This window comes from Fictibacillus fluitans (assembly GCF_030418125.1).
Classification (GTDB): Bacteria; Bacillota; Bacilli; order Bacillales; family Fictibacillaceae; genus Fictibacillus_C; species Fictibacillus_C fluitans.
In genome coordinates, this window is sequence record NZ_JAUHTR010000001.1 from 804,431 (window position 1) to 1,034,458 (window position 230,028).

Below are 230,028 nucleotides of genomic sequence, written 5' to 3' on the forward strand. Positions count from 1 at the left end.
GATTCTGCAGTCGCCTTTTGTTGATTCGAACGTCCTTGAAATACTGCATTCATTTACAGGGTATGAATTGCTGAAGCTTTACCATTCTGTCGGAACAGAGGAAGCAAAATTTAAATCGCCAAGCGGTGTAAAAGATTTTCTTACACCCAACCGGCAACTCTTCAGGATGCTTGAAACCAAAAATTTCGAGTATCAATACGAAGAATTTCAAGGAAATCACCTGTGGTCGGATTGGCAGAAGAACTTGGTACCTGCATTGAAGTTTATTTACGGGAAATAATTCAATTTGTGAAGTTATAAGAATTTTTGATATACTAATCCAAAAGATAAGGGAGGAAAATTAAATGAACTACGGTATTGCCATTTTCCCATCTACAGACCTGAAAGATAAAATAAATTCGTATCGCAAACGTTATGATCCTCATTATTCCATCATTGATCCTCATGTTACTCTCAAGGATCCGTTTGAGGCGAGTGATGCTGAAATTGATGAAATTATCAGCTATATTCAAGATGTGGCCAAGACTTCTCCTCCTATTAAAATTCATATCTCCCGGGTGAGCTCTTTCCATCCGGTTAACAATGTCATCTATTTAAAAGTGAACAACACTGAAGAGCTCAGCTCTCTTCATGAAAAGCTTTATGAAGGTCCCCTTCAGCATGAACATCCGTATAATTTCGTTCCTCACCTCACACTTGCTCAAAAGCTTTCAGATGTTGAGCACGCCGACGTTCTTGAACGCCTTAAAATGGTGGAAGCGGAATATGAAGAAACCGTACATGAATTTCACCTTCTCAAACGGGATGAAGAATCCGACCGCTGGGAGATTTACAAAACATTTACACTTGGGAAGGAAGCATAAAGTTGAAGATCAAGGTTGTTACTACGACAGATGAAGCATACAAAGACGCCTTATCCGTTCGAAAAGAGGTATTTGTTAACGAACAAAACGTATCAGAAGACCTTGAGGTAGATCATCTTGAGGATACGGCTACGCACTTTGTACTTTATGATACAGAAAACCATCCGATTGGAGCTGGACGAATGCGTCCAATTGAGGACGGCGGAAAAGTGGAAAGAGTATGCATTATTTCCAACAGACGCAAACAAGGTTTAGGTGATTTGCTGATGAAGGGTATGGAGCAGGAAGCCGTCCGGCTGAACTATCCTGCTTTAACATTATATGCGCAAGTGCAGGCAGAGGACTTTTATAAAAAACTGGGATATACGACAACATCAAAAGAACCCTTTATAGACGCCAATATTCTTCATGTGGCGATGAAAAAAGCCTTGAACTGATGGACAATCAGATCAAGGCTTTTTTCTATTGACTCTGAGTAATTTGCTGCCCAATAGCGAACACTATCGTTAATTTCGCATTTCTGGGGGATATCATGAACCTTGGCACAATTACAATTGAAATGGTCGTCGGCTTTTTCGCCCTGTTTTTTTTGACAAAAATCCTTGGAAAAACACAACTATCCCAATTGACACCCTTTGATTTTATATCCGCTCTCATTCTTGGGGAACTTGTTGGCAACGCCATGTATGATCCTGATGTGCATATCTGGATGATCTTGTTCGCCATTAGTGTCTGGGGAGTTCTCATGTTCTCATTGGAAATCCTCACCCAAAAGTCCATGAAGTTCCGCAAGGTTTTGGAAGGTTCCCCTTCTATTGTCATTCGCAAAGGAATCATGGATCGTAAACAAATGCAAAAAAACAAAATTGATATCAATCAGCTGCAAAACCTCATCCGGCAAAAGGGATACTTCAGTATGAGAGAGATCGACTATGCTATTCTCGAGACGAACGGCTCAATCTCTGTTCTCCCCAAAAGCGATAACCAGCCGGTAACAAGGCAGGATTTGAATCTCCCTCAACAAAAAACCACTCTTCCGGTCACCCTGATCATGGATGGAACCATTATTTACGATAACCTTTCAACTGCGGGAATTGATGAAGACTGGCTGATGAACGAGCTCAGGAACAAAAACATTCACTCCGCTAAAAACGTATTTTATGCAGAATGGAAGCAAGACGAGGAATTGCTTGTGATGAAGGAAAACTAAAAAAGAACACGAAAAACCGTGTTCTTTTTTACGTGTAATCAAATCAGAAGTTAATTGCGATTTGGTTGTATGCCTTCACCTTGTATTGCTGCTTGTTAAAAAACACAAACGCTTCAACTGTCAGGTTACCAATCGCTTCTTTTTTAAACGGAATGAGATAGTCCTGAATGATGGCTTTTTCCCCAGGATCGATGGTCAGGTCGCGGATGGGACAAATCCAAATTTCGCCCCGCTCTTTTGCCTCTGTTGACCAGTCATTATCAATAAACATCCACTGATAGTTTGACAGATTATCCTGATTGGTTTCATGGTTTTCGGTTGAATAAATTTTTCCTTTTATGATATTAGCTTCATTAGGCTGGAATCTGAAGCAAATGGAAGGATTGTGCAGAGGAACAAGCCCTGTATTTTCAATCAAAAATGATCCTTTTATTAATCCGCTCAGATCCTCTTTCATAATCATGGAGTAATCAAACAAGCAGAGGCATTCATAATCACGCTTCACAAATATGCTGTCTTCATCATCTTCTGCTTTTTTCAGGAATGGATCAGGACGTCCCTGAAGTGACAGCTTTTTTTCCAAAGCTTTGATTTTTTGCAGGCTGTTTTCCAGTTTAACTTCCTTCTCATTCATTTCTTTTTGTACTGTAGTTAGCAAATCCTCATAATCGGCAACCTTTTTTTCATAATCCTCACTTTTGGAACGTGTCATCTGTTCCCTTAACTGGATGACCTCTTCTTCAAGTTTCGCCTTGTCTGCTTCAAGTGCCCGAAATTCAGCCTCTCTTACTGCATCAGTTACTTCTTTTTCAAGGGTCTCAATTTGTTCTTCTGCAAAAACCAGTTTTTTTTCAAGAGCTAACGATTTTTCCTGATAAAACTCAGCACGGGCAATGAGACGGTCATAGCTCAACCGTTCTTTTTGAGAATGCATTTGTGTCCCTCCCTAAATAGGCTCCCATCTTTATCTTATGTAATAGGGGTTGATTCGTTCACAGAAATAAAAAAAAGAGCAGGAGGATCCTGCTCTCTTCTACATTCATTCAATTATTTCATCTTGATGTCGTCAAAGGACACACAATCTTCAACTTCAAGTGTTCCCTCTTCGGCTTTTACAATTCCTGACTCAAATACCGTTACGCCGCGCTCATCCACAAGCTGTAACTGGAATAAGGTTCCGGAATGTTTGCTGACAGCTGCGAAATTAAAATCGAATTCCTCGCCATCATCGGTTGTTCCGGTTCCGGATACTGTAAATTTCAGCCCTTTTCCTTCACATGGCTCGCAAACCAGGCTATCCTGATCAAAGCTGTCGGCTGTGAAGTTAAAGTTGTTCATGCCCCCGTCTTCCTGATCGAACGTAAATTGCAATGAGCTGTCACTCAAGCTGCAATTCTGGCAGATTTCTGCAAGGACCCCAAGGCGGCCTTTTTCCGTGGCATTGCTTCCGGTGTGGCCGCTTGCTTCTCCTGATACACTGCAGTCGCAGCTCGGTCTAGGAAAGATATCCGGACATTGCGCCGGGAATACGATATCGGGGCAAGCATCCATTTCATTTTCTTCTGCCGTTAGATCATTGTTCCGCGGTGCGCAGAACTTAGCCAGCACTTCAAGTTTAACTTCTGCTTCAATTTGGATATCCACACAGAAGGTGATGGTTACATTGAATGATCTTGGAGCCGGAGTATTTAGAATAACTGTTCCTGTTGGAATTTTGCAGAGAATGCGAGTAATGCGGCAGAATAAGTCTGTTCCGTCAGGATAGCATAGAACAAAAGGTTCAAGAACAGAAGCATCGGTCGTTACACTGGTGACAACCAACCCATTTCTGTCAACAACAGCCACCACAACTTCAGAAGTAAACAATAACTCTACGAGCTGTGCATCCACGAAGCTGCCATTAAGTGAAACGGTGACATCTCTCTTTTCTCCTACCTGTTCGCACAGGAATGATTCAGTCTCCGCCATGGTTTCTTCTCCGCTAAGCGGGAATGCGGGAGGAGTAACTGGTGTCTGGCATGTCAGACGCAGAGGACGGCGAGCCGGATCAGCCAGTGCTTCTTCGATCCTTCGAATCTGCTCTGGAGTGAAACTAACCTGTTTGGTTACAGAGAATGTGTCTGTTAACCAATCGTACACCTTCTGCACCCTTATGCATTCTTCTTGGAGACTATTGGTGGATTTTGGTATAGATTTCTTATGATTTAAACCCATAGTTTCCCTTCCTTTCCTCATCATGTTCTGAAGATTCCATACATACTATGGGAATACGATAGGTTATGACACAAGAATGAATGCCTATTTTTCGGGCAGCCGGGAGGATAGACAACATGAATTTAACGTTTAAACAAAAGAAAATCGGACAAATGGACAGCAACTTTTTTCATCATATACAACCTCTTTTAAGCTACTGGGGATTACAATGGAATAAGGATGATAATCAAATTGAACCTGGTATGCGGGACCAGTCTTTTGCCATTACAGGCATTGAGCCCGAGGTAATGGACCGAGTGAAATCCTTTTTGAGACATACAGGAGCGGTTATCGAGAACGGACCGGCCGCTTCTGCCCGCATTCGGATATCCGTTTCAACGGCAGCTGATCAGCCGGTTCCGATCGCTGTAGAGACAACCGGAGCAAAGCTTCTTTATATTACACCCTCATTAAATAAACCTGGAGATGTACAGCATTGTATCCATCAAAGTATAGTATGCAAACGTAAAGCAGATTTTTACGTTTTCTCTTTTAGATACATTGAAACCAAACAGATGGCAGAGTGGATCAGCTACTTGCTCATTCAAATTGGCCTTTCCTCACAGTTTTCTTCTCTTGCGTCCATTTCTCAATCGGAATACCAGACGGCGGTTGGGAATATTTTAAAACCGATTAATCCTGTGTTTGCCTCTTTGCAAATAGTGCATACACCATCCTTAGTAAAAGAGGATCCCAAAGAAGAAATTACGATTCCTGACCTTATTCAGCAGCCTCAGCCTAAACCCTTTTCCCCTGTTCCTTCCATTAAACCTGTTCCTGCTGTCAGGAGACGCAACCCACAAAGCGGACCGCCTATTAATCCTTTCAAGCCTGTTCATGCCCCGCCATCAACCATAAACCCCTTTAGAACCAAACAGAAGAAAACATCTGCCATCATTAACCCGTTTCAACCAAAGACCCATACATCACACCGCCCGAAGGAATAACATATCAGTATCTGACTGCTAAGGGGGTGTGGTAAATTGGATAAATCTCAGATCCGTAAGCTTTATCAGGAGCGGCAGAAAGAAAAGACAAAAAAGGCGGCAAACCAGCCTTCCTTAATTGAACCTCAGAAACCCAAAAAAGGCTGCAAGACGTGCGGAAAAGTTACGTGGAAACCCAAAAAAATCCAGTAAAAAGAGAAGGCATTGCCTTCTCTTTTTGTTTTACTGGGGATTTTCCCTATTTTTTTGTACGAGTAGGTAATCATCCATGCAAATTCCTCAAAAATCTATATATTATACTATCCCTGATAATTCAGGAGTACGAAAGACAATAAAGGAGGAAAATCAATGGGTTCTTTATTTAATAAAAAAGGGTGCGGATGTAACCAGGAAAGCTCCAGTTCATGGGTGCCAAAGAAGAAAAGAAAGGTAGAAAGCTCTAGCAGCTCTTCATCTTCATCTTCATCTTCATCTTCATCTTCATCTTCTGCAGTGTCATCAAGCTCACACGGTCATTGCAACACTTGTACTTGTAATGAACTTCGCAATACCATTCCAGGACGCCGTGTTCTTATTACACTAAATGGATCCTCTATCCAGTTGAACGTGATCTTCGCTGCATTCTGTGCAGACACTTGCTGTGCTACGTTTGTATCAGGATCTTCCGCGACACCAACCGGTTCTGTACTTGTTGTAAACTGCGAGGATATTACTTCACTGCAATTCCCGCCTACATTTGCAGGTTAATCATGATGAATCAGGCTGGTTCTCCAGCCTGATTTTTACTTTTATGTATAGCTGTCCAAGCCGTCACCGAATTATTACATATAATACAATACCCCCTGATCAATCTGTTTTTACAGAGAAATGGGGTAAGGGGGTGAAGGAATGTCCCGAAGAAAACATCATAAAAAATCACACAGCAATTGTGTTTGCAATGCGATCTGCAGAGCACCCGGCGCGAGTGTCAGTGTCGGTTTCCCCGGAAGCACCACAGCTTTCACCGGTGTCTCAGCAGGCTGCTGCCACGGCTGCGTAACGCTAATCGGTACAGGCGGTTCGGTTATTGTCACCGATTGCCGAAACTTAACCTTTGGCCAGTTTAATCCTTTCTAGCACTAAACACAGCATATTTTATGCTGTGTTTATTTTTAGTTTCAATTGAACCCAAACCAAATTCATCCTTTTTAATAGAATGTAATAATGATTTAATTTAAAATGACTGGAGGATACCATGAAAATCCTTTATATCACCTCAGGTTTTCCTGGGATTTATGATTACTTTGACCATTGGATCGTCAATGCTTGCAAGGTAAACAATGTGCATTGCAAGCTTTTTAATTTATATGAAGGACTGCCCCGTCTAAAGTTTGTCTTCCAGCGGTTTCAGCCCGATTTGGTGTTAACCATGACCGGTTTTGTTTTATCCAAAGAAATGACCGATTGGCTCGGCAAACGACATGTGCCTCTTGCTGTTTGGATGACTGAGGATCCCTATTACATGGATTTAACCCTGCCCATTATAGAACGATATGATTTTATTTTCACAATTGATACGGCTGCTCAAAAGGTTTATGAACAAAACGGCCATAAGCTCGTGTTTCCTCTTCCATTAGGGACAGAACCCTCGGTTTTCAAAGCTGCCACAGAGCAAGACGCCGTTCAGGAGAGGGACATCTGTCTTGTTGGATTTCCCTATCCCGACCGCATTGAGCTCATCAAGTATTTATTGGATAATACCGATTACACCATTACCGTTGTAGGCGGGAGATGGCGGGATGATCTGAGCCAGCATAATGAGAACACCAAACTAACCATCATAGACTGGAGCACTCCTCTTGAAGTGGCCGAATATTACCGCCAATCAAAAATCATCCTGAACACAAACAGGCCCCACAATTATTCAGAGAACAAAAATTCAATCGGTGTGATCAATCAAAGTGTAAACAACCGGACCTTTGATATTGCAGCAACCTGCGGATTTCAGCTGCTTTCATATAAGAAGGGAATTTCGGACATCTTTACAGATGAAGAAATTGTTACCTTTGAGTCAAAAGAAGATCTACTTGAGAAAATTCGGTACTATATGGAAGATGAAACAAAACGAAAAGCAATGGCATGCAAAGCACAGGAAAAAGTGTTAAAAAACCATACTTTCTCCAACCGTATTCAACAATTAGTGAAAATCACAAGATACACACCGGTTGCCAGGTTTAGTCAATCGCTCTTTGATCAATCATCACTATTTACAAAATAGAAAGTTGGGAGCGGTAGGATGAACATCTTATACATCCCCTCAGGCTTTCCCCGAATTTACTTTTATATCGATAACAATATTGTAAACCAAATTAAAGCTGCTGGTCACATCTGTACGGTGTTTAGCCACTTTAAAGGAATGGACGCCCTGAGGTTAATCATTAACCGTTTTAAGCCAGACCTTGTATTAACATCTGTTAGTTTTTTGCTGCCGAGTGAGATGGCCGTGTATATCAAATCACAGAAAATACCTTCTGCCGTCTGGCTGACTGAAGACCCTTTTTATATGGACAGCACATTAAAATTAGCCGAACATTATGATTACCTGTTTACCATTGAAAAATCAGCTATTCCTTATTACTTTGAAAAAGGACACCATCAAACCTATTATTTACCGCTTGGAACAGATCCAGCTACATTCACCTCATTTGATGTCAAAAAAATGTATGATGTTTGTTTGATCGGCTTTCCTTATCCCGACCGGATAGAACTCATCAACCACATTACAAGAGAAAGTGACCTCTCTTTGCTTCTTGTCGGGGATGAATGGATGGATATTTTAAATAATGAGCAAAAACAACGTGTAACTATTAAAACATGGACACTTCCCGAAAATGCAGCAAAATGCTATCAGCAGGCACATATTGCATTGAACCCGCAAAGACCTCATCAGTTGGAAATAAATGAAAACTCTGTTCAAGTTCCGGCTAACAGTGTAAACAACCGAACCTTTGATCTTGCCGCATGCGGGGTTTTTCAATTGTTATCATCGAAAAAAGTGCTGCCCCTTCATATGACGGAAAACGAAGAGCTTGTTTTCTATGAAAACAAAGAGGACTGCCTGAATAAAATCCAGTTTTATTTAACACATCCCCATGAAGCCATGGCTATTGCCGAGAAGGCTAAAGCAACGGTTCTGAAATTTCATACCTTCAAGCACCGGATACAGGAGATGCTCCGGATTATCCAAGAAAACCATGCTTAATAAATATGAAAGCCCCAATCGTTGTGCTCTACGATTGGGGTTTTCTTATTTAAACGGCAACTGCCAGACAAATGGATTTCCTTGTTCAAACCAGGTAAACTCTTTATCTGTTAATGAGACTGCAAGATCCATGCGATAGAAGAATTTATTTTGAGCAATATCTTCCTGAATAAAACATAATTGGTTTTGCTCACTCAAATAATAGTTTCCATTGTGTTTAAAAAGAACTCCATCAGGAAGCAGGGATGTTTCAGAAATCTTATATTCAACCGGATCACCAATGTCCATAGAAAGTGTATGGTTTAATTCAATGATTCGTTTTCGTGGCCAATAGTACCGGAGGGCTTCCTGTGAAACACGGCGTTTTTTTTGATTTTGAAGATAATAGAGAAAATCGTCTTCTTTTATCAGCAATCCATCATGCAGAGCCTTCCATGTAACGGGAGTGCCTTCTCTGTATTTAAATAGTACCGGATCCGGTATTTCTATTATATTTTCAAGATAAAGCTGGTCATACATAGCATCCGATAACGGACGCCGTGTCTCTCCCTCGATAATATACTTGCATGGACTAATTCCCTTTACAATTGTACCCTCTGGAATCCGGTCGGGCAGATTGACGGAGAGCTGCTGGTAGCTATGCGGTGTTTTTCTGGTAATATCAAGCACTTCCGAAATGGGATAGAAGGAAGAAAACTCATTTAACCTCGACCAAAATACAGCATCGGCATTAAACCAAAAAGCACGATCATCATCCCAGTAAGTCCCATGTTTTTTTCGTATCTTTTCAGCAATTCTCCGGGTATGCATCACTGAACAGTGGTCTACTCGGTTTGCTGCACGCTCCAGTACATCTTCTGCAGGAAGAAGCATGTAATATAAATGCCTTCCATCGTGGTTATAGTACTCAGCTTTTTGTCTTGAATAAACTACGTCCTTGCCGGGGTTCTCCTGAAAATAAGCCAGCATCTTCTCCAAGCGATGGGGCAGGTATTCAGTATCGTCCGTTAAATAGCAAACATAATCACCTGTTAATTGTTCATAAGCCTGGTTGATTAAATAAGCATACCTTGTAACTTTGTGCCGATCTTCATCCTTTACATTGCTGTTGATATACGTAATACGGGAATCCTGCAAGAAAGGAAGAATGGCTGAGAGAGTTTCCTGATTAGAATGATCATCCATAATAAAGAGCTCCCAGTCTGTATGTGTCTGCACAAGTATACTTTGAATGGATTTTCCAACCAAGTCTGGTTTATTGTAGCTGGTCAATATGATTGATACTTTCACCATATATTCACTCCTTCAGCCTGCCTAAGGCGAGAATCATTCTATCAGCGCTCTTTTCCCAGCTGAATTTTTGTACTTGGGTCTTCCCTTTTTCAATTAATAATTGACTTATCTTCTCGTTATTTAATATACGGAGCATCGCAGAACTGATATCACTTATGCTTAATGGATTAACAAGCAGGGCTGCATCTCCTGCCACTTCCGGCAGTGAGGAAACATTTGAAGTAATGACAGGCACTTCGCATGCCATCGCCTCTAAAACAGGTAAACCAAAACCTTCATACAATGATGGAAAAACAAATGCAGATGCACCGCTTAGAAGAGAGAGATAGTCACCCTCAGGAACGTAGCCTGTGAAAATGGGACATACCCCCGCTTTTCTTGCTTCCATTTGGAACATCAGAATAAATGCATTACTTAAATCTCCAGCAATGACCAATTGATGCTCTTGCTTTAAATTTTCCTTAATCTGGCCAAAAGCCTTAATTATTGATGGAACGTTCTTTTGGATTTCACCGCCACCCGCATACAGAAGATACGGTTTTGTTATTCCATACTTATTAGGGATTCGTTTTGGGTCTGTTTTTTTAAAAGAAAGGGATACACCGGCAGCAATCACATTTATCAATGATGGATCAATATTAAAATGTTTAATTAAATCCTGTTTGGTATATTCCGAATTGGCCAAAATCAGATCACTTTCTGAAACAAAACGCATCATTTTTTTGTAATTTTCTTTCCATTCATCACTGAAAAGAAAATACTGTGGATATAAGAACGGAATGATGTCGTGAACCATTACGGATACTTTTACATCACCAAACCATTCCCGGCTCATTTCAGGAAACATATAATAATCAAATGGTGCCTGAATATGATATATGCCTACCTTTTGGGAGGCAAGAAATGATTCCAGGTCTTTCCTGGCCTCCAGAGCAGTCACAGAAGGATCCGGTGTATAGGGAAGAAAATCATAAGAAGAGGGGCGTTTGTATAGAGCATGTAACAGTTCTCTTGAAAATCGTCCAATTCCCCTTTTCGATGAAGGAGTATTTTCATAGATTTGATCATAGGCAATGATCATATTATTCCTCCTTTTTATCATCTAACTTTTGCAGTTCCTCTTTGATTTTCTGTTCTTGTGATTTATGACAAACGAGCAGACCCGCATCCGTTTCAACAACGATTATGTCATCAAGACCGATTACGATTGTTTTCTTGGTTTCGGAAATAACAGTGCAGTTATTCCCGGTAACAATCGTTTGTTTGCCCTTTATCAGATTATCATGCAGGTCTTTTGCCTGAAACCGCTCCAATGAGCCCCATGTCCCGATATCATCCCATTCAAATGATGCGGGGACCATGAATACTTTGTCTGCTTTTTCAAGGATTGCATAATCCACAGATATTTTCGGGAGATCTCCGTATGCCTCTTTTAAGTTACTATTTTTATTATTGAGTGTATTCCAGAGTTCTTCCTGATGGGTTTTCATATAAAAAGCAATGGTGGATGGCCGCCAAATAAAAATACCACTGTTCCAATACATTCTTTTTTCAAGAATAAGTTCTTCAGCCTTACTTAATGAAGGCTTTTCAATAAATTGCCGGACTGGGAGGATCTCCCCTTCCTGACTTAGTAAATCAGCCTCAATATAGCCATAGCCCGTTTCCGGACGGTTTGGACGAATACCTATGGTAATGATATTACCGAACTCGGATGCAGCTTTTCCCGCCAATTCCAATGTATCCTTAAATTTCACATTATGGTCAATATATTGATCTGAAGGCGCAGTGACGATTACTTCATCATCCTGCATTTCAAGAAATCTAATGGAAGTCAGTGCAATACATGGTGCTGTATCTTTCCGTTCAGGCTCCACTATTATATTTTGGGATAACAGAAGCGGCAGCTGTTTTTTTACTGTACTAAGATATTCTTCTGTGGTTACAACATAAATCTTTTCGGCCGGAAGCCATGAATGAAAACGTTCAAAGGTTTCCTGGATTAATGTCTGGTTGGAGCGCAGGCTTAAGAATTGTTTCGGCCTGACACTGGTGCTCCATGGCCAAAACCTCGATCCCTGTCCCCCAGCCATGATGACTGCTTTCATTTTTCCACCTCATATTTCATGACATAATTATCCCCACCTTATTTTTCTATGCTAGTAACCCTTTAATGGATTGGACAATATCCCAATTGACCTCTTTCTTCAAAAAAAAAGCTGGCTCAGCCTTATACACGGCTTTGCCAGTCTTCATAGATTTCTTTTAATGTATTTTCAATGCTCATTGCGGACTTCCAGCCTGTTGCTTGTTTCAATTTATTACAATTTCCAATCTGAAGCGGAATATCAGCAGGACGCAGCCGGGAATCATCAACAATTGTCTGGATCTTTCGTGATGAATAGGATAGGAGAATGGATAAAAGATCTTTGATTTTCACCCCACGCCCTGAAGCGACATTATAAATTTCTCCTGATTCCCCTTTTATGCTCAACTGATAATATGCCTCAGCTATATCCCTGACGTCTGTAAAATCTCTGATACTTTCAAGGTTTCCAATGGATATGACAGCCGGCAACTCCTTGTATTTATTGATCCGTGCAATTTGTTTAGCAAAATCGGCCGCAGCAAAACCCTCTCTTTGTCCAGGACCAATATGATTAAACGGGCGTACATGAACGACATGAATATGATACGAACGGGCAAAGTGGACGGAATACATTCCTGCAGTGCTTTTACTGATCCCATAAGGACTAAGCGGCCTAAGGAGCTGGTTTTCATCCACTATGCCCTGAGCGCCAATTCCGTATTCCTCTGACGAACCAACTGTAACCACCCTGATTTTCGGGTTAACTTTACGAACAGCATCAAGAACATTGTATGTTCCTATAGCATTTGTCCTTAAGTACTCATGAGGGAAATCCCATGACTTACGTACATCACTTAATCCTGCAAGATGAAAAATATGAGTTGGCTTTGAACCCTTAATGGCTTTGATCAGCTGTTCCTGGTTCTGGAGATCCACCTTCCATAGGCCATGATTTTCTCTTGATTGGCGTGTTGTTCCTTCTACATCCCATCCTTTATTCTTGAGGAGCAGAGACAAATGCGTTCCCACAAAGCCTGTAATCCCAGTAATCAGAGCTTTCATGAAGTTCCACTATACTTCCTGAGATCCGCTTCCACCATCATTTCAATTAATTGTTCAAAAGATACTTCAGGCGTCCATCCGAGTTTCTTCTTTGCTTTTTGAGCACTTCCAAGCAATAGGTCCACTTCAGCAGGGCGCATAAATGTCTTATCCTGTACAACATGATTCTTCCAGTTCAAACCTGCGCAGCTGAATGCCACTTCAAGTAGCTTTTCCACCGTATGGGTTTGCCCTGTGGCAATGACATAGTCATCCGGTTGATCCTGTTGCAGCATCAGCCACATTGCTTTTACATAATCGCCTGCAAAGCCCCAGTCTCGCTTCGCATCAAGATTTCCCATTCGTAATTCTTTTTGCATACCCAATTTAATTCTTGCTACTCCATCCGTAACTTTTCTTGTCACGAATTGAATCCCCCGCCTTGGAGACTCATGATTAAACAAAATACCTGAGCAGGCGAACAAATCAAAGCTCTCCCGGTAATTAATAGTTATCCAATGACCATATAATTTCGCCACCCCATAAGGACTCCTTGGATAAAAAGGTGTGTTCTCCGTTTGCGGAGTTTCAACCACTTTTCCAAACATCTCTGAACTTGAAGCCTGATAGAATTTGGCGTCCGGCTTGGTTTGCCGAATGGCCTCCAGCATGTTTAACACCCCAAGGCCTGTAACCTGGCCGGTAAAAACAGGCTGTTCCCAGGAATCTGCAACAAAGGATTGGGCAGCCAGGTTATAAACTTCATCTGGTTTTGATGTCTTTACCGCCTCAGTCAATGAGGCCAAATCAGATAAGTCTCCCGAAAACCATTCAATCTCATTTTTAATCCTCTTGATGTTTGTATCGTTTTCCGTCGATGTTCTTCGCTTCAAACCTGCAACTTTATAGCCTTTTTTCAGCAATAATTCCGCAAGATAAGAGCCATCCTGGCCGGTCACTCCAGTGATAAGGGCAGTTTTCATAACCATCTCCCTTTTTTTAGATTCATGCCTATTTATTTATCTATGTAGCAAATGATTCATTTATGACATAAAAAGAAGCAGCAATTTGGCGGCTGCTGTTTGTCTATAATAAATGAAGTTTTTGAAGTCTTTGTTTCATGGCCATCCCGCTTCGTTCAGGTGACCATTCTTTAAAGGTCTCAATGGCTTTCTTTTTGAGTTGCTGGTACCATTTCTCTTCAAGAAAGAGTTTTCTCATATAAAATGCCGCTTCATCCAAATCAGGATCTGCCCACATTTGATAAGTTTGATAAGGGCCCCACTCTTTTTCTACATGGATTAAGGAATAAGATACACAGCAGGAATTCTCAGCGTCCATAAAATCTGTGTTGCCAGACCAATTTGTAGCGATGACCGGTTTACCGAGACACATCGCTTCCGCCAGCGAAAGACCAAACCCTTCCGAACGGTGCAACGATATAAACGCATCACAACTGTTCATCAATAACTGTAAATCTGGTTTATTAAGAACCTTATTTATGATATACACATTCTTATAACCCTTTAAGCTACTATTCAATTCTTCAAGCTCTTCGGTGATATCAAATCCGTTATTATTAATTTTAATTACTAATCCCACGTTATCCTCGCTTTTTTGAAAAGCTTTCTTGTAAGCATCAATAACTCCCGTTGGGTTTTTTCTCATTTGTGAACTGCACGGATCATACATCGCTAAAAAAAGGAAACTTTCAATCGGCAGCTGAAACCTTTGGCGAGAATTGTTGTTTTGGATTTGAGGTATGGAAAGACCATGTGGAACATAGTGAACGGGAACAGGCGATTTTTTTCCAATGGCTTCTTTAATAAAATGGGTGGGTGCCCAGATTTCATCCACCAACTTAAAAGCAGGGCAGAAACTCTCTGGAAAATCCGGAAGCTCCCAATGCCATACCCCTATATTGTAACGGCCTTTAAAATGGTCACGTTTAATAAGTTGATGTGTATGAGCAACAATCATTTGGTCTGCATTGATATGAAAAATATTTGTGTCGTATTTAGGTTCTTTAACTTCCTTATGCTGCCAGGTCAGATCATTCTGGCGGGATGAACAGAAAGGATAGTTGATGATACAAAAGGGGATGTTGGCCGCTTCAAGAGCACTCGCAGCCAATCTGCAGGATTCACCCACCCCCAGCTCCGCCCGATTATATCCAAATAAATTCACACCTTTTTTCACAACAAAATCACCCTTCTTACAATAATTTAAGTTGCTCCAATCTTTCTTTTGTCAGTGTACCAATCCTTTCACATGACAATTTTTCACGGATATCTTTCTTTCCTTGTTTAGCTAATTTAACAGCAAAATCCCTGTTCTCTACTATCTTTAGCATAATCTCAGCAGCATGTATGATGTCTGGTTCTGCCCAAACCTGCCCTTTTTGATAAGGTCCAAACTGTTTTTTCAGCTCTACCAAGGTATAATCCACCAACATAGAATTGTCTTTTGTCATAAATTCTATATTCCCTGACCAATTGGTACCCATCACCGGAGTACCAAGATACATGGCTTCAGCTAGAGGTAATCCAAAACCTTCTGAGCGGTGCAAGGAAACTAAACAGTCAACAGAAGCAATTAAAGACAACGTTTCTTTCCTGCTTAATATTTGGTCAACGAGATATACATTTGGGATATGTTTTATCATATCTTTTAAATCATTCAATTCCTTTTTCCAAGGCGTTGTTGCATTTACTTTTATAACAAGGCCGGCTTTATTGTCTTTATTACCAAAGGCTTTTAAATATGCATTTATAGCTGCCATTGGGTTTTTCCGTTCTTTTGTGCTTTGAATATCGAACATGGTTAAAAACAGAAATTTTTCAGGGGGAAGTAGAAATTGTGATCGATCAGGGGCTGGTTCTATATCAATTTCAACAGCATGAGGAATTTTTATTACGGGAACAGGTGACTTTTTTTCAATACTTTGTTTAACAAATTCTGAAGGAACCCAGATCTCATCGACAAACTGGAAGGTATAGTTCCACTCATCCGGAAAAACGGGTAGTTCCCAATGCCAGTAGCCAATATTTATTCGATTTTCGAAAAGCTTCTTTCCAAAGAAGTACAGGTATGCATTTTGTATCGAGTCTGCGTTCACATGAAAGATATTGGTTGAATACAGCGGATTTTCGATTTCCTTATGGATCCATGTTGTATCCTCTTGTCTTTGTACACACAGTGGAAAATTAATAATTCCAAATGGAATGTTTGACCTGGTTAACACATTTGCAGCGCTTCTGCATGACTCACCGAGTCCTAATTCTGCTCTTGAGTAACCGACTAAATTAATTCCTTTTCCATATTCCATGTTAAGCTCCTTTTTGTTTTAAAATACAAGTTCCTTAGTTATATAATCATTAATTTATTATTTTTGCTAAAGAAATTTGCTTAACTCTAAATTCCCCCCTGATCTCCTGGTCGGTTCCACTGTACAAATTTATGGAAACTATATTTTTGCTTTCACTTAGATTAAACTTTGTTTTTACTTTCTTTTCTGCTGCAAATTCATAATTAAGGAAAGATTTATTGTTAACACTTAAATCAAAATATACTCGCTTATTACCTTTGACTTCTATTTCAATCGTTATTTCATATTCCCCATTATCAAGTTGAATTTCAGGATACATACTAATTAATCCCTGTTTGGGAATTTGAATCCAGCCTGAGCTATCAAATGAATGAAGATGAGTAAATTTTGAAAAGTAAAAATTGGGAATAATATCTGGATCATTATAAAATAAATTAGTTTCTGGCTGGTTAATGTTTAGAATGATGTCTTTGGATTTTGTTCGTTTTATAAATATAAAGACGATTCCGTTTGCACAAGGAAACGGGCTATCAAATTTTGTATCTGACAGTTGTTCCATGTTAACTTGTTCCCATAATTGAACGGGAGGGTTTCCCATTAGCTCCATATCTGTTTTTTTATAAAAAATAAAATTCACATCTTCTTTTGGAAGCCCAAATTTCGCAAATAAAAGATATAAATATTCTTTATTAAATTGTATCAGCCATTTAAAATCAACTAATTTACCATAGGGTACGGTGATAAAAGCCTCTCCTTCTAATTTAAGCAAGTTATAAATTTTTATGATTGCCTTTAAAGGAGCTTCTCTATCTTTATCTAAAGTATTTTCCCCATACGTTCCAGTTGGCTCTGTTGTTTGCCCAATATGTTCAATAGTTGAAACAGACACAATTGCATCATATTTATTTACTGGCTCATAGTCCATCAGATCAATATTTAATACATTTGGAGAAACTTCAAATTTATCAATTACATCCCAGGTTACTTTTTCATTGTTATAATTTTTAAAAACATTTCCTACTTCTAGTATTTTTTTTTCTTTATACTTATTAAAAAAATCTTTTGCAACCGGAACTTCAATTGACCTTTCAGAAAAATTATTATATGAACTTTTGCTATAATAAAACTGTTTGCCGTTCATATTAAATTGAGGTCTAAATTTATGCTGAAATAAACCCATACCTAACCTCCATTATTTTTGGCATTTATATAATGCTCTCTATGATTCTTGAAACACTTTCAATAGAGTATTTGTTAAGTATTTGTTCTTTTCCTATTTGTGCAATTTGTGCTCGTTTTTTTTCATTTTCATAGGCTTCTCTCATAACTTTTCGAACACCCTCTTCTTTAACTTTAGCCCATTGATGACCCAAATACAGACTTGGTCTAGTTAACATTAATTGAATATCTACTGGTTCTAATTCATTTTCAGGTTGAATAAGGAAACAATTTTTATCACATATGAATTCAGTGGAACCTCCCCAGTTAATAGAGATTACTGGTTTTCCAAGAGCCATCATTTCCATTTGCGGCATCCCCCATCCACAAGCTCGATCGGTTGAAATATAACAGTTGCTGCTCGTGTACAATGATAATAATTCTTTTTGGGGCATTTTTTTGTTGTAAACATGAATGCAAGGGACATTTTCTTTCTTTGGTATATATGATTTAATTATCGCTTCTGCATCAATATCTATGCTTTCATGAACATAAGTTTTTATAAACAAAGATACTTCTTCACAATCATTAAATTCTTCACAAAAACTTTTAATCAGCAGGTCAAAACCTTTCCTGTAATCCATTTGTGCGCAATATAAGAATACAAATGGCTTAGCTTGAAAGGGAAACTTAAAAGGTTTGTATAGACAGGGGTTGTAAAACTTTACATCAATTCCATATGGAACAACCTTTACTATATGCTTATCAACACCTGCATTAGTATACGTATGGTAATTAAATGATGAAGGAACCCAGATCTGATTCATTTGATTGCATAAATTAATCCAATGATCTGGTATTCTATCAGTTTCAAAAATTGTTACACCTATTTTTCTCTTAAAACTTAAATAATCAAAACGATTAAAGTCATCAGGAAGACTATGAATTATTAATAAAGGATTAGGTCCAAGGGCTGAAATAGGACGATGGATGTTTTCTAGCATTCTGACGTCCTCATTACTTAATTCATCGTGACATGGCCCAATATTATAAATATGAACAGGAACCTTTAAGAGTTTAAGCATTTTCAAATAATTTCTAGAAACCGTACCATAACCACCTCGGTCAAACACATGACCTGCCCAAAATACACCGGATGCTTTCATTTCGTCTCCTTCTCTATTTAATTATTTTTTCATACGCATTCAATACTTTTAATGCAGTTTTTGGCCAAGTAAAAGACTTTGCATGTATAATTCCTTTTTCAATAAATGATTTTTGTAACTCGGGTTTTGTTAGTATAGTTTGCATTCCATTAGCTAAATCACCGATATCTGATGGATTAATTTTATAGCAGGAGTCTCCTCCTATTTCATCCATTGATGAGGTCTTAGAAGTTAATACTGGCGTACCACATGCCATTGCCTCAATTACTGGTAAACCGAGCCCTTCATACAAGGAGGGAAAAACAAAAAGAACCGCTTGACTGTAAACTTTTACTAGGTGATCCAAAGAGAGATATCCAGGAAAAATTAGACGTTCATCAATATGATATAAAGAAGCTATACGCTTAATTTGGGAGAGATACGTTTCTGTAAAGCGACCAGGCAGTACAATATCATACCTCTCTGGCAGATGGGTACTTATTTTGCCAAAAGCATGAATAAAACCTAAAAGGTTTTTTCTAAATTCCATACCTCCAATAAACAGAAGGTAAGGATTTGTTATACCGAGATTTGTAAGGACTGTAGGATCTACAGTTTTCTTAAATAAGGGATCTACACCTCCATGTATAACCTCTACTTTTTCATGATTCATATTAAAATGTTTAATGCCATCCTCTTTGGTTTTATTTGAAATGGCAAAAATTAAATCACAGTTATTTATGAAATTCATCATTTTTATAAAATGCTGTTTTTCTTTTTCGTTTCTTAAATATATATCTTTATATATCCAAGGAATAACATCATAGAAGGTCACAGCTACCTTAACATTTAGAAATAAATCCTCGTCCAAGAGCTCATTATAGTTAAAAAAATATTCAATTGGACTGGTTATATGGTAAATATCGATTGAATTACGCTCAAGGAACTTTTTAAGCCTGTCTTTCTCTAGTTCCGACTTACTTCCAGGTATTGGAGAAAAGAAAAAAAGGGTATGTTTGCTGTTTAACTCCATAATTTGTTGAATTAGACTCTTTGAATAAGTCCCAATCCCTCTCATATTGGAGTCCGAAAATGAATAAAAGGTATCAAAAGCAATATTCAAAACACCATCTCCTTTACCTACCTTTATTTAGAATGTCCGTTCATATTTAAGTAAAAGCTTTTTGCTTATGGGGGAATACCCATATCCTCTTTGATAAGATATGCTGGCCATTTAAATTAGGTTAATCAAAAAGAAGGTAGGCGTCGGTTTCGTTAATTACAGAGAAATGTTACAAAAAATGAAACATTTGGATTTACTAAAGAGACGATTTTTTGTGTCGCTTTTTTAGCTTTTATAAGGGGCTGCCAGAAAGTCAATTTCACTAACTTTCTGGCAGCCCCTTATATACCCCTTTCTCTTATTCATTGCTTACCCTTACAATTCTTATTTTTTTGTTGTGCTTTTGTTATATTTTGGATAAGTAGTAATGAATGATTGTTTTATTTATTTGTATTGATATATCCTTGAATTACCGGCGGATGATCGTACATAAAAGGTGTTAGCTTTCTTCCTTCAAGTATTTTTTCTTCGGGAATATGTGAAACGGTGTCAGGAAGTCCTTCTAACCTTCCATAGTATATAAATTTGTCCTTTATCTTAGATAAACTTTTCGTATAACCATAGTGAACATAATGTAAAGCCGTCTCTAAAACATTGGGACCTACACCTTTTAAATATTCATGGACAGGTTGTTCCCACCGGAGTCCATCGTGATTTCTATATAAAAATTGTCTATGATACATAGGATCAAAATCACAAGAGTTTTGCATATGCCAATAATCACCTGTTAAATGATAAAACCAACATGTATATGCATCCACACTTTTATCAGATGTTAATCTCTTAATTTCTTTAGCCAAATTAGGGTAAAAAACTTCATCAGCATCTATCTTTATCAGCCATTCTCCTTCAGCTTCCTCTAATGCAAGATTCCTCAAATAAGCAAAATTATCTTTTGTATCATCCTGTAAAAGCTTAACTTTATCAAAGGAGTTTGCAATTTGAACTGTTTTATCAGTAGATCCATTATCTACAACGATAATTTCATCCACAGCTTCATAAATAGATCGTATTGAATAGGGCAGAAATTGTTCCTCATCTTTCACAATATACATTGCCGATACGTTAGCTTTCACTATCTTTCCTCCTATATTTGTAATCTTAATTGTATTTATAACTATAAAAACCTTGACTTGAATCTATCCAATTTTTCATTTCTATTATCATCTGATTATAGGAAGGCACATTATACAGAAAGTCTTTTCTTGTATTTACTAGCGTTTTATCATTAACTAATTTATTAAAAGATTTTATTTTTACGTCATCTTTAGAAAAAATGTTTTTTAACAAAATTAATAATTCATATTTGGAAATAACGGTAGGAGATGTAAAATGAACAAACCCGTAAACTCTTTTATCAATTAACCAATTTATCATTTTTGCAAGCTCCAGTGTCGTAACTCCATTCCACAATACTTTTTTGTAACCATTTATAATTCCTGACTGGTTCATAAACCAATGAAAAAGTCCGATCCCATCTTTTCTTATTTCAGGGCCAATTATGGATGTTCTTATTGTGGTTGAATTCTGACTATCTATCTCTCCTAAACTTTTTGTTTTTGAGTAGACAGTTAAGCCATCTGCATCATCATCTTCTTTATAATTCCCTCTCTTTCCAGAAAAGACGCAATCTGTACTTATATGGATCAATCTAAAACCAGTTCTGGCAGATAATTGCGCCAACTTATGAGGGAAAATACTGTTTATATAGATGGCATTTTGTACATTACTTCTCGCACGATCGTTAATTACTCCAACAGCATTTATTACAACATCAGGAAGTAGTTTATAAATGCTAGCTTCGACTTGATTTATATCAAGTACATCTACTGTAAAGCTGTTCAATTCTTTAGAACAGCTTCTGATTGTATACCATACTTCGTGAGTGGTGTTTTTAGTTAAATACTCTTTAATCATGTGGCCTGCCATACCGTTACCACCAAATAACAATATTTTCAATTCATTAATCCTCCGCAGTTTAGCAGCTTTTCAATATCACTGGAAGACATTAGATTATCATTAGAACTATATCCAAACTTTTTATATTGTGGTAGACCGCTATATTTATCTAATAATTCAGTTGAAGGTTTTTGAGAAAGGATTACATAATATAGTTCATCATACCGATAAGTGAAAAATGACTCGTAATCCGAAATTAAAATTTCATGTATTTTTTCACCTATCCTAATACCTATTTCATTGATATTTACAGGTTTCTCTGAAAAATTTTTGATTAATACTTCGGCAAGATCTAAAATACGACATGCTTTCATATTCATAACAAAAATTTCTCCGCCCACAGACTCTAAAGCAGCTTTTAACAATAAATCAATTGTGTCAGTGATCGTTAAAAAAAACCGAGTCATTTCCTTGGACGTTAAAGTCACTTCATTCCCCTCTTTAATTTGCTGCTTAAATAAAGGTACAACACTCCCATTTGTCCCCAGGACATTTCCTGCTCTAATACAAACAAACCGGGTGGAATTACTATTAAGATTTGAATTAATAATCAATCTTTCTGCTAATGCTTTAGTCAAACCATAAATATTAACGGGGTCAACCGCTTTATCAGTAGATACATTAATTACTTTAACAACCTTATTTTTTATGCTGGCCCTAATTATATTTTCGGTACCAATTACATTTGTTTTTAAAGCTTCTAAAGGCTGAGCTTCACAAATTGGAACATGCTTTAATGCTGCAAGATGAAAAATATAATCGACTTTTTTGCATGCATTGTAAACTGAGTTGTAATCCCTTACATCTCCGATGATAAATTTTAATGTTGCATGATTTATAGTTCTTTGCATTTCCACTTGAGCAAATTCATTTCGGGAAAATATTCGAATTTCTTTGGGTTTATAGCTTAATAACTTCTTGGTAAGTTCTCTTCCCCATGAACCTGTACCGCCCGTAATAAGAACAGTCTTATTTTCGAACAACCTCATTCCCTCCTTAAATTCAGCATGAGCTACATATATACTATGTTTTTTTTTTTTCTGTGTTTGGGCTTAAAAAGAGGCTCATATTTTAAAACTGCCCTTACAAACATGATTCTTCTACATAAAATATTAAAAAGAATTAGGGGGAATTAGTTTGATAGGTATTTTTTTAACAGTTTTTAATCAAATTGAGGATACAAAAATCACTCTTAAAAGCCTTGAAAATAATACACTTTTACCTTATAAGTTAGTAATCGTAGATGACATGTCAACAGATGGAACAATGTCATATTTAAGGCAACATAATTATATGGTTATTCAAAATGCTCACAAAACCAGTCAATCCTTTAGGTATAATCAAGGAATAAGATTTTTACTTGAAGATCCAAAAATTAAATATATTGTATCACTTCATAATGATATGACCTTTTACCCAAAATGGCTTGAAAGATTAATTAATGAATATAAGCACGATGATACGATTGGAAAACTTTCAGCTGCCAATTTAAATCTTTACGGTAATGATAATCCCGTCTTTGCAGATCAATTTATGAATAGCAATAAGAATCAATACTTTCCCGGAAACGGCGGACCTTGGATAATGTCTAGAGATGTAATTGATAAAGTGGGGTATTTTGATGAAAGCTTTGTAGGGTGTGGAGGTTATGAGGATTGGGACTATAATAATCGTGTTCTTAATAGTGGCTTAAAAGTAATGATTACTAACGGAAGTGCTGTATGGCATCCTGGGATGGGGACAAGGAAGCATTACGACAATTCTTCTGATGCTATAACGAATGCCAACATATATTTTCACAAGTGGGGAACATTTAATCCCTTAGTTTAATTAATGAGTGTAAATCACCACATGAGGAGGATGATATCCTCCTTTTATTTAGATATTCAAATAAAATTGGCTATAAAGCGCTCCTGTGTGTTCCAGGCTATGTTTCGTTATATAGTTTGTTCCGTTGGAAATTAACTGGTTTTGTAATTTTGGATCTCCAAGTATATCAACAATTGCTTTTGTTAGTGTTTGAGATTCTTCATCAGCTAACTTATAGACTTCTTGTGCACTTAAATCCGAAAAATAAAGGTAATCAGTTGTAACAATTGGTCTTTTTGCTGCTAATGCCATCTTAACTGCTGCTGATATCCCTTTTTGATCATGATCTTTATAGGGTAATACAATTATATCCATACAATGTAAATACTGAACAATTTCCAATTCTGTTAGGTAATCTTTTAACCAAATTAGATGATTGTTGCCTTCAAAATATACTTTTAACCTATTAAGAAATTCATAATAGGGATGTGTTTCGTTTAAATAATTGGGATAGTGTGATAGGAAATGCCCTTTTATATTTGGATAGATGTATGTTAATTGGTTGATTGATTGAATGAGAGTCTCAATTCCTTTATGTGGAAAAGGAAAACCAAAAAAACCAATTATTGGTTCGCCAGAAATTAATCTTTCTTCTTGAATTTCTTTTCTATCTTTTATTGGATAGACTTTACAAGGCATAGGCATCACTAACATTTTTTCTTCTGGATATCCACCCCTAATACATAGATTCCTCATTTCTTCAGAATGAACAATAATCTTTGTACTTAATGATGATATTGTATCATTCAATAATTTTAATTGAGGTAAATTGCTCCAAGTATGAAGTGTAGTAGCGATTGGAATATTCATTCTCTTTATTTCAGCCATCTTATTATATAAAGTGAAAAATGGATAAAATGAATATTCATATTGAAAATGGACCAAGTCAATATTCTTATTTATCAATTTAAAGTCTTCCACTGACTTAATAATTAAAGATTCAATACTTTTTGTCCTCGTGTATTCGACTATTTTTTTTGTATATTCCGCAATACCACACTGTTCCTCCCATGTCGGTATAACAATGGCAATTTTTTTACTCATTTTTTTCTCCCAATTTTTCTAGAATAGGTTTAATATTCTCCATCATATTCGTGACATCCCACCACTGAACGACATCTTCTCTCGCTAATTCCCCCTTTTTTTTCACGATTAAAGGGTTATCAAAAGTAAATCTTAAAAGTTTTCTTGTATCTGCGTACGATGGAATTGACCATTTCATACCTTTATATACCATATCATTTCTTGTTTGGAATTCTGGTATATTCTCCAATCCTTCAATATTTATTAAAAATCCGTTGCTTTCATTTATAAAATCAAGGTGTGCTGACCAGTTAGTTGTAATGACCGGTATCTGACAAGCCATGGATTCCAAAGCTGGAAGGTTCCACCCTTCTCCCCGAGTAGGTATAACATAGCAATTTCCTGCTGTATAAAAGGAAGGTAATTGATCAGGACTAAAACCGTGAGTAATTAGTTTAATTAATGGATACTGATTTTTCTTCTTTTTTTCAATTATGGTTCTAAGATTACTCCTTATTTCTTTTCCTTCCTCATCAAAGTTACTTCCCGAGTAGGTTTTAATCAAAAGTGCGACTTTCTCATTTGAATTAAACTCATCTAAGAAAGCATTTATTAATATATCAAAACCCTTCCTTGGCACCCATTCGAAATTAGAAATGAACACAAAGTGATCTTCTAAATCAGGTAATTTTATAGGTAATGCTTCCGGAGAAAAACGTGTTGTATCAATTCCTATAGGAATTACTTTTATTTTTTCTTCAATCACCCCACTTTCTTTAAATGTTTCCTTATTAAATGTTGATGGGACCCAAACTTGACTCATCTTGTTACATTTTTCAACCCACTGTTTAGGAATTCTGTCACACTCCAACATGGACATTCCTATATTTACTCTTCCAGGTATAGGATAAAATTCTTGCGCTATATTAATTTGAATAATTGGGCCATCAGGCAATATCCCATCTCCACAAATTTTAATTAAATTTAATCTTTCTTCACCAGATATTCCACTGTCCAACTTACTCCAATCTCTGGGTATAACCCGGACCGTTTTCCCTTGTTTATGAAGACCGAGAGCAATAGTGCGTAATGTTTGGGCATATCCTGAAGCATCAAAAGTTGGTCCGACTATTGTAACATTCAAATTTATCACCCCAAATTTTGAAAAAATAGTAGTTTAACTGTAGTCCGTTATTACCTTTTGATAAAATGTTTTATATTTTTCAGCAATGTGTTTCCAATTATTTTTATTCATAAATAAGTTGGAGTTGCGAACCAATTTCCGCTGTAATACTTCTGAAGATAAAACAGTTTGAATTGCATTTTTTATTGCTCCTACATCAACAGATTTAATTTTATATACTTCGCTATTGGTTAAGTCAGAAAAATGAATATAATCACTCGTAATGACCGGTTTTTGGGCAGCCAGCATTATTTTAACTGCAGAAGAAATCCCGTTACTTTCAAAATTAATATATGGAACAATATTTATATCCATCTGATGTAGATTATTAACAATGTCCCTAACAGGTTTATATTCTTTGTGCCAAGTTAAATGTTTGTTTCCTTGAAATTTGCTTTCTAATTCTTTTTGGTAATCAATTAAAGACGGGTTATTTACAGTTGAACTTGGAAAATGGGAAAAAAAATCACCCGTAATGTCAGGATAAATACTACTTTTCAGTTCATTAATTGCATCTATTAAAAACGGCATACCTTTGTTGGGAAATGGAAAACCAAAAAAGCCGATTCTGGGGAAATTTTCTTGTTTATTATGAGGCAGAATAAAAGGTTCGGGTACTTGTTTACATCCCATGGGGATTACTTCAATATCGGTTGGTGCTACCCCTTGTCTTATTAGTATCTGCTTAAACTTTTCTGAATGAACGACAATTCGTGTGCTGTAGGACGCGATTAAACCATCAAAAGGAAATGTTTGTTCACTCCATGAATGGTAAGTTAGTACGATTGGAATTTTACTATCCTTAATATTTTTTATAATCATTGATATTTCAGGAAATTTATACATAGAGTACTCATATTGAAAGTGTACAATGTCGATGTTTTTTAGGAGGATCTTTTTTGGGAAACTCAAATCAATATCTGAAAAAGTAATAATTTCTGCTTGCTTTTTTAATGAATCTATTAGATCAGAAGTATATTCATTTATTCCACATTCTTTCCCCATATGTGGGTTAACCATTGCAATTCGTACCATCATGTCCTCCTTCACGCACAAATATAACCAATAAATTGTTACAGGTTTAGTCAGCATCATATGCACACAAAGAGTTGTTTGACATAAAAATAATTAACATCACTCTGACGTTTTTTAAACAACACTAAACTGCAAGTTAAATGTTTAAGGAGGGATATAACCAATATGTGTATTATTAGTAGAGATACATTCTTTAAAATTTTTGGTAGCGGATCTTTTATTGGGGAAGGATCAGGGTTTATGGGATCAGACTTAGAACCTTTAATATCTTTTTCAAGAGTTTTTCGACCCAAGACAATTGTTGAAATTGGAATTCAGAGGGGTATGACTGCAAAATGCTTATTGGAAAATAGTCCATGGATTGAAAAGTATATTGGAATTGACGTTACTCCTGATCATAAAACTACCTTGCACATACAACAAAATGAGGTCCCAACCATTCCCGGTGAATGTGTAAAAGATGATTCAAGAGTTGAGCTAATTGTAAGACCTCATGGATCACGCGAGTTACAACCAGCAGACCTGCCAAAAGCTGATTTAATATTCATTGATGGAGATCACTCAGAAGAAGGAGTATTATTTGATACAAATCTAGCTCGTCAAATTATAAAAAAAGGGGGAATAATTTGTTGGCATGATTATGGGAATCACCTTGTACCTGGTGTACAAACGGTTATTGATCAATTAAATATTAATGAAGGCGATCATATCTGTCTCATTGAAAATGGACTTTTATGTTTTCAATTTGCAATATAATTTTTAAATCCTCCTTCAATATTGCTTATTTAAAAAATTATATTAAGCAAACAAACTTAATTTTATCACGCTTACAAGATCGTTCGCGGTACCCAAACCTGAAAATTCAGAAAATTAACAAGACTTAATACGATCTACTATATACACATAATATGCCTCAAACTTTAACCTCTCCTGTTTCCGCCTTTATAATCTCCTTAGTCTGTCTACAAACAGTTCTACTTCTAAAAAGACTGTTAATATACTAAATAAAAGCGAAAAAACGGGAGGCATTATGGTCAAAAAGAGGGTTTTGCGAAAAACTTCGTCTTGTTCAAATAACTGTGTCTGCTCCATCTTTAAAACTGCAAAAAAAGGCACCTTATTTCAGGTCGTTCTTCGTGGAAGCAGTCGAACGCTCAGACCTGAGGCGACTGTGGATGCGGTGTTCAGTTTTACTTCGTATAATCCAATGACATGCTGTGTGACGTTCAGCTATACTTATACAACGGGCATCACACGTCTGGTAATTTTGGATTGCCGTCAGCTTTCGGCGGTTGTTTACAGAACAGGTTAAAAAAGGAGGGTTATCATTGTGAGACAAAGATTGTCTTGCCGCTGTAATGGATGTGTTTGCCGATTATTATCTCAAGCCAACAAAGGAGACAGTTTCTTTTTGATTGCTGCCGGTACTGATAGAGCAACCGGTAGTCCATTAACCTTTATTAAAATTGATCAAACTACATGCTGCGCAACATTCTCTTTTCCAAACGACGGCCGTAATGATATTGCGGTTGTTAATTGCACAGAGCTGGCCGGACTTATCCCTGTTTAAACAGAAAAAAGCCATTGAGGCATAATCCTCAATGGCTTTCACTGTTACATATTTAGTTTCCTAAAATGCTGTATCCGCTGTCCACATGAATGGTTTCTCCGGTAATGCCCCGGGAAAGATTGCTCATCAGGAAGAGAGCGGTATCTCCCACTTCTTCTGGTGTCGTGTTGCGGCGGAGCGGTGCTTTTTCTTCGATTTGTTTCAAAATGCTGTTGAAGTCGCCGATTCCTTTTGCCGCGAGTGTACGGATCGGTCCGGCAGAAATGGCATTAACGCGGATATTATCTTTGCCCAAATCATTGGCAAGGTATTTCACGCTGGCATCAAGAGATGCTTTGGCGACACCCATAACGTTGTAATTTTGGAGAACTCGCTCTCCCCCAAGATACGTAAGCGTTACGATGCTTCCTCCTTCTGTCATGAGTCCGCGTGCTTCCTTGGCAACAGCAGTCAATGAGTAAGCTGAAATGTTGTGTGCAAGAAGGAACCCATCTCTTGTGGTATTCAAATACTCGCCTTTTAGTTCATCCGTATTCGCAAAAGCAATACAGTGGGCAAATCCATGGATAACGCCTACTTCGCTTTTTATTTGTTCAAATGTAGATTTAATTTCTTCATCGTTCGTAATATCACATGGCAAGACGATGGAATCTTTACGTTCCAGACTTTCAGCAAGATCCCTTACATTCTTCTCCAGACGTTCTCCCGCATAGGTAAAGATCAGGCGGGCACCTGCATTGGATAGAGCTTGGGCAATCCCCCAGGCGATGCTGCGTTTATTGGCCACACCCATGACCACATATGTACGATTTTCAAGTGAAAGGTTCATATCGTATTTCCTCCTTAGATCTTTATTAGCATTTGTTATTAGTACCTAGTCCTAATATTAGTATAACAGATTTTAAAAGAAAGGAAATACCGATCCTCATTCAGTTCGTGATTACCCTTTGCTGGTTTCAATGTTCTTCGCTTCATAACCGCAGCCGGAACAATGAAAGATCACATTTTGGTTCGATTGCGCAGTAAGGACAGTATCGATTTCTGCTTCTCTTTGGCACCGCGGACAGCGGACGGTTGGCATGTTCATGTATATCACTCCTTTCCATTAGTATGAACAAGATGGCTCATAAAATGACACAGAAAAAGGCCTAAGCCAGTGCTTAAGCCTTTTTTCTAATTTGTTTTATCGCAATACCCTTTTTAATTGTCTGATGTGGTCCCGGCTGCCTGTCACAATTAATTTATCACCGTAAAGGATCTCTGTATCACCATGTGGCACAATGGAATCCTTGCCACGGAAAATCCGGACAATAATCGCATCGCCAAAATGCGGGAAATTGCGAAGGGCTGTTTTATGATAATCCATATTCTTAACCGGAATATCATAAAGCGAGTTATCATTCCGTGAAAGAAAGGTCGCAACCGATGGATTTTCGATCATCATTTTCAATAAAACCTGTGAACTGAAGAAAGCGGAATATACTTCAATATTCTTATTCGACAGCTCTTCCCTTTTGACCGGATCTTCTATTCGGGTAATCACCCTCCTGATTCCATGATCCCTGGCCTCCTGGGCGATCTCTTCATTTACGCCGTCTTCCCCGGTTGCCACAACCAGAATATCCGACTCGAACACACCGCATTCTTTTAGTGTTCCGATTGAATAATTGTCCAGCTCTATAATTTCAAAGGTCTCAAGCTGTTTTGGGTCTTTCTCCATCTGCTTGGTGTGATAGATCTTTTTTTCATAGCGGCTGCTGTCCAGCTCTTTACTCACAGGAAGCGTAAATTGGTTCGCGCCAATAATTGCAAGAACTTCCTTCGGTGTTTCGTTGTTCTTCCTTGGAAGCAGCTTTTTAAAGAACACCGGTGTAATAATACAGCTGATGACAGCAGTCAGGATAAGTGCTGAAGAGGTTCTGTTGTCAATGACATGAATTCGTTCACCGATTTTAGCCGCAGCAATGACCAACGAGAGAGTCGAGGTCAAAAGAAAACCTGATGCCAGCACCGTTTTCCAGTCGTACCATTTTTTCAGCACCAGAATCGGGATAAATTTGGAGATCAATAAGCCAATCAGGAGCAGCGGAATGAGAATCAGTGCCTTGGGATCTTTGAGAATTGAAATTAAATCCAGTTCCACACCGACCATGACAAAAAAGATCGGAATCAAAAATCCATAGCCAAACGAGTCCAGTTTATGGACCATATGCTGGTTTGGCGAAAGCAGGGAAACCAGCACTCCAGCTAAAAAGGCACCTAAAATATTTTCGGCACCGACTGATTCGGATACCCCTACAAGCACAATAATGAGCGTGAAAACGGCTCTTGTATCAATTTGCACGGTACCTTTGGACATCGTTTCAAGAAACGTGTGATGACGCATATATTTACCGACAAAATAAAGAATGATCCCGGCTCCAAAAAGGATAAGCAGCAGCCACATCTGGGCGCTGTCCCCTGATTGAAGGGAAACAAAGACCGCAAGGAGAATCATCGTCACAAGATCGGCAATCACTGCAATCAAAAGAATGATCTGGCCGATGCCGGTGCGTGACAATTCCTCTTCCTTTAATGTAGGCACAACCACCCCGAGTGAAATGGTTGAAATGATCAGCGTCATGAAAAACGCATCGTCCGTAAAACCTGTCCAGACAAAAATTAAGGACAATCCAAAGGAAACGATAAAAATCAAGGCAAATATAATGGTAGAAACCTTTAGCCGATTCGGTTCATATTTACCGTTAGGCAGCTTTTTCTTGCCTGAGCTTGGCGCGAACACAGAAAAGTCAATTTCCAGTCCGCTTAAGAACATTAGAAAGATAAAGCCAAGCACAGAAAGAATATCAAGCCATGTTCCAGCATGGACAATATCAAATCCGCTTTTTCCGATGATGATCCCGGCAATAATCTCCGCTACCACTACCGGCAAAAACCTGATCTTCAGTTTGCTGAGAATGATTGGTATGAAAAATGCAGTTAAAATAACAATTACGAGTGAAGTAATTGAAGCATGGCCTCCCATAGCTACCTCCTTTTTTTCATAAACTCTTATTACCCAAGATAAATTTTATGAAAACCATTCTTACTTTAGTATGCACCATTTGATTTTGTCCACTATAATGAAGAAGTAAAGGAATTGTCAAATTAAATCTCTCCTTATTAGTAGGCAAACCTCGAAAATTTCTGTAAGATAGAACATGTTATCGAAATAAGGAGTATGAATGCAATGGAAACTAACAGGCAGTCCCCGCTGCAGCAGCTTGATTATAATTTAATATTTTTGTTGTTTTTATTGATGTGTGTGAGCTGTATGGGCATATATAGTGCGCAGCAGGTGGCACAATATGATTCGAACTTTGTGATCAAACAAATTATGTGGTATGCCATCGGCGGTTTCGCCGTCGTTGGAGTCATGATTCTCGATTTTGATCAGTTCAGAAAGCTTTCATGGTACTTATATGGACTGGGTATCGTGCTCTTAATTGGCATTATCGTTGCCCCGGAATCCATTGTGCCGAACATTAATGGAGCACGGGCATGGTTCCGTTTCGGCCCTTTTGCGCTTCAGCCTTCAGAATTAATGAAAGTAGCATTAATTATCTCGATCAGCAATTGCATCGCTACACACAATGAGAAATATATTGTGCGCACCCTTCGTGAGGATTTACTCCTGATAGGTAAAATCGCATTAATTGTAATGCCCCCTATGCTGCTCATTTTAATGCAGCCGGATTTGGGCACAGGATTGGTATTTGTTGCAATAACGCTCAGCTTGATGCTCGTTTCAGGAATCAGATGGAGACTTTTATCTATCATCGCCCTGATTGGAATTCTTTTTATCAGCCTGCTGGTTTGGCTGTACTTTACGTTTCCTCAGTTCTTTCTTGATTATATTTTGGATGAATATCAGCTTCAGCGATTTTATGCCTGGCTGGATCCATACGGTCATAAAGACACAGGTTACCAAATTCGAAACGCCCTCATGGCTGTCGGATCTGGCCAGCTTTTTGGTAAAGGTTTTACCAATGGATCCGTTTATTTTCCAGAAGCGCATACCGACTTTATCTTTTCCATGATTGGTGAAGAATGGGGCTTTATTGGTACAAGTGTCTTGATCTCCCTGTTCTTTTTATTCGTCTACAGAATGATCAATACGGCATTGGAAAGCAATGAAGCATTCGGCAGCTACCTTTGTGCAGGTGTTATCGGAATGATCACCTTCCAGGTTTTCCAGAACATCGGAATGAACATCCAGGTAATGCCGATTACCGGGATTCCCCTCCCCTTTATCAGTTATGGAGGAAGCTCGGTTCTAGCCCAGATGATTGCCTTTGGCCTCGTTCTCAATGTACGGTCGAGAACAAGAAAATACATGTTCGAATAAACACCTGCTCTGCAGGTGTTTTTTTGTCATCATTTGGGGTTATAGTAATAACCATCAAGGACGGTGAATGAAATGAAGTATGACATAATAGGAGATATCCATGGGTGCTGGGATGAATACAGGCAGCTTACGGAAAAGCTTGGATATGAATGGAACGATGGTCTGCCGGTCCATTCCGGCCGTCAGCTTGTCTTCCTTGGGGATTTGACCGACCGGGGTCCGGAGTCTGTGAAAATGATGGAACATGTATATGAACTCGTATCGGCGAACAAAGCGTTATATACGCCGGGTAACCACTGCAACAAGTTATATCGTTACCTGATCGGCCGCAACGTGACAATTAATTACGGTCTTGAAACGACGGTAGCCGAGTTACAAGATCTTAGCCGGCCGCATTATAGAAAGGTTAAAGAGCACTTTAGGACAATGTATGAAAAAGCTCCTTTGTATCTTGTCCTTGATGGCGGTAAACTCGTTGTTGCCCATGCGGGTATCCGGGAGGACCTCATCGGTAAACAGGGCAAGCAGGTAAAAACCTTTGTCCTTTACGGCGATATTACAGGCAAACAGAATCCCGACGGCACACCAGTGCGACGGGACTGGGCTGTCAACTATTCCGGAAAGGCATATATTGTTTATGGACATACCCCTGTTCAGGAACCGAGGGAGCTGAATAACACCATCAATATTGATACTGGCTGCGTGTTCGGAAACCGGCTTACCGCATTGAGGTATCCAGAAAAGGAGCTCATCTCCGTAACCTCTTCCCTGCCATATACAGAAGAAAAATTCCGCAGTTTCGTGTAGATTTAGGCGCGGACAGTAAGATCTTTGTTTTGGCCAGTAAGTTTTCAATTCCCGCCAGTAAATTTTTCATTTCGGACAGTAAGTTTCCCGTTTCGGCTAGTATTTTTTCCTTGGGACCCATTTAGGCCCCGTCATTCGGCTTTGGCCGCCTTTCGATTAACTCTTTTCAGCAAAAACACAGAAAAAAACAGCCTTCACGGCTGTTTTTTCACTGTTTATATTCGTTTTCGTATCCGTTCTACGCCTCTACTTGGCCAAACAACCTGTTTAAATCTTCGGGTAGCGGAGCGTTTAGCTGCATCTCTTTTTCCTCAAAAGGATGATAAAAAGATACCTTCCAGCTGTGAAGCGCCTGCCTTCCGATCAAATCCACCGGGCCCCCGTACAAGTCATCACCCAATAATGGGTGGCCAATATGAGACATATGCACACGGATTTGATGTGTTCTTCCTGTTTCCAGCTGCAGCGCGACCAGGCTGTTATCCCCCAATTCCTTTAACACCTGAAAATGGGTGACTGCCACTTGTCCGTGGTCACTGACCATCCGTTCGATCATGCTTTCTGGATTTCTTGCGATATGGGCAGATACCGTGCCTTTTTCTTCGTTGAATTTTCCTCTGAGACCGGCTAGATAGGTCCGTTTAATTTCTTTGCTTCTCTGTTGCATAGAGAACAACGAGTGAGCAAACCGGTGTTTCGCAATCATCACCAAACCCGATGTGTCTTTATCGAGACGATTAATCGCATGAAATGTGCTCTGAATTTCATTCTCTTCATAATAGAAAAGAACACCCTGCGCGAGAGATCCGTTGGTCTGATAACGAGACGGGATCGTCGGCATGCCTGCTGGCTTGTTCACGATCAAAAGATGATTATCTTCAAAAATAATATCAAGCTTCATCGGCAGCGGAGTCATCGAGGAACTAATTTCTTCGGGAGGAAAACGGACCGATATTTCGTCACCTGGCAAAACCGCTTTTCTTACGGTTGAAAGCTCTCCATTCACAAGGAGTTCGCCGCCGGCAAATTTAATATCTACCAGGGCACTTTTGGATATTTTTTTATGGGTCCGTAAAAATTCACGAAGCAACCCGGTTTCGTGTTCTTTTACAGTCCACTTGATTAAGAATGTTGTCATACGTTCTCCTGTTAGTCCGTAACAAATGCTTCCTTAACCCGTTTCCAAAATGGGAATGGGCGAAAACGGGCAAAACGAATTTTTTCCTCTGCCACGCGGCATTGTATGGATTTAACCTTCTTTTGCAGCAAAAACAGGTGATCAATCGTAATATGAAAATCAACATCATTCACCGGCTTAAGCATACAGGTATGGTGCTGTGGAAGCACAAGGGGTGAACCGATCGTACGGAACACACGGTTATTGATGGATGCCATCTCCGAAAGCTGGATGGATGGCAGCGATGGGTGAATAATCGCACCTCCAAGAGCCTTATTGTAGGCCGTACTGCCGGAAGGAGTTGAAATGCAAAGACCATCTCCCCTGAACGTTTCAAACAGATCTCCTTTGATCTCCACATCCATTACCAGCGAACCTTCTCCGCTTTTGACGGTACATTCATTTAAGGCGAGATAGCTTTTTTCGTCCACATCGTCTAAATAGCGAACCGTTACCTCCAATAGCGGATACTCCACAATTTGGTAAGGTGTTTTGGCAATGTGAATCACCAATTTTTCAACCTCATCGGGTACCCAGTCAGCGAAAAAACCTAAATGTCCGGTATGGATACCAACGAAAGCTGTTTCATTAATCCGGTGTACATAATGATGGAAAGCGTGGAGTAGAGTCCCATCGCCTCCTACCGTTATGACAATATCCGGTTCTGTTTCATTGTATTGCAATTCAAATTCCTGAAGATACGTTTTAATCTTTTGTTTGAGTGTATTCGATTTTTGGTCGCCTTTTGAAATAATGGCAAACTTCACGTATGAGTCACCTGCTTTCAAGGAAGTTATGTAGTAGAAGCTGATCCGCTTCCGTCATCCGTCCGTTCTGAAAAAACGATTTGCGCTTCCTGTACTTCTCCTCTGATTTCAGCCATTTCTTCGTCCAGCCGGCCGGCTGCCTCTGCTGCACGCTGAAGACGAAGCTGAATGTCCTTTGGGATCTGCCCCTGGTATTTATAATTCAATGAATGTTCGATGGTCGCCCAGAAATTCATGGCAAGTGTCCTGATTTGCACTTCTACAAGCAGTGGCTTTTCTCCATCCAGCGTCTGGACAGGATAACGGATGACCAGGTGGTAGGACCGGTAGCCGCTTGGTTTTTTATTGGTGATGTAATCACGCTCTTCCACAATCTCAAAATCTTTCCGATTCCGGAGCATATCTATTACTTTTTTAATGTCATCTGTAAACTGGCACATGATTCGCAGTCCCGCAAGGTCTTGAATTTCCTCTTCAATTTTATCCAGCGGAATATTCTTTTGCCAGGCTTTATTAAGAATCGAATTAATAGGCTTTACCCTTCCAGTCACAAATTCAATCGGAGATTGCTTGATCGTTTTTTGATATTGTTCGCGAATGCCCCTGAACTTCACTTTTAATTCATCAACAGCTTGTTTATAGGGTGCGAGAAGGGTTTCCCAATCCATACTCTCATTCACCTTCCTGTCTTTACTTAATATGAGCAGAAAACGCTTTTTCTACTGCTTCCAGCATTTCTTCTCCATAATTACTGTTATCCTTAATATTTTCTATCAGATAAGACAGTTCAGAATGAAGAGCGCCCAGCGGCAAGGTATCTTCTCCTTCGGTTCCTTGAAGTACCACAGGAAGGCCCGCTGACATGGCCTCGCTCAATTTCCCCCATAATGGCTCTGGCAGCCCGATATAAATCAGGTCATCCTTCGTTTCCAGTACATAGATAAAGGACAGCTGATCGGAATCAACCAGCATTCTCTCTCCGTCCTTCCATTCGGAAATAGCGCTGTCCGGAGTAATCTGAAGAATGAGCTGTTCACCTGTTTCTGCGTGTTGTATGTCATGTCTGATCGCCATGAGTACCTCCTAAAAATAACAATATTCTACACCCTAGTTTAACATAAGTCCGTGGACATTTTGTTATTTGAGAATCAAAATGACCTGTGTCATAATGAGATTCGTGCAAAACAACCGAAAAGGAGTGCTGGCCATGGAGCAAGAAGTAGAAATTGAATTTAAGAATTTACTGACTCCTGATGAATTTTTTCGTATTTCTAACGAACTGTCCCTTCAAGAAGAGTCCTTTATTACCCAGGTTAACCACTATTTCGATACCCCTTCTTTCTCATTGAAGCAGCATCGGTGCGCTCTTCGAATCCGGGAAAAAAACGGTTCCCGTAAACTTACCCTGAAGCAGCCTCACCCCGATGGCCTTCTTGAAACACACCAATCCCTTACAGAATCCGAGTTTGATGGAATTATGAAAGAAAACAAGATGGTGGACGGGGATATCTGCTCCATTTTGGCAGAATTGAAAATCCAGCCCGAAGACATTGTCTACCTCGGCACATTAACAACCAAACGAGCAGAGCTGCCTTATAAAGACGGGATCCTTGTTTTGGATGAGAACCAATACCTTTCCGTCACAGATTTTGAACTTGAATATGAGGCAAAAGAAAGGCAGCAGGGAGAGATGAATTTCAAGGAACTTTTGAATACTTACGGAATTCCTGAAAGATCCACATTAAACAAGATACAGCGGTTTTTCGAGGCGAAAAACAGCTAGACGCCAAGTTTGTATATCGTCTTCATTTGGTATGTTTCGATCTATAGGTGAGGGGAAAATGAAGGAAGGAAACGTGGCCTGATAAAAACAAATCCATAATTATGCAGCCAAAGTATTACATATATCAATCTTTTAACGCCTATACGCCTTTAGTAAAGGCGTTTTTCTTTTGCAATTCACAGGCCACAGACCTATTGTTTGCTAAGACTGCCATACCCTTGCTACAATAAGTTTACACAAATGAAAAACGGGAATACTATTCATCCAAATTTATCAGGACGAATGGTGGAGTTGTCTAAAGCATTCCTGTTACTTTTCTTATTTTGATATAAGCTTGAAGGAGTTTTTACCCATGAATGATATGGACATGACCCCTTATGAACATTTGGGGGGAGAAGCCGTTTTAAAAGAAATGGTTACAAACTTTTATGGTTTTGTTAAGCAAGATGAGGTTTTGGCTCCCCTATTTCCAGATGACCTGACTGAAACAGCACGAAAACAAATACAATTTTTAACTCAGTTTCTTGGCGGTCCCTCTTTATACACCCAGGAACATGGACATCCTATGCTTAGAGCAAGACATATGCCCTTTCCTATTACAAATCGCCATGCCAAAGCCTGGCTTGGCTGTATGGAAAAAGCGATGGATTCCGTATCCCTGCAAGGCCCTTTACGGGATTTTATTATCAGCCGTCTAACCATGACTGCTTATCATATGGTAAATACATCCGATGATAGCCATGGAAAGGAGAATAACTATTGACATTTTCTGAAGCCGGGTATCCTTTTGAAGCGAAGCAGAAGGGTAATATCGCTGCTTCCAACTGTCATAAGCCTTTGGAACTTTATTCTGTAATTGATCCTTTGTGCCCCGAATGCTGGGCACTTGAACCTATATTAAAAAAACTGCAAGTTGAATATGGCCAATATTTCACATTAAGACATATTATCGGAGGACGGCTGGATTCACTGAATTCCTTTAGAAAAAAAGGAGAGGCATCTGCGAAACGCATTGCTGAGAGATGGGATAAAACCGCCAACATGTCAGGCATGAGCTGTGACGGAGATTTGTGGCGGGAGGATCCAATTTTCGCACCTTACCTTGTTTTTCTTGCCATCAAAGCGGCCGAACTTCAAGGAAAGCAATCAGGAAACAAATTCTTGAGAACATTGAGAGAACATTTGTTTTTGCAAAAACAAAATATCTCAAAAGAAGATGTTCTTTATGCCATCGCAGAAAATGTGGGATTGGATGCTTGTGAATTTATGAAAGATATTCATTCTCAATCTGCCATAAAAGCATTGCATTGCGACTGGAAATTTTCCAATGAGATGGAAATTGAACAGATACCAACGCTGATTATGTTTAACGATAGAGCTGAAGATGAAGGCTTGAAAATTGCAGGAAGCTACCAGTATTCCATTTATGTCACTATTATTGAAGAAATGCTGGGCTTTCGCCCAGAGCCAAATACACCCCCGCCGATAGAGGATTTTATGAAAACCTATCGTTTTGTGGCCACTAAGGAACTGGCAGTCGTTTACAACATGACCGCAAGTGAAGTTGAATCATCTATGAAAAAGCTGGTATTGCAGCAAATTGTAAAAAAAGTCCCGGTAAAACACGGTACCTTTTGGAAATATACCCATTCCTAAAAAAGACGAACCCTATAAGGTTCGTCTTTTTTGCGCCTTGTACAAATAAAATAGTGCCAAGGAGGTTATTCATCGTGATTTTCATTATATTCCTATTATGCATGTTATTGCTTGCTGGCGGTTTTTACTTCTTCCTTTTGTCCTTGTTGAAGATGGTTTCCTTTGCTTTTTCCATCCCCGTTCTATTTTTGACCATCCTGTTGTTTATGCTTTGCCTGAACTATCGTTATAAATTCAATAAACTCTTTCACGAATGAAAGAAAGCTCCCAGCCGGATAAACCGGCAAGGAGCTTCCTTTTTATTGTTCAAACAACAAGCTTTCCATCTCATCCAAAATTTCTTCAAAAACTTTCAAGGCATCTTCAACTGGCTTGGAAGTCGTCATATCGACTCCTGCTTTTTTCAGTACCTCAATTGGATAATCGGAGCTTCCTGCTTTCAGGAAATCAATATATCTGGAAACAGCACTTTCGCCTTCTTCCAAAATTTGCTTAGAAAGTGAAGCAGCCGCGCTGAAGCCTGTGGAATATTGATACACATAGAAATTGTAATAAAAATGCGGTATTCTTGACCATTCCAGACCAATTTCCTTATCGATCACCACATTCTCGCCAAAATATTTAACATTTAATTCATAATAGATCTGAGTAAGAAGTTCAGGCGTCAGTGGCTCGCCATTCGCCGCGCGAACATGGATGGCCTGTTCAAATTCCGCAAACATCGTTTGCCGGAAGACAGTTCCGCGGAAACCTTCGAGATGGTGATTCAATAAATACAATTTCTCCTGCTTATCGTTTGTTTTGTTCAGCATATAGTGGTTGAGCAATGCTTCATTGCAGGTTGATGCCACCTCCGCCACAAAGATCGAATAATCAGCATACGGATAAGGCTGGGAGTCTCTTGTATAATAGCTGTGCACGGAATGCCCGATTTCATGAGTTAGTGTAAAAAGGTTATTAACGTTATCCTGCCAGTTCAGAAGAATATAAGGCATGGTTCCATACGCACCCGAGGAATATGCCCCGCTCCTCTTCCCGGCATTTTCATGAACATCAATCCAGCGTTTTTCAAAGCCTTCTTTTACGATATTCTTATATTCTTCCCCCATTGGATCCAGGCTCTCCAGTACAAGCTTCTTGGCCTCTTCATAAGTTACTTCCATTTTCACATCCTGCACAAGCGGAGTGTACAGGTCATACATGTGCAGTTCATCCAGATTGAGGGCACGTTTTCGTATATCCACATACCGGTGAAGCAAGTGAAGGTGATCATTGACCGTTTTGACGAGGTTCTCATATACCTCTTCCGGAATATTATTAGTATTTAATGCTGCCTGTCTGGCTGAGTCAAACTTCCTTGTTCGGGCAAAAAAGTTATCCTTCTTCACAGTTCCCGCCAGGGTGCTTGCAAACGTATTTTTAAACTTATCATAAGTGCCATAAACTGCTTTGAAGGCATCTTCCCGTACACGGCGGTCGCTGCTTTCAAGAAAGCGGATGTATCTTCCATGAGTCACTTCAATGTCATCGCCATTTTCATCTTTAATAACCGGGAACCTTAAGTCTGCATTGTTCAGCATGCCAAAGGTTGTACTTGGACTCGCTGTAACGTCGCTGACATCGGCGAGCAGGGCTTCCTCTTCTTTTGAGAGAACGTGCGGCCTCTGGCGGTTAATTTCATCCAGAGCCTGCTTGTACAATCCTAAATCCTTATTTTCCTGGATGAAAGATGCAATTGTTTCTTCCGGCAGCAACAGAATTTCGGGCACTGCAAATGATAATGAACTGCTCACCTGTGTAGCAAGATTTGATGCCCTGTCATTTAATCCCTGATAAAAAGAATTTGTAGTGTCCTGATCATATCTCATGTGGGCGTATGTATACAGCTTCCCAAGCTTTTTTGTCAGCTCATCCTGCTTTTGAAAAAATTGAAATAACGTATCTGCGGATTCACCCAATTTTCCCTGGTATTGATTTATTTCCGGCAATAATCGTTTAACTTCACTGAATTCTTCTTCCCATTTGTCATTGGTTGCATAAATCGCTTCAAGATCCCATGTATCCTGCAGTGGCAGCTCTTCACGCTTTGGAAGAGACGTTGATTTTGTTTGAGCCATAAGGCTGCACCTCCAACTGTAGTATTGAACATACCTACATTTTACCAGAAAAGAGTGCATTCAAACCATGTTTTACACTGAACTGCATGATAAGGTAATCATTTTTTAATGCTGAATCCATTGTGCTAGGAAATACGGGATTGCGTATCTTTGTAAAAACTGCTTCCCCCACCTGCTTTAATATACCGTAGGCACATAACAGTTCAAGATAATTCAAAACGGCATGAGAATAATCAATGTTTTTAATGAGCGGCAGCTGTCTGGTTGTCAGCATCTTTTTCTCAACCAGCTTTTGAATGGAGTTATATACCCGTGAATAACTGATGGGAGCGCCAATTTTTACTGGAATGATACATAACAGGAGAAGGTAGGATTGCCATACGTAAGAAGGCTCAATCAATGTATATGAGCCCATTACGGGCATGCCTGCTTCTGAAGGAAAATAAGTGATCGCGGATCCATTCTGAAGAAAAAGCTTTTTTAAATAATAAAAAGTGGGATGGTTTTGTTTAAAGGCGTGTAGTCTCCACTGCTTTTTCGTATGGAGCCAGGAGGTAACGGGAAAAAGAGGTTTGCTGCTTTTTTTAAAAATCGGTATGGGTATGTCATGAAAAGTATACTTTTCTAATGGAATTTGGAGAAGGTTTCCGTAAACACGGGTTGAGGTGACAGGAACGATCGATGACAAATAAAGCAAGTTTGCCTCTTCAGGGCAAAAATAAGTGAGAGAAGGGAGTTGTGAAGACGAAAGGTTGGCAGTGAGCCAGTCAAATGAGGAAAGCTGAAAGGTAACAGGGGTGAGGATTTTCAATCTTTTCCTGCCCAAAATCCATTTGGGCGACATTCCCATGCTGATATATCCCTTTGTTCGTTCCATAAAAAGAGCTGAGGAAATGGTTGAGCATTGAAATTCAACAGGTGAGTTGGCGGGGATGAATAAATCCGGCCGCTGGGAGATGTCCGGAAAGAATGGTTCCAGTTGCACGTTGGGGAAACGTCTGCTGGCCTGTTCATACAACAGTTTTTTACCGAGAAGATGATACATGGACTCCCCTTTTAAAAGGGAGCATTCACTTGCACCGGGAAGGTGGGAAAAATGCCATATTTTCATGGTGCCTGCTTTGATCTGCATCCTGCTGCGGCATTCCGGACAGTAAAAGCCGTTATTACGCTGCATTTCTCTTAGCTCTTCTTTCGTATAACCGGCTAACAGACTGATCCGAATCCCGTTGTCCAAATAAGCAACGAGCATTACATCACTCCTTTTTCTTTAAGTTTATGGTACTATTCCACGGTTTTCAACAACAAAAAAACACCGATTTCAGTCATGAAATCGGTGTTTTCTTACAAGCTGAAATGAGTGGATACATCCTCAAGTGCATGCTCTGCAATAATTTGCTTTCCATATTCCTGAATTCGGTGAATGGAAGCGTCCGAATCAGCGCCATATTCAAGCAATTGGGATAATAAGTCATCCTGTTCACGATCTGTTGTTTCTGGATTGAAGGTTACATACAGGTAATACTTATTTTCGAAGTGATACAGGGAATTGGCAAATAATGTGCTGTCAACATTATGAGAAAGCATGATCATGTCCTCGAAGTCCTTAAATACCACCAGGAATGAGAGATAATCCTCATCTGCAAGTTCAATATCCTCTGCCCCATCAGAATCTTCTGCAGCAAACTGCTGATCCAGTATTTTTTCGATATTTTTATCTACAGGAAGATCAATTTTTTCATCGCCTAGAGGGAGCTCCAATTTCGTGCCGTCTTTAGACATTTGTGCTCTCGTTACTATGATTTCAAGTCCTTTATCCAAGGCCTGAACCTGAATCCATAACGGTCCCTCAAGCGGAAACTGTTCTTGTTGATGCGCCTCATCCATCATTTCCCAGAACAACTCTTCCCCCCGTTCACGATCAGACCAGATTTCTTCACGGTCAAAGCCCCGGTCTTCTATATCTCTGTACGTAATGAAAAACTTTATGGTAAATTCATTTACTCTTTCGATTTCCATTTCGTTCTCTCCCTTCTCTCCGTATTGTATCCTATGAAGGGATATTTTCCCCTGAGTATGATGTATTGTCACTTTTCCCTAAAATAAGAAAATTCAATCCCAAGTTACTTCATTCTTGTACTCATATTCTATGACAAAAGTTCAAAGTTGGAAATAAATATGCTGACCCAATTTTCTGCCCTTTTTTTCATAATGGCCTTTTCTTGACGCCCTATATCTGCTGTCATATAATTCAATGGTCTTTATTAAAACATTTCGTCTATTTTAACACAAATGTTGGGGTTTAGCATCTGAAAGGGGTTATTGATACGTGGAAGCCGATTTTCTGGTCGCACTATTGCAAATTATCGCGATTGATATTCTTCTCGGAGGAGACAATGCCATTGTCATTGCTTTAGCCAGCAGAAATCTTCCTGAGCAGCAGCGCAATAAAGCGATCTTAATTGGGACAGGCCTTGCCATCGTAGTAAGGGTGATCTTAACCATACTCGTTGTTTATTTACTGAAGATACCATTTCTTTATCTGATTGGCGGGTTGCTCCTTATCTATATAGCTTATCAGTTGCTGGTTGATGATAATGAAGAAAACAGCATCAAACCCGGAATGTCTCTTTTCGGCGCGATCCGGACCATTGTTGTAGCTGATATTGCGATGGGCCTGGATAATGTTTTGGCAGTTGCCGGAGCCTCACATGGTTCTGTACCGCTCGTCATTATCGGACTGCTGGTTTCTGTGCCGATCATTATATGGGGAAGCAAAGCCATTCTTCATCTCATGGAACGATTTCCTTTCTTGATTTATATCGGTTCAGCTATCCTTGCTTATACAGCGGCTGGAATGATTACATCCGAAAAGGAATTGCAGCCCTTCTTCCTGTCATATCCTGCTTTGGAGTACGGCCTAATCATCTTTATCGTCGTTGGGGTCATTATGGCCGGTGCATTCGTTAAAAAAGCAAAAAAATCAACATAAAAAAAACTTCTACAGAATTTAATCTGTAGAAGTTTTTTTAGTTAACCATACGCTGGGCTTCAAGAAGCTGGTACGTACGGACTTTTCTAGGTAAAAACCTTCTGATTTCATCTTCATTGTAGCCTACCTGGAGTCGTTTTTCATCCATGATAATTGGCCTTCTTAATAGCCCGGGATTGTCAGCAATCAGCTGATATAAATCCTGCAGAGGCATTGTTTCAACATTTAAGTTCAATTCCTGAAACGTCTTTGAACGGGTGGAGATGATTTCATCCGTTCCATCCTCTGTCATTCGAAGAATTTGTTTCACTTCCTCTATGCTTAAAGGCTCTGAAAAGATATTTCTTTCTTGGTATGGAATTTCATTTTCTTTTAACCACGCTTTTGCCTTACGACAAGATGTGCAACTCGGCGAAGTAAATAGAGTAACCATATGGATCTTCTCCTTCCCCATACTCCTGATTTAGTATCTACTTTAAAATAGTTATTAAATCATATTTTTTATTATACTACATTTTCTATAAAAATAAAGGTCTTCACAAAAATGTAATAAAACTTATACACCATAATCGAAAATCGGTATTTCACTTATATAGACGTATTACCCTGTAAAAAGTTTCACAAAACATAAAAAAGAAATAGGATGAAGAACTATTCATCCTATTCGGTCAGTTATGCAATTGATTTTACTTGTGATGCAGGACCTTTTTTGGGAACAGCTGATAAGCCTTTAAGATTCTTTTTCAGCATTTCTTTAAGCATTTCCCGTTTGGTCTGTTTTTTCTTTTCCTTGGCTTTCATGCAGATACCTCCTTGCCATAGAAATTACTCGGTTATGGCGTCTTTATCGTGCTGAAAGGTTAATACGTCGGATACATCCTCGTATTCTTTACCGTACAATTCTTTATCTTTGTACGTGTGTATTTCATTATACGTCTTTTTCATGTTTTCATAAACACTTTCTTCACTTTCTCCTTTTGGAGACCAGTATAGTATCTCCATTTCGTTCACTTTGTCAGTTGCAAGAGACCTGCGCCTGTACCCTATTTTTGAGGCATGTGTAAAATCTTCCCTGCGATAGAAGCGCAGTCTTTTTTCTGTATCCGTGTCTTCATAATCGACGGGCTCCACTTCAAGGATAATCGGCTTTTGTTTTTCCTTCAGCTGCTGCAGCAGCTTTTTCCCAAGTCCCTGGCCCCGGGACTCTTTGGATACAAATAAATAATCAATAAAGATAAAATCGTCCAGCTCAACATACATTAATACATGATGCGGCCCTTCATCTTTATGGTAAATGTCCCCTTTATCCTTCAAAAGGAGTTCCATATGTTCCTTGGATTTCATTTCCTCAATCGGAAAATATTGATTTAATTTGTCATACCAGTTCATTTTGAAGCCAGCTCCTAACACAGTTATTTAGTTATAGAGTGAGTAAATTAACCATCAACTAGTTTTCCCTCTTTCCAAAGGGATAAACATCTTATACAATGAAGAAGAATGAATGCCTTTTCACTGGAGGGGATTGGATGGCTTTATTTTTTCGTGATTTGCTTCTGCTCGCCGTCTTTGTCATCGGTTTAACCGCTTTCATGGGAATTATTTCACATTGGTTTTCACTTAAACTGTTTGGCGGGAAGTCGGTTTTGAAATTTGTGGACCGAACCAAATCGTTTCAATCCAGCTGGAGAAATGTAAAAAGAAGAGACCTTTGAACAGCTTCTACTTTACGGGAAGTTGTTTTTTTGTGAAGATAAAGATATTAATTACATACTAGAGGTGGATACATGCATATTAACATACGTACCTTTATACAACAACTTCGGCAAGAAAACGAACTTATTGAAATAAATGCACCGGTTGACCCTTATCTGGAAATCCCAGAAATCCACCGGCGGGTAATTGATGAGCAGGGGCCGGCATTGCTGTTTACCAATGTAAAAGGCTCTGACATTCCTGTTGTAACCAATTTATTTGGAACAATCCGCCGTGTGGAGCTGGCTTTTGGCCCAAAGCCAGAAGCACTTGTCCAGCAGCTCGTTGACTCAATTGATGATCTTATGCCCCCCTCTCCTTCAAAGCTATGGGGGAAAAGAGGAATGATAAAAGATGTTCTTAAAATAGGAACTAAAACGGTAAAACCATCTAAAGCTCCTGTTATGGAGTACTATACAACCGACGTTAATATGAAGAAACTGCCTGCTCTGACGGGCTGGCATCTTGACAGCAATCCTTTTGTCACACTGCCCCTTGTATATACCGAACATCCAGGAAAGCACGAGCATAACCTTGGGATGTACAGAATTGAAATTAAGGAAGAAAAGAAAACCGGAATCCACTGGCAAATTCATAAAGGTGGAGGTTTTCACCATTATGAAGCAGAGCAGATGAACCAAAAGCTGCCTGTCACCCTATTTCTGGGCGGACCGCCTGCACTTATCATCAGTGCCATTGCTCCTGTCCCTGAAGCCGTTCCTGAGCTCATGTTTACTTCCATGCTTATGGGTGACAAATTGAACCTTACGCATGCTCCTGGCTACCCTCACCCTCTAATTGCAGAAGCAGAGTTTGCGTTTGGCGGATATGTGCCACCGCATATAAGAGAACCTGAAGGCCCGTTTGGAGATCATTACGGTTACTATTCATGGGCGCATGATTTCCCGGTATTCGAAGTAGGGCATATGTGGAAACGAAAGGATGCGATTTATCCCGCAACAGTGGTAGGAAAACCAAAGCAGGAAGACTATTTTATCGGTGAATACCTGCAGCGCCTGATGAGCCCCCTTTTTCCTGTCGTGATGAATGGGGTTAAACAATTGTGGACGTACGCCGAAACTGGATTCCATGCCCTCGCTGGTGCTGTGGTTCGGGAATCTTATTATAAAGAAGGACTGGCTCATGCACTAAGGATTATGGGTGAAGGCCAGCTGACGCTGACGAAATTCCTGATGGTCACGAATAAAGATGTAGATTTGCAGGATTTTTCGCAGCTGCTGGAAGCAGTGCTTGAACGCTTTTTACCGGAAAGAGATCTTCTCATTCTTAATGATACCTCAATGGATACACTGGATTATACCGGGCGTAAATTTAACACTGGCAGCAAAGCAATAATGACAGGACTTGGTGAACCAGTCAGAGAATTGCAGCGTTCTTATGAAGGTGGAACCATACCAGGCATTAATGGTGTTCAGCCTTATTGTGGAGGCTGTCTTTGCGTTTCCGGTCCATCATTCGAGGAAGAACCTGAATTTGCTTCAAAACTGCTGGAGAACGCTGCTGCGCAGCTCAGCGGCTGGCAGCTCGTTTTCCTGGTAGACGATGCCTCCATTGCCGCTACACAGTCCCAATTTTTATGGACAGCCTTTACCCGGTTCGACCCTGCCTTTGACCTATATGCAAAACACGAGGTAGTCCGTAACAAACTGAAATACAGCGGTCCTATTATCATCGATGCACGTATGAAATCCTTTTATCCTGAAACAGTTGAAACACGGGAGGATATTGATGAATTGGTAACAAGTCGCTGGAACGAATATTTTTAATCAAGAAGGGAGAATTCCCTTCTTTTATTTTAATTGGAATGAGAACGTTTCCAATTATTTTACAATTATATTGGTTGAAACGCCCTTATTTTGGTGGTATAGTATATAACAATATACATTTCTGGAGAAACAAGCCCTCTCATTATGCTGGGGGTTTTTTAAAAAGAAAAACGAAAGGAGAAATGGCAATGAGAAATGTAACGTTAACAGATATTTTTCAGCAGCCGTCAGCCCAAAAGTATCTTACCAGGTCTGGTGTTGTCCATGCGATTGCTACCGCCTACCATGCCCTTTCACTCGCAAAAGAATATGGAGTCGATCCTGATCTTGCTACAAAAGCGGCACTGCTGCATGACATCGGGCATTTTACCTGGTATACAAACGGCCAATGGGATTACTCACTTTATAAAGAGAACGATATTCATGCCATAAAAGGAGCAGAAAGAGCACATGAACTGCTTATCCGGCTTGGCGAAGACCCGCGCAAAGCAAAAGAAATCGCTCTTGCCATCCTGTTGCACACCGATTCCTATCTGCCAGAAGGACAGCTGGAACTGAGACCTCTTCAACGTGTTGTGGCACTCGCAGATGAGGCAGATGAAGAGCCGGATGGAATGCATCATTATCGAAGTCTGGATACAAGTACAGCACTTTCACGCATTAAAAAATTGGACCGATTGGTGGATGCTCAATATGAGACAGAAAATCTAAAACACTCCGTATAGATAAATCATACGGAGTGTTTTTATTATTATTAATGGAGAATAAATCCTATCGCATTTTCACTTGCATAGGTTCCAATGGTGCTTCCAAAACGAGTAAATGTAACCGATTTAAATTTGGCAAACGAGAAAAATTCACCGAATTCTTTAATTACCTCTTGCTTGGATGGAAGGCTGTGAATGATGAAAAGTTCTTTTTCAGGATGTTGATGGTGCCACTCCTGCAGGATTTCTTTCAGCTTGGAAAGTCCCTTTTTCTTTCCCCTGAACTTCCCTACTGTTTCAACAATTCCATTTTGAACCGATAAAAGCGGTTTAATATTTAAAAATTCCGCAATGGCGCCCTGTACTGCTGAAATACGCCCGCCTTTTTTTACATTCTCCAGTGTCTCGAGAAGTACGTAAGCAATAATCGTTTCCTTTTGACGTTCAAGTTCCTCAACAATCTGCTTCGCTTCTTTCCCTTCACGGACCAGGGCATCTGCCAGCTTGAGCAAGACCATGATCCCTGCAGAAGCAGTGCCAGAATCGATAATATGAACGTTATGTTGGGCATTTTCATCAAGCATCCCTTTAGCAATGGACGCACTTTGTACCGTTCCGCTCAAATTCGAAGAAAGTCCTATATAGATGAGTTCATTCCCTTTTTCAATCTCGTTTTGAAATACATTCAAAAAGGATTGCGGGGATGGCTGGCTGGTTTTTGGAAGGTGTTCTTCTTTTGCCATTCGCTCGTAAAACATATCTGTGCTGATATTCTCACCATCTAAATAATGATCACTGCCAAACGTAATATTTAGAGGAACTACGGCTATAGGAATGGATAATGCATGGTGTTCAGCACAATAATCGCTGGCACTATCCAGTACAAACGTAATATTCATTTAATGACCTCACTAAAAAAGATTCCTTACTTCCTTAACATAACACAAAACGATCTCCCGTTATACAGGAGATCGCTGTATTTATTGCTGTTTATTCTCAGTGTTCAACTCATTGTCATAAAGATGGCACGCTACCCAGTGCCCTTCACGCGCTTCCATCCATTTTGGATCCTTGCTCGCGCATACATCCATTGCATGCGGGCACCGTGTACGGAACCGGCAGCCACTTGGAGGGCTGATCGGGCTTGGAAGATCACCTTCCAAAATGATGCGCTCACGGCTTCGCTCAACTTCCGGATCGGGAACAGGAATGGCGGAAAGAAGTGCCTGAGTGTAAGGATGCAAAGGCTCTTCGTAAAGCTCATCACTTGCAGCCAGTTCTACAATGTTACCAAGATACATTACACCCACACGATCAGAAATATGCTTAACCATGGAAAGGTCATGGGCAATAAACAAATATGTTAAACCTCGTTCTTTTTGAAGTTTCATCAACAGGTTTACTACCTGCGCCTGGATGGAAACATCAAGGGCAGAAATCGGTTCATCCGCAATAATGAATTCCGGATCTACAGCCAGAGCACGGGCAATACCGATACGCTGCCGCTGCCCGCCGGAGAACTCATGCGGGTAACGGCTGGCATGCGCACGGTTCAAGCCCACGGTTTCAAGAAGCTCATAGATTCTTTCCATACGTTCTTTATCGTTTTTTGCCAATCCGTGGATATCTATTCCCTCGGCAATAATATCCTTGATGGTCATCCTTGGATTCAAAGAGGCATAGGGATCCTGGAAAATCATTTGCATGCGACGGTTAAACGACTTTAACTCTTTCCTGGACTTCTTGCCGTGTACATCTTCACCTTCAAAGGCTACATTTCCGCCAGTAGCCTCATAGAGTCGGATGATGGTTCGTCCGGTAGTTGATTTTCCGCATCCGGATTCTCCTACCAGTCCGAGAGTCTCTCCTTTATATATATCAAAGCTGACATTATCAACTGCTTTTAAGACAGCATTTTTTCCAACATTGAAATGTTTTTTGAGATTTTTTACTTCCAATAATTTTTCTCGTTCAACAACTGCCATTAACGGGCACCTCCTACTAATGCAGCTTCAGGCGGTTCAACCTGAGGAGCACGCTCATCCAGAAGCCAGCATGCCGATTTATGCGTGGAAGTAACATCGGTCACATCCGGCATGTGATCCACACACACCTGCATTGCATACGGACAACGGGCTGCAAAAGGACAGCCTTTTGGCGGGTTAAGCAAGTTCGGTGGTGTACCTGGAATCGCCATTAACTCTTTATCCCCTGAATTCAACTTAGGCATGGAAGACAGTAATCCCCATGTATACGGATGCTTCGGGTTATAAAATACTTCGTCAGTTGTTCCTGTCTCAACAATGGTACCGCCATACATAACGGCAACCCTTTGAGACAGATTCGCCACTACGCCAAGATCATGCGTGATTAAAATAATGGCTGTTCCTGTCTTTTGCTGCAGGTCCCTCATCAAGTCGAGGATTTGCGCCTGAATGGTCACATCAAGAGCTGTTGTAGGCTCATCAGCAATCAAGACTTTAGGATTACATGCCAGCGCAATCGCAATTACTACACGCTGCCTCATACCACCTGAAAATTGGTGGGGATATTCGCTGATACGAAGCTCAGGATTCGGGATGCCGACCAATTTTAATAGATTGACGGCGCGTTCCTTCGCTTCACTTTTAGATAGATTCTGATGCTTCCGAAGACCTTCCATGATCTGCTTGCCAACCGTCATCGTCGGGTTGAGAGAAGTCATCGGATCCTGGAAGATCATTGAAATTTCAGAACCGCGGATTTTTTCCATTTCCCGGTTTGAAATTTTGGTAAGATCTCTTCCTTCAAAAAGGATTTCGCCTTCCTTAATTTCACTCGTTTTTTCAGGCAGCAATCTCATGATGGATTTTGAAGTAACAGATTTTCCGGAGCCTGATTCTCCAACTATTGCAAGAGACTCCCCTTTTTCAAGATGAAGATTTACCCCACGGACAGCTTTTACTTCGCCTGCAAACGTATGAAAGGAGACATTGACATTTTTTAGTTCCAATATATTTTTCATCTATTTCTCCCCCTATTTACGCATCTTAGGATCTAATGCATCACGCAAGCCGTCACCGAGAAGGTTAAAACTGATCATGATTAAAGAAATAATTACAGCCGGGTACAATACAAGGTGCGGATAAATTTGCAATGATTTAAACCCTTCGTTTACCAATGATCCAAGGGAGGCAGTCGGCGGTGAAATCCCGAGACCAATGAAGCTCAGGAAAGCCTCTGTAAAGATCGCACTTGGAATGGTAAACATGGATGTAATGATGATGGATCCCAGTATATTTGGAAACATGTGCTTTGTTAAAATCCTAGAACTCTTGGCTCCCAGTGTTACGGATGCCAAAACAAATTCCTGGTTTTTCAGTTTTAGGATCTGACCGCGGACAATACGGGCCATCGTCGTCCAGCCGGTAATAACCATGGCGAACGTAATGGAGAGAATACCCGGATCAAGAATTAGAATCATAAGGATAACAACAATCAGGTTTGGTATACCAATAAGAATCTCGATAATCCTTTGCATGATGTTATCTGTTTTTCCGCCATAATATCCTGAGATAGAACCATAAGCCACACCAATGATCATATCAATGGCAGCTGCCAAAAAGGCGATATATAACGAAATCTGTGTCCCTTTCCAGACACGGACAAACTGATCTCTTCCGAGGGCATCTGTTCCAAACCAATAGTAGTTGTTGGGTTGGTTCTTCATCTTGTATTGATCAACGCCACGAATGTCTACTCCGTCAAGACCCAGGAAGCTTACCTTTTCAAGCACAGGAATACGCGGCGGTAAATTTGTACGGCTTGTGTCCTGGCCATCAAAAGTGTTGTGACTAAAAAGCGGCCCCAAAAAGGCTAATAGCAATATAGCTACAATAATAATTAAACCTGCAACCGCTCCTTTGTTTTCAAACAAGCGGCGTCTGGCGTCCTGCCAAAACGAGGTGCTCTCTTTTGTGATTTTTTCGGCATCTTCTGTAGATTTGACCGCAGGTTGGAATAAGTCGTTGTTCAGTTGTTTTTCATGCATGCTCATTATCCCTTGCCTCCTGCAACCCTGATTCGAGGGTCAATTACTCCGTATAAAATATCCACAATCAGAATGACGATGATAAAACACACACTATAAAAAATGGTTGTCGCCATAATGACTGGGTAGTCATTCAGTTGGATGGATGAGACAAATTGAAATCCTAAACCTGGAACCGCAAAGATTTTTTCAATAATAAGTGTCCCGGTAATAAGGTTAATTGCCAACGGCCCTAGAATGGTGACTACTGGAATCATTGCGTTTCGGATAGTATGTTTCCAAATTACGACCAAGTTAGAAAGTCCTTTGGATTTAGCAGTTGTAATATAATCTTGTCCCAACACTTCAAGCATTTCCGTTCTCATGAATCTGGCCACAGTTGCTATTACAAAGACAGATAACGAAAGTGCTGGCAGAACATGATATTTCGGACCGTCCCAAAGGGCAACGGGCAGCCATTCTAACTTAACCCCTACGTAATATTGCAGAACTCCTGCGAATACAAAGGATGGAATGGATATTCCCAAAACCGCAATCAGCGAGGACAAATAATCAATTGACGTATTGTGTTTTAGAGCTGCAGCAATTCCTAAAATTAAGCCTATAATTGTTCCAATAATCGTAGCCTCAATACCGAGAACAGCGGAAGGCCCGATTCTTTCTGTAATCATGGTGGAAACCGGACGATTATCATACTGGAAAGATACTCCCAAATCGCCTTTTGCCAGATTACTCATGTAGTTGAAGTACTGAACAGGAACCGGATCATTAAGCCCATATTTTTCATTCAGAATAAATTTTTGTTGATCTGTCAGTTTCTCTTCATTATTAAACGGAGAACCTGGCAGCAGCTTCATTAAGAAAAATGTAAATGAAGTAATGATAAATAGTGTAACCAGCATGTAAAGCAATCGTTTGAGTACGAAACGAGCCACTATTGCACCTCCTAAAAAAATAAACCCCTGCTTAATACCTATATCTCTATATTAAGTGACAAAACAATATCCTACAATAGTTTCGTTGGAATTTTCGACAAATTCTTACTAAATAGTCATTTGCAGTTAAAAGGAGAGTATATGGCTTACTGACATATACTCTCCTGGTACCGCTATAAAACCTTAGTTTTTTTACTCAACGTCCCAATCTTTGTAGCTATAATCCCCGCCAAATGAATGGTTGTGGATGTTTTTAATATTGGATTTTGTGATAAAGGCATAACCACGTTGGTACATTGGGCTGATAGCCGCATCTTCATCGATAAGGATTTTTTCTGCTTGCTGCATCATGTCCCAACGCTTTTTCAAATCTGTTTCTGATGAAGCCTTTTTAACCAGCTCATCATACTTTTTGTTGGAATAGTTCATTTCGTTGTGAGAACCGCCAGTTACAAACATGTCGATGAATGTCATTGGATCCGGATAGTCAGGTCCCCAACCAGCGTAAGAAATATCATAGTCCATGTTTTCTTCAAGCTTAAGCTTTTGCTTGAATGGTTGAGCTTTGATTTTCATAGAAAGACCAGGAAGGTTTTTCTCCAATTGGTTCTTAATGAACTGAGCATCTTTTTGTGCAGTATCAGTATCATAGTTAAGAAGAGTAAGATCGAGTTTCTTAACTCCAAGCTCTTTCAAGCCTTTTTCCCAGTATTCTTTAGCTTTTTTCGCATCGCCTTTGTTAAGGTCGCCATTCTTCTCACGGAAGTCAGCTCCGTCCGGACCGTTAACAAATTTGGATGGTACCAAGAAGTATGCAGGAACAGATCCGTTGTTCAACAATACATCAGTTAACTGCTTCTTGTCCCAGCCCATGTCTAGCGCGTGGCGGATGTTTTTGTTTGCAAGTGCTTTGTTTTTCTGGTTCATACGAAGGAAGAAAACAGAAGATTCAGGCACTGTGCTGAATACGTCTTTCTTGTCTTTGTATTGGTCAACATATTCCGCAGAAATCGTTGTGCGGTCAAGTTTTCCAGTTTCAAACAAGTTGATGCGAGTTGCTTCGTCTTTAAGAATGTTTACGTTGATTTTATCAACCTTTACGTTCTTCTTGTCCCAATATTTATCGTTCTTTTCCAATACCCAGCCTTTTTCATGCTCCCATTTTTTAAGAGCGAAAGGACCGTTGTAAAGAGCTTTGTCAGCTTCTAATGCATATTGCTTTCCTTGTTCTTTAACAAACTTTTCAGGTTGCGGATAGAAGGTAGGGAAAGAAAGAACCGCTTTTAAGTATGGTTTTGCACTGGTTGGACCAGCGAACTTCACTTCAATTGTATGATCGTCGATAGCTTTGATTCCAAGCTTATCAGTTTTGTTATACATTGGATCTTCAGGGTTAAGAATTTTGTCAGCATTCAGGATGCCTGCAACTTGGTAGATGAAAGAGTATTGAGTAGCTGTATCTTTGCTTACAGCCTTTCTCCATGCAAAAACATAATCGTTTGCTGTTACTTTATCTCCGTTGCTCCAAACAGCATCATCGCGAAGCTTGAATACCCAAGTCTTGCCGCCATCTTTCTCTTCTGGTTCTTCAGCAGCACCGGATAGAACTGGCTCATCCTTGTCATTCAGGGTATATAGACCCTCGTATACGTTGTTTGCCAAGTTTAGAGAAACTTGATCGTCTGCCATGATGTTGTCAAGATACGGAATTTCGGAAGTTTCCATAAGGTTTAGTACCTTTTCTTTAGAACCTCCACCGTCGCTTGAACCGTTCCCGCCGTTCGCTTTTTCCTCTTTTTTACCACCGCTGCACGCAGAAAGGAAAACGCTCAAAACGAGCACGATCGTTAGTAGTAACGACCATTTTGACTTCTTCATTGATTGACCTCCCCTTTTTCTGTTTACCTAATTAGTGAGCCAAAGCTTCGTGAATTATCAGACATTTTGCCCACATTCGTATTATACAAGTTTTCATACTATTATGCATATACTTTTTTTTACGACTTTTACAAAAAGCCCAATTTATTTACGTTTCTTTAACAAAAAATGGGTCTATTTACCTATTGGTGTTCAGCGTTTTCATTCCCCTTTTTTTACAACATCTGTCATTAAAGACGGTAAAAAATGCTCCTTTCTTACCCGTCATATTTTATATTTTCTAATAATTCTAAACCTATATGCTCCCTTTCGACGTGTTTGTCTTGAAAATTGATAGGTATAAAGTAGTGTGCTTGTACGTGCCGTCCATGGTAAAATGAATAATACAGCTATGAATTATGATGGGAGTAAATCGATGTCACGTTTTTCAGTTTCAGTACTATTGACCGCAGGGTCTGTTTTATTATCATTTATCATTGAAATGGTGTCTGATAAAAAGCTGCATCTCATTCATATAATAGATAACCTTTTTATGACGGGGCTTGCGCTTGTCCTGATCGGCTTGGTGCTATTCGTTGTAAAAGGCGGTTTCTTCGACCTTTTTTCTAAAACCGTCAAAAAAGTGATGAAATCTTTCTCAAAATCGGCTGAGTATGCAGAGAGCCAGGAAGAAGGTTCAAACTTCAGCTTGTCCGAACGAATATCCGGCAATTTTGTTTTTCCTCTTCTTTGTTCCGGAGCTTTGTTGTTTGTATTTTCTAGTTTGGTTGCAATTCTATTGTAATTTTTATATACTACTTTTAACTGAGTGAATAATTAATGGCGATGATAAAGAAAAGTACATGTTTTTGAAGCTTTCAGAGAGCCTGCGGCTGGTGGAAACAGGCAGTGAATGAACATGGAATGGGCTTTTGAGCTCCTGTCTGAACTGGAATTAGTAGGAACAGGCGTGTTTGTCCGCACGATAGAATGGGCGCCGTATAATCGTACGGGTTAAAGATATTCTTTTTTTATGGAATAACAAGGGTGGCACCGCGGTCCATTCGTCCCTTTTCAAGGGATGGATGGGCCTTTTTGTATGTATTTAAATAAGACTTTAAAAAAGGAGAAGTTTCATTATGGCAACTATTTTTTCAGGTATTCAGCCAAGCGGCACGATAACATTGGGAAATTATTTGGGAGCGCTTCAGCACTTTGTGGAGTATCAGGAGGATAACCACTGTTATTTTTGTGTCGTGAATCAGCATGCCATCACAGTCCCTCAGGACCCGGTACAGTTGAAAAAGAACAGCCGGAGCCTTGCAGCCATGTATCTTGCTGTTGGCATCGATCCTCAGAAATCCACGCTTTTTATCCAATCGGAGGTGGCTGCCCACACAAAAATGGGATGGGTCCTGCAATGTGTCGCCTATATTGGGGAACTGGAACGCATGACTCAGTTTAAAGATAAATCCAAAGGAAAAGATGCCGTTTCTGCAGGGTTGCTGACATATCCCCCGCTCATGGCTGCTGACATCCTTCTTTATGGTACTGAGCTTGTTCCGGTAGGTGAAGACCAAAAGCAGCACATTGAGCTGACCCGTGATCTGGCCGAACGCTTCAACAATAAATACCGAGAAGTCTTTACCATTCCGGAGCCGCGTATTCCTAAGGTAGGAGCAAGAATTATGTCCCTTGTAGAGCCTACGAAAAAAATGAGCAAATCCGATGCCAACGTGAATGCCTTTATTTCAATTTTGGATGATGAAGCGGTCATCACAAAAAAAATCAAACGTGCTACCACCGATTCCGATGGTGTCGTAAAATTCGATAAAGAAAACAAACCCGGCATATCGAACCTGTTAACCATCTATTCTCTCTGTTCAGGCGAATCCATTGAAGAATTGGAGAGAAAGTATGAAGGAAAAGGCTACGGAGATTTTAAAGAAGGTGCCGCAAGGGCTGTTGTCGGCCGATTAAAGCCTATTCAGGAACGCTACTACAGCCTGATTGAATCAGATGAGCTTGATCAAATCCTGGATCATGGAGCTGAAAAAGCGAACCGCGTGGCAAACAAAATGCTGAACAAAGCTGAACGCGCCATGGGATTGGCCAGAAAACGGGTTTAACTAAGAAAACCTCCACATTTTGTGGAGGTTTTTTCTTAATTTACATGGGTACCGTTTTCAAGTTCCCAAATCTTTTCGAAATATGGCTGCCCTTTTACAAGCCGTTCACATATTGCGTAATGCTGCTGGCTCCAGCCGTCCTTGATCTCCGAATACAGCGCCGCCCATGCTTCTTCAAATTCCATCGATTGAATCTTCATGTACTCCCCTGGCATCCATTCAGTGTACCAGTACCGCACTTCAGCTACATTCTGGGTAGTATGCAGCTGATCCAGCAGCATAAACAAAAGCTGTTTCAACTGACGTTCTTTCCTTGTCAGCCCCCTCATCACAATCGGTTCCGGTGAAAGAATATGATGCTCTTTTTCTTTTATTTCCGGAGTAAATGTGAAGGAAACCGTCTCCATCTGTTCCGCCATTTCATAGACAAGCTGTTCCTGTCTGGGGATCAGCCTGCTTTTTCGGATGGGAACACGGTAGCCCATTGTATCAATCACCATGGTTTTCTTTTCATCGGTGATGATAAAGCAATGATCCAGTTGAACCCTCTGGTTGTTTTTCCTTACGTATGCTTTCTGGTGGACCTCATCTAAAAGGGAGTCTGGAAGATCGCTGAGTTCATTTTCGATATAGTGAAACAATGCAGATTCTATTTTAACGATTGGCACCTGATCCAAAAGTTCAATAAAATCATCTTTCCGCCACTCATGAAACTCACAAACGTTATAGCCATTTTCTTCACCTTCGAACCAATTCACCCAAACATCTCGTAAATATAACATTTGCTACCCCTCACTTACCGATTTTGTTAAAAACAGTATAGTCAGAGGCTGTCCAAATTATTCTATTTACATTGAAGAATTATCGGCAAATAAAAAAAGATGGTTGATTAGGCTCAACCATCTTTAACTATTACTCGCTGTATTTTTTAAAAATCAAGGTTGCATTATGCCCGCCAAAGCCGAGGGAATTACTTAAAACAGTATTTACTTCCGCTTTTCTTGCTTCGTTCGGTACATAATCAAGATCACACTCTGGATCCGGTGTTTCATAATTAATGGTAGGCGGTATAATTCCATCCTGAATGGATTTTACAGAGAAGATGGCTTCGACTCCGCCTGCCGCTCCCAGCAAATGGCCTGTCATTGACTTGGTAGAGCTGACCGCCAGTTTGCGTGCATGCTTCCCAAAGACTTCCTTGATGGCCATCGTTTCAAACTTATCATTATAATCAGTGCTCGTTCCGTGAGCATTGATATAGTCGATTTCTTCAGGTGCCAATCCGCTGTCCTGTACTGCCTGTGCCATTGCACGGACGCCGCCTTCTCCGCCTGGAGATGGTGCTGTAATGTGATAGGCGTCTCCAGTACCGGCGTACCCTACGATTTCAGCATATATTTTCGCACCGCGTTTTTTGGCAAATTCAAGGTCTTCGAGAACCAGGATTCCAGCTCCCTCTCCGATTACAAACCCGCTGCGGTTCGCATCAAACGGACGGCTGGCAGTGGCAGGATCTTCATTATAGGACAATGCTCCAGCCTGGCAAAAGCCAGCAAGCGCCATGTCGGTGATCGGTGCTTCAGTACCTCCGCAGATCATCGCATCTGCGTCTCCACGCTGAATCACTTTAAATGCATCACCAATAGAGTTTGCACCAGAAGCGCAAGCTGTAACGGTACAAGAGTTCATTCCTTTTGCGCCAAGCATGATGGATACTTGCCCTGCTGCCATATCAGGAATCATCATTGGTACGAAAAATGGGCTCACCCTGCGGTATCCCTTTTTCTCAAAAATGCGGAACTGCTCTTCATGTGTGTCCATGCCGCCAATCCCTGAACCGATCCACACACCGACACGGGGCGCGATTTCTTCTGTAATGTCAAGCTCGGCATCTGCTACCGCCATTTTTGATGCAGCGATGGCAAATTGAGTAAAGCGGTCCATTTTTCTCGCTTCTTTTCGATCCATATAATCATGAGGATCAAATTCAGTTGCTTCGGCCGCAACTTTTACCGGGAATTTCTCCGAATCTCTTCGTGTTAACGGACCTACACCGGATTCACCGGCAATAATTCGGTTCCAGGTTTCTTCTACACTATTTCCAAGGGGAGAAATGGCTCCCATTCCTGTGATTACTACGCGTCTTTTCATTGTTAATACAACTCTCCTTTGAAGAATAGTCAGCTTTTATCTTCTATCTTCCCCACCGGAGTGCAACGGCGCCCCATGTCAGGCCACCGCCAAATCCAACAAGGACCAGCAGGTCATTATCTTTTATCTTACCATTTTTCAGGGCATCTGAAATAGCCATAGGAATGGAAGCAGATGATGTGTTTCCATATTTATTAACAGTTACCGCCATTTTTTCTTTTGGCAGCTCCAGCCGTTCGCGGGACGCTTCCATAATGCGTATGTTGGCCTGATGAGGGATAAGGTAATCCACATCATCTTTTGTCAATCCTGCCTTTTGGACAACATTCATGGAGGACTCACCCATTTGGCGCACCGCAAATTTAAACACTTCGCGGCCGTTCATTTTAAGGTGTTTATCCTGATACAGGTGCTTTGCGCCTCTTCCGTCAGAACCAAGTTCAAAAGATAGTATTCCTCTTCCTTCGGATACTTTGGATAATACGGCTGCACCGGCTCCGTCACCGAACAACACAGCTGTATTTCTGTCATCCCAGTCAGTTATCTTGGAAAGCTTTTCAGCTCCAACCACCAATACATTTTTATAGGTGCCTGATTCAATAAATTGTTTGGCAATGACCATGCCGTACATAAATCCCGAACATGCCGCACTGATATCCATTGCAACTGCATGAACAGCTCCAAGCCGTTCCTGGATCAAACAGGCTACAGAAGGGAATGGGGAGTCTGGTGTTACAGTAGCCACAACGATTAAATCGATCTCCTCCGCATTCATGCCTGCATTATTCAATGCTTCTCTTGCCGCATGTTCTGACATATGTGACGTATTGACATCATCAGCAGCAATTCTTCGCTCTTCTATTCCTGTACGCGTGCGAATCCATTCATCACTGGTGTCCACCATTTTTTCCAAATCAAAATTGGTTAACACTTTCTCAGGGACATAAGCACCTAAACCTATTATTCCAGCATTCATGTTATTACCCCTTTATATTTGTTTTTATGTTGTTTCTTCCTGCATTTAGTTTAGTATCAATATTTAAGACCTGGTACTAATTTTAATTTATTATTCATTTTTTGTCCAGTATGCTGTTTGCCACGGACAATACACCATCTTTTCCAAAAGACATATCCTATAAAGAGCTTATCAGACTAAAGTACAGGAGTGGTACATGTGAATTACCCTCGCTATGGGCCTCCTTCTCCGATGCGGTCAAGGTCGGCCATGCAGGCCAGACGCCCGTTTCCGCCGCCTCGGCAAACCAGGGAACAGCCGCCGCCACCCAGTGAACCGCCTTTTATCCCTATGGCCTACCGTCAGCCCTTCCCCCGCCCGAACCCCTTAATGAGTGCCTTCCGGACGAGTGACGGGAACTTTGATTATAATAAGCTGATGGCCGTCATTGATCAAACCGTGAAAGTGGCACAGCAGGTTTCGCCTCTGTTTACTGCTTTCAGGAAAAAGTAAAAAGAGCCAACCACTGAAGTTGGCTCTTTTACTTTTCTCTTTTCGAGGAAGCTGAGTTACGCTTGTTTTTGTTTACCCAGTTCGTATGCATCATTCATGACTTTCAGAAGAAGGTTCAGCATGGGCTGAATATCTTCCATGGACAATTCTACTCCTTTTTTCTCCAGAAGATCTTTACCTTCCGGCAGATGCTTCATGGCAATTTGCATAAATTGCATGTTCAGTTCCTGATTCATTGGACGTCCTCCTGTGCATGTTCTTGAATTGATTTTCCGTTGGGGAGTTTTCCGGTTTTTTTATATTCTTCAATGTCCTTCCTGATCTTTTTTTGAAAGCCTGAAGGCACTAAGGGGCTGAAACGGCCCATTGCAATGGCTTTTTCCTTAAACCCGTATTGAAGATTACCGGTCCTGAGCTTTCCAGCATCAAACTGTTCAGCAGCAGATTTATATACATATTCTACGTTTTGCACCGTGCTTGTCAATACTGTGGCACGTCCCAGATCTGATTGATCTGTGACATATCCTATGGCATATAGTGCCTTCCTTTTTACTTCTTCAATTACCGGAACAGTATATCCGTCTCCGGTAGGGTAAAAAACATCCGCACCGGCAGCCGCCATCCGTTTAAATGAAGCAATCGCTTGATCCTTATCGCTCCAGCTGTCCATCACTTCGGTATCAACGATAATATCCTTCTTTTGAAAACGGGCACCTCCAGCAAAGCCTTTCATTTCAGGCTGCCATTCCTGAGCTGCGATCACGCCCAGATGATTGGTACGGCTCATTTTTGCAGCAACCATCCCGGCAAAAAAGCCCATCGCATAGGACCTAAAATGAATGCTTGTTGCATTTTCACCCGATGAATCTCCATTAAAGCTTACAAAACGGATCTTTGGGTAATCCCTGCTGATTTGGCTGAACAGGTTGGCATAAATCTTCCCGTGGCCAAAAATAAGGTTTACGTTATCTTTTTGAAATTCTTCAACCGCTTGTTTAATTTCTGCTTTCATTTGCATTTTTTCTTTATATACTACTTCATTACCGTATGTATCCTGAATCTTGATAAGGCCTTTGTAACCCTGGTCAGCCCAGCCCTGATCATTGATTGTATCCTGGACAAGAAGTCCTGTATTTTTCAGGTTTCCCTCCCGTTTTTCCTGGCAGCCGGATAATGCAGCCAAGAGACATGCGATTAGCAGCCATCGTACAGTTTTCATTTTGTTCACGTTCACTTCCATTCCTTCGTCCCGGTCTTCCCCTTAAACTAGTATAATGGAAGAAATAAAAAAAAGGGAAACATATTTTCCCTTTTTTCATCCTCCATTTTTTCTTCTCTGCACGGTATGCTGTATTTGCCTTTTTAATCCCTCTTCAATATCGATATTCGATTGAAATCCCAATTCCTGCTGAGCTTTTTCACCTGCAACCACCATGTTGCGTTTTTCTTTTGGAAAATCCTCTTCTTTAATAGAAAGAAGTTTTAATCCCTTACGCCATTCCCCGCTTGTTCCGCTGCCAATATTGTAAATCGTCCGTTTCTCTCCTTTTTCTGCTGCCAGGCGCAACGCACGTACAGCATCGTCTACATATATGACATCTTCAGTGATGGAATCTTTTTGTATGTCCATGGTATCCCGTTCTTGTTCGTTCACATTAATGATCTGCTGAAAGGTCATTTCCACTGGCTGCCAGGGACCGTATATCGTAGGAAACCGCAAAATCACATATGAAACTGGATGGTTTGCTGCGGCCATTCTAATATAGTTTTCTTCTGTCAATTTAATTAGGCCAAATAACGTCTCCGGATTTGCGGAAGAGGTTTCAGTCACTTTTCCAGATTTTTTCCCGTACACATCATAAGAAGAGGCATAAATGAGCTTGACTGACTTGGAAGGCATCGCTTGTATGAGAAGCCTGGTGGAATGGATGTGCTGCTTAACCTTGTCTTCTATGTCGTTCCATTCTTCATTTGGGCGGACACCACATGCCAAATGAAAGACAGCGTCGGCTTTTTTAATGATTTTCTTTAAATCCACTTGTTCAATCTGTTCATTGATCAGTTCAAAATTTGCATTCCGGCCAATATAATCAAGCTTTTCAGTGGAAGAAGCTGAATCAATCCCAACCACTTCAATCTCATCTTCAAGGAGCTTTGTGCAGAGATGTGATCCAATAAATCCAGCAGCTCCTGTAACAACAGCACGTTTCATTCCCCGATCCTCCGTTCTTTTGCTCTCTCTATATCGTATTTTCCATCCCGCCGAGTATGCATCTCATTCGATAATCATGAAAAATCCTGCAGCAGATGGCTACAGGATGGATTCATGTAAACTGAAAAACCGAGGCACTGCCTGTAAGTTCCCCAGACGTTTACTTGGCATTTGTATGGTCAGTGAAACAAAATACCCTTTTTCAAGGCAGGTAGCCTCAAATGGCCGGCTGTGTACTTTAAACGGGTATACGGTGCCTGTGGCGTCATGGAAGATTTTAACGGGCACATCATGCTTTAATGTAAAACGAGTAACCGTTCTCTGGAGAAATTCATCCATGTTTTCTTCCTTAATTCGATAGGCCTGACTGATTTCTTTACGAATGCGTTTTAAAAACAATTGGTTCTTTTTCTCCTGCTGGAAATGGCTTTTGAGATTCAGGCATGGATTAATGAAGACTGCTGAACGGATTGATCCTTCCATGTCGTTGATAAAGTCAAGCGCTGCCAGTGCCCCCATACCTTCCGCCAAAATATGAATGGAAGGATTAAGAATTTCATATTTCATCACAAAACGGTAAACCCTTCTTGCCAGGGTGACCGCCTCCTGGTTACCCCAATTGCTTCCGTACAGATTGGAATAAAAAACGGTATAGCCTTTTTGCTTAAGTGTCTGAATAAGTTCAAACCGGTCTTTGTTTTGTTTCCACAAACTTGTCTCATGATCTACAAAATGATTGCAGTCGCCAAAAATCATGACAGCAAAACCGTTTGGCTGTTCAGGAAGATGTATCGTATTCCATTGTCCATCTAAGCTGAAAACCCTCTCTTCGATGCTCACTTTTCTCCCCTCATCCAATATTTTCTTACTTATACTATGTCCGTTTTGTGAAACTGGAGAAGGGATATGCCTATTCTAAGATGATTTCCTTAAAGATTTAAAGACAAATTCTTTATTTTTTGTTACTATATCAGAAGAAGAAGTCGTTTACATAAAGTTGAGGTGAACAAAATGCGTTATATCTGGACAATCATCTGGTCTTTACTATTAAGCAACATGGCATTTTACGTATTGGAATCAATGCAGGGCGGAAAATATGACTCTTCAACATTTTCCACTGCATCATTTTTCGGTATCGTATTTGCTGTATTCGTCATCATCATTGGTGCCGTACTTCCCGGTGAAGCAGAAACGGCAGAGTAATAAAAAGCAGCCCATCACACTCCGTGAAGGGCTTTTTTTCATCATGCAGGAGGTTATCAAAAATGAATGAGGTTTTAACAGCGTTTCTGGATGAAAAGTATCCGCTTTTTAAAGAAGTTGCACAATATATTTGGAATCACCCTGAACTCGGGTATGAGGAAGTAAAGTCCTCTGCTAAACTCATTGAAACCCTAGAGCACTTTGGATTTGAGGTAGAGCGAAGCATTGAGGGGATGGAAACCGCATTCATTGCAGCCTATGACAGCGGAAAACCCGGTCCGGTGATCAGTTATCTGGCCGAATATGATGCCCTGCCCGAGATTCATCATGCATGCGGGCATAACTTGATCGGCACCATGAGCACAGCTGCGGGAATTGCAGTAAGCACAATCATAAAGGAAACGGGAGGCAAAGTTCTTGTTTATGGAACACCTGCCGAGGAAACAGGCGGAGCGAAGGTGCACATGGCCGAAAAAGGGTATTTTGATGATGTGGATGCAGCGCTGATGTGCCATCCATACAAAGCGTTTGAAAGAAGCGGCTCAAGCATGGCCATGGAGGCATTGCAATTTGATTTTAAAGGAAAAACGGCGCATGCCGCTGCTTCCCCTCATGAAGGAATTAACGCTCTCGACGCGGTAATTGCCCTGTTCAACAGTGTTAATGCACTCCGCCAGCAGGTAACACCAGATGTGCGGATTCATGGCGTTATTACAGCCGGAGGAACAGTTCCCAATGTTATTCCGGATAAAACGCAGGCACGGTTTTATGTACGGGCCGCCACAGTGGAACAGCTTCCTGATCTCGTTCGCCGGGTAAAGGACTGTGCCGCAGGGGCAGCCCTGGGGACAGGTTGTGAATGGGAAGCTTCACATTATGAGCTTGGTTATGCCAACCTGCTTACCAATGGAACAATGTCTGATACATTTACAAAAAATCTGGCATCGCTCGGCATTCCTCTTGATGAAATTCAAACCGGGAATGACCACGGTTCTCTGGATCTGGGCAATGTAAGCCAGGTGGTTCCCGCGGTTCACCCGTACATCAAAATAACCGATGCCTCTCATAACCTTCATACAAAAGAGTTCTGTGATGCAGCCAACTCAGAACAGGGATATACCGCCATGCTGATTGGCGCCAAAGCGCTCGCACTGACCGGGTATGATTTGTTAACCACCCCACAGCTTCTGCAGCGTGTAAAGGAAGAATTTGAAAACAGAGAAAAAAGGGCCTGAGACAGGTCCTTTTTTCTTTGCCCTTAAGGCTTGCGCTTGTAAGTCCAAACACGGTTATGGTTGGTTGTTTCCGGAAAGGAATCACCTGCGCTGAGTTTAACTTCCTTTGGATCAGTTACCATGCTGCCCGTTTCCCCGATTTCCACATAGATACCATTGTTCGGCGCTTTTTGTCCATGCTTAAACTGATGAGATTGCCCCATATGATCACCCCTTTTACATTTTTGTTTTTTACTATTCCCATTCACGCATAAAAAAACCAGCCTTTACGGCTGGTATAAGACTTTCTGTTTTTAGTAATACGCAACCGGCATTACGTTCGCCAGGTTGGATAAAGGAATGATAAATCGTTCGATCTCATAAGTTTTGACTGGCTGCACAAACCCGTAATAAGGATAATCCAATTCCGTATCACTGTTATCTCTTTCACTGTTCTGCCCCTCGTCCACGACAGGAGAAGCAAAATAAATATTTTGGCCGTCCATAAATTCAATAAATCCATCGTACATGCTGCCGTCCAGCAAAGTGACGGAAACATAATGCTGAATGTTTTTCCGGCACAGCTTCTGCATTTTTTTCATCATCTGAGGGTTGGGAAAGGCTTGCTGCTGCTGATAGCCTTGCTGGTAGCCTGTTTGCTGCTGGTAGCCTTGCTGCTGCTGATTATAATAAGGATTTTGATTATTAAACATGGGGCACCTCCTTACTAACTCATGTTATTCACCCAGCCCCAATGTGTTCATCTGCTTACATGACAGATGCCATAAGTGCCTTTTGAACATGCAGCCGGTTTTCCGCTTCGTCAAAAACGACCGAATTTGGCCCGTCAATCACTTCAGCTGTTACTTCTTCCCCACGGTGTGCAGGCAGACAATGCATAAAAATATAATCGGGGTGGACAAGCTCAAGCATTTCCTCGTTTACCTGATATTCCTGAAAGGCTGACACGCGTTCGTTTGCTTCGTCTTCCCAGCCCATGCTTGCCCAAACATCGGTATAAACAGCATCTGCATCACGGATACCTTCCTTCAATTCATGGGTCACAACAATTTCAGCGCCTGTTTTTTGTGCGATTTCTTTGGCTTTTAGAACAATCTCCTTTTTCGGCTCATAATTCTTTGGCGTAATGATGGTGCAATTAAGCCCAACCTTTGCAGAACCGATCATAAGCGAATGGGCCATGTTGTTTCCATCTCCCACATACGCCAGTTTTTGACCCGAAAATGTATTTTTATATTCAAGAATGGTCATTAAATCCGCAAGGACCTGACATGGATGATAATCATCAGTAAGGCCATTGATCACAGGAATCTCTGCATGTTCTGCCAGTTGTTCCACAATTTCATGCTGAAAGGTTCGGATCATTATTCCATCCAGATAACGCGAAAGGACTTTTGCCGTATCAGCAATCGATTCCCCTCTTCCCATTTGAATATCTCGTGAGCTGAGATGCAGGGCATGGCCCCCCAGCTGCAGCATCCCCACTTCAAATGAAACTCTCGTTCTCGTTGAAGATTTTTCGAAAATCATGCCAAGGGTTTTGCCTGCAAGCAGCTGTTTAGGCTGCTTTTCCTTTTTCAGCTGAATAGCATAGTTCAAAATCTGTTGAATGTCTTCTGTGCTCCAGTCGGCCAGGGTAAGAAGATGCTTTCCTTTCAGACTGTTTTCATTTTGGGTAATCATCGGATTCATAGTCGAACTTCCTTTCTTTCCTGAATTTCTTTAATATGAGAAACCTGATTATTCACCTGGACAAGCCCATATTGATAAAAGGCGCATGTCTCCCATTGGGTAAATACGTATTTTCCTGAAAGACTGGCTTTCTTCAATCTATCCAGCGCCTCGGCATCCTTACCTTCGGAAAAATATATTCCGTTCTCCCGGGATGAAATCCATTCTTCAAAAGAGCGTTCCCCCTGATGTATTACGGAAACTCCTTTGCTCTCCCAGCTCTGAAGAATTTTTATTTCGTTAGCAGTAAGCACTTCCTTGCTAACATCCGCAAAAAGGCTGACAGGGTGGCCTCCCTCACCTGTTCTTGCCGTCGGATTGGTTCCTGTTAGCACTTTTTGCACAGCTTCTTCCAAGCTTCTTCCTGTTCCCAGAACCTCTCCGGTCGAGCGCATTATCGGTGCTCCCTTTGGAGACAGGCCAGGAAGTTTAATATTGGAATAAACCGGCGCTTTAACCGCTGTAAAATGGCTGTTATGCAGTCCGGCATGAATTCCCTGTTCTGCAAGGGTTTTATCCAGCATGGCATGAACTGCGGCCTGAATGATGTTCACTCCTGAGATTTTATTAAAGATCGGTGCTGTACGGGACGCACGGGGATTAATCTCGAGAACAAAAACGTCCGGTCCGTTAATGACAAACTGAATGTTGAATACCCCTTTAAATTCCATGGATGCCGCAATTTTCTCAGAATAAGAAACGATAAGATCAATGATGCCAGACTCCAAGCTTAAAGGCGGGGTGATGGCAGTACTGTCACCTGAATGAACACCCGCCGGTTCAATATGCTCGAAAATCCCGGGGATAAATGCATGAATTCCATCAGACAGGACATCCACCTCTGCTTCTTTGCCGGAAATGTAGCTGTCCACCAGCACCGGGTATTCGATCGTATGCTGGGAGAGGTATGCCTTCAGCTCAACCTCGCTGTTAACGATGACCATCCCCTTCCCTCCTATTACATAAGAAGGTCTGAGAAGGACCGGATAACCAATAGTTGCCGCACAATGGAGAACTTCCTGGATATTAAAAGCTGTTTCCCCGGGGACGTGCGGGATATTCACATTTTTGAGAAAGCCGTAAAAGCGTTCACGATTTTCCATCTCATCAATCAGATCTGCTTTGGAGCCCAGTACTTCAATGCCAGCTTCCTCAAGCTGCTCAGCCACGTTGATCGCTGTTTGTCCTCCGAACTGCAGAATCACTTTTTGCGCTCCTTCAAATTCAAGGACATTCATAATATCCTCAAAAGAGAGCGGTTCAAAATACAGCGCATCTGCGACTTCGAAATCCGTACTTACTGTTTCAGGATTGTTATTGATCAGGATGGTTTCATAGCCTGCCTCCTGCAGGGCAAAAACACCGTGCACACAGCAATAATCGAATTCAACCCCCTGGCCGATCCGGATTGGCCCTGAACCGATAACGGCAATCTTCTCCTTGGCACTCGGAGTTTTATCGTTTGTTCCACTCCAGCTGGAATAGTAATAAGAAGTGTTGGCCATAAACTCGGCTGCACAGGTATCCACCATTTTGTAGGTTGGAATAATTCCAGCGGTTTTCCTTGTTTCTCTTACTTTCCCCTCAGATACATTCCATGCCTTGGCGAGAGCTTGATCAGTGAATCCGGCTTTTTTCCATGCAGAAAGTTGCTCATTTACTGCATCATCCAGCGAGCTGGACTGGATTTCCTGATAAAAATCCACCAGTTTTTTAAAGGCACAAAGGAAAAACGTATTAATCTGTGTAAGCTCCTGTACTTCTTCGATTGCCATTCCCCGGTTGAGCAGCTCCATAATCGCAAAAAATCTGCGGTCATCAGCCTGGACGAGAAGGTTCTTTAGCTCCTCTGAATTCCAAGCCGTCAATTCTTTAAGAAAAAAGCCTTCCGTATCCAGCTCAAGGGAGCGGACAGCCTTCTGGATGGCTGCTTCAAGATTTCTCTCGATCGCCATAACTTCTCCTGTTGCTTTCATCTGTGTTCCCAGTTTTCTTTCCGCTTCCGGGAATTTATCAAAAGGCCAGCGAGGCATCTTCACTGTGATGTAATCAAGAGCCGGTTCAAAGCTTGCGTAGGTTGTTCCGGTGACCGGGTTTTTCAGTTCATGAAGGTGATATCCCACGCTTAATTTGGCGGCAATCTTGGCAATCGGATAGCCTGTTGCTTTTGAAGCAAGAGCAGAAGACCGGCTGAGTCGCGGGTTAACCTCAATCAGATAGTATTGCTTGCTCTCAGTGTCCAGGGCAAACTGGATATTGCATCCGCCAATAATACCAAGGGCACGGATGATTTTTATCGCCGAGGAACGCAGCATGTGGTATTCCTGGTCCGTCATCGTTTGGCTTGGCGCGACCACGAGTGAGTCTCCGGTATGTATTCCCACCGGATCAATGTTTTCCATATTACAGATGGTTATGCACGTATCATTGGCGTCCCTGACCACTTCATACTCAATTTCTTTGTAGCCAGCAATGCTTTTTTCAATCAGGCACTGGGAGATCGGGCTTGCTGAAAGCCCTTTTTTGATAATAACCGTCAGCTCTTCTTCCGTTTGTGCCGTTCCCCCGCCAAAGCCGCCGAGCGTGTATGCGGGACGCACGATTACCGGATATCCGATGTCCATTGCAAAATCAATGGCTTCCTGAGCGGTCGTTACAATCTGGCTGTCCGGAACCGGCTCATTCAGCTCATGCATGAGCGATCTGAAGCATTCGCGGTCCTCTGCTTTTGTGATCGAATCAAGATTCGTTCCCAGGAGTTTGACATGATGTTCTTCAAGAACACCGCTTTTTTGGAGTTCCATGGCAAGATTGAGGCCAGTTTGGCCGCCCACCGATGCCAAAAGCCCGTCAGGCTTTTCTTTTTTTATAATGTTGGCTACTGATTCGGCAGTCATTGGTTCGAAATAGACTTTATCTGCATACGTTTCATCCGTCATAATGGTAGCCGGATTGTTATTGACAAGAATGACGTGCATCCCTTCTTCTTTCAGCGCGGCACAGGCCTGGGTGCCTGCATAGTCGAACTCAGCTGCCTGGCCGATGACGATTGGTCCTGATCCGATGACGAGGACACTATGAATCTCTTGATGCTTAGGCATAAATTTTCTCGCTCCTCTTTTCACGAATTAATTCCAGAAAGCTGGTAAACAAATGGGCATGATCTTCTGGTCCGGGATTCGCTTCGGGATGAAATTGGGTGGTCATAACTGGATAGGTATCGTGGTACATTCCTTCCACACTGCCATCATTAATATTTTTATAGAGAACATGAAATCCAGTTGTAATCAGGCTTCCCTCTTCCACAACATATCCATGGTTTTGAGAACTCATTGCCACTTTGTTTGTTTTAAGATTGATAACCGGATGATTCGCCCCTCTGTGGCCGAATTTAAGTTTTTGGGTATTGCCGCCAAAAGCCAGTGCCAACAGCTGATGCCCGAGGCAAATTCCAAAAGAAGGATAAAGTTCCGCGAGTCTTCGGTATACCGGCATATACGGAGCCAGTTCTTTCGGATTTCCAGGGCCGTTTGAGAACAGCAGGCCATCTGGTTTTAATTTATGAATGACTTCTTCTTTTTCATCAAACGGAACAATCGTTACTTTACATCCATTTTCCACGAGTGCCTCAACAATGGACTTTTTATAGCCAAAATCAAGAAGGACAATATGGTGCTTGCCTTTGCCATGGGTTTCAGCTTGCTGGACAGAAACTTCTTTTACCAGTTTGCCCTGCACCCCTTTTTTTTCTTTATACTGCTCGATATGCTGCAGGCTGCATGACAGTACACCCTTCATGTCGCCTTCAGCGCGAATCAGCTTAATGAGTGAACGGGTATCCACTTCACTGATCAGCGGGATGCCATGTTTATTCAGTAATGCAGATAAGGGCTCTAGGGACTGATAGTGATGGCCGATTTCATCTGCGGAACATGTAATTACACCTGCCGGCTGGGGCACAATAGATTCAAAATCCTCTTCATTGATTCCGTAGTTGCCAATCAGCGGATAAGCAAACACCACAATTTGCCCATGATAGGAAGGGTCGCTCAATACTTCCTGATAGCCGGTCATTCCTGTAAAAAACACCACTTCTCCGCTCGTACACTGCGTGGTTCCGTGCCATTTCCCCTCAAAGCTCTCACCGTTGGAAAGCTGCAAATATCCTTTCATCATTTCTTCTCCTTTGCATATACATTTATTCTCCTGAATTTTTATACATTAAAGTGTATAAAAAGATGACTTTATGCAGTCACTGTTTGTTTCTGTATGGCTTTGCTGATTTCTTCAATTCCCGTCTTTAATTCGTCATAGGACATGGTTAACGGAGGGAGGAGCCGTAAAACGTGTTCTCCTGCTGACAGAGCAAGAATTCCATTGTGCTGCAGCTCTGTGATCAGATCTGAAACTTTTCCTTTGCACTGGATTCCTATCATGAGCCCAATTCCTTTGACTTCCTGGACTTCATCATAGTTTAGAAGTTTGCTTTGAAGTTCTTCCTTCAAGTATTCACCCTTTTTCTGAACCTCTTCTAAGAATGCCGGATCAAATACTTCTCTTAACACTGCGCCCGCTGCGGCCATGGCCAATGGGTTTCCTCCAAACGTAGTGCCGTGGCTTCCGGGTCCGAACGCGCTGCTTACTTCTTCTGTACTGATGACTGCGCCTACAGGAAAGCCGTTTCCGAGTCCCTTTGCCGCTGTAACAATATCAGGTTTAAGACCGAAATGGCTGAAAGCAAAGGGCTTCCCTGTTCTGCCGATCCCCGTCTGCACTTCATCAATGATGAGAAGAATGCCTTTTTCCTTGCATAGTTTTCCCACAAAATTCAAATAGCTCTCCGTTGCCGGATTTATTCCGCCTTCTCCCTGGACAACCTCAATCATAATCGCTGCCGTATCGGCGTCTGCCGCCTCTTCGAGCGCTTTTGAATCATTAAAAGGAACGTGTTCAAACCCTGCTACCATTGGTCCAAATCCTGCTTTGATTTTTTCCTGCCCGGTGGCTGACATTGAACCGTATGTTCTGCCGTGGAACGATTGGATGCAGGTAATGATCTTTGTTTTTGCCGTATATTTTCTGGCCAATTTAATGGCTCCTTCATTTGCCTCTGCCCCGCTGTTGCAGAAAAGGACTTTGCTTAAATGCGTGGGTGCTGTGAGCAGCTGTGCGGTTTTCTCCTGCAAGGATGATTGAAACAAGTTGGATGTATGCCACAGTTTATTCAGCTGCTCAGTAACTGCTTCTGTAACGGCTGGGTGAACATGGCCTAAATTGCAAACTCCGATCCCGCTTGTAAAATCCAGATACGTTTTCCCTTGTGTATCTGTCACCTGGCTGCCAGTGCCTTTTTCGAGTTCCAGGTTCCATCTGCCATAATTGGAAAACAATGCGCTCATGAGAAAACCTCCTCTTTGACAATCAGTGTACCTTTCAGTTCTTTGCCGACTATTTGAATTTCTTTTATTTTCGATTGAAGGCAGTTCAATGCCGCTTCTACCTTTGGAATCATTCCGCCTGTAATAATCCCTGTATCGATCAGCTTTTGGATGGAAGCGGTGGTTGCTTTTTGAACCGTCTTGCCTTCCGCAAGAATCCCGTCAACATCCGTTACGAAAATCAAGGACTCCGCTTCCATGGCCGAAGCCACTTCAAAGGCTACCGTGTCAGCATTCAGATTCAGAATTTCACCGGTTAAATTTCTGGACACCGAAGCAATGACGGGAATAAAACCTGCTTTCATAAGCTGTGTCAGCGTTCCCTTGTTAACGGATACGACCTTGCCCACATGGCCCCATTGCTCTTTCTTTAAGTAATCACATTCCAACAACGCTCCGTCATTACCGTTCAGTCCGATCGCTTTCAATCCAAGCTGGTTCAGCTGGTACACAAACCAGGGATTGAGCTGTCCGGCGAGCACCATTTCAGCCGTTTCTGCAGCCTGCCCGGAGGTGCGTCTTACCCCGTCAATAAATTGAACAGGAATGGCCAGGGCGTTCATGTATTTGGTAATATCCGGTCCACCGCCATGAACCAGAATAATTTTCTTGCCTTCTTCCTCCAGTTCCTTTAACCGTTGAAAAAATGAAGGCTGTAGAGATTTCAGAATACTGCCGCCGCACTTGATGATCACTATTTGATCCATGTCCTTTTCCCCCTCAGGTTGTGTAACTGGAATTGATTTGTACATAGTCATACGTTAAATCACATCCCCAGGCCTTCCCATTTCCGTTACCCGAATGAAGGTTCACGGAAATGGAAATGTCACTGCCGCCCAGGTAGGAAGAAACGCCTTCTTCATCAAATGGAAGAATTTCGCTGGAGGACAATACCGGAAAACCACCAATCGACAGGTCGATTTTTTCCGGAACAATTTCCACATTCGCGTAGCCCAAAACAGCTATAATTCTCCCCCAGTTGGGATCACAACCGAAAATCGCAGTTTTTACCAAGGGAGATCCCACAATTGATTTTGCAGCAATCCTGGCTTCCTCATCACTGGCCGCTCCCTCGACCGTTACTTCAATCAATTTGGTTGCACCTTCACCGTCTCTGGCTATACTCTTTGCCAGATCGGTACAAGTGAGGGTCAATGCCTGCAAAAACGTTCCCCAATCCGGATGATCAGGTGTCAGCTCTTCATTTCCGGCACAACCGTTTGCCATAACGAGGACCATATCGTTTGTTGATGTTTCTCCATCCACCGTAATACAGTTAAAGCTTTGATCCGTTATCTTTCTAAGTGCATAGTGGAGGTTATCGGATGAAATGCACGCATCTGTGGTCATAAAAGAAAGCATCGTCGCCATGTTGGGATGAATCATCCCTGAGCCTTTTGCTGTTCCAGCCAGCACCACTTCTTTTTCTCCAACCTGGAAGGAATAGCATGCATTTTTTGTTTTCGTATCTGTTGTCAGGATAGCCTGGCTAAATTCAAGCGCGTTTTCTAGCTTGGGCTGGGGATGAAGCTTTCCAATCCCTTCAAGAATGGTATCTATAGGCATGGTTTCTCCAATGATTCCTGTGGATGCCACTCCGACATGATGTTCGTTCAGGCCAAATACTTCACTGACCTGGTTTCGCATAGCATAGGCATCAAGCGTTCCCTGGGTACCGGTAAACGCATTGGCATTGCCGGAGTTGACGATCACCGCCTGCAATAATCCTTCTGTTTCAATACTTTCTTTTGTTACCGCAAGCGGTGCTGCTTTGATTTTATTGGTCGTATACACGGCTGCAGCTGCGGCCGGTTTGTCACTCAAAATAATGCCTAAATCTTTTTTCTTGTATTTAATGCCGCAATTGATTCCCGCCGCGGAAAATCCTTTTGGCAAGGTTATATTTGATCCCGTCACTTTTTTTAAGGTTGATACGATTGAAGCCACATCAACTCTCCTCTCATTATGGAAACAATGGACTTGCTTGTAATCCTGTATTTTCCGGGAACCCGTTCATCAGGTTGAAATTATGTACAGCCTGACCTGCTGCACCTTTCATTAGGTTATCGATAACAGCTACTGTCGTGAGCCGGTTTGTACGTGTATCGAATGACCAGCCGATATCACAATAATTGCTGCCCAACACCTGTTTAGTACAAGGGAATGTTCTCTGTGGAGAAAGCCTTATAAATGGATGCTGCTCTGCATATTCAAAGAATGCTTCCTTAATTTCCCGCTCCGTTATTCCTTCTTCTACTGTTGCATACATTGTGTTCATGATTCCCCTGGTCATCGGAACCAAATGGGTGTTGAAGGTAATGGGATCATTTGCTTCAGAATAATGATGAAGCATTTGTTCAATCTCTGGAATATGCTGATGCTGGTTCACTTTATAGATTTGCAGATTATCATTGGCAACCGGGAAATGCGCTGCTGAAGAAGGAACGGCACCTGCTCCCGAAATACCTGACTTTGCATCAATGATGATCGACTTTGTTTCTATTAAACTGTTGGTAACAAGCGGCAGCAATCCATTGAGCGCCGCCGTTGGATAGCAGCCCGGATTGGCAATCAGCTGGGAAGTCTCAATGTTTTCCCTGTTGTATTCAGGCATTCCGTATACCGCTTTTTCCACCCACTTCTGTTCGGGTGGTTCCTTCTTATACCACTGCCGATACTCTTCTTGTTTTTTAAGACGGTAATCCCCGGCCAAATCAATGATCCTCATTCCCTGTTCAAGCAGAGGCGGCAACAGACTTGCAGATACACCTGTCGGAGCGGAGCTGAACAGAAAATCAACCTGCTCCGGCATTCTTTCATGATCGATCGCCTGCAGTGTACCTTCAGCCAATCCATTCAAATGTGGATAAACCGAATCTATATGTTCACCTTTTTTGCTGGACGAATACAAGATAAACTCTTTTACTTCAGGATGCTGCTTCAGCAGGCGGATAAGTTCCAGTCCACCAAAGCCTGTAGCTCCTACAATACCGACTTTCAACGACTCCACCTCAATGTTTTTGATTTATGTATCATTATATGTATGTATAAAGATAAATTCAACTGTATATTTATAAATTTTTTTATTTTTTTGATTTGTAGGCCGTTTCGTTGGGGTTTATACTTAAAGTTAGGCTGGGGTTGTTGACTTCCGTTCCAGGATGCTCGCTTTCCGCGGGCGGGCGTGAGCCTTACCGGCGTAAACGCCTACTTCCTCGTCGCATGCTCCTGCGGGGTCTCACTAGTCCCGCTTTTCCCGCAGGACAAGGAACGCTACGGCAGCAAGACATCGCACGAAGAAAATGTGCAGTTCATTTTCGAGGAGCCTCGCACCTTGCACTACAATCAACTAGTCAATGAAGAGTTTTAACCCCTTAAAAATAAAAGGATAAGATTATAAAACAGCTAAAGGAGGAGTAACGGTGAAGGAATTAGTGGGAAACTGCAGCCAATGCAAAAAGCCCGTCTATTGTCTAGAGGGCTTTCTGAATGGGGTCCATATTAATGGGACGCTTTTATGTTTCTCATGTTCAGAAGAACGGGATCAGAACCCAGGTTCTTTAGCCTCCGCTGACAGGCGGAATAAAAGCGACAACATCTCCTGAACGGATTTCGGTATCATCTTCGGCAAATTCTTCATTGACCGCAGCAAGACAGCCTGTAAACATTTGCGGAAAATCGTATTCATTTTCCAGCTTTCTTTTAATCTCAGACACAAGAAGATGCGGTTCATCCAGTTGGATTTCACTTTTTCCGGCACGCTCCTGCATGCCCGCAAACAGCAATACTTTTATCATTGAGTATCTCCCTCGCTTTCCGGGCGGCCTTGTGGATAGGAGGTGTTTTCAAGCTGATCTCCAACCCACTTACTTCCGTCTTCCCAGTGCTCCTTCTTCCAGATCGGCACGATTTCTTTAATACGTTCTATCGCATACCGGCAAGCTTCAAATGAATCGGCGCGATGCGGTGTGGAGACGGCAATGACTACCGCAATTTCTGAAATACCCAGTTCCCCAATCCGGTGGGTGATGGCACATTTCGCATCCGGCCATTCAACGGCTATTTCTTCTCCGATTTTTCGAAGCTGCTTTTCGGCCATCGGAATGTAGGCTTCATATTTTAAATAGGTGGTTCTTTTTCCCTTTGTCATTTCCCGTACGGTCCCAACGAAGGTATTCACTGCACCTGCATCGGGATGAATGACCTTATCAATCACTTCCTGAACAGAAATGGGATCTTCTGTTATTTCAAATAGCTTCATAAGTTCCTCCCCTTCATCCAATCCATCAAAAAATTAATATATTGTTCTTTTTCATTCAGTTTATAAACAGGATACACCGGTGAAATCTGCTCAGTCGAAAACGATGGCCAGGCAATGGCCATCAGCACATTTGTACTGCTTCTGATCAGCTCCACATCATCATCATGTTTGAGTAAAACAACCCGTGGCATCTGTATTTCTTTAAAACCTTCAATCAGCAGAAGATCGAGTTCAAGGAGTTCGTATAAACGAACCAGCCGGGAGAAAGATACCGGCTGGTCAAGGCAAAGCTGAAAAGTACCTTCTCCCTCCACACCTGAAACAACGGCTCCGGCGCTGCGGTGAATTCCAGTATCTTTGTTTTCATCCTGAAAGTCGATCCGGCCGCCGTGACCATGATGCTTTAAGGTTCCAGCCCGCAGGCCGGCTGCAGAAGCAGCTTTCAGCAGGTTCGAAACCAGTGTCGTTTTCCCACTGTTTTTATATCCTACGATCTGGATTTTAATGCTTGATCCCATGGCCAGACACTTCCTTCTCCTTCTAACAACAAGGTCATCACCTGTGAGCCTTTTTCCCATCCCCTGGTCCCGCCTGGAAGAACGATCAAGGCATTGGCCTCTGAAAGCGAAGAAACTGACCCGGACTTGTCCAGTCCAACAGGTGAAGCGACTGCCGTGGGTCCGTTCCACTCTACCCGGCTACGTATAAATCGTGTAAAAGGATTGGGTTTTAGGTAATCCTTTTGAAGGGTTGCAGTCACGGCGCCAAGGTGGACCTTTTTCACGTGAAGAGATTGAAGCAGATAAGGTCTAACAAACAATTCAAAGCCTACAAAGCAGGCTGATGGGTTCCCGGAAAGACCGAATAGCGGCTTACCTTCAAACATTGCTGCAGATGTCACACTGCCCGGCCTCATGGCGATTTTGTTAAAAAGAAGTTCCGCTCCCATCTTTTTATAAATGGCCGGCAAATGATCAAAATCTCCTACGGAAACCCCTCCAGTTGTGATAACCAGGTCAGTTTCCTTCATGGCTTGAAGGATGCCTTCATATGTTTCTTCCAGGTCATCAGGCAATTTCCCAAGGATGCGGGGCTCTCCGCCTATTTTTTTGATTTGCGAAGCAATCATGTATGCGTTGCTGTTTCTGATTTTTCCGGGAACCAGTTCCTCGTCCACGTCCAAAAGTTCCGTACCAGTAGCCAGGATTCCGACAACCGGTTTTTTATAAACTTTTACCGTATGAAATCCAAACGTGGCGAGAATGGCCGTTACTCCTGGATGAATGCGAGTCCCTGTTTTAAGTATGGTTGTTCCTTCAGGCGTATCTTCCCCCTGACGAGAAATATTATCGCCTGCTTTGACTTTCCTTGAAATGGTGATCCTGTTATTTTCTTTTTCAGAGACAAGTTCAAGCATGATGACCGCATTTGCACCCTTAGGAATTGCGGCTCCTGTCATAATCCTTATTGCCTCGTTATGTTTTATTTCCTTGCCGGAAACATGGCCAGCTCCAATGGAATCGATCACATTCAACTCTACAGGCTGTTCCTGGGTTGCAGCAGATGTGTCTTCCGCACGTATGGCAAAGCCATCGTAAGGAGACCTGTCAAAGGGTGGCACATCATGCGTGGCCAATATATCTTCACCAAGGTAGCGCCCGTCACTTTCCTCGAGACTGACCGTTTCCAATGAAAGTTCCAATTGGTACTTCAGGACTTTTGTAACGGCGTCCCAAACCGGAATAATTTCCCGTTTTTCAATCGGCATCGTGTCACCTCTTTTTTGTTCTCTTTCTATTACAAATGCTTACTAAACCACTTTACTGCTTCGAGATAGGCAGTTCTGGATACCTTATGCCCTGCTGTTTCATCGGATATGTACTGAATATTTTCAGGATTTTTATACAGCGGTTTTGCTTTTTGGAAGAACTCGCGGCTCTGGCTGTAAGGAACCACCTGATCCACTTTGCTGTGCCATAAAAACAACGGACGGTTATCCAGCTTCTTCATGTTTGCAGTCAAGTCGAATGGTTTAATGATGGACATGATTTTAGCCAGCGCTTCTTGTGAATACGGCAGGGAGACTTCGAGCTGCTTCATTTTTTCGATCTGCCAGTTGGCAAATGCTTGATATCCCGGTGTGGCCATAAGTGTAACCGCCGTTTTAATAAAGGGATATTGCGACAGGGCGCCAAATGTAATTATCCCCCCCATGGAAGTTCCGGACACGCCGATTCTTTCAGGATCAATCAGTCCCTCATCATTGAGCGCTTTTACCAGGATATTCACATCCTGGATTCCCTGAATCACGATATCCCAAAACGAATACATTCGCCTGTCTCCGGAAACATCAGTTATCCGGTCGCCATGGTGCAGCATGTCCGGAAGAATGACACGGTACCCTTTTTCTGCAAGCGAATAGGCAAAATGAAGATTGTGCTCCTTTGCACTTGTAAATCCATGCAGAAAAATCACTAATGGAAGTTTATCGCCATGCTTCTTTTCATCAAAAGCATGAAGCACGGGAATGTCTTTTATCATACGCGATTCAATGTTTACCATAATTTACTCCTTCATCGTTTCTCTTTTCTATATCATAACAAGTTATTTGAAATTTGCCGATAAAAAAACCCGTTTGCACGGGTTAATGGAAAGTTGCGAATTTTTTCTTTTCACTGGTTATTGCTTTTTGTTGTAGTAATTAACTGGATACATGCTTCCCTCTTCAACCATTTTTGTATCATCGTAATCATAAGGATCGGGATGACCAGCCTTTTCCACAGGTAAATTATGATTGTTTTCGTTTGTCATAAATGGCTTTATCTTTTCAATTACCTCATTGGCCATCATTTTCGCCATGGTCCGGTTTGACCCTTTTCTTAACATGTAGGAAGTGATTCCTGCAGCGGAAATTGCAAAGCCTGAGAGCAACAAATATTTTTTCTTCATGGAAAATCTCCTCCTCTTATATATTGTTAGCATTACCCTGACAGCGTCTGTGTAAAACTTCCTATTATTGGACTTATATTGGACAGTGACATTGGAAACCATTACACTTAATTTGAAATTGACGAAAAGGCAGGAAACCTAATGAAGAAACCGTATTTGATTGCACTTGATCTGGATGGCACTTTATTGAACGACAATAAAGTTATTTCACAGCGTACAAAAAATGCTGTTCTGAAGGCGAAACAGGAAGGACATGTTGTTTGCATATCCACCGGCCGCCCATACCGTGCCAGCACGGAATATTACAAGGAGCTTGGGCTTAATACGCCTATCGTTAATTTTAACGGTGCTTTCGTTCATCATCCTCATGATTCCTCATTTGGGGTTTACCATTCTCCATTGGAGTTGTCACAGGCAAAAAAGGTGATAAAAACGGCCGAAGAATTTCTTGTTAAAAATATTATGGCAGAAGTGCTCGACGATGTGTATCTGCATAAAGAAGACCAGGTTATTGTCGATACCTTCATTATGGGTGAAAACCCCGCCCATACCGGCGATCTAAACGAAAGACTGAATGATAATCCAACCTCACTGTTGATTCATCCGCAAGATCACCATGTTAACGAACTGCGGGATCAGCTAAAAAAGGAACACGCCGAAGTGATTGACCAGCGAGTATGGGCCGCTCCCTGGAATATAATTGAAGTTATTCGTTCAGGACTGAATAAAGCCGTTGGTTTACAAAAAATATCGGCTTATTACAATATCCCCAAAGAGAGAGTCATCGCTTTTGGGGACGAAGATAATGACCTGGAGATGATTGAGTATGCCGGTCATGGCATTGCCATGGGAAATGCCATATCTGAACTTAAAAACATCGCAAATCATGTGACAAAAACCAATGAAGAAGACGGGATTGCCTTATATTTAGAGGAAGTCCTTGCGCTAAATATGTAATACAGTCCAGCACCCGGCAATCGTTTTTGCCGGGTGTTTATTTTTGGTATGTTTTCTTTTCTACATAAAACTCAGTGGGCAGCAAAAACTATACTATACCCTTTGAGGAGGTTTTCACCATGAGCAAACACAGCAAATCAAAGCGGGCGGTGCAGCAAGGCGCAGACGCAGTAAAGAATGTGAATGCAGAGCAGCACCTAAATGAGGAAATCAAAGAAACACAGCAAGAGGTGCAGAAAAATATAACCTTGGGAGGTCAGTAAATGGGAAACAATATTTTCCAACGGGCAAAAGAAGCTGTTTCCAACCTTGTTGGCAACCATGATGAGCATAAACATAATCATGATCATCAACATCAACATCAGAATCCTCAACACGAACAACTGAGTGCTCAATCCAGCGATTTCAGCAATGAAGATATTTCGGTAGCGGAAAACATCATTTCATCTGCAATGGCAGATTCTTCCAACGCTGAACGCCAGCAATTGTCCGAACTTCAGGAAGAACTTGACGCAACCAAAGACAACAGCCAGCAAGATCTATAAAAATAAGGCTGAGAGGTTCCTCTCAGCCTTTTTGTATTTTAGCCAGTGCAGCAAACCGTTTTTTGGTTTTCTTGGCTTTTTTTAATTTTTCCATTTTCTGAATAACAAGACCCGCTAAAAGCCTGTAGCCTTTTTTGTTAAAGTGAAGACCATCCTGAGTCAGCATCTGCTTATAGTTCCGGCCGGTCATTTTTTTCCACAAATCGATGAAATGGGTGTTATAGGTATCAGCCAGTTCTTTTACAGCTTTAGCATATTGATGCGTACGCTCATTCGTTCTGGCGTGCTGCTCATTTTCATCCACCGGAGAAGGTGAAATTAAAATAATTTTTGACGGACCAAGCTTCTCGATCATATAAATCAAATTGTTCTTATATTCTTCCACTTCAATTAAACGATGGGTGCTTGCGTCATTCGCGCCGAAAAGAACCGTAACCAAATCAGGTTCATGCCTCAGGACATCTTCCTGAAACCGGGTTAAGGCCAGCCTCGTTGTCTCAGCCGGTACACCTGCATTAATGACATTCCACTTACTAAGTGACAGACGGACTCTTGAGGTCAGTCTCAGTGAATCATCGTCATTTAGTTCATGAGCTGTTATACTGTCTCCAAAACATACTAATGTTTTCATGAGCTTTCCTCCTGCTCTTTTGTACTCCCCATAAGTATTCGCTTGTAAATTTCATTTGGTCACAGTCGCAAGCAGAATATTTTGTTATAATGTAGCTACAAAACCTATTTGCATGGAGGATTTCAATGTTTGTCTATGAAGTACCATCTACTGCTTCTGATGAGGTTACAAAAAAAATTGCGGATCTGATCTCCCAGCAAAGAACACGGTCCGAAGACGACGGAGGCTATGAGAAAGTATTAACCGGCATTTCTCTTGCCATTAAGGAAGAGTCAAATTCCGGAGTCATCATTGCTGAAGAAGACGGAGAAGTCCTTGGCGTTGCCTTCTACAACATAGGTATCAGCCTTCCCCTTGGCGGTCCGTATTTGTGGCTGAACGAACTTTTTGTCCGTGAAGATGCCCGAAATAAAGGGATTGCCCGCAAGATTCTGCTTCATTTGATCCATTGGGCTGAACGGGAAGGCATCAAATCCATAGACCTTGAAACCGGGATCAATAATTCTGTCACCAAGCACCTTTATAACTCACTTGATTTTCACGACATTATTTCACAGCGCTATCGATTTAACTTTTAACTAACAGGAGATGATATTATGGCCCTTGAATTTTCTATCGAACCAACACCCAATCCTAATGCACTGAAGTTTTCTGCAAGTCAGCCGTTTCTGGAGGGGCGATTGTCTGCCAGAGCGGGAGATACATCTGACTCTCCCCTTGCAGCCTCCCTTCTTTCAATTGATGGAGTGGAATCCATCTTTGGATTTCAGGATTTCTTGACCGTCAACAAATTTCCCGACGCAGACTGGGAAGAGCTTGTTCCCCACATTAAAGAAGTACTCGAAACGTTATAAGCACAAAAAAGAGCGGACTTTCATCTGAAAGTCCGCTTTTGTTTTCCTTTGGTTGTTGTAGTAGAGATTTCCGTTCCAGGATGCTCGCTTTCCGCGGGAGTCTCGCACCTTGCACTCCAACCTCTTGTCAACGAAGATTTATAACCAAAGAAAGAACCTTTTAAGCAACTGCCCTTCCTTAATCATCTTTTCGGAACAGCCCGAAAATGCCTGTTGTGTTGACAATATTGGTAAAGGCGCTCGGATCGACTTCTTTTAGAATATTTTCGAGGTCATACAATTCATACCGGGTAACGACAATAATGAGCATCTCTTTATTTTCATTGGAGAAGGCTCCCTTTGCCGGTACAATGGTAATCCCCCGGACCAGTTTGGAATGGATTGCTTCTTTCAATTCGCTACCTTTTTTTGTAACGATCATGGCCGTCAATTTTTCATGCCGTGTATGAATCGCATCGATGATTCGTGTGCTGACGTACAAAGCAACCAGTGTATATAGTGCTTTTTCCCAGCCAAAAATCAAACCGGCAGCCAAAATAATGGAGCCATTCAAAATCATAAAATAGGTGCCTATGGGCCGGTTGTGTTTGCGTGACAAAATCATGGCGACAATATCCAGGCCTCCCGTTGAGGCACCGTATTTCAGTGTGAAGCCGACACCAATCGCCGCAATCACTCCTCCAAATACAGCATTTAGGAGAATATCTTTGGATATTTCAGCGACAGGTATGATTGTAAGAAAAAAAGACATCATAAAGACACAGAAAAAACTGTAAATGGTAAAGGACTTACCGACCTTCATCCAGCCAATAATCGCAACCGGAATATTCAATACAAATAAAAGCACACCGGTTGAAATTGGTACGGGTGAATGAACAAGGAGTGAGGATACGAGCTGGGCGACACCTGTAAAGCCACTGGCATATACTTTGGCCGGAATTAAAAACAGATTTAGGGCAACAGCATTAAGCGCAGCACCGATAACGATGACAATGATTTTCTGTAATTCCTGAAGAGGTGAGTAATTCATGGTGGATTTCCTTTCAAATTTTAACTTAGTCCAACTATCTGTTTTTATCAAAATTACCCGTCGTAGTCAATAGGATTGTGGCAAACAATCTATTGCCTTTATATGGGGTGAAGTATACACTTAACGTATCATACATAAAAAAGTGCAGGTGATTGATATGGACGTTCAGATCATAACAGACAGCGGCTGTGATTTACCGCAGCACATCATCGATGAATTTAACGTTACAATGCTTCCTTTAGTCGTTACCATCCATGACCGGGAAGAATATGACCGGAAAACGATACAGCCGTTACAGCTGTATAACCAAATGCGTGAAGGCGCTGCTCCAAAAACATCCCAGGTGCCTCCCATGCTGGTCAGGGAAGCATTCCAGCGATGCGCAAAAGAAAATACTCCCTGTATATACATAACTTTATCTTCGGGTTTGAGCGGTACATACCAGACTGCGGAACTGATTCGTCAAGAAGTAATGGAAGAATTCCCTGATGCAGAACTTGCGGTGATCGATTCACAATGCGCGTCCCTCGGGTTTGGCCTGGTCGTCTATCAGAGTGCCAAACGTGCCAGGGAAGGCGGATCCTTTGATGATGTCATTTCCACAGCTGAATATTGTAAAAACCATACTGAGCATATCTTTACCGTAGATGACCTTGAATATTTATTGCGCGGCGGAAGAGTGAGCAAAACACAGGCCATGATGGGGAGCCTTCTTAAAATAAAGCCCGTCCTTCATATGAAAGACGGAAAACTGTTTCCCATCGAAAAGATACGGGGGAAAAAGAAGGTATTTGGCCGTATGATTGAACTGATGAAAGAACGGGGAACCGATTTGAGCGACCAGATTATCGGAATCAGCCATGCAGATGATCAGGAAGCCGCAAATTCGCTGAAAGAAATGATTAAAGCTGAAACAGGTTGTAATCAAATCATGATTTCAATGATTGGATGTGCCATAGGTTCCCATGCCGGCCCCGGAACCATTGCCATGTTCTTTCTGACAAAACCCTATTCCGATGCATAAGTCAGGTCCGCCCCGTTCATGTTAATCATGAGGAGGCGAGTTCCATGACACACAAATACACAAAAGATGATAACAAGAAAAAAGAGGACCACCAGGCGGAGAATCAACTGAAAAACAAAGCAGAACGAGAGAACAAAAGTGCTGGAAAACATTCATTCTCCAAAGAAACAGACCACTTGTAATACAAAAAAACATCCGTTACGGATGTTTTTTTGTTTAAGCAATCAAGCATTTACGGTGTCCTGTTCCGAAAGCTCAGCGGCCGGGCCGAAGAATTCAAAATGAATCTGGTTTTCTGGTATATTTAAATTTTTAAGGATGCGGTAAAGAGCTTTCATAAAAGGAACCGGTCCGCAAAAGTAATAGTCTGCTTTTGGATCTAAGGCCAATCCCCTCAGCCATTCTTCATTCACAAAACCTTCTTTATCAAATGACTTTTGATTTTTATCCTGTTCCAGCGGCTTTTCATAAACCACATAGCTTTTAATATTATCATGTTCACTGGCTATCTTTTGGACATGGTCTTTAAACGCGTGGTGGGTGCTGTCAATCGCCGCATGAATAAATGTTACCTGACGAACTGCTTTGCTTTTTATAACTGAATTCAGCATGCTCATCATTGGCGTCTGACCCACTCCCCCGCTGAGCAGAACCACAGAGGAAGTGCTTTCTTCATCCAGGTAAAATTCCCCTGCAGGAGCACTGACCTGAAGCATGCATCCCTCTTTTATGTGGTCATGTAGATGAACGGATACTTTTCCAGGAAAATCTCCCAGGCTTTCTTTTTTTACACTGATTCTGTAATATTCTTCATTTGGTGCGTCAGACAGGCTGTACTGTCGGATATGGGTATACTCTTCCCCTTCGATCTGGAACTTGATAGAAATATATTGCCCAGGCTTATAGGAAGCGATGGATTTCCGATCGGCAGGGATAAGATAGAACGAAGTAATGACAGAGCTTTCCTCCTCGACACGGTCCACCACAAAATCCCTGAACCCTTTCCAGCCGCCATGCTGTTCTTCAGCTTTTTCGTACATTTCGCGCTCCACACCGATAAAGGCGTCTGCAATTACCCCGTATGCTTTACCCCATGCTTCAAGAATTTCTGGAGTCGCAGCATCTCCCAAAACCTCTTTGATGGCAATGAGGAGATTTTCTCCGACAATGGGATAATGCTCCGGCTGAATGCCCAGGCTTCTGTGTTTTTGTGCAATTTGTTTTACCGCCGGAAGAATGGCTTCAAGTTTATCGATATGGGCAGCGGCTGCATAGACGGCATTTGCCAACGCTGTTTGCTGACGGCCTTTCTTTTGATTGGCATGATTAAAAATATTTAACAGCTCTGGATGCTTGGTGAACAAGTTATTATAGAACCTCGTCGTAATCTCTTTTCCATGAATTTCAAGAACCGGGACAGTTGATTTAATGATATCAATCGTTTTTTGATCCAACATGTTAAAGACCCCTTTGTTGTTTGTTATTTACAAATTCATTATAGAAAAGCACAAAAGGTTCCTTTGTGATTGCAATCACTTTTATCATGTCAGATTTGTGAAAACTAAAAAAAACATCACTTATGATGTTTTTTCCAGGGCTTGCGGTAATGATATGGAAAAAATGGTTCGCTCTTCATTGGATGTTACGTTAATCTTGCCATTGTGTTTTTCAACAATTTGTTTACAAACCGAAAGTCCGAGTCCTGTTCCAAGCTCCTTTGTTGTAATGAACGGTTCAAAAATGTTTTCAAGCAGATGAGCAGGAATTTGTGAACCATTGTTGGAAATCTCAAGACCAATCCTGCCCCCCCTCAGGTTAGCGCTGACATGGATGATCCGCTCTTCCGGTAAATCGCACAATTCCTCAACAGCATTGTTCAGGATATTTAAGATCACCTGTTTAAGCTGATTTTTGTCTCCCTCCACTTTTAAACCGGGAGAGATCTCCACCACTAAGTTGATCTTCGCTTCAAGGAAACGCGGATACATAAAATCCACCATTTCATGAAGACAGGCGGACAAATCAAATATTGCGATCATATCATCCAGCCCTTTCATTTTTGACAGCAAAAGAAACTGGCTGATTTTTTCCTGGAGATTTTCCAGTTCGCTATTAATGATAGATGTGTAGTAATCTGTTTTGGGTGTGGGGGTTAATTCTGAGCCGAGCAGATAGATAAACCCTTTGATGGACGTCAGCGGATTACGAAATTCATGGGCAAAGCTCGCGGCAATTTGTCCTAAAATCGTAAGCCGGTCATTATGCATCTCCTGGATAAACTGGTTCTTGTTTTCTATTATGATATCGTTTAATGCAGAGAATTCATTGATCGCAAAATAAAGAAGATGATCAAAGAACTCATTGACCCTCAGACTGATCCACCGCTGTTCATCCTGGCCAAGATCCGGAACAAAGATCCGTTCGTTCACGATTTGTCTGCCTGCATTGATATTAAACACAAATTCACTGATGTCCGTTTTTGCTTCAATTCGTTCAGGAGCGATCTTTTTTGTAAATTCCCTGATCAGCTCGATATCGGGATTCTGAAGATATTGATAAAGCAAATGAAGTGTTGTACTGCCATTTTTCATAACTTCTGTATAAAAGGGATCGGCTTTTTTAATCATAGCGCGATCTAGCCATTCAGAAACAATTATTTCATGATGCGTACGCAAATGGCGAATTGCGAAGTCAAGCTGTTCCACGGTTAATGTTTCTACACCTATCATGAAACCACTGCCTCTCTTTTCTCATGTCTTTTCATTCATTATGCATTACTTTAAAAAGATGAACAATATCTGTCCAGCTTTTTTTAAAAAAGGTTTCATGGCTGGGTGATTGTGGAAGAATAACATCGTATTCAAACAATGGATGAAGGAGCGATGACGTATGAGTAACGAACAAAACCGAAAGATAAACCCTCCCGCCCAGCACCAGTCTCACCAGCCGGGGACCGAGACAGAAATGAATCCGAAGCCGCAATCGGATGCCAAAACTTACAGAGGCAGTGAAAAGCTTAAAGGCAAAGCTGCGATCGTAACAGGCGGAGACAGCGGAATCGGCAAAGCAGCCGCCATCGCGTTTGCCAAAGAAGGTGCAGATGTCGCCATTGTTTATTTGGACGAGCAGCAAGATGCAGAAAAAACAAAATCTCTTATTGAACAGGAAGGTGTACGCTGCATTCTGTTTTCGGGTGACATCGGTGATGAGAATTTTTGCAAGGACGTGATTGAAAAGACGGTCGGAGAGTTCGGAAAACTGGATGTTCTCGTAAACAATGCCGGGGAACAGCATCCACAAAACAGTCTTGAAGACATTTCTGCCGAGCAGCTGGAGAAAACATTCAGAACGAATATCTTCTCTATGTTCTATCTGACAAAGGCGGCTTTAAAACATTTAAAAGCAGGCAGTTCCATCATTAATACAACTTCAATCACAGCCTATCAGGGTAACCCAAAGCTGATTGATTATTCTTCCACCAAAGGAGCCATCCTTTCCTTTACTCGTGCACTCTCCAATTCCATTGTGGAAAAAGGAATCCGTGTGAATGCAGTAGCTCCTGGCCCGATCTGGACACCGCTTATTCCAGCAACTTTCTCTGCTGAAGATGTGGATCAATTCGGTCAAAACGCTCCGATGAAGCGTCCAGGCCAGCCAGAAGAGCTGGCTCCTGCCTATGTATACCTTGCGAGTGATGATTCTTCTTACGTTTCCGGACAAACCATCCACATTAATGGCGGAACTGTCGTTAACGGATAATGGAAGCTTTATGAAAAGCCGATGTTTCATCGGCTTTTTTGTTTGGATAAAATCACCCTTCATTGTCACAAACTAAGCAAAAGAATGCTGCGAAAGGGTGTTGACCATGCATACCATGTGGAAAGGGAGTATCAGCTTCGGGCTGGTGAATATTCCAATTAAACTGTTTGCCGCAACAGAAGATAAAGATATTAAGATGAGATACTTGCACAAGAAATGCCACAATCCCATTAAATATGAAAAAACATGCCCGATTTGTGAGCAGCATGTTGAACAAGAGGACATAGTGAAGGGTTATGAATATGAGCCGGGGAAATTTGTCCTGATTGAAAAAGAGGACCTCGATAAAATCGCCGGCATAAAAAATAAATCGATCGAAATCATTGATTTTGTATCCTTGGAAGAAATCGATCCTATCTATTTTAATCGGTCGTATTTTATCGGACCAGGTGAAAATGGCACGAAACCCTTTACTTTGTTAAAAGAGGCCATGAAAGAAAGCGGAAGGATCGGCCTTGCCAAAATCACCATCCGCTCTAAAGAAAGCCTTGCTGCCGTCCGAGTCTATGATAAAGGACTTGTAATGGAAACCATCTATTATCCAGATGAAGTAAGAAACGTGGAGCATGTTCCTGGCATTGACGAAGAGGTAAAAGTTAATGAAAAAGAATTGGAAATGGCCAAGCAATTGATCGAACAGCTGACCACTGAATTTGAGCCTGAAAAATACAAAGATGAATACCGGGAAGCGCTTCTCGAGATCATTGACAGTAAAATTTCAGGCAAAGAAGTCAAAATTTCCGAAGAACGTCCCCGCACAAATGTGGTTGATTTAATGGAAGCCTTGCAAGCAAGCATTGATCAATCAAAAACGGGTGAAAAAAAAGCAGAGTCAAAACCGAAAAAAACAAAACCGAAAAAGAAGAAAGCCTGATTTCGTTCTATGAGCAGTATACCGTTTAAACCGATGCTTCCTTCTCTGACAGACGATATTCCCGCCTCTGAAGGCTGGATTTACGAAACCAAGTACGATGGCTACCGCTGCATAGCCAAGTGGACGGAAAACGAAGTGGAACTTTACAGCAGGAACGGCCACAGCCTTAATTCTGTTTTTCCGGAGGTCGTTGACAGACTGCGCGCACTCTCACCATGCATCCGGTCTTTTTTGCCGCTTGTCCTTGATGGGGAGCTTTGTATCCTGCAATCTCCGTACAAAGCATCGTTTGGATCTCTGCAAAAAAGGGGGCGTTTGAAAAGTAGAGAAAAAATAGATCATGTTTCACAGCAAACTCCCTCTACTTATCTCGCGTTTGATATGGTACATATCCGTGGAGAGACAATCACACATAAACCCTTATCGGAACGAAAGAAAGTATTGGACGCCCTGTTTGGTACCCTGTCAGACCAATTGACGGAAAATGACCGGCTCGCTCTTGTAAATTCTTTTATAGAGAGCGGCCAACTCTGGTCACACATTAAAGAAGAAAATGGCGAAGGAATCATTGCAAAAATGACCAGCAGCACTTATGACCCGGGTATTCGGACGAAAAAATGGCTAAAAATAAAAAATCCCCAAAAGGGTGTTTTTTTCATCACTGCTTACGAGAAAACGAACGGTTTTTTTCATGTAGCTGCACTGCAAGAAGGAAAACCCGTTCTTGCCGGCTTATTTTCAAACGGAATTTCACCTGCCGAACGCGAAAGCCTGATTCAAGTGTTAAAAAAAAATAAAGCAGCCGAAAATGCCCGGTTCATTACTGTTGCTCCATCCATATGTGTTGAGCTGGAATACTTGGAAATCTATAAGAATCAGCTGAGGCATCCCCGGTTTGTTACCTTTCGTTTTGATGTCAGCTGGGAGGACTGTACATGGGAAAGAATAGTCAGCAGGAAGTAATGATCAACGGCATTAAAGTGGGAATCACGTCTCCTGATAAACCACTTTGGCCAAAGCTTGGCATCATGAAGCTCCATTATCTTGAATATCTGGCCAAAATGGCCCCCTTTCTGCTCCCCTTTCTTCAGGATCGGGCATTGACGGTCATTCGGTACCCGCACGGCGCCGGAGATGAACGGTTTTATCAAAAAAACTGCCCGGATTATGCTCCGGATTTTGTGGAAACCGTACTCGAGGAAGGGATTCATTACATTGTCTGCAATAATCTTCAAACCCTGCTTTGGCTCGGAAATCAGCTGGCTTTCGAGCTGCATATTCCGTTCCGGAAAAACGAGACTGCCCACCCCTCAGAAATCGTTATGGATTTGGACCCGCCTTCAAGGGATGATTTTATTTTATCAGTGGAGGCTGCCCTGTTGATCCAGGAGGTGTGTGACCGGCTGAAATTGAAAACATTTATCAAAACGAGCGGCAACAAAGGCCTGCAGGTTTATATCCCCCTCCCGGAATCCCGATTTACCTTTGACGACACAAGAAAGTTCACCCAGTTTTTAGCTCAGTATTTAATCACAAAGGAACCTCAGTGGTTCACCATTGAACGGCTTAAAAAAAACCGGGGAAATAAGTGCTACATTGATTTTATCCAGCATGCAGAAGGCAAAACAATCATTGCTCCTTATTCGGTAAGAGGCAACGAAGAGGCGTTGGTGGCAACCCCTATCCACCCGCAGGAACTCACTCATGATCTCCGTCCTGAAGCATTTCCCCTCCCTCTCATCCATCAGCGGGTTACGGAAGCGGGAAATCCTTTTGCAGATTTTGAAAAAGCAAAAGCCGGACAGCCCTTTTCCCCTGTTCTTGATTGGCTGAACGAACAGGGACTATGAAAAAACAGCCCACAGAAAAACTCCGGAGCTGTTTTTTCTTACATTGAGCCTGAACCTTCCTTTTGAACCGTTCTTGCTTTGCAGGACTGCCGTTCGATCAGATGGTAAGGAACAGCGACTCGCATGGGTTTTTGATCCGGTTTTGAAATCAAATCCATTAAGCAGACAGCTGCTTCGTATCCAAGCTGAAAAATGTTGATATCCACCGAGGTAAGACCCGGAGTAGAAAAAGCGGCGAGCATAAGATTGTTGAAGCTCACCACAGATATATCATTTGGCACGGAAAGCTGCATCTCGCTTAAAGTCCTGAGAACGCCAAAAGCCATCAAATCGTCCATTACAAGGAGGGCAGTTGGAGGCTTATCCAGGGCCATTAATTTACGGATCGCTTCCTGTCCCCCTTTTTCCAGAAATTCCTCATGAATAATATAATCCTCACGATAAGGAAGTTGATGGCTGCGGAGTGACTTCTCATAGCCAAGCAGCCGGTCAATCGTTACAACCAGCCGGGAGCTTCCTCCTACAAAACCAATTTTCTCATGGCCCAGGGAAATAAGATAATCCGCCACATCTCTTGCCGCCTGAAAATTATCATTATCAATATGAGTAATGGATTGTTCATCCTTCAAAGGCTTTCCTACAAGGGCAAACGGGAACTTCTTCTCGACCAAATAGTTCATTATGCGGTCGTCTACACTAGAATACAGCAAAAGGATTCCATCGACCCTTCCCCCTTGCACCATTCGCATGACACCTTCATAAATTTCTTCTTCTGTTTGTCCAGTTGACATGTACAGCGCATATTCCTTTTCGTGAACAATCGTGCTGATTCCGCGGATCACCTCAGGAAAGAACGGATTCTGAAAAGCCTTGTCTGCAGAGCCCGGCATGACGAGGCCAATGGCCTGAGCCGAACGATTGGCAAGGCTTCTTGCATTGAAATTAGGATGATATCCCAAATAGTCCATTGCTTCCCTTACTCTCCGTTTCGTTTGTTCAGATATTCTGGGATTATTGGCTATCACCCGTGAAACGGTGGAGGGAGCCACATTTGCCATTTTGGCGACATCTTTAATCGTAGTGGTCATCATTATCCTCCTTCCATCTGTTGTATATGTACTATTCTAATCAATGGAACGGAAAAAGAACAGCAGACGTCAAATAAAAGCATATTCTTCCTCCTTTCAAATACGGTATACTACATACAAATCCCATTTGATTCCAGCACTGCATCAAGGAGGGAAAAATGTGCTAAAAGAAGCATTGTATCACCGTCCAAAAAATAATTTTGCCTATGCCTATGACGAACAAACCCTTCATATCCGTCTTCGAGCCAGAAAGGATGATGCGTGGACTGTACAACTGATTTACGGCGATCCTTACGAATGGAAAGACGGAAACTGGCTGTTTAAAAAAGAACTCATGTTGAAAACAGGCTCAGATGCATTTTATGATTATTATCTCGTTTCCGTCTGCCCGGAGTTTCGAAGAGTGCGGTACGGCTTTGAGCTGACTGACAGTAACGAAACCATCGTCTATACAGAAAAGGGGTTTTTCGATAGCGCTCCAACAACCGACATAGCTCCTTACTTTTGCTTTCCCTACCTGTATTCGGTGGACGTTTTTAGAACTCCGGACTGGGTAAAAAACACCGTTTGGTATCAAATCTTCCCCGAGCGGTATGCCAATGGCAATTCCTCCAATGACCCCCAAGGGACGCTGGCCTGGGGGTCTGCCGATCCCACCCCGACCAACTTTTTCGGTGGAGACTTTCAAGGCATCCTGCTGCATCTCGACCACCTTGCGTCTCTCGGCATTAATGGCATTTACTTCACTCCGATTTTTAAAGCAGCATCGAATCATAAATATGATACCATCGATTATTTAGAGATTGACCCACAGTTCGGGACTAAGGAAGAGTTCCGGCAGTTGGTTGAAGCGTGTCATGAAAAAGGTATAAAAGTTATGCTGGACGCTGTTTTCAACCACAGCGGCTTTTACTTTGGCCCATTTCAGGATGTGCTCACCCATCAGGAGAACTCCAACTATAAGAACTGGTTCCATATCAGGGAATTTCCTGTGGTTACTGATCCACTGCCGAACTATGACACTTTTGCCTTTGAAAAAACGATGCCGAAGTTAAATACAGCAAACCCCGAGGTCAAAGATTATTTACTGCATGCCGTGCGGTACTGGACGGAAGAATTTAACGTTGACGGCTGGCGCCTTGATGTAGCCAATGAAGTTGACCATCAATTTTGGCGGGAGTTCCGTAAAACCATAAAAAGTATCAAACCGGATGCCTATATTCTTGGCGAGATTTGGCATGACGCCATGCCATGGCTCCAAGGGGATCAGTTTGATGCGGTCATGAACTATCCTTTTTCAACACTGGTTCTGGATTATATTGCCCGCTCAAAGATCAATGCCCTGGAATTTATCGAGAAAATATCCAGCATCCTGCATTCCTATCCTGAAAATGTGAATGAGGTGATGTTTAATCTGCTCGGTTCCCATGATACGGAACGGATTTTAACAGTAACAGGAGGAAATACGAACAAGGTTCGGCAGCTGTTTGTACTGCTTCTTTCATTCCCTGGCACACCGTGTATTTATTACGGCGACGAAATCGGGATGACAGGCGGACGGGATCCGGGCTGCAGGAAATGTATGGAATGGAACCCGGAAGCCCAGAATCATGAACTTTTTACAGATCTTCAACACTTGATTCGCCTGAAAAAGGAAGTTCCACTATTTAGCACAAAAGGCCGCATCTCTTTTCTTACCACCGAAGATACACCGGATTTACTGATGTATGTAAAAGCTTCCGATGATGAAAGGCTGCTGTTCGCCATTAATACCACAGCAAGTGAACAAAAGCTGAGTCCCGCTCTCTTTGGATCTGCCCAACAATTGATAAACCTGTGGACCAACGAGGAATTAAAACCCGATTCGGCAAGAGTGATGCCAGATGATTTTCTGATGCTCAGATGGAACGCAAGGTAAAAAAACCGCGGGAGGTAACCGCGGTTTTTTAATCCAGGATATTAATATTGTATGTGCCAAGCCATGTATCGATCTGTGCCAGATGTGCCATCAGCTGTGGCCCGGTCATCAGCTGGCCGAACCATGGCACCTTGAATGCTTCTCCATTGCTGTCAATGATATCCTGGATTTTTTCTTTTTTAAGAAGTTCCAGGAGTGGAGAAGACGGTAAATCGATTATGGATTGCAGCCATTCCTTTACACTCTGTGTATAGTTTGGATTGTGAGTTTTCGGATAAGGGCTTTTCTTGCGGTAAAGGACATCTTCCGGAAGCAGGCCTTCAAGGGCTTTTCGAAGCAGCCCCTTTTCCCTTCCCTGGAGCATTTTCATTTCCCATGGGATGTTCCAGGCATACTCGACGATCCGGTGGTCCGCAAATGGGACACGCACTTCCAGTGATGCCCCCATGCTCATACGGTCTTTCCGGTCAAGCAATGTGGTCATGAACCAAATCATGTTCAAATAGAAGATTTCCCGGCGCTTTGCCTCCACTCCTGATTCACCTTCAAGTCTCGGCATTTCTTTCAGTGATTCTTCAAAACGCTGTTTTACATAAGATGATAAATTCAATCGGTTTTTCCAATGATCCTGTAAAAGATTTTCCCGTTCCGCTGTTGAACTCATCCAGGGAAAGAGCGGCCGGTTCATAACCTCTGGCTTGTGAAACCAGGGATATCCACCGAAGATTTCATCCGCGCATTCACCGGACAGCGCAACGGTTGATTGTTCTTTAATCAGGCGGCAAAACCAGATCAGGGAAGAATCGACATCGGCCATTCCCGGCAGGTCTCTCACCATGACAGCTTCTTTCAGGTGATTAACAAGCAGATCTGTATCAATAATGCAGTTGTGATGAACAGACCCTGTGGCTTCCACCATCTTCTCGATCCATGGCCCATCGGCATTCGGCTGGAAATCGCTCGCTTTAAAGTACTTGTCATTATCTACGTAATCAATACTGAACGTATGAAGGGGGCCCCTGTTTTCCCGCTTAAAATGATTGGCAGCAATAGCTGAAATGGCGCTGGAATCCAGGCCGCCTGATAAAAAGGTGCAAACCGGCACATCTGCCACAAGCTGGCGTTCAACCGCATCGGTGACAAGCTCTTTGACATGTGCGACTGTTTCATCCAGTGAATGCGGATGCTTTTCACTCTTCACATTCCAGTAGCGCCAGATTTTCTCGCCGGACCGGTCAAATTTCAGCGCATGGCCGGGACGAAGCTCATTGATTCCTTTAAACACACCGTGCCCCGGGGTTCTGGACGGACCGAGACCAAAAACCTCCTGTAATCCTTCCCGTTCCACCTCCGCTTTTACTTCCGGATGTGCAAGAATAGCCTTTAGTTCAGATCCGAATAACAGACGCCCGCCCGATAAGGAATAAAATAAGGGTTTAACTCCCAGACGGTCCCGGGCCATAAACAAGGTTTCTCTTTTGGCATCCCAAATGGCAAAAGCAAATATCCCGTTAAAATGGTCGACGCACGCTTCTCCCCATTCCATATACGAGATTAATAGCACTTCGGTGTCCGAATGGCCTTCAAAGCGATAACCTTTTTTTAATAATTCTTTTCGCAAATCCTCTGTATTATAAAGTTCACCGTTATAGCAAATGGTGCAGACCCTTTCTTCCGCTTCTCTGGTCATCGGCTGCGCGCCGCCTTCCAGATCCACAACTGCCAGCCTCGCGTGGCCAAAACCCGCGTGTGTTTGACTCCAAACATTCAACGCATCCGGCCCCCGTTTGGAAAGGGTCGCCGCCATTTTTATCAAAGTTTTATTTTCCTGTGAAATGTTGCGCTGCCAGTCAATCCATCCCGTTATCCCACACACCATTATCACCCTTTCTCTAACTAGGCTGTTTTCTCCAGCCATAAACGCCCAATACTTACTTTATGCAGGGAGGGGATATTGGTTCATATTTTCGAGATTGAAAACCTGTCAGACTACCATATATAATAGATACAATACTCTAGTGAACGCAGGTGAATACATGCCACAGTCCAAAGCATTCCGATTCGGTTATGCAATTCTATTGATCTTTCTAATTATTCTGACCGGAACAAAAATTCAATTTGTGTTCCGCCCGCTCGTTGTTCTTGTCCAGACCCTCTTTTTTCCGTTTCTGCTGGCCGGGGTTCTCTATTATTTATTCAGGCCGATTGTTAATTTTCTTCAAAAACGAAAGGTGCCCAGGTCCCTTTCCATTTTACTTATTTATTTGGCGGCAATTGGTTTGTTTGTACTGCTGTCTTACGCCGTTGGCCCTGTTCTGCAGCGGCAGATCAACAGCCTGATCCATAACACACCCGTCCTGATCGACGCGATCAGGGGCAAAGTGGTGGAACTGCAAAACAATGAATGGGTAAACCGTGTTCTCGAGAACAGCCAGTTCAGCGTCAATGACATTTCAGATAAGATAACAAACTACCTGTCCAAAAGTGCTTCAATGATCGGAACAAGCGTGACAAATTTTATCAGCGTGATAACCAGCATTATCATGGTATTCGTTACTGTTCCTTTTATTCTGTACTACATGCTGAAGGAGGGGGAGAAAGCGCCGAAGATGGTCCTTCGCCTGCTTCAGCCGACACAGCGAAAAAACGGCACAAAAATTTTGGCCGACATGGATATGGCACTGAGCTCTTATATCCAGGGACAGATTCTGGTCAGTGTTTGTGTGGGAATCCTTTTGTATATCGGGTATCTTATTATCGGGATTGACTACTCACTGCTGCTTACGGTCATCGCTATGTTTACGAACGTCATCCCTTTTCTTGGGCCGATTATCGGGGTAATTCCCGCATTGATTGTGGGAATCATTGATTCACCTTTCATGATTGTTAAAGTACTTATTGTTATGGTCATTGCACAACAGATTGAAGGGAATATCATCTCTCCCCAGGTGATGGGGAAAAAGCTTGATATCCATCCATTGACCATTATTTCCATCCTTCTTGTGTCCGGTTCCCTTGGCGGCCTGCTGGGACTCATTCTTGCGGTCCCTGTCTATGCTGTACTGAAGGTTATCGTTCTTCACACCTACAGCTTGATCAAGCTTCGAAAAGAACAATCGAATGAACAGGACAAAAAAATTATCTCCTAATAGAAAATGACGTGCTGAAATCAGCACGTCATTTTCTGTTGCCCGGCAGTGCTCTCCGCTTTTTTCTCCAGACAAATCATACACCATGCCCCTTCTTTTATGATGGGTCTGGTCTCTTCAATCCTGAAGCCGCTATGATCTGCAGCATTTTGTATTTCCTTATAGGAAGGAAGCGGATACAAATTTTCGTGTGCACTCATAAAACTGTTAAATGCCGAAGCAAATGCGTTCCCGCTCTTATAGTCAGAGAGCGGTGTAATGATGACCAGTGTGCCGCCATTTGTGAGCAGCGAGTTTGCCTTGAACATGATATCGATGCGTTCTTTGGGAGGAAAATAATACAGAAGGTTGTTCATCATGATCAGTTCTACCTTTTCCGAAATCGTAAATTGCTTTAAGTCACCCTGAAATAATTCAATGCACTGGTTATATTCATTGCACCGTTTCAGTGCCTCTTCATATACTTCTTTATTCTTTTCCACACCTGTCAGCCGCATTTCCGGATGTTTTGAAGCCATCCTTTGAAGATAGCCCGCATGTCCGCAGCCTAAGTCCAGCACCGACCGGACCCCTTTCTTTTTTAAAACCTGGTGGATTTTAGGATAAGCCAGCTTTTCAATTAATGTAGAGGTTTCCGCTACGGTATAGGCAAACTCCTCTTCGGCAAACAGCTTCGACTTATTGCCCTTCATCAAATCGGGGTAAGAAAGTAAAACCGGTATGTGGAGCTCCAGCATTTCCTTTAATAGAATTCCGACAGAATAGGGACTTTCTCTGGAAACATACTGCTTAAGCATTTTGGAGGCGATGATTCTTCCGTCGCTTTTTCGCTTAAGGTGGCCGATGGCAAGCCCCACTTCAATCCAGCGTTCGAGCAGCAATTTGTTCAGCTGCATTCTTGCTGCCACACGCGCAATATCCTCCGCCTGCTGAAAAGCGTTAAAAAGATCCAATGTATACCCCACATAGGCATGCCATGTATAAAGAAAGGATTGGTTGCGTTTCATCCAGCTCCTGGCTCTCCATAGTTTGATCCACTCGTGTATCATCGTTTTTTTCCCTTCTTTCCTGTTCCGGAGGCACTTGAGTATGCCCAGGGATAATCTTCTTCCTGAGCAAAGTAGTAAGATTTCTTGCTGCGTTTTAATTTCCGTTTTACAGGGGCTGGAATACCTGCCTGCTGCAGACGGTCACCGATGGTAAATGGCAGCATGCCCATCCCCGAAATATTCAGCATCTGTTTAAAATGAAGATGCGAAAACGCGCCGGTTTTCTCAATTCCTCTTTTTCTCAGCTTTTGAAACCAATCATAGGGATATGAATAAAAAAGGGCAGCCTGATGGCTCAGCTTCATCATAAATTCCGCTCTTGGCTTTCTTACTTCCTCATACCACAGCAATTCTTTTTGCGTCAGGTTATTTCCGCTGATAAGGTACACGAGGAGCTCGCCCAGTATATCTGCATCCTGTATCGCCATATTCATGCCTTCCCCCGCCATCGGATGAACGGTATGGGCAGCATCACCGATCAGGATTTTATTTTGTTTCACATACCGCGAAGCATGGTGGCGAAAGGGAATCATTAACTGGATTTTGTTCCAGGAATCAATCTGGTCCACATAGCCTTTAAGCGAAGGAAGAAAGTCGGTATAGGCTTCATAAAAGGAGGACAGGCCAATATTTTTCATTTCCTTCAGTTCCCCCGGCTTGATTAGGAGAACTGTACGAACTCTTCCATCAGGAAGGGGAAAAAGCCCAAGAAAGCGATTTTGCCAGGAGAACATTTCTGCCTTGGTCAAATCAGGCGGCCTTGGAAATGATACCGTTAAAAACTGATGATTATACGCATATTCTTTATAGGAAACGCCCATTTCCCTGGCAACCCGCGAACCCCTTCCTTCCGCTCCCACAAAGATCGCTCCACGAATTTCCTGCTTCTCGCCCCCGCTTTCCACAAGAGCTGTCTGTTCATCTTTAAATGAGAGAAACTTGGCCTGATTCATGTAGTGAAAAGTTGGGTAGGATTGCGCTTCCTTTAAAATAATCGACTTGAGTTTTTCGTGATCAATCATGCACGCATAATTATAAGGAGGGTCCAGGATCTCATAACTGAAAACATTGTTTGTCTGAGGGAGCAACCGGCCATTCTCCCGGTTCATTTCAATAAATTCAATCTCAGGAAGCACATAGCAATGATCAAGTATGAGAGGAAGAATTTCAAGCCGGTCAAAATGGGAAAGGCTCTTTGGCTGAAGAAGCTCTCCTTTATAAAGATGTGAGGCTTTGCTTTGTTTTTCGACCACCAGGGTATCCACGTTGGACCTGGCGAGTTTAAGGCCGAGTGTTAAACCGGCAACTCCTCCGCCAATAATAACTACCTGATATACCATTCTCTTCCTACACCACCTTTATGACAATAACTACCACCAACCACCCCTGTATAAACCTTAAAAAAAGCATAAAAAAAACTGCCACAAGGAGGTTTCCTTCCTTTGCGGCAGCATACTGCTTATTTTGCTGATGCTTCCTCTTTCTCGTAGATCGGCACCCAGCCTTCTTTGGATTTGAAAATACGGACAGCAACGACTTGGCGGTCGTCCATCAACGTAAAATAGTGACGGTAATTTTCCGGAACGGAAATCAGGTCGCCCGGCTCAAGTTCTACATCAAAAAAGCGGCCTTCAGGACCTTCAATGGCAAAAATGCCGTGCCCGCTGACAATAAATCGTACTTCATCATCGGAATGATGGTGCTCGGCCAAAAAGTTCTTCAGAAGCTCATCAAGATTCGGTGTATCCGGAGACAGTGAAATAACATCTTCGGTAACGTAACCCCTGCGCTTGGATAGTTCATCGATTTCACTTCTGAATACCTGGACTACTTCTGCCTTTTCGTCATCTGTTAACACATAATTTTCTTTCAGATGAGATGGCAGCTTTTCAATATCCCAATTTTCATAGATTACACCCTGGCTTTCCAAGTAGCTGCTTACTTTATCCAGGCCTTCCACTCGTTCGTTATTATCGTGAAAACGCAATTGTGCCATTATGGCATCCCCCTCAAAGTTTATTATTGTTGGCTTAATGCAAATTGTGGCTGTAGCAATCTCATTTTAACGTGATAGGAAAAAAGAAATTCCAAGGCTTCGAGGTGCTTTTTGGCTTCGAATCCATTTTTACCCCATACCGTAACTCCATGGTTTCTGATAAGAACGGCTTTTGTATCCGGGGTGATGGCTTCACTAAAACGTTCTGCCAGGAGGGATAAATCAGCCGGGTTCTCGATAATTGGCACAGTAATGGATCCTTCTTCTTCCCAGATGTTAAATGCCTTGATCAATTCCTGACCCCGGAACGTAATTTCTCCCTGATCGGCATACAGCTCCGAAATGACATTGTTATCAACAGTATGAATATGCAGGCAACAGCCTGCATCAGTATGCTGATACACTTTGGCATGCAATCCGGTTTCTGCTGAAGCCCGCAGATGGGTTTCTTCTACTGTGTTACCTGTGACATCCACCAATACAAAGTCTTCATTTGTACGTTTCCGTTTATCCTTGCCGCTTGCTGTGACCAAAAAAGTAATGGGCTCTCCGCTGATCTTGATGGACAAGTTTCCGCTTGTACCCGGGAACCAGTCCCGTGAAGCAAGTTCATCCTTAACATCGGCAAGCTGTTTCCACAATTCCCCCAACGAACTCAAATGCTCACTTCCTTTGTTTGCAGATACGCAATAATGTCATAAAACGTAGTGAAAGGTTCAAAAGCGATATCTTCCTGTTCACACTTCTCTTTCAAAAAGTCCCTTGCAAACACCTTATCTGCCATTTTGGCTGCCTGTAAATCGGTGATGGAATCCCCGATGACGATTCTTTCATATGAAGCAGAATCAAACTTTCTCAAAATAGCGGGTTTGCAGCATCCGCAGTCATTGCTGCACTGGTTGTCACAGCTGTGCGGCCAAAGAATCTCGATGGTATCTGCTGCAAACGAACTGCCGTTGCAATAAATATGGTCCTTGTCGACTATATTTTCTAGAATGGGATTAACAAAAAAATCAATTCCGCCGCTTACTACATATAACGGAATACCCTGGTCTTTCGTAAACTGAACAAACTCTTGAAATCCATCCCTGATTTTAGCCGTAGAAAGAACATATTGAATAATCTCCTCTTTCAGGCTGGAAGGAATCAGAGAAAATAGCTGACCGACCCCTTCTCTGATGGACACTTCCTGATTCAATATTTTGTCCTTGACCGGCTCCCATCCTTCAGGAGCAAAGTTCCTCATAATGTCGATAATGTTATCCTTTTCTGTAATGGTTCCGTCAAAATCACAAAAAATAATACGATTGCTCATGATTTCACCAGACCGCCCCATAAATTCAATGCTGCTTTCAGTGGCCCGCTCTCCTCGCTGATCTGCTCGAGTGATTTGTTAAGCAGCAAGCCATCAATCGCATCCCGAAATGCTTTTCCTCCAGCAACCGCTCCTCCTGGATGCCCGTGAACTCCACCACCCGCATTGATAATGCTGTCAATGCCAAAGTCCTGAAGCAAAAGAGGCGTCAATCCCGGATGAATGCCGGCAGAAGGCACCGGGAAAGCACCTTTCCAATTGATGTGCTTTTCTGTCAGCTCTGCAGCAATACCCGATGCGTCCTCTTTCCTGAGAGCCACGCTTCCATATGGAGAAGGAAAGAGTACGAAGTCCGCGCCTGCCAGACGCAGCAGCTTCCCTAAAAGCAGGCGGTTGGAAAGACCGTAAAACTCTGACGGAGTCAGCGCACCTGACACAGCAGGGTGAGCCATAATCGGCAGATTAACTTCAGGATCCTCTGCCAGGCTTTGCAGCACATCCAGCCCGTAGGCAAAAACATTGAACAATAGAGCGCTTGCCCCCAGTTCTGCCGCACGTTTTGCCTTGTCCTTCAAATCAAACGTACGTCCAGTTAAATTTACTGCATACAGTGTCTTGTGACCGGTCTCCTCTTCCGTCTCGGCCAGTACTTGTTTGGCTGTTTTGATTCGCTCCTCAAACGGGGTCAGCGGATTATCGAACAGGATTTCATCATCCTTGACCAAATCAACGCCGCCAAGCGCCTGTTCTCTCAGCTGATGTTTAAAATAATCGAGATCCCTGCCAATCACACCCTTAAAAATGCTCATTAGCAATGGCCGTTCAAAAACACCCAGCTGGTTCCGTATGCCATCAATTCCAAAGGATGGCCCGGGAAATGCGCTGCTTAGGTCTTCCGAAAATTCCAAATCGATCAGTTTTACCTCACCATCAAGCGACAGCTTCCCAAAAACGGTCGTTAAAATCGCTGGAAGATCGAAAGAAAAGTTGGCGGCAGGGTAAGAGATCTTCAGAAGTGCCTGCTTTCTTGGCGAACCAAAATATTGATTGACCCGGTTATCTTCAGGCAATTCAATGATCTCTGCCACACTGCCTTTATGATTTTTAAGCTGCTCCTTTTGCAGATCCGGCAGATCGGTCCAGGAGCCGACGGTTAAACCCAGTGCAATTCCTTCCGCTTTTTTTTCAAAATTGCCCTTAGGATCATGAACAAGATAAGTCGCAGTTACTGACGCCATGTTGAATCCCTCCAAAAAACATAAATTAACACGAAAAAGCCTCTTCCCGAGGGAAGAGGCATAATATACATAAGGATGCCGCTTCCTCTCATCTCCCAGCATGCGCTGCAAGATTTAGCACCGTTTTATCCTTTAGGATAACCGGTTGCCGGGCTTCATCGGGCTAGTCCCTCCACCTGCTCTTGATAAGAGAAAATGTTCATATTACTTCGAATGTTAGAATTACTAGTGATTATGACAGGTTATAAAAAATCTGTCAATCTCTCAATTAACTCAGAATATCTTTAATGCGCGGATCCGGTCTGATGCTTCTTTCAAGCGTTCTTCACCAGTTAGAAGCCCCACCCTTACATAGCCTTCTCCCTCTTTGCCGAATCCGATGCCTGGCGCAACAACAACATGCGCCTCCTCCAGCAGGTAATCTGCAAAACTTTCAGAAGTGTACCCTTTTGGCACTGGCAGCCAGCAGAAAAAGGAACCTTTTGGCGCCTTCACTTCCCATCCGAGATCCTGCAGGCCGGATATAAATACATTTCTTCGTTTTTCGTACATCTCCGCGAGCTCCCTGACACAATCCTGGGGACCAAGAAGGGCCTTGGCTGCTGCCTCCTGTACCGCCGGAAACAAGCTGACATAAAAATGGTCCTGAAGCAGGTTAATGCTTTCTACCACACTCTCATTTCCAATCGCGAATCCGACTCTCCAGCCTGCCATATTATACGTTTTGCTCAGGGTATAAATCTCAATCCCCTGTTCCTTGGCACCGGGCGCCTCTAAATAACTGACAGGCTTTTGTCCGTCAAAGCCTATGGCACCGTAGGCAAAATCATGAACGACCAGAATATCATGCTTCTGGGCAAAGTCTACCGTTTCCTTGAAAAATTGCGGTGTGGCAACGCCTGCTGTGGGATTGTTGGGATAGTTGAGAAACATGAGTTTGGCCCGGTCAGCCGTTTCACTATCAATTTGGCCATAATCTACCAAAAAATCATTTTCTTCCTTCAGCGGCATCATACTCATGTTTGCTTCTGCCATAGCAACACCGGACCAGTAGTCCGGATAGCCGGGATCAGGAACAAGGGCCGTATCTCCTTTGTTCAAAAAACATTGCGCCACTTCAACGAGACCCGCTTTACCGCCAAACAGCACCGCCACTTCTTTTTGGGGATCAACTTCCACCCCGAATTCGTTTTTATAATAATCAGCTACCGCTTCTTTCAGAAAGTCATAGCCTCTGAAAGGAGAATATTTATGGTACTGCGGATTAACCGCTGCCTCCTGCAATGCAGAAACAATATGAGGAGGTGTCGGCTGGTCAGGATTTCCCTGTCCAAGATTTATCACATCATGCCCCTGGGCAGCAACGGCACTCACTTTTCCCACAAGCTTTGCAAAAAATTGTTCAGGCAGGCGTTCTAACGCGTCTGCTTGCTGGAAACGTTTCACATTCACACATCCTGTCATTCATAATTTTCTTGAAATTCTAATCCAATATGTTATACGCTTATTGAAAATCTGTCAAAACGTTTTTAATGGGGGATACACATGAAACTGAATGTAGCACTGATACAAATGGACATCCAGCTTGGATTGCCCGAAGAGAATATTAAAAAAGCCATTCAGAGAATTGAAGATGCAGCCGCACAAAACGCCGATATTGTCGTACTGCCTGAACTCTGGACCACAGGATATGATTTGGAGCGTCTCGATGAAATTGGAGACGTTAACGGTGATAACCTGAAAAAGCTGATGAGCGGTTTAGCCCTTCAGCACCGCATCAATATTGTTGCAGGCTCTGTTGCCAATAAAACAGAAAATGGTATTTACAATACCCTTTATGCATTCAATCGTGAGGGAGAACAAATCGGAGAGTACAGCAAACTGCATTTGATTCGTCTCATGCAGGAAGAGAAGTTCATTGGACCCGGTTCCAAAAAAGGGAATTTCACTCTGGAGAACATTCCGGCAGCAGGCGTCATCTGTTATGACATCCGTTTTCCGGAATGGATTCGTGCACATGTTCTCGATGGAGCCTCCCTTCTGTTTGTACCTGCTGAGTGGCCTGCCCAGAGACTCTCTCACTGGCGGCATCTTTTAATCACAAGAGCCATTGAAAACCAATGCTATGTGATTGCCTGCAACAGAGTCGGCCGTGATAACAATAATGCCTTCGCCGGCCACTCCATCATTATTGATCCATGGGGTGAGGTAATTGCCGAAGCGGATGGTGAGCAGGAAACACTTTTATTTGCAGAGATCGAGACAGATCTTGTCGATGAAGTCAGAAGCAGAATTCCTGTTTTTGAGGACCGCCGGCCGGAACACTATTAATCTTTTTAAAAATCCAATTGACAGCTGCCTTTGAAAGCTGTATGATAGCCATTGTAAATTATTATTGCATTCTGTGTTTTCTAACAACTTAATGATGAATGTCTCTTATCAAGAGCAGGTGGAGGGAATTTGGCCCGATGAAACCCAGCAACCGACCGTAATACCATTGTAAAATGGGGCGTCTTTCTTTGAAGCCTGGAACTTCCAGTATGGCACGGTGCTAATTCCAGCAAAGTATAAGCTTTGCAAGATAAGAGGCGTGGACACTATACATCCAGGCCTCTTTTCTTCAAGAAAAGAGGCCTTTTTACATTTATCCTTCGGAGGTAAACCCTATGGCAACGACAACAAAACAAGCCTACACACCGCTCAATGAGCAAACCGTGATCGAACTCTCCCAAGAACTGAACTTGTTTACTGAATACAGCTCTCTCGAGGTTAATGAGATCGGAGACGGCAACTTGAATCTTGTATTCCGGCTGGTTGAACCGTCCACCAAAAAGTCGGTCATTATTAAACAGGCGCTTCCTTACGCCAAAGTCGTTGGGGAGAGCTGGCCCCTTACCCTGGACAGGGCACGCATTGAAAGTGATTCACTGAAAAAATTTGCGGAGTTTGCACCAGAACATGTTCCTGAAGTCCTATATTCAAATAACGATCTGGCGGTTACGGTCATGGAAGATCTGTCCTCCCATGTGATTCTGCGCAAAGGCTTGATCGATGGAGAGACTTACCCGAACCTTGCTCAGCACATCGGAACATTTATTGCAAAAAACCTCTTCTACACCAGTGATTTTTACTTGCATCCGTTTGAGAAAAAAAGATTGGTCCAGCAGTTTACCAATCCCGAGCTTTGCAAAATAACCGAAGATCTCGTATTTACGGATCCATTTTATGATATTGAAACCAATGATTTTCCGGCAGAACTTCAGGATGCGGTTTCCGAACTTTGGAATGATCCCGAGCTAAGAAAAAAAGCCGCCCGGCTCAAACTTAAATTCCTAACAAATGCCGAAGCATTGCTTCATGGCGACCTGCATTCGGGGAGTATTTTTGTAATTGAAGAATCTACCAAAATCATCGACTCTGAATTTGCCTACTATGGTCCGCAGGGATTTGATATCGCTCACTTTTTTGCAAATATCGCCATGAACCATATCGCCCAGCGTGCTCACATCAAAGACGTAGAAAAACGAGCGGGATATCAGCTGTACCTTTCTGGATTAATCAGGGACACATGGAATGTCTTTACATCCACTTATAAGGAGCTCTGGAGAGATAAGGGTGTGGAGCTGGCAACCAAGCTTCCGGGATTTGAAGATGAAGTCCTCGAGGAAATATTTACTGATATGGTCGGCTTCGCGGGCTGTGAAGTCATCCGGCGGACCATTGGTTTGGCCCATGTCGCCGACCTCGATTCCATTGCTGATTTCGATGAACAAATACGGCTTAAGAAGAAGGTGCTTAAACTGGGCAGCGATTGGGTCAAGAACAAACAACGCATTAAAAATATCGAAGAGTTTATTACAAGCATCAGGAGTGTTTAATTCAAATGACGACAACAGAAACGCAAATTTCATCATTACGCTATAAAGGGGACCATCTGCTGCTTTTGGATCAGCAGCAGCTCCCCCATCATACGGTCTATATTAATGTCACCACCATTGAACAAGTGTGGGACTGCATCAAAAAACTAAACGTAAGGGGCGCTCCGGCGATTGGAATTGCGGCAGCCTTCGGAACGGTTTTGTGGGCTAAAAACCATGCCTCCCTTTCTCTTGATAAATTTATAGATCAACTGGGCCGCCAAACCGCTTTCCTTTCAACTTCCAGACCTACGGCTGTTAATTTATTTTGGGCACTTGACCGTATTACAGCTTCGGTGGCGAATGTCCGCAGCACAAAAGAGGCCATCGAGCGCATAGAGCAGGAAGCCCTCCTTATTCAAAAGGAAGACGAGGAAATTTGCCGTAAAATTGGCGAGAACGGGCTGACTCTGCTGAAGGACGGAGACCGCATAATGACGCACTGCAATGCAGGCTGGATTGCAACAGCCAAGTATGGCACCGCGCTTGCTCCTCTTTATTTGGCAAAAGAAAAGGGCTGGAATCTTTCGGTATACGCCAACGAAACACGGCCCGTTTTCCAGGGCGCCCGACTAACCGCATGGGAATTACAACAGGCAGGAGTTGACGTTACGCTAATTACCGATAACATGGCTGCCCATACGTTAAAAACAAAACACGTTAGTGCTGTGATTGTCGGCTGTGACCGGGTTGCCGCAAACGGTGACACCGCCAATAAAATCGGTACATTCGGTCTTGCCCTGCAGGCAAAGGCGCTTGGCATTCCGTTTTATGTGGCCTCTCCCCTTTCCACAATCGACTTGAACACTCTGTCTGGGGACGATATTCCGATTGAAGAACGGCCTGCAGAAGAAATCACTCATGTACAGGGAGTGCCCATTGCACCCAAGGGGGTTAAAGTCTTTAATCCGGCTTTTGATGTAACACCTCATGAATACATTACGGCCATTATAACGGAAAAAGGAATTGCCCGCGGCAACTACAAGGAAGCATTGGCGGAATTAAAAAAATGACCCATGCAAAAAGCTCGTACTCCTTTGGGTGTACGAGCTTTTACTAATCTTTTAAAAATGCATTGGCAAAACCGAATATCCATAATAAAAGACGAGGGCCAGAGCCAGTATGAGCGTTAACCAGCGGGACTTTTTATCCTCGTTTCGTTTTGCCCCAAGCAGCATCACTTCAAACAAGCCGATAACTGCCAGCCCGAGGATCCCTTTGATAACAAGCGGCCCCATGTTTACCGCTCCTGCCTGGATCCACTGATAGATCAGCACTACTCCGGAAAAAATAGTCGTAATATAGAGCAAACGCACAATCATATGCAAGATACGGGAAATTTTTTTATTTTTTCTTTTGTATAAAGTATAAGTCAGAAAAAACAAAATCAGCGCAGCCGCCCATGAAAAAACGTGGAACTGTAACATAATTATTTCCTCCTGTGTATAATCCTTCACTTTACTATACCATGAAGCGCTGCATGACGGGCCATGGACGGAAGTAGGGGTAGGAAGAAAGCCTTTTCATTGCTATAATGTATAGGAATTCACAATATTAAGATTGGAGTGAGAGATATGATTAAAACAGAAAACATCATCTCCAAAACAGAACAATACGGGGCGAAAAACTATCACCCACTTCCAATTGTCATCTCCAAAGGCGATGGCGTATGGGTTTATGATCCCGAAGGCAACAAGTACATGGATATGCTCAGCGCTTATTCTGCCGTGAACCAGGGGCACCGGCACCCGAAGATCATTCAGGCATTAAAAGATCAAGCGGACAGAATCACCCTGACTTCACGCGCTTTTCATAATGATCAGCTTGGAAATTTTTATGAAAAGGTTACAAAACTTACAGGCAAAAACATGGTTTTGCCTATGAACACAGGTGCCGAAGCGGTTGAAACAGCCATCAAGACCGTCCGCCGCTGGGCTTATGATGTAAAAGGCGTTCCAGCCAACCAGGCGGAAGTCATTGCGTGTGAAGGAAACTTTCACGGGCGTACAATGACAGCTGTTTCCATGTCCTCTGATCAAGAGTACAAACGAGGATTCGGCCCTATGCTGCCAGGAATCAAGCTCATTCCATACGGTGATCTTGAGGCATTGAAGCAGGCTATCACACCGAATACCGCTGCTTTTATTATGGAGCCCATTCAGGGAGAAGCAGGCATTATCATCCCTCCTGAAGGTTTCCTGAAACAAGCCCGTGAGCTTTGCAAGGAGAATAATGTTCTTTTTGTCGCGGACGAAATTCAATCCGGTTTGGGACGATCCGGCAAATTGTTTGCCTGTGACTGGGAAAATGTTGTTCCTGATATGTACATCCTCGGAAAAGCGCTCGGCGGCGGGGTAATGCCCATCTCCTGCGTAGCTGCTGACAAAGATATACTTGGCGTCTTCAATCCGGGAAGCCATGGCTCAACCTTTGGCGGCAACCCGCTGGCGTCGGCTGTATCCGTTGCCTCTCTGGAGGTTATTGAAGAAGAAAACCTGGTAAGCCGTTCCCTTGAGCTCGGCGAACATTTTCTGAACGAGCTGGCTTCCATTAATAATCCAGTGATAACCGAAGTTCGCGGCCGTGGATTATTCATCGGGGTTGAACTGAGCGAGGCAGCCCGCCCTTATTGTGAGAAGTTGAAAGAAGAAGGACTACTATGCAAAGAAACACATGAGAATGTCATCCGGTTTGCCCCTCCTCTCATTATTTCGGAAGAGGACCTGAACTGGGCGATCGAACGTATTAAAAAAGTCTTGTCCGTATAACCGTTAGTAGAACAGGCTGGATATTGTCCAGTCTGTTTTTTTCTGTTCCCGGAAATTAAAAAAGCTTCAGCGCCGCATAAAGCAGCAGTGCTGAAGCTCCCCTCACTCTATAATGCTTTGACCATGCCGCCATCAATTAAGAACGACTGTCCGGTAACGTACGTATTGGCCTCTGAACCCAAATAGACAATGGTCTTTGCAAATTCTTCCGGTGTTCCGTACCGGCCAAGCGGAATATTTTTCACCATTTCTTCCTTTACCTGCTCCTTGCTTATGGACCGCTGCTCGGCGATTTTGCCATCAAGCTCCTGCAGGCGGTCCGTTCCGATTCGTCCCGGCCCCACCGTATTGATCAGGATGCCCTCATTCCCCAGTTCCTGTGACAGGCTTTTGGACAACCCGTTGATTGCCGTTCTGAAGGTATTGGATAAGGTTAAGCCGTCAATCGGCTGCTTGATGGATGAGGAAGCGATGTTGATAATGCGGCCGCTGCCTTTTTTCCTCATGTGCGGAAGGACTTCACGCACAGTCCGGATAAGACTTAACAGGGTGAGCTGAAAAGCGAATTCCCAATCGTCGTCGCCAAAGTTATCGAAATTGCCGGCCGGCGGTCCTCCGGCATTATTAACCAGTACATCAATGGTGCCAAACGCCTCTGCCGCAGCACTGACCAGTCCTGTAATCTCTTCTTTTTTTGTAATGTCACACACCCTGTACTCCACCCTGCTGCCTGTTTTTCCCCTTATTTCTTCCGCTGCTGCCTGAAGGGCCGCTTCATCGCGGCTGGTGATCATGACATTGGCCCCTTCTTCTGCAAACTTCATGGCCGTTGCCTTCCCAAGCCCTTTGCTCGAAGCAAGAACCAGGACAGCTTTATCTTTTAGCCCCAAATCCATTTATTTTCCCCCTCTGAATTTATACATTTACATACGACAATCAGATTACGATACTCACATATTTGGTTTCCAGGTAGGCCTCCATGCCTTCTGTTCCGCCTTCCCGGCCGATACCGCTTTCTTTAAGACCGCCAAATGGTGCCTGAGCGGCAGACGGAACGCCGTCGTTCCAGCCGATGACGCCATAGTTCAAACCTTCGACCAGATGGGTGCCCCGTGACATGCTTTCTGTATAGATGTAAGCAGCGAGTCCGAACGGGCTGCTGTTGGCAAGCTTGATGCCTTCATCATCCGAAGTGATCTTTTGCACCGGAATTACCGGCCCGAAGGTTTCTTCATTCATAATGAGCATATCGTGATTTACACCTTTTAAAACGGTCGGTTCATAAAAACACCCATTTCCTTCATCCTGTCCTTTGCCGCCGAGCAAGCATTCTGCCCCTTTCTCAACCGCATTGTCGACGTGCTTTTTGATCTTTTCATAACCGTCCCTGTTGATGATCGGGCCAATATCCGTACCCTCTTCCAATCCGTTGCCAACCTTCAATTTGCTTGTTTCTTCAACCAGTTTTTTCGTAAACTCATCATATATTTTCTCGTGAACATACACTCGGTTGATACAGATGCATGTCTGACCCGCATTCCTGAATTTGGAGGCGATGATTCCTTTTACCGATTTCTCAAGGTCCGCATCCTCAAGGACAATGGAAGGAGCATGTCCGCCAAGTTCCATTGATACGTTTTTAACGGTTTTTGCGCTTTGCTCGATGAGCATTTTCCCTACTTCCGTTGATCCGGTAAATGTAATCTTTTTCACTTTGTCGCTTTCCATCAATTCCCCCGCAATCAATGATGATGAACCGGTCAACAGGCTGACGACTCCCTTTGGAAATCCTGCCTCTTCACATAGCTCCACCAGTTTAATGGCTGTAAGCGGCGTCTCTTTTGGCGGTTTGATAATAATCGGGCACCCGGCTGCAAGCGCGGGACCCAGCTTGCGGGTAATCATAGCAGCTGGAAAGTTCCATGGGGTGATTGCCGCAACAACTCCAACCGGCTGTTTCAGCACCTGCATCCGTTTATTTTCAGCAGAAGCCGGGATGGTCCTGCCATACACCCGTTTACCTTCTTCCGCAAACCATTTAATAAAAGATGCCGCATACTGAACTTCGCCAAGTGATTCCTTCATTGGTTTGCCCATCTCACGTGTCATGAGCTCCGCAATCTCTTCTTTTTGTTCAATCATAAGATCATACAGCTTATCAAGATAGGCGGCTCTGTCGTAAGCCGTTAATTTCGCCCACGGACCAAACGCCTCATGCGCACTTTCAATGGCCGCTGCTGTTTCTTCCTTTCCTGCTGAAGCTACAGTACCAACCAGATCACCGTTCGCTGGGTTCAGCACCTTGATTTTCTCCAGGTTATTGCCCGTCCATTCTCCGTTGATGTATAACAACTTGTCCATGTTTATGGCCTCCCTTGAGGATAGAATTCTTTTCTACTTTTCCTTTTAAAGAGTGACTTAAAACACATCACAGTACATTATTGACCAGTGTTCCAATGCCTTCGACCGTAATTTCAATGGTATCACCGCTATTCAGCAGCCTTGGCGGTTTAAAGCCTTTACCCACCCCTGCAGGTGTACCAGTCGCTATCACATCTCCCGGTTCGAGTGTCATTCCTTTTGACAGGGTTTCAATCACTTCTGGAATGGTAAAGATGAAGTCCCTTGTATTGCCGTTCTGTCTGACTTCTCCATTCACTTTGGTGATTAAGTTCAGCTCATGCGGGTTGGGAAGATCTTCTTTTGGTACAATCCATGGCCCCATCGGACAAGAGGTATCCAGGCTTTTTCCAATCAAAAATTGTTTATGCTTTTTCTGCAGATCCCTGGCGGTAACGTCATTAATGATGGTATAGCCAAACACATGGTCCATCGCATGTTCAGAAGAAATTCCCCTGCCTTTTTTGCCGATAACTACCGCCAGTTCCCCTTCATAATCCAATTCTTCAGTTACCTCTTCATGCCGCAGAATATCTGCTTTATGGCCGGTAACGGTTGTAGGCGCTTTCGAAAAAATCATCACATGCTCTGGGATATCTGCTTCGCTTCCCATTTCAACCGCATGATCTCTGTAGTTCTTTCCTACACAGAATATGTTTTTCGCGGGTCTTGGAATGGGAGCCATCCACTCCAAATCCGGGTCGGTTAAACCATATGTAAACAGCAAATTATCACGATAGGCTTCAGATATTTCATGAATTTTTTCTAAAAACTTTTCTTCAAGCTGAAGTCCTTCCAGCATGGAGCCCGGAAATTCCATTCCCTTCTCTTCAGCAGCCAACGAAAGATTGAATACCACATTCTCCTCTTCAATCAGCTTTCCTAAAAAAAGATCGCCCTGATACTTGGCAGTTACTAATTTCATTTTAATTCTCTCCTTCAATCCTTAGAGTTTACTGAACGCTTCGTCGAACAAAACAGCCATCTTGATATCCGTCTGGGTCAGCCCATTTACACTCCAGGTGCTTAATTTCAGGGTAACCAGTTTGTAATTGATGGTAATATGCGGATGGTGCCGAAAGCTCTCGGCAAGCTGTCCTACTTCACAAACAAATTCAATTCCATCCAAATAGTTGTCAAACTTGTACTTTTTCACCATCCATTTTCCCGGAATCAGCTTCCATTCGGGATATCTGGAGGCAAATCGGTCGATCTCCTGTTGGGTAAGCAGTTCAGCCATTTCTGTTCTTCCTTTCCTCGCCTATAGTAAAACTATACCTCTCGATGAATTGAAACGTCAAAATATTCGGTTAACACAGCTGTTTTATTTCCTTGTTTAATTATGCTAAAATTATATGTTGATTAAATCTAGCAGATATGAGGGATTGCCGTGAACATTGTAGTGAGCACACTCAATGCAAAATATATTCATACCTGTCTGGCCCTCAGGTATTTAAAAGCGTACAGTGAACCTGACTTTCACGTAGAAATGGCCGAGTATACCATCAAGGATCCCGCGATTAATATCGTCAGTGACCTGTATATGAAAAAGCCCGATGTCCTGGGCTTCAGCTGTTATATTTGGAATATCGAAGAAACCATAAAAGTAATAGAGATGATCAAAAAGATCAGCCCCCAAACCGCCATCGTTCTCGGCGGCCCGGAAGTTTCATATGATGTAGCCCACTGGCTGGATCGTATTCCGGATGCTGATTTTATCATCGTCAATGAAGGGGAGATTTCCTTTAAGCATTTTCTCACTGAACATTCAGGAGAACAGCGCTATGAAAAAGTTGCCGGGCTCGCCTGGAGAAAAGACGGAAAGCCAACGATCAACCCGCCAAGGGAGAAATTGGACCTTAAAACGGTCGCAACTCCTTACCGGTTTGAGGAAGACCTGGATCAGCTGTCCAAGCGGGTAACCTACTTTGAAACGAGCCGGGGATGTCCATATTCCTGTGCCTTCTGTCTTTCTTCCATTGAAGTTGGTGTACGGTACTTTGACATCCAGAAAGTAAAAGACGATCTTATCTTTCTGATGGACAACGGTGCCAAGACCATTAAGTTTGTCGACCGTACGTTCAACATCAAGCGAGATTATGCTCTGGAGATGTTTCAATTTCTCATTGAAAACAGAAGACCTGGCGTGGTTTTTCAGTTTGAAATTACAGCCGATATCATGCGTCCCGAAGTCATTGCCTTTTTGAATGAACATGCCCCTGTTGGACTGTTCCGGTTTGAAATCGGCGTTCAATCAACAAACGATCATGTCAACGAGCTCGTCCAGCGGCGGCAGAATTTCGAGAAACTGACACGGACCGTTATGACCGTTAAAGAAGGCGGAAAAATTGCTCAGCATCTGGATCTGATTGCCGGATTGCCGGAGGAGGACTATAACTCTTTCCGAAAAACCTTTAATGATGTATTCGCGTTTGGTGTGGAAGAAGTACAGCTTGGATTTTTGAAAATGCTGCGGGGCACCGGCCTGCGCCTGACTGCCGACCGCCATGATTATACCTATATGAACCACTCACCATATGAAATTCTGGGCAATAATGTGCTCAGCTTTAATGACATTATTAAAATTAAGCGCGTGGAAGACGTTCTCGAAAAATACTGGAATGACCACCGTATGGACACCACATTAAACTACTTAATTTATCAGGTGTTTGACTCTCCATTCGACTTCTTCCAGGAGTTCGGGGACTATTGGGAAAGCAAAGGCTGGTCCAGAATCGGCCATCAGCTGGAGGATCTGTTCGCCCGCCTGAAAGAGTTTTTAACCCAGCGCGGCAGCCATAATGAGATTATTGAAGCTCTAATGAAGTACGATTATTTCTCACGGAAAAAACATCGGCCGCACCGTTCATGGTGGGAAGAAACACTTTTAAAAAGCGATCTTGAGCACTATCACCGCTGGCTGAAGCATCATCCTGAGCGTATTTCTGACACATTCAAATCATACAGCCTGAGTGAAAAGGATCTAATGAAGCACACCGTACTGGATCTGGTGCCGTTTGACCTTAACTATTATTTAACAACCGGTGAAATAAAAAAAGACCAGGTTTTATCCCTGATCTACTATCCTCCCAAAACGCACGAACCTGAGCACTACAGCATTTCTTTGGACCAGATTGAGCTGGAGGAACGCTCTTTGCTTTAAGTTAAATAAGGATGCCCGATTATTATTGGGCATCCTTTTTTGTACTCTGAACAGAATTTTTTTCTTTTGTATCGGCCTTCTTCGTTTCGTAGGTAAAAACCTCGGTATTTTCGGTCAGATAAGGAGTCGGATTGGAAACGACACTGCTGGTATACTTGATGCCTGATTTGATTTCAATCCAGGAGCCATATTTCAAGCCTGGTTTCACAGGAACTTTTTTCAGGTAACCCTTTTCCACCGTATAGACGAAGGACTTTTGTTTTTCCTTCATCAGTGCTGTTTTCGGGATAACAACCGCGTCTTCCTTAATTACAGGCTTCAGCTCAATCTTTACAGCCTGTCCCGTTTTAAAAGGATGTTCCCCGTCCAATTTGACGGTAAAAGGAAAGATGGCCTTTTCTTTTACTTTCTTTGCCTGCTGGAATTCGGCCAGGGTTCCCTTCCATTTTTTCCCCGGCAATGCCGGGGAAGAAATGGAAGCTTTCTCACCGGTTTGGACAAGCATGGAATCTTTTTCAGCAAGCTCTCCATTAACCTGGACATCATCCGTGGAAACCACTTCTACGACCGGCAAGTCCGTATCAGGCGCTCCCTGAATAACCGACTTGACCACACCCGTTGTATTACTCTTGATTGAGAGGTTTTCCTTCTCTTCATTCAGCTGGGTCAGCTGTGTATCAACGGCTGCGGCACGAGTTGTTGCGAGCTCGCTTTTCATCGCTGCTTCTGATTGTTCTTTTTCCAGATCGGCTTGCTTCTTCACGGAATTTGGATCATCTGCCGGCAACGCATCCGCCTGGCTTTGAAGCTCTGTTTGCATTTCCTGATAGTGTTTCTCTTTAACAGTATATTCTTCTTTTCTTTGTTGAAGTTCCGCGATCTTATCGTCGAGCTCAGCATTTCCATAGACAAACAGTACGGTGCCAGGCGTAACTTCATCTCCCTCTCTTACGGCTATTTCTTTCACATAGCCCAGCTTTTCCTGGACGAAAAATTTTTCATTTTCTGAAGGAACAACGGCTCCCTCTGCGACGATCGTTCGTTTAATATCCATTACTCTTGCCGGGGCAAGGTGAACGTTCTGCGCTCTGGCAAAGGCACCCTTATCCTTGGAAAAAATCCAGATGTTGAACGCAAGCAGCAATAGTACAAACACGGCAAGACCTGTCATCAGAATTCTTTTTCTCATGTTGAGTGCCTCCATTATAGCGTCAGCTGGCCATACTGCAGTGCATGGGTTAGTGAGGACAACAGCATAAACCCTATGTATAAAAGCGATACAGCAGCAAATACGTAAGTTTTCGATTTATAGCTTGCTTGTTTTAAACCGGCATAGGTCAAATAAAAGGCCCAAATGGTAAATACCGACAAAAAGGCAAGCATCGAGATTAAGAAAGCATTATTGGAGAAATAGTTAGCTGCCACTCCAAGGCTGAAAGGACTCCATACTTCATCCGTATTCAGCAGTCCCTGAAAAGGAAGCTTCAAAACAGCGGAGATCAAAAATACACTATACACGACAGATTGAAGGATAAAAAGCTTTTTAAATCCTACATCCCTGAAAAAGGGAAGAAACACAATCGCCATAAAAGCAACGGCAATGACTGGTTTTACCAAACCGATGATAAGTCCTGCTACGAATAAGAGGTATTCGCTCGCCTCCATCTTGGTTTCCGACAAATGAACGTCCTTGACGATAGGCATATCCAGCAGATGGTCTGCGGAAAGAAAGTAACTTATTGCGGTAATGAGGGCACTTACGATACAAATCATTAAAAAACGCAGAAAAAAACCTTCCGTTTGGTTAAAACGGCGGAAATAACCAAATTGCTCCCTGGGCTTAACCAGACTTTTTAATAGATGCACTTCACCCGGCAACGTATGGTCCCCCTCTACTTCTTCTTTTTTTCTCCATCATATCACAATTTAACCCAATATTTTGTCCTGATTTGGCAAATTACGTAATTTTATTGTTACAAACTGTAACTTTTTGAATGATTTTTAGCAATCGACATAAACTAACAATAAGACGAACTTCAACTAGGAGTGCATTATCATGAAATCGAGGAAAAAATGGTCACAGCATCTATATAAAACACCACAAGATCGTCCCATTTCAGCTACCTCCTCATTATCTGATAACGTGGATTATTTGCAACGCTCTTGCTTTTATACAGATGACCTGATTACAAGAAACCTTCCATATAACAATAATAAAGCAATGATTTTGTACCTCGTTTCACTTAGCGATGTTGAAAAAATACAAAAGGCAATCGTTGAACCTTTGCTGTTGTTAAAAAATTGCTCTGTAGAAGAAGCTGTTCCTGTAAATTTTAAAAAGACCAACAATTTAGTCGAAGCTGAATTTGCCTTGAACGCTGGACAATGCCTTCTTGTTTCAGAAGGAAGTGAGACAATATATATCATTGATACATATATACCTGTAAAAAGGGCGATAGAGGAGCCAGGAAATGAACAAGTAATCAGGGGATCTCATGAAGGATTTGTCGAGCACATGCAAACCAACCTTCATATGATCCGAAAGCGGATTAATCACCCGAATTTTACAGTTCGGCAATTTATAGTTGGCCGTCTTACGAATACGAAGATTTCTGTTTTATATATAAATAAACTTGCAAAAGACGAATTGATTGAAGAGATCGAAAGGAGAATCCGATCCATCTCTTCTGATTCCATTCAGACACCTGGTTTCATCGAGGAATTTATTGAAGATACACCATTTTCTCCCTTCCCCCAAGTATTGAACACTGAACGGCCAGACCGTGTAGCAGCGAATCTTCTGGACGGGAAGGCCGCAATTCTAATGGAAGGGAGTCCCACAGTTCTCATTGCCCCTGCCACTTTTTTTTCGTTGTATCAATCACCGGATGATTATAATACACGTTCACTCGTTGGATCCTTTTTCAGATTGATCCGGCTTGCCAGTTTTATTATTGCCATATTAGTCCCTGCTTTTTATATTTCTCTTATTTCGTTTCATTACGAAGTCATTCCTATAGATATGATTTTTTCAGTTAAATCCGGGTTAACGAATGTTCCTTTTCCACCACTGATCGAAGCAGCCTTTATGCAAATCACGCTTGAGCTCCTTAAGGAAGCCGGCATACGGCTCCCTAGACCGATTGCACCTACCATTGGTATTGTAGGAGGGCTTGTTATCGGGAACGCCGTGGTACAGGCTAACCTGGTGTCCAATATTATGATTGTTGTAGTGGCCATTACGGCTATTTCATCATTTGTTGTTCCGTCCAACGAAATGAGCACCGTGCTTCGCATTCTTGGATTTCCATTTATGATCGCCGCAGCCACCTTCGGGTTTATAGGCATCGTATTTGCTCTCATGCTCCTTCTTATGCATCTGTGTAAACTAGAGTCTTTTGGTTCTCCTTATTTCGCACCATTTGCTCCAATTAATTGGAAGGACATTAAGGATACGATTATCCGGGTACCCCGATGGAAAATGAATACACGTCCAAAGGATGCTCATCCTAGTATAGAAAAAAACGAGTACTACTCAAGGGAATGGAAAAATAATGATAAACAAAAATGATACCATTACACCTCTGCAAAGCAGTTTACTCATCGTTCAGTCACAAGTAGGGGTGGGTATTCTTTCCTTGCCTTATTCCGTTCATGCAATAGCTAAGCAAGATGCATGGCTTTCCACATTTCTTGCTGGTTTTATCGTCAATGGATTCATTTGGCTCATAATCCTGCTGGCAAAGAGATTTCCAAGTCAGTCCCTGTTTCAATACACCCCCCAACTTTTTGGGAAGTGGGTTGGAAATTCGTTATCGCTCATGTACATTATTTATTTTATTTTAGTCGGCAGCCTGATCTTAACCTTATACTTAAATGTGATCTATAAATGGGTCTTTGATGAAACACCTATTTGGGCCACATTGCTGCTCATGGTTCTTATTTCTATATATCTGGCAAAAGAACCGCTGCGAGTCATTGCCCGTTTTCACGGATTTGTTACCGTTTTAATCCTTGGATTAATTGGGATGGTCGCCTATTCCTATATCACGATAGATATTCGTTACATATTACCGGTAGGCCAATCCGGCATCTTGAATATCTTTAAAGGTTCAAAAGAAGCTGCCATTTCTTTCTTAGGTTATGAGCTTCTTCTTGTCGTTTTTCCATGTATTTTAAATGGCAGAAAGTCCGCACTAAAGGCCGCAACCTATGCCAATCTGTTTGTTACTCTGTTATATGGTTTTGTTGTTTTTACCTCGCTGATCGTATTCAGCCCCATAGAAATTGAACTTGTTCCTGAACCCATTTTATACATGCTAAAAGCGTTTTCTTCCCGGGTGGTGGACCGGATTGACTTGCTTTTGCTTTCCATTTGGATGGTTTGTGTAACCACCTCTTATGTAACCTATATTTATTTGGGCGGAAAAGGAATTCAAACCCTTTTTTCACTAAAAAAACAAAGTACTGCAGTTATTATTGCTGCTTTTCTCACGTATTGGATCCCTCTATTTCTACAAGGTGAAGTAAAGATAGCGGCCTTTAGCAAGTATGTCTCAAATATAAGCTACATATTTACCATTGGTATCCCTGTCTTGCTTTTACTTATTTCTCTTGTATTTCATCGAAAAAGTAAGGAGCAGAGCTTATGAAAATAACTTGCATTGTACTGGTGCTTCTTTTGCTTGCCGGCTGCTGGGATCAGAGACTGTTGAAGAATGCCCGGCTCATTTATTCTGTTGCGATTGACCTTAAAGATGATGGAAAACTTTTTTCATCCGTCACCATCCGAAGTGTTCAGGAATCGGGCGGCGGCCAAGGCGGCAGTGTCCCGGTCAATGATTATTTATCGGCAACGGGGAACACACCGAGACAAATGAGACAAAACATGGACAGCAAACTATCCGGTGAATTTGAAGCTTCAAAAAACAGAATGATCTTGCTTGGAGAAAAGCTGTCATATCAAGACATCTACCCGATTCTGGACATTTTTTACCGGGATCCCAAAAGTTCCCTTGGAGCATCAGTAGCAATTGTCGATGGCAAGGCGGACGAAATTACACGTATGAAACAAAAAGATGAAGTACTGATTGGTGAATACGTATTTACCTTGCTAAAAAGCGGAGAGCGAGATACCTATATTCCTAAACAAAATGTTCAAACCATATGCCCTATTCTTTTTGATCCCGGCAGAGATCTGGCTCTTCCCTATATCTATAAGTCGCATTCTGAAATTCCCACTGTTGGGATAAAGGGACTTGCGCTCATGGAGAACCATCAATACAGCGGTGTTTATTTAAATAAAACAGAATCCAGTTTAATGCTGTTGATGAGTAACCAAAAAGGAAAAATCGCCCGTTTTACGAAAAAAGTGAAACCATCAGAAAAGAACCGGATCAGTCAATATATAACGATTGATGTTTTGGATGAGAAAGCAAAGTTACAAATCCAAAAAACAGCTTCAGGAAAAATAAGGGTTCATGTTCCACTTCAATTGAAAGTTGAAGCCATTGAGTACCCTATCGATCATCTTATAGATAAAAAGACTGTTCTTGCTTTGAACAAAAAGTTGTCTGGTATTCTGACCAAGGATGCGAACCGTACTCTTAACAAAATGCAAAAAGCCAATTCAGACACGCTGGGTATTGGCCGTGAATTGATGGCATACCATCCCGATCTCTGGAATAAAACCGACTGGGAAAAAGATTACCCCGAAATTGACCTTTCCGCAAAAGTTACGGTAAATATTGTGGATCACGGAATCATCAATTAAAAAACGCACTTGGTTAATGACCAGGTGCGTTTTAGCGTTTTTTCTATGTTTGTTCGATGGCTACCCTGCTGCCGTTGCCTTCTCCGTTGGCCGGAGTCACTATCAGCTTTTTCGTCAGCCTGGCTTTTAACTCGGGAACGTGTGATATAATGCCGACCGACATGGCATTCATGTGAAGTTTCTCCAGTGCCGTAACGACCGTATCCAGCAGTTCCTGATCAAGCGTTCCAAAGCCTTCATCCAAAAAGAAAAATTCCAGCGGGTATTTGCCTCTCAGCTGAATCTGGCTGGAAAGCGAAAGCGCCAGCGCCAGTGAGGTCAGGAATGTTTCACCGCCGGACAACGTGGATACCGGGCGCTTCACTCCGCCATTGGCATCATCTCTGATAACAAAACCGTTGGACGAATCAACCTCAATGGCATATCTTCCCCTGGTGAGCTGTCTGAGACGATTGGACGCATCTCTGGACACCTGGATTAATTGTTCCTCAGCTACATACTCCACAAAACTGTTGCCCCTGAACACGGCTTGAAGTTTGCCAAGCGTCTTCAGCTGGTCTTCTGCTTTCTTTCTTTCCTTTTCCAGCATTTGATAACGCTCATGCTTGGTTTCTAGCGTTTTGTGATATTGTCCTGTTTCACCCAGTTGTTGGACAGCATGGTGCAGCTCTTCTTTGACAGCCTTCAGTACCGAGCTCAAATTGTTCCATTGCTCTTCTGTTAAGGTCCGTCCGTTCAGCTGTCCCAGCAATTTTTCTTTTTCCGAGGCATTCCGCTTGCACCCGTCAAAGTGCTTTTCAATTTTCGTCTGCCATCCTTGCTGCTCCACACGATTTGCTAAACTTTTTCTGAGGTCCTGCATATCCGCAAAGGGAGAAGAACTTCTTTTTTCCTCCCAAAGCGCCAGGGCTTCTTTTTTCCGTTGACTGCTTCTTTCTTTTGCATCCTGCGCAGAACGCCAATCCTTATCCAGAAGATGATAAGCATTGATTGCCTGCTGGCGCTTTGTTTCCAGCTGCTTTACCTGTTCTGTTAGTTGTGTGAGCCTGCTTTCTGTGGCAGCAAGCAATGATTTGCATGTTTCATCCCCTGCGATCCGCTTCACTTTGACGCGCAGAGCACGGCCGTCTTCGCGCAAACTCGCAAGTTCCGATTCAAGTATTGCCATGTTTTTTTCAATTGCTGCACTCTGCTGTCTGCACGTTTCAATGATTTTTTCTTTTTCTTCAATAAATGGAACGGATTTAACTAATCCTTCCTCAATTTTTTCCCGCTGGGCATCGAGTGTGCGAATGCGCTCTTTTTCTTTATTCACTTGATCAATTGGCAGCTCGGAAAATTCCTTTTGCCACTCATTTTGAAGGGCACCAACGGTTTTTTCTGCTTTTTCCAGCCTTTGACGTCGTTCCCGGGCTTCTTTTTCAGCAGTCGAAAGCTGGGCTTTTACCGTCGCTTCTATTGAAGAAAGCTCTCTGTATTCTGTGCCGATTTTTTTCACGGCTTCGTCTGTTTCAAGAACGTCCTGTCGCAGCTCTTTTACCTTATTGACCGTTTGGGTCATCCATTCTTCCAATTCTCGGATTGATTGAGGAAGAGTGGGCGGAGAATGGGAAGAGAGGCTGCTGGCAGCGGCTTCAGGTTCCTCCATATAGTGCTGAAGGTTCTCTGATAATCGTTCCAGGGTGCTTTTCATCATGTAGATCTCTTTTTCCAAAAAGCCTGCCTGTTTTTGGACTTCCCTGACCTTGCTGATTTGTTGGACTGCCTCATGATCAGGTTCGTAGTGACCGATAGGATCGGGATGCTCGGTTGAGCCGCACACTGCGCATGGCTTTCCGGCTGCGAGCTGCTGTGACAGCCGGGATGCAAGCTCTCTTACCTGATCCTTTTCCCTTCTTTCTGTTAGCTGTTCTTCAAATTGACCTGCATGATAAGACAATTGTTCCTGGACATAACCAAGCTCAGACACCTCATGAAAAACCGCAAGAACCTTTGAACTTGATTGGTGAATTTTAGTTTCAAGGGTCTCTTTCCTGTCTTTAAACCGGTTATGCTCATCCATGGTAGTTTGATGGAGCAAATTGGCTTGATGAACTTCCTTTTGCGCTTCAGCTGCCTGCTTTGCTTCATACTCCATGTTCAAAGCTGCTTCTTGTGCCCTGTTGATTCGGTCCCGTTCCGTTGAAGAAACAATCGTTTCCTTCAATTGTCTCTGCAGTTCGTTCTGCCTGTCGACCGCTCTGTGCAGCAGCCTCTCAGCATCCTTTTGTTTGGAAACGACCACTTCAAGCTTCTGAAGCTGTCCATTCAGCTGCTGTTCCTTTTCACCTGCTGCCTGCTCCTTCGTTTCGGCTTCCTTTTCCATTTCGATAGCCGAGAGAAGCTGCTCACGCTTGGAAATAAGAGAAGGCTCATGTTCTTCTTTTTCTTTTTTTGCAGCTTCATACGTTTCTTGAGCATGATCAGAAATGCCTTTAGCTTCTTCGGCTTCCTGTCTTAATTCTTGTTCTTTTTTAGTACAAGCCTCTTCTTCCTTCTGAGCTTTTTCAGCTTCCTCGCCATATGGTTTCAATAAATCGGCAAGCCGTGCCCGCTCCAGGTTTTGTTCAAGCACTTGAATGTGGCCTGCGTTTTGCTGGAGACGTTTTTCTTCTTCTTCAACCTCTTTTAAATACTCTTGCGCCTGCCATACCTGCTTGTTCTTTTCGTATTTCTGTTCCTCTTCCTCAGCATGGCTCCTTTTGCGTTCTGCCTTTTCCCTTGCCTCTTTCCATGCTCTTTCAGCTTCATCCAAGGCTTCTTTGGATGCATCGCCCAGGCCCGCCTGCTCGGCAGCCAGATGTTCCATCGCCGTTTTGGACTTTTCCACACGCTTTTTTAGCTTTTGGTTTAATTGGTCTCCGTATTTTTCAAGCTGAAACAATCGCTGAAGCATTTGTCTCCGTTCTGCGCCCTTCAGGGATAAAAATTCTGCAAACTTGCCTTGAGGCAGAACAACCGCCCGGGTGAAATCTTCGATTGTGAGTCCCAGGAGCTCCTGAACCTGCTGGGTAACCTCCCGTTCCTTGTCTGCCTGCACTGTCCACTCACCGTTTTTCATGAAAAGGAGCCGGCAAGTGCTGGTACGGATCGTATGATCTCCGCTCCGCTTGTAGTTTCGCTCAATCTTGTATCGGGATAAGCCATCCTCCGCTCCCAATTCAAAGGTAAAGGCCACTGACAATGCGTTCTCGGCATGGTTCATAATTCCCTGTGTTCCGCCTGCTGCCCGCTCCACTTTGCCATACAGCGCGAGCGTTATCGCATCGAGTATGCTCGACTTGCCGCTTCCGGTCGGACCGAAAATACCAAAAACCCCGCCGCCGCAAAGCTGGTCAAATTCAATCGTCTGTTTTTCACGGAAACTTTGAAGTCCTGCCACCTGTAATCCTACGGGCCTCATTCTGCCGCGCTCCTTTCCTCATCCTCGTCAGAGATCAACTCGAGAAACAAGGACAGTACGTTCTCGTCCGGCACTCCGCCCCCTGTTTGCCGCTCATAGAACGTTTTGAACAGCTCATCAATGGGGAGGTTTTTTTGCACCGACCGCTCCTGCTTCTGTGCGCCTTCAAAAACGGGTTTAATATGAATAATTCCTTTATGCGCTTTCCGGATGGCCTGAATATCCTCCATGGCAATGCTGTCTGTTACCGTAACCGACAAATCTACCCACGCTTTGCCCGGACAAATTTCTTCCAGCCATTGATGGACATCTGCTATTCCGTTGGCATGATATACGACTAAAGGCTGGCCGCATGTGAGGGGTATTTCTCTGACAGACGCTTCCTTTCCCGGTTCGAGATCCACTATGGTTACAGACTTTGTATGCCCCGCTTCAGAAAAACTGTAACTCAGCGGGGAGCCGGAATAACGGGCGGCTGTTTTTGCCCTCTTGACATTTTGCGGACGGTGAAGATGCCCGAGCGCAACATATTGCGCCTTTTCGGGAAGTGTTTCTGCCGCAACGGTATAGGCTCCCCCAATATGTACGGGACGCTCAGAGTCACTTTCGTTGCTTCCTGCAACATACAAGTGACTCATCGCAATATTTACGGCCCCGGGATCAAATTCTTGAACCATCCTGTTAAAGTACTGCCCGACCCAGTTGTCATATTGATTCCGCAAATGCAATTCCTCTCCCGTATCTGACAGAACTTCCTTCAGACGGGATTCCGACGGATAGGGCAGCGCACAAATATTGAGCCTTTCCTGTGTTCTTTCAATTCCGTAAGAATAAAGCTGCGTTGTCGGAAGACCCACAAGTGTGATCCCAAGGTTCCCGGACAACGGAGAAGAAGCTGCCAGCCGGTCAGGATGATCATGGTTTCCGGCAATGGCAATCACAGGACGCCTGCCACGGTCACTGAGCCTGGCCATTCCGTCATAAAACATTTGCTCCGCCGCCGCGGGCGGATTTACTGTATCAAATACATCGCCTGCCATAATAATGGCGTCCACCTTTTCCTCTTCTGCAATCTGTACCAGTTCATCAAGGAACTGCTGCTGTTCTTCCAGCCTGCTGCGGCCTTCCAGCGTTCTTCCCAGATGCCAGTCAGCCGTATGAAGCAGCCTCATTGCGCATCCTCCTTTTCCCGTTAAAACTCTAGTTAACTTTTAATAAATGGCCCCCATCAAAGAAATACAAATAGCTTTCCTTCACAGGCTTCCTCAAAATCCGTTCAATGGCCTTGCTGTACAATTCAAGCTGGACCCTGTACCTTTCAAGCAGAACGTGCCTTGCCCCTTCAAATCCTCCTGGGAAACGGTTTGTAATGGCATCTGTTTTATAATCTATTAAGATAAAACCATCATCTTCAGGAACAAGACAGTCAATAACCCCTTGTACAAGGATTCTTTCATCACTGGCCATTTCACCCCGGCTCAAGGCGGCTTCCTCCACAGGAAGAGACATGTTAAATGGCATCTCCCGGACCACTTCCGGTGCCTGTACTACTTTTTTACCGATTTCCGTATCAAAAAAAGCCGAGATGGCGCCGACATCAATGTGATTGGCCTGTTCCCTTGTCAGCAGCTCCCTTACCACCATTTCTTCCAGCAATTCCTTTACAATATCGGGAGTCACCGATTGTGACAAATCCATATGCTGCATAACCGCATGCATGGCCGTACCCCGTTCGGCAGCTGTGAGCGTTTTTTCCTGCATGAACCGTGGACGGCTCGCTTGGGTGGAGGAAAATCCACCTGTCAGTTTTCTGCCATTGTATTCATCATCAATATATTGATACTGCCGTTTAAGCTCGGTCACCGACTGTTTGGACATGGTGGCGGTGGATGCCTGATGCTGGTACTTCCAGTTCAATCGCCGTTCCACTTCTCCTAGTTCCCTGGAATGGATCGCAACCGGTTCATAGTGCCGGATGGTTGAAAGAATATCTTCCTGAAGAGCTTTTCTTCCTTCACTCTCTTCTTCATATTGAGCGGCATCATAGGTCATAACCTTCCATTTAGCAGGATCTGTATATACTTCTCCCTGTCCGGTGTGCGCAGCTTGAAGCAGCTTTCTGAGCTCCCTGCCATCCTTATGGCGGATAACAGCACGGCCGATCCAGTCAAGGTACGTTTTCGCCTGAGAGCGTTCATAATCCGGCAGCACCCAGTCCCCGCTTTCCAAAACATCTGCCCATTGGCCAACAGACTTTTCCATGTCGTTAAGCGTACCGAGAAGAAAAAGCTTTTCCTTTGCCCGTGTCAGGGCAACATAAAGCACCCTCATTTCTTCTGCAAGCAGCTCCATTTTCTTTCTTCGCAAAATGGCCAGCTGAGGAAGGGTCGGATAAGCCACTCTATAGTTTGGATTGATATAGCGGGTACCCAGCCCCAGCTCTTTATGAAGCAGCACGGTTTCTTTGAGGTCCATCGTATTGAACTGCTTATTCAAACCCGCAGCAAAAACAACCGGGAACTCAAGGCCTTTACTTTTATGAATGGTCATCACCCGGACCACATCTTCCTGTTCTCCAAGCGCGCGGGCAGCTCCAAGGTCTCTTCCGCGGTCCTGCATCCTTTCTATAAAACGAAGGAAGCGGAAAAGCCCGCGGAAAGACGTTTTTTCATACTGCCTGGCACGGTCATACAGCGCGCGTAAGTTGGCCTGGCGCTGTTTTCCTCCAGGAAGGCCCCCGACAAAGTCAAAGTACCCTGTTTCTCTGTAGATCCGCCAGATAAGATCAGCGAGTGAGCCCTGTCGCGCAGCCTCTCTCCATTGGTCCATGCTGTTTTTAAAATGGGCGAGCCGGTTAAGAACATTTTCATCTTCCCCGCTGTTCAAATACTCGGTGAGAGCATCAAAGTAGGTTCCCTTGCGGTCGGCAAGACGCACGGATGCCATCTCATCTCCCGTTAACCCGACGATCGGCGATCGCAATACAGAGGCTATCGGAATGTCCTGCAGCGGGTTGTCAATCACCTTCAGCAAAGACAGCATGATATTTACTTCTACTGCTTCAAAGTACCCAGTCGACAGCTCCGCGTAGGCCGGAATCCCCTGCCGTTTAAATTCCTCCAGTATAATCGGTGCCCATGTGCTGGTGGCACGAAGAAGAATGACAATGTCCTTGTATTTCACCGGCCGCATTCCTCCGGTATTTTTATCAAGCACCTGATACGGCGCTTCTCCTTCAGTCCCGATGAGCTCTTTGATCTTTTCAGCCATCACCCTTGCTTCAAGGATTACGGTTTCACTGTCCGACTTTTCGCTTTCGCCGGTTGCCTCTCCGCCTTCATCCATTACTGGAGAGCTTTTATTGATCAGGAGAAGTTCAGCTTCTGCACTCCCTGCTTCAGGATAATATTCTGCACCGAAAGACAAGGCAGCTTCACTGCTGTATTCAATTTCGCCAACCGACTCATTCATGATTTGCTTGAAAATATAGTTCGATGCATCCAGCACCTCTGTTCGGCTTCGGAAGTTTTTTGCCAGATCGATCCGAAGACCTGAACCCTCACCCGGGAGTTTGCCAAATTGCTTGTATTTTGAAAGGAAAAGACCGGGCTCTGCAAGGCGGAACCGGTAAATGCTCTGCTTCACATCGCCTACCATGAACAAATTGCCCGGAGCTGTATTTCCTTTGCTCACAAGCCGGACTATCGTTTCCTGAACCAGGTTGGTGTCCTGATATTCATCCACCAGCACTTCCACAAAACGGTTCCGGTATTCCTGCGCTGCCGGGGTGGGCAGAGGATGCTCAATCGTTGAAGACGGCTGTTTCAGGATTTCCAGGCAAAAATGTTCCAGATCACTGAAATCCAGCAATCCCTTTTCCTGCTTTTCTCTTAAAAACCGGCGGCCGAATTCCTGTACAAGTTCAACAAGACATTTAACGACAGGCGCCATTTCCTCCAGATGGATTACATAGGATTCAGGCGGCCTGCTGAAAAGGTCATCTTTTATGGCAGTAACCCTTTTCTTCACCTGATCCCGCATTTTTTTCACGTTTTCTTTAATGACAGGATCCACTTCTTTTCCGCGGACCTGCTTCATCGTGGCGAACGAACCGTCACTGAATACATCATACAGGTGCTGCCACGATTGTCCCGCCGCTTCTTCCAGGCGTTTTAAATAGACGAGGTCATTTTCGATGGTCTCGCCATATGGCGCCGGCCCTTCCGGTGAACGGGCGGCTTTTAACGCTCGTTCCAGAACATTACCCAAACCGCTCAGCTGCATCGCAACATCCTCAAGCAGCTCTTTTGTCCAGGGCAGATCATCAATGTTCTCTGCTTTCACTTCATACTGGGCAGCCATTTGATTCAGCCAGAGATCCGGGTCCGGATGGCTTCTCGAAAAATCATACAGTTTCAGGATGAGGCGCTGCAGCTCTGCATCATTGCGATCTGAGCTGTAGGCATCGACCACGTTAAAGAATACCTGGTTATCTTCTTTGCTGTACTCCTCCTCAAACAGATCTTCGAGGACTTCCTGCTTGATCAGCTCCGCTTCTGTATCGTCGGAAATCCGAAACCCGGGATCCAGGTCAATCTGATAGTAATACTTTCTCAGCACTTCAATACAGAAGGAATGCAGGGTTGAAATAGAGGCTTTATTCAGCAACCCAAGCTGCCTTCGCAGATGAAGGGAAGCGGGATGGAGGGAAAGCTCCTTTTCAATCGCATCCCCGATCCTTTTTCTCATTTCAGCCGCTGCTGCATTCGTAAAGGTTACAATCAGCAGACGGTCGACATCCGCAATTTCTTGCTTGATCATCGTGATAATCCGTTCAACAAGCACCGCTGTTTTACCCGATCCTGCGGCCGCGGCAACAAGAATATCCTGTCCTCTCGCCTGAATGGCCTGCCACTGATCATCCGTCCACAGACTGTCTTTTGGCTTATCAGCAATTTTGATCATTCCTCTTCTCCTCCTTCCTCACGCATTTTGGCCAGAATTTCATCATCGCTCTCCTGCTTTAACAGGCGATACTGATTTTCTTCCAGTGACTGATCAAACTGGCATACCGACCTATAAGAACAAAATGTACAAGGCATTTTATTTTTCATTTGGTACGGCGCTATATCAATAACCCCTTCGGTAATGTCTGTGCCTACATCTTTGATCACTTTGCGGACATACCTGGTCATGGACGTGAAGTCCTCTTCCGTCGCAACCGATGAATGCGTCGGATGGAAACCTTTTGACGTCAGGGAAACAGGAATTATGTCCGATTTTTTTTCAAAGGCAGTATCCATCAGCTGAACGGTTTCCGTATCCGCCAGCACCAAACCTTTCATCTTAAACCGTTTGAAAAGCTCCTGCTGAATCTCTTCAAAGGTGAGCAGCTTCTTCTGTGACAATAACGGATTATGAATATGAAAATACAGTACTCCCGCAGGATGAGCTTCTTTTCCAAGCCAATCCACGGAATGGCTGATCACCACGTCCAGGTAGGTCAGCATTTGCAGGGCAATCCCGTAATACACTTCAGACAGGTTTAAACCGGTTGAGCTTGATTTGTAGTCGATGATCCGGAGCATCAGCCCTTGTGATCCTTCCGCTGAATCCACACGATCGATCCTTCCGATAATCTCCATGGATGTTCCGTTCGGAAGTGTATATTTAAGCGGCGGCAGCGGCTGCTGGTTTCCAAATCCCAGTTCAAGGCCAACCGGTGAAAACCCGCTCGCCCGCGCATGCTCGCTCAGCATATGGGAGGCTCTGCCCACGATATCGCTCAGTTTGTTTTTGATATAAAGATGGCGGCTCGTTGAAAGCAGAATCTGGCTTTGCAGTTTTAAAGCAAGACGATCCACCACTTCACCTGCAACTCTGTAGCAGTCCTTCATAGACAGATCACGCCAGCTCATCTGATGATTCCCCAGGTAATCGTCCATGTTCTTTAGCGCCGCATGAAAAAGCTGGCCGATATCGGGAGCTTCAAGCCGGTACAATCTTCGTTCCTGAAGTTTCAGCCCGTAGGAAAGAAAATGCGAAAACGCACACGAATTCTGAAGCTCCATTCGTGATACGCTCGCCGTGATCGCGTCGCCATATAATTCTTTCGTGACGGAAGAAGACAGCTTTTTCTCCTGGTTATAATAAAAAAGACTCCCAAGCACCGTTTGACCGAGCCGCTTCCATTGGTCTTGTCCCGTCGTCCAATTGTAAACATCCCACCACAGTCCTGAAATCGGGTATCCCTTCTTCCATTCCCGCAGCTGGGTGTTCAAATGGGAAATCGCTTTTTGGGGACGTTGAATGTATGAGAGGTCATTTCCGTACTCCGGGTCATTTTGGATGAAGCTTTCCGGAATCCCCGGAAAGAGCGACTTGACCCTGTTGATCACCATGGATGGAAGAAGGTTTTTCCCTTCTTCATCAGCAAGCGGATAATAGATATACAGCTTGTCCATCGCGTTCGTCAGTGACAAATAAATGAGAAACTGCTCATCAAGGAGCTGCCGCCTCGCTCCCGGGGCAAGCGCCACTCCGTTCTTTTCGAGCAGATCACGATCATCCTCAGAAAGGATGCCATCGTCCTTTGGCTTGGCGGGCAGTATTCCGTCATTGACACCAAGCACAAAATGGCATTTTACTCCCGAATAACGGGACCGGTCCATGGTGCCGGCGAGGACTTGGTCGATGGCCGGGGGAACGAGCGCGAACTTCAGGCTTTCCAAGCCGGTATCGAGCATTTTGATCCACAAATCGAGCTTAACCGCCTCGCTCCCTGTAATTTCAACCATTTCATCCAGGAGCTCAATAACCGCATCCCAAACCTGGTCATGCTCACGGGCCATCCGCAGTCTTCCTTCTTCCTGCGCTTTGCGGCTGAGCCGCTCCAATTTATCCGGAATGTGAAGACGCTCCAGGTAAACAAACAGCACTTCACAATAATCCCTTACCGTTTCCGCCTGTTTCAGGTCCCGGGAAAGCTTATCCAGCGGCGACACAATCATATACCGGACTTCATTCAGTACTTCCTGCTTTTGAACCTCTTCATCCGTCTGAACGAATTGATGCTCTTCAAGTGCCTGAAAACGCTGCACCTTCCATGGCTTCTTATCCTTCCACCGGGGACCCTGAATGCCATAAGCGAGGACATAGTTTTCCAGCTCATCCATTTCATGCCGAAGTTCAGTGAAGGTATACTCGCTGTTTTCCGGATACAGCAGATCCGTCTTCACAGCGCGGAATACAGATTCATACCGCCAATTCGCCGTGACCGTTTCCAGGGAGGAGCGGATCAATTCAATGAGCGGATGATGCAGCATTGGTTTCTTTTGATCCAGGAAGACAGGAATCTCGTACTCTTCAAAAACAGTTTCAATCAAATCCTGGTACTCATTCATGTTTCGGATGGAAAGGGCGATGTCTTTGAATCTATATCCCTTATCACGAACAAGGGTAAGAATTTCCCGTGCAGCTCCCTCCACCTCTGCACGACGGTTGACAGCTGAGGAAATGAATATATCATTTGAAAATCCAAATTCCAGCGCGGGCCGCTGCTCATACTGGCTTTCCAAATGGGCGAGCGACGGGCTCCCTTCAAACCTCGGGCACTCCTTCAAGAATACCGGCTCCTCTTCCATCACATTTTCTTCCTTTGCGATCTTGCGAATAACCGAGCAGGTCTTTTTTGGTGTGTAGAAAAGGTCGAGATCATGAGGATTTTCAGCGCTCCTGCTGTCATCAAGAGTCAGCGCCACGGTTACACGGCGGGCATGCTTAAGAAGCATGTTCAGCACTTCCAGTTCCTGCGGTGTAAACTGGTGAAAGCCGTCTATGTAAAAATCGGCCTGTTGGACGTATTCCGAGTGCGGAATCTTTTCAGCAAGAAGCCTTAAATAATCCTCATTGTCCATATATTTGTAAATTAGCGCCTTTTCCAGTTCACCATATATCAGGGCCAGATCAGAAAGTTTATCACGGAGCACACTTCCTTCCTCCCCACCCGAGAAACTCAGGAGAGTTTGTGCGTTCCATTCCAACTGTTCCGGATTCACACAATACCTCTTGAATTCCGTTATCATGGTTTCCATCAGCGAATAAAAGCCATTCTGTTCAGAAGCCTTTTTAAACACTCTAAGCTCCTGCTTTTTATTTTCTATAATCTTCCTCAGCATCATATTCATGCCCACACTTGTAATGTGAAGCCGCGTCATACCCCCGACATCGCCAAGGATCTTCCATGCCAGTCGGGAAAAACTGAACACCTGGGCACGCATCATTCCATCGAGACCAGGTGTTTTTGCCAATTCGTATTCTGATTGAAACGTCATCTGTTCAGGTACTAAATAAATAATCGGGGGGCCTTGGGGCTGTTCAAAAAGAGCATCTCTGATCTCTCCCAGACTGCGTTCCGTCTTCCCGCTTCCGGCCCTGCCGAGAATAAACCGCAAACTCATAAATTCACCTCTGTCAAACTGTTAATCTTATATCTATTATCTCATAAAACGGTCTGTAAAAGAATGATAAGGACGCTTCAAAAACCTGCTCCGTTGTCGGGTAAGGAGCAGGCGCTAACGTCTTCGTTTCCAATTTTTATACCATCTGTATCCGATCCGCACTGCATTTAAAACCGGGTAAGGAAGTTTAACCGGATATTTATATAAAAAAGGACGGTACACTTTATAGTAAGCTTTTCTTAAATCGTTCCATTTCGAGCATTTCTCACGTTTGCAAAAGTCAGAAACATCCACAATAATGCCACGGCCTTCCAGCAGCATAACGTTCTTGCCATGTACATCCCGGGGAAACAGACCAAGGCTCCGTGCGTACGAGAGGGCGTTATCCACATCCCGTATCACCATCTCCGGTATTCTAATTCCTTTATGGAGACAGTCAAACAGGGTTATTCCCTTGATTCTTCTGAGTATCAAATGACGTTCGCCATATCCGTAGCATTGAGAATAGGCAGGATGCTTTCCAAGTGTCTCATACACCAGGATCTCCTCCCGCAGACCTTCAGGATTCCTGCCGTAGATTTTAACCACGAAGTCCGGAAAACCGGGATGAAGAAAAACAGCTGCATAATTGCCGCAGCCCACCACTTTCCATGGGTCGGGATGAGAGAGCACTTCAACAGGATCGCCCGGGTCCCGGCTTACTATTTTTGTAACTTCCGTTAATTCCTCTGCCAGCTTCATATACGTTTTCATAGTTCACCTTGCCGATCATTCAGTTTCCCGTTATTTTCGCTCTACCAGCGTACCAAAAAGAAAGTGTTTCATCAGCAATTCTGCTTTATTTCGAAGGTGCACGTTGGGAAACCTCATGACTTCCTGATAGCCTCTGACAAAAATTTGATACTCGGTCATATCATCCACCGGTTTTCCATCGGCAACTTTAATTTTACGCTGCACCATCTCTTTTTTCACATCCCTCAGCTCAAAACTGATGGCGTTCATTACGTTCTCAACCAGCGTAATATAGGGCTGCCTTAATTTAAAAGATGACTGGGCGATCACTTTTAAATCCCGGTTGAAGATGGTCAGCAGCATAGGGTACATAATATACTTATCCACCAGTACGCGGTCCGTTTCATCACCATATAACATATTCCGCTTCCTCCATCCGCCTGAATCAAGCCGTGTTCTTAGCCACAGACAGGATATTCGATACCTTAAACGTCCGTATCTGCCTGCGCAGACAGCAAAAAGCGGTTAATGTTTCTTTGTCACAGGAAATGGGATAAACCCGGCGCTGAGTAAACTGGCCTCTGCCAGATTGATAAATGATCATAAAAGGATTCCGTTCAGAAACATAACGCGCCAGCATTGAATTCATAACAGCCACCGCCTTGTTCGTTATTTATTTACAGTATATGCGAACAAACGTTCTTTATGCAACTAGAAAAATATGCCTATCCTTCATAAGGATAGGCATATCGCTATGCTGCTCATACGTTTTGTAAAAACTTCTTTTGCTGCAGCGCCTGATGCAGGCTTCCGGCTATTGAAAACCCTTCAAAACTTATCCCTAAGGAAACCACCGTCTGGGCGAGTTCGGGGCGCATACCCGTCAATGTAACAGCCACTCCCAGGAGTTTCAGTGAAGTGATGACCTGAAACAGATTATGGGCAACCATGGTATCAATCACCGGTACACCCGATAAATCAATAAACAGGTGATCGATCTTCATCTCCACACATTCATTCAATACAATTTCCATAATAAGCTTCGACCGGTGGGTATCAATCGATCCGACAAGCGGCAGAATACCGACTGAATCCGTCAGGCGCACCACAGGAACCGAAAGCTCTTCCAGTGCTTCCCGGGCCATGCTGAGCAAATGATTGTTGTAGTCCACGTAGGCAACACTAAAGGAATAGACCACTTTATCCAGCAGTGGATCAATAATCTCTACAGCTTTCATCACCGTCTGACCCGTATACCCGTGCTTTGTCACTTCTTTACTGATGAAATCCAATATAGTTGTTCTGTAAAATCGTGTTGTATCAAGAGCAGTATCCAGCGACAATTGGATCTTCACCGCTATTTCTCCGCTTTTTTTGCCCCAGTCCAAAAACTTTTTTTCGGATTGGGCAAGGTCTGAAAACAGCGCCTCCCCTAAATAGTGAAACAGTTCGATTCTCCAATCAATCAAAAGCTGCTTTTGCTCATCATTCGGCGGATTGATTCCATTTTGGATTCTGTTTTTAGTAACAGTGGCCGCCAGTTCCTCTTTATGCTGTATAATGCAACTTCCAAGTTCCTTTAACTCTTTGTCCATAAATAACCCCTCATGTCTGGCTGTATGATTGTATCTTTCATCATACACTATTCCTGCCATCCAATAAAACTAAACAGAACAGAATGGGAAAATCTAGCTAACGCTGCTCTCTCGCCTGATCATATGTTCCAAGATACTCATCAATTTTTCCGTCATTCAACCAGGCGACCCGGTTAAACAGTTTGTTTAAAAAGTAACGGTCATGAGAAACAGCCGCTACCGTTCCGGCATATTCCTCAATCGCATCTTCGAGAACTTCTCTCGAATCAATATCCAAGTGGTTCGTCGGTTCATCGAGGAGCAGAAAGTTCACATCCTGATGGACCAGCTGGGCGAACCGGAGTCTGGTGTTTTCTCCCCCGCTGAGATCCTTTACCTTTTTAAACACATCCTGTCCGTAAAATAAAAACTTCGCCAAAAGATGCCTTGCCGTCCCATCATCAACAGCGACCGCATCACGAAAAGCAGATAGAACTGTATCTTCCGGCTGATAACTGATGCCGCTTTGCGAGAGATAGCCGAACTTAACGGATGATCCGACTTCGACTAATCCGGTGGTCTCGTGCTCCCCCATAATGGCTTTTAGCAGCGTGGATTTCCCTGTACCATTATTGCCCACGATCGCAACCTTCTCTCCGAACCTGATAAAAAGGTCAACCTGCTTTAAAACCTCTCTTTCTCCAACGGCCGTACCCATATCGATTAAAGCAAGAGCGTCTTTACCACTGCGGTCTTTCATTTGAAAGGCCATCTCTGCTTTTCTGCGCTGCAGGGTAGGCCGTTTGATCTTGTGCATCCGCTCGAGGGCTCGCTCCATACTGCGTGCACGTCGGTGCAGGTCACCATTGTCTCCTCTGACAGCCCATTCGCGCAGCCGTTTGATCGCTTCCTGCATTTTTTTAATCTGCTTCTGCTGCTCCTGATACTGAGCAAATTCAGCGAGAAGACGTTTTTCCTTTTCCTCTGAGAAGGCAGTATAGTTGCCGTGATAGAGGGTCAGCTGGCCATCCTCGAGATCATAGATCTTGTTAACCGTCCGATCCAAAAAATAGCGGTCATGGGAGATGGCCACCACCGCGCCCTTGTATTTTAGTAAATACTCCTCGAGCCATTCCATGGTACGCAAATCCAAATGGTTGGTCGGCTCATCAAGCAAAAGCAGGTCAGGCTCCTGCAGGAGAAGGCAGCCCAGTCCCACCTTCGTCTTTTCTCCGCCACTGATGGAGGTAAACGTATGGTCCTGAATTTCTTCCAGACCGAGCCCTTTTAGGATGCCGTTAATTTTGGATTCAATGGAATAGCCTCCCATCTCCTCGTAAGCCTCCTGCAGGCTGTAAAGCTGGTTCAGCCATTTTTGCAGTTGTTTTTCATCACAGTCACTTTTCATTTTTTCAGTTAAAGCATGGATTTTTTCCTGTATTTCACGCTGTTCGGAAAAAGACTTCATAAACACGTCGTACACCGTTGCATGAGCTGTTTGAACGGGTACCTGTTCCAGATAGCCCGCAGCCGCACCTTTTTTCAGGTGAATCTCTCCTTCATCCGGATGTTCGGCTCCTGTCAACAGTTTAAACAAAGTACTCTTTCCTGTGCCGTTACGGCCAACCAGGCCGATCCGGTCACCATCATGGACCTCCATGGATAAATTATTAAAAACCGCATGGCCGCCAAAGCTTTTTGACAGGCTGTTTGCAGAACATAGTATCATAGGTAACACTCCTTAAAATTGGTGGTTACCCATCCGAGTCAACCTAGCTGAAGCATCTTGCTGCACAGTTTTTTTGTGAATACAAAACAACCGAGTTTTTTGCCAAAGCAACAAAACCAAGTTTTTTGCAAAGCAACAAAACCAAGTTTTTTGCAAAGCAAAAAACCATGAGCAAGTACTCCTGCCCATGGTTCGTCCGTAATAAAAGGATGGGTATGGAAAAAACTTACTGATGTACGTTTATTGTATGAAAATTGGACAGACTTCTCCCGTTATCAGTCATTTCATGTGTTATCGAACGGACTTCAACTGTCAGCCAATCAACCATACAACGTACACCATTCAGCATCCCAAACCCTCCTTTCCTTTTTTTAGATACAATTATTATATCATCGTGAAAAGAATTTTATCAATAGCCATTTACAGAAAAGTTAATCTAGTCAGTCACTTGCCCACCATTGCTTTCAGCTCAGACTCAACGTCCTGGAGAAAGTGCAGAAAAGTCATTCGATGCTTCGTAAACGCACCCAGCAGATCGGTTCTTCTCGAAGGATCCAGCTGAAAATGGCCTCTTATCGTATGGTCCGGGACCCACCCATAGTGCCGGCACAGCCATGCGAAAAACCATACATACTGTTTATAGGCTTCTTTCCATACGATATTGCCTCCATAACACAATTCAACCCCTATTGCCCAGTCATTGGCATCAGAAGCAGTTTTCCTGACATGCCATGCTTTTTCACGCAGAGGGATAATCAACAGGATTTCCCGGTCATCAATAAATACATGAGGGGAAGCTTCCATATTTCTGCTGTTGAAATATCTGTAATTTTGCTGAGCCGTAGATCCCTCGTTTCCTGTCTCATGGACAACTGCATATCTTGGAATCCGGTTTCCTCCCGGCCGCTGCTTCCATCTCTGATCAAGCAGCTTAGTGGTCATTTCATATTTCTTTCCCATCCTCATCCCCCTTTTTCCCCTTTTACCTATAAGTAGGAAAAAAACCGAAAAAAGAGGCGTAAAAAAAAAGCCCTGGCTACATTTTTTTTATGTATCCAACGCTCTGTTCATGTATTCTCAATTTGCAGCAAAGACCAAGATCCAATAAATAATTCCCGCCAGAAATCCTATACCAAGCAATAAAAACCATAATGTGCTGTTTTTCATTGTCCAATTCCACCCCTGTTCATTTCCAATTCGAGAGTACCATATTAAAAAAGAGAAAAAAAGCGCAAATTCGGGCGATTTTGTGTCAAAAACCCATAAATGTTTGAGTAATTGCCGGGCAAAGTATACTATGTAAGTAAGAGTGTCGATAACTAATACTTATTAAAATGTAGAATAGGTGATTACTATGAATGATAACCGCACAAATAGAATCGCAGAACTCGAAAACAGCTTCCTGACTGTTTTTCGGACCTTTAGAAAAGACATCAACGACCTTTTCTCTGATGACGTGCCTTCTAATGAATTTGGTGTCCTTAATCTTTTAAAAGATAAGGAATACCTTACAGCCTCAGAGCTTGCTGGCGAAATGAAGGTCTCATCAAGCCATATTACAGGAGTAACCGACCGTTTAATAAAGAAAGATCTGATTACCAGGGAACGATCCCTGACCGACCGTAGAATTGTTTATGTGAAAATTACAGAAAAAGGTCAGGCAGTTGCTGAAAAGCTGTCAAAGATCCGCCATGATTATTATATAGAAAAATTCTCTGGGCTGTCCGATGAAGAAATGAAAAATATGATCGATTACTTAAACCGGATGGTGTCACAAGCGTAAAGAATAAAGGCAAAAACACTGAGTATGCGTGTTTTTGCCTTTTTTAAGAACCTTAATATTATTTGGAATACATGCTCCACATCCCTATATCCTGAAAACCCATTCGTTTATAAATGGAACCCGCCCTTGGATTATCATAGAACAGGCACAGGATCTTCCCTTCGTTCAGCACGTCTTCGCACAAAACAGCAGTACAGCGGCTCGCGAGCCCTTGCTGCCTGTAATCCACATGGGTACAAACACCAACGACCATTGCCGAGCGGGAATTCTCCGCCGTTGTTGCCGCGGACGCCACCATCTTCCCATCCTTTTTAATAAAGTATGACCGTCCGGTTTTGGTGGTCAAGGTTTGAACCAGACTTTCTCTCGCGGTTTCTCTCCTCTGAAATTCCTTGATTGAGTTATGCATTTCGATAATGTCATCAGCATCATCAACCGCAGCGTATGTAAGATCATCCCGGCCGAGGCCTTTCATGGTAAAATTCTTTTCCTCAAGCTCGGCAAAATATAGATCTTTTTTTGCAGTAAACGAGAAAACTGGTTGAAACTGTTCAACAATTTCCTTTTTCCCCGAGAGCATTTCAAGGGGCGGGCCATCCTTTATAACCTTTGAAAACCCTTCAGCATTGATTGACTCTTTTGCATAAGGAAGGTAGTTTCCAAAGTACCGGAGCATAATCCCCTTTATGTCCCCTCCATTCCCGATGTCCACCCAGATATCCTGAAAATCTGACTTGTAACCAAAATTCTCAATATCTCCGAGGATGAATAGATTCATCGCCTTTTCCTCATCAAGATAATCCACAATCCGTTGATTCAAAGTGTCGTCTGCTTTAACAATCATGCTGCTTCTTCTCCTTCATTGTTTTCATTGCATCTTAATACGGCTTCGGACCTGATACTGCAAGTTGTCTTACTTCCTCAAGCATGTTCCGCCTTTTTTCATCGCCTGCCAATATGACGTTCCCGAAATAAAGAGAATGGGTGGCTTTTATGCCGCAAAACTCAAAAATACTAACATTGCGCGCTGTGTCCATGGCATCATGCATCCCGTTTTCATCGTAGATTTCAGACGGTGTGCCTGTCGTGCAAATCGTAACAGCTGACTTGCCTTGCAGACGCGGAACAGGCTCTTCCCCGTCGAGCTCATACGCAAAACCGTAGCTGAATACGCGGTCTATATAACCCTTCAGCAAGGCAGGCATCCCGCCCCACCACACCGGATAGATTAAAGCGAGGCGGTCGCACCAGGCAATGTACTCCTGTTCTTTCAGGACATCCGCCTCATAACGAAACTCAAGCGAATTCTTGTATTCGCTTTCGGTCAGAACAGGCTGGAAGTCCAAATCATACAGATTTCTTACATCAACCGAGTGTCCGCTTTTCTCCAATTCTTTCGAATACACCTCAAGCAGGGCATGATTGAAGCTGTGACTCGACGGATGGCAGAACAGCAAAAGATGGTTCATCATGTCTCGCCTCCTTCCACACACCTATACGACATCGTCTTTTTAAAATCCTTTCTCCACTAAAAAAAGATGTTTGATTACCAATTTCAGGGGAATCTCTATAGAAACAGAGGAGGCTGAAAATATGGAAATGCTCAACAATGTAGAGCGTGCACTGCAGCTCTTTGCCCGTACCGGAATTGAATTAAAAGAAGCGATATCCAAGCTTTCGGAAGAAGAACAAATCCTGTTGAATAAGTCCTATCCTTTTGATGTACCCTTCAGTGAATTCTCCAACAAAATTGTAGAATGGAAAGAAGAAATCGACCGGCTGGCAGAAACCCGGTAACACAAAAAGCCGTCCCTGTACATAAATCATGGGACGGCTTTTGTCGTACTTCAAATTAAATGTGAAATAAAAATCGATGCCGTGCCAAAATACACGAGCAGCGAAAAAATATCATTAAGGGTTGTAATGAGCGGGCCGGAAGCCACTGCCGGATCCACGTTGAAGCGGTATAACAGAAGCGGTATTAACGTACCTGCCAGCGTACCGATAATTAAGGTTAAAAACAACGAGCTTCCAACCACCAGGCCGAGGATCGCATTTCCCTGCCAAAAATAGGCGACCATCGCAATGAGGATTCCACATGTGGTGCCTATGATCAGTCCTACACCCAGTTCCCTCATGATGAGGCGCGCAACCACTTTTTTATCAATATCATTTGAAACCAGTCCACGGACAACAACCGCCAGCGATTGTGTCCCGGTATTCCCGGTCATCCCTGCAATCATGGGCATGAAAAAGGCAAGAGAAACAACTTTTGAAAGGGTGCTTTCAAAGGCAGAAATAATGCTCCCGGAGATAATGCCAATAAAAAGGAGCAGTATCAGCCATGGCAGCCTCCTGTAGGATGCCACAAAAGCACTCGTATTAAAATCAATTGATTTACCGGAAGCGGAGAGCTTCTCGATATCTTCATTTGCCTCTTCAATTAAAACATCGAGTACATCATCCACCGTTACGATCCCTAAGAGCACATCATTTTCGTCAACGACCGGGACTGCGATGAAGTCATACCGTTCAATGGTCCTTGCTACCTCCTCCTGGTCCATTTCAGCAGGAACTGAAATAACACGGGTGAACATCACATCTTCAATCTTCTCATTAATATCCGCAAGAAGAAGATCCCGGTAGGATACGACTCCGGCAAGCTGCCTTTCTTCATTAATGACATACAGATAATAGATGTTCTCTGCAAAGCCCGCAAATGTCTTCAGTTTTTCAACCGCATCCCGTACGGTAAACATTTGCGGAATCCAAACAAAGCGGTTAGTCATTATCCCGCCGGCGCTATCAGCCGGATACTGCATAAGAGATTGAACCGTCCGGGATTCATCCGCCCTCATGGATGCAAGAAAATCCTGAATTTCATCAAATGAAAAATTGCTCAGCAGGTCGGCCAAATCGTCATTTTCCATCTCGTTCATGATATGGGAAGAACGCTCAATGCCCAATTTGTGCAGAATTTCTACCTGGAGATCACTGTCAAGCTCCTGAATAAGGGCGGCCAGCTGTCTGGTCGTGAGGAAGGTGAGAAATTTATGCCGGTGTTTTTCCGGCAGCGTTTTATAGACTTCCGCGATGTCATATGGATGCAGTTCATCCATTAATTCCTGAAATTCTTTTTTCCTCAGTTCTTTCAGGCTTTTAATCACAAAAAGCAGAATCTGATTTTCCGTCATTTCCTTGAACACGAATGTCACCCCCTTTGTTAATGCTCCTATTATATAAGAATCTCCAAGAAACTGCGAATGCAACATGAATTTTATCATGATTTGCAGGGTTGAATCTTATTGAAAACTTGGGGTATAATCGAAACAGCATAAAAAGAACGCAGTAACTGACGAGAGCGTGTGGAATTGACCACAGGGAAGCTGCAAGCATCAACCTAAAAAGCCGTTCGTCTGGGCAGGGGGTAAGGGATCAGTGTATCTATTCCTTGCCCCTTTTCTATTCTCAGGAGGTAATCAGAGTGGAAAACAAGCTAATACTCAATGGCACACGTGTCGCAACTGATGTTAAAGAACAATTAAAGGGCAGAGTGGAAGATCTGACAAGCCGGGGCGTTATCCCTTGTCTGGCCACTGTGCTTGTAGGCGATGATCCGTCGTCGGCCACCTACGTCAAAATGAAAGGCAACGCGTGTGAAAAACTCGGCATCATTTCCAAAAGGATTCATCTTCCTGCGGAAATTACAACAGAAGAGCTGTTAAAAACCATTCAAGAGCTCAATGAGGACGAAGAAGTGCACGGAATCCTGCTGCAGCATCCCGTACCTTCACACATCGATGAGAGAGCGGCCTTCGAAGCCATTGACATCGAGAAAGACGTGGATGGTGTCACGAGCTGGGGATTCGGACAAACATCATTCGGCTTCGGAAGCTATCCGTCCTGTACTCCAGCTGCCATCATGGCGATTCTGGATTATTACGATGTTCCGATTGAAGGAAAACATGCGGTTGTTGTCGGCAGAAGCCCTATTCTTGGAAAACCGGTTTCCATGCTTTTGCTGAACCGCAACGCTACCGTGACCACCTGCCATTCCCGCACACAAAACCTTCCAGAGATCGTTAAGCAGGCAGACATTGTCGTAGCCGCGGTCGGAAAACCGAAGTTTATTAAAGGTGACTGGATCAAAACAGGAGCAGTTGTCATGGATGCCGGTTACAATCCGGGCAACATTGGTGATGCGGATTATGAAGAATGCGAAAAAAACGCAGGAGCCATTACTCCGGTTCCCGGCGGAGTCGGTCCTGTGACCATCTCTATGCTCTTGAAGCATACAGTTGATGCTGCCGAGAAGAAGTTAAATCAATAATAGAAAGAAAAAAGATCCATGCGCCGGAACGCATGGATCTTTTGTTGTGCATTTATTAATTTACTTACGAGTGCTTTGGCGGGTAAACCACGTAAAATGGCGGTATTCGGAAGAGCCCCGTTCTTAAAGCATTCCTGGTTTACTGTGCTGTCAAAATAAGCGGTCCATCTTTGGTTATGGCCAGGGTATGCTCATATTGTGTGGACAGGGAACCATCAAATGTTCTTGCCGTCCAGCCGTCTTCATCAATTTTCACATAGCGTTTGCCGGTGTTTAACATTGGTTCAATCGTCAGTACCATTCCTTCTTTCAGCAGCGGACCGGTTCCTTTAGGGCCAGCATGCGGAACCTGAGGATCCTCGTGCATCGAACGGCCGATGCCGTGGCCGATAAATTCACGCACGACCGACAACCCCTCACTTTCAGCATATTGCTGAATCGCATGCGAAATATCACCGATCCTGTTTCCGATCACCGCCTGCTCAATGCCGAGGTACAGGGATTTTTCTGTAACTTCCAGCAAATGGCTTGCCTTTTCCGAAACATCGCCCACTGTATACGACCATGCGGAATCTGCAAGCCAGCCATTCAGATTTACAACCATATCAATTGTTACGATATCTCCGGACTTCAGTTTTTTCTTATTTGGAAAACCGTGGCAAATAACATCATTTACAGATGCACATGTAGCGAAAGGATATCCCTGATAGCCTTTTTGCTCGGGGCTAGCACTATTCTTCTTTAAAAAACGCTCCACAAACGTATCGATTTCGAGCGTTGAAATGCCCGGTTTGATGATTTTTTTGATCTCCTTGTGGCACTCTGCCAAAAGTGTTCCTGCTTCATTCATTTTTTCAATCTCTCTTTTTGACTTATAAATAATCATGTCTTTTCCTTTCCCATCCTGCAATATAAGTAGGTTAACTTACTATATTCTTTGTTTCTCCATTTGTTCCCTTGATTGGATGTTTAAAAACAGCGGCAGGCGCAAATCAATGATCGATTTACGCCTGGTGGCTTTGTTTCATTCTAGATTCCACGACCTTGCCTCCCAGCCAGAGAACAAGGATGCCGAATACGGCAAGTCCCAATTTTAACGGATTTTTGATTACATCCAAAAAGTCATAGCCAATAAAAGAAATAATTGCGATCATCACGAGTTTCCCAAGGGCCACCGACAGCATGAAGGTCTTTTGGTTCACTCTTGAAAGCCCTGCAATCACATTGATTAACGCAGAAGGGGTAAATGGAAAACAATAAATGAGGAAAAGCGTTCCAAATCCATGTCGTTCCATCCATGCCAGCAGCTTCGCAATCTTATGATGCCTTGTGACAAAGTGAAGAAATCGCTTCTGTCCAAACTTTCGTACAAGAAAAAAGACGACCAGTGACCCCAGCACCGCACCCAGCCACGACAATAGCGCCCCCAGCCAAAAACCATAGGCTGCTGCATTTCCAGCTACGATAATAAACAATGGCAATACGGGAATGATCGCCTCCAGCAACGGGAGAAGCACGCCGGGCAAAAAACCTAAATCCCGGTATTGCTCTAAAAAATGCAGAATGTTTTCTTGCGTTAAATACGATTTCCACTCACTCCAATTCATAGCCCGGTCTCCCTTCTATATAGCATCATAATTTCCATTTCAGCTTAATTTAATCCCATGGCGGGTCTCTTTTATTTATCGCCAAAATTAGACAGACTTTTCAACTAGTTTACCATATTTCCGCCATTCGTCCTAGTAACACGTACCTGCAAAGCTTTAACTCCCCATAAAAAAACTCCCCAAAATGGGGAGTTCATTATTCATCCATCAATGCCTTATACACCTTTAAGTCCAGTTCCTTTGCCTTTTCGGCATTATAGGTTTTCTCATACCGGGGCTCCTGTACAATCTTCGCTCCCCAAAACATGCTTTCAAATACCTGCTGAACTTCCACTTCAATCTTCGCCAGTTTAAGAGGTACGCCTTCCATCTCATCTTCCAGTACTGCCGCAATTCCATTAATAGAATAGACGGTTTCCAGCCCGACAACGGTTAAAACAACCTGGGGATTCGCCTTAATATTGGCAATGATCCGTGAATTGGTCGTTACTGAAAACCGGATTCTTTTTTCATCGCAGCTTTTCACCCAGGAGATCGCGGAAACACCCGGGGCTTTTGAATCGGCTTCCACCGTTCCAAGCAGAACCAGTTTCTCTCCTTGTAAAAACTCAAAAAGCTCACTTGAAAGTTGTACAGGAATTTCCATTTTCGCCATGTCATTTGCTCCTTCTCATGTCACGAAATCCGGCTTTTGCTGTGCCAGTACCGCTTTAGACTGGACGACAGGCCGGCCCGATGAAGAGTCTATAAATTCAACGGCTTCCATAAACCAGCTGTCAGGCGCTTTATGGCCCCAGAATGTCTGGCGTCTCGGATCGTTAATATCCCATTTAACCGGCTCAAAATCAGGATCGCATGTCAGGTAGTCACCATTGTACAGTTCGATGCGATTTCCGTCCGGGTCCCGGATGTACAGAAAGAAAGCATTGGAAAGACCGTGTCGGCCCGGCCCTCTTTCAATACAGTCGGCATGCCCCATGCTCGCCAGCACATCACAGGCATGGATCAGGCTCATCGGATCGGACAGCCAAAAGCCAATATGGTGCAGACGCGGTCCTTCCCCATTCATAAAGGCAACATCGTGGACGGAGGGCTTTCTGTGCAGCCAGGCGGCCCAGATGCTGTCATCTGCCGTGGCTGTATATTCTGAACAGCGGAAGCCTAGTTCATCATTGTAAAAGGCTACCGTTTTTCCCACATCTGGGACCATGCAGTTTACATGATCGATTCTTTGCATCCTGGCGCCTCTGTACAAATCATATTTTTGCAGACATCGCTCCACCGTTTCCATTTTCGCAAAAAACTCCAGCGGTATTCCGTCCGGATCGGTCGCTTTTAATGTACGGCCTAAAGCTTTTTGGACACCTGCTTCTTCCCATTCCGTATAAAGGCTCTTGCTTTTGAAAAGGCTTTCGATTTTCTCCAGATCGTCTTCATGCCAAACTTTATATCCTATGGAGTGGACACCCGGCTTTTCTGCTTTTTTCAAAACAAGGCAATGGTGGCAATGTTCTTCCAGTCCTCTTAAGTAAATGTGCTGATGATCACTTTCAGTTTCAATAAAGCCAAGCGCATTAACATAAAAGTCACGAGAGATATTCAGATCCGTAACATTCATGACAACCCGGGCCACGCGAAGAATATTAAAATCCATGACACGCCTCCTTAAATACCGTCATAATTGTGGTTATTCGTTTTAACCCTGTTCAAAAACTCCTGAACCATTTCTTTATAGGGTTCCTTGTTAAACCCGTCATAGTAGATATTAGACATTCTTGCCGGGTCACCAAAGAAGTAATATTCATAAAGGGCTTGCCTGCCGCCGAACGAGCTCATGCATACGTCCCACGCGAGCCGGAAGAGCTGGACACGCTCATAGCCATTGATATTGGCACCCTGCGTATACCGATGCACAAGTTCCCCTATATCATCTGCCTGAAAATCAGCTTCCGTCGGAATTCCCATCAATCCGGATGCCCCGAGGATACGGACAATCTCCACCATACGCTGATACATCTTTGGAAACCAGTTTCTTGCCGCGTTAAGCGGTGCAAAATCAGGCGTCATGTTTCCGTAAGCATCAACAGAAGCATTTTGCTCGGCACGGAACATATGGGATCTCATCGTTTCAAGAATCAGCATCACCTCGGAAGCTTTCTCTTTTACATGAGGAAAAACATCAATACCAATTGCATCCATCATACTGAGGATAATGCCAAGAACAAATTCGGTTTTCACCGTATTCTTCGCAACTACCTGATGGGCCATATGCACGATTGCATTCGTCTCCACATAGGTGCGGTTGCAAATATCCGAACTTCCTCCAACAAAAACGCGCTCCCATGGGACTAGAACATTATCAAAAACGACAATGGCATCGCTCTCTTCAAACCGAGAGCTTAACGGATGATCCCATTGGTTTCTTCCCTGATCAAAGGATTCACGGCATAAAAATTTCAACCCTTCCGTATTGTTCGGAATGGCGAATGCCATCGCATAAGGATCGTCTTCAGAAGCCGCTTTATTGAGAGTGGAAGGAAAGACCACAATCTCATCCGTTACACCGCCTAGCGTTGCCAAAAGACGGGCCCCTTTTACGACAATCCCATCCTTATTCTTTTCTACGATTCTCGCAGACAGGTAGGGATCTTTTTGCTCGGACTGCTTTTTCGACCGGTTAGTTTGTGGATGAATGAGCGTATGGGTAAGACTTACATCATTTTCACGGCAATAATGGTAATAGTTTCGGGCATTTTCTGCAAACATGGGGTCTCCCTGGGCAAAAAAGGAGTCTGCAGTTCCAAACGCCATGACACTCGTATTGAGGTAGTCGGGTGTCCGTCCCATCATTCCGCCGGTATAGCGGGCCCACTCTGAAAACATTTCACGCCGTGCGATCAAATCATCCTTTGTTTTTGGTGCGATAAAAGACAGGCCCACCTTCTCTCCCGTTGTATCCGAGGTATAGAGCATTTTATCTCCTTTTTCGTGCTGGAGATCGAACAGATTAGCTATGGACCGCACAACATTCCGTAAGGCAGGGTGTTCGGTTACATCACTCACCCTTTTTCCATGGATCCACACATTGTTGTTTGCCGCTTTCAAACCATTCATATATTGTTCTCCCGTGCGTGCCGGCAATGTCGTTCCCTCCTTTTAAAAAATAGTTTGCTAACTTCAGGCTTTTGTACGGGCTGATGCCGCTTTGTTCTTTTTTCCAAACTGCTGAATGTGATGATCACCCACAGCCACATGGACGACCTTCATTTCTGTATAAAATTCAAAGGCATAGTGGCCGCCTTCTCTCCCGATCCCTGAAGCCTTGGAACCGCCAAATGGAATGCGCAGATCACGAACATTTTGGGAATTCACCCACAGCATACCCGCTTCCACTGCTCCAGCTACACGGTGGCCCCTCTTCATGTCACTGGTCCACACGTAGCCCGCAAGACCGTATGGAACATCATTGGCAAGCTCAATAACTTCTTCCTCTGTTTTGAACGTCATAACGGTCAAAACAGGGCCGAATATTTCCTCCTGTGCTACTTTCATATCGTTTTTCACATTTAATAGAAGAGTAGGCGCGACAAAGTTTCCGTTTGAAAGGTGTTCCGGAACCTGGCCGCTGTAAACTTCGCACCCTTCCTCGGAAGCAATGGCCAAATACCGTTTAACATTTTCATAGTGGTCTCTGTGAATAAGAGGGCCGACCTCCGTTTCCGCGTGAGACGGATCGCCCACAATGATATTCTGCACGCGCTCCTTGAGGGCAGTAATAAATCTCTCACTTATGGATTCCTGTACAAACAGCCGTGAATTGGCTGTGCATCTTTCTCCATTGAATGAAAAGATTCCCCATACACAAGCATCTAGCGCACGGTCAAACTCGCAATCTTCAAAAACAATGATCGGTGATTTGCCGCCCAGTTCCATGGAGTACCGTTTTAGGGAGTCAGCTCCATTCCTCATGATCTCGGAGCCCGTTTTTGTCTCGCCGGTAAACGATATGAGCTGCACATCGGAATGAGCCACCAATGCCGCTCCCGCCTCTTCCCCAAAGCCGTGTACAATATTAAAAACTCCCTGCGGAAGGCCTGCCTCATGAATGATTTCACTCAATTTGTGGGCGGTAAGCGGCGACCATTCAGCCGGCTTGAGCACAACCGTATTACCCGTGGCAAGGGCGGGAGCAACCTTCCATGTTTCCAGCATAAAAGGGGCATTCCATGGCGTAATCAGGCCGGCAACTCCTACTGGTTTTTGCATGGTATAGTTAATGAACTCATCATCAACATGATAAGCCTCACCCGACATCCGGTTTTTCACCATTTCCGCATAAAACCTGAAATTATCCGCAGCCCTGCCCACCATTTTTTTTGTCTGTGCAATCGGCAAGCCCGTATCAAGGGATTCCAGTTGGGCCACAACCTCAATATCGCGGTCGATCAAATCGGCAATCTTATTGATATATTTCATTCTTTCATTGAGCTTAAGCGTCCCCCACTCTCCCTTTTTAAAGGCTGTTTTCGCCGCAAGAACAGCGGCATTGATATCTTCTTTCATTCCTTGGGAAACCTGGTTTAATACCTCATTGGAATAAGGGCTGATATTGGCAAACGTCTCACCGGATTCCGAACTTACAAACTCGCCATTAATATAATGAGGCACCGGATCCTTAAGATTGCTGCTCATGAACCGCACCTCCTGCCGGTGTGTTCCTGCTTCGGCCATCAAGGATCCTGTTTTCCAGACTGCCAAGATAGTCAATCTCCAGCCGGACCGTATCCCCCGGATGAACATGGGAGATTCCTTTCGGTGTTCCGGTCCAGATCACATCATTTTTTTCCAATGTCATAAATGAAGAAATAAACTCAATAAGCTCTGCAATTCCATAGATCAAATCCCTGGTGTTCCCCTGCTGCCGCAATTCACCGTTTACATACGTGCGCAGCTCAAGGTTATTCACATCGGGAATATCTTCCGCATCCACAAAATACGGTCCGAGCGGCCCAAATGTGTCGTGGCCTTTGGCACGAACCGGCGGCCGGTACATGTTGTTGACAAAATCACGAACCGTTACATCATTGGCAATTGTGTAACCGCTTACAAAATTCAACGCATCACTCGCTTTTATGTTTCTTCCTTCCCTGCCGATCACCACGGCCAGTTCATTTTCATAATGCATGTAAGTTGCTCCGTCAGGATAATAAACAGGAGCTTTATGGCCGATTAAAGAACTGTTTGGCTTAATAAAAAGAACCGGCTCGGCAGGTCTTTCCAATCCGAGTTCATCGGCGTGGTCTGCATAATTCAGCGCCAATCCAATCATTTTATTCGGCTTCAAAGGAGGCAGCCAGACCTCTGCTTCATCCATCCCAATCAAGCGTCCACAATTCAGCAAAAGCTGATCATCCTGAACAGTTGCCGTTCTTTCACGCCCCTCAAAAATTACACGCGCATGCTTCATTGTGATTCACTCCCTATCTTGTTTAACAGTCCATAGCTGTTTAGTACAGTGCGGATTTCTTCCTGTATGCTTTGGGATGGCACATCCATTGGCAGCCTCAGCCTTGGCTTTATTTTCCCCATCATGCCAAGCGCGGCTTTTAGCGGGGCCGGATTGGTATCCCTGAACAGAACATCATTCAACGGCATCAATTCATAATGCAGCTGCGTGGCTTCTTCCACGTTGCCGGCTTCCCAGGCATTATAGACCTCAGCCACTTTTCCCGGCAGGATATTAGCCGTCGCACTGATATATCCTTTCCCGCCAATGGCAAGCATTGGATAACAGAGAAGCTCAATTCCGGAGAAAAGAAGAAAATCTCTTCCACAGTTCAACAGTACACGATTAACATGTTCAAAATCTTTGTTGGATTCCTTTACCCCAATGATGTTGGGACACTCTTCATTCAGCCTGGCCAGTGTTTTCGCTTCAAGATTGACGCCGGTTCTGCCCGGAATGTTGTAAACGATGAGCGGAATATCGACAGACTCAGCCACTGCTTTAAAATGCTTGAACAGGGCATGCTGGGAAGGTTTATTATAGTAAGGGACGATGACCATTGCTGCGTCTGCTCCCATTTCCTGGGCGGCTTTCGTTAATTGAAGCGTTTCCTTGTGGTTGGTTGATCCTGTACCAGGTACGAATGGCACCCTTCCAGCTACAGCAGAGAAAGCCGTTTCCATAACCTGCTCTCTTTCTGCCAATGTTAAAGAACTTGGCTCCCCTGTTGTACCCGTAACCGAGATGCCGTGACTTCCACTGTCAATATGCCAGTTAATCAGCTCTCTCAGCGTTTCAAGGTCCAGGCTGTCATCCTCCGTAAAAGGAGTAATAACGGGGGCTATTGATCCCTTCAGTTTTTGCTTTATTTCTTCAAACGGATGTGCATTCAACTTCATCTCTCCTTTAGTTATAGTCAATCTATCATCTATGTGTAATTTCTTAGCTCTCTGTCGTTCTTTTCCTCGAGAAATGCCTGTACCGTATTCAGCTTATGAGTTCGGACATAGGCTTCAATTTCCTCGAATGGCCTGGCATCCCTCAGCATATCAATGATGACTTCATGTTCCTCAATCGATTTTTTTGCACGTGCCGGTTTTGTTGCAGCTCCCATCTTCCTCACCCGGTCCAAACGGTTCCAAGTGGATTTAATATTTTCAGTCAAAAATTGATTAAGGCAAAATTCATACGTTAAGCTATGGAACTCCCTGTTGCAATTGCCGAACATCAGAAAATCAAAATTGTCGAGAGCTTCTTTCATCCGGTCATTAATCGCGGTGAGCTCATTAATCCTGCTCGCAGGAAAATACTGTGCTGATAGGGCGGTTGCATACCCTTCGAGCACTGCTAACACGGAAAGTGTCTCCAGGTATTCCTTTTCATTGAACGGAGTGACTATCGCCCCACTGTATGGCTTGAAGCGAATCAGGCCATCTGTTTCCAGGTTTCGGATGGCTTCCCTTACGGGGATCGCGCTTGTCTGAAGCTCCCTCGCCAGCTGATCAATTACAATTTTGTAACCGGGTGGATAGCGGCCATCCAAAATTCTGGATTTTATAACCTTGTAAGCATATTGTTGTTTACTGATTTTGGAATTATTATTCATAATTCTATGATAATTCAGAATCATATATGATTTCAACCTATTTTTCGGAAAATCATATATGATATTTAAACACCTGAAGATTTTAATTTTTCTGACAAAACAACTTGCTCCTCCAACATTTCTGTGATATAGTAATTCCAACCATTTAGACTTTGATTACATATTCAGTTTTTTGTAAGTAAATGTTTGAAAGGTTCTATGGTAATAAAAAGGCACAGGGTGCAAAGTTTTAGGAGGCTAGGAATGGAAACAGGTAAAGTAAAATGGTTCAATGCAGAAAAAGGATTTGGTTTTATTGAAGTTGAAGGTGGAGATGACGTATTTGTACACTTCTCTGCGATTCAATCTGATGGCTTCAAGTCACTGGAAGAAGGCCAGGAAGTTGAATTTGAAATAGTGGATGGCGCTCGCGGACCGCAAGCTGCTAATGTTGTAAAAAGATAAACCCATAAATAAAAGGACCTGCTTAGCGCGGGTCCTTTTTTATTTCTATGCTGTCTTATTCGGGAAAAATAATTTTAAAATACGTCCCCTTACCCATTTCGCTTTCTGCTTCGATCCGTCCGTTCATTTCTGCTGCCATGCGGTAACTGGCCATTAATCCCAAACCGGTACCTGTGGATTTTGTCGAAAAGAACGGGTTGCCAAGCATTCGCAGCTGTTCTCTTCCCATGCCAATCCCCGTATCGGATATATGTATCTCAATCTCACGGTTGCCTTTCACTGTGGAAAGGGTTACCATCCCTCCTTGCGGTGTGGCTTCAATGGCATTTTTTATAATATTCATTAAGATTTGTTTTAATTTCCCCTGGTCACCGAAAACATAGACCTCTTCTTCCCCTTTTTGGACCAGCTCCACGCCTTTTAATAAGGCAAAAGGGTACATTACTCCCTTCAATGACGACAGCAATTCGGTGACATTCAGCCGCTCAATCTTTGATGTATTCGTTTTAACAAGTGATAGATAATCGGAAATAATGGTTTGGGCCCTGTCGATTTCCTCAATCATCATTGTTAAAAATATTTTTTTGTCTTCCGGTATGTATTTTTCTTTTTGGAAAATTTGCATGAAGCCTCTTGCTACTGCCATTGGATTTCGCACCTCATGAGTTACAGAAGCGGCAAGCTGCCCTACCGAATGGAGCATTTCTGACTGCTGCAGCTGCAAGTTCAATGCGTATCTGATCCGTTCAATCAGGGAAACAACCGCAATAACCGCCCCTGCCTGCACTACGGGATAAAAGGTATAAACCGATGTTTTGGACGCATCCCAATTCACTCCCCCTGTGAAATAAAGATAAAAATAAAGGAAGATCAGGTTGGAAAGTGTAATGCCGAATAAAATGAATGATACTCTGCCAAGCTTTTTCCGGATGGGAAGCATATGATAACTTTTATGCTGGGCGAGAAACACCCATCCCGTCAGTAACGCAAAAAAGACGGCAGTCACCAAACCGTCCCCACCAAGATAAAGCCGGTATATGATGAGCAATCCTGCCGTCAGGCACCCCGGTATAACGCCGCCATATAAAAAGCTGATGGCCAGCGGGACATAGCGCAAGTCAAAAAATATGCCATCTGCAAAGGGAATAGGGAAACTCATGCAGACAAGAAGAACACCGGCATTGATGATATTAAACAGAAAAGAAGCTTTTGGCCATTTGACATCTTTATTCTTTTCAAACAATACAAATTGTAAAGCAATAAGTGGAACGAGGATGACCAATAAATTTATGATCAAATGTTCTATCATCTATACCCTCCTCCCTCCAGTCCTATTTAGATATTTCTTCAGAATTCTTCATTTCCCTTCTCTTTTTTGACAAACTTTGCATCTTATCAGAATCTGCCCTCATCTCATTGTGGCAGAGAATCATCAACAGAATACCGCTTACGACCGAGATAAAGTAAAAGCCAAAACCAGCTCCTGGAATCAAATAAAAGCCAAGAAAAAAAATAATAGCCGCAACCGCCAGCAAATGAAGCATCCAGGATTTCAGCATAAAGCCTCACCCCCACAAGATTTTTAACAGTTTATTCTTCTCCCGTTTTCCTGTGTCTGTCTTTCATTTATCCGACTGCCTTTGGTTAAGATGTATGATTTTGTTTAGAATCTCATTCTTGTCCTGCTCACTGAATAAGCCCAATTGATGAAGAAAAATGGTATAGTGCTCAACCCTTTTCAATGGGGTAAAATGACTCCACTTCATTGTTTTCGCCCTTCTTTCCTTAGGGAAACTTTTTTTATAATAATAAACATATTATGCAGTGAGAGTAGAAGTGGACACACTATTTCATAGTTAAAATATTTAAGTTGTCGAACATTAACGTTTGAAATGTCGAAATTTGTGGAATCGGTACCTAAAGTACTAGAAAACAGCACCGAGAATTCTTTCAAAGGAGCTTTTGCCTGTGAGACCTTATCAATTCTTTGAACTGGAAGGGTACACCAGGAAGCCGTTTTGTTCCAATACATTTGCGCTGTATTCCAGTCAAACCAATATGAATGAGACTTCGGGCTGGCTATCACTCTTTCAAGGCCGCTTAACGTCCGTTCAGCCTTTGATGAACCAGCTGTGTTTGGAAATTGAACAGCTTTACGGGGATGCATGCTGTACGATCATGCTGCTGGACCCGAAAAAGCAACGGTTTTATGTAGGTGCTTGCCCTTCCCAATCTGACAAATATATTCAGTCCTTAAATGGTATAACACTGGCAGTTAATTTGTACGAGAAAAAAAGACTGCCTCCTCCTATCCATACCATCCTTTCCATCAGCAAAGAAAACAGTAATCCTTCATTTTTATCTGAACTTAACGGTCAGTGTGTCATTCCTTTTTATAATGATAATACCCAGCAATTAATGGGACTATTTATAGTAAACCTGCCTCGTAAAAGCCATTTATGCGATCAACTTCTTTCAGGGCTTTGTCACCGGACGGAAATCATGAGCATGGAAATGACCAAGGCTACGGTTCAGTAATAAGGGTAATTAAATCCTTTTAAAACACAAAAAAAGCCGTTTCTACGGCTTTTTTTCAGGTACAGACAAAGGATGAAATCCGGTTTGTATCCATGCCAAAGTAATTCCATCTGAAGCCATTCCACCGGAAGCCTGCGATCGAGCGAAATCCGGCAAATGTCAGCCATGCCCAAAACCCCTGGCCATTGTTTTGCCAGATGTAAACATACCGGAACAAACAAGGGCGTATTGCTCCCGGGTCTACAGCAAAGGTCCCTGCCTGGCCAGACGTAAATGCAGGTGATGCTTGCGGTACGTAGGTTGGCGGTGGTCCTGGCGGGAAACTGCCTGCTTGCTGGCCGCTCTGACCAGGAGGCGGCCCCGGGGGGAATCCCCCTGTACCCTGCTGTTGACCAGGTGGTCCTGGTGGAAAGCCTCCCGGGAATTGCCTGCTGTTCTGGCTCCCCGGAAACTGAAACTGTCTGCTATTCAACATCTCATCTCCCTTTTTGTGTACTACCCTATATCGTATGCCTTCCTGTCCATAGTGTGTAGGCATTGCCTGCAGGTGAAAGAAAAATGGCGGGAGGTTTGTACTGCCTTTAAAAAAGGGTAATGAAGTAAACAGAAGGAGGGATTGCATGTCTCGTATAAGAAGCGGAATAAAAGGCGCTGTGGTTGCCTTTTTAATCAGAGAAGGTAAAAGGAGAGTCCTTCCTTACGTAATAAAAAAAATCAAAAACAGAAACAGATAAAGTGACCCCAATAAGGGTCACTTTTTTTATATCATCTATTCTTTTAAACAAACGTGGAACGCTGGTCACTTCCCGCAGCCCTGTTTTTTACTTTCTGCCCCACATGAAAAAACGGAAGCGCCAGAAGAGAAAGAAGGCTCAGGCACCCAAACACATAAAATCCATGAACAAAACCAAAGGACTTCAGGAGCAATCCTCCAATCCATGGCCCCGCACTGTACCCGATCGAACGAAACGACATGGCTCCAAAAAAAGAACCGCGCATATGATCTGGAGCCAAATCATCCAGAAGAACATCGCTGACGACAAATACAATGATTTCCCCCAGGGTTAATATCACCATGGAAACAACAAGAAATGTCCAATTCGATGAAAGACCGAACCCCAGCAGGGCCAGGCTGAAGGAGACACTTCCGATTCGCAGCGCAAACATGGGATCGAATCTTTTTACGTAATTTGTTACTGGATACTGCAACACCAAAACGGTAACGGCATTAGTTACAATAAGATAGGAAAACAGCGTTACTCCATTTTCGAATAAAGGAGAGCTTCCCATATATTGTGCCAGTGTTGAATCCATTTGTGCCTGTGCCATGAGCACCACAATATTCCCCAGCAAAAAATAAAGAAGAACTTTATCACGGCTGACGACATAGGCCGCTCTTTTTAAGGACAGCTTCTTTTCCTGCTGCGGCTGAAGACTGTTTTTATACTTCTTCATCAAAAGCATAACTACAACCGCATAGAGAAAATAGACAGCTCCAGTTATGAAAAAGGTTGTCATGGAACTCGAACTTCCAAGATAGGTTCCTGTAACCGGCCCAAGAGCAGCACCTGCATTAATCGCGAAATAACGGGCGTTGAACACTCTCAGGCGGTTCTCCTTTGTGGTCACATCTGCCAGCAATGCCCTCGAGATTGGCTCAAACCATGACCGGCATAAACCATTTAATGAATTTAAAACGAAAAAACTCCACACAGCATCGGCCAATGCGAAACCGGCAAAAACCGCGCTCCATGTGAGTATTGCGATAATCATGACCGGAAAGCGTCCAATCCGATCAGACAAGTAGCCACCGATAAAACCGCCAAACGTACCCGTCAACGCGCTGATCCCAATAATCAGGCCAATGGTTTCCGGCTCCATCCCCTTCTCCCTGTGAAGAAAGATAGCCAAAAAAGGCATTGTCATAAAAAAAGCGGCCCTGGAAAAAAAGGTTCCCATAATAATCGTCGTTACTACAGGATGCCATTCGCGAAAAAGTTTATTCTGCATGTCCCATACCCCATGTTCCGTTAATTAACTTCTCTCTCCCTTTAATTTATCATGACTCTTCACCCATACCCACCTTTATATTTTCTCTAATAAAAAGTGAAACCTTTTTTGCATGTGCACGTCTAATAGAATGTAACCCCCCTTTTTCATATAGAACATAAAAAAGCCCCTGACCAAGGCTTTTTTATGTTTGTTAAAAAAGTGAAGGGTTTTTTTGTGTTTATAAAAAAACATTAGGCTTTTTTATGTTTGTCAAAAAAGTGAAGGTCTTTATGTTTTGTATAAAAAATATTGGATCCTTATCAAAAAAATCACACATTCCCCTATAACAATTATGGGTTTGATATATTGTACTCATCCCTATCAACCCCCTTTTTCATCGTAGAAAAAAAGAGCTTTGCAGGCCATACCTGCAAAGCTCTTTTTACGTTTTAATAGCACTCATCGCCTTCACAAAAATGCATCTTTTCGTCTCTGATTCCGCATCGAATCGCTTTTTCGACCGCTTTCTGGGGATAAAGCCCTTTTAACATTCGGTCACCGATCACCATGGTTGGCGCGGCCGTAATGTTTTCAGCTTTTACTCTTTCCCGAATCCGGTTCAATTTAAGCTCATATTCTTCAGAATTCAAAACAGCATGGAACGAATCTCTATCGAGTCCGGATTGTTCTGCAATCTCTGTAAGGACGTGTTCAGAACCTATATCCTGTCCCTCTGTAAATAGAGCAGAAAAAACACGTTTTACATAATCCTGGGCTCTGCCTTGTTCTTTTGCGTAAATATACCCCTGATGGGCTAAATGCGTATAAGGTATGGACGCTGCTACAGGATGCTTGATCGTGATCCCCAATTCCTTGGCATGGGGGAGAACGGAAGATTCCCAGCTTTCTTTCATATCTTTCCATTCTTTTGTTGGCGAAGGAAATGGGTGCAGTTCCAATGGAACCCACTCTAATTCAACATCCCTGCCTTCTTGTGCCCTCTGGATCACAGATTCCGCAAGATAGCAATAAGGACAAGTAAAATCAGAGTAAACTTTAAGTTTCACAGTCATACGATACACCTTCCTCGCGATAATCAAAAAGGGATTAACCTCTCCTTACTCATATAATAGCAGAGCACTGCACAGAAATGTACTATTCAGCTTAGGACAAAAGTGATATATTTAGAAGGTCTTTGCCCATATAGCACTATATATAGATAAAGATAATTACATACAACCATACACAGTATCAAACAGGGGGATTAATTTAGTGATTTTAATGGCAGGAATGATAGGAACAGGCAAAACCACTTTTGCCGAGCTGATCAGCTCAAGGCTTGGGAGTGAGGTATATTATGAAAGTGTGGGTGACAACCCCATTTTGCCTGATTATTATGTCGATCCAAAGCGGTGGGCATTCCCTTTGCAGATCTATTTTTTAAATACTCGTTTTAAAACCATTCGGCAGGCATCGAAAGCACAGGATAACGTCCTTGACCGCAGTCTGTATGAAGACCTGATTTTTGCCGAATTGAACCACGAAGCCGGAAATATGAGCAAATTGGAGTTCGAAACGTATAAAGACTTGCTTGAAACGCTTATGCAGGAATGTGCACCTTCGCCTGACAAACGCCCTGATCTCTTAATTTATCTGGACAGTGACCTTCCAACGGCTTTATCCCGCATAAAAAACCGGGGGCGTGATTATGAGCAGGTCGAAAGTCATCCTGAGCTTTTCGACTATTATAATACCTTGCACGGAAAGTACAAGGAATGGATTAAAAACTATACAAAAACACCACTTTTGATTTTAGACAGCAAGAAATACGACGTTCATAACCCACAGGATGCCGAAAAAATCCTCAGCCTGGTTAAGGAAAAACTTTTATCCCTTGAACCTGTAGCCGTTTGAAAGAAATCATGAATAATCAGCTCCTTCTTTAAAAAGACTAGTACTACCAATATTACGAGGAGCTGACGACTTGTGCTAATGTGGATCTTAATGGCCGCAGGCTTTATCCTTTGCGCTGGAGGACTGGTATGGACGTGGAAAACATTACAGTCCAAGCGTACAAAAAACGCTTCGGATGGAGAGGTAAACGCAGCGGTTGCCAGGCATAACATTGTTTTAAACCCTGTGCTGCTGGCATTTGTTTTCTTTTCCATTGCAGTCCTTATCATTATTTATGCTTTTTATTTCATTCGTACGTAGGCTAATCTTAAAACTGCTCTGTGGAGACCCGCGGAGCAGTTTTTTTCATTCATTTTAATCAAGAATCCCCATGGATTCTATATGTTCTCGTGTTATTGGCTGTCCATGATCATGTATAAATTGGTAAATGTCTTTTAACGCCTGGTCATATCGGTGATTGTCCAGATCGTTGTGATAAGGCACATAAGGAACATGAGATCGCCAAAACGTGTCCCTTGCTGCTTCATCACATGCCCTGAATAACTTGGTAAGACGATTTACCTCTTCACTCGTTGCTTCGATTTCAAATTCAAAGCTGGAAACCGTTTTGTCAGAATGAACTTCTCCAGTTTCCACGTTCACATAGTACGGCTGCTTTTCCAGAATCATCACTCCCGTTTTTCTTTTATCATGTTTCACTTCATGGAAAAACATGCATTACGTGAAGACCTGTCAAATCAAAAAAGCAGACCCTTCAGGATCTGCTTTAATTGTTCCCCCGGTATACATACTGTTCTTTTGGAGCAGCTGTCTTTTCCCAGGATTGAACCTTAACATACGGAATATTTGTTTTGAACGGCTGATAATAGATTTCGGATATCTGGCCTTTTACGGTAATCCAGTCATCGTCCTTCAGCTTTACCCCATCCGGCATTTCAACCATCATTCCGTATACACCCGAATCGGCGACGCAATGGATAATGCCGAACCGGAAGACAAAGAGCTGGTTCTTTTTCGTGTCTGGGTCATTATACACAAACCCTTTAAACGAAATGGTTTTATCTTCAAAATCCCCAGGATAATTATAGACAGTTTCCATTCCCTTAAGAAAGTTCGTATCATTCAAGGCAAGGGTATCGTATTTCGTATACTTCTTTTTTTCCTTTCTCATCAGCTTATCATATGCATCCTGCCCGTAATAAACACTGGTGTCCGGACGAAGAAACTGATTTTGTGCATAAGGATCTCCTTTGGACTCCTCATTGACCGGAAAATGAAATCCCTTTGCCTTCACAATATTTGAGTCCATTGTGGCAACAGGGAGAAAGATCCCGGTGATCACAGGAAACGCAAAAACGGTATACACAAATATTTTTTTATACCATGTATCCTCAACAGAATGATCATGGTCACAGTGATTACAGCTATCCGAGCCTTCATCCTCTTTCACGGCATTTCGGAATTGCACGATGGTCAGGAGAGCCAACGCGAACATCACACTAAATGACAGGTACGAATATTTCATATTAATGTATTTGCTTATATCTCCAGTCGCGTGAAGCTGCATAATCAAAAAGGTAAATCCCATTAACAGGCATCCCCGTATCATAACGCTACACCTCCCTAGAACAATAATGAATATAGAAATACTACAACAGACAATGATACAACAGTGATCAGTACCAGCTTTGTTTTAAAAGACGATAGCATCATCAATAAATTTTTCATATCAAGCATCGGACCAAACACAAGAAATGCAACGATTGATCCTGTGGAGAAGGTGCTTCGGAAGGAAGAGGCAATGAAAGCATCAGCTTCAGAGCACAGTGATAAAACAAACGCGAGCCCCATCATAACGAGTGAAGAAGAAGCCTGTCCCTGACCGATGGCAAGAAGGGTTGAGGTTTTCACATAGGTTTGGACCGCTGCTGCAATCAATGATCCGATTACCAAATATTTACCCATGGAGAAAAATTCTTCAACCGCATGATTCAGCGTTTCCCCAAGTTTTTGTTTAACGGAAAGCTTTTTATGTGTGTGATGGTGATGCTCTGCTGTAATTTTCAGGCCATCCCCTTTATAAAAGAAAGCAAGAATCAACCCGACAGCCACCGAAACAACAACTGCTCCCCCAGCCCGGTATAAGGGCATGGACCAATTGCTTCCAAAAGCAACGTAAGTTGAAAAGAGTACAACAGGGTTGATGATAGGACCCGTCAGCATGAAAGCAATTCCGGCATAGATGGGCACCCCTTTTTGCACAAGGCGCCTGACAATCGGCACAATTCCACACTCACACGCCGGAAAAAGTGCACCAAGAAACGTTGCGAACAATACGGCAAGCACCGGGTTCCTCGGCATGATTCTCGCCACCTGTTCCTCGGATACGAATATTTGGATGATGCCGGCAATAAACACCCCTAGCACCACAAAGGGCAATGCTTCAATTAATATGGATATAAAAATGGTATTCATTTGCAAAAAAGATTGCGGCAATGATAAAAAGAGCATAGCTTGCCTCCTGAATATTAAACTACTGCAGTTACTATACGGCAATTTGGACAAGCCGTCCATATATCCTGTTCCGGAAATTGACGCATTCCATTATAGCAACCATCGAAAATGAACAAAAAATTCATGTGAATAATTACACAGAATATACTTTGGAACATTAAAAAAACCCGTGATATATAATCACGGGCTTCATTGGTTTCCTATTTATTTCACCAGATACTTCTCAATATCATCAAGCATCAGATTGGCTGCTTTCACGCCTCCTGCTGTATTCCAGATGGCATCAGATACCTTGTGCACATTGCCTTGTTTCACTGCATTTAAATTTTTCCAGAGCGGGTCACTGGTCCATTCCTTCTCCTGCTTGGTCGCTCCCCCGTCCCCTTCTTCATAGGTGAAGTAAAATAACACATCTCCATCCATCTGCGGGATTTGTTCTTTCGTTACTTCTGCTGCAAAATCATCCTTGCTTTCCACCTTTGGACGCTTAAAGCCTAGCTGCTCAAGAATTACACCTGAAAATGAGTTCGTCAGGTAGATGCGGGAAACGCCAGGCATGAAACGGACGACAGAAATTTCCTTGTTCAGGTTATCTCCGGCCTTTTCACTGATTTCTTTGACACGTTGGTCATAATCACCGATTACTTTATTTCCTTCTTTTTCTTTATTTAATGCTTTGGAGTACAATTTGAAATTGTTTTTCCAGTTTCCGCGCAAGTCTTCTGCAAAAACAGTAGGTGCGATTTTATTTAATTGATCGTAAACTTTTTCCTGTCTCATTTTATTTCCAATAATAAGATCCGGTTTAAGTGAGGCGATTTTTTCCAGATTAACCTGGCTTTCGTCGCCGACTACCTCAACACCTTTCATATCACCTTTAATGTGGTCATACCATGGATCGCCGAGCCAGGACTTAACCGCTCCAACAGGCTTAACTCCCATTGCCAGCACAGCTTCGGTTCCTTCATTCGTCAGCACAACAACGCGTTTCGCGCTTTTTACCTTGGTTGTTCCCATCGCATGCTTAACACTGTATCCTTTGGAATCTTCTCCCGATGATTCTTTTTCGCCGTTGCCTCCGCAGGCTGCCAGAAGCATAAGCGAAAGAATGGTTATTATCATTCCCCATCTTGAGTATGTAGATTTTGCCGTATTCAAATTCCTTCTCCCCCAATTGATAATGAATTTCATTTACACTTAGAATCATACCTGAATTTTAAAATAAATGTCAACTGTAATTGATAATGATTTTCAAATTCATTGACATCCCCCTTTATCTTCCTTAAACTATAAATTGTAAAATTCTAATTATGAGGTCCTTATGAACGGAGTAATTCAATCATCTAAAATGAAAATCGCCATGTTAGCTTTGGCAGTTCTTCTATTGGCTGTCTGTATGGCGCTCAGTGTAGTTTTTGGCTACACAAACACAAGCTGGAAATCAGCTGTGGCAGCATTCACTGACTTCAATGGATCCAATCAGCATCTTATTATACGAAATGCCCGCCTTCCGCGCGCTTTGATCGGTGCGGCAGTAGGAATCTCTCTGGCTTTGGCCGGCGTGCTGCTGCAGGCGGTGACACGGAACCCAATTGCATCCACTGATATTTTTGGTTTAAACGCCGGCGCTGGATTTTTTATCGTCATGGCTGTTTCATTCTTTCACATCAGTTCTCTTCAGCAATTCACCTGGATTGCGTTTCTCGGTGCCGCTGTGTCGGCGTTAACCGTATACATATTGGGTTCGTCGGGAAGGGGCGGTCTGACACCGGTTAAAATGACGTTGGCCGGTGCGGTTATCGCCGCCATGTTTGCCTCTCTTACACAAGGAATGCTGGTGGCCAACCAAAAAGCGCTGGAAGAAGTACTGTTCTGGCTGGCGGGTTCGATACAGGGCAGAAAACTGGAATTTCTTTATCCGGTTCTTCCTTATCTTTTGATTGCCTGGGCCGGCTCGATGCTGATGTTTCGCCAGCTTAATACCTTTCTGCTTGGTGAAGATGTTGCCAGGAGTCTGGGACAGCGGACACTGCTCTTTAAGATTCTTGCCGGCTTGCTGATTGTTCTTCTGGCCGGTGGATCCGTAGCAGTAGCAGGACCCATCAGTTTTATTGGTATTGTTGTCCCTCATTTCGCACGGTATCTTATCGGAAATGACCATCGCTGGGTTATTCCTTTTTCCGCAATATTCGGCGGAATACTGCTGATAGTGGCAGATATCGGCGCCCGGTATATCGTCCTTCCGGAAGAAGTTCCGGTTGGTGTAATGACCGCCTTGATTGGTACGCCGTTTTTTATTCATATCGCCCGAAAAGGATCATTTAAATGAGCAAGTATATTACAGCAAGATCCAAAAGGTATTCATATTTAATAGAGAAAAAGGCCATGTTAACCATTCTTATTCTCCTTCTTGTGACACTTGCCATCATGTCTGTAAGCATCGGGATCGGGGAGCTGTACATCACTCCTCTCGAAGTCATACAATCTCTGACCGGGATGGGTAATGGCATTAACGATGTTGTTATTCAGGAATTCAGGCTTCCCCGAATACTAATCGCTGTGATTGCAGGAGCTTCCCTTTCCCTGGCAGGCGCCATTTTGCAGGGAGTTATCCGGAATCCACTCGCTTCACCAGATATGCTGGGCATAACATCAGGCGCTGGCTTTGCAGCCGTTACATTTATAACGGTCTTCAGCAATCAAAGCAACAACTTAACCGTCAGCATTGGTTATTTGCCTGTTGCCGCCGTTACCGGCGCATTTATAATGGGGACTGTTGTTTATCTGCTTGCCTGGAAACGTGGAATATCACCTGTAAGGCTTATTTTGATTGGTGTTGGCCTGATGGCGGCAGCCCAGGCCCTGACAACACTCATGATTGTACTCGGCCCGATCTACGCCGCTCCCCAGGCTACAATCTGGCTGACCGGCTCGGTTTATGCGACAAACTGGAAAGATGTATACAGTCTCTTGCCCTGGTTTCTTGTCCTTGCACCACTTTTGTTTACTCTCACCAGAAAATTGAATGTCCAGGAACTTGGCGATGATGTCGCCGCAAGCCTCGGGCATTCAGTGAACAAAAACCGTTTTATATTGCTGCTGATCAGTACAGCACTGGCCGGATCGGCGGTCGCTTTTACAGGCGCCATCGGATTTGTCGGTTTGATCGGTCCCCATATTGCCAGGAGGCTGGTTGGCTCTTCCTTCGGCGCTCTGCTTCCTGTATCCGGGTTTCTTGGAGCCATTATTGTATTGCTCGCTGATTTGGCAGGAAGAACACTATTTTCACCACTGGAAGTTCCAGCAGGAGTTTTCACCGCAGCCATCGGTGCTCCCTATTTTATTTATCTTCTATCTAAAAATCATGGTTAAGGAGCGATTTCATGTCCATTCTGCAAACCGAATCTCTAACGTTATCTTACGGAAAAAAACCTGTGATTCAAGACCTGGATCTTTCGATACCAAAAGGGGAAATAACCGTTTTAATCGGCAGCAACGGCTGTGGAAAGTCCACACTCTTGCGTTCCATGGCACGACTTATGGCACCAGAAACAGGAGCAATTCTCTTAAACGGGAAGAACATAGCCAAACGGTCAACAAAGGAAGTGGCCAAAGAGCTCGCTATTTTGCCTCAGGGACCTGTAGCCCCCGAAGGATTGACCGTGCTTCAGCTTGTGAAACAAGGAAGATATCCTTACCAATCATGGCTGAAGCAATGGTCCGCAAAAGACGAAGAAGCCGTTACACGCGCCTTGAAGGCAACCAACATGCTGGAATTTGCGGAAAGAAATGTTGATTCTCTCTCAGGCGGCCAAAGACAGCGTGCCTGGATTGCCATGACCCTTGCGCAGGGAACAGAAACCATACTTCTTGATGAGCCTACTACGTACCTTGACATGACCCACCAGATCGAAATACTTGATTTGCTCTTTGAATTGAATTCCAGGGAAAAACGCACCATTGTTATGGTCCTTCACGATTTGAACCTGGCCTGCCGCTATGCCCACCATCTCGTGGCGATCCAGAATCATTCGGTAGCCGCACAGGGCTGCCCTGAAGATATCATGAATGAAAAACTGGTTTCCGATGTTTTTCATATGCCATGCAAAATCATTGAAGATCCATTGTTTGGCACACCGATGTGCATTCCATATGGAAAGGGGCGAATTGCGAAAAATGGCCTACCCACAGCACAATACGCATAATCTTATCGGCTGGTCACTTTCGGAACAGACGGATATCGAAAAACGCTCCAGCTTTAAATTCCATTTTTCAAACGAAAAGGCGGCCGTTCCCGCGTCCCTCCTATTAGATAGTTCACGAATGCTTTCATATATGGAAACTGTAGGTGACAAAATCGGTTCCAAGGAGCAAAGGGTCAGTGCCTCCATGTTCTTTAAACGCTATGTTTTCTGTATTCTCACATCTTCTCTATATGCCATGTCGATGCTGAATAAGCAGTTCGACATCCGACTGGAAAATGTGGTGATCATTGATGAAGAGGACGATGAAAAAAAGCACAGCTGGCTGCCGTCTTTTTCACTCCAGAACAGCGAAGGAATGCCGATGGCCGGAAACCGGGAACATTGGAGATCATCGGTCGTTGAAACACTATTTGCAAAAAATATCTCCGTCATGCTGAATCACTTGTCATCGTGCACAAAAGCATCAAAAGCGATGCTTTGGGAAAATGCATTAATTTATATCTCCTGGCTGTATAACACATGGAAAGACGAGAACCACCCTCCTGAAATTCTGGAACGGCTGGAAGATGACTACCGCTTTCTTGTGAAACGGGCCGAAGGCTTTCACTTTGGAACAGCTTCTAATCCTTTCAGCAAGTTGGCAATGAGATACGAAGCCCACCAATTTCAGCAGAGAAAAACTTGCTGCCTGTATTACCGTACAGATGGCGGCACCTGCTGCACTACATGCCCATTAAAAAAAGCCGACTGATTATCTGCATATCAGCCGGCTTTTGTTTGTATCCTAACTATAATGGGTATCACAAGAATAAAGAGAATGAAGGAGGGCAATCTATTGGTCATTATCTGGATTAGCATTGCAATCGTTGTCGCAGCATTGGTCTTCCTTGGGGTCTATGCTGTTAAACTGATGAAATCGAGCAAAACAACCATCGAAAACTTAAACCGTACCACCCAGCTGATGCAGGCGGAAGTAAACGACGTTACGAATCAAACCACACTGCTCAATGAAAAAACCGAGTATTTGAAATACGATGTATACAATAAAACACAAAGCATCAAAAGTGTAGGTAAATCGGCAAAGGAACTGAAAGAAAACACAACAGATTTGTTTAAAACCGTAAAACGATAATGGCCGCAAGCCCGGTAAGGGGCTGCGGCTTTTATTTGCTTAAAGCTTTACAAGCCCTTCTGCAATCCGCTTATAATCATCGATGAGGCTTTCGACCAGCTGCCTGGCCGGTCTTCTTTTAGCCAGCGGGGCACCTTGCCCTGCCCATAGCGACATATATTCTCTGTCCCCCCGGCTGCCGGCGGCTTTTCGTAATCCTGAAGTTAATGCATTTTGAATGGGGTATGGAGGGAGATCGTCAATCGCTTTCATTTCTTCCATAAACCGGTTTGAAATCCCTCGTGCCATTTTGCCGGAAAACGCTTTGGTCAGCCTCAAGTCCGTTTCTTTTGATTCCAGTACAGCTTTTTTATGCACCGGATGGGCTCCACTTTCTTCTGCTGCTAAAAAGGCAGTACCCAGCTGGACTGCACTCGCCCCGAGAGCTAAAGCCGCAGCCATACCTCTGGCATCCATAATCCCGCCGGCGGCAATGACCGGAACAGAGACCGCATCAGCAATCAGAGGAATGAGGGCTATTGAGCCGATCAGGGCCTGATCTTCGCTTCCGATAAATGTCCCTCTATGGCCCCCTGCTTCACTTCCCTGGGCAGCTATAGCATCGATCCCCGCCGCTTCAAGCAGAACAGCCTCTTCCACGGTGGTAGCAGTCGCAATCGTGATCACGCCTTCTTTTTTCAGCCTGCCGATCATTTCTGCAGTTGGTGCATTAAAAGTAAAACTGATGACCGGCACTTTCTCTTGAATGACCACATCCAGCTGCTCCTGAAAGTGGGACGTCCATCCGGTAAACGGGGCAGGCCTCTCCATTCCCAGTCTTTCTTTATATCCTTTGAGCATCGCTTCCATGTTTTCAATCTGTTTTTTGTCAAAGGCAAATTCTTCTGGCAGAAATAGGTTAACCGCAAAGGGCTTTGCTGTCATTTCTTTGATGCTTCTGATCGCGGCTTTTACGTCTTTAGGCGCCATATAGCCCGCTCCCAGTGTACCTAATCCGCCGGCATTCGAAACTGCTGCTGCAAGCTCTGGCGTTGCCGGACCGCCAGCCATTCCGGCCTGTACAATGGGGTACCGAATGCCGCACAGCGCAGTAAAAGATTCATTCATAGCACACCGCTCCATCCTTTATTTTTGTTATGTACTTCTGTAACAAGTGTAACAAAAAAACACGCCTACTGTCTGCGTGTTTACGTTTTCAGAGGATTAAACTGACTATAGACCTGCTCAATCATCCTCTGTATATTTTCTTGATTGTATCCGCATTCCTTCATGGCTCTCGAAATATAGTAGGCCATATCTTCTTTTTCCTGAGCGCTCCGCATTTTCATAAGCAACTCATTGATTTTCTTATTCCTGTCCATCTCATTCAATATTCTCACCCCCCATTTTTTGTTAACTGTATGACCATAAACAAAGAAAAAGACCCATGAGACAGGGTCTTTTCAGAGAGCGCTATGATTTTATTTTTTTCCCTTTCTTACTTTAAAGACGATGACAACGAACAGGATGACAATGGCGCCGATGGCAATCCCTCTTGTAAAAGGAGCGGCAATTGTTTTAATGTCTTCCCAGTTGCTTCCGAGCTGGCTGCCCAGATAGATAAACAAAATGGACCAGGGGATGATTGCCAGCAGCGTGTAAATCGTGAACTTGGAAAATGGCATTTTCGCAATGCCTGCAGGTATTGAAATGGCATGCCGCACTACGGGAATAAAGCGTGCAAAGAAAATAACGCCAGTGCCGTATTTCTCAAACCAGCTTTCTGATAAATCGATTTGTTTTTTACTGATCAGAATATATCTTCCGTACTTTTCCAAAAATGGCCGTCCGCCATAATACCCCATCCAATATAAAAATAGCTGGGCGATTGTTCCTCCGATCGTTCCGGCAATAACCGATCCGGCAAAACTCAGATGTCCTTGAGAGATGAGGTAGCCAGCATACGACAACACCAGCTCACTCGGTATAACCTCTACCATAAGCCCGAGCGCGATTCCAAGATGTCCAAGCCCCACAATCCATTCCAAAAGTGATAATACCATTTCTTTCAATGCTTTTCCCTACTCTCTGTATAATTAATAGCTTGTCCGGTTCTACCGGCTGCCCAGCAGGAACCCGGCCAATGCAGCCAGTATGCCGACGATGTAAGTGAGTGCCAAATACAGGATCAGCACGTCCCATTGCTTTTTTCGGTAAAATTGTATGTTCTCCAGCTTAAGTGTGGAGAACGTGGTGAACGCCCCCATAAATCCTATTCCAAAAAACAGCCGGATAGAATCAGATGGTTCCGTTGCCGTAATCCAGCCAAGGAGAAAGGAGCCTGCAATGTTCACAAACAGCGTTGCCAGAGGAAAGGAGGTAACCGAGTGTCCTTTCACCCACTGGCTGATTCCAAACCGGAACACAGCACCCCAAAAACCCCCTGCAGCCACAAGCATGATCTGAATCAAGCCGTGTCCCCTCCTTTCGTGACACCGCTGCCTGTACGAAAACCAGCCCAGGACATAAAAAGTCCGCCAATTAAACTGAACAGTATGTAAAAAACAGCTGTAACCGTCTGCCCGGAATGGAGGAGCTGAATGTTTTCTACACTAAAGGTGGAAAACGTGGTAAACGAGCCGATTAGACCCGTACCAAAAATCAGCGAGGTATAAGGATGAACCGATGGTTTTCTTCTGAGCCAAAACGTAAGATAACCGAGTGCAAACGATCCGGCCATGTTGGTCAGAAAGGTTGCAAGCGGAAATCCGCCTTCCCAGACAAGACCCACCGCGAGGCCCAGACCATAGCGCAGGAGCGCTCCGGCCATACCGGCAATCCCTACCCACATATACAATAGCACAAGCGTTCAGTCCTTTCTCAGATTGGCTCATGTAAACAAAACAGACTCCTGCAGGAAGTCCTGCAGGAGTTCATGATCTCCGTTATTCAGTTTATCATGTTTGCTTTCAAGAGAACAATACTCACTCATGTTTTAAAGATCGTCGAATCCGTTGGCATCAGACACTTTGGTATACTGCCTTGGTTTTTGTTCGAAAAAATCGCTCTTTCCGCTGTCTACATGTTCATAGGCCCTGATCCATTTCATTGGATTTTCCCTATATCCCTCGAACGGTCGTTCCACCCCAAGTTCATTCACCCTTTTGTTCGCCATAAATTTAATATAAGCCTCAAGCTCCGGCATGTTAAGGCCGGCAAAGCGGTCTCCGATGATGTAACGGGCCCACTGTATTTCCAGCTCCGCTCCCTTTCTGAAGGTTTCCTGCACAAAGCGCATGGTTTCTTCATTATCCAGTTCCGGCACTTCTTTCAGCAGCTCTTTAAAAATCTGGCAAAACAACCGGACATGCAGCTGTTCATCCCGATTAATATAATTGATCATCGTGCTCGTGCTCATCATTTTTTGGTTTCGTGCCAGGTTATAAAAGAAGGCAAAACCCGTATAAAAATTCAAGCCTTCAAGGACCACATCATAGATGATGGATTCCAAGAAAGTCTTCGGTGTTGGATTTTCGGCAAAACGTATATATCCCTCTGCTATGAAATCGTTTCGTTCCCGCAGGACTTCATCATGCTTCCAGTACTCAAAAATTTCATCCTGCTTCTGCTTGTTCACAAGGCTTGAGAGAACATAGGAATACGACTGGTTATGAACCACTTCCTGAAAAGAGAGGACTGTCATCAGCGCGGACAGGCTGGAATCTGTGAGATACCCCGCTGCCCTGGACGAATAGTCGGTTTGGATGCTGTCCAGAAAGGCCAAAAGCCCGATGATTTTGTTAAAGGTGTCCTTCTCCTCACCGGAAAGCTGCTGATATTGCTTTACGTCACCGGACATATTGATTTCAAACGGGGTCCAAAAATTGGCCAGCATATTTTTGTACATGGGATATGCCCAGCTGTACCGCACATCGTCCCAGTTCAGTACATTAGAACTTTTTCCATTCAGGATTCCCGTTGATGCATTCGGGGCTGTTACATCATATAATTTCCGTTTGCTTAATAGGTTCATTGTTATATCTCCTCCTAGCTTGAGCAGCTTTCACAGTCTTCCAGCTCTGAAACAGATGTTGACCGGGTATAGTATGTGGTCTTCAACCCTGATCTCCAGGCGGTCAAATGAAGGTTCAGCAGTTCTTTTGCCTTGATCGTACTCTTCACATAAAAGTTAAATGAAATCGATTGGTCCACATGCTTTTGCCTGACAGCATTTTGTTTAATGCTGTAATGCTGATCCATGTCATACGCTGATTTATAGTACCAGTTTGTCTGTGGCGTGAGATCAGGAGCCGTAACCGGAATTTTAAAATCCTTCTTCTCTTCCGAATACTCTTTTTTGAAAATGGGATCAACAGATGCGGTTGAGTTCGCGATCAGGCTTGTTGTCGCATTCGGTGCAACGGCCAGCAGCCAGGCATTTCGAACACCCCGTGTCTGAACTTCTTCCTTCAGCTGAAGCCATTTTTCAGAATGGTAGCCTCTTTGCTCAAAATAGGTTCCTGTTTCCCAGTCAGACCCCTTAAATGCCGGATAGGAGCCTTTTTCCTTTGCCAGTTCATTGCTCGCTTCAATGGCCAGGAAATTGATCTTTTCATACAGCTCATCGTTATATTGAACGGCTTCCTCAGACTCCCAACGGATTCCTTCAAGGGCCAGAAGATGATGAAGCCCAAATGTACCGAGTCCGATTGCGCGGTACTTATGGTTGGTGAGAACTGCCTGCTTAACTTCAATGCGGTTTTCATTCAAATCAATTACATTGTCCAGCATCCGGACCTGAATCGGAATCAGGCGCTCAAGAACATTGTCCTTTACTGCCCTGGCAAGAGAGATGGAGCTTAAATTACAAGTTACATAGTCACCGGGCCGTTTGGTGATGATAATCTTTCCGTCATCGGCCACCTCTTCTTCCACAGTTGTGGCTGACCCGTTTTGCGCTATTTCTGTACACAGGTTACTGCAGTATACCATCCCTTCGTGCTTGTTGGGATTGGCACGATTCACCGTATCCCGGTAAAACATATACGGTACGCCTGTTTCGAGCTGGCTTCTCATGATTCGTTTAAAAATCTCAATAGCCGGCACCACATCATATCCCCCGGATCCCTTATCACCAAAATAGCCCTGATCCGCAGCGCGAACACATTCCTCGTACTTTTGCCGGAAGCTTCCCTCTCCTGGCACTTCATCATAATAATCATCCAGTTCATAGCCCATTACTTTTTTGACCATGTAAGGATCAAATAAATGCCAATCCTCCCTTGCCTCTGTCTTTTCCATAAATAAATCCGGAATGCAAAGGCCCAGAAAGAGATCGTGCACCCGTTGCCGTTCATCTCCATTGTTCAGCTTGGCATCCAGGAACGAAAACAAATCTTTGCCGAAAACATTATAGTAAATGGCGATCGCTCCCTTTCGCTGGCCCAGTTGGTCTACGCTGACGGCGGTTTGGTTCAGCAGCTTTGCCCATGGAATGATGCCCGAGGAATTCCCTTTAAATCCTTTGATTTCGGAACCGAGGCTTCTGATTTTACCGAGGTACACGGCAATCCCTCCGCCCCCCTTGGAAAGTGTGGCCGCATCAGTTGTAGAATCATAGATTCCGCGCAAGCTGTCCTCCATCGTATCAATGAAACAGCTGGAGAGCTGGCCATAGCTTTTTCCAGCGTTCGCCAGTGTTGGCGTGGCAACGGTCATATAAAGATTTGACATGGCCCAGTATGCCTCTTTCACAAGACCCAGGCGCCGTTTTTCCGGTTCTCTGGAGAGCAGGGTCATCGCGACAATCATAAACCGCTCCTGTGGAAGCTCGTAAACACCACCTTCATGGGATTGCGCCAAATAACGGTCAGCGAGTGTGCGGATCCCAATGTAGGTGAACTTTTGATCCTGAACCGGGTCAATTTCGCTTTCAAGCTCAGCAATTTCTGCTGCGGAATATGTTTGCAAAAGGGTTCTGTCGTAAATCCCCATTCCGGTTAACTGCTCAATCAGTTCATACAATGATCCATATCGTTGCCCCGATACATTGTTTCTGTTTTTAGATGCTTCCCGGTATAGCTTCTTTAGATGTATCCTTGCCGCGACAAAGGTCCAGTCCGGCTCCTCAATGCAAATATTCTCGAGGGCATAAAGAACACCCATGTTCAGCATCTTTTCTATGGAGTGCTCCTGGTGGGCAAAATAGGAAACCTTTTCTATGTATTCTTTTTTATTCCCCAGTTTTGGAAATCCCTCTATAATTTCATTTATTTCACCCATTACTCTCTGAACTCTTGAAATATCAGTAGCCATTTAACAGCTCTCCTCTCTTTTTTGAACAAAAATAAAAGGCCCATCCAATGGATGAGCCCAAAAACGACACGAGTATGTAAAAAAACAAAAAACGGATTGTGCCGTTTTTGTTTCTCAATCCCCGGAGAATCAAAACGCGAAACAAAAGGCAGGTCTACTGGCTAAAGCTTCATCCTACTCCGGACCTTCCCATGTAAAAGCCACAGCATTGTGCGCGTTCTTTACACAGTGGATTTCCGTTTCGTCCACATGACAGTTGCGGGGACAGCTCCGGACTTTCACCGGATTCCCTATTAAGTCTTCACAGACACCTATTGTTTCAAATATACTATATTTAGTTTCTTACACATTACTTTCACACTAAATATAGTGAATGTCAATACCTTTTCTTTATTTATTGGTGTTCCAGATGGTGCGTGCACAATATTTTATAATATCCCTGCGCCGGATAATACCAATGAAATGGCCGTCATCATCCGTCACAGGAATAAAATTTTGATCGGTTGCCAGCGTGATTAAATCTTCCATATTTGAATTAATAGTAACAGAGATGTTATTCAACCGCTGAGGCACATCCTTTAATTTCGTTTTAACTACATCATGGAAACCAAGATCAAAGGCCTCTTTTAGTTTCCACAACAAATCCCCCTCTGTTAACGTCCCGACATATTGTCCTTCCTCCGAGACGAGGGGAACCGACGTGTATTTGTGATACGAAAGCTTTTCTAAAGCCTGCCTAATGGTCGATTCAGGATTTAAATATTTTACCTCATCTTTAGGCAATAGATAAAAAGCGATGTTCATGCTGTGATCTCCTTTAACCCTTAATTGCAGCTGTACATATATACTATAGCAAAATTCATGGTCTTCTTTCACACAAAAAAAGCCCTGGTAAGGACTCTTGTTCTTTATTTTTATTCCCACACTGAGAAGGTGTTAAACTTTTTTACCTGGCTCCAGGAAGGTGTTCTGTTGATAGAGCCAGCTCTTATACTCTTCTTCCAGTTCGGTTAATGGCGTTTCCAGCTCCTTGCTGATTCCCGCCTTTTTAAGCATCTGTATAAGAAATTTTTTTCTTCCTTCAATCGCTTTCCGCAACAATCCGCCCATTCTTAACCTCCCGATAAAGCGTTTTCATAATATAGTATACGTAGCTGCCGCAAATTAGTTTCAGCGTCTGTCACGTTAAACTAAATTTATTGGCAGTTGTATCACTTTATGACAGGAGACGAGCGGCAAATGACACCGACTTTTACTTGGGCAAATCTTTGTTGATTTCTCTTCGAACATGTCCAATTTCAGGAAGGATAAGTTTCTTCATGGCCAAAGATACAGCGCCGGAAGACCCTGGCATCGCAAATACAGCGGTGGAATCAATGACGCCTGCAACCGCTCTGCTCATAATGGCGGCAGAACCAATGTCCTCGGTATAGCTCAGCATGCGAAACAATTCTCCATATCCCGGGATTTCCTTTGTGAAGAGGGGCTCGATTGTTTCAATGGTGACGTCGCGTTTGGCAATTCCAGTTCCCCCGTTGATCAGTATAACCTCTATCTCTTCTGCCTGGCAGCCTTCAAGAACAGCTGACCGTATTTCATCCACTTCGTCTTTTACAATGGCATACTGAGAAACTCTGTGTCCATCTTGAAGAAGCTGGTCTTTGATTATGCGGCCGCTTTTGTCATTTTCCACTGTTCTTGTATCACTTACTGTAATCACTTTGCAGATTACAAAAGAAGGTGCTTCTTTTTTATGCTCTTCTACGCTCATTTTTTATCCCCTCTCCCGCATCCTACTTCTTCTTTCTCTTGATCAGCCATACCGCTATCGCAATGACGATGACAACAATAACAATAAACACTGGCGCTGATGAATTTGTCTTGCTTTCTGTCTTCTCTGCTTTTTGTTCTGATTTTTCCTTCTGTTTGGCTGCTGGTGCTTTTTCTGTGTTTTTTTCGGGTTCTTTTTTCACTTCTTTCTTTTCTTCTGGTTTATTGACGGTAAAAGAAAGACCTTTTTCAATCACATGTCCATCAGCACCTATAATTTTGTAATCCACATTATATTTTCCGTTTTCCAGCGGATCCGGTGATGTGCCCGTCAAAACCTTGTCATTTACAGCTGTTTTAATGTCAACCGGTTTTCCATCTCTTGTTACTTTCATGGTACTTAAATTTTCAATTTTCGTTTCAAACGTTAACGTGATTTTACTGATATTTTCTTTGACAACGTCCCCATCTTTTGGAACAGAAGATTCCAGTCCTGTGTGCGCGGAGGCAATGGAAGCGGTTGAGAAAAATAAAATTGCGGTCAGAAGCCATATGTACTTATTCATGTAAACTCTCCTTTTTGTGCTCGTCATACCTATATACTGTACAGGAAATCAAAAAAAAAGACCACTCAGAGCAAGTAATCTGAGGGTCTTCTTTCGGACTTATGCCTGATTAGGGCTTAGCAAAACGAGCATGCACAGCCTATGATTATTAACAAAATGAACAACACCACAAGTAAAGCGAAGCCACTTCCGTGCCCGTATCCAAATGACATTTTGTTACCTCCTCTTTCGAGATATTTAATGATCTACATCCATAACATATGATGCGGCCGGGCTCTGTGAAACGGTACAAGAGTCTATTTTTTTAAACAAAACCATGAAATTTCCGTTTTTGTTTTCATTGCCCTTTTTTAATGCTTATCCGCATTTGTCCAAACATAAATGACAAGACTTCATATATTGTTAGGGAGATGTTGGAGTTTATAAAAAAGGAGGTAAATACTATGGGATACGCTGCAGGTGGCAGAGGTTTCGCCATGATCGTGGTACTGTTCGTACTTCTTATCATCGTTGGCTGTGCATGTTCATTCTGCTAACAAGCAAACAGGGAAAAGATGCAGATCTTTTCCTTGTGCATTAATGAACTACGATTAACGCAAATCTTTTTCCAATAACCCAAAACCCATTTTTAAAGCACTGAGCAATTGCCCAGTGCTTTTTTTTATTGCTCATCGCTATTTTCTTCCGTGCTCTTTGTTTTTTCCTTGAGGTCCCAATACGTTTCGAGAGCACGCTGCCCAATATGCTTATTGACCGCCTGTGTGCCGCTATAGGGAGAAGCGTCAGGAACAATGATGGCATAAGCAATTTCCGGATCGTCAAACGGAGCATAGCCGACAAGCGTCAAGTTATCCTTATCAGCGATAAAGTTCCCGTTGCTGTCATATTTCTTCACCTGTGCTGTACCTGTTTTACCCGCAGGATTATGGTACTTCGGATTATTGCCAAAGTACGTTGTTGCAGTTCCTCCAGGCGAATGGTAAACCTCCCAGAACCCCTGTTGAACCCGATCGATATAGCTCTTATCCATGTCGAGTTCATTCAGGACATTCGGTTCAAACCGTTTAACGAGCTTGCCTTCCATATGATTTTCCGTCTGCGGCTCACGAATCTCCTTAACCAGCCTTGGCTGCACGCGGTACCCGCCATTCGCAATCGTAGATACATATTGCACCATCTGGATCGGGGTATATGTATCAAACTGGCCGATTCCCATATCAATCATATTACCGAGCTGGTCGGTGTAGCCGCCATTGTAGCCTGTAGATTCGTTCGGAAAATCAATGCCCGTTTTTACTCCAAGACCAAACTGGCTGAAATAATAGCGCATCACATCAAACCCAAGGTAGCGGTTGTCTCCATAGAAGCTCTTCGTACTGTAACTGAATTTCCCAAGACGCATGACAATATTGTACATATACACATTGGAAGATCGCTTTAAAGCAGTCAAATCATTGATGCTTCCCATGTTCGCATGCGATTTTTTCGTCAGGGATCCAAATTTTAATGGAGCGTCATAGATATATTCCCCCGGGTGAATCACTCCTTTATGAAGTCCTGTGAGCACGGTTGCCCCCTTGACAGCAGATCCCATTTCATAGGCATCGAACAAGGCGCCGTAAGAGTCATTAACAAATGCGCCATTCTTGTCCATCTTTTTCCCGGCAATTGAGTAGACTTCCCCTGTTTTCGGGTTCATCATCACAATGTAGGCAGACCTCATCATTTCATTTCCGCGGTCAGCCCTGCCTTTCCTTATTTCTTCTTCCAAAATTTTTTCCATCTTTTCCTGCAGGTCCATATCGATGGTCAGTACCAGATCTTTTCCGCGTTTTCCCGGAATGACTTTGGGCTCACCCAGTGTTTTGCCTGTTTTGGGATTGGTAAGAAAAATACTTTTTTCTTTCGTCCCTCTCAGAGTCTCCTGATATTGCGCTTCAAGCCCGCTCACGCCAACCTGGTCGGTCCGGTCGTAATTCATGGCGCCGAAATATTCCTGCTGCTCTTTAGGCATCTGTTTCACGCGTCCAAAAATCGTTTTCAGCGAGTCGCCAAAAGGATAGGTCCTGTCGGCATCCGGCATGATATCAATGCCCGGGAGAAGGTTCAGATTTTCGGAAATGATGGAAATCTCCCTGTCGGTCAGGTTCTTCTTTACCGGAGAAGCAGAGTAGGCATATCCCGCGTCCATTTCCCTTTTAATCGCAAGTATTTCCAAATCTTTTTTAGTAAGTGTATGTAAATCCTTCTCGGTAATCCGCTCAACCAGCAGCTTGTACTCCTTTTCATTGTTCAGTTTTTTAATTTCTGCCTCAGTGAGCCTTTCCTTCAGCAGTTGTGGAACTCCGTTCTTTACAATGAAAAAGTCCTTTTTGTCCCGTTCCGGAATTTTTTTGATGTCGACCTTAATGTGCTGCGAGAGCCATTTTGCCACCTTATAAGTATCCTCCGGCTTGGTGCTGCTCGTTTTGGTATATGTCAGTGTAAAATAGGGTTTGTTATCCACAACCACACGCTGATACCGGTCCAGTATTTTCCCGCGGGGGGCTTCTTTTTTTGCTTCTTCTTTTTTAATGGCTTCCGATTCCTGCCTTTTTTCTTCACCATTAACGATTTGAAGGACGCCCAGACGAAGAATTAAAATCGAGAAAAGCAAGAAAACAGCAATGAATAAGATGTTGAGCCGAAAAGGGAGATGATTCTTTTTCTTTTTGGTTTGAGTCTCCATCTATTTGTCCTCCCAGGATATTATTACAAATATATTACAGCTACCTTCTACTTATAGATTACTAAATATTAATAATAATTCCAAGTTTTTCATAGGAATTTATTTCTAAAGATTGCTTTTCCATACAAAAAAAACACCGCTTTGCCAGCGGTGCCTCTTCTTTCTTATTATGATAATTTATAGATCGGTTTTTCGGAAAGCCATTCAACGAGCTGATCATACAACGTCATGGCATCTTCAATTCCACGCTCATAGAGAACATTCAGTTTTACCGCATTCCGTTCGGCTCTGCCAACCTCCATTTTTTCTTTTGGCCGAATTACAAATACTTCATGTTTCTTCTCAAGATCTTCGATATACTCCATCGTTTCATTATATTGCCTATAGCGGTTCAGCAGCACCTCCGCCATTCCGGGATGCCTGCTGTAAATTCTCCTGGCGAGCCATTCCATCTTTGTTTTACCTTTTCGATATCCATCATTTTGGGTCAATACAATAACGTTGCGCAGGTTTCCGTCTTTTCTTGCTTTATGAATGGGAACCGGGTCAGCGACACCGCCATCGAACAATTTTCTTCCTTGATAGTCAATAACCGGAGCCATAAATGGAAGGGACGCAGAAGCGCGGAGGACTGTCAGTATTTCATTTTCATGTTCTGCCTTTTCAAAATAGACAGGCTCTCCGGTTTCACTGTCCGTTGTCCCGATTACAAAACGTTCTTTCGCCTCTTTGAACCGTTTGAAATCAAAAGGTACATGGATATTGGGAATTTCATCAAAAATAAAGTCCATCCCAAAAAGTCCTTTTCTCTTCAGAAGCCAATTTTTATAAGAGATATATTGCGGATGCCGCACATAGTCGATGTTTACCACCCGGTTTCTTCCCCTTTGCCTTGAGATATAGGACGTGGCATTGCAGGCACCTGCAGAAACACCTATGATATAAGGAAAATAAAGCTCCTTATCCATAAAGTAATCCAGGACCCCTGCGGTATAAACGCCTCTCATTCCCCCGCCTTCGAGTACAAGACCTGTTCCATTCATCCTAATCCCTCTCCTCTATATAATAGTTCACTATATGTAATATTAAAGAAAATAGCTAATGTTATGCTTCATCTGGTCGTATGAAAACAAAGAAACGGATATACTTCAAAAGCATACCCGCCGCTAACATTAGATTAAACCGGCATATTTTAAACCATGCCAGATTCCGTCTTCCCCAACCGGTTTTGTTACATAGTTTGCCGCCCGTTTGGCTTCCGGCCTTCCATTGCCCATTGCAATCCCCATTCCGGAGGATTGAAGCATTTCAATGTCATTCAGGGCATCACCAAAGGAAAAAGTGTTTTCTCTATGAATGGTGATGCGCTTCAGAAGTTCTTCAATGCCTTTCGCTTTTGATCCTCCAAATGGCATTACATCAATGGCATGCTGATGCCAGCGGATAAAATCAAAGGTACCTTTATACCCCTTGCGATAAGGCTGTTCAAATTCTTCGTCACAGAACAACAGCGCCTGATAGACGTCGTTATTATGATAGTAGGTTTGGTCAAACGTTGGATATTCCGGAAGAAGATGTTTTGTGCTTTCATAAACAACATCTGCATATTCAAGATTCGTTGTGGCATTGGCATGATCCAGGAAAACGAGGGGATGTCCTGTTTCCACAGCAAGCTTCTCAAGATTCTTCAGCCGTTCTACATCCAAATTAGATTTATAGATCACTTCACCTTCAAAAACAACATACGATCCATTAAAGCTGATAAACGAATCCATTTCCAATTCTTTCAGCAGATGTTCGAACATGAATGGAGCCCGTCCTGTTGCAATTCCTGTATGAATGCCATTTTGCCTTAATTTATGAAGAGCTTCCTTTGTCGATTCCGGAATTTTACCGGTACTTTCGTCAATCAATGTTCCATCGATATCAAAGAACACCATTTTATCTCTCATCTCTACCACTCCTTACTCTCTTCCTCTATGATGAATTTTTAAAAGCGGTCTGTCAACTCCTTGAATTCCACAGAAAAACCCTCCGATGTCCGGAGGGTTTCTTACTATCAGGAATTTGTATTGGCTGTCGTCTGCATATTTTTACGATTGCGGTTCAGTACCATGCTCTGGACTGTCATAAAAATGTTACCCACAATCCAGTACAGCGGTAATACCGCGGAAAGTCTCCATGCGGAGAATACGATGATCAGAGGCATAATATAACCCATCATCTGTATTTGAGGATTGACCTGCTCGAGCTGCCTGTTGATGATTTTGTATTGAATGAAGGTCGTAATGGCTGCAATGATTGGCAGGATGTGAGTAGGATCGGGTGTGCCCAGATTAAACCAAAGAAAATTATGTGCAGCAATTTCTTTTGTCCGTATGATGGCATAGTAAAAAGCTAATAGGATAGGCATCTGGATCAACAATGGCATACAGCCCATCGAAACGGGGTTTACGCCATGCTTTTGATACAATGCCATAACTTCCTGCTGCATTTTCACTTGGCTTTCTTTGTCCTTACCCTGGTATTTCTCCCGGATGCGTTTCATTTCCGGCTGAACTTCTTTCATTTTTTGCTGGTTTTTTGTTTGCGAAATAGTGAATGGCAATAACAGACAGCGAATGATAATGGTTAGGAAAATAATAGCCAGTCCATAGTTTCCGTTAAAAAAAGTAGCTACAAACTGTATCACTTCTGAAAACGGATAGACAAAGTAATGGCTCCAAACGCCGTGGCTTTGTGCGTTAACCGGCGCTCGGCTGCAGCCGGCAAGCACCCATATTCCCAAAATAGCAATTAAAAATTTTAATCCGTGTGTGAGTCCTGATCGTTGTTTCTTTTGATTCATTCCATTTCCTCCTTGTTGTTTGTTCATCTGTGAAAAAGAACAAGAAGGAATGGCTGTCATTATCATCAGGTGCCTCTTTCCGGTATTTCCTGAGAGCAATCCGGTTTCTCATGAAACAGAAATTTTGAACAGTACTCGGCGTATTTTGCAGTATAAGCGCGCTTGAGCTGTCTGAAATCCTCAGCTGGCTGCTTCTTTTTATAGTATCGGGACATTGCATGATCAGATGTCTGCTTATTCCAAGCAGCGCCAGCGTCAGGCCCAGTGAGATCAGCATAACATCCATTTCACACAGCAGTTCAAGAATCGGTTCGATCGGACTCACCCCCTTTTGATACAAGTATAACTCCTTAGCCCCTAAAAAGATAGCACTCTCAGCGTCCGTCAAATAATAGACAGAAATATAGCGCCGTGTGGGAGGTCATCACGGCGCCTGATAAAGTATAGGGGGATAACATACTATACGGAAACCTCATTAAAAGGTGACTGGAAAATTTTTTTTTATTTCCATGCATATTTTCAAAGCAGTAATACAAACTAGTAGTACAAGGAGGTGATACATATGGCACGTAACAATAATTCTTCAAACGAATTAGTAGTAGCTGGAGCTCAACAAGCTCTTGACCAAATGAAGTATGAAATCGCTTCTGAATTTGGTGTACAACTTGGACCAGACACTACTTCTCGCGCTAACGGATCAGTTGGTGGTGAGATCACTAAGCGTCTTGTACAAATGGCTGAACAACAACTTGGTGGCGGATTCCGTCGTTAATCTTCAATCTCCTGAGAAAGAGTGGGACAAGCTCCCGCTCTTTTTTGCGCGCAAAAATAGCCAGGGTTCTTGTATCCCTGGCTGGAAAAAGGTAATTACATTATAACACGATGTACTTCAATTAAAAAAGAAAAGAGTTTCTTCGAAAAAATATTTTATTGCTCCCACGGTTTTTGGGTACCAAATTCCTCAGCGAGCCTTTTGCTGTTCTCTCTTCTCTTTCTGCGGTTAACAGCGCGTTCCGCAGCTCCCTGATGAAGCCATATTTCCTCTGCGGATTCAGGAACAGCCTGTGGAACAGGTGTTGGTTTGCCGTCTTCTCCCAATGCTACAAACGTTAAAAATGAAACTGCACATACTTTTCGTTCTCCGGTAAACAGGTTTTCAGAAATGATTTTAACAAACACTTCCATTGAGGTTTTATGTGTCCATGTGACAAAGGATTCCAAACATACGGAATTCCCCACCCTGATGGGGTGAAGGAAATCCACGGAATCAGTTGATGCGGTAACTACATTGCATCTCGCATGCCGGATGGCTGATATGGCGGCCACATCATCAATATAGGCCATTAATTTCCCTCCGAATAATGTGCCATGATTATTGGTGTCCGGAGGGAGCACCACACTTGATTTGACCGTTCTGGATTCTCTTGCAAATTTCTCTGTTATCATGCTTATATATCACACTCCTATAATACATTATATGAAAAAAACCTTTGCATAAGGCAAAGGTTTTTTAAATGATTTACTTTTTGACGACAGCGTGCCCGCCAAATTCATTGCGGAGGGCTGCTACTACCTTTCCATGGAACGTATCGTCTTCAAGTGAGCGGAACCTCATAAACTGGGACAGGGCAATGACAGGAGCCGTGGCCTGGTAATCCAGAGCCGCTTCAATCGTCCAAATTCCTTCCCCGGATGAATGCATGACGCCCCGGATGTCTTCAAGCTTTGGCTGTTTGGAAAATGCGTTCTCCATAAGCTCCATTAGCCAGGAACGAATGACCGAACCGTTATTCCATACTTTCGCAACCGCTTCGTAATCATAGTCAAAATCACTTTTATCCAGGATTTCAAAACCTTCAGCGATTGCCTGCATCATGCCATATTCAATTCCGTTGTGGACCATTTTCAAAAAGTGTCCGCTTCCCGCTTTTCCGGTCTTCATAAATCCATTTTCGATGGATATTTTTTCATAAAGGGGAGCGATGTACTCCACGGCTTCCTCATCTCCGCCAACCATGACGCAAACCCCGTGGCGCGCACCTTCTGTTCCGCCGCTCGTTCCGCAATCCACCAGGTGAATTCCCTTTTCCTTCAGTTCCTCATATCTTCTCAATGTATCCTTGTATTTTGAATTGCCAGCATCAACGATGATATCTCCTGAATCCAAATAAGGTACAATTTCTGCTATGACACTGTCTACTGCCGGCCCGGCAGGAACAAGCAGAATGATCGCTCTCCGGCCTGTAAAACTTTTAGTCAAATCTTCCAGGGAATGAGCTCCAATCGCCCCATGAGAAGATATTTTATCAACGGTTTCCTTATTCGTATCAAAAGCGATCACTTTAAAATCATGATCCAGCATATTTTGGGCAATGTTAAAACCCATTTTACCCAAACCAACGAGACCGATTTCCATTTACATCACTTCCTCTGTGTTCTTTGTCTTTCCTACTCCACTAGTTATTCCACAAAAGGATAAGCTTTAACCTGAATTTAAACGAATGATTCCTTTCAGGTTGGTCACGATAATAATGGGAGGTGATCTCATGACGAAGAAAAGCAGCGGAAAAGGGCGGGCAGCAACAGGAGTTACGCCTCAAGGAACAAGTGAAGATGCAGAATTCGCTCAAGAGCCGAAAACAGAACTTGAGAACCGGGCAAAAAAAAGCAATACGAAACGCTAATTCAGCCTGAGCTTTATGGACAACTGCTTATGCTCCCCAGATCGGGTTAACGGAGCTGATATACAGGTGTAAATCCTTCTGATCGAATGGATCAATCACATAAAAAATGGACTAAATCCCCCGAGTCTATGAAACGATTATTGCCGCTCCGAAACTTTGAAAGTGATTTTACTCATAAAAGTTGCGAAAAAGGAGTATAATGTAAGTATTACACTTAAGGGGGATACCCATGGCCTTTTTTTCCAAAAACCCGATCGAACCAGTTCCTGATGTAGAAACTAAAGTTTGGGCATGTGAAAATGAAGAGTGCTCATGCTGGATGAGAGCTGATTACTCACTTCAAGAAACACCTGCCTGCCCGATTTGCAAGTCGAAAATGACTCAGGAAATCCGCATGCTCCCAGAGCTGAAATAAAGAGACGGGGACCATACGCCGCACACTGTGCGAGAGGCGTATGGTCCTTTTCTTGTGATGTGAAAGGTTTACCATTATTTCAGGCTGGGTATAGAAAAACTATGAAAAGGAGGAGTTCGACAATGAACAATGAATACACAAACACAACTACAACTAATAACAGCAAAGAAAAGTCCAGGTTTACCACAGGTGTTCTTGTTGGTGGCTTGGTAGGAGCCGCAACTGCTCTTTTATTAACGCCTAAAACCGGCAAAGACATGCGTGCTGGACTATCCAGCCAAACTTCAAATTTAAAAGAAAAAACCATGCAAATGAAAGACCAGGCCAAGCTCCAAACCCAATTGGGAACAATGGCCGGAAGAGAAAAAGCTTCCAATATGATGGGTACGGTGAAGGACAAGGCGAGCCAGGTAACTTCACAGGCGAAGGATAAAGTGAGCTCCATGAAAAACAAGAAAAACAATAACACGCCTACAGTTGAATCAGAGCCAGGTCTTCCACCATCTCCGGAATCGTCCAAAACGACTCTTGGTGAATAAAAAGAAACGAGCCTTTTAAAGGCTCGTTTCTTTTTTGTTTACACCCACCACATCTCTGCAGGCGTCTCTTCGATCATCACATCATTCAAATTCTTAACTGCACGTGCAAACCCTTCATTGATGCTCATGAGCGGATCCTCATGCTCAATACTGACCACATAATCGTAGCCATAAGTCCGTAATGCACTGATCATGTCCGACCATTCCTGGACACTGTGGCCGCAGCCTACAGAACGGAAGCTCCATGCTCTTGACCTTACTTCTCCATACGGCTGCATATCCGTCAAACCATACATGTTAATGTTGTCCTGGTCGATATACGTATCCTTTGCATGGAAATGGTGAATGGCATCTGCTTTGCCAAGAATCTTAATCGCTGCCACAGGGTCAATTCCCTGCCACCATAAATGGCTCGGGTCAAGATTGGCACCAACAGCGTCACAGGTTTCTTCACGCAATTTCAAAAGTGTGTACGGCGTATGTACCAGGAAACCGCCATGCAGTTCCAAGCCGATTTTCACATTCTTGTTTTTGGCATATTGGCCCCACTCCCGCCAGTAAGGGATTAATTTTTCTTCCCATTGCCATTTCAACACATCGCCATATTCGTTCGGCCATGGTGTAACCGGCCAGTTTGGATATTTGGCGCCTTCATGGTCCCCGGGCACGCCCGAAAAGCAGTTAACAACCGGAATTCCAAGCAAGCTCGCCAAATCTACTGTTTTTACAAAGGTATCATGTGAAACACGTGCAAACTCCTGGTCTGGAGAAAGAGGATTCCCGTGGCAGCTCAAGGCGCTGATCATCAAATCCCTTGATTCTACTTGATGAAGAAAATCTTTTCTTTTCTCTTCACTGTCCAAAAGTTCATCCAGGTTGCAGTGAGCGTTTCCCGGGTAATTACCCGTTCCGATTTCAACCGCTTTTACTCCCTCTTTTTTCACATGATCCAACATTTGTTCAAAAGACATATCAGAAAACAATACCGTGAATACACCTAACTTCATTACTTCTCCACTTCCCTTCGCTCATTTAATTTCACACTGCTTCTGCTTAAACTGCTTTCATAAATGGCTTCAATCAGCATTGACACTCTTCTTGCTTCTTCAGGCTTTACTACCTGCTCAGCAAGCCCGAGACAGCTGTCAATAAAATTCTCGGCCTGCGGATTTCCCGGATTATCGTCTCCCGGGATAAAAGCGGCTTCTGAATTGAGCAGCAGCCCATGCTTTGCCTGATTCAGATGAAAAGGAAAAACATCAAGTCCGCCCTTTTCACCGGAAATGCTCACATTCTCCAGGTCTTCTTTAATATTGGCCGACCAGGAAGTTTCCAATAATAGAGAGGCGCCATTTTCAAACCGGACATAGCCTGTTACATGGTCATCCACCTCAAAGGTGGTATGGTCAAAATCTCCCCATAAATTGACTTGATCAGGAGTACGGCTCAGCAAATTGTACTGAGACCCCATTACTTCCACCGGAACTGAATCTCCCATCAGCCAGAGTGCCAAATCCAGCAGATGACAGCCGTAATCAATTAAGCTTCCTCCGCCCTGCAGTTCCTTGTTGGTAAATACACCCCAACCCGGAACCTTTCGCCGCCTTAAGCCCTGTGCCCTGATGACCAGCGGCTCGCCAATTTCACCTTCGAGCATGACTTTCTTTGCTGCCTGGGCATTTTTCATAAAACGGTAATGATACCCGATGGACAGCACTTTCCCGGAATCTTCGGCTGCTTTAATCATCTCATCGCATTCCTTGGTGGAAAGAGCCATCGGCTTTTCACAAAATACGTGAACTCCTGCCTTAAGCGCTGCCACAGAGATTTCTGAGTGGAATTTATTCGGTGTGGAAATAAATACAGCATCCACATTCTCCAGAAGATCATGATAATTTTCATAGACTCCAGGAATATTATAAGTTTCTGCGATTTGCTGTGCACGGTGATGATTTACATCACTAACACCTGTAATTACTGCTTTCTCGGCCAATTTGCGCACAGCCGGGATATGCCGCGATTCCGCAATCCCGCCGACTCCGATAAAACCGATTTTCAGCATATTCACGCAAGTACCCCATTTGCGAGGCTTACATTCTTTTTGGTTTCGCTTGCTTTTAATGCGGCAATAATAACGGCAAGTGAGCGTTTACCTTCTTCCCCGGATACAGCTGGCACCTCGTCATTGATAATGCATTCTGCAAACTTAGAGATAACCCTGGAATCACTTTGTCCGCCGGAATCGTTCGTCTGGATTTGTCCCAGAGAGTAATTAACCACAGAACCATCCCTGTACTGGGCAACCAAAGAATATTCAGGACTTTCTTCCATACGGAGAATTCCTTTTTCACCATAAATGATAGTGGAATTATCTTCTTTGGCTGTATAGGACCAGCTTGCTGCAAGTGTGCCAATGATGCCGCTTTGCGTTTTTAATACACAGACTGCGGTATCATCAACGGTGGCATTTTCTTTTGAAGACGTTTCCACAAAAGCAGCAACTTCTTCAATTTCTTCTCCCAGAAGGAAGCGCAGCAGATCGGTTTTATGAACCCCAAGGTCTCCCATTGCTCCAATGAAGGCCTGTTCTTTTTTAAAGAACCAGCTGTTCGTTCCATCTGCACTCCATGTTTCTGGTCCGGGATGGCCGAACGCCGTTCTGAAGCTGTAGATTTTCCCAAGCCCGCCTTTTTCAATAATTTCGCGCGCTTTTTCGTGTGAGCTTACAAACCGCTGGTTGTGGGCAATCATTAATTTTTTGCCGCTTTTTTCACTGGCAAGAATCATTTGCTCCGCTTCTTCAAGAGAAGTCGCCATCGGTTTTTCACATAATACATGCTTTCCGCTGTTAAGGGCCGCAATGGTAATCGGTGCATGCAGATAATTCGGGGTACATACGCTGACCGCATCAATTTCCGGGTCCTGTAAGAGCTCCTCAAAGGAGTAATAAGCCTTTGCTCCATGTTCCTTGGCGATTTGATCGGCGCGGAGCTGATTGATATCGCATACTGCGGCTATTTCTGTCTCAGGATTTTGCTGGTACTCGGGCAAGTGTCTGTGCTGGGCAATACTGCCGCATCCAATAACTCCTACTTTAATCATTACTGTATTCACTCCTTGTTTAATTACTTTGTGCCAATAGCTTCAAGAGGCTTGGCATTCCCGTATACTGGCTTTGCACTTGCTGAAGGCTGTGCCCACTGGACAGCATTGACAATAACCTGCTGAATTTCCTTGTTGTGATACGTCGGATAAGTTTCATGTCCAGGACGGAAGTAAAAGATTTTACCCTGTCCGCGCTTGTAGGAGCAGCCGCTGCGGAATACTTCCCCGCCTTCAAACCAGCTGACAAAAACAAGTTCATCCGGAGCTGGAATATCAAAATGTTCTCCGTACATTTCTTCTTTTGGCAGTTCAATATATTGACCGATGTTGGCTGCAATCGGATGAGATGGATCGACTACCCAAAGACGTTCCTTTTCATCTGCTTCACGCCATTTAAGGTCGCAGGAAGTGCCCATTAATTTCTTGAAAATTTTAGAGAAGTGTCCCGAATGAAGAACAACAAGTCCCATACCATTAAGCACCCTTTGCTGCACCCGCTCCACTACTTCATCGGATACTTCATCATGGGCGATATGGCCCCACCAAATAAGAACATCGGTATTGTCGAGAACCTCCTGGCTCAAGCCATGCTCTTCTTCATCCAGTGTAGCTGTTCCTGCTTTAATACCCTCGTTTTCTAGAAATTGCTGAATGGCTCCATGAATGCCATCCGGGTACACCTCGCGTACTGCCGGATTCTTTTTTTCATGACGGTTTTCGTTCCAAATGGTTACCTTCATTAGTTACACTCCTTTAATGTATGTAGAAATCCTGTTCTTCCAAGAGAGTAAACGTTTACGTAATTTACAAAGAAAATTCAATGAAAACGTTTACCTATATTTTAATGTAGATTGTGTTTTTGTCAATTACTAAAATAAAAAAAGGTTTTAAAAATCCTGAAAAGGCTATTACTACAAGTACAGACAAAAAAAAGGAGAGATTTTCATATGGATAATGATAAAAAGCAAGATAAATTGCTGAACCGTAATGACAGAAATGATGCCTTTGAAAAAAGTCAGAAAAAACAACTGGAACGAGATCAGCTCGTCATGCCTGCTGACGATCTCCCTCTCGAAGATATAGAAGATGAAAATGCAGAAGAAAGAAATAAGGAAGAAACGAAAAGCACTTCATCTTCCGAAAAAAATCTTAATCCCGCGGAAGGAAAGCGATAACGAAAAACTGGTGCCATGTGGCACCGGTTTTTTTATCTTAACTGGATTGTTCTTTCTCCCATGCCCTGACCGTTTGATCATTAGGCAAAAGGAATGTCAATACTCCTGCAAGCGGCAAAAAACTGACAAGCAGCATAATGAAGCGCACGCTGTGCAAATCCGCCAGATTCCCCAAAATCACGGAGCCCAGCGCTCCCATCCCGAAAGCCAGCCCTACAATAAGACCCGAAACCATTCCGATACGGCCAGGAAGAAGCTCCTGTGCATATACGACAGTCACTGAAAAACTGGTCATAATAATAAATCCAAGCAGCAAAAAGACCGGGTAAACCCATAGCAGACTAACATACGGAAGCAGCATGGTAAGAGGAGCAGAACCGAGCATGGACCAGAAAATCATGTTCCGTTTTCCAAAACGGTCGGCAAGCGGCCCGCCAAAAAACGTACCCGCCACCCCTGCAGCCAAAAAGACAAAAATATAATACTGTGCGTGCGAAATAGACAAATGATAGTTTTTTATTAAATAGAATTGATAGAAATTTGAAATGCCTGATACATACCAGGACCGTGCGAAGACCAGAAAAACGAGAAGGCACACAGCGAATACGATTTGATTTTTTCTTTTTGGGTTCGCTGCCTTCTTTTTTTGTTTGGAAACACGGGGAAAAGCACCCAGCCTTGTACGATACCAGCCGGAAACAAAAAACAGGACAGCAATCGCCAAAGCGGCAACAAAAGTAAACCAGATAGCGCCAAATTGCCCGAATGGAACAAAAACAAGAGCGGTCATAACCGGCGCTAGCGATTGGCCGGTATTCCCTCCCACCTGATAAATTGATTGGGCAAGTCCCCTCCTGTTGCCTGCTGCCATGTAAGCCACTCGTGACCCTTCCGGATGGAATACAGCAGAACCCAGTCCAATAAAAATAACGGAGAGCAATATGTATGAGAATTGACTGGAAAAAGCGATGCCTACCATACCGGCAAGGCTGCACGCCATGCCCAGCGGCAGCAAAAAAGGGGACGTTTTTTTATCGGTATACCACCCGACAACGGGCTGCATAATGGACGAGGTCATGTTCAATGTAAACGCAATCCATCCGAGCTGTGCAAAGGAAAGATTCATAGACTTTTCCAATATCGGAAAAATGGCGGGAATAACCGATTGCATTGCATCATTCAGCAGGTGGACAAAACTAATTGCAAATAAAACCTTGTAAATCGTTTCCGTTGCGGGAGCTTCTTTCTTAACGGAAGCCATTGCCATTCTTTCTTCCTTCTTTCTGTAAACTATTTATATTGTAAAAGATTAGCATGGATTCCTCCTTTTTAACAGGAAAAAAAGTATCAGAGGTTATCCCTCTGATACTCTTCCTTTACTCACTGATTCATCCGATTCCTTGACCCGTGCCTGACCCATAAAAAAGATAAACAGCAGTGCAGCCACAACACAAATCAGCGCATAACCAAATGTGTCGGCAATAGAGTTCGCCAGAATATCCGTCATCTTGTCCAAAACCTCAGGAGGGATGTGCTTCCGCACCTCCGGCTGCAAAAGAGCCCTCGAATCCATAGATTGTTTGAACTGGCCAAATTGCGGCAATGCATCCTTCAGCCGCTCACTTAACATGTTATTCTGAATGGTTCCGAAAATGGTGATGCCGAGCGTCATCCCAATCAGCCGGAAAAACGCATTCTGGGAATTGGCAGAGCCTCTCTGCCTGGCATCGAGTTTATGAACCGAAGCCATGCTGAGCACAGGAAAGGAGAAGCCAACTCCAATTCCTGCAAGCACCATATACAGTGTTACCAGCATTCTCGAAGTGCCGGCATCCATCGTACTGAGCAAAAAAACGCCGAGCAAAAAAATAACCCCTGAGAACATCATGACTTTCCGGTATGATGAACGGATGACCGTCCGGCCCCCAGTCTGGCTTCCCACCACCACACCAATCATCATGGGCATCAATATAAGGCCTGCATTAGTCGCAGATCCCCCGAATACTCCCTGAATATAGATTGGAATGTACATTGTTGCCAAAATGAACACTGATCCATAAAAGAAGGCGATGGCCTGGCTTGAGAGAAAGAGCCTCTTTTTAAAGAGATCAAGTGATACAATCGGGTCTGTTGCCCAGCGCTCAGCCAGAATAAACAAAACGAGCAGGACAGCAAATCCTGCCAGCAGGGAAAGAATGAGCGCAGAATCCCACGCGTATTCCTTTCCTCCAAATTCCAGCGCAAACATCAGGCTGACAAGCGATGCAATGAGGAGAACCGCCCCAAGATAGTCAATTTTTTGTTCCCGGTGTTCCAAAGATTCAAAATAGAACTTGAGAATGAAAAAGAGGGAAAGCAGGCCAAGCGGCAAATTAACATAAAAAATCCAGCGCCAGTCCAGATAATCTGTCAAATATGCACCAAGCAGCGGACCAAAAACACTTGACATGCCAAAGACAGCCCCAAACAGCCCGGTCATTTTCCCGCGCTGTTCAACAGGAAAAATATCAAAAATAATGGTGAAGGCAATCGGCATCAGAGCGCCGCCTCCTACTCCCTGAATCGCCCGGTACAGGCTAAGCTGTGTCATGGTCTCAGCCATCCCGCAAAGAACGGACCCCAGAATAAAAAGGGCCAGCCCGGTAATATAAAACTTCTTTCTTCCATACATATCAGACAGCTTTCCAAAAATCAGCATGCTGGCTACAGAAGCAATCATATAAGCGGAAGTTACCCAGATGAATTTCTCAAAATCACCCAATTCCGCAACAATCGTTCCAATCGCTGTTGCCACAATGGTGTTATCCATGGCTGACATTAAAATCCCCAGCAGAAGGCCCGCGACGACAAACTTCTTGCTGCTTTGTTGATTTACCATACAATCTTTCTCCTTGTCATTTTTATAGGGACAGCCCTATTCTTTTCTCCTTGAAAGCAGCTATTCCTGCTCTGATGAAACAAAAGCACACAAAAAAAGAAAGAGCTCACCGGCTCTTTCTCGTACCATCCTACAATTTTTCAATGACTTTGTTAATAATGCCGTAGTCCAGGGCTTGCTGGGCTGTCATAAAAAAGTCTCTGTCCGTATCCTTTTCAACCCGATCCATTGGCTGACCCGAGCGGTCAGAGATAATTTTATTTAAAATCTCCCGCGTCTGGATAATGCGTTTCGCATGGATGATCATATCTGCAGCCTGACCCTCTGTACCGCCCAGCGGCTGGTGAATCATGACTTCAGCATTCGGCAGTGCATAACGCTTCCCTTCTGCTCCCGCAATCAGAAGGATGGCTCCCATGGAGGCTGCCATTCCGATACATATCGTTGATACATCGGGTTTAATAAATTGCATCGTATCATAAATGGCCAAACCTGCTGTTACAGATCCACCGGGAGAATTAATATAGATGGAAATATCTTTATCCGGATCTTCTGCTGCAAGGAAGAGCAGCTGAGCGACAACGGAGTTGGATACATTGTCATCAATCGGGCTCCCAATAATTACAATACGGTCTTTTAGCAGCCTTGAATAAATATCATAGGAGCGCTCGCCCCTGTTCGTGGTTTCAACAACCATTGGCACTAAGTTCATGATCTTTTCCTCCTGTACTTTTCTTATGCTGCCATGCAGTACGGTGAAGAAGATCCCGTGCTGCCGGCAGCAATTTTTCCAAATCCCGATGTAATATAAACAACATGTGCTGGTTTTTTGTTTTCTGCTTCAATTGTGATTTCCGTTCGCAGCTCTTCCCTTGTCTTCTGTTCCTGCTCATCTTTTCTGTCTCGAAGTATGATCACTTTTTCGTCCTGCAGCTTTTGCGGCTTGTTTTTTTCCCATACGAGAGAAGGCTGTTTCTTCACGTCACTCATCACTGTTTTCCTCCTTCAGGCTTTGGATAAACAGCAATGGATACCTGGTATTCCTTGCCGTTTTCCTTTTCACCCGATTGGTATTTTTCAATTAACCGGTGCAGCAGCGAGAAATATTCGTTAATAAATTCGTTACGCTCTTCTTCCCCGCTTAAATGGACGGCTGCCTGAAGAACGGCGCTGGGAATTTGTGCTTCTTCTGCCTGTTCCATGAGCTGCAGGGCATCTTTTTTTATCGTTTCAGTCAATGATAATACATGAGCAAGAGCTTGCTGATCCTGCAATTTTTGTGCTGTTTCGGGAGAAAGGCCAAGTGATTCAGACAAAATCAGGGTTTTTGCCACTGCCTGGTATAGTACTTCTACTAAATTTCTGACATTCCTTGTGCCAACCTTTTGCACAAGTCCTACTTTTTCGAGAGCTTTCAAATGATAATTTATTTTTTGCGGTGTTTCCTTAAGCATTTTGGCAAGTTCTGTGGCCGAAGCGGGTGCTTTCAAGGCAGCCACAATCTCCGAACGGATGGGATGCAAAAGGGCGGCAGCCTGTTCGGGCAATGTAATCAAAAACGTCTCCTCAATTCGCGCATTCTTGTTCACAGCTTCACCTCACTCAAAGTAAATGTATTACGTAAAAATATTTTATTACGTTAGGCTTATTTTTGTCAAACCATTTTAATTTTAAACAACAAAAAAACAGAAGCAAACGCTTCTGTTACTTGAGGAACGGCACAGCGGCCAGAATAATAAAAACCAGTACCATGCCTGTATTAAAGTAAAATTCCATTTTCAACCAAAAATAATAGCGTTCCACCGCCCGGAACATAAAAACAACAGCAAGAATGGCAAAAAGAACGGAAGGGCTGTTGACGTAAATACCGTTCCAAAGCGCGCCTAAAAAGCTGACCAATAAAAGGGCCATCTCGCTATATGACCAGGCTTTGCTCCGTTTTTTCATAGAGACACCTCTTTCATGCATCGTCCATTTATTGTACGGAAAACGCATGAAAACAGTGCCCTTCCTATTTGATAATTTTGTTTGAAGGGTTACTCTCTTTGCCTTTCTCTACCGATTTCAGAAGCTCATATGCAGCTTCATCCGGTTCCTGATGGCTGCTGATGGCCGTAATGACAGCCACACCGTCAGCCCCTGCCTGAGTGACACCGGATGCATTGCTCGCACTAATACCGCCAATTCCCACGATGGGTGCATCAATCCCGTTTTCCCGCAGTTCACGGATCACCGAATACCCCATCACCGGCCGTGTATCGGTTTTTGTTCCTGTTGGATAAATTGGTCCGACTCCAAGATAATCAGCACCAACTTCAAGAGCATGCCGGGCTTCTTTCAAATTGTGGACGGAAACACCCAGCAATTTCCCCGGAATGGCTTTGCGTATTTCTGCAAGGTCTCCGTCTTCCTGGCCAACATGCAGTCCGTCAGCATCCAAATGCTTCATTAATTGAATATCGTCATTAATAATAAATGGAACGTTGTACCGGCGGCAGACTTTTTGAAGAGCCATAGCGAGTTCTGTCCGGCTTCCCCCTTCCAGACAGCCCGTGCCTTTTTCCCGGAATTGAAAAAGTGTTGCTCCACCTTTCAGCGCCTTCTCCAGTACTTCTTCTGCATCTGTTGAACAATTGGTGCTGCCCATAATAAAATATACCTTCATTTTTTCTTTCAGCATGTACTGGTTCATCGGCTGTTTCCTCCAAGCACAACATCCCATCTGCCTCTCTCATCGAGTTCTTCATCACGGAAAAGATACAGCTCATCCAAGAATGCCGTTTGAAAACTGCCAGGTCCGCGTGTGCCGGAAACCGCCCGTTCGGCACAAAGCCCCAGATAAGTAAGTGATCCAGCCGCCCGTTCTAACGGAGTCAAATCAACAGTTACAGATTTCGCAAGGAACAACCCGATCAAAGAGGTGGATAAGCAGCCTGTCCCTGTCACATAGGAAAGCATTTCATCTCCGCCTTTTATCAATATTGTTTCTTTGCCGTTACTCAGAATATCCTCTTTACCGGTGATGGCGACCATTCCATTCAGGCGGGTTGCTGCATAGCGGGCAAGTTCAGAACTGTCTTCAGCAAGACTTCCGTCTACTCCTTTCCCGCTCCATTTTTCTCCGCTTAAGAAAGCTATTTCCGCCGCATTTCCGCAGATCACATCTGGAGATACTTCATCAATGATGTCTGCAACCGCTGTTTTTCTTAATGAAGACAATCCGGCACCAACAGGGTCAAGCACAACTGGTATACCGTTGTCTTTCGCTTTTTTACCCGCAAGAATCATTCCTTTTACCAAATCTGGCTCAACGGTACCGATATTCAGTATGAGGGCGTCGGCAGCCATGACAGCTTCTGCCGCTTCCTCATAGTGATGAGCCATCATGGGGCTCCCTCCGGCAGCAAGAATTCCATTGGCAAGAAAATTCATCGTCACCTGATTTGTTATATGATGAATCAATGGCTTTTTTACACGGATTTCTGTTAACAGGTTCGTTAATTTTGTCATTGATTGTTCCTCCTGTATGCCCAGTGGTTGGTGGGTCCATGCCCGCTTCCAAGGTGAAGCGGACTGCTGATTGCCTCCTGTATAAATGCTTTGGCGGTCTGTACAGCCTCTGCGGGAGACTTTCCTCTGGCCAGTTCGGCTGTTATGGCAGCAGCAAAGGTACAGCCGGTTCCATGAGTCTGTGATGTTTCAATGCGCTTGCCTTTAAATTCAATCATTTGTTCCCCGTCATAATACAGATCCACCGGTTCACTTTCATGCGGAAGATGACCGCCTTTAATAACAATCTTCTTTGCTCCGAGATCATGCAAAAATCTAGCTGCGTCTTCCCTGCCCCGTTTATCAGCGATTGTTCTTCCTGTTAACTGTTCTGCCTCAGGGATATTCGGAGTCAATATATCAGCAAGAGGCAAAAGGTATTTTTTTAAAGCTTCTACAGCATCCTTCCGCAGAAGCTCCGATCCTCCCTTGGCAATCATTACCGGATCCACCACGACATTGTTCCAATGAAATTCCCGGATATGAGAGGATACCGCTTCAATGATTTCAACGCTGAAAAGCATACCTGTCTTAAGCGCATGGGGCTGCAAATCGTCTGCAATGCTTTTCAGCTGGTCCACCACCATCTCAACCGGTATGGCATGAATATTTTGGACGCCTTTTGTGTTTTGGGCGGTTACCGCTGTTATGACCGACATTCCATAGGCTCCCAGCTCCTGAAAGGTTTTTAAATCGGCTTGTATACCAGCTCCTCCCCCGGAATCTGATCCGGCAATGGTTAACGCTTTTGGTGTAATGGACATCATCAAAATCTCCTTCTTTTCTTGGCTTATACAAAAAAGCCGCCCTCAAGAGAAGGCGGCTTAAACATTGTCATTTAACTGGTATTGCGTTTAAGCCACTTCCCTACGACGGTATGATCCGTATCAGGTTCAAAGGGTCAAAGTCAATCTTTTCTCAGCTTACAACAAGCTCCCCCAGTGGTCATTGCTATAAATATTATTACTTTATATCGTATCGAACATCCAACAAAGCGTCAAACCGGAAATATGGAAAATGTCGAAAAGTTAGTGAACTGCGTTTAAAATGAGCATGGTTCGGGCATATTTTATACAACACCCGATAGAAACTCTGGAGGGAGAGAAATTATGAATATAAGAGAGAAACTGCAAAACTTAAAAAACAACCCAGAAGATGTATACAGTCATGCTCAGTCAGAAGAATCGTTCTCAAGAAATTACACCAATCCCGTCGAAGTCAAATATATCCCGACAGAAGAAGTTTATGAACTGCGAGAATTTGACATGGAAGGCGGTGAGCAGCTGGGAAGTAAGACTTTCCATTCCGTGGATGAGGTTCTGGCTGATCTGAATTTGGAAAAGCAATAAAAATAAATCTAAATTTTCAGAATTAAATGGTTGCTATTATCTCTTAGTATAAGTATACTAGTAAAAACCCACTAAAGCATTAGCTATAGTCACACTAGCTTCTGCAAAAATATTCAAGGAGGAATAGAGCATGAAAGATAATACGTCGTATAATAAAGATATGAACGATCTTGTGAAATACAAACTTCAGAAGAAAAATGACCCGTTCGCTTTTAATATGGTTGCTCAGATGATCCTTGATGAATCCTTGCATTCTTTCCAAACTAAACGTTATAAAGAACAAATAGATGATGCCCTTGAGAAACGAGACGAAGCAAGGTTCATGGAATTAACCGATGAATATCTTCGCTTTCTGGGATAAGAAATCAAACCTTTGTGGTTTGATTTCTTTTTTTTTACCCTCTCCCTTCTGCACTGCATGGCAAAAAGTTGCATTATCACACGATTATGCTAGTATTTACAAAGTGATTATTTACAACAAGAGCAGTACGTACGGAGGGTAACATGAGTAAAGTAAGACGAAACGATCCTTGTCCATGCGGAAGCGGGAAAAAATACAAACATTGCTGTCAACGGTCAATGACAACGACCAGGATGAATCAAATGGTTGAAATCAGCCGTCATCTGGAAGGCCTTGCAAAGTTTGCTTTTGACAACTTTCATGAAGTCATGGGAAAACAAACACGGAATTTTATCCAGAAATACAACATTGATGATAAACAGGTGGAGACCTACGCAAATTTGATGGTATGCTGGCTTATTTTTCACTCAGCGGTTCAGGATGGCAAAGCACCTATAGAGCTTTACCTTCAGGAACAAAAAGAAGCTCCTCAAGTTTACGATGTATTGAAAGAGTGGAAAAACACGAATCCATCATTGTACACCGTTGAATCGAAATCAAGCCGAATCGTGTACACGCTTAAAGATTATTTTACTCATCAGGAGTATACGGTTGAAATCCATTCAGAGATCCTGCCTGAGGTGCAGTCAGTGCTTGCAGGCTCACTGATCAGTACCGGAGAACAACATGAATTTTATATTGATTATGCTAAAATTGCGGGTTCTGCTTCTGATCTGATAATGAAAATACAAACTTATCAATCAGAACAATTAACAATGAAGGATGATTTCCCAGCGATTCTTCACCTTCTTATGTCCAGCAAGCCGGCTGATCCGGTAAATGATTTGGTTCTGGGTGCGCTAAAACATACCGCTTCTGCAGACATATATGAAAAGGCGGTTCCTTTGTGGGGCCTATGGAACAGCAGCCAAAAGCTAACCATTCGAAAAGAAGAGCTCTTCGCAGCAGCACTTCATTACTATGTCAGCAAACACCTTTTTGAAGAAAACACATCACAGGCGGAAACCGCTGCGATGTACGCTGTTTCTGCCTCCAGCCTTTCTGCCAAATACCGTCAGTTAAAAAATATCATTCAATAAGAAAAAGAACCTGCCAATGGCAGGTTCTTTAACTTTGAGGTGGTTTGTTTTTCTTTCGCATAATCCCGATCAGCATCACGACAATCAGGATAATATAGAGGGTAAACCACCAGAGCGTCCAATTTTTCGCAACAAAATCGGTAAACTCCATCGTGTTGGAATGTTCATGGTTGGACATTGCCCAGACCAACAATCCTGCTGGCAGCAAAAACGTTCTGTAGCGGTGATGTTTGGACACATGCTGAAGCCCCATCAGACCCGCATAAAAACATAGAGCAATTTTCGTAAAAATACCCACAATCCATACGACCCCGACCAGCACCTCAATTCTCTCCAAAAGCTTAACAACATTGATGGCGCGCATAAGCTCGAAAGTTGGGAACGTATTCCTGCTTACCAGATAGTAGCCATCACACCCGACTACAATAATAATGGTAACAAGAAGAATGGCACCTGAAATACCAATTGCAGACAAATAAGTCTTGATCAAATTCTTCTTTTTCGATACATATGTAAATACGGTTCCAAGCAGGATAACCTCAATAAACGGAAATCCTGTCGTTGTGTAGGCCCCCTGAAGAATGTTTTTTGGAGGCTGCTGAAGGAAAGGCTTCAGGTTGTGCAGTTCAAAGCGGTTAAGCGTCAATAAAAGGGATACCAGAAAGAGAGCAGCCATAATCGGATTCAGAAATTCATTCACCCTGGCGATATTACTAAGCCCGTAATAACAGGTATAAAGAGAGACGAGGATGAGCATGATCTGAAACGTCCACGCGTTAGTATCGGGCAAAACAGCGGAGATCATAAAATTGCTTACATTTCGGACCACATAGGAACAAAGATGAAGTGCATAAAACACGATTAAAAGGGAAACCAGTCCGCCAATCCATTTGCCAGCCGCTTTCTCCACAATGACAAAAATGGATTGGTACTGGTACAGGGACAATAAATAGATCCACAGCCAGTTAAGGATAAGCCCAACGGCCAATGCAATGATCATGGACAGCCAGGCATCCTGTTCCGAATAAAAGGAAGTTAAGTTGGGTGCCAGCAGCAGAGAGCTTCCTACCAAAAAGCTGATCGTCAGCAGGAGCAGCTGCCACTGGTTTAATTTATGGCTCATCGTTAGCCTCCAAACCACATTTCATAAATCGGTACAAAGATTTTGTTAATACCTTTCGTAAAATGAAAGAAATTCCGGCCGGTAAAATAGCTGAATGTATATAAAAGAGAAATCATCCAAAAAACGGTCAGCACAATATGATATTTCCGGTTATTTTTTTTGCTGGTTGACTGTTTCAATTCTCGCACCTGTCGTCACTAATGTTATTTTTGCAATAGGACGTACCTTTACCTTTGCAAATTCCTGTTTCCATTGATCTTCTTTCACTTTCCAGATCTCAGGATGATTTTCATTAAGAAGCCGGCCAAAACCGAATACATCCGCCTTTTTTGCTTGGGCTTTCTGAACTGCCTGGTTAATCTCGTCTTCAACTACTTTGCTAATATAACCCTCCATTTTTTTCAACTCCATCGGATCGCCTACGTTTACGTTGCAGGTAACTTCCTGAAGATAGCCCTTCCCGGTTACGTGTACGTCAAAAGAGATGTGGTCTCCCTTTATTACTGGTTTTACCTTAGTGTTAATTTCCTTTGCCACAAAGCCCAGATGGCCTTTTTTCTTTCCGCATGTTTTTGTAAAAATCGAAAGTTCGTTCGTTTTACCCGTAATCATTGCCCAGCCCTTTGATTCTCCGCCGTTCATCCAGCCAACCAACTTATCCTTTTTGAAAAGGGCGGTTCCTGTAATAATAAAGGTTTTATTATTTGCTTTAATCCCATCCAGAATGGAAGTTTCGTCTCCCTTTGGGGATTTATGAAAAACTTTTACGCCCGGAATAGCAGGATCCCGTTTTTCGCCAAACTCCCACCTCACCACTTCCTTTTCCTGAACACCTTCAGATAGACCGGTAGAGAGCGCAGATAAATCCAGCCGGTTGTTCAACGATTCCCCCGGGTTTTTAAAAATAGGAGTGAACAGGGTAAGTATGTCTTTTGCCATAGAGTCCTTTGCGATAAACATCGGTACCGTTTCCCGAAATTCATGGTTTCGTTCCACAAAGTCAAAAATCGGACGGATTCCTTTTTTTCTTGCGAAATCCTCACCAATAACAAGACTGTTAATGTGAGAAAACATTAAATAACGCGGGACGATCTGCCCTGCTTTCTGAATGGCTTCATAAACAGTGGCTCCCTTAATACTATAGGTGTACACCGCTCCTCCGGAACCGCCGGAAGGTGCTCCTCCCTGATTCCCTGCCATTCCGCCAGGATTAACAACCTGAAGATGCACCTCGGTTTCTCCATTTTTTGCGAGATCGATGCCAAGTGAAGATACGATGAGAAGTTCATTAAGCTCCCTTCTTCCATTACAGCCCGTGAACAGCAGCAAACATACAATGACAAGTAACAATGAAATACTCTTTTTCATGACTGCGACTTCCATTTTTTATAAAACTTTGTATTCTTCCACCAAAACGGCAGACGCAGCATGGTATCATCCTGTTCATCGGTAAAAGGTGCCATGGACGTAAAATAAGGTCTTCCCATTGACGTCAATGAGCACAGATGGATGAATAAGGCCAGCATAAATATAATGATGCCATACATTCCAACACTGGCCGCCAGCACCATGAGCAGAAAGCGCAAAAGTCTGGCTGCACCGCTAAACGCGTAGTAAGGAGAAACAAAGCTTGAAATTGCGGTTAGCGAGACCACAATTACGATGGCCGGTGATACAAGTCCAGCGGCAACGGCGGATTCTCCAATAACAATCGCTCCAACGATGGAAACCGCTGAACCAATTGGGCGGGGCATCCTGATTCCCGCTTCCCGCAGTATTTCAAAAATGACTTCCATGATCAAGGCTTCCATAAATGCCGGAAAAGGCACGCCTTCCCGCTGTGCCGCCAGACTAATCAGGAGATTTGGCGGGATAAGCTCCTGATGAAAGCTTGTCACAGCAATAAACACGCCGGGAAGAGCAATTGATATACCGAACGATAAAAGCCGGATCAATCGCACCAATATCGATAGGTCATAATGGCTGTAATAATCCTCAGCCGCCTGGAAGAAGGAAATAAAGGTGACCGGTGTTACAAGAACAAAGGGGGTTCCTTCCATCATGATGACAATTTTCCCTTCAGCAAGTGCAGCTGCAGCGATGTCTGGACGTTCTGTCGATTGAAACGTAGGAAAAGGAGTATAGCCGTTTTCATCGATGAGTTCCTCGATCATCCCGCCTTCAAATACCTTTTCCGTGTCCAGGTTGTGAAGCCTGTTCATTACCTCATTCAGTACTTGCTGATCCGCTTTGTTCTTCATATAGGCAACCAATACTGAGGTCTTTGTGATATTTCCCACCTGAAGCGATTTAAAGCGAAGCTGCGGATTCGATATTCTTCGTCTCAAAAGAGTCGTATTGATTTGCAATGTTTCAATGAATCCTTCACGCGGTCCCCTGACCGTGGTCTGTGATTCAGGCTCATCGATGCCTCTCGTTGGAAAAAACTCAAGCGGGATCGTATAGGCAGTGTTCGCTCCATCCACAAAGACGGCCACCTGCCCTTTTAACACCGGGGTAATAATATGGCCAAACAACTGATGCTTGCTGACAGCAGATGAAACTTCTATTTGGCTAATAAGCTTCTCAGGGATAACATCTTCTTCCCCGTCCTGCCAGTCATGTATAGGCTGCAGAATGGATAAGTCAATCTGCTGTTTGTTTACAAGTCCTTCAATAAAGCAAACAACAAAGGGGATAGGACGGTCACTAAAGAACAAAATCTTAACGTCCATGCTTTCACCAAGGATATTCTTAAGGTGTTCCAAATTCTCTTGAACAACCTGCGATACTTCAATATTTTCATAAGCTTTTGCCTCTGAGCCCGCAGTTGGCCGCCGTTTCAATCGCCTTTTCATTTTCATCCATCCACCTCCATTCCGTCTTTCACTTACCTTCTATCTTCTGTAGAGAGGCTGTATTTTATTCCATAATGAAAAACCCTGCTGAAAAAACAGCAGGGTTTTGGATAAGAATTTATTAAGCTTTCTTTTGCAATTGTTCTTCGTCTTCCATCCGGTTTCTTTTGTTCAGATACCAATACAAGGGCAGGCCAGCCAGTGTGACAGCAATTGCTGTGAGGCTGTCTGCAGGATTATCAATAATGGTGGCTATAACGATATAGCTGGCGCCAATGATGGCAAACCCCGGAATGAAAGGAAACAGAGGTACACTGTACGACCTTTTTCTCCCTTTATTTCGTTTTCTCAAAACAAACAGAGCATAAAACGCAAAAATATAAAAAATATAAATCGCGAAGATGGCCATGGCGGACAGGTAATCCGGATTCGAAACAAGCATAAGAGCGATGGCTAACACAACCTGCAGCCCGGTTGCCGGAATCGGTGTTCCAAACTTTTCAGAAACAGAAGCAAAAAAGCGGGAGGCAGGCAGCTGCTTGCGAAGAGCCATTGCGTAAGTTACACGCGGGAACGTCAGGATCTTTCCGTTCAAACACCCGAAAATAGAAACAGCAATACCGATGGCAATCAATTTGCCGCCCATTTCCCCAAACAATAGGGAGGCAGCGGTTCCAGCTGAATTTTCCCCCAATTCAACGATACGGCTTGCCGGCAGAATATGAAGCATGGCCACATTCACCAGTAAATAGGCTACCGTTACAAAAAGAATCCCGCCGATGATCGCCTTCGGCAGTATTTTCGCAGGGTTTTTCATTTCCCCAGCCACAAACCCGACCATCAGCCAGCCGTCATAAGCAAACAAGGTTGCAAGAATGGCCGCTCCCATGCTGATCTCTCCAGTAAAGCCGCTTCCTGCATTCAAAACCTGTTCATTTCCTTTCCAAATTCCAAAGACAACGATTAATACAATCGGAAGCAATTTTCCCACGGTGGCGACATTTTGAACGATGCCCCCATATTTCGTTCCAAAGCTGTTCACCACAGCAAGAAAAACAACCGTAAAAATCCCAATCCACGGGCCCGTTTTATCGTTCCAGCCGAACAAATGGGCGAGCAAGGAGCCAAAATAAAGACCGAGTCCTCCTATGATGGCAGGACCATAAATAACAGTTTGCATCCAGCCGCTGAGATAGCCCCATACTTTTCCATATACCTCTTCCAAATATACATACAGTCCGCCTGTTTTTGGAATCTGTGTCGCAACTTCGGCAATGGTAAGGCCGCCTGCCAGCGTGATAAGGCCACCGAGCAGCCAGGCAAGGAGCGCCATGCTTGACCCCCCTGCATATTCAATTACTTTTCCGGGTTTCATGAAGATACCGGAACCAATTACTGTACCAATAACAATAGACATCGCCACTGAAAGACCGATGTCCTTTTTAAGATCTGCTTCTGTATTCACGCTGCTGTCCACTCCCAAACTATTATTGTCTACTCAAGAAGGACTTTCTCTTTTTAAAACTGTATCACAGCGTGTAACTCCTGTCACTACAACCTAAAATAGTAATTCTATTCTAAAAAATCACTTTATTTAAAATCCTTTTTTCAGAGATATTACCAGCATATAAGCAAGCCCCACCAGGCCGAAAAGCGGATAAAGATAATGAAGAAGTGAAGAATAGCCAAACAAACTGATCAGATACCCGCCACCCATTAAAAGCAGCAAAATGAAATTGGCCGAAAGCTTGATTGATTTTTTTAATGGAGCGATGAGTCCGAACAGGTTCCCAATCAGTGTAGTAAATATTTCACCATAGACAACGAGCAAAAACAGCAAATGAACAAATATTCCGAGCCGGCTGATGATCTCGGCAACAGGAATTTCATATTGAACCGATTGAGGCACCAGATAAAGGGCGAAATGGCTGTTTAACAGAATAAAAGTCAGCCCAAGCCCTCCTAAAAAACCGCCCCACCGGATAACTGATTCATCCTCCGCTTCCCTGCTAAGCGGAACGAGAACCGCTTGAGCCAGCGTCAAATTAAACGCAGCATAAGTAAAAGGACTCAAAAGCCATCTCCAGTTTCCCGTAAAGTCCTCTGATTGGATCAGAGGAACTTCAATCGGTGAAAACAGCATGGATACGGACAGGATAATGGAAAAAAGAATCATAATAGGCACAATAACAGAATTTGTCCATAAAATGCCTTCCATCCCTCGCTGCATTACGATAAAACACAATAAAACGGTGAGCAGTATACCGGCATGAAACGGCATATGAAGCTGCTCCGTAAACAAAGCCCCAGTACCAGACAGCATAACGGCTGTTACGCCAAAAAGCATCACAAATAAAAGCAAATTGATCCCTGAGGCAAACTTTTCTCCAAAAAGATATGTGTTTAATGTTTCATATGTTTCCGCGCCAATCTTTCGGGCAAGGAGCATAATTTTCGTCCCTAAAAAGATAAATAAAAAACCGCTGATCAGAATGCCGGCAAAGCCAGCCGAACCATGTATAGTAAAGAATTCAACAATCTCTCTCCCTGTTGCGAAACCCGCTCCTACGATTGTACCGATATAGGTAGCGCCGATTTGAACCGCTTGTTTTTTTCGTTTTTGCATGATCTCCTCCAGCTCCGCCCGTCCTCTTCGTTAATATGTATGCCTGTACCGGCAAATTAGAAGAGCATCGGGTAAAGCGGGACACCTAAATAAACAAAACCCATGATCTGTCTTCCCGGGAAGACGAATCATGGGTCCTTTTAATTATTTATTTCTTTTTCGTTTTGGCAGTTTATCAAGGAGCCAGCCCTTACCAATTTCGCAAAAACGTATGGGCATTTCCATCGAAACCCAAACCTTATCTTTGCCGACTATATTTAACATCCCGGTTTCCTCATTGACATGTCTTACTTCTGCACTTTCCGTACCAGCAACCGGAACGACCATTTTTTCATTATTAAATCCTTTAATTTTAAAAACCTTTCCGTCAAAAGAAACTTTGTGACAATGTGGAGGGAGACCAAGAGTAATTTTGTTCACAATAAAACCTCCTATAAAGATTTTCTCATTTAAAGATTTTCTTCATTGTAACAGAAATGTGCGTGTCTTTTCTTTAATTTTTAAAAATTTTTTAAATATTATATTAACTCTTCAATAACCTAACCCTACCCTGGCTTGCTGCTAACTAAACGTTGAAAATGTTGCTATTTGCCGCATCTATCAATACAGGAACCAATCAGCAGGCTCTATCATAATCTAATAGTCAATACTAGATTTTTATTTTGAAAACTATGAGGTGTTTCTACATGAATAGAGTTCAAATGCTGTTTAAATGCTGCTCTGCACTGGCAGGCGCCTATGCAGGTTATTTCTTCGGTCCGATGTCCCCTTTGATCAATGCTCTTGTAATTTTGGCTATACTTGATTATCTGACAGGGATTATCGCTTCTGCTTATGAAGGAAAGCTTTCAAGTTCAATAGGGTTCAAAGGTATTTTAAAGAAAATCGCAATATTTTGCATCGTAGCTGTTGCCCATTCACTCGATGCTCTTTTTGGCGGCCATTACATCCGTGATGCCACTATCTTCTTTTATTTATCCAATGAGTTGCTGTCCATTATCGAAAACGCAGGCCGGACAAACATCCCCCTGCCTCCTGTCATTCGAAAAGCTTTCCTTGTTTTAAAACAAAAGGGGGAGGAAAACGAAAAAAAAACAGACTAGCTCTCTGCCAATCTGTTTTTGTTCTTCATTTGTTTTATCGCTGATAATAGGATGTAATCTTGGCCGCAATTTTCTCCGGATCGATTTTGTACTCCCCAGCGTTAATTTTCTGTTTAAGTTCCTCTACCTTTGCCAGGCGTTCATTTGAAATTTCGCCTGCTTTCTTTTTTGCAGATGGCTTTGAAACTCCAGTGGTGTTGTACAGTTGATCCACCCTTCGAATGCCATTGATTTTCATGTTGTTGATCCCTTCATATTAAATGCATACATTTCCGACACATACCCAGTCGTCTTCAATTTCAGAAGGTTCCAGATAACGCATATACAGTTTCTGGCCGCTTTTATCATACTTTATTTCAAATTCCTTTTCATTTTGCCTGGATTCACAAAAGAAATGAATATACTCCTGTGTAAATAGATAAGGAGTAAAATTTTTATAATCCGCCAGATGGTTTTCGACCCAATGTTGAATATCTTCTTGTTTAACCGTTTTCATATTACTCTTCCCTTACCCCATTTTGTGTATAGTGATGAATAAATGTATGAAATACCCCATGAAAAACTACTGTAAACACATAGAAAGATATTTTGCTCATAGTCTTCGAATCATTCTTATATTATAAGGGGTATTACCCGAAAAAAATAGTAAATTTTGTATAAAAAACGTTCATCTCAGCAAGATGAACGTTTATCTCAATTCATTCAGCTTTGGAATAACTCCCATTTCTTCCACTTCTGCCTTCGTTTTTTCCGTACCAAGCATATAAATCTGCCGGTAAATCTCAAACATGAGCTCATTATCTTGTCTTCGGTCGAGGTCGCTGTTAAATTCATCAAAATGCGTGCTCGAAGAAAATAAATCTTTGCCTTCCTTTTTGTTATGTTCATGCAGCTTTTCAAAGAGTCCGCGCAGCTGTTCGATTTCTCCTTCATTTGCGTGGACCTCAAACAGATGTATGCTTTCATCGGCAGGAACAGTATTTATGTCACCTTTTGGATTAACGTAAAATGGTAATTTCCTTTCATCCATCGCACAAATCCCCTCCTCATCATCTTTTAAACACATTTCCCTTTATTCACAACCAATTAAACCTGTTTAAACAGGTTTGAACCTATACTTTGCTGACTACTATAGTCAGATTTTATTTTTCTCGATAAAAATGGCCACATCTTCTACTTCGTCAAATACTCTTGATCCGACAATTTCTCTTTCCTCATCGAAAAAGGTGGCCTGAAAAAAACCATTATCTCCCTGTGGAACATACCGGATCCGTACAAGATCATTTTTCGCACCGGGCAAGTTGGTTTCCTGAAGAAATTCAAATTCTTTTTCGGGATTTTCCATTAAGCTTCGTATATGTTCATTAATTTCCATGCCTTTCCCTCCAACAGTTGTTTAATTCATATTTTCCCAAATTAATAATTCATAAACTTCCTCACCCCCAAGCGGTGCTTTCAAATTAGAGGTTTAAAAAGACAGGAAAAAGATAATGTTTAGGTGTGTAGAACAATTCGGGGCAGTTTGATGCCACCACTACAAGGAGTGATGAAGAATGGAACAAGGTTTATATACAGCGAAAGCAACAGCACAAGGTGGACGTGAAGGCAATGTTTCCAGCGAGGACGGCAAACTCGACCTTAAACTCAGTATGCCAAAAGAACTGCAGGGCTCAGGAGGAGAAGGAACCAATCCGGAACAGCTTTTTGCCTGCGGTTATGCGGCGTGTTATCAAAGCGCCCTTCAGCTTGTGGCCCAAAAACAAAAAGTGGATGTTTCCGACAGTAAGGTAACAGCCAATGTAACGATAGGCAAAGATCAGCCCAATGGCGGATTCAAACTGGCGGTTGTCCTTGAGGTCGCTATACCGGGACAGGAGCAGGCCAATGTACAGAAGCTGGCAGATGAAGCTCATCAGGTTTGTCCGTATTCCAAGGCAACACGCGGAAATATTGACGTAGAAATCAAGGCAGTATAAGCATTTAAAACTGGTCCCAATCAAAGGGGCCAGTTTTTTTGTGTGCTCTTTTCCCTCCCCATCCCCTCTTCCTCAAGCCTGCTTTCAAAAATTATAAAAAGGAAAAAAAGGAATTTTGTAACAGTTGGTCGAAATTATGTTTTCAAAAGATTCAGGAAAACAAACAGGAAAAACTCCAGGAATACAACTACCTGAGTTTTAATACATAAAAAGGGGGATTGGATTGATTTCTTTTAAGCATGTGAACAAGCATTTCGGCGATTTCCAGGTTCTCACCGATATTAACCTAGAAATTAAAGAAGGAGAAGTTGTTGTTGTCGTTGGTCCGTCAGGCTCGGGGAAAAGCACCCTGCTCCGCTGCATCAACCGTCTTGAGACCATTACGGATGGTGAACTCATGGTTAACAAAAAATTGTTAAACAGCAAAGATACTAACATTAATGACCTTCGTAAAGAAATCGGCATGGTGTTTCAGCATTTTAATTTATATCCTCATATGACTGTACTTGAAAATATTACTCTCGCTCCAAGAAAAGCTCTTGGTATTTCCACTGCAGAAGCAAATGAAACCGCCATGTTCTATTTAAATAAGGTAGGAATTCCTGACAAGGCAGATTCCTACCCTTCCCAGCTTTCCGGCGGCCAGCAGCAGCGTGTAGCCATTGCCAGAGGACTTGCCTTGAAGCCCCATATCATGCTTTTTGATGAACCAACCTCTGCTCTTGATCCCGAGATGATCGGCGAGGTACTCGATGTGATGAAAACACTTGCGAAAGATGGCATGACGATGGTTGTTGTTACGCATGAGATGGGTTTTGCCCATGAAGTGGCGAACCGCGTCGTGTTTATGGACCATGGCCGGATTCTTGAAGAAAGTGAGCCTGCCGCCTTCTTTTCCAACCCCAAGGAAGACCGTGCCCGCTTATTTTTAAGCAGAGTACTAAACCATTAAAGGAGCTGAATCATTTGAAAACGAAGAAAAATTGGCTGATTGCACTTATTCTGGTTCTGATCATCAGCATGCTTTCCGCATGCGGCAGTGCTGAGAAAACAGGTGGAAAAGAATCCAAGGATACGCTTTCCGTCATAAAAAAACGAGGGAAACTGGTAGTGGGCGTCAAATATGATACCAACCTGTTCGGCTACAAAGACCCGTCCAGCGGCAAAGTGGAAGGCTTTGATATTGATATCGCCAAAGCTCTTGCGAAAAAGATTTTTGGTGATGAGAAAAAATTGGAGCTTAAGGAAGTCACTTCAAAGACGCGGGTGCAAATGCTTAAAAACGGAGATATTGATGCCATCATTGCAACCATGACCATCACTCCTGACCGTAAAAAAGAAGTGAATTTCTCCGATGTCTATTTTAAAGCCGGCCAGTCTCTTCTGGTCAAAAAAGGAAGCAAAATCAAAGGCATCGATGATATCAAAAAAGGAACAAAAGTACTTGCCGTAAAAGGCTCGACTTCTGTTCAGAACATTAAAGACAAAGCTCCAGATGCTCAGGTACTCGAATTTGAAAATTATGCAGAAGCCTTCACCGCACTGAAAGCAGGGAAAGGTGAGGCATTGACCACCGACAACTCCATCCTGTACGGCATGGCGGACCAGGATTCAAATTATACGCTTGTAGGTGAGCCATTTACCGATGAGCCTTATGGAATTGCCCTGAAAAAAGGCGATAATAAATTCACTAAATATGTAAATACCTTCATCAAGGAAATTCAGGACAATGGGGATTATGACAAAATTAAAAGCAAATGGATTAAAGAACAATAAAGAACCCTGAAGATAGATGGACGCTTCTGTCCATCTCTTCTTCATAAAGGAGGGAAAACATGCTTGATTTTTCGATTCTGACAAACAATATTGACACGTATTTGGAAGGATTCTTGAATACATTGAAAGTCAGCCTCCTGGCTTTAATTCTGAGTTTTATTCTGGGTGTAATCATTGCGGTGATGCGAATTTCCCCTATGAAAGTTCTTCAGTTAGCAGGGACAGCGTTTGTAGAATTTATTCGGAATATCCCCCTTATTCTCATTCTGTTTATTTTTTACTATGGATTGCCGAGCCTTGGAATGGAGCTTTCCGGTTTTCAGGCAGGGACGATCGCTCTTTCCATTTATACAGCGGCCTTTATTGCTGAAGCCATCCGGGCAGGCATCCTGTCGGTGGACAAGGGGCAGATGGAAGCCGGCCGGTCATCAGGGCTCACTTATATTCAGACCATGAGGTACATCATTTTACCGCAGGCCATTAAAATTGTTATCCCGCCCCTGGGCAATCAATTTATTAATCTTGTAAAGAATTCATCCATCCTGGGAGTTGTGGCCGGATTGGATCTTATGTATTTTGGCGACTCCATTTCATCTGCCACTTATGTCGTGTTTGACGTCTATATCTTCGTTGCCCTTTTCTATCTCATATTAACGATACCGCTCAGCTTGTTCGTCGGATACCTTGAACGGCGCCTGGCTGTAACCGGATAAGGGGGAGATCTCTATGGATTTTATCGGTGCTTATTCCTTAGGGAATCTGCTCTTTTTGTTGAAAGGACTGGGAACAACACTTCTGGTCGCTTTTATCGCTATTATCTTCAGCTTTCTGATTGGAAGCATCCTTGGCATCCTGCGTTATGCAAAGATTCCTGTTCTTTCAGGGATCGTGGCCCTCTGTGTGGAAGTGATCAGAAACCTGCCTCTTTTGCTGATTATCTTTTTCACCTTTTTCGCCCTTCCTGAAGTCGGAATTAAATTAAGTGTAACCATGGCAGCCATCACAGCACTCATCATTTTTGAATCCGCCATGCTTTCCGAAATTGTTCGCAGCGGACTGAACTCCATTGAAAAAGGCCAGATTGAAGCCGCACGGTCATCGGGTCTCACATATATGCAGACCATGCAGCATATTATTCTTCCGCAAGCTCTGCGCCGGATGGTTCCTCCGATCGTCAGCCAGTTTATATCCTTGTTGAAGGATACGTCACTGGCCGTTGTGATTTCATTGCCAGAGCTTTTGCACAACGCTCAGATTGTAAATGGAAAGAATGTGAATTATGTCATTCCCACTTTCCTGCTTATTGCCGTGATTTATTTTCTTGTTAACTATTCATTGTCTTTGGTGGCAAGACGTCTTGAAATAAAAGAAAGAACGAATCGGAAATCGACAGGGAAAGTACTGCCTGCCAAACACCAGGCCGGTGAAATGATGCAATAAAGCAAAGAGCTCAAATTCACTTGAGCTCTTTTTCTATGTTAGAATGATTGAAACATCATTTTAGTGCGGATTAAAGGAAGTGAAGTAATGGAGGCTTTTACCTATACAAAACGTGAAGAAATCATTAATGCGGTCACTCACGGAATCGGAGCGGTCTTCAGCATTGTCGCGCTGATCCTTCTTATCGTATTTGCCAGTGCGCAGGGAACACCTCTTGCCATCGCCTGTTTTGCCATTTTCGGCGTTACGATGCTTCTTTTGTATACAGCATCCACGCTTGTGCACAGCTTTCCTGAAGGCAAACTCAAAGATATTTTTGAGATCATGGATCATTCAGCCATCTATTTATTTATCGCAGGCTCCTACACTCCCATCCTCCTGCTTGTTGTTAAAGGAGCCCTGGGCTGGTCGTTGTTTGGAACTGTGTGGGGAATAGCCCTTGCCGGCGTTGCATTCAAAATCTTTTTTACCAAACGTTTTGTCATTCTTTCCACCATCGGATATGTACTGATGGGGTGGATGATTATATTTGCTTTTAACCGGGTCCTCCTCAATCTTTCACAAGAAGGGCTTGCCTGGCTGTTTGCCGGAGGAATTTTGTATACTGTTGGAGCCTTTTTCTACGTTTGGCGCAAGTTCCCCTATAACCATGCGGTCTGGCATTTATTTGTCCTCGGCGGCAGTGTCTCTCATTTTGTGTTAATGCTTTATATATTGAAGCTATCCTAAAAAGACGAACAGCGGAAACTAGTCCTGCTGTTCGTCTTTCAATTTCTTTTTCATATATCGCCCATGATCCACCACTTCAAATCCATATTGGCTGTAGAGGCCATGCGCATCTTCTGTGGCAAGCAGCATCCCCCGCACACCCTGCAGGTCTTCAAAGGAAATGATCGTTTGCACGAGCCATTTGGAAAGTCCTTTTCCCCTGTGCCCTTTATCAATAAACACATCGCATAAGTAAGCCGTCGTGACATAATCGGTTAAAATCCGGGCAAAGCCGGCTTGTACTGGCTTTCCATCCACCACCTCATATACCCCAAAGCAAAGCGTATTTTCAATCGCCCGCCGCACCCGTTCTATCTTAACTCCTTTTGACCAGTAAGCCTCTTTAGACAAAAATTCATGAATCATGCCTATATCCAGCCAGGACTTATCCGTAGAAATGATATAGTTTTCGTTCTTCCACTCCATTCTCTACCCCTCCAAATGTTTTCTCCTGTTCAATTATAATAAAAGGCGAACGAACTTACCCTCTTTTTTGATTGAATAGAGACCGGCACAATTGGAATGATATACAAATAGGCATACTTAAAACGAGGGAATGAAGTTTATTATGTTCGGAAAACGGCGACAAAAAAAACAGGAACGTTCACAAAACCAGTCTTCCGGGCAAGCTAAAACCCAGCTTACCTTCGAGCAGCTCATGGAAAAATGCAAGGCTTCAAAGGATTTTGTTTCGTTTACCAAAAGTGATAAGCATCCATTTACGATTTCTTATTATAAAAGCATGGTAAACCCTGACCTTGTGCATAAGGATCTTATCCCCTATTTGACCAGCTTTTCTTCCTTATCCTTAACAGAGCTTTCTCAGGAAATTCCTGTTGAAAACATTGAACATACCAGCGATGTCCAGACGATTATGGACAGCTTGCTGACAGGATCAGTGCTTGTCCAATCCCGGCCGGAAAAAAGTAATTGCCTGCTGATTCCTGCAGCTACGGCAGAAAAACGGCAAATTTCTGTGCCCGAAACCGAATTCAGTGTGGTAGGACCAAAAGAAGCGTTTGTTGAATCGCTTGAAGTTAATATCAACATGGTTCGGAAAAGATTGCCGATACCTGAGCTTCATGTAAAAGAAGTAACGGTGGGTAAGCTGTCAAAAACACGGGTCGTCTTTCTTTATATTGAAGGTATTGTGAATATGGAAAACGTGAATACCTTGAAACAACGGATTAGCGATATTGAATATGACCATATTCTGGACAGTACATATATTCTACAAATGATTTCAGACAACCAGTACTCACCGTTTCCCCAGCTTATTAATACGGAACGCCCCGACCGGGTAGCCGCCGTATTGTCTGAAGGAAAAGTAGCGGTCCTGGTTGATGGTTCTCCAAGTGCACTTACTGGCCCTACAACGCTGATAGAGTTCTTCTCTGCATTTGAAGACTATTTTCTATCCTGGCATATTGCTTCTGTTTTCCGGCTGATTCGCCTTTTTGGGGTATTCTTTTCCGTTCTTTCCACACCCCTTTATGTTGCTGTGCTGACCTTTCATTATGAAATGATACCGACCGACCTCCTGGGTACATTGATCGCTTCACGTTCAGGCATCCCCTTTCCTCCCATCGTAGAAGCCGTCATTCTCGAATTGTCAATCGAACTGTTACGGGAAGCTGGTGCCCGGCTGCCTTCAAAGGTCGGGCAGACAATCGGGATTGTCGGAGGTATTGTAATCGGAACAGCAGCGGTACAAGCCGGATTAACGAGCAATGTACTGCTAATAATTGTAGCGCTCGCTGCCCTCGCATCGTTTACGACCCCCGTTTATCAGATGAGTAATACAATTCGGTTGATTCGTTTTCCTTTTTTGGTTTTCGCGCAATTTTGGGGGTTGCTTGGCGTGGCCATATGTTCTTCCTTTGTTTTGGGACATATGCTGCGCCTCACATCACTCGGGCGTCCTTATCTCGCTCCGCTGTTTCCTTTGCGGGTGACCGATTTAAAGGATGCGTTATTCCGGCTGCCATTTAATCGCCAAAACCTTCGTCCGATGCAGATGCGGCCGGCGGATCCGGCACGTTTCAACTACAAACGCGGCATAGAGAAAAATGACATTGAAGAATAAACCATTTTACGACCAAACCAAAAGAGGGTGGGACCATGAATCTTCAGCCAAAAGAAAATAGATTAGTTTCCCCTTATTTTGCGTTTTACCTGATTCATACCATGCAGGTTGGAGTAGGTGTGCTGGGTTTTCAGCGCTATATTGCCAAATCGGCGGGTCATGATGCGTGGATGGCGGTCATTACCGGTGGAATTCTTATCCACCTTCTTGTGTGGATGAGCTATCGCATGCTTAAAAACAGTGATGGTGACCTTGTGGCTGTTCATGAAGACATCGCGGGAAAAGCCATCGGCGGGCTGTTTAGCACGTTATTCACGATCTATTCAGGCTTTCTGGCCCTTACCGTCCTAAGAACGTACATTGAAGTTATCCAGGTGTGGATGTTCCCTCATATCAATACATGGGGAATCTCCCTGATTTTACTTTGTGTGGTTTATTACTTTGTCAGCGGCGGTTTCCGGATCGTTACAGCTCTGGCCTTCTTCAGCCTGCTTCTTGGAACCCCCCTTATCTTTTTAAAATACTTTGCCGTTAAAGATTCTCATATTTATAACATCCTGCCTCTTTTCGACCATTCTGTAACCGACTTTTTTGTGGCAACAAAAACGATGACATTAAACTACTTAGGCTTTGAAATGCTCCTGCTGTACTATCCCTTTATCAAACATCCGGAAAAATCGGAGAAATGGTCACAATGGGGTGTTTTCTTCAGTATTTTGCTGTATACCATCACTGCGGTTGAATCGTTTGCTTATTACAGCCAGGGCCAGTTAAAGCATACGATCTGGGCGACGCTTACCCTCTGGAAGATTGTTGAATTTCCTTTTGTTGAGCGGTTCGAGTACATCGGGATCTCTATCTGGCTGTTTGTTGTTCTTCCCAATATCTGTATCGCGGTTTGGTGTGTGACAAGAGGGTTCAAACGCATTTACTCCCTCAAACAAAAGCATACACTCATTCCTGTGCTGATCCTGATTTTTGCCGGAACCGTCCTCTTCAAAGACCGCCAGCAAATAGATTTATTAAACAGTATGGTTTCCAGAGCCGGGTACTATTTTATCTACTTTTACATTCCTCTATTATTTGTACTGCATTGGATGGTAATGAAAGTAAGGAGGAGAAAAAAAGATGCCTAATACAAAATTGGCTGCTGTTGCTGTATTGCTGTTCCTGACAGGATGCACTCCTCAAAAACAAGTGCTCGAAGACATCCAGCTTGTCGGTGTAGTCGGCTATGATTATGTAGATGAAAGTACAATCCGGGCGACCGTCTCTGTACCTACTACTGAAGGCGGAAGCGATCAGGCAGTCTTATCAAGCACCACCTATTCTGCCAAATCCCATACGAGCAAGAATATCCGTCAGGTCCTGCAGGCAGAATCCCCACGGCCATTCGCCTCCGGAAGGGTGTCTGTCATCATATTTAATGAAGAACTTGCGCGCCGCGGAATTACCAAGATCATCGATTCCCTGCAACGGGACCCTTCCGTGGGGAGGAACATCTACCTGGCTGTAGCCAAAGGGAAAACACAGGAAATGCTGTCAAAAGAGTATCCAGTCGGTGAGATTGTGCCTGCTTACCTGAAGCTGATGATTGAGCAAAATATGGAGCTGACTTTCCCAAGGGCCAACTTCCATCATTTTAATTACAGCTATTATGGAAAAGGCAGCGATCCGTTTATGCCGCTCCTTGAAGAGAAGCATGGCCATATCCGCATTACAGGTGTTGCCCTGTTTGATCATTCCAAGTATGTGGACCATATCAGCTTTGATAATTCCTTTATTTTTAAACTGATGTATCAAAGCTTCCGGCAAGGGTCCCATGAATTCAAACTCGGAAAAAACAACTACCTGACGCTTGAAAATTTGTCTTCGCATGTCAACTATGACATCTACAGTCCGAATACAAACCCTAAAATCAATATCACGGTAGATGTGACGGGTAAGGTGAATGACGCGGCAGGCACCCCGCTGTACCAGGCAAAAACGATTGAAATGATCGAAAAGACCATCAAAAAACAAACGGAGCACGATGCAGAGAAGATGGTCAAACGATTTCAGCAAAAGGGAATTGACCCCCTCGGTTTAGGAGACAGGGCAAGAAGCAGGGGGAGACGTTTCAATTTTAAAGACTGGAATCAAAAGTACCCTGACATTCCTGTTCAGGTTAAAGCGAATATTGAAGTCACTCAGGGCGGAATCGTGGAATAAAAAAACGGGTTTTTTAACAAGTGTCTTTGAAGCTCTTGAAAGTATTACTTTCCTTTCCAGGAATAAGAGGACGTAACTCCAAATGAAAAAGGAGCTGTCAGAAGTCAGCGTTACTGACTTTCTGAACAGCCCTGGCCTTCTTTCAGCTCCTCAAAGTATATGGATAGCCATCAAGGCTTGTTTTCGTCTTGCCGTCTCCCAAAATGATATCCACAGGGTATATGTTTGCTTTCTTTCCGGAGCCGAGCCAATTTCTTTTTTTGTCTGACAGGATCAGCAATCCGTCTGCATCCCCAAGCGGGGCAAATGTTGCACTGTCATTATGGTAGATGTCCAGGTTTAATTCCTTTTGTAAATATTCTGCTGCTGCTTTTACATCGTTCACCGGCATACCGATTTCGCTGATGTTCAGAATATCCCGGCTTGTAAAGGGATGCTGGGTGCCGTTATTCAAAGAATGCCGGGCAATCAGCTCGACAATGTTGCCTGCCGGATCGTAAAAATAACAGGCATGCGCATCCCAATTGGCAAAATATATTTCATCTTTATCTTCGACTGGATTTAAAGGTACTAGACTGCTTGCCCATTCTTTTGCCTGTGAAAACCGGTTATCAGGTACAGTGAACGCAAAATGGTAATACGATTCCTCTGCGCCTTCAAGAAAAGTGAGCACCGAATCACCTGCTCCAAAACTTAACGAACCGGGTAAGCTGCTCTTTAACAAAGGCAAACCCAGGACTTCATGGTAAAAGTATTTTTGATCCTTGAGGCGATCCGTGCGGAGGATCACTTCTTTTATGTTCATTCAGGTCCCTCCTATTTCATTTAAAGGGTATTTGGCAACCTGTGCCGAGCCAAGGAATTGATCTGCTTCTTTAAGACAGCTCCGCTTCGCTTACTTCTTCATTGAAATTAACCCCAACTTTTTCCTGGTGAGCCTGTCCCCACTTCTCCATCATGCGCAATGTACCTTCAAGATCCTTTCCGTACGGCGTAAGCGAATAGACCACTTTGGGAGGCACTTGAGCGTATACTGTCCGCTTAATAAGACCATCTTCCTCCAGTTCCCGAAGCTGCTGCGTCAAAACCTTTGGAGTAACAGAATAAAGCTGGTCCTTCAACTCCCCAAAACGGTAATCCTTTTCCTGAAGCAGACAAAGGATTACACCCTTCCACTTACCGCAGACCACATCCAACGTTACTTCTATTGGGTGAAAATACTGCTTTTTTCTTTCCCTCATGAATCCAATCCCCCTGATCAATTAGTGGTCCATGGTATCTTAAAAGTAACTACCTATCAAAAAAGTACATACTATTTAAATATCCAATGTACCAGTATACTTAGTATAGAACAGATTCCATGAAAGGAAAATGTATGAATAAAGAAAAACCTAATGTTAACATATCCCTTCTCCATAACGCCGGAAAAACATATGTCCATCCTGATGATCTTCCGGTTGTTCTTAATCTGCTTCACTCGGCTTCAGATGCCGGTTTAGCCATGAAAATTGAGTATTTTGATGATATACTAGCCTTCCGTACGGCTACTTCCATCGTGGGAGAAACCATCCTCAGTATAAATAAATCCACCAATGAAACACTTTTTTTTGGTCCTTATGCATTAAAAAATCTCGCAAACTCCCTGAACATCCAACTTTTCTATCGACGGTAATCCTTGCTGGAATTAAATCCTGCAGGGTTTTTTCTTTGAAGTATAACCAAATACTTTTTTACTATTCCCTGCTTCTGATCCATGACTTTCGAACGAAAATTTTCTGATATAAAGGAATCAGTTCTACCTTAACGGAATTTTTTATTATCTACTGAAAAAGGAGGCTCAACATGAAGTACATAAAAAAATGGACAGGAACGCTTTTTGCAGCAGGATTATTATTCACAATGTTTACAGGAACAGCAAAAGGTGCAGATGCCCCGCATACAAAGGACCTTTCTCCTGCAACAGCGTATGTGGATGTAGCGGCGGCAACACTTTGGACAAAGCCCGCACAGACCAGGCCACTGGATGCGCCTTCCCTCAGCAATCCGGTTGATCTGAGAAAATGGACGACCAGCATGACGTACGAGGATAAATTATGGCTTGTGGGCCCACTGGAAACACAGGCGTTGTACGGCAACAAAGTCACCATAACCGATCAGCAGGGAGATTGGGTAAAAGTAGCGGTAGACGGACAGCCAACACCAAGGCTTGAAGCCGGCTATCCGGGCTGGATGCCAAAATCACAGCTCGTTTACAACAAAAAATTTGCTAAAGCGAAGGATGCAGCAAAACCGTTCGCTCTGGTAAAAAGCCCTACCGCCTGGCTGTATAAGAACGCTTCATTAAAACACAAGCAAATCGAAATCAGCTACAATACCAGACTTCCAATCTCCAAGGTGAAAGGAACATCAATTGGGGTAACCACACCAGAAGGTAAAACACGTTACCTTGACCGTAAGGACGTGAAAGTTTATCTGTCAGATGAATCCATACCAACGCCTACAGGTGAGGACCTTGTGAATGAAGGCAAGAAGTTCCTCGGATTGCCATATCTTTGGGCAGGGACTTCGGGATTCGGATTTGACTGTTCCGGCTTTACGCATACGCTTTACAAAGCCGCAGGCATTACCATTCCAAGGGATTCAGGTCCTCAATCCCGCTCGGGCACACCTGTTGCAAAGGAAGACCTGCAGCCCGGGGACCTGTTATTCTTCGCCTATAATAATGGAAAGGGCAGTGTCCACCATGTCGGCATGTATGCAGGAAACGACATGATGATCCATTCACCAAACTCAAGCACTACCGTCAGAATCGATAAAATCGAAGGCATCTATGCTCAGGAATATGCCGGAGCACGAAGATACCTCCCAGAAAATTAAAACGAAACACGAGGTATTTTCTTATGAAAAGCCTCGTGTTTTTTCTTTTATAAACTTCCGCTGAAAAGTTGCCTCAGAGGAATTATTAGCCGCCATTATGATAAGGGGTCAATTATTAAAAATCTTATACTATTGGAGGGTACCTGTTCAGGAGGTTGATTAAAAAAGTAAGTTTGAGGTAATTTTAAAACTGCTTCGCACAGGCGTCATCGACTAGTCCTTCTATAAAAAGATTCCCTCACTTCGCTTAAGCAGCCTGCGGATGCATTTATTGCTTTCTTGAAGAACCGTTTGTTTATCCATCGTAATCAGCTTGCGGTTATCCATGATGATATTCCCATCAATTATTACCGTCTCGACATCCGCACGTGTAGCTGAATAAACGATGCGGGAAATGGTGTCCGTCCCAAACGATGGATACATATGAAAATCATTAAGATTGAGGATGGCCATATCTGCTTTTTTTCCTGCTTCAAGGCTTCCAATTTCATGCTCCATACCTGCTGCACGGGCTCCGCCAATGGTTGCCATTTTAAACACAGTTTTTGCATTCATTGAGGTTGGGCCGTGTACAGGCTTTTGAATGAGAGCGGCAAGTCTCATTTCATTGAGCATGTCCAGGTTATTATTGCAGGGTGCCCCATCTGCCCCAAGGCTTAAGGATATCCCCTGCTCCAGCATTTGCGGCACCTCTGCTATACCGGATGAAAGTTTCAGATTGGAACCTGGACAATGGCTCACTTTGACCTTGCGTTTTTTAATAATGCTTTTTTCTTCGTCATCAAGCCAAACGCAATGAGCCAGAATCAATTTTTCGTTTGCAAGTCCAATATGATCCAGATACACGATATTGCGCATGCCCGTTTCCTTTTGGACAATAGCAATCTCCCCCCGGTTTTCCGCAGCATGGGTATGTACAAACGCACCATGCCGACGGGAAAGTTCCCGTACTTCCGTAAGCAGCTTCTCTGTACAGGAAACAACAAACCTCGGACAAAATGCATATTGAATGCGGCCATTCTCCCTGCCATGCCATTTTTCCAACAAGTCTGCGCTCTGCTGCAGTGAACTCGATGTACTTTCTCTCAAAGGTCCTGGAACATCCGAGCCCTTATCCATCATTACTTTCCCCGACATTGCCCGTATCCCGCTTTTTGCAATCGCCTGAAAGGCATAGTCTGTGTGATTGACGGTCTCCATATCCACAATGCTGGTTGTGCCGCTTTGAATCAGCTCCCCTGTACCGAGCAATGCAGAATAATAGATGGATTCTTCATCATGGGAAGCTTCAAGCGGCCATATTTTTTGCCGAAGCCAGTCCATTAATTGCAAATCATCCGCTTGCCCCCTGAATAAGGTCTGGCACAGGTGAATATGCGTCTGAATAAAGCCGGGAATGATGGTTTTATTCTTTGCATCGATAATAACATCAGCTTGGCGGTCAAGCCCCGGCCCAATTTGTTTGATCCGATTGTCCTCAATGTAAATATCCCCATGCAAAATTTCTTCCTTTTCGTTCATCGTGACGATTTCAGCGTTTTTTATGAGTAAAGAAGACATATGTTACCTCCTTATCCAGGCGAAAAAGAACAATTCCTCTGTTATGTCCTTGCTTTATTCAAAATCTGAAGCTTGAGGCCTGTGACATGAAACCCATTCACCGGCGCCAGATCCTGCGAGCAGGCGGAGCAGGCAACAATCACATCTTCCAACGCTTTCAACCTCACAAAATCCCCGGGCTTGGAAAGCGGTTCGCAGATGACATAATCCCCATTTTCATCAAGAACATTATTCATAAACCAGTTGATCGGGTCTGGTACGTGTACATGCCCAAGTGAATAATAAGCCAGTGCTTCTTTTAAGTTATCATGGCAATTCGGATGATCTTCGAGACCAAAATCTTCCTTGTACCGGTAATAGTCACATGCCGGGAAGAAAAAATCATGCTTGCCCACCGTATCCTGAACAAGCTGCATAAGCGGGCGGCGGCGATTGCTGTACAATAAATCTCCTGTCTTCAGTGAAATGCTGCTTAAGCTCGCCCTCATGTGAACAGGAGACACATGTTCATCCGGATCTTGCAGGGAAAAGCAGACAAAGTCCCCGACCTGCTTTCCTTCCACATCAATAATGACAAGCTCCTCGCCTGCTTTTATGAGGGCACTTCTTCCCTCATAAGGCGGAATCAAGATTTCCTCCTTGATTCGGTAACTATTGTGAATGGTCATGGCTATCCCTCCCTATTCAATAAAAACGGCTACTGCCCTGACGGGAGATCCCGTTCCTTTTCGGATTCTCAGCGGCAGACCAAAATAGAGAAACCGCATATTCGCAACCTGTTCCAGATTGCACAGGTTTTCCGTGTTCGTAATCCCATATTCCTTGCAGATCAGGTGTCCCGAGTACTTCATATCCAGGGGATTGTCAATTGCCGGCGCGTCAATTCCGATGTTGACCACCCCTTTTTGGGCAAGCCATCTTGCGCCTTCATAATCCAGGCCGGTATACCGGTTCAGCCAATCCTCCGTTCCATAAGCACGGTTGTAATGCCCTGTATACAAAAGGCATATATCTCCCTTTTGAAGGAATTGTCCTGAAGCGTTCAGAGCCTTTTCCAGCTCAGTTTGCGTGATATAGTCTTCCGGCTGAATATGGGAGAGATCAAGACAAACCGCCGGGCCGTAAAAATAGTCAAGCGGCATTTCGTCAATATACTTCCCCCCGGGATCATACTCGTAGGTAGCGTCACTGTGGGTTGGTCCGTGCTCATTGATGAGAAGATTGTTTGTGGCAAAGGGGAAACCTATTCTTTCAATGCTTTCCTCATGTGAAATGTTGGGAAAGATCATTGTATTCTGGTGAAGAGGAAAGACCGGCATGCCCTGGTAAATCTCCTGCGACAGGTCAACAAGTTTTACTCCCATCATCCTTCCTCCTTCATTACGGCGGGAAGGACCGTAAAAGAATCCACGTCGATCAATCCCATGTCTGTAATTTTCCATTTTGGGCTTGTTACAAGGGAAAGGAAGGAGAGATGCATAAAAGGAACATGAATTCCGCACCCTAATTCCTCCTCAGCTTTCCGGTGCAGTTCAGCAATTCGGTTGCTTACTTCCTGCCCCGTCATCTCGTCAGTCATCAATCCCCCAATGCCGAGCGGCAAATCACCAACAACTCGTCCATCCTGAATAAGAGCTATTCCACCATTCATGGCAATTACCCGGTTGACTGCTGTTGCCATGTCTTCATAATTGGTGCCGCAGACGATAATATTGTGCGTATCATGGGCCACGCTTTCAGCGATCGCACCACGTAGTAAACGAAACCCGTGAAGAAAGGTCTTTCCGATGCGTCCGGACCGGCCATGCCGTTCAAGAACCAAGAGCGGCAATACATCCTGATTCAGGCAGGGCTGAATCTTTCCGTCACGAACCGATAACTGGAATTGAGCTGAACCAGTTAAATTTTGGTCAGGGATTATTTCAATGGCCCTGACATGCGCCTTGGACCCGGAAGCCTCAATAACCAGATCAGCAGGTTTTACCGGCTTGCGCTTGACGGATTGCTTCACATTTTCTGGATAGCGGTATGCCGGAAGATCGATTGTTAATTCATTTTGGGCTGCGGCTTTTTTTCCTTTGAGATATACCGAATGAATCGTCATGTTCATCAGGTCACTGATCACGGCTATATCCGCCTTTTTTCCTGGCGTAAGCATGCCGCTGTCTTTAAATCCAAAATGTGCTGCAGCATTGATTGTCACCATCTGAATAGCCTCGACCGGATCCACACCCTGTGTTATCGTCCGTTTGACAATGTCATTCATATGCCCCATCTTCATCAGGTCTTCCGGCACCACATCATCTGAAACAAGAATTGCACGCCTTGAATCCATTCCTTCTTCCGTGATCGCTCTGATGCATTCTGCCATGTTCCGCTGAGATGATCCTTCCCTCATGAACACACTGACCCCGTTGCGCAGCTTTTCCACCATTTCTTCTTTGGTCGTCGTCTCGTGGCAGGAAATGTGGGTTCCCCCGCTGATGATGTGGGCCGCAAGCTCTTTTCCAAACAAAGCCGGTGCATTTCCCTCCACCGTTTTGTTGATGCTTTTTGCATAAGAAACAGACGCAATGAGATCATCGATGAGTTCAGGAGCATGCTGATAAACCGGGCTGACGTTGCTGAAGCCCTGAATTTCTCCGATTCCCTGCACGAGAGGGTCATTTAGAAGTTCTGCCATGTCACCAGATGCTATGTCCATTCCGGCTGTTTCCAGTCCCGGTGCATCCGGCGTTAAACAGGGAACGGTAAAATAGACCGTGTTTGGCAGGGTGCGTGCCTCTTTGATCATCTCCTGCATGCCATGGACTCCAAGCACATTACCTATTTCATGCGGGTCAGCAACAATCGTAGTCGTTCCGGTGGGAATAGACAGCCTCGAAAATTCAGTTACTGTGAGCATCGCGCTTTCAAAATGCATATGGGAGTCAATAAATCCCGGGCTGATATACATGCCTGCCACATCTTCCATATGGGTTGAAGGTCCCTGGAGGTCTGAGCAGTCTCCAATGAGCAGAATATATTCTCCTTTTATGGCCACATCAGCTGGATAGATTTCACGTGTGATCACATTAATAAACTGTCCGCCCTTTAAAATGGTATCTGCATACTGGTTGGCATCAAGCAGCACATCAATGAGCTTTCGCCAATGAATGGCTTCTTTAATACCTTTTGTGTCCATATCCCTAACCTCCCTGCTTTTCCCAATCCAGACTGTCAATGATGCCCACGATGGCAGCATCAATGGGTGCATCCTTATCGGGCGCCGCCCGGGATGCCATGCTCCCCGTAACATAGAGTACCTTTTCCCCTACACCTGCACCAACTGTATCCACAGCAATGATCGGCATGCCGCTTTTGGTTTCGCCCATGCCGATCGGCTGTGTAATGAGCAGTTTCGTTCCTATCAATTTATCATCCTTACGGGTCGCAGTTACTCTTCCAATCACCAAACCCATGTGCATGTTCGTTTCCCCTTACTTTCTTGTAATGGTAAGGTTGTGCTGTTTTGCCGCATCCCATGCCAACGGAGTGATAATGTCATGCTTTGCTGCAAAAATGGATCGTTTGCCCATTTTTAAAGCTTTAAGAACATCCGTTTCAGTGATTACAGCATTTTTGTTTTTTTCTTCCATACATGACAGCACACTCTTCTCTGAGCTTTCTACTTTAATGCCCATCCTTTTTAGTTGAATCATTTGCTTGTAAAGCTCATCTGTTAAGTGAATGGTTCCCCGGTCCAGCTTTCTATTGGCAAACACAGGATGAAACGGATTTGCACCACATGAGAGCGCAATGACCTTTTTACCGGAAAGCAATGCCTGCAAAGTGAACCGTACAACGTTTCTTTGCTCATTAAACCGCAAAAGGTCGGATACAAAAGAAAATGAGAGCACAGGTATGAGAACACAGTCGGTTCTCCCAAGTGATTCCTCTGTTAAAAAAGATTCCGGATAAAGGGCGTCGTGATGGCATTCTGCTGCCAGGCGGGCTACACCTACTTGCTGCAGCAGCGTCTCTTCTGCAACCACTTCCATTATGATTCTCTTTTTCCCCGCTTCCCGGAGCAGCGCCCATCCTTCCTCCATCCCAGCGAAATGATAGGTTAAAAGAGAAAGGACACGCGGAACTCTCGATTCCCCCTTACCAAGCAGTTCAAGCAGGGTATTTTTGACGACCGTACTCTGCCTGGCGCCATACACACTTATTCTCCTTTAGACAGCAGCGCTCTTTCAATTTCACTGTGCGGCCGTGGAATGACATGCACAGATACCAGTTCTCCCACACGGCTCGCTGCACTTGCCCCCGCGTCGGTCGCCGCTTTTACCGCACCCACATCCCCTCTTACCATAACGGTCACGAGACCGAACCCCACCTTTTCGTACCCGCAAATCTCCACGTTGGCAGCCTTCACCATGGCATCTGCAGCTTCAATTGCACCGACCAGGCCTTTTGTTTCAATTAAGCCTAACGCTTCGCCCATTCTATTATTCCTCCTGTTTTCTTGGATTGGCACCGTTGAAGTTCTTTGCTCCTCCGGCCGCTCAAGCTCTCTCTGTTTCTTTCTCGCCATTCAATTTAAAACGGGACAGAAGTTTTTCTGCCACATTGCTGTGGGTTGCTGGAATAACATGGGCTGAGATGACCTTGCCCACCCGTTCGGCCTCCTTCTTCCCTGCATCAACCGCTGAGGCCACGGCAGCCACATCTCCCCTGAGGTGAAGGGTGACCCCTAATGCCCCCTGAACCCCAATCACTTTTTCGATCGCGGCAATTTTTACATCAGCCGCTTTTACAGCGGCATCTGCCGCAGATACGGCAGCACAATATCCGACGGTTTCAATCATGCCCAATGCATGCACATTTCCCACTCCTTACTGCTGGATTTCTCTGAAAAAACCGGGTATATAGCTGGAAAGCTGTTCATGGGCGCCGTGCAGAATCAGATAGTCTTCTTCAACTTTGTACCTGATGTCGATGGACGCAAGCTCTTGCAGCACCGGCAGCAAAAGCGTATAGGATTCAAACCGGCCGATCCCTTCCATAATGGCAACAGCACCTCTGATGCCCGTAAGCTCCAGCTGGTTCAGCAGCCATGAGCCCGGCTGCTCCATGTAAAAAAGTTTTTTCGTTTTTTTCGTTTGGCGGTCCAGAGAATGCCACATGGTTTCTGCAACAGCTTCAAGTTTCTTGCAATCATCATGGTAGAGTTCCAGTAGAAAGGCATTCTTTCCGTTTTTGTCCCATTGAATAAAATATTTCACTTCATTTTCCGAACGATTTAATTCTTCCTGAAGGATCACGAGCTGGCCGGGAGATGATACGGGAGCGGAGAAAACGGCAATTCCCCTGGCAGGAATCGGACGGTGAAACCATTCCAGCCGTTCCTTTGGCAGATTGGTATAGAGCCAGGCGGCCATTCCGGATGAAGCTTTGCCCACCAGCCGCCCTGACGGCTGTCCGGATGTTTGTTGAGTTCCATAGTTTTCAGGGGACTTTGATTTCCCTTCTGTTCCCTGTAAAGACAGAATATTAAGCCGGGAAACCAGCTCATCCACCGAAGCTGCAGCTCTCTCGGCAGTACGTGTTTCCTTTCTTCCTTCCAGCTCTTTCAGCCGTTTTTCCCGCATTGCGTTCTGATAATTTGGGCGGTGCAGCTTCTGTACAACGGCAGGAGGCTCTTTTCCCTTCGTCGGCGGCTGTTTTGCGGGACGCAGCACTTCTTGGACAATCTCACGCATAAATTCCGACATAAGTTCCCACCTCCTCCTATAGTATTTTTGACAGTTCGGAATGAGGACGCGGAATCACATTGGACGAAATGAGCTCTCCACCCGTTTTGATGTGAGCCTGCCTGCCCACTTCAATGGCGGACGAAACCGCAGCAACGTCACCTTCGATAATGACTGTCACCAGTCCTGAACCTACCTTCTTAAATGAAGTCAACTGAACATTTGCCGCTTTTGCCATCGCATCCAATGCTTCTATGGCAGCCGTCAGTCCCCGTGTTTCAACCATTCCGATCGCATTCAATTTTTCGTTCCTCCTTCTTTACAAGTACTCTCTCAAATCTATGGGACCGAACGGAACCGTGGTCCGCTTAAACGCGTCTTTTTTGTCCAGAGGAACAGTGGCATCCACACCCATCTTCGCCGAAACTCCCCGCAGGTTGTGAGAGGCTTCAAGAGGGGAGCCCTTCGCCCCCGGAACAATGAAAATATCCTGATCGGCCTGAACCCTTACCGCCATTGCCCACTCCACATCTTCCGGATTAAAGATGTCCACATCCTCATCCACGACAATTACATGCTTTAAATCTTTATCACTGGCGAAAGCCGCAAGTGCAGCCTGCTTCCCGTCCCCCTCAGTTACCTTTTCAATTTGAATCACCGCATGGAACCTGGCAACACCGCCCATGGTAATATGGACTTTTTTCACATTGGGCACTGACTGTCTGACCGTGCTCAGCAATGTGGCTTCCCGTACAAGCGCCATTGGCAGCCTTTCTTCATAACTTGATGGGAAAATGGTCTGGCAAATGGCCTGGTCACGATACGTAACCGCAGAAAATTCAACAACAGGCTGCTGCGCACGCGTTCCGTAGAACCCGGCGAGCTCACCGAACGGCCCCTCCGGCTCCCTTGCATGAGGAAGCACTTTTCCTTCCAGCACAATTTCGGCTTCGGCGAGGACTTCCAAATCCACCGTCCGGCATTGGACCACTTCAAGCGGCTGGCCGATCAGCGCTCCCGCTACATCAAGCTTGTCGGTATGGTACAAGTGCGTGCTGATTTGCGAACTTAGTACGACAGCCGGAACAACACCAAACATGACGGCCACTTCCATCGGTTCATTCCGTTTTTCATACTCGTAAAATTGATGCAGCAATTCTGGAGAAGTGATAAGGATACTGGTCCTGTTCTCTCCAAGAAACTGCATCCTTCTGATGGATGTGTAGCGTTTTTGACCTAAGAGGTCTTTAACGACAAGAATGCCTGAAACATAGTAGGAACCTGAATCTTCTTCATGAAAGGTGGGAATGGGAAAAAGAGTATCCAGATCGAACGAGCCAAGAAGCACATTGTCATGGACCGGCCCGGAAGACACAAGATTGGTTGGAACGGGAGATACAATCGACTGGATGATTTTTGGAATAAGCTCTTCAACTGAAATACCGAGGCTGTCAGCGACAAGCCTGCGGTCTCCGCCGAGTCCCCCGACCATGGGAGATTGATAGCCTTTGACATTTTCAAAATAAAACGGCTGCTTCCCCTGCTTGGATTTGAGGACGGCTCCCAGTTCATAAAGCGGATCCACTTCTTTCTTTACACGCAGAAGCTTTCCTTCTGCTGTCCATCGGTCGAGCAGCGCACGAAGTGTGGCAGGATTCATGCTTTCTCCCCCCAGCGCTCCAGAAGGGTGTGGTCAATTCCCAACATGTCCAGGATTCTCCCGGACATAAAGTTCACCAGCTCCCAAATCTCCTTTGGCTTGTGATAAAAACCTGGCGAAGCAGGCATAATGCAGGCTCCCGCCTCCGCAAGCCTGGTCATGTTCTGAAGATGAATCAGGTGGAACGGGGCTTCCCTTGGAACAACGATCAGCTGCCGTCTCTCCTTCAGCACGACGCTCGCCGCCCGGCTGAGCAATGTATCGCCTACACCGTTGGCCAGCGACCCGAGGGTATTCATCGAGCACGGTACAACCACCATTCCAGCCGTTAAAAAAGAACCGCTGGCAACTGAAGCAAATAAATTTTTATTGCTGTGGATTTCAGCATAGGGCTTCAATACCTCCATGCTGATCCCGCATTCAAACTGCAGCACCTTCTCTCCCATCCCGGTTACGATCAAGTGTGTTTCGATTCCCAGCTGGTGCAGGGCCCGGACGAGCGAGTAGCCATACAAGGCACCGCTCGCTCCTGTTATTCCCACGATAATCCGTTTGTTTTGGCCCATGACAGATTAAACAACCCGGCTGTTATTTGAGAATTTTTTCCTTGCCGCTTCCATGTACTCTTTCGTTGTCATGATGTCTCCAAATAAATCAATGTCCCGAAGTCCGGATTCATGCATCGAATCGTCCTTGGAGGCTGTGGAATCCGACAGGCAGATCACATTATATCCGTGATACAGCGCATCGGAACCGGTGCTTCTCACACACACATTGGTCCACACCCCCGTCAGCACTACCGTATCAATCTCCTCTTCACGGCAGAATAAATCAAAATCGGTATAACTGAACGCACTGTGTCTTCTTTTTTGAACCACATAGTCTCCCTTGCTCTCGTCCGGCTGGAGCTCTGGAATGAATTCTGATCCCCAGGTCCCTTTTATGGCATGAACCGGCCGTACTCGGAAATCACGGTCGTTTTTCCGATGGGCTTCCTGGACGAACACAACCTGGATGTTCTCTTCATGGCAAAAGTCCACGAGTTCTTTAATGACCGGAACGATTTTCTCGCCGTTTTCACAGCGAAGTGCTGCTTTTTCCCCAATAAAGTCATTCAGCATATCGATGACCACAACCACATGCTTCTTCCCTCTCAGTTCCACAGGCCGTCTCCTTTCTTAATTGCTTTTTTCCATCTGCTGTTGTGCTGCCGATGGCTGATTTGCTTTTTCATAGTTTTCATATTTCAGCGTCCGCTCGAGCCGCTGGATGCTCTGGCGTTTCACATATTCACCATAGCCCGCTGCACCTGTTATTCCGCCTTTTTCATAGTCATATACAACGGTTCCTCTAAGAATTGTCTGAACCGGACGGCCTTTCAGCTTGATTCCATGCAAGGGATTGTATTTGGCCATGGACTCCGTCTTCTTCTCATCGATGACCCATTCCTGATCCAGGTCAATAACGGTAAAGTCGGCATCACTTCCGATTTCCATGGCTCCTTTTTTCGGATAAATGCCATAATGAATAGCCGCATTTTTGCTTGTCACTTCCACGAAACGGGAAAGCGACAGGCGCCCTTTGTTCAACCCTTCGCTGACCAGAATCGGAACCATGGTTTCCACTCCCGGAATGCCAGGGAAGCTGTTCCAGATGCTAGAATCAGCTGCAGCTTTTTCAGTTGCGATTTCATATGGCGCATGATCTGTTCCTACAAAATCAATCGTTCCATCCGCCAGCGCCTGCCAGTGTGCCTGGTTATCGTCCTTACCTCTCAGCGGAGGAGCGATTTTGGCAAAGGTTCCCCTTTCGGTCATGGAATCCTGCGCGTTCAGCATCAAGTAATGAGGACACGTTTCCGCCGTTACTTTTACGCCGCGTTTCTTTGCTTCCCGCACCAGTTTCACGCCTTCTTTGGTGCTCATATGAACAACATGAACCCGTGCATCTGTGGCTTCTGCATAACTGATGATGAGTTCAATGGCTACTTTCTCAGCAAGCGCCATCCTTGCTTCTGCCCAAGCCGGTCCATCTTCCCGCTCTTCGTTCTTCAGCTTTTCTGTATAAAAGGTACAAATATCATAGTTTTCTGCATGAACCCCGATTGGCATTCCTGTTTTGGCGACCTTCTGGAAAATTTCCAGCATCTCACCGTCAGACACC

Annotated in this window: 252 protein-coding genes, 5 riboswitches and 1 other annotated feature (2 of these 258 only partly in view); of the genes, 81 read left to right on the forward strand and 171 right to left on the reverse strand. The window is 43.5% G+C overall.

The window, feature by feature from the left end; translation table 11 throughout:
* The 4 genes from QYB97_RS03940 to QYB97_RS03955 form a co-directional block, all read left to right on the forward strand.
* Positions 1-280 carry the 3' end of an alpha/beta hydrolase gene (locus QYB97_RS03940; protein WP_301164626.1) on the forward strand. The gene continues 446 nt to the left of window position 1, outside the view, so only the last 280 of its 726 coding nucleotides appear in the window; its start codon lies off the left edge, out of view; it ends in the stop codon at positions 278-280.
* A gap of 64 nt (positions 281-344) precedes the next feature.
* Positions 345-863 carry a 2'-5' RNA ligase family protein gene (locus tag QYB97_RS03945; protein WP_301164627.1) on the forward strand — a complete coding sequence of 173 codons (519 nt, stop codon included), beginning with the start codon at positions 345-347 and terminating at the stop codon, positions 861-863.
* A 2-nt stretch (positions 864-865) separates the two neighbouring features.
* Positions 866-1,300, forward strand: coding sequence for a GNAT family N-acetyltransferase (locus tag QYB97_RS03950; RefSeq protein ID WP_301164628.1), 435 nt, complete (start codon positions 866-868; stop codon positions 1,298-1,300).
* A gap of 92 nt (positions 1,301-1,392) precedes the next feature.
* Positions 1,393-2,073: a YetF domain-containing protein gene (locus QYB97_RS03955; protein ID WP_301164919.1), complete on the forward strand. Its 681-nt coding sequence runs from the start codon at positions 1,393-1,395 to the stop codon at positions 2,071-2,073.
* Between the two features lie 43 nt (positions 2,074-2,116).
* Here QYB97_RS03955 and QYB97_RS03960 read toward each other — a convergent pair whose 3' ends face one another.
* Both QYB97_RS03960 and QYB97_RS03965 read right to left on the reverse strand, forming a co-directional pair.
* The gene (locus QYB97_RS03960; protein WP_301164629.1) at positions 2,117-3,007 is read right to left on the reverse strand and encodes a hypothetical protein; all 891 of its coding nucleotides are present in this window, start codon (positions 3,005-3,007) and stop codon (positions 2,117-2,119) included.
* Positions 3,008-3,120: 113 nt separating this feature from the next.
* Entirely contained in the window at positions 3,121-4,311 is a 1,191-nt protein-coding gene (locus tag QYB97_RS03965) for a BMQ_0737 family morphogenetic spore coat protein (RefSeq protein ID WP_486599095.1), read from the reverse strand.
* 92 nt (positions 4,312-4,403) lie between these two features.
* Between QYB97_RS03965 and QYB97_RS03970 the strand changes: the two genes are divergently transcribed.
* The 6 genes from QYB97_RS03970 to QYB97_RS03995 all read left to right on the forward strand — a co-directional run bounded on the left by QYB97_RS03970 (position 4,404) and on the right by QYB97_RS03995 (position 8,514).
* On the forward strand, positions 4,404-5,273 hold the full coding sequence (locus tag QYB97_RS03970; RefSeq protein WP_301164631.1) for a hypothetical protein: 870 nt from the start codon (positions 4,404-4,406) through the stop codon (positions 5,271-5,273).
* A gap of 36 nt (positions 5,274-5,309) precedes the next feature.
* Positions 5,310-5,465: a hypothetical protein gene (locus QYB97_RS03975; RefSeq protein WP_301164632.1), complete on the forward strand. Its 156-nt coding sequence runs from the start codon at positions 5,310-5,312 to the stop codon at positions 5,463-5,465.
* Between the two features lie 156 nt (positions 5,466-5,621).
* Positions 5,622-6,020 (forward strand): hypothetical protein, encoded by a 399-nt coding sequence (locus QYB97_RS03980; RefSeq protein WP_301164633.1) that lies wholly within the window; start codon positions 5,622-5,624, stop codon positions 6,018-6,020.
* Between the two features lie 141 nt (positions 6,021-6,161).
* Positions 6,162-6,389 carry a hypothetical protein gene (locus tag QYB97_RS03985; RefSeq protein ID WP_301164634.1) on the forward strand — a complete coding sequence of 76 codons (228 nt, stop codon included), beginning with the start codon at positions 6,162-6,164 and terminating at the stop codon, positions 6,387-6,389.
* Positions 6,390-6,507: 118 nt separating this feature from the next.
* Entirely contained in the window at positions 6,508-7,530 is a 1,023-nt protein-coding gene (locus tag QYB97_RS03990) for a CgeB family protein (protein ID WP_301164635.1), read from the forward strand.
* Positions 7,531-7,548: 18 nt separating this feature from the next.
* Positions 7,549-8,514, forward strand: coding sequence for a CgeB family protein (locus QYB97_RS03995; RefSeq protein ID WP_301164636.1), 966 nt, complete (start codon positions 7,549-7,551; stop codon positions 8,512-8,514).
* Positions 8,515-8,559: 45 nt separating this feature from the next.
* On the opposite strand, the gene QYB97_RS04000 is transcribed toward QYB97_RS03995, so the two are convergent.
* The 13 genes from QYB97_RS04000 to QYB97_RS04060 form a co-directional block, all read right to left on the reverse strand.
* Entirely contained in the window at positions 8,560-9,807 is a 1,248-nt protein-coding gene (locus QYB97_RS04000) for a glycosyltransferase family 2 protein (RefSeq protein WP_301164637.1), read from the reverse strand.
* A 4-nt stretch (positions 9,808-9,811) separates the two neighbouring features.
* Positions 9,812-10,888, reverse strand: a complete 1,077-nt coding sequence (locus tag QYB97_RS04005) for a glycosyltransferase family 4 protein (RefSeq protein WP_301164638.1) — start codon at positions 10,886-10,888, stop codon at positions 9,812-9,814.
* Between the two features lies 1 nt (position 10,889).
* Positions 10,890-11,915, reverse strand: a complete 1,026-nt coding sequence (locus QYB97_RS04010; protein WP_301164639.1) for a mannose-1-phosphate guanylyltransferase — start codon at positions 11,913-11,915, stop codon at positions 10,890-10,892.
* A 122-nt stretch (positions 11,916-12,037) separates the two neighbouring features.
* Positions 12,038-12,958: a GDP-mannose 4,6-dehydratase gene (locus QYB97_RS04015; protein WP_301164640.1), complete on the reverse strand. Its 921-nt coding sequence runs from the start codon at positions 12,956-12,958 to the stop codon at positions 12,038-12,040.
* Positions 12,955-13,920: a GDP-mannose 4,6-dehydratase gene (gene gmd, locus QYB97_RS04020; RefSeq protein WP_301164641.1), complete on the reverse strand. Its 966-nt coding sequence runs from the start codon at positions 13,918-13,920 to the stop codon at positions 12,955-12,957. Before gmd ends, QYB97_RS04015 begins: the two co-directional genes overlap by 4 nt.
* 103 nt (positions 13,921-14,023) lie before the next feature.
* Positions 14,024-15,136, reverse strand: a complete 1,113-nt coding sequence (locus QYB97_RS04025; RefSeq protein ID WP_301164642.1) for a glycosyltransferase — start codon at positions 15,134-15,136, stop codon at positions 14,024-14,026.
* 16 nt (positions 15,137-15,152) lie between these two features.
* Positions 15,153-16,265 (reverse strand): glycosyltransferase family 4 protein, encoded by a 1,113-nt coding sequence (locus QYB97_RS04030; protein WP_301164643.1) that lies wholly within the window; start codon positions 16,263-16,265, stop codon positions 15,153-15,155.
* Between the two features lie 49 nt (positions 16,266-16,314).
* Positions 16,315-17,445 (reverse strand): class I SAM-dependent methyltransferase, encoded by a 1,131-nt coding sequence (locus QYB97_RS04035; protein WP_301164644.1) that lies wholly within the window; start codon positions 17,443-17,445, stop codon positions 16,315-16,317.
* Between the two features lie 25 nt (positions 17,446-17,470).
* Complete coding sequence (locus tag QYB97_RS04040) at positions 17,471-18,589, reverse strand: glycosyltransferase family 4 protein (RefSeq protein ID WP_301164645.1); 1,119 nt, start codon at positions 18,587-18,589, stop codon at positions 17,471-17,473.
* Between the two features lie 13 nt (positions 18,590-18,602).
* Positions 18,603-19,691: a glycosyltransferase family 4 protein gene (locus QYB97_RS04045; protein ID WP_301164646.1), complete on the reverse strand. Its 1,089-nt coding sequence runs from the start codon at positions 19,689-19,691 to the stop codon at positions 18,603-18,605.
* A 380-nt stretch (positions 19,692-20,071) separates the two neighbouring features.
* Complete coding sequence (locus QYB97_RS04050) at positions 20,072-20,767, reverse strand: glycosyltransferase family 2 protein (protein ID WP_301164647.1); 696 nt, start codon at positions 20,765-20,767, stop codon at positions 20,072-20,074.
* A gap of 25 nt (positions 20,768-20,792) precedes the next feature.
* Entirely contained in the window at positions 20,793-21,650 is an 858-nt protein-coding gene (locus tag QYB97_RS04055; protein WP_301164648.1) for a dTDP-4-dehydrorhamnose reductase family protein, read from the reverse strand.
* On the reverse strand, positions 21,647-22,633 hold the full coding sequence (locus tag QYB97_RS04060) for a polysaccharide biosynthesis protein (RefSeq protein ID WP_301164649.1): 987 nt from the start codon (positions 22,631-22,633) through the stop codon (positions 21,647-21,649). Before QYB97_RS04060 ends, QYB97_RS04055 begins: the two co-directional genes overlap by 4 nt.
* A gap of 154 nt (positions 22,634-22,787) precedes the next feature.
* On the opposite strand from QYB97_RS04060, the gene QYB97_RS04065 reads away from it, so the two are divergent.
* On the forward strand, positions 22,788-23,480 hold the full coding sequence (locus QYB97_RS04065) for a glycosyltransferase family 2 protein (protein WP_301164650.1): 693 nt from the start codon (positions 22,788-22,790) through the stop codon (positions 23,478-23,480).
* 48 nt (positions 23,481-23,528) lie between these two features.
* Here the strand turns inward: QYB97_RS04065 and QYB97_RS04070 are convergent, their stop codons facing one another.
* From QYB97_RS04070 to QYB97_RS04080, 3 genes are read right to left on the reverse strand one after another with little or no spacing between them, the layout of a single operon-like run.
* On the reverse strand, positions 23,529-24,563 hold the full coding sequence (locus tag QYB97_RS04070; protein WP_301164651.1) for a glycosyltransferase: 1,035 nt from the start codon (positions 24,561-24,563) through the stop codon (positions 23,529-23,531).
* The gene (locus QYB97_RS04075) at positions 24,556-25,686 is read right to left on the reverse strand and encodes a glycosyltransferase (protein WP_301164652.1); all 1,131 of its coding nucleotides are present in this window, start codon (positions 25,684-25,686) and stop codon (positions 24,556-24,558) included. Before QYB97_RS04075 ends, QYB97_RS04070 begins: the two co-directional genes overlap by 8 nt.
* 33 nt (positions 25,687-25,719) lie before the next feature.
* Positions 25,720-26,763, reverse strand: a complete 1,044-nt coding sequence (locus tag QYB97_RS04080) for a glycosyltransferase (RefSeq protein WP_301164653.1) — start codon at positions 26,761-26,763, stop codon at positions 25,720-25,722.
* A 162-nt stretch (positions 26,764-26,925) separates the two neighbouring features.
* Here QYB97_RS04080 and QYB97_RS04085 point away from each other — a divergent pair, with 162 nt between their 5' ends.
* Positions 26,926-27,516, forward strand: coding sequence for a class I SAM-dependent methyltransferase (locus tag QYB97_RS04085; protein WP_301164654.1), 591 nt, complete (start codon positions 26,926-26,928; stop codon positions 27,514-27,516).
* Positions 27,517-28,090: 574 nt separating this feature from the next.
* Positions 28,091-28,330, forward strand: coding sequence for a hypothetical protein (locus QYB97_RS04090; protein WP_301164655.1), 240 nt, complete (start codon positions 28,091-28,093; stop codon positions 28,328-28,330).
* Positions 28,331-28,382: 52 nt separating this feature from the next.
* Here QYB97_RS04090 and fabI read toward each other — a convergent pair whose 3' ends face one another.
* From fabI to QYB97_RS04105, 3 genes are all read right to left on the reverse strand, one after another.
* Positions 28,383-29,159, reverse strand: a complete 777-nt coding sequence (fabI, locus tag QYB97_RS04095; RefSeq protein ID WP_301164656.1) for an enoyl-ACP reductase FabI — start codon at positions 29,157-29,159, stop codon at positions 28,383-28,385.
* Between the two features lie 111 nt (positions 29,160-29,270).
* Positions 29,271-29,417: a hypothetical protein gene (locus tag QYB97_RS04100; RefSeq protein ID WP_301164657.1), complete on the reverse strand. Its 147-nt coding sequence runs from the start codon at positions 29,415-29,417 to the stop codon at positions 29,271-29,273.
* A gap of 96 nt (positions 29,418-29,513) precedes the next feature.
* A complete protein-coding gene (locus tag QYB97_RS04105; protein ID WP_301164658.1) occupies positions 29,514-31,355 on the reverse strand; it encodes a monovalent cation:proton antiporter family protein in 1,842 nt (613 codons plus the stop codon).
* 204 nt (positions 31,356-31,559) lie between these two features.
* Here QYB97_RS04105 and QYB97_RS04110 point away from each other — a divergent pair, with 204 nt between their 5' ends.
* Together QYB97_RS04110 and prpE are read left to right on the forward strand one after the other, a co-directional pair.
* A complete protein-coding gene (locus QYB97_RS04110; RefSeq protein WP_301164659.1) occupies positions 31,560-32,717 on the forward strand; it encodes an FtsW/RodA/SpoVE family cell cycle protein in 1,158 nt (385 codons plus the stop codon).
* A 72-nt stretch (positions 32,718-32,789) separates the two neighbouring features.
* Positions 32,790-33,524 carry a bis(5'-nucleosyl)-tetraphosphatase PrpE gene (gene prpE, locus QYB97_RS04115; protein WP_301164660.1) on the forward strand — a complete coding sequence of 245 codons (735 nt, stop codon included), beginning with the start codon at positions 32,790-32,792 and terminating at the stop codon, positions 33,522-33,524.
* Between the two features lie 238 nt (positions 33,525-33,762).
* Here the strand turns inward: prpE and QYB97_RS04120 are convergent, their stop codons facing one another.
* Genes QYB97_RS04120 through QYB97_RS04135 form a run of 4 tightly spaced genes read right to left on the reverse strand, consistent with a single transcriptional unit; the run spans position 33,763 to position 36,542 of the window.
* Positions 33,763-34,662, reverse strand: coding sequence for an RluA family pseudouridine synthase (locus QYB97_RS04120; RefSeq protein WP_301164661.1), 900 nt, complete (start codon positions 34,660-34,662; stop codon positions 33,763-33,765).
* Positions 34,663-34,673: 11 nt separating this feature from the next.
* Positions 34,674-35,468, reverse strand: a complete 795-nt coding sequence (locus QYB97_RS04125; RefSeq protein ID WP_301164662.1) for an NAD kinase — start codon at positions 35,466-35,468, stop codon at positions 34,674-34,676.
* A 26-nt stretch (positions 35,469-35,494) separates the two neighbouring features.
* On the reverse strand, positions 35,495-36,136 hold the full coding sequence (yjbM, locus tag QYB97_RS04130) for a GTP diphosphokinase (protein WP_301164663.1): 642 nt from the start codon (positions 36,134-36,136) through the stop codon (positions 35,495-35,497).
* A gap of 22 nt (positions 36,137-36,158) precedes the next feature.
* Entirely contained in the window at positions 36,159-36,542 is a 384-nt protein-coding gene (locus QYB97_RS04135) for a UPF0738 family protein (protein WP_301164664.1), read from the reverse strand.
* A gap of 133 nt (positions 36,543-36,675) precedes the next feature.
* On the opposite strand from QYB97_RS04135, the gene QYB97_RS04140 reads away from it, so the two are divergent.
* The 3 genes from QYB97_RS04140 to QYB97_RS04150 all read left to right on the forward strand — a co-directional run bounded on the left by QYB97_RS04140 (position 36,676) and on the right by QYB97_RS04150 (position 38,907).
* The gene (locus QYB97_RS04140; RefSeq protein WP_301164665.1) at positions 36,676-37,251 is read left to right on the forward strand and encodes a CYTH domain-containing protein; all 576 of its coding nucleotides are present in this window, start codon (positions 36,676-36,678) and stop codon (positions 37,249-37,251) included.
* Between the two features lie 352 nt (positions 37,252-37,603).
* Positions 37,604-38,014: a globin domain-containing protein gene (locus tag QYB97_RS04145; RefSeq protein ID WP_301164666.1), complete on the forward strand. Its 411-nt coding sequence runs from the start codon at positions 37,604-37,606 to the stop codon at positions 38,012-38,014.
* The gene (locus QYB97_RS04150; RefSeq protein WP_301164667.1) at positions 38,011-38,907 is read left to right on the forward strand and encodes a ClpXP adapter SpxH family protein; all 897 of its coding nucleotides are present in this window, start codon (positions 38,011-38,013) and stop codon (positions 38,905-38,907) included. The genes QYB97_RS04145 and QYB97_RS04150 overlap by 4 nt, the downstream gene beginning before the upstream one ends.
* Positions 38,908-39,206: 299 nt before the next feature.
* Here the strand turns inward: QYB97_RS04150 and pepF are convergent, their stop codons facing one another.
* From pepF to mecA, 3 genes are all read right to left on the reverse strand, one after another.
* Positions 39,207-41,024, reverse strand: coding sequence for an oligoendopeptidase F (gene pepF, locus QYB97_RS04155; protein WP_301164668.1), 1,818 nt, complete (start codon positions 41,022-41,024; stop codon positions 39,207-39,209).
* A 34-nt stretch (positions 41,025-41,058) separates the two neighbouring features.
* Positions 41,059-42,276, reverse strand: a complete 1,218-nt coding sequence (locus QYB97_RS04160; RefSeq protein ID WP_301164669.1) for a competence protein CoiA — start codon at positions 42,274-42,276, stop codon at positions 41,059-41,061.
* A 92-nt stretch (positions 42,277-42,368) separates the two neighbouring features.
* Positions 42,369-43,043, reverse strand: a complete 675-nt coding sequence (mecA, locus tag QYB97_RS04165) for an adaptor protein MecA (protein ID WP_301164670.1) — start codon at positions 43,041-43,043, stop codon at positions 42,369-42,371.
* Positions 43,044-43,353: 310 nt separating this feature from the next.
* Between mecA and QYB97_RS04170 the strand changes: the two genes are divergently transcribed.
* Positions 43,354-44,016 carry a TerC family protein gene (locus QYB97_RS04170; protein ID WP_301164671.1) on the forward strand — a complete coding sequence of 221 codons (663 nt, stop codon included), beginning with the start codon at positions 43,354-43,356 and terminating at the stop codon, positions 44,014-44,016.
* Between the two features lie 37 nt (positions 44,017-44,053).
* Here QYB97_RS04170 and spxA read toward each other — a convergent pair whose 3' ends face one another.
* From spxA to QYB97_RS04185, 3 genes are all read right to left on the reverse strand, one after another.
* Entirely contained in the window at positions 44,054-44,449 is a 396-nt protein-coding gene (gene spxA, locus QYB97_RS04175) for a transcriptional regulator SpxA (protein ID WP_061969003.1), read from the reverse strand.
* A gap of 239 nt (positions 44,450-44,688) precedes the next feature.
* Entirely contained in the window at positions 44,689-44,817 is a 129-nt protein-coding gene (locus QYB97_RS04180) for a hypothetical protein (RefSeq protein WP_301164672.1), read from the reverse strand.
* Between the two features lie 24 nt (positions 44,818-44,841).
* Complete coding sequence (locus tag QYB97_RS04185) at positions 44,842-45,405, reverse strand: GNAT family N-acetyltransferase (RefSeq protein ID WP_301164673.1); 564 nt, start codon at positions 45,403-45,405, stop codon at positions 44,842-44,844.
* Positions 45,406-45,542: 137 nt separating this feature from the next.
* On the opposite strand from QYB97_RS04185, the gene QYB97_RS04190 reads away from it, so the two are divergent.
* The 3 genes from QYB97_RS04190 (at position 45,543) to QYB97_RS04200 (ending at position 48,280) form a co-directional block, all read left to right on the forward strand.
* Positions 45,543-45,728, forward strand: a complete 186-nt coding sequence (locus QYB97_RS04190) for a hypothetical protein (protein ID WP_061968999.1) — start codon at positions 45,543-45,545, stop codon at positions 45,726-45,728.
* A gap of 72 nt (positions 45,729-45,800) precedes the next feature.
* Positions 45,801-47,555, forward strand: a complete 1,755-nt coding sequence (locus QYB97_RS04195; RefSeq protein ID WP_301164674.1) for a UbiD family decarboxylase — start codon at positions 45,801-45,803, stop codon at positions 47,553-47,555.
* A 188-nt stretch (positions 47,556-47,743) separates the two neighbouring features.
* Positions 47,744-48,280: an HD domain-containing protein gene (locus tag QYB97_RS04200; RefSeq protein ID WP_301164675.1), complete on the forward strand. Its 537-nt coding sequence runs from the start codon at positions 47,744-47,746 to the stop codon at positions 48,278-48,280.
* A 29-nt stretch (positions 48,281-48,309) separates the two neighbouring features.
* On the opposite strand, the gene QYB97_RS04205 is transcribed toward QYB97_RS04200, so the two are convergent.
* The 6 genes from QYB97_RS04205 to QYB97_RS04230 all read right to left on the reverse strand — a co-directional run bounded on the left by QYB97_RS04205 (position 48,310) and on the right by QYB97_RS04230 (position 55,105).
* Complete coding sequence (locus tag QYB97_RS04205) at positions 48,310-49,161, reverse strand: DegV family protein (RefSeq protein WP_301164676.1); 852 nt, start codon at positions 49,159-49,161, stop codon at positions 48,310-48,312.
* 81 nt (positions 49,162-49,242) lie between these two features.
* Positions 49,243-50,247, reverse strand: a complete 1,005-nt coding sequence (locus QYB97_RS04210) for an ABC transporter ATP-binding protein (protein WP_301164677.1) — start codon at positions 50,245-50,247, stop codon at positions 49,243-49,245.
* Positions 50,247-51,266: an ABC transporter ATP-binding protein gene (locus QYB97_RS04215; RefSeq protein ID WP_301164678.1), complete on the reverse strand. Its 1,020-nt coding sequence runs from the start codon at positions 51,264-51,266 to the stop codon at positions 50,247-50,249. The genes QYB97_RS04210 and QYB97_RS04215 overlap by 1 nt, the downstream gene beginning before the upstream one ends.
* Positions 51,267-51,278: 12 nt before the next feature.
* On the reverse strand, positions 51,279-52,298 hold the full coding sequence (gene opp3C / locus QYB97_RS04220; RefSeq protein ID WP_425589755.1) for an oligopeptide ABC transporter permease: 1,020 nt from the start codon (positions 52,296-52,298) through the stop codon (positions 51,279-51,281).
* Positions 52,298-53,227, reverse strand: a complete 930-nt coding sequence (opp3b, locus tag QYB97_RS04225) for an oligopeptide ABC transporter permease (protein ID WP_301164679.1) — start codon at positions 53,225-53,227, stop codon at positions 52,298-52,300. The genes opp3C and opp3b overlap by 1 nt, the downstream gene beginning before the upstream one ends.
* A gap of 192 nt (positions 53,228-53,419) precedes the next feature.
* Complete coding sequence (locus tag QYB97_RS04230; RefSeq protein WP_301164680.1) at positions 53,420-55,105, reverse strand: peptide ABC transporter substrate-binding protein; 1,686 nt, start codon at positions 55,103-55,105, stop codon at positions 53,420-53,422.
* Positions 55,106-55,454: 349 nt separating this feature from the next.
* Between QYB97_RS04230 and QYB97_RS04235 the strand changes: the two genes are divergently transcribed.
* Both QYB97_RS04235 and trpS read left to right on the forward strand, forming a co-directional pair.
* Entirely contained in the window at positions 55,455-55,889 is a 435-nt protein-coding gene (locus QYB97_RS04235) for a DUF3899 domain-containing protein (RefSeq protein ID WP_301164681.1), read from the forward strand.
* 32 nt (positions 55,890-55,921) lie between these two features.
* Positions 55,922-56,159, forward strand: a binding site (T-box leader).
* Positions 56,160-56,223: 64 nt separating this feature from the next.
* Complete coding sequence (gene trpS, locus QYB97_RS04240; protein ID WP_301164682.1) at positions 56,224-57,213, forward strand: tryptophan--tRNA ligase; 990 nt, start codon at positions 56,224-56,226, stop codon at positions 57,211-57,213.
* Positions 57,214-57,248: 35 nt separating this feature from the next.
* Here the strand turns inward: trpS and QYB97_RS04245 are convergent, their stop codons facing one another.
* The 3 genes from QYB97_RS04245 to QYB97_RS04255 all read right to left on the reverse strand — a co-directional run bounded on the left by QYB97_RS04245 (position 57,249) and on the right by QYB97_RS04255 (position 60,340).
* Positions 57,249-57,995 (reverse strand): YjbA family protein, encoded by a 747-nt coding sequence (locus QYB97_RS04245; protein ID WP_301164683.1) that lies wholly within the window; start codon positions 57,993-57,995, stop codon positions 57,249-57,251.
* A 130-nt stretch (positions 57,996-58,125) separates the two neighbouring features.
* Positions 58,126-59,364, reverse strand: a complete 1,239-nt coding sequence (fabF, locus tag QYB97_RS04250) for a beta-ketoacyl-ACP synthase II (protein ID WP_301164684.1) — start codon at positions 59,362-59,364, stop codon at positions 58,126-58,128.
* A gap of 43 nt (positions 59,365-59,407) precedes the next feature.
* Complete coding sequence (locus QYB97_RS04255) at positions 59,408-60,340, reverse strand: beta-ketoacyl-ACP synthase III (protein ID WP_301164685.1); 933 nt, start codon at positions 60,338-60,340, stop codon at positions 59,408-59,410.
* A gap of 198 nt (positions 60,341-60,538) precedes the next feature.
* On the opposite strand from QYB97_RS04255, the gene QYB97_RS04260 reads away from it, so the two are divergent.
* Positions 60,539-60,832: a YppG family protein gene (locus QYB97_RS04260; RefSeq protein WP_301164686.1), complete on the forward strand. Its 294-nt coding sequence runs from the start codon at positions 60,539-60,541 to the stop codon at positions 60,830-60,832.
* Positions 60,833-60,888: 56 nt separating this feature from the next.
* Here QYB97_RS04260 and QYB97_RS04265 read toward each other — a convergent pair whose 3' ends face one another.
* The 4 genes from QYB97_RS04265 to QYB97_RS04280 form a co-directional block, all read right to left on the reverse strand.
* Positions 60,889-61,068: a ComZ family protein gene (locus QYB97_RS04265; protein WP_301164687.1), complete on the reverse strand. Its 180-nt coding sequence runs from the start codon at positions 61,066-61,068 to the stop codon at positions 60,889-60,891.
* Positions 61,065-62,072 carry a BMP family ABC transporter substrate-binding protein gene (locus QYB97_RS04270; protein WP_301164688.1) on the reverse strand — a complete coding sequence of 336 codons (1,008 nt, stop codon included), beginning with the start codon at positions 62,070-62,072 and terminating at the stop codon, positions 61,065-61,067. Before QYB97_RS04270 ends, QYB97_RS04265 begins: the two co-directional genes overlap by 4 nt.
* A gap of 75 nt (positions 62,073-62,147) precedes the next feature.
* Positions 62,148-63,044 (reverse strand): NAD-dependent epimerase/dehydratase family protein, encoded by an 897-nt coding sequence (locus QYB97_RS04275; protein ID WP_301164689.1) that lies wholly within the window; start codon positions 63,042-63,044, stop codon positions 62,148-62,150.
* Positions 63,045-63,143: 99 nt separating this feature from the next.
* A complete protein-coding gene (locus tag QYB97_RS04280; protein WP_301164690.1) occupies positions 63,144-63,884 on the reverse strand; it encodes an alpha/beta hydrolase in 741 nt (246 codons plus the stop codon).
* A gap of 171 nt (positions 63,885-64,055) precedes the next feature.
* Between QYB97_RS04280 and QYB97_RS04285 the strand changes: the two genes are divergently transcribed.
* Positions 64,056-64,247, forward strand: a complete 192-nt coding sequence (locus QYB97_RS04285; RefSeq protein ID WP_301164691.1) for a YjzD family protein — start codon at positions 64,056-64,058, stop codon at positions 64,245-64,247.
* A gap of 62 nt (positions 64,248-64,309) precedes the next feature.
* Positions 64,310-65,482, forward strand: a complete 1,173-nt coding sequence (locus QYB97_RS04290; protein WP_301164692.1) for a M20 family metallopeptidase — start codon at positions 64,310-64,312, stop codon at positions 65,480-65,482.
* Between the two features lie 23 nt (positions 65,483-65,505).
* Here QYB97_RS04290 and QYB97_RS04295 read toward each other — a convergent pair whose 3' ends face one another.
* From QYB97_RS04295 to QYB97_RS04370, 15 genes are all read right to left on the reverse strand, one after another.
* Positions 65,506-65,685, reverse strand: coding sequence for a YjzC family protein (locus tag QYB97_RS04295; protein WP_301164693.1), 180 nt, complete (start codon positions 65,683-65,685; stop codon positions 65,506-65,508).
* A gap of 90 nt (positions 65,686-65,775) precedes the next feature.
* Positions 65,776-66,174 (reverse strand): hypothetical protein, encoded by a 399-nt coding sequence (locus tag QYB97_RS04300; protein WP_301164694.1) that lies wholly within the window; start codon positions 66,172-66,174, stop codon positions 65,776-65,778.
* Positions 66,175-66,229: 55 nt separating this feature from the next.
* A complete protein-coding gene (gene argF, locus QYB97_RS04305) occupies positions 66,230-67,165 on the reverse strand; it encodes an ornithine carbamoyltransferase (RefSeq protein WP_301164921.1) in 936 nt (311 codons plus the stop codon).
* 5 nt (positions 67,166-67,170) lie between these two features.
* Positions 67,171-70,314 (reverse strand): carbamoyl-phosphate synthase (glutamine-hydrolyzing) large subunit, encoded by a 3,144-nt coding sequence (gene carB / locus QYB97_RS04310; protein ID WP_301164695.1) that lies wholly within the window; start codon positions 70,312-70,314, stop codon positions 67,171-67,173.
* Positions 70,307-71,386, reverse strand: a complete 1,080-nt coding sequence (locus tag QYB97_RS04315) for a carbamoyl phosphate synthase small subunit (protein WP_301164922.1) — start codon at positions 71,384-71,386, stop codon at positions 70,307-70,309. Before QYB97_RS04315 ends, carB begins: the two co-directional genes overlap by 8 nt.
* A 71-nt stretch (positions 71,387-71,457) precedes the next feature.
* Positions 71,458-72,612 carry an acetylornithine transaminase gene (gene argD / locus QYB97_RS04320; protein ID WP_301164696.1) on the reverse strand — a complete coding sequence of 385 codons (1,155 nt, stop codon included), beginning with the start codon at positions 72,610-72,612 and terminating at the stop codon, positions 71,458-71,460.
* Complete coding sequence (gene argB, locus QYB97_RS04325; protein ID WP_301164697.1) at positions 72,609-73,358, reverse strand: acetylglutamate kinase; 750 nt, start codon at positions 73,356-73,358, stop codon at positions 72,609-72,611. The genes argD and argB overlap by 4 nt, the downstream gene beginning before the upstream one ends.
* A gap of 13 nt (positions 73,359-73,371) precedes the next feature.
* Entirely contained in the window at positions 73,372-74,589 is a 1,218-nt protein-coding gene (argJ, locus tag QYB97_RS04330; protein ID WP_301164923.1) for a bifunctional ornithine acetyltransferase/N-acetylglutamate synthase, read from the reverse strand.
* Positions 74,590-74,614: 25 nt separating this feature from the next.
* Positions 74,615-75,661, reverse strand: a complete 1,047-nt coding sequence (gene argC, locus QYB97_RS04335) for an N-acetyl-gamma-glutamyl-phosphate reductase (protein WP_356948160.1) — start codon at positions 75,659-75,661, stop codon at positions 74,615-74,617.
* Between the two features lie 550 nt (positions 75,662-76,211).
* Positions 76,212-76,448, reverse strand: coding sequence for a molybdopterin converting factor subunit 1 (gene moaD, locus QYB97_RS04345; protein WP_301164700.1), 237 nt, complete (start codon positions 76,446-76,448; stop codon positions 76,212-76,214).
* Positions 76,445-76,912, reverse strand: a complete 468-nt coding sequence (locus tag QYB97_RS04350) for a molybdenum cofactor biosynthesis protein MoaE (protein WP_301164701.1) — start codon at positions 76,910-76,912, stop codon at positions 76,445-76,447. Before QYB97_RS04350 ends, moaD begins: the two co-directional genes overlap by 4 nt.
* Positions 76,909-77,430 carry a molybdopterin-guanine dinucleotide biosynthesis protein B gene (gene mobB / locus QYB97_RS04355; protein ID WP_301164702.1) on the reverse strand — a complete coding sequence of 174 codons (522 nt, stop codon included), beginning with the start codon at positions 77,428-77,430 and terminating at the stop codon, positions 76,909-76,911. Before mobB ends, QYB97_RS04350 begins: the two co-directional genes overlap by 4 nt.
* Entirely contained in the window at positions 77,400-78,680 is a 1,281-nt protein-coding gene (locus QYB97_RS04360; RefSeq protein WP_301164703.1) for a molybdopterin molybdotransferase MoeA, read from the reverse strand. Before QYB97_RS04360 ends, mobB begins: the two co-directional genes overlap by 31 nt.
* A gap of 29 nt (positions 78,681-78,709) precedes the next feature.
* The gene (locus QYB97_RS04365; RefSeq protein WP_301164704.1) at positions 78,710-79,474 is read right to left on the reverse strand and encodes an alpha/beta fold hydrolase; all 765 of its coding nucleotides are present in this window, start codon (positions 79,472-79,474) and stop codon (positions 78,710-78,712) included.
* A 117-nt stretch (positions 79,475-79,591) separates the two neighbouring features.
* Positions 79,592-79,861: a hypothetical protein gene (locus QYB97_RS04370; protein ID WP_301164705.1), complete on the reverse strand. Its 270-nt coding sequence runs from the start codon at positions 79,859-79,861 to the stop codon at positions 79,592-79,594.
* 141 nt (positions 79,862-80,002) lie between these two features.
* Between QYB97_RS04370 and QYB97_RS04375 the strand changes: the two genes are divergently transcribed.
* The 3 genes from QYB97_RS04375 to QYB97_RS04385 all read left to right on the forward strand — a co-directional run bounded on the left by QYB97_RS04375 (position 80,003) and on the right by QYB97_RS04385 (position 81,363).
* Positions 80,003-80,818, forward strand: coding sequence for a Cof-type HAD-IIB family hydrolase (locus QYB97_RS04375; protein ID WP_301164706.1), 816 nt, complete (start codon positions 80,003-80,005; stop codon positions 80,816-80,818).
* 119 nt (positions 80,819-80,937) lie between these two features.
* The gene (locus QYB97_RS04380) at positions 80,938-81,081 is read left to right on the forward strand and encodes a hypothetical protein (protein WP_301164707.1); all 144 of its coding nucleotides are present in this window, start codon (positions 80,938-80,940) and stop codon (positions 81,079-81,081) included.
* On the forward strand, positions 81,082-81,363 hold the full coding sequence (locus tag QYB97_RS04385; RefSeq protein ID WP_301164708.1) for a DUF3813 domain-containing protein: 282 nt from the start codon (positions 81,082-81,084) through the stop codon (positions 81,361-81,363).
* A 22-nt stretch (positions 81,364-81,385) separates the two neighbouring features.
* On the opposite strand, the gene QYB97_RS04390 is transcribed toward QYB97_RS04385, so the two are convergent.
* On the reverse strand, positions 81,386-81,994 hold the full coding sequence (locus QYB97_RS04390) for an SGNH/GDSL hydrolase family protein (protein ID WP_301164709.1): 609 nt from the start codon (positions 81,992-81,994) through the stop codon (positions 81,386-81,388).
* A gap of 125 nt (positions 81,995-82,119) precedes the next feature.
* On the opposite strand from QYB97_RS04390, the gene QYB97_RS04395 reads away from it, so the two are divergent.
* Positions 82,120-82,572, forward strand: coding sequence for a GNAT family N-acetyltransferase (locus QYB97_RS04395; RefSeq protein WP_301164710.1), 453 nt, complete (start codon positions 82,120-82,122; stop codon positions 82,570-82,572).
* An 18-nt stretch (positions 82,573-82,590) separates the two neighbouring features.
* Positions 82,591-82,848: a NifU N-terminal domain-containing protein gene (locus QYB97_RS04400; protein ID WP_301164711.1), complete on the forward strand. Its 258-nt coding sequence runs from the start codon at positions 82,591-82,593 to the stop codon at positions 82,846-82,848.
* 178 nt (positions 82,849-83,026) lie between these two features.
* Here the strand turns inward: QYB97_RS04400 and QYB97_RS04405 are convergent, their stop codons facing one another.
* Positions 83,027-83,878, reverse strand: coding sequence for a YitT family protein (locus QYB97_RS04405; protein ID WP_301164712.1), 852 nt, complete (start codon positions 83,876-83,878; stop codon positions 83,027-83,029).
* A 157-nt stretch (positions 83,879-84,035) separates the two neighbouring features.
* On the opposite strand from QYB97_RS04405, the gene QYB97_RS04410 reads away from it, so the two are divergent.
* Both QYB97_RS04410 and QYB97_RS04415 read left to right on the forward strand, forming a co-directional pair.
* The gene (locus QYB97_RS04410) at positions 84,036-84,902 is read left to right on the forward strand and encodes a DegV family protein (protein ID WP_301164713.1); all 867 of its coding nucleotides are present in this window, start codon (positions 84,036-84,038) and stop codon (positions 84,900-84,902) included.
* Between the two features lie 44 nt (positions 84,903-84,946).
* The gene (locus QYB97_RS04415; RefSeq protein WP_301164714.1) at positions 84,947-85,084 is read left to right on the forward strand and encodes a DUF3941 domain-containing protein; all 138 of its coding nucleotides are present in this window, start codon (positions 84,947-84,949) and stop codon (positions 85,082-85,084) included.
* Positions 85,085-85,126: 42 nt separating this feature from the next.
* Here the strand turns inward: QYB97_RS04415 and hmpA are convergent, their stop codons facing one another.
* Both hmpA and QYB97_RS04425 read right to left on the reverse strand, forming a co-directional pair.
* Positions 85,127-86,359 (reverse strand): NO-inducible flavohemoprotein, encoded by a 1,233-nt coding sequence (hmpA, locus tag QYB97_RS04420; RefSeq protein ID WP_301164715.1) that lies wholly within the window; start codon positions 86,357-86,359, stop codon positions 85,127-85,129.
* Positions 86,360-86,479: 120 nt separating this feature from the next.
* Positions 86,480-87,631, reverse strand: coding sequence for a histidine kinase N-terminal domain-containing protein (locus tag QYB97_RS04425; protein ID WP_301164716.1), 1,152 nt, complete (start codon positions 87,629-87,631; stop codon positions 86,480-86,482).
* A gap of 160 nt (positions 87,632-87,791) precedes the next feature.
* Between QYB97_RS04425 and QYB97_RS04430 the strand changes: the two genes are divergently transcribed.
* From QYB97_RS04430 to ligD (QYB97_RS04445), 4 genes are all read left to right on the forward strand, one after another.
* The gene (locus QYB97_RS04430) at positions 87,792-88,661 is read left to right on the forward strand and encodes an SDR family oxidoreductase (protein WP_301164717.1); all 870 of its coding nucleotides are present in this window, start codon (positions 87,792-87,794) and stop codon (positions 88,659-88,661) included.
* Between the two features lie 106 nt (positions 88,662-88,767).
* Positions 88,768-89,595 (forward strand): non-homologous end joining protein Ku, encoded by an 828-nt coding sequence (gene ku, locus QYB97_RS04435; RefSeq protein WP_301164718.1) that lies wholly within the window; start codon positions 88,768-88,770, stop codon positions 89,593-89,595.
* Between the two features lie 9 nt (positions 89,596-89,604).
* On the forward strand, positions 89,605-90,558 hold the full coding sequence (gene ligD, locus QYB97_RS04440) for a non-homologous end-joining DNA ligase (RefSeq protein WP_301164719.1): 954 nt from the start codon (positions 89,605-89,607) through the stop codon (positions 90,556-90,558).
* Positions 90,531-91,445, forward strand: coding sequence for a non-homologous end-joining DNA ligase (gene ligD, locus QYB97_RS04445; RefSeq protein ID WP_301164720.1), 915 nt, complete (start codon positions 90,531-90,533; stop codon positions 91,443-91,445). The genes ligD (QYB97_RS04440) and ligD (QYB97_RS04445) overlap by 28 nt, the downstream gene beginning before the upstream one ends.
* 38 nt (positions 91,446-91,483) lie before the next feature.
* On the opposite strand, the gene QYB97_RS04450 is transcribed toward ligD (QYB97_RS04445), so the two are convergent.
* Entirely contained in the window at positions 91,484-92,533 is a 1,050-nt protein-coding gene (locus QYB97_RS04450; protein ID WP_301164721.1) for a LacI family DNA-binding transcriptional regulator, read from the reverse strand.
* Between the two features lie 160 nt (positions 92,534-92,693).
* On the opposite strand from QYB97_RS04450, the gene QYB97_RS04455 reads away from it, so the two are divergent.
* Positions 92,694-94,451, forward strand: a complete 1,758-nt coding sequence (locus QYB97_RS04455) for a glycoside hydrolase family 13 protein (protein WP_301164722.1) — start codon at positions 92,694-92,696, stop codon at positions 94,449-94,451.
* Between the two features lie 28 nt (positions 94,452-94,479).
* Here QYB97_RS04455 and asnB read toward each other — a convergent pair whose 3' ends face one another.
* Complete coding sequence (gene asnB, locus QYB97_RS04460; RefSeq protein ID WP_301164723.1) at positions 94,480-96,369, reverse strand: asparagine synthase (glutamine-hydrolyzing); 1,890 nt, start codon at positions 96,367-96,369, stop codon at positions 94,480-94,482.
* A 118-nt stretch (positions 96,370-96,487) separates the two neighbouring features.
* Between asnB and QYB97_RS04465 the strand changes: the two genes are divergently transcribed.
* Positions 96,488-97,600, forward strand: a complete 1,113-nt coding sequence (locus tag QYB97_RS04465) for an AI-2E family transporter (protein WP_301164724.1) — start codon at positions 96,488-96,490, stop codon at positions 97,598-97,600.
* A 20-nt stretch (positions 97,601-97,620) separates the two neighbouring features.
* Here QYB97_RS04465 and QYB97_RS04470 read toward each other — a convergent pair whose 3' ends face one another.
* The 7 genes from QYB97_RS04470 to QYB97_RS04500 form a co-directional block, all read right to left on the reverse strand.
* Positions 97,621-98,607 (reverse strand): class I SAM-dependent methyltransferase, encoded by a 987-nt coding sequence (locus QYB97_RS04470; protein WP_301164725.1) that lies wholly within the window; start codon positions 98,605-98,607, stop codon positions 97,621-97,623.
* Between the two features lie 38 nt (positions 98,608-98,645).
* On the reverse strand, positions 98,646-99,989 hold the full coding sequence (locus QYB97_RS04475; protein WP_301164726.1) for an FAD-dependent oxidoreductase: 1,344 nt from the start codon (positions 99,987-99,989) through the stop codon (positions 98,646-98,648).
* A 119-nt stretch (positions 99,990-100,108) separates the two neighbouring features.
* Complete coding sequence (locus QYB97_RS04480) at positions 100,109-100,645, reverse strand: 1,2-dihydroxy-3-keto-5-methylthiopentene dioxygenase (protein ID WP_301164727.1); 537 nt, start codon at positions 100,643-100,645, stop codon at positions 100,109-100,111.
* Between the two features lie 23 nt (positions 100,646-100,668).
* On the reverse strand, positions 100,669-101,304 hold the full coding sequence (locus tag QYB97_RS04485; protein ID WP_301164728.1) for a methylthioribulose 1-phosphate dehydratase: 636 nt from the start codon (positions 101,302-101,304) through the stop codon (positions 100,669-100,671).
* Positions 101,301-101,960 (reverse strand): 2-hydroxy-3-keto-5-methylthiopentenyl-1-phosphate phosphatase, encoded by a 660-nt coding sequence (locus QYB97_RS04490; RefSeq protein WP_301164729.1) that lies wholly within the window; start codon positions 101,958-101,960, stop codon positions 101,301-101,303. Before QYB97_RS04490 ends, QYB97_RS04485 begins: the two co-directional genes overlap by 4 nt.
* On the reverse strand, positions 101,957-103,198 hold the full coding sequence (gene mtnW / locus QYB97_RS04495; RefSeq protein ID WP_301164730.1) for a 2,3-diketo-5-methylthiopentyl-1-phosphate enolase: 1,242 nt from the start codon (positions 103,196-103,198) through the stop codon (positions 101,957-101,959). The genes QYB97_RS04490 and mtnW overlap by 4 nt, the downstream gene beginning before the upstream one ends.
* A gap of 85 nt (positions 103,199-103,283) precedes the next feature.
* Positions 103,284-103,390, reverse strand: a riboswitch (SAM riboswitch).
* A gap of 81 nt (positions 103,391-103,471) precedes the next feature.
* Positions 103,472-104,644: a pyridoxal phosphate-dependent aminotransferase gene (locus QYB97_RS04500; RefSeq protein ID WP_301164731.1), complete on the reverse strand. Its 1,173-nt coding sequence runs from the start codon at positions 104,642-104,644 to the stop codon at positions 103,472-103,474.
* 99 nt (positions 104,645-104,743) lie between these two features.
* Here QYB97_RS04500 and QYB97_RS04505 point away from each other — a divergent pair, with 99 nt between their 5' ends.
* From QYB97_RS04505 to mtnA, 3 genes are all read left to right on the forward strand, one after another.
* On the forward strand, positions 104,744-105,529 hold the full coding sequence (locus QYB97_RS04505; protein ID WP_301164732.1) for a carbon-nitrogen family hydrolase: 786 nt from the start codon (positions 104,744-104,746) through the stop codon (positions 105,527-105,529).
* A 102-nt stretch (positions 105,530-105,631) separates the two neighbouring features.
* Positions 105,632-105,786: riboswitch (SAM riboswitch) on the forward strand.
* A gap of 78 nt (positions 105,787-105,864) precedes the next feature.
* Complete coding sequence (gene mtnK, locus QYB97_RS04510; protein WP_301164733.1) at positions 105,865-107,076, forward strand: S-methyl-5-thioribose kinase; 1,212 nt, start codon at positions 105,865-105,867, stop codon at positions 107,074-107,076.
* Between the two features lie 5 nt (positions 107,077-107,081).
* Positions 107,082-108,128, forward strand: a complete 1,047-nt coding sequence (gene mtnA, locus QYB97_RS04515; protein ID WP_301164734.1) for an S-methyl-5-thioribose-1-phosphate isomerase — start codon at positions 107,082-107,084, stop codon at positions 108,126-108,128.
* Positions 108,129-108,179: 51 nt separating this feature from the next.
* Here the strand turns inward: mtnA and QYB97_RS04520 are convergent, their stop codons facing one another.
* Complete coding sequence (locus tag QYB97_RS04520; RefSeq protein WP_301164735.1) at positions 108,180-108,542, reverse strand: DUF1516 family protein; 363 nt, start codon at positions 108,540-108,542, stop codon at positions 108,180-108,182.
* Between the two features lie 147 nt (positions 108,543-108,689).
* On the opposite strand from QYB97_RS04520, the gene QYB97_RS04525 reads away from it, so the two are divergent.
* Positions 108,690-109,883, forward strand: coding sequence for an ornithine--oxo-acid transaminase (locus QYB97_RS04525; protein WP_425589756.1), 1,194 nt, complete (start codon positions 108,690-108,692; stop codon positions 109,881-109,883).
* A gap of 107 nt (positions 109,884-109,990) precedes the next feature.
* On the opposite strand, the gene QYB97_RS04530 is transcribed toward QYB97_RS04525, so the two are convergent.
* The 4 genes from QYB97_RS04530 to QYB97_RS04545 form a co-directional block, all read right to left on the reverse strand.
* Positions 109,991-110,779, reverse strand: coding sequence for an SDR family oxidoreductase (locus QYB97_RS04530; RefSeq protein WP_301164737.1), 789 nt, complete (start codon positions 110,777-110,779; stop codon positions 109,991-109,993).
* 40 nt (positions 110,780-110,819) lie between these two features.
* On the reverse strand, positions 110,820-112,244 hold the full coding sequence (locus QYB97_RS04535) for an NAD-dependent succinate-semialdehyde dehydrogenase (protein WP_301164738.1): 1,425 nt from the start codon (positions 112,242-112,244) through the stop codon (positions 110,820-110,822).
* A 67-nt stretch (positions 112,245-112,311) separates the two neighbouring features.
* Complete coding sequence (locus QYB97_RS04540; RefSeq protein ID WP_301164739.1) at positions 112,312-113,208, reverse strand: fumarylacetoacetate hydrolase family protein; 897 nt, start codon at positions 113,206-113,208, stop codon at positions 112,312-112,314.
* 21 nt (positions 113,209-113,229) lie between these two features.
* Positions 113,230-113,523 (reverse strand): 4a-hydroxytetrahydrobiopterin dehydratase, encoded by a 294-nt coding sequence (locus tag QYB97_RS04545; RefSeq protein WP_301164740.1) that lies wholly within the window; start codon positions 113,521-113,523, stop codon positions 113,230-113,232.
* Positions 113,524-113,679: 156 nt separating this feature from the next.
* Here QYB97_RS04545 and QYB97_RS04550 point away from each other — a divergent pair, with 156 nt between their 5' ends.
* Entirely contained in the window at positions 113,680-115,446 is a 1,767-nt protein-coding gene (locus tag QYB97_RS04550; RefSeq protein WP_356948166.1) for a B12-binding domain-containing radical SAM protein, read from the forward strand.
* 22 nt (positions 115,447-115,468) lie between these two features.
* Here the strand turns inward: QYB97_RS04550 and QYB97_RS04555 are convergent, their stop codons facing one another.
* Both QYB97_RS04555 and QYB97_RS04560 read right to left on the reverse strand, forming a co-directional pair.
* Positions 115,469-116,635, reverse strand: coding sequence for an efflux RND transporter periplasmic adaptor subunit (locus QYB97_RS04555; RefSeq protein ID WP_301164742.1), 1,167 nt, complete (start codon positions 116,633-116,635; stop codon positions 115,469-115,471).
* A 14-nt stretch (positions 116,636-116,649) separates the two neighbouring features.
* Complete coding sequence (locus QYB97_RS04560) at positions 116,650-117,324, reverse strand: YIP1 family protein (protein WP_301164743.1); 675 nt, start codon at positions 117,322-117,324, stop codon at positions 116,650-116,652.
* Between the two features lie 178 nt (positions 117,325-117,502).
* On the opposite strand from QYB97_RS04560, the gene QYB97_RS04565 reads away from it, so the two are divergent.
* Genes QYB97_RS04565 through QYB97_RS04575 form a run of 3 tightly spaced genes read left to right on the forward strand, consistent with a single transcriptional unit; the run spans position 117,503 to position 121,219 of the window.
* Complete coding sequence (locus tag QYB97_RS04565; RefSeq protein ID WP_301164744.1) at positions 117,503-119,017, forward strand: spore germination protein; 1,515 nt, start codon at positions 117,503-117,505, stop codon at positions 119,015-119,017.
* Positions 119,001-120,098, forward strand: coding sequence for a GerAB/ArcD/ProY family transporter (locus QYB97_RS04570; protein WP_301164745.1), 1,098 nt, complete (start codon positions 119,001-119,003; stop codon positions 120,096-120,098). Before QYB97_RS04565 ends, QYB97_RS04570 begins: the two co-directional genes overlap by 17 nt.
* Entirely contained in the window at positions 120,095-121,219 is a 1,125-nt protein-coding gene (locus QYB97_RS04575) for a Ger(x)C family spore germination protein (RefSeq protein WP_301164746.1), read from the forward strand. The genes QYB97_RS04570 and QYB97_RS04575 overlap by 4 nt, the downstream gene beginning before the upstream one ends.
* A 43-nt stretch (positions 121,220-121,262) precedes the next feature.
* Here QYB97_RS04575 and QYB97_RS04580 read toward each other — a convergent pair whose 3' ends face one another.
* From QYB97_RS04580 to QYB97_RS04630, 11 genes are all read right to left on the reverse strand, one after another.
* Positions 121,263-124,661, reverse strand: a complete 3,399-nt coding sequence (locus tag QYB97_RS04580) for an AAA family ATPase (protein WP_301164747.1) — start codon at positions 124,659-124,661, stop codon at positions 121,263-121,265.
* Positions 124,658-125,833, reverse strand: coding sequence for an exonuclease SbcCD subunit D (locus tag QYB97_RS04585; RefSeq protein WP_301164748.1), 1,176 nt, complete (start codon positions 125,831-125,833; stop codon positions 124,658-124,660). The genes QYB97_RS04580 and QYB97_RS04585 overlap by 4 nt, the downstream gene beginning before the upstream one ends.
* Positions 125,834-125,861: 28 nt before the next feature.
* Positions 125,862-129,626 carry a helicase-exonuclease AddAB subunit AddA gene (gene addA / locus QYB97_RS04590; protein WP_301164749.1) on the reverse strand — a complete coding sequence of 1,255 codons (3,765 nt, stop codon included), beginning with the start codon at positions 129,624-129,626 and terminating at the stop codon, positions 125,862-125,864.
* Positions 129,623-133,120, reverse strand: coding sequence for a helicase-exonuclease AddAB subunit AddB (gene addB, locus QYB97_RS04595; protein WP_301164750.1), 3,498 nt, complete (start codon positions 133,118-133,120; stop codon positions 129,623-129,625). The genes addA and addB overlap by 4 nt, the downstream gene beginning before the upstream one ends.
* 114 nt (positions 133,121-133,234) lie before the next feature.
* Positions 133,235-133,873, reverse strand: a complete 639-nt coding sequence (locus tag QYB97_RS04600) for a protein kinase family protein (protein ID WP_301164751.1) — start codon at positions 133,871-133,873, stop codon at positions 133,235-133,237.
* A gap of 30 nt (positions 133,874-133,903) precedes the next feature.
* The gene (locus tag QYB97_RS04605; protein ID WP_301164752.1) at positions 133,904-134,272 is read right to left on the reverse strand and encodes a YhjD family protein; all 369 of its coding nucleotides are present in this window, start codon (positions 134,270-134,272) and stop codon (positions 133,904-133,906) included.
* Between the two features lie 25 nt (positions 134,273-134,297).
* A complete protein-coding gene (locus QYB97_RS04610) occupies positions 134,298-134,501 on the reverse strand; it encodes a WYL domain-containing protein (protein ID WP_301164753.1) in 204 nt (67 codons plus the stop codon).
* Positions 134,502-134,613: 112 nt separating this feature from the next.
* Complete coding sequence (locus QYB97_RS04615; protein ID WP_301164754.1) at positions 134,614-135,447, reverse strand: STAS domain-containing protein; 834 nt, start codon at positions 135,445-135,447, stop codon at positions 134,614-134,616.
* A 97-nt stretch (positions 135,448-135,544) separates the two neighbouring features.
* Positions 135,545-137,155, reverse strand: coding sequence for a ribosomal protection-like ABC-F family protein (abc-f, locus tag QYB97_RS04620; RefSeq protein WP_301164755.1), 1,611 nt, complete (start codon positions 137,153-137,155; stop codon positions 135,545-135,547).
* A 226-nt stretch (positions 137,156-137,381) separates the two neighbouring features.
* Positions 137,382-137,504, reverse strand: a complete 123-nt coding sequence (locus tag QYB97_RS04625; RefSeq protein WP_301164756.1) for a hypothetical protein — start codon at positions 137,502-137,504, stop codon at positions 137,382-137,384.
* Between the two features lie 95 nt (positions 137,505-137,599).
* Entirely contained in the window at positions 137,600-138,115 is a 516-nt protein-coding gene (locus tag QYB97_RS04630) for a peptidoglycan recognition protein family protein (RefSeq protein ID WP_301164757.1), read from the reverse strand.
* Positions 138,116-138,509: 394 nt separating this feature from the next.
* Between QYB97_RS04630 and QYB97_RS04635 the strand changes: the two genes are divergently transcribed.
* Complete coding sequence (locus QYB97_RS04635; RefSeq protein ID WP_301164758.1) at positions 138,510-138,938, forward strand: MarR family winged helix-turn-helix transcriptional regulator; 429 nt, start codon at positions 138,510-138,512, stop codon at positions 138,936-138,938.
* Between the two features lie 58 nt (positions 138,939-138,996).
* On the opposite strand, the gene QYB97_RS04640 is transcribed toward QYB97_RS04635, so the two are convergent.
* Complete coding sequence (locus tag QYB97_RS04640; protein ID WP_301164759.1) at positions 138,997-139,782, reverse strand: GNAT family N-acetyltransferase; 786 nt, start codon at positions 139,780-139,782, stop codon at positions 138,997-138,999.
* 34 nt (positions 139,783-139,816) lie between these two features.
* A complete protein-coding gene (locus QYB97_RS04645) occupies positions 139,817-140,410 on the reverse strand; it encodes an NAD(P)H-dependent oxidoreductase (protein WP_301164760.1) in 594 nt (197 codons plus the stop codon).
* A 121-nt stretch (positions 140,411-140,531) separates the two neighbouring features.
* Here QYB97_RS04645 and QYB97_RS04650 point away from each other — a divergent pair, with 121 nt between their 5' ends.
* Complete coding sequence (locus tag QYB97_RS04650; RefSeq protein ID WP_301164761.1) at positions 140,532-140,735, forward strand: hypothetical protein; 204 nt, start codon at positions 140,532-140,534, stop codon at positions 140,733-140,735.
* A 50-nt stretch (positions 140,736-140,785) separates the two neighbouring features.
* Here QYB97_RS04650 and mgtE read toward each other — a convergent pair whose 3' ends face one another.
* Positions 140,786-142,144: a magnesium transporter gene (gene mgtE, locus QYB97_RS04655; RefSeq protein WP_301164762.1), complete on the reverse strand. Its 1,359-nt coding sequence runs from the start codon at positions 142,142-142,144 to the stop codon at positions 140,786-140,788.
* A gap of 132 nt (positions 142,145-142,276) precedes the next feature.
* Positions 142,277-142,367: riboswitch (ZMP/ZTP riboswitch) on the forward strand.
* Between the two features lie 55 nt (positions 142,368-142,422).
* Here mgtE and QYB97_RS04660 point away from each other — a divergent pair.
* Positions 142,423-143,268, forward strand: a complete 846-nt coding sequence (locus QYB97_RS04660) for a bifunctional 5,10-methylenetetrahydrofolate dehydrogenase/5,10-methenyltetrahydrofolate cyclohydrolase (RefSeq protein ID WP_301164763.1) — start codon at positions 142,423-142,425, stop codon at positions 143,266-143,268.
* A gap of 139 nt (positions 143,269-143,407) precedes the next feature.
* Here QYB97_RS04660 and map read toward each other — a convergent pair whose 3' ends face one another.
* The 9 genes from map to QYB97_RS04705 form a co-directional block, all read right to left on the reverse strand.
* Entirely contained in the window at positions 143,408-144,154 is a 747-nt protein-coding gene (map, locus tag QYB97_RS04665; protein WP_301164764.1) for a type I methionyl aminopeptidase, read from the reverse strand.
* A gap of 118 nt (positions 144,155-144,272) precedes the next feature.
* On the reverse strand, positions 144,273-144,875 hold the full coding sequence (locus QYB97_RS04670; RefSeq protein ID WP_301164765.1) for a TVP38/TMEM64 family protein: 603 nt from the start codon (positions 144,873-144,875) through the stop codon (positions 144,273-144,275).
* A gap of 196 nt (positions 144,876-145,071) precedes the next feature.
* Positions 145,072-145,530 (reverse strand): pyridoxamine 5'-phosphate oxidase family protein, encoded by a 459-nt coding sequence (locus QYB97_RS04675; protein WP_301164766.1) that lies wholly within the window; start codon positions 145,528-145,530, stop codon positions 145,072-145,074.
* A 15-nt stretch (positions 145,531-145,545) separates the two neighbouring features.
* Positions 145,546-146,529, reverse strand: coding sequence for a 3,4-dihydroxyphenylacetate 2,3-dioxygenase (gene hpaD, locus QYB97_RS04680; RefSeq protein WP_301164767.1), 984 nt, complete (start codon positions 146,527-146,529; stop codon positions 145,546-145,548).
* 11 nt (positions 146,530-146,540) lie between these two features.
* Complete coding sequence (gene hpaB, locus QYB97_RS04685; protein WP_301164768.1) at positions 146,541-148,016, reverse strand: 4-hydroxyphenylacetate 3-monooxygenase, oxygenase component; 1,476 nt, start codon at positions 148,014-148,016, stop codon at positions 146,541-146,543.
* 36 nt (positions 148,017-148,052) lie between these two features.
* The gene (gene hpaE / locus QYB97_RS04690; protein WP_301164769.1) at positions 148,053-149,567 is read right to left on the reverse strand and encodes a 5-carboxymethyl-2-hydroxymuconate semialdehyde dehydrogenase; all 1,515 of its coding nucleotides are present in this window, start codon (positions 149,565-149,567) and stop codon (positions 148,053-148,055) included.
* Positions 149,551-150,342: a fumarylacetoacetate hydrolase family protein gene (locus tag QYB97_RS04695; protein ID WP_301164770.1), complete on the reverse strand. Its 792-nt coding sequence runs from the start codon at positions 150,340-150,342 to the stop codon at positions 149,551-149,553. The genes hpaE and QYB97_RS04695 overlap by 17 nt, the downstream gene beginning before the upstream one ends.
* A complete protein-coding gene (hpaI, locus tag QYB97_RS04700) occupies positions 150,339-151,274 on the reverse strand; it encodes a 2,4-dihydroxyhept-2-ene-1,7-dioic acid aldolase (protein ID WP_301164771.1) in 936 nt (311 codons plus the stop codon). Before hpaI ends, QYB97_RS04695 begins: the two co-directional genes overlap by 4 nt.
* A gap of 35 nt (positions 151,275-151,309) precedes the next feature.
* Positions 151,310-152,011, reverse strand: a complete 702-nt coding sequence (locus QYB97_RS04705; protein WP_425589757.1) for a GntR family transcriptional regulator — start codon at positions 152,009-152,011, stop codon at positions 151,310-151,312.
* 219 nt (positions 152,012-152,230) lie between these two features.
* Here QYB97_RS04705 and cspD point away from each other — a divergent pair, with 219 nt between their 5' ends.
* Positions 152,231-152,431, forward strand: coding sequence for a cold-shock protein CspD (cspD, locus tag QYB97_RS04710; protein WP_301164772.1), 201 nt, complete (start codon positions 152,231-152,233; stop codon positions 152,429-152,431).
* A 55-nt stretch (positions 152,432-152,486) separates the two neighbouring features.
* Here the strand turns inward: cspD and QYB97_RS04715 are convergent, their stop codons facing one another.
* The 3 genes from QYB97_RS04715 to QYB97_RS04725 form a co-directional block, all read right to left on the reverse strand.
* A complete protein-coding gene (locus tag QYB97_RS04715; RefSeq protein WP_301164773.1) occupies positions 152,487-153,740 on the reverse strand; it encodes an ATP-binding protein in 1,254 nt (417 codons plus the stop codon).
* 22 nt (positions 153,741-153,762) lie between these two features.
* Positions 153,763-153,990, reverse strand: coding sequence for a hypothetical protein (locus tag QYB97_RS04720; protein WP_301164774.1), 228 nt, complete (start codon positions 153,988-153,990; stop codon positions 153,763-153,765).
* A 63-nt stretch (positions 153,991-154,053) separates the two neighbouring features.
* Positions 154,054-154,197 (reverse strand): hypothetical protein, encoded by a 144-nt coding sequence (locus tag QYB97_RS04725; protein ID WP_301164775.1) that lies wholly within the window; start codon positions 154,195-154,197, stop codon positions 154,054-154,056.
* 202 nt (positions 154,198-154,399) lie between these two features.
* On the opposite strand from QYB97_RS04725, the gene QYB97_RS04730 reads away from it, so the two are divergent.
* On the forward strand, positions 154,400-154,969 hold the full coding sequence (locus QYB97_RS04730) for a hypothetical protein (protein WP_301164776.1): 570 nt from the start codon (positions 154,400-154,402) through the stop codon (positions 154,967-154,969).
* Positions 154,970-155,024: 55 nt separating this feature from the next.
* On the opposite strand, the gene QYB97_RS04735 is transcribed toward QYB97_RS04730, so the two are convergent.
* From QYB97_RS04735 to QYB97_RS04745, 3 genes are all read right to left on the reverse strand, one after another.
* Positions 155,025-155,444: a transporter gene (locus tag QYB97_RS04735; RefSeq protein WP_301164777.1), complete on the reverse strand. Its 420-nt coding sequence runs from the start codon at positions 155,442-155,444 to the stop codon at positions 155,025-155,027.
* A 302-nt stretch (positions 155,445-155,746) separates the two neighbouring features.
* Positions 155,747-156,979 (reverse strand): MDR family MFS transporter, encoded by a 1,233-nt coding sequence (locus QYB97_RS04740; protein ID WP_301164778.1) that lies wholly within the window; start codon positions 156,977-156,979, stop codon positions 155,747-155,749.
* A 431-nt stretch (positions 156,980-157,410) separates the two neighbouring features.
* Positions 157,411-158,034: a DsbA family oxidoreductase gene (locus QYB97_RS04745; RefSeq protein WP_301164779.1), complete on the reverse strand. Its 624-nt coding sequence runs from the start codon at positions 158,032-158,034 to the stop codon at positions 157,411-157,413.
* Between the two features lie 208 nt (positions 158,035-158,242).
* On the opposite strand from QYB97_RS04745, the gene QYB97_RS04750 reads away from it, so the two are divergent.
* Both QYB97_RS04750 and QYB97_RS04755 read left to right on the forward strand, forming a co-directional pair.
* Positions 158,243-158,875: a deoxynucleoside kinase gene (locus QYB97_RS04750; protein WP_301164925.1), complete on the forward strand. Its 633-nt coding sequence runs from the start codon at positions 158,243-158,245 to the stop codon at positions 158,873-158,875.
* Between the two features lie 72 nt (positions 158,876-158,947).
* Positions 158,948-159,175 carry a hypothetical protein gene (locus QYB97_RS04755; protein ID WP_301164780.1) on the forward strand — a complete coding sequence of 76 codons (228 nt, stop codon included), beginning with the start codon at positions 158,948-158,950 and terminating at the stop codon, positions 159,173-159,175.
* A gap of 54 nt (positions 159,176-159,229) precedes the next feature.
* Here QYB97_RS04755 and QYB97_RS04760 read toward each other — a convergent pair whose 3' ends face one another.
* The 4 genes from QYB97_RS04760 to QYB97_RS04775 all read right to left on the reverse strand — a co-directional run bounded on the left by QYB97_RS04760 (position 159,230) and on the right by QYB97_RS04775 (position 162,511).
* Positions 159,230-159,544 (reverse strand): hypothetical protein, encoded by a 315-nt coding sequence (locus QYB97_RS04760; protein ID WP_301164781.1) that lies wholly within the window; start codon positions 159,542-159,544, stop codon positions 159,230-159,232.
* Positions 159,545-159,641: 97 nt separating this feature from the next.
* The gene (locus QYB97_RS04765; RefSeq protein ID WP_301164782.1) at positions 159,642-160,484 is read right to left on the reverse strand and encodes a TIGR03943 family putative permease subunit; all 843 of its coding nucleotides are present in this window, start codon (positions 160,482-160,484) and stop codon (positions 159,642-159,644) included.
* Positions 160,485-160,498: 14 nt separating this feature from the next.
* Positions 160,499-161,386, reverse strand: coding sequence for a permease (locus tag QYB97_RS04770; RefSeq protein WP_301164783.1), 888 nt, complete (start codon positions 161,384-161,386; stop codon positions 160,499-160,501).
* 207 nt (positions 161,387-161,593) lie between these two features.
* Positions 161,594-162,511, reverse strand: coding sequence for an ABC transporter substrate-binding protein (locus QYB97_RS04775; RefSeq protein ID WP_301164926.1), 918 nt, complete (start codon positions 162,509-162,511; stop codon positions 161,594-161,596).
* Positions 162,512-162,710: 199 nt separating this feature from the next.
* On the opposite strand from QYB97_RS04775, the gene QYB97_RS04780 reads away from it, so the two are divergent.
* The 5 genes from QYB97_RS04780 (at position 162,711) to QYB97_RS04800 (ending at position 166,726) form a co-directional block, all read left to right on the forward strand.
* Positions 162,711-163,718 (forward strand): FecCD family ABC transporter permease, encoded by a 1,008-nt coding sequence (locus tag QYB97_RS04780; protein WP_301164784.1) that lies wholly within the window; start codon positions 162,711-162,713, stop codon positions 163,716-163,718.
* Positions 163,715-164,761, forward strand: a complete 1,047-nt coding sequence (locus QYB97_RS04785; RefSeq protein WP_301164785.1) for a FecCD family ABC transporter permease — start codon at positions 163,715-163,717, stop codon at positions 164,759-164,761. Before QYB97_RS04780 ends, QYB97_RS04785 begins: the two co-directional genes overlap by 4 nt.
* 11 nt (positions 164,762-164,772) lie before the next feature.
* On the forward strand, positions 164,773-165,594 hold the full coding sequence (locus tag QYB97_RS04790; RefSeq protein ID WP_301164786.1) for an ABC transporter ATP-binding protein: 822 nt from the start codon (positions 164,773-164,775) through the stop codon (positions 165,592-165,594).
* Positions 165,566-166,345: an IucA/IucC family C-terminal-domain containing protein gene (locus QYB97_RS04795; protein ID WP_301164787.1), complete on the forward strand. Its 780-nt coding sequence runs from the start codon at positions 165,566-165,568 to the stop codon at positions 166,343-166,345. Before QYB97_RS04790 ends, QYB97_RS04795 begins: the two co-directional genes overlap by 29 nt.
* A gap of 84 nt (positions 166,346-166,429) precedes the next feature.
* Entirely contained in the window at positions 166,430-166,726 is a 297-nt protein-coding gene (locus QYB97_RS04800; RefSeq protein ID WP_301164788.1) for a DUF948 domain-containing protein, read from the forward strand.
* Between the two features lie 39 nt (positions 166,727-166,765).
* Here the strand turns inward: QYB97_RS04800 and QYB97_RS04805 are convergent, their stop codons facing one another.
* The 12 genes from QYB97_RS04805 to QYB97_RS04860 form a co-directional block, all read right to left on the reverse strand.
* Positions 166,766-167,833 carry an NAD(P)H-dependent flavin oxidoreductase gene (locus QYB97_RS04805; protein ID WP_301164789.1) on the reverse strand — a complete coding sequence of 356 codons (1,068 nt, stop codon included), beginning with the start codon at positions 167,831-167,833 and terminating at the stop codon, positions 166,766-166,768.
* Between the two features lie 80 nt (positions 167,834-167,913).
* A complete protein-coding gene (locus tag QYB97_RS04810; RefSeq protein ID WP_301164790.1) occupies positions 167,914-168,096 on the reverse strand; it encodes a hypothetical protein in 183 nt (60 codons plus the stop codon).
* Positions 168,097-168,186: 90 nt separating this feature from the next.
* Positions 168,187-168,777: an undecaprenyl phosphate transporter UptA gene (gene uptA / locus QYB97_RS04815; protein ID WP_301164791.1), complete on the reverse strand. Its 591-nt coding sequence runs from the start codon at positions 168,775-168,777 to the stop codon at positions 168,187-168,189.
* 42 nt (positions 168,778-168,819) lie between these two features.
* Positions 168,820-169,176 (reverse strand): fluoride efflux transporter CrcB, encoded by a 357-nt coding sequence (crcB, locus tag QYB97_RS04820; protein ID WP_301164792.1) that lies wholly within the window; start codon positions 169,174-169,176, stop codon positions 168,820-168,822.
* Positions 169,173-169,568: a fluoride efflux transporter CrcB gene (crcB, locus tag QYB97_RS04825; RefSeq protein ID WP_301164793.1), complete on the reverse strand. Its 396-nt coding sequence runs from the start codon at positions 169,566-169,568 to the stop codon at positions 169,173-169,175. Before crcB (QYB97_RS04825) ends, crcB (QYB97_RS04820) begins: the two co-directional genes overlap by 4 nt.
* 132 nt (positions 169,569-169,700) lie before the next feature.
* Positions 169,701-170,738 (reverse strand): ribonucleotide-diphosphate reductase subunit beta, encoded by a 1,038-nt coding sequence (locus tag QYB97_RS04830; RefSeq protein ID WP_301164794.1) that lies wholly within the window; start codon positions 170,736-170,738, stop codon positions 169,701-169,703.
* Positions 170,739-170,752: 14 nt separating this feature from the next.
* A complete protein-coding gene (locus QYB97_RS04835) occupies positions 170,753-173,020 on the reverse strand; it encodes a ribonucleoside-diphosphate reductase subunit alpha (protein WP_301164795.1) in 2,268 nt (755 codons plus the stop codon).
* Positions 173,021-173,150: 130 nt separating this feature from the next.
* Positions 173,151-173,350, reverse strand: a riboswitch (cobalamin riboswitch).
* A gap of 60 nt (positions 173,351-173,410) precedes the next feature.
* Entirely contained in the window at positions 173,411-173,824 is a 414-nt protein-coding gene (locus QYB97_RS04840) for a CBS domain-containing protein (protein ID WP_301164796.1), read from the reverse strand.
* A gap of 132 nt (positions 173,825-173,956) precedes the next feature.
* Entirely contained in the window at positions 173,957-174,130 is a 174-nt protein-coding gene (locus QYB97_RS04845) for a hypothetical protein (protein WP_301164797.1), read from the reverse strand.
* A gap of 142 nt (positions 174,131-174,272) precedes the next feature.
* Entirely contained in the window at positions 174,273-174,791 is a 519-nt protein-coding gene (locus tag QYB97_RS04850; protein ID WP_301164798.1) for a MogA/MoaB family molybdenum cofactor biosynthesis protein, read from the reverse strand.
* Positions 174,792-174,813: 22 nt separating this feature from the next.
* Positions 174,814-175,356 (reverse strand): copper resistance CopC family protein, encoded by a 543-nt coding sequence (locus QYB97_RS04855; protein ID WP_301164799.1) that lies wholly within the window; start codon positions 175,354-175,356, stop codon positions 174,814-174,816.
* 116 nt (positions 175,357-175,472) lie between these two features.
* On the reverse strand, positions 175,473-175,568 hold the full coding sequence (locus QYB97_RS04860; RefSeq protein ID WP_301164800.1) for a YjcZ family sporulation protein: 96 nt from the start codon (positions 175,566-175,568) through the stop codon (positions 175,473-175,475).
* A 231-nt stretch (positions 175,569-175,799) separates the two neighbouring features.
* Here QYB97_RS04860 and QYB97_RS04865 point away from each other — a divergent pair, with 231 nt between their 5' ends.
* Complete coding sequence (locus QYB97_RS04865; RefSeq protein ID WP_301164801.1) at positions 175,800-175,892, forward strand: YjcZ family sporulation protein; 93 nt, start codon at positions 175,800-175,802, stop codon at positions 175,890-175,892.
* Between the two features lie 125 nt (positions 175,893-176,017).
* On the opposite strand, the gene QYB97_RS04870 is transcribed toward QYB97_RS04865, so the two are convergent.
* The 5 genes from QYB97_RS04870 to QYB97_RS04890 form a co-directional block, all read right to left on the reverse strand.
* Positions 176,018-178,084, reverse strand: coding sequence for a peptidoglycan D,D-transpeptidase FtsI family protein (locus QYB97_RS04870; RefSeq protein ID WP_301164802.1), 2,067 nt, complete (start codon positions 178,082-178,084; stop codon positions 176,018-176,020).
* Between the two features lie 167 nt (positions 178,085-178,251).
* Entirely contained in the window at positions 178,252-179,127 is an 876-nt protein-coding gene (locus QYB97_RS04875; RefSeq protein ID WP_301164803.1) for a patatin-like phospholipase family protein, read from the reverse strand.
* Positions 179,128-179,256: 129 nt separating this feature from the next.
* On the reverse strand, positions 179,257-180,036 hold the full coding sequence (locus tag QYB97_RS04880) for a Cof-type HAD-IIB family hydrolase (protein ID WP_301164804.1): 780 nt from the start codon (positions 180,034-180,036) through the stop codon (positions 179,257-179,259).
* Between the two features lie 107 nt (positions 180,037-180,143).
* Positions 180,144-180,932: a membrane protein insertase YidC gene (yidC, locus tag QYB97_RS04885; RefSeq protein ID WP_301164805.1), complete on the reverse strand. Its 789-nt coding sequence runs from the start codon at positions 180,930-180,932 to the stop codon at positions 180,144-180,146.
* Positions 180,829-181,272 carry a hypothetical protein gene (locus QYB97_RS04890; protein WP_301164806.1) on the reverse strand — a complete coding sequence of 148 codons (444 nt, stop codon included), beginning with the start codon at positions 181,270-181,272 and terminating at the stop codon, positions 180,829-180,831. The genes yidC and QYB97_RS04890 overlap by 104 nt, the downstream gene beginning before the upstream one ends.
* A 222-nt stretch (positions 181,273-181,494) precedes the next feature.
* On the opposite strand from QYB97_RS04890, the gene QYB97_RS04895 reads away from it, so the two are divergent.
* Positions 181,495-181,704: an alpha/beta-type small acid-soluble spore protein gene (locus QYB97_RS04895; protein ID WP_301164807.1), complete on the forward strand. Its 210-nt coding sequence runs from the start codon at positions 181,495-181,497 to the stop codon at positions 181,702-181,704.
* 155 nt (positions 181,705-181,859) lie between these two features.
* Here the strand turns inward: QYB97_RS04895 and QYB97_RS04900 are convergent, their stop codons facing one another.
* Positions 181,860-182,378 (reverse strand): acyl-CoA thioesterase, encoded by a 519-nt coding sequence (locus QYB97_RS04900; RefSeq protein WP_301164808.1) that lies wholly within the window; start codon positions 182,376-182,378, stop codon positions 181,860-181,862.
* A 73-nt stretch (positions 182,379-182,451) separates the two neighbouring features.
* Positions 182,452-183,348 (reverse strand): phosphogluconate dehydrogenase (NAD(+)-dependent, decarboxylating), encoded by an 897-nt coding sequence (gene gnd, locus QYB97_RS04905; RefSeq protein ID WP_301164809.1) that lies wholly within the window; start codon positions 183,346-183,348, stop codon positions 182,452-182,454.
* A 130-nt stretch (positions 183,349-183,478) separates the two neighbouring features.
* Here gnd and sspL point away from each other — a divergent pair, with 130 nt between their 5' ends.
* The 3 genes from sspL (at position 183,479) to QYB97_RS04920 (ending at position 184,570) form a co-directional block, all read left to right on the forward strand.
* On the forward strand, positions 183,479-183,616 hold the full coding sequence (gene sspL / locus QYB97_RS04910) for a small, acid-soluble spore protein L (protein ID WP_301164810.1): 138 nt from the start codon (positions 183,479-183,481) through the stop codon (positions 183,614-183,616).
* Positions 183,617-183,845: 229 nt separating this feature from the next.
* Positions 183,846-184,031: a cold-shock protein gene (locus QYB97_RS04915; RefSeq protein ID WP_301164811.1), complete on the forward strand. Its 186-nt coding sequence runs from the start codon at positions 183,846-183,848 to the stop codon at positions 184,029-184,031.
* Between the two features lie 122 nt (positions 184,032-184,153).
* Positions 184,154-184,570, forward strand: coding sequence for a YtxH domain-containing protein (locus tag QYB97_RS04920; RefSeq protein ID WP_301164812.1), 417 nt, complete (start codon positions 184,154-184,156; stop codon positions 184,568-184,570).
* Positions 184,571-184,608: 38 nt separating this feature from the next.
* Here QYB97_RS04920 and QYB97_RS04925 read toward each other — a convergent pair whose 3' ends face one another.
* The 4 genes from QYB97_RS04925 to QYB97_RS04940 are packed head-to-tail and all read right to left on the reverse strand — an operon-like array spanning position 184,609 to position 188,415.
* Complete coding sequence (locus QYB97_RS04925; RefSeq protein WP_301164813.1) at positions 184,609-185,577, reverse strand: sugar phosphate isomerase/epimerase family protein; 969 nt, start codon at positions 185,575-185,577, stop codon at positions 184,609-184,611.
* Positions 185,577-186,638: a Gfo/Idh/MocA family protein gene (locus QYB97_RS04930; RefSeq protein WP_425589758.1), complete on the reverse strand. Its 1,062-nt coding sequence runs from the start codon at positions 186,636-186,638 to the stop codon at positions 185,577-185,579. The genes QYB97_RS04925 and QYB97_RS04930 overlap by 1 nt, the downstream gene beginning before the upstream one ends.
* On the reverse strand, positions 186,635-187,672 hold the full coding sequence (locus QYB97_RS04935) for a Gfo/Idh/MocA family protein (protein WP_301164814.1): 1,038 nt from the start codon (positions 187,670-187,672) through the stop codon (positions 186,635-186,637). Before QYB97_RS04935 ends, QYB97_RS04930 begins: the two co-directional genes overlap by 4 nt.
* 23 nt (positions 187,673-187,695) lie before the next feature.
* Entirely contained in the window at positions 187,696-188,415 is a 720-nt protein-coding gene (locus QYB97_RS04940) for a ThuA domain-containing protein (RefSeq protein WP_301164815.1), read from the reverse strand.
* Between the two features lie 207 nt (positions 188,416-188,622).
* On the opposite strand from QYB97_RS04940, the gene QYB97_RS04945 reads away from it, so the two are divergent.
* Positions 188,623-188,850: a hypothetical protein gene (locus QYB97_RS04945; protein ID WP_301164816.1), complete on the forward strand. Its 228-nt coding sequence runs from the start codon at positions 188,623-188,625 to the stop codon at positions 188,848-188,850.
* Between the two features lie 37 nt (positions 188,851-188,887).
* On the opposite strand, the gene QYB97_RS04950 is transcribed toward QYB97_RS04945, so the two are convergent.
* From QYB97_RS04950 to thiD, 9 genes are all read right to left on the reverse strand, one after another.
* Positions 188,888-190,111, reverse strand: a complete 1,224-nt coding sequence (locus QYB97_RS04950) for an MFS transporter (RefSeq protein ID WP_301164928.1) — start codon at positions 190,109-190,111, stop codon at positions 188,888-188,890.
* 93 nt (positions 190,112-190,204) lie between these two features.
* The gene (locus QYB97_RS04955; RefSeq protein WP_301164817.1) at positions 190,205-191,728 is read right to left on the reverse strand and encodes an MDR family MFS transporter; all 1,524 of its coding nucleotides are present in this window, start codon (positions 191,726-191,728) and stop codon (positions 190,205-190,207) included.
* 130 nt (positions 191,729-191,858) lie between these two features.
* Positions 191,859-192,467: an ATP-dependent Clp endopeptidase proteolytic subunit ClpP gene (gene clpP / locus QYB97_RS04960; protein ID WP_301164929.1), complete on the reverse strand. Its 609-nt coding sequence runs from the start codon at positions 192,465-192,467 to the stop codon at positions 191,859-191,861.
* Positions 192,464-192,718 (reverse strand): hypothetical protein, encoded by a 255-nt coding sequence (locus QYB97_RS04965; protein ID WP_301164818.1) that lies wholly within the window; start codon positions 192,716-192,718, stop codon positions 192,464-192,466. Before QYB97_RS04965 ends, clpP begins: the two co-directional genes overlap by 4 nt.
* A complete protein-coding gene (locus tag QYB97_RS04970; protein ID WP_301164819.1) occupies positions 192,718-193,317 on the reverse strand; it encodes an ArsR/SmtB family transcription factor in 600 nt (199 codons plus the stop codon). Before QYB97_RS04970 ends, QYB97_RS04965 begins: the two co-directional genes overlap by 1 nt.
* A 115-nt stretch (positions 193,318-193,432) precedes the next feature.
* Entirely contained in the window at positions 193,433-193,675 is a 243-nt protein-coding gene (locus QYB97_RS04975) for a hypothetical protein (protein WP_301164820.1), read from the reverse strand.
* Positions 193,676-193,739: 64 nt separating this feature from the next.
* Positions 193,740-194,420: a thiamine phosphate synthase gene (gene thiE / locus QYB97_RS04980; RefSeq protein WP_301164821.1), complete on the reverse strand. Its 681-nt coding sequence runs from the start codon at positions 194,418-194,420 to the stop codon at positions 193,740-193,742.
* Positions 194,417-195,238 carry a hydroxyethylthiazole kinase gene (thiM, locus tag QYB97_RS04985; RefSeq protein ID WP_301164822.1) on the reverse strand — a complete coding sequence of 274 codons (822 nt, stop codon included), beginning with the start codon at positions 195,236-195,238 and terminating at the stop codon, positions 194,417-194,419. The genes thiE and thiM overlap by 4 nt, the downstream gene beginning before the upstream one ends.
* The gene (gene thiD, locus QYB97_RS04990) at positions 195,235-196,044 is read right to left on the reverse strand and encodes a bifunctional hydroxymethylpyrimidine kinase/phosphomethylpyrimidine kinase (protein WP_301164823.1); all 810 of its coding nucleotides are present in this window, start codon (positions 196,042-196,044) and stop codon (positions 195,235-195,237) included. The genes thiM and thiD overlap by 4 nt, the downstream gene beginning before the upstream one ends.
* A gap of 80 nt (positions 196,045-196,124) precedes the next feature.
* A riboswitch (TPP riboswitch) is annotated at positions 196,125-196,227 on the reverse strand.
* 159 nt (positions 196,228-196,386) lie between these two features.
* On the opposite strand from thiD, the gene QYB97_RS04995 reads away from it, so the two are divergent.
* From QYB97_RS04995 to QYB97_RS05005, 3 genes are all read left to right on the forward strand, one after another.
* Positions 196,387-196,626: a hypothetical protein gene (locus QYB97_RS04995; RefSeq protein ID WP_301164824.1), complete on the forward strand. Its 240-nt coding sequence runs from the start codon at positions 196,387-196,389 to the stop codon at positions 196,624-196,626.
* Between the two features lie 130 nt (positions 196,627-196,756).
* The gene (locus tag QYB97_RS05000; protein ID WP_301164825.1) at positions 196,757-196,987 is read left to right on the forward strand and encodes an IDEAL domain-containing protein; all 231 of its coding nucleotides are present in this window, start codon (positions 196,757-196,759) and stop codon (positions 196,985-196,987) included.
* A 143-nt stretch (positions 196,988-197,130) separates the two neighbouring features.
* Positions 197,131-198,066 carry a YecA family protein gene (locus tag QYB97_RS05005; RefSeq protein WP_301164826.1) on the forward strand — a complete coding sequence of 312 codons (936 nt, stop codon included), beginning with the start codon at positions 197,131-197,133 and terminating at the stop codon, positions 198,064-198,066.
* Between the two features lie 28 nt (positions 198,067-198,094).
* Here the strand turns inward: QYB97_RS05005 and QYB97_RS05010 are convergent, their stop codons facing one another.
* The 6 genes from QYB97_RS05010 to QYB97_RS05035 form a co-directional block, all read right to left on the reverse strand.
* Positions 198,095-199,189: a GerAB/ArcD/ProY family transporter gene (locus tag QYB97_RS05010; RefSeq protein ID WP_301164827.1), complete on the reverse strand. Its 1,095-nt coding sequence runs from the start codon at positions 199,187-199,189 to the stop codon at positions 198,095-198,097.
* Positions 199,190-199,339: 150 nt separating this feature from the next.
* Positions 199,340-200,557 carry a Ger(x)C family spore germination protein gene (locus QYB97_RS05015; protein ID WP_301164828.1) on the reverse strand — a complete coding sequence of 406 codons (1,218 nt, stop codon included), beginning with the start codon at positions 200,555-200,557 and terminating at the stop codon, positions 199,340-199,342.
* Positions 200,554-202,053 carry a spore germination protein gene (locus QYB97_RS05020; RefSeq protein WP_301164829.1) on the reverse strand — a complete coding sequence of 500 codons (1,500 nt, stop codon included), beginning with the start codon at positions 202,051-202,053 and terminating at the stop codon, positions 200,554-200,556. Before QYB97_RS05020 ends, QYB97_RS05015 begins: the two co-directional genes overlap by 4 nt.
* Positions 202,054-202,168: 115 nt before the next feature.
* Positions 202,169-203,512 (reverse strand): APC family permease, encoded by a 1,344-nt coding sequence (locus QYB97_RS05025; RefSeq protein WP_301164830.1) that lies wholly within the window; start codon positions 203,510-203,512, stop codon positions 202,169-202,171.
* Between the two features lie 129 nt (positions 203,513-203,641).
* Positions 203,642-204,673, reverse strand: a complete 1,032-nt coding sequence (locus QYB97_RS05030) for a YkvI family membrane protein (RefSeq protein WP_301164831.1) — start codon at positions 204,671-204,673, stop codon at positions 203,642-203,644.
* A gap of 144 nt (positions 204,674-204,817) precedes the next feature.
* Entirely contained in the window at positions 204,818-205,093 is a 276-nt protein-coding gene (locus tag QYB97_RS05035; RefSeq protein WP_301164832.1) for a hypothetical protein, read from the reverse strand.
* Positions 205,094-205,359: 266 nt separating this feature from the next.
* Here QYB97_RS05035 and QYB97_RS05040 point away from each other — a divergent pair, with 266 nt between their 5' ends.
* On the forward strand, positions 205,360-205,776 hold the full coding sequence (locus QYB97_RS05040) for a phage holin family protein (RefSeq protein WP_301164833.1): 417 nt from the start codon (positions 205,360-205,362) through the stop codon (positions 205,774-205,776).
* A 34-nt stretch (positions 205,777-205,810) separates the two neighbouring features.
* Here the strand turns inward: QYB97_RS05040 and flgM are convergent, their stop codons facing one another.
* The 4 genes from flgM to QYB97_RS05060 all read right to left on the reverse strand — a co-directional run bounded on the left by flgM (position 205,811) and on the right by QYB97_RS05060 (position 207,151).
* Positions 205,811-206,014, reverse strand: coding sequence for a flagellar biosynthesis anti-sigma factor FlgM (gene flgM / locus QYB97_RS05045; protein ID WP_301164834.1), 204 nt, complete (start codon positions 206,012-206,014; stop codon positions 205,811-205,813).
* Between the two features lie 18 nt (positions 206,015-206,032).
* Complete coding sequence (locus QYB97_RS05050; RefSeq protein WP_301164835.1) at positions 206,033-206,272, reverse strand: hypothetical protein; 240 nt, start codon at positions 206,270-206,272, stop codon at positions 206,033-206,035.
* A 192-nt stretch (positions 206,273-206,464) separates the two neighbouring features.
* Positions 206,465-206,806 (reverse strand): hypothetical protein, encoded by a 342-nt coding sequence (locus tag QYB97_RS05055; protein ID WP_301164836.1) that lies wholly within the window; start codon positions 206,804-206,806, stop codon positions 206,465-206,467.
* A 105-nt stretch (positions 206,807-206,911) separates the two neighbouring features.
* A complete protein-coding gene (locus tag QYB97_RS05060; RefSeq protein ID WP_301164837.1) occupies positions 206,912-207,151 on the reverse strand; it encodes a hypothetical protein in 240 nt (79 codons plus the stop codon).
* A gap of 178 nt (positions 207,152-207,329) precedes the next feature.
* Between QYB97_RS05060 and QYB97_RS05065 the strand changes: the two genes are divergently transcribed.
* The 6 genes from QYB97_RS05065 (at position 207,330) to trhA (ending at position 211,697) form a co-directional block, all read left to right on the forward strand.
* Positions 207,330-207,752, forward strand: a complete 423-nt coding sequence (locus QYB97_RS05065; protein WP_301164838.1) for an organic hydroperoxide resistance protein — start codon at positions 207,330-207,332, stop codon at positions 207,750-207,752.
* A 223-nt stretch (positions 207,753-207,975) separates the two neighbouring features.
* Positions 207,976-208,704, forward strand: a complete 729-nt coding sequence (locus tag QYB97_RS05070; protein WP_301164839.1) for an amino acid ABC transporter ATP-binding protein — start codon at positions 207,976-207,978, stop codon at positions 208,702-208,704.
* 68 nt (positions 208,705-208,772) lie between these two features.
* Entirely contained in the window at positions 208,773-209,528 is a 756-nt protein-coding gene (locus tag QYB97_RS05075) for a glutamate ABC transporter substrate-binding protein (protein WP_301164930.1), read from the forward strand.
* 59 nt (positions 209,529-209,587) lie between these two features.
* Positions 209,588-210,241 (forward strand): amino acid ABC transporter permease, encoded by a 654-nt coding sequence (locus QYB97_RS05080; RefSeq protein ID WP_301164840.1) that lies wholly within the window; start codon positions 209,588-209,590, stop codon positions 210,239-210,241.
* A gap of 13 nt (positions 210,242-210,254) precedes the next feature.
* Positions 210,255-210,968, forward strand: coding sequence for an amino acid ABC transporter permease (locus QYB97_RS05085; protein ID WP_301164841.1), 714 nt, complete (start codon positions 210,255-210,257; stop codon positions 210,966-210,968).
* A gap of 87 nt (positions 210,969-211,055) precedes the next feature.
* On the forward strand, positions 211,056-211,697 hold the full coding sequence (gene trhA / locus QYB97_RS05090; RefSeq protein ID WP_301164842.1) for a PAQR family membrane homeostasis protein TrhA: 642 nt from the start codon (positions 211,056-211,058) through the stop codon (positions 211,695-211,697).
* Between the two features lie 18 nt (positions 211,698-211,715).
* Here the strand turns inward: trhA and QYB97_RS05095 are convergent, their stop codons facing one another.
* On the reverse strand, positions 211,716-212,162 hold the full coding sequence (locus QYB97_RS05095; RefSeq protein ID WP_301164843.1) for a GNAT family N-acetyltransferase: 447 nt from the start codon (positions 212,160-212,162) through the stop codon (positions 211,716-211,718).
* A gap of 130 nt (positions 212,163-212,292) precedes the next feature.
* On the opposite strand from QYB97_RS05095, the gene QYB97_RS05100 reads away from it, so the two are divergent.
* Genes QYB97_RS05100 through QYB97_RS05110 form a run of 3 tightly spaced genes read left to right on the forward strand, consistent with a single transcriptional unit; the run spans position 212,293 to position 216,033 of the window.
* Positions 212,293-213,822, forward strand: coding sequence for a spore germination protein (locus QYB97_RS05100; RefSeq protein ID WP_301164844.1), 1,530 nt, complete (start codon positions 212,293-212,295; stop codon positions 213,820-213,822).
* A 35-nt stretch (positions 213,823-213,857) separates the two neighbouring features.
* On the forward strand, positions 213,858-214,958 hold the full coding sequence (locus QYB97_RS05105) for a GerAB/ArcD/ProY family transporter (RefSeq protein ID WP_301164845.1): 1,101 nt from the start codon (positions 213,858-213,860) through the stop codon (positions 214,956-214,958).
* Positions 214,951-216,033, forward strand: coding sequence for a Ger(x)C family spore germination protein (locus QYB97_RS05110; RefSeq protein ID WP_301164846.1), 1,083 nt, complete (start codon positions 214,951-214,953; stop codon positions 216,031-216,033). The genes QYB97_RS05105 and QYB97_RS05110 overlap by 8 nt, the downstream gene beginning before the upstream one ends.
* Before the next feature lie 142 nt (positions 216,034-216,175).
* On the opposite strand, the gene QYB97_RS05115 is transcribed toward QYB97_RS05110, so the two are convergent.
* Positions 216,176-216,838 (reverse strand): VOC family protein, encoded by a 663-nt coding sequence (locus tag QYB97_RS05115; protein ID WP_301164847.1) that lies wholly within the window; start codon positions 216,836-216,838, stop codon positions 216,176-216,178.
* A gap of 70 nt (positions 216,839-216,908) precedes the next feature.
* Positions 216,909-217,274: a winged helix-turn-helix transcriptional regulator gene (locus tag QYB97_RS05120; protein WP_301164848.1), complete on the reverse strand. Its 366-nt coding sequence runs from the start codon at positions 217,272-217,274 to the stop codon at positions 216,909-216,911.
* 134 nt (positions 217,275-217,408) lie between these two features.
* Between QYB97_RS05120 and QYB97_RS05125 the strand changes: the two genes are divergently transcribed.
* Both QYB97_RS05125 and QYB97_RS05130 read left to right on the forward strand, forming a co-directional pair.
* Complete coding sequence (locus QYB97_RS05125; RefSeq protein WP_301164849.1) at positions 217,409-217,705, forward strand: hypothetical protein; 297 nt, start codon at positions 217,409-217,411, stop codon at positions 217,703-217,705.
* 170 nt (positions 217,706-217,875) lie between these two features.
* Positions 217,876-218,910: a C40 family peptidase gene (locus tag QYB97_RS05130; protein WP_425589759.1), complete on the forward strand. Its 1,035-nt coding sequence runs from the start codon at positions 217,876-217,878 to the stop codon at positions 218,908-218,910.
* A 222-nt stretch (positions 218,911-219,132) separates the two neighbouring features.
* Here the strand turns inward: QYB97_RS05130 and QYB97_RS05135 are convergent, their stop codons facing one another.
* The 14 genes from QYB97_RS05135 to allB form a co-directional block, all read right to left on the reverse strand.
* Positions 219,133-220,470 (reverse strand): 5'-deoxyadenosine deaminase, encoded by a 1,338-nt coding sequence (locus QYB97_RS05135; RefSeq protein WP_301164850.1) that lies wholly within the window; start codon positions 220,468-220,470, stop codon positions 219,133-219,135.
* Between the two features lie 41 nt (positions 220,471-220,511).
* Positions 220,512-221,138 carry a DUF1989 domain-containing protein gene (locus tag QYB97_RS05140; protein WP_301164851.1) on the reverse strand — a complete coding sequence of 209 codons (627 nt, stop codon included), beginning with the start codon at positions 221,136-221,138 and terminating at the stop codon, positions 220,512-220,514.
* Positions 221,139-221,150: 12 nt separating this feature from the next.
* Complete coding sequence (locus QYB97_RS05145; protein WP_301164852.1) at positions 221,151-221,837, reverse strand: cyclase family protein; 687 nt, start codon at positions 221,835-221,837, stop codon at positions 221,151-221,153.
* Positions 221,834-223,654 (reverse strand): adenine deaminase, encoded by a 1,821-nt coding sequence (ade, locus tag QYB97_RS05150; protein ID WP_301164853.1) that lies wholly within the window; start codon positions 223,652-223,654, stop codon positions 221,834-221,836. The genes QYB97_RS05145 and ade overlap by 4 nt, the downstream gene beginning before the upstream one ends.
* A 4-nt stretch (positions 223,655-223,658) precedes the next feature.
* Positions 223,659-223,937 (reverse strand): EutN/CcmL family microcompartment protein, encoded by a 279-nt coding sequence (locus QYB97_RS05155; protein WP_301164854.1) that lies wholly within the window; start codon positions 223,935-223,937, stop codon positions 223,659-223,661.
* 12 nt (positions 223,938-223,949) lie between these two features.
* Positions 223,950-224,675 carry a hypothetical protein gene (locus QYB97_RS05160; protein WP_301164855.1) on the reverse strand — a complete coding sequence of 242 codons (726 nt, stop codon included), beginning with the start codon at positions 224,673-224,675 and terminating at the stop codon, positions 223,950-223,952.
* Between the two features lie 2 nt (positions 224,676-224,677).
* On the reverse strand, positions 224,678-224,956 hold the full coding sequence (locus QYB97_RS05165) for a BMC domain-containing protein (protein WP_090232655.1): 279 nt from the start codon (positions 224,954-224,956) through the stop codon (positions 224,678-224,680).
* Positions 224,957-225,017: 61 nt separating this feature from the next.
* Complete coding sequence (locus tag QYB97_RS05170) at positions 225,018-225,335, reverse strand: BMC domain-containing protein (RefSeq protein WP_425589760.1); 318 nt, start codon at positions 225,333-225,335, stop codon at positions 225,018-225,020.
* A gap of 12 nt (positions 225,336-225,347) precedes the next feature.
* Positions 225,348-226,226 (reverse strand): hypothetical protein, encoded by an 879-nt coding sequence (locus QYB97_RS05175; protein WP_301164857.1) that lies wholly within the window; start codon positions 226,224-226,226, stop codon positions 225,348-225,350.
* 16 nt (positions 226,227-226,242) lie between these two features.
* A complete protein-coding gene (locus tag QYB97_RS05180) occupies positions 226,243-226,506 on the reverse strand; it encodes a BMC domain-containing protein (RefSeq protein ID WP_301164858.1) in 264 nt (87 codons plus the stop codon).
* An 18-nt stretch (positions 226,507-226,524) separates the two neighbouring features.
* Complete coding sequence (locus QYB97_RS05185; protein WP_301164859.1) at positions 226,525-227,865, reverse strand: UbiD family decarboxylase; 1,341 nt, start codon at positions 227,863-227,865, stop codon at positions 226,525-226,527.
* Positions 227,862-228,431, reverse strand: coding sequence for a UbiX family flavin prenyltransferase (locus tag QYB97_RS05190; RefSeq protein WP_301164860.1), 570 nt, complete (start codon positions 228,429-228,431; stop codon positions 227,862-227,864). Before QYB97_RS05190 ends, QYB97_RS05185 begins: the two co-directional genes overlap by 4 nt.
* Positions 228,432-228,437: 6 nt before the next feature.
* The gene (locus QYB97_RS05195; protein ID WP_301164861.1) at positions 228,438-229,028 is read right to left on the reverse strand and encodes a cysteine hydrolase family protein; all 591 of its coding nucleotides are present in this window, start codon (positions 229,026-229,028) and stop codon (positions 228,438-228,440) included.
* Between the two features lie 15 nt (positions 229,029-229,043).
* Positions 229,044-230,028 carry the 3' portion of an allantoinase AllB gene (gene allB / locus QYB97_RS05200; protein ID WP_301164862.1) on the reverse strand. The gene runs 488 nt beyond the window's last position, so 985 of the gene's 1,473 nt are visible here — the last part of the coding sequence; its start codon lies off the right edge, out of view — the gene reads right to left on this strand; its stop codon occupies positions 229,044-229,046.

Coding starts and splice junctions, on each gene's coding strand:
- QYB97_RS03945 (WP_301164627.1), top strand. CDS start 345: ATGAACTACGGTATTGCCATTTTCCCATCTACAGACCTGAAAGATAAA.
- QYB97_RS03960 (WP_301164629.1), bottom strand. CDS start 3,007: ATGCATTCTCAAAAAGAACGGTTGAGCTATGACCGTCTCATTGCCCGT.
- QYB97_RS03965 (WP_486599095.1), bottom strand. CDS start 4,311: ATGATGAGGAAAGGAAGGGAAACTATGGGTTTAAATCATAAGAAATCT.
- QYB97_RS03970 (WP_301164631.1), top strand. CDS start 4,404: ATGAATTTAACGTTTAAACAAAAGAAAATCGGACAAATGGACAGCAAC.
- QYB97_RS03980 (WP_301164633.1), top strand. CDS start 5,622: ATGGGTTCTTTATTTAATAAAAAAGGGTGCGGATGTAACCAGGAAAGC.
- QYB97_RS03985 (WP_301164634.1), top strand. CDS start 6,162: ATGTCCCGAAGAAAACATCATAAAAAATCACACAGCAATTGTGTTTGC.
- QYB97_RS03990 (WP_301164635.1), top strand. CDS start 6,508: ATGAAAATCCTTTATATCACCTCAGGTTTTCCTGGGATTTATGATTAC.
- QYB97_RS03995 (WP_301164636.1), top strand. CDS start 7,549: ATGAACATCTTATACATCCCCTCAGGCTTTCCCCGAATTTACTTTTAT.
- QYB97_RS04000 (WP_301164637.1), bottom strand. CDS start 9,807: ATGGTGAAAGTATCAATCATATTGACCAGCTACAATAAACCAGACTTG.
- QYB97_RS04005 (WP_301164638.1), bottom strand. CDS start 10,888: ATGATCATTGCCTATGATCAAATCTATGAAAATACTCCTTCATCGAAA.
- QYB97_RS04010 (WP_301164639.1), bottom strand. CDS start 11,915: ATGAAAGCAGTCATCATGGCTGGGGGACAGGGATCGAGGTTTTGGCCA.
- QYB97_RS04015 (WP_301164640.1), bottom strand. CDS start 12,958: ATGAAAGCTCTGATTACTGGGATTACAGGCTTTGTGGGAACGCATTTG.
- gmd (WP_301164641.1), bottom strand. CDS start 13,920: ATGAAAACTGCCCTTATCACTGGAGTGACCGGCCAGGATGGCTCTTAT.
- QYB97_RS04030 (WP_301164643.1), bottom strand. CDS start 16,265: ATGGAATATGGAAAAGGAATTAATTTAGTCGGTTACTCAAGAGCAGAA.
- QYB97_RS04035 (WP_301164644.1), bottom strand. CDS start 17,445: ATGGGTTTATTTCAGCATAAATTTAGACCTCAATTTAATATGAACGGC.
- QYB97_RS04040 (WP_301164645.1), bottom strand. CDS start 18,589: ATGAAAGCATCCGGTGTATTTTGGGCAGGTCATGTGTTTGACCGAGGT.
- QYB97_RS04070 (WP_301164651.1), bottom strand. CDS start 24,563: ATGAGTAAAAAAATTGCCATTGTTATACCGACATGGGAGGAACAGTGT.
- QYB97_RS04080 (WP_301164653.1), bottom strand. CDS start 26,763: ATGATGGTACGAATTGCAATGGTTAACCCACATATGGGGAAAGAATGT.
- QYB97_RS04085 (WP_301164654.1), top strand. CDS start 26,926: ATGTGTATTATTAGTAGAGATACATTCTTTAAAATTTTTGGTAGCGGA.
- fabI (WP_301164656.1), bottom strand. CDS start 29,159: ATGAACCTTTCACTTGAAAATCGTACATATGTGGTCATGGGTGTGGCC.
- QYB97_RS04100 (WP_301164657.1), bottom strand. CDS start 29,417: ATGAACATGCCAACCGTCCGCTGTCCGCGGTGCCAAAGAGAAGCAGAA.
- QYB97_RS04105 (WP_301164658.1), bottom strand. CDS start 31,355: ATGGGAGGCCATGCTTCAATTACTTCACTCGTAATTGTTATTTTAACT.
- QYB97_RS04110 (WP_301164659.1), top strand. CDS start 31,560: ATGGAAACTAACAGGCAGTCCCCGCTGCAGCAGCTTGATTATAATTTA.
- prpE (WP_301164660.1), top strand. CDS start 32,790: ATGAAGTATGACATAATAGGAGATATCCATGGGTGCTGGGATGAATAC.
- QYB97_RS04120 (WP_301164661.1), bottom strand. CDS start 34,662: ATGACAACATTCTTAATCAAGTGGACTGTAAAAGAACACGAAACCGGG.
- yjbM (WP_301164663.1), bottom strand. CDS start 36,136: ATGGATTGGGAAACCCTTCTCGCACCCTATAAACAAGCTGTTGATGAA.
- QYB97_RS04135 (WP_301164664.1), bottom strand. CDS start 36,542: ATGGCGATCAGACATGACATACAACACGCAGAAACAGGTGAACAGCTC.
- QYB97_RS04140 (WP_301164665.1), top strand. CDS start 36,676: ATGGAGCAAGAAGTAGAAATTGAATTTAAGAATTTACTGACTCCTGAT.
- QYB97_RS04145 (WP_301164666.1), top strand. CDS start 37,604: ATGAATGATATGGACATGACCCCTTATGAACATTTGGGGGGAGAAGCC.
- pepF (WP_301164668.1), bottom strand. CDS start 41,024: ATGGCTCAAACAAAATCAACGTCTCTTCCAAAGCGTGAAGAGCTGCCA.
- QYB97_RS04160 (WP_301164669.1), bottom strand. CDS start 42,276: ATGCTCGTTGCTTATTTGGACAACGGGATTCGGATCAGTCTGTTAGCC.
- mecA (WP_301164670.1), bottom strand. CDS start 43,043: ATGGAAATCGAAAGAGTAAATGAATTTACCATAAAGTTTTTCATTACG.
- spxA (WP_061969003.1), bottom strand. CDS start 44,449: ATGGTTACTCTATTTACTTCGCCGAGTTGCACATCTTGTCGTAAGGCA.
- QYB97_RS04180 (WP_301164672.1), bottom strand. CDS start 44,817: ATGAAAGCCAAGGAAAAGAAAAAACAGACCAAACGGGAAATGCTTAAA.
- QYB97_RS04185 (WP_301164673.1), bottom strand. CDS start 45,405: ATGAACTGGTATGACAAATTAAATCAATATTTTCCGATTGAGGAAATG.
- QYB97_RS04190 (WP_061968999.1), top strand. CDS start 45,543: ATGGCTTTATTTTTTCGTGATTTGCTTCTGCTCGCCGTCTTTGTCATC.
- QYB97_RS04195 (WP_301164674.1), top strand. CDS start 45,801: ATGCATATTAACATACGTACCTTTATACAACAACTTCGGCAAGAAAAC.
- QYB97_RS04200 (WP_301164675.1), top strand. CDS start 47,744: ATGAGAAATGTAACGTTAACAGATATTTTTCAGCAGCCGTCAGCCCAA.
- QYB97_RS04205 (WP_301164676.1), bottom strand. CDS start 49,161: ATGAATATTACGTTTGTACTGGATAGTGCCAGCGATTATTGTGCTGAA.
- QYB97_RS04210 (WP_301164677.1), bottom strand. CDS start 50,247: ATGGCAGTTGTTGAACGAGAAAAATTATTGGAAGTAAAAAATCTCAAA.
- QYB97_RS04215 (WP_301164678.1), bottom strand. CDS start 51,266: ATGAAAAATATATTGGAACTAAAAAATGTCAATGTCTCCTTTCATACG.
- opp3C (WP_425589755.1), bottom strand. CDS start 52,298: ATGAGCATGCATGAAAAACAACTGAACAACGACTTATTCCAACCTGCG.
- QYB97_RS04230 (WP_301164680.1), bottom strand. CDS start 55,105: ATGAAGAAGTCAAAATGGTCGTTACTACTAACGATCGTGCTCGTTTTG.
- trpS (WP_301164682.1), top strand. CDS start 56,224: ATGGCAACTATTTTTTCAGGTATTCAGCCAAGCGGCACGATAACATTG.
- QYB97_RS04245 (WP_301164683.1), bottom strand. CDS start 57,995: ATGTTATATTTACGAGATGTTTGGGTGAATTGGTTCGAAGGTGAAGAA.
- fabF (WP_301164684.1), bottom strand. CDS start 59,364: ATGAAAAGACGCGTAGTAATCACAGGAATGGGAGCCATTTCTCCCCTT.
- QYB97_RS04255 (WP_301164685.1), bottom strand. CDS start 60,340: ATGAATGCTGGAATAATAGGTTTAGGTGCTTATGTCCCTGAGAAAGTG.
- QYB97_RS04265 (WP_301164687.1), bottom strand. CDS start 61,068: ATGAATCAGGAACTGAACATGCAATTTATGCAAATTGCCATGAAGCAT.
- QYB97_RS04270 (WP_301164688.1), bottom strand. CDS start 62,072: ATGGAAGTGAACGTGAACAAAATGAAAACTGTACGATGGCTGCTAATC.
- QYB97_RS04275 (WP_301164689.1), bottom strand. CDS start 63,044: ATGAAACGTGCTGTTGTTACAGGAGCTGCTGGATTTATTGGATCACAT.
- QYB97_RS04285 (WP_301164691.1), top strand. CDS start 64,056: ATGCGTTATATCTGGACAATCATCTGGTCTTTACTATTAAGCAACATG.
- QYB97_RS04290 (WP_301164692.1), top strand. CDS start 64,310: ATGAATGAGGTTTTAACAGCGTTTCTGGATGAAAAGTATCCGCTTTTT.
- QYB97_RS04295 (WP_301164693.1), bottom strand. CDS start 65,685: ATGGGGCAATCTCATCAGTTTAAGCATGGACAAAAAGCGCCGAACAAT.
- QYB97_RS04300 (WP_301164694.1), bottom strand. CDS start 66,174: ATGTTTAATAATCAAAATCCTTATTATAATCAGCAGCAGCAAGGCTAC.
- argF (WP_301164921.1), bottom strand. CDS start 67,165: ATGATTACCCAAAATGAAAACAGTCTGAAAGGAAAGCATCTTCTTACC.
- carB (WP_301164695.1), bottom strand. CDS start 70,314: ATGCCTAAGCATCAAGAGATTCATAGTGTCCTCGTCATCGGATCAGGA.
- QYB97_RS04315 (WP_301164922.1), bottom strand. CDS start 71,386: ATGAAAGGATATTTGCAGCTTTCCAACGGTGAGAGCTTTGAGGGGAAA.
- argD (WP_301164696.1), bottom strand. CDS start 72,612: ATGAGCGCATTGTTTTCCAATTATGGCAGATGGAACCTGGAACTCGAA.
- argB (WP_301164697.1), bottom strand. CDS start 73,358: ATGGATCAAATAGTGATCATCAAGTGCGGCGGCAGTATTCTGAAATCT.
- moaD (WP_301164700.1), bottom strand. CDS start 76,448: ATGATAAAAGTATTGCTGTTTGCGGGCATGCAGGAGCGTGCCGGAAAA.
- QYB97_RS04350 (WP_301164701.1), bottom strand. CDS start 76,912: ATGAAGCTATTTGAAATAACAGAAGATCCCATTTCTGTTCAGGAAGTG.
- mobB (WP_301164702.1), bottom strand. CDS start 77,430: ATGGGATCAAGCATTAAAATCCAGATCGTAGGATATAAAAACAGTGGG.
- QYB97_RS04360 (WP_301164703.1), bottom strand. CDS start 78,680: ATGCCGATTGAAAAACGGGAAATTATTCCGGTTTGGGACGCCGTTACA.
- QYB97_RS04365 (WP_301164704.1), bottom strand. CDS start 79,474: ATGGTAAACATTGAATCGCGTATGATAAAAGACATTCCCGTGCTTCAT.
- QYB97_RS04370 (WP_301164705.1), bottom strand. CDS start 79,861: ATGAAGAAAAAATATTTGTTGCTCTCAGGCTTTGCAATTTCCGCTGCA.
- QYB97_RS04375 (WP_301164706.1), top strand. CDS start 80,003: ATGAAGAAACCGTATTTGATTGCACTTGATCTGGATGGCACTTTATTG.
- QYB97_RS04380 (WP_301164707.1), top strand. CDS start 80,938: ATGAGCAAACACAGCAAATCAAAGCGGGCGGTGCAGCAAGGCGCAGAC.
- QYB97_RS04385 (WP_301164708.1), top strand. CDS start 81,082: ATGGGAAACAATATTTTCCAACGGGCAAAAGAAGCTGTTTCCAACCTT.
- QYB97_RS04390 (WP_301164709.1), bottom strand. CDS start 81,994: ATGAAAACATTAGTATGTTTTGGAGACAGTATAACAGCTCATGAACTA.
- QYB97_RS04395 (WP_301164710.1), top strand. CDS start 82,120: ATGTTTGTCTATGAAGTACCATCTACTGCTTCTGATGAGGTTACAAAA.
- QYB97_RS04400 (WP_301164711.1), top strand. CDS start 82,591: ATGGCCCTTGAATTTTCTATCGAACCAACACCCAATCCTAATGCACTG.
- QYB97_RS04405 (WP_301164712.1), bottom strand. CDS start 83,878: ATGAATTACTCACCTCTTCAGGAATTACAGAAAATCATTGTCATCGTT.
- QYB97_RS04410 (WP_301164713.1), top strand. CDS start 84,036: ATGGACGTTCAGATCATAACAGACAGCGGCTGTGATTTACCGCAGCAC.
- QYB97_RS04415 (WP_301164714.1), top strand. CDS start 84,947: ATGACACACAAATACACAAAAGATGATAACAAGAAAAAAGAGGACCAC.
- hmpA (WP_301164715.1), bottom strand. CDS start 86,359: ATGTTGGATCAAAAAACGATTGATATCATTAAATCAACTGTCCCGGTT.
- QYB97_RS04425 (WP_301164716.1), bottom strand. CDS start 87,631: ATGATAGGTGTAGAAACATTAACCGTGGAACAGCTTGACTTCGCAATT.
- QYB97_RS04430 (WP_301164717.1), top strand. CDS start 87,792: ATGAGTAACGAACAAAACCGAAAGATAAACCCTCCCGCCCAGCACCAG.
- ku (WP_301164718.1), top strand. CDS start 88,768: ATGCATACCATGTGGAAAGGGAGTATCAGCTTCGGGCTGGTGAATATT.
- ligD (WP_301164719.1), top strand. CDS start 89,605: ATGAGCAGTATACCGTTTAAACCGATGCTTCCTTCTCTGACAGACGAT.
- ligD (WP_301164720.1), top strand. CDS start 90,531: ATGGGAAAGAATAGTCAGCAGGAAGTAATGATCAACGGCATTAAAGTG.
- QYB97_RS04450 (WP_301164721.1), bottom strand. CDS start 92,533: ATGACCACTACGATTAAAGATGTCGCCAAAATGGCAAATGTGGCTCCC.
- asnB (WP_301164723.1), bottom strand. CDS start 96,369: ATGGCTGGAGAAAACAGCCTAGTTAGAGAAAGGGTGATAATGGTGTGT.
- QYB97_RS04465 (WP_301164724.1), top strand. CDS start 96,488: ATGCCACAGTCCAAAGCATTCCGATTCGGTTATGCAATTCTATTGATC.
- QYB97_RS04470 (WP_301164725.1), bottom strand. CDS start 98,607: ATGAAACGCAACCAATCCTTTCTTTATACATGGCATGCCTATGTGGGG.
- QYB97_RS04475 (WP_301164726.1), bottom strand. CDS start 99,989: ATGGTATATCAGGTAGTTATTATTGGCGGAGGAGTTGCCGGTTTAACA.
- QYB97_RS04480 (WP_301164727.1), bottom strand. CDS start 100,645: ATGGCACAATTGCGTTTTCACGATAATAACGAACGAGTGGAAGGCCTG.
- QYB97_RS04490 (WP_301164729.1), bottom strand. CDS start 101,960: ATGAGCAATCGTATTATTTTTTGTGATTTTGACGGAACCATTACAGAA.
- mtnW (WP_301164730.1), bottom strand. CDS start 103,198: ATGGCGTCAGTAACTGCGACTTATCTTGTTCATGATCCTAAGGGCAAT.
- QYB97_RS04505 (WP_301164732.1), top strand. CDS start 104,744: ATGAAACTGAATGTAGCACTGATACAAATGGACATCCAGCTTGGATTG.
- mtnK (WP_301164733.1), top strand. CDS start 105,865: ATGGCAACGACAACAAAACAAGCCTACACACCGCTCAATGAGCAAACC.
- mtnA (WP_301164734.1), top strand. CDS start 107,082: ATGACGACAACAGAAACGCAAATTTCATCATTACGCTATAAAGGGGAC.
- QYB97_RS04520 (WP_301164735.1), bottom strand. CDS start 108,542: ATGTTACAGTTCCACGTTTTTTCATGGGCGGCTGCGCTGATTTTGTTT.
- QYB97_RS04525 (WP_425589756.1), top strand. CDS start 108,690: ATGATTAAAACAGAAAACATCATCTCCAAAACAGAACAATACGGGGCG.
- QYB97_RS04530 (WP_301164737.1), bottom strand. CDS start 110,779: ATGGATTTGGGGCTAAAAGATAAAGCTGTCCTGGTTCTTGCTTCGAGC.
- QYB97_RS04535 (WP_301164738.1), bottom strand. CDS start 112,244: ATGGACAAGTTGTTATACATCAACGGAGAATGGACGGGCAATAACCTG.
- QYB97_RS04540 (WP_301164739.1), bottom strand. CDS start 113,208: ATGAAATTAGTAACTGCCAAGTATCAGGGCGATCTTTTTTTAGGAAAG.
- QYB97_RS04545 (WP_301164740.1), bottom strand. CDS start 113,523: ATGGCTGAACTGCTTACCCAACAGGAGATCGACCGATTTGCCTCCAGA.
- QYB97_RS04555 (WP_301164742.1), bottom strand. CDS start 116,635: ATGAGAAAAAGAATTCTGATGACAGGTCTTGCCGTGTTTGTACTATTG.
- QYB97_RS04565 (WP_301164744.1), top strand. CDS start 117,503: ATGAAATCGAGGAAAAAATGGTCACAGCATCTATATAAAACACCACAA.
- QYB97_RS04570 (WP_301164745.1), top strand. CDS start 119,001: ATGATAAACAAAAATGATACCATTACACCTCTGCAAAGCAGTTTACTC.
- QYB97_RS04575 (WP_301164746.1), top strand. CDS start 120,095: ATGAAAATAACTTGCATTGTACTGGTGCTTCTTTTGCTTGCCGGCTGC.
- QYB97_RS04580 (WP_301164747.1), bottom strand. CDS start 124,661: ATGAGGCCCGTAGGATTACAGGTGGCAGGACTTCAAAGTTTCCGTGAA.
- QYB97_RS04585 (WP_301164748.1), bottom strand. CDS start 125,833: ATGAGGCTGCTTCATACGGCTGACTGGCATCTGGGAAGAACGCTGGAA.
- addA (WP_301164749.1), bottom strand. CDS start 129,626: ATGATCAAAATTGCTGATAAGCCAAAAGACAGTCTGTGGACGGATGAT.
- addB (WP_301164750.1), bottom strand. CDS start 133,120: ATGAGTTTGCGGTTTATTCTCGGCAGGGCCGGAAGCGGGAAGACGGAA.
- QYB97_RS04600 (WP_301164751.1), bottom strand. CDS start 133,873: ATGAAAACGTATATGAAGCTGGCAGAGGAATTAACGGAAGTTACAAAA.
- QYB97_RS04605 (WP_301164752.1), bottom strand. CDS start 134,272: ATGTTATATGGTGATGAAACGGACCGCGTACTGGTGGATAAGTATATT.
- QYB97_RS04610 (WP_301164753.1), bottom strand. CDS start 134,501: ATGAATTCAATGCTGGCGCGTTATGTTTCTGAACGGAATCCTTTTATG.
- QYB97_RS04615 (WP_301164754.1), bottom strand. CDS start 135,447: ATGGACAAAGAGTTAAAGGAACTTGGAAGTTGCATTATACAGCATAAA.
- abc-f (WP_301164755.1), bottom strand. CDS start 137,155: ATGATACTATGTTCTGCAAACAGCCTGTCAAAAAGCTTTGGCGGCCAT.
- QYB97_RS04625 (WP_301164756.1), bottom strand. CDS start 137,504: ATGCTGAATGGTGTACGTTGTATGGTTGATTGGCTGACAGTTGAAGTC.
- QYB97_RS04630 (WP_301164757.1), bottom strand. CDS start 138,115: ATGGGAAAGAAATATGAAATGACCACTAAGCTGCTTGATCAGAGATGG.
- QYB97_RS04635 (WP_301164758.1), top strand. CDS start 138,510: ATGAATGATAACCGCACAAATAGAATCGCAGAACTCGAAAACAGCTTC.
- QYB97_RS04640 (WP_301164759.1), bottom strand. CDS start 139,782: ATGATTGTTAAAGCAGACGACACTTTGAATCAACGGATTGTGGATTAT.
- QYB97_RS04645 (WP_301164760.1), bottom strand. CDS start 140,410: ATGATGAACCATCTTTTGCTGTTCTGCCATCCGTCGAGTCACAGCTTC.
- QYB97_RS04650 (WP_301164761.1), top strand. CDS start 140,532: ATGGAAATGCTCAACAATGTAGAGCGTGCACTGCAGCTCTTTGCCCGT.
- map (WP_301164764.1), bottom strand. CDS start 144,154: ATGATTATTTATAAGTCAAAAAGAGAGATTGAAAAAATGAATGAAGCA.
- QYB97_RS04670 (WP_301164765.1), bottom strand. CDS start 144,875: ATGAATTGGAGTGAGTGGAAATCGTATTTAACGCAAGAAAACATTCTG.
- QYB97_RS04675 (WP_301164766.1), bottom strand. CDS start 145,530: ATGGCGAAAATGGAAATTCCTGTACAACTTTCAAGTGAGCTTTTTGAG.
- hpaD (WP_301164767.1), bottom strand. CDS start 146,529: ATGGATTTTAATATTCTTCGCGTGGCCCGGGTTGTCATGAATGTTACG.
- hpaE (WP_301164769.1), bottom strand. CDS start 149,567: ATGAGCAGCAATCTTAAGGATCCGGTGCCTCATTATATTAATGGCGAG.
- QYB97_RS04695 (WP_301164770.1), bottom strand. CDS start 150,342: ATGAAGCATGCGCGTGTAATTTTTGAGGGGCGTGAAAGAACGGCAACT.
- QYB97_RS04705 (WP_425589757.1), bottom strand. CDS start 152,011: ATGATTCTGAATTATCATAGAATTATGAATAATAATTCCAAAATCAGT.
- cspD (WP_301164772.1), top strand. CDS start 152,231: ATGGAAACAGGTAAAGTAAAATGGTTCAATGCAGAAAAAGGATTTGGT.
- QYB97_RS04715 (WP_301164773.1), bottom strand. CDS start 153,740: ATGATAGAACATTTGATCATAAATTTATTGGTCATCCTCGTTCCACTT.
- QYB97_RS04720 (WP_301164774.1), bottom strand. CDS start 153,990: ATGCTGAAATCCTGGATGCTTCATTTGCTGGCGGTTGCGGCTATTATT.
- QYB97_RS04725 (WP_301164775.1), bottom strand. CDS start 154,197: ATGAAGTGGAGTCATTTTACCCCATTGAAAAGGGTTGAGCACTATACC.
- QYB97_RS04735 (WP_301164777.1), bottom strand. CDS start 155,444: ATGTTGAATAGCAGACAGTTTCAGTTTCCGGGGAGCCAGAACAGCAGG.
- QYB97_RS04740 (WP_301164778.1), bottom strand. CDS start 156,979: ATGCAGAATAAACTTTTTCGCGAATGGCATCCTGTAGTAACGACGATT.
- QYB97_RS04745 (WP_301164779.1), bottom strand. CDS start 158,034: ATGACTGTGAAACTTAAAGTTTACTCTGATTTTACTTGTCCTTATTGC.
- QYB97_RS04750 (WP_301164925.1), top strand. CDS start 158,243: ATGGCAGGAATGATAGGAACAGGCAAAACCACTTTTGCCGAGCTGATC.
- QYB97_RS04760 (WP_301164781.1), bottom strand. CDS start 159,544: ATGATTCTGGAAAAGCAGCCGTACTATGTGAACGTGGAAACTGGAGAA.
- QYB97_RS04765 (WP_301164782.1), bottom strand. CDS start 160,484: ATGATACGGGGATGCCTGTTAATGGGATTTACCTTTTTGATTATGCAG.
- QYB97_RS04770 (WP_301164783.1), bottom strand. CDS start 161,386: ATGCTCTTTTTATCATTGCCGCAATCTTTTTTGCAAATGAATACCATT.
- QYB97_RS04775 (WP_301164926.1), bottom strand. CDS start 162,511: ATGATAATAACCATTCTTTCGCTTATGCTTCTGGCAGCCTGCGGAGGC.
- QYB97_RS04780 (WP_301164784.1), top strand. CDS start 162,711: ATGAACGGAGTAATTCAATCATCTAAAATGAAAATCGCCATGTTAGCT.
- QYB97_RS04785 (WP_301164785.1), top strand. CDS start 163,715: ATGAGCAAGTATATTACAGCAAGATCCAAAAGGTATTCATATTTAATA.
- QYB97_RS04790 (WP_301164786.1), top strand. CDS start 164,773: ATGTCCATTCTGCAAACCGAATCTCTAACGTTATCTTACGGAAAAAAA.
- QYB97_RS04795 (WP_301164787.1), top strand. CDS start 165,566: ATGGCCTACCCACAGCACAATACGCATAATCTTATCGGCTGGTCACTT.
- QYB97_RS04805 (WP_301164789.1), bottom strand. CDS start 167,833: ATGAATGAATCTTTTACTGCGCTGTGCGGCATTCGGTACCCCATTGTA.
- QYB97_RS04830 (WP_301164794.1), bottom strand. CDS start 170,738: ATGAACCTATTAAGCAAACGGAAATTATATGATGTAACAGCCCCGAAT.
- QYB97_RS04835 (WP_301164795.1), bottom strand. CDS start 173,020: ATGGCTACTGATATTTCAAGAGTTCAGAGAGTAATGGGTGAAATAAAT.
- QYB97_RS04840 (WP_301164796.1), bottom strand. CDS start 173,824: ATGAACATCGCTTTTTATCTATTGCCTAAAGATGAGGTAAAATATTTA.
- QYB97_RS04845 (WP_301164797.1), bottom strand. CDS start 174,130: ATGGGCGGATTGTTGCGGAAAGCGATTGAAGGAAGAAAAAAATTTCTT.
- QYB97_RS04850 (WP_301164798.1), bottom strand. CDS start 174,791: ATGAGCGTAGAAGAGCATAAAAAAGAAGCACCTTCTTTTGTAATCTGC.
- QYB97_RS04855 (WP_301164799.1), bottom strand. CDS start 175,356: ATGAATAAGTACATATGGCTTCTGACCGCAATTTTATTTTTCTCAACC.
- QYB97_RS04860 (WP_301164800.1), bottom strand. CDS start 175,568: ATGTCATTTGGATACGGGCACGGAAGTGGCTTCGCTTTACTTGTGGTG.
- QYB97_RS04865 (WP_301164801.1), top strand. CDS start 175,800: ATGGGATACGCTGCAGGTGGCAGAGGTTTCGCCATGATCGTGGTACTG.
- QYB97_RS04870 (WP_301164802.1), bottom strand. CDS start 178,084: ATGGAGACTCAAACCAAAAAGAAAAAGAATCATCTCCCTTTTCGGCTC.
- QYB97_RS04875 (WP_301164803.1), bottom strand. CDS start 179,127: ATGAATGGAACAGGTCTTGTACTCGAAGGCGGGGGAATGAGAGGCGTT.
- QYB97_RS04880 (WP_301164804.1), bottom strand. CDS start 180,036: ATGAGAGATAAAATGGTGTTCTTTGATATCGATGGAACATTGATTGAC.
- yidC (WP_301164805.1), bottom strand. CDS start 180,932: ATGAATCAAAAGAAACAACGATCAGGACTCACACACGGATTAAAATTT.
- QYB97_RS04895 (WP_301164807.1), top strand. CDS start 181,495: ATGGCACGTAACAATAATTCTTCAAACGAATTAGTAGTAGCTGGAGCT.
- QYB97_RS04900 (WP_301164808.1), bottom strand. CDS start 182,378: ATGATAACAGAGAAATTTGCAAGAGAATCCAGAACGGTCAAATCAAGT.
- gnd (WP_301164809.1), bottom strand. CDS start 183,348: ATGGAAATCGGTCTCGTTGGTTTGGGTAAAATGGGTTTTAACATTGCC.
- sspL (WP_301164810.1), top strand. CDS start 183,479: ATGACGAAGAAAAGCAGCGGAAAAGGGCGGGCAGCAACAGGAGTTACG.
- QYB97_RS04915 (WP_301164811.1), top strand. CDS start 183,846: ATGGCCTTTTTTTCCAAAAACCCGATCGAACCAGTTCCTGATGTAGAA.
- QYB97_RS04920 (WP_301164812.1), top strand. CDS start 184,154: ATGAACAATGAATACACAAACACAACTACAACTAATAACAGCAAAGAA.
- QYB97_RS04925 (WP_301164813.1), bottom strand. CDS start 185,577: ATGAAGTTAGGTGTATTCACGGTATTGTTTTCTGATATGTCTTTTGAA.
- QYB97_RS04935 (WP_301164814.1), bottom strand. CDS start 187,672: ATGATTAAAGTAGGAGTTATTGGATGCGGCAGTATTGCCCAGCACAGA.
- QYB97_RS04940 (WP_301164815.1), bottom strand. CDS start 188,415: ATGAAGGTAACCATTTGGAACGAAAACCGTCATGAAAAAAAGAATCCG.
- QYB97_RS04945 (WP_301164816.1), top strand. CDS start 188,623: ATGGATAATGATAAAAAGCAAGATAAATTGCTGAACCGTAATGACAGA.
- QYB97_RS04950 (WP_301164928.1), bottom strand. CDS start 190,111: ATGGCTTCCGTTAAGAAAGAAGCTCCCGCAACGGAAACGATTTACAAG.
- QYB97_RS04955 (WP_301164817.1), bottom strand. CDS start 191,728: ATGGTAAATCAACAAAGCAGCAAGAAGTTTGTCGTCGCGGGCCTTCTG.
- QYB97_RS04965 (WP_301164818.1), bottom strand. CDS start 192,718: ATGAGTGACGTGAAGAAACAGCCTTCTCTCGTATGGGAAAAAAACAAG.
- QYB97_RS04975 (WP_301164820.1), bottom strand. CDS start 193,675: ATGAAAAAACGGAGCAAAGCCTGGTCATATAGCGAGATGGCCCTTTTA.
- thiE (WP_301164821.1), bottom strand. CDS start 194,420: ATGAACCAGTACATGCTGAAAGAAAAAATGAAGGTATATTTTATTATG.
- thiM (WP_301164822.1), bottom strand. CDS start 195,238: ATGACAAAATTAACGAACCTGTTAACAGAAATCCGTGTAAAAAAGCCA.
- thiD (WP_301164823.1), bottom strand. CDS start 196,044: ATGATGTCCATTACACCAAAAGCGTTAACCATTGCCGGATCAGATTCC.
- QYB97_RS04995 (WP_301164824.1), top strand. CDS start 196,387: ATGAATATAAGAGAGAAACTGCAAAACTTAAAAAACAACCCAGAAGAT.
- QYB97_RS05000 (WP_301164825.1), top strand. CDS start 196,757: ATGAAAGATAATACGTCGTATAATAAAGATATGAACGATCTTGTGAAA.
- QYB97_RS05005 (WP_301164826.1), top strand. CDS start 197,131: ATGAGTAAAGTAAGACGAAACGATCCTTGTCCATGCGGAAGCGGGAAA.
- QYB97_RS05010 (WP_301164827.1), bottom strand. CDS start 199,189: ATGAGCCATAAATTAAACCAGTGGCAGCTGCTCCTGCTGACGATCAGC.
- QYB97_RS05015 (WP_301164828.1), bottom strand. CDS start 200,557: ATGAAAAAGAGTATTTCATTGTTACTTGTCATTGTATGTTTGCTGCTG.
- QYB97_RS05020 (WP_301164829.1), bottom strand. CDS start 202,053: ATGAAAATGAAAAGGCGATTGAAACGGCGGCCAACTGCGGGCTCAGAG.
- QYB97_RS05030 (WP_301164831.1), bottom strand. CDS start 204,673: ATGCAAAAACGAAAAAAACAAGCGGTTCAAATCGGCGCTACCTATATC.
- QYB97_RS05040 (WP_301164833.1), top strand. CDS start 205,360: ATGAATAGAGTTCAAATGCTGTTTAAATGCTGCTCTGCACTGGCAGGC.
- flgM (WP_301164834.1), bottom strand. CDS start 206,014: ATGAAAATCAATGGCATTCGAAGGGTGGATCAACTGTACAACACCACT.
- QYB97_RS05050 (WP_301164835.1), bottom strand. CDS start 206,272: ATGAAAACGGTTAAACAAGAAGATATTCAACATTGGGTCGAAAACCAT.
- QYB97_RS05055 (WP_301164836.1), bottom strand. CDS start 206,806: ATGGATGAAAGGAAATTACCATTTTACGTTAATCCAAAAGGTGACATA.
- QYB97_RS05060 (WP_301164837.1), bottom strand. CDS start 207,151: ATGGAAATTAATGAACATATACGAAGCTTAATGGAAAATCCCGAAAAA.
- QYB97_RS05065 (WP_301164838.1), top strand. CDS start 207,330: ATGGAACAAGGTTTATATACAGCGAAAGCAACAGCACAAGGTGGACGT.
- QYB97_RS05075 (WP_301164930.1), top strand. CDS start 208,773: ATGCTTTCCGCATGCGGCAGTGCTGAGAAAACAGGTGGAAAAGAATCC.
- QYB97_RS05080 (WP_301164840.1), top strand. CDS start 209,588: ATGCTTGATTTTTCGATTCTGACAAACAATATTGACACGTATTTGGAA.
- QYB97_RS05085 (WP_301164841.1), top strand. CDS start 210,255: ATGGATTTTATCGGTGCTTATTCCTTAGGGAATCTGCTCTTTTTGTTG.
- trhA (WP_301164842.1), top strand. CDS start 211,056: ATGGAGGCTTTTACCTATACAAAACGTGAAGAAATCATTAATGCGGTC.
- QYB97_RS05095 (WP_301164843.1), bottom strand. CDS start 212,162: ATGGAGTGGAAGAACGAAAACTATATCATTTCTACGGATAAGTCCTGG.
- QYB97_RS05100 (WP_301164844.1), top strand. CDS start 212,293: ATGAAGTTTATTATGTTCGGAAAACGGCGACAAAAAAAACAGGAACGT.
- QYB97_RS05105 (WP_301164845.1), top strand. CDS start 213,858: ATGAATCTTCAGCCAAAAGAAAATAGATTAGTTTCCCCTTATTTTGCG.
- QYB97_RS05110 (WP_301164846.1), top strand. CDS start 214,951: ATGCCTAATACAAAATTGGCTGCTGTTGCTGTATTGCTGTTCCTGACA.
- QYB97_RS05115 (WP_301164847.1), bottom strand. CDS start 216,838: ATGAACATAAAAGAAGTGATCCTCCGCACGGATCGCCTCAAGGATCAA.
- QYB97_RS05120 (WP_301164848.1), bottom strand. CDS start 217,274: ATGAGGGAAAGAAAAAAGCAGTATTTTCACCCAATAGAAGTAACGTTG.
- QYB97_RS05125 (WP_301164849.1), top strand. CDS start 217,409: ATGAATAAAGAAAAACCTAATGTTAACATATCCCTTCTCCATAACGCC.
- QYB97_RS05130 (WP_425589759.1), top strand. CDS start 217,876: ATGAAGTACATAAAAAAATGGACAGGAACGCTTTTTGCAGCAGGATTA.
- QYB97_RS05135 (WP_301164850.1), bottom strand. CDS start 220,470: ATGTCTTCTTTACTCATAAAAAACGCTGAAATCGTCACGATGAACGAA.
- QYB97_RS05140 (WP_301164851.1), bottom strand. CDS start 221,138: ATGACCATTCACAATAGTTACCGAATCAAGGAGGAAATCTTGATTCCG.
- QYB97_RS05145 (WP_301164852.1), bottom strand. CDS start 221,837: ATGATGGGAGTAAAACTTGTTGACCTGTCGCAGGAGATTTACCAGGGC.
- ade (WP_301164853.1), bottom strand. CDS start 223,654: ATGGACACAAAAGGTATTAAAGAAGCCATTCATTGGCGAAAGCTCATT.
- QYB97_RS05155 (WP_301164854.1), bottom strand. CDS start 223,937: ATGCACATGGGTTTGGTGATTGGAAGAGTAACTGCGACCCGTAAGGAT.
- QYB97_RS05165 (WP_090232655.1), bottom strand. CDS start 224,956: ATGGGCGAAGCGTTAGGCTTAATTGAAACAAAAGGCCTGGTCGGTGCA.
- QYB97_RS05175 (WP_301164857.1), bottom strand. CDS start 226,226: ATGTCGGAATTTATGCGTGAGATTGTCCAAGAAGTGCTGCGTCCCGCA.
- QYB97_RS05185 (WP_301164859.1), bottom strand. CDS start 227,865: ATGAATCCTGCCACACTTCGTGCGCTGCTCGACCGATGGACAGCAGAA.
- QYB97_RS05190 (WP_301164860.1), bottom strand. CDS start 228,431: ATGGGCCAAAACAAACGGATTATCGTGGGAATAACAGGAGCGAGCGGT.